At 72.6% G+C, this 227,303-nt stretch carries 202 protein-coding genes, 1 tRNA gene and 5 pseudogenes (2 of these 208 only partly in view); 91 read left to right on the top strand and 117 right to left on the bottom strand.

Annotated elements, in window-relative coordinates; genetic code table 11:
- The 6 genes from PS271_RS24900 to PS271_RS24875 form a co-directional block, all read right to left on the bottom strand.
- On the bottom strand, nucleotides 1–381 hold the 5' portion of the coding sequence (locus PS271_RS24900) for a hypothetical protein (RefSeq protein WP_398384772.1). The gene continues 132 nt to the left of window position 1, outside the view; the window shows 381 of its 513 coding nt (coding positions 1–381); its start codon is at nucleotides 379–381; its stop codon lies beyond the left edge, outside the window.
- 44 nt (nucleotides 382–425) lie between these two features.
- Entirely contained in the window at nucleotides 426–1,787 is a 1,362-nt protein-coding gene (locus PS271_RS24895; protein WP_398384771.1) for a phage portal protein, read from the bottom strand.
- 342 nt (nucleotides 1,788–2,129) lie between these two features.
- On the bottom strand, nucleotides 2,130–2,975 hold the full coding sequence (locus tag PS271_RS24890) for a terminase TerL endonuclease subunit (protein ID WP_398384769.1): 846 nt from the start codon (nucleotides 2,973–2,975) through the stop codon (nucleotides 2,130–2,132).
- A 793-nt stretch (nucleotides 2,976–3,768) separates the two neighbouring features.
- A complete protein-coding gene (locus PS271_RS24885) occupies nucleotides 3,769–3,975 on the bottom strand; it encodes a hypothetical protein (RefSeq protein WP_398384767.1) in 207 nt (68 codons plus the stop codon).
- Nucleotides 3,968–4,420, bottom strand: a complete 453-nt coding sequence (locus PS271_RS24880) for a phage terminase small subunit (protein ID WP_398384765.1) — start codon at nucleotides 4,418–4,420, stop codon at nucleotides 3,968–3,970. Before PS271_RS24880 ends, PS271_RS24885 begins: the two co-directional genes overlap by 8 nt.
- 171 nt (nucleotides 4,421–4,591) lie before the next feature.
- On the bottom strand, nucleotides 4,592–4,891 hold the full coding sequence (locus tag PS271_RS24875; protein WP_398387049.1) for an HNH endonuclease: 300 nt from the start codon (nucleotides 4,889–4,891) through the stop codon (nucleotides 4,592–4,594).
- A gap of 538 nt (nucleotides 4,892–5,429) precedes the next feature.
- Between PS271_RS24875 and PS271_RS24870 the strand changes: the two genes are divergently transcribed.
- Nucleotides 5,430–5,939: a hypothetical protein gene (locus PS271_RS24870; protein WP_398384763.1), complete on the top strand. Its 510-nt coding sequence runs from the start codon at nucleotides 5,430–5,432 to the stop codon at nucleotides 5,937–5,939.
- A gap of 48 nt (nucleotides 5,940–5,987) precedes the next feature.
- On the opposite strand, the gene PS271_RS24865 is transcribed toward PS271_RS24870, so the two are convergent.
- The gene (locus PS271_RS24865; RefSeq protein WP_398384761.1) at nucleotides 5,988–6,794 is read right to left on the bottom strand and encodes a hypothetical protein; all 807 of its coding nucleotides are present in this window, start codon (nucleotides 6,792–6,794) and stop codon (nucleotides 5,988–5,990) included.
- Between the two features lie 3 nt (nucleotides 6,795–6,797).
- On the bottom strand, nucleotides 6,798–7,307 hold the full coding sequence (locus PS271_RS24860; RefSeq protein ID WP_398384759.1) for a hypothetical protein: 510 nt from the start codon (nucleotides 7,305–7,307) through the stop codon (nucleotides 6,798–6,800).
- A 497-nt stretch (nucleotides 7,308–7,804) separates the two neighbouring features.
- Here PS271_RS24860 and PS271_RS24855 point away from each other — a divergent pair, with 497 nt between their 5' ends.
- From PS271_RS24855 to PS271_RS24790, 14 genes and pseudogenes are all read left to right on the top strand, one after another.
- Nucleotides 7,805–8,197 (top strand): hypothetical protein, encoded by a 393-nt coding sequence (locus PS271_RS24855; RefSeq protein ID WP_398384758.1) that lies wholly within the window; start codon nucleotides 7,805–7,807, stop codon nucleotides 8,195–8,197.
- The gene (locus PS271_RS24850; RefSeq protein ID WP_398384756.1) at nucleotides 8,175–8,921 is read left to right on the top strand and encodes a PD-(D/E)XK nuclease family protein; all 747 of its coding nucleotides are present in this window, start codon (nucleotides 8,175–8,177) and stop codon (nucleotides 8,919–8,921) included. The genes PS271_RS24855 and PS271_RS24850 overlap by 23 nt, the downstream gene beginning before the upstream one ends.
- 155 nt (nucleotides 8,922–9,076) lie before the next feature.
- Nucleotides 9,077–9,892, top strand: a complete 816-nt coding sequence (locus PS271_RS24845) for an AAA family ATPase (RefSeq protein ID WP_398384755.1) — start codon at nucleotides 9,077–9,079, stop codon at nucleotides 9,890–9,892.
- A gap of 16 nt (nucleotides 9,893–9,908) precedes the next feature.
- Nucleotides 9,909–10,259: a hypothetical protein gene (locus PS271_RS24840; RefSeq protein ID WP_398384753.1), complete on the top strand. Its 351-nt coding sequence runs from the start codon at nucleotides 9,909–9,911 to the stop codon at nucleotides 10,257–10,259.
- Complete coding sequence (locus PS271_RS24835; protein WP_398384752.1) at nucleotides 10,256–10,684, top strand: endonuclease VII domain-containing protein; 429 nt, start codon at nucleotides 10,256–10,258, stop codon at nucleotides 10,682–10,684. The genes PS271_RS24840 and PS271_RS24835 overlap by 4 nt, the downstream gene beginning before the upstream one ends.
- Nucleotides 10,681–10,899: pseudogene (locus PS271_RS24830) on the top strand (CHC2 zinc finger domain-containing protein); the annotation flags it as partial. The gene PS271_RS24835 and the pseudogene PS271_RS24830, both read left to right, overlap by 4 nt.
- Before the next feature lie 28 nt (nucleotides 10,900–10,927).
- Complete coding sequence (locus tag PS271_RS24825; protein WP_398387140.1) at nucleotides 10,928–11,605, top strand: toprim domain-containing protein; 678 nt, start codon at nucleotides 10,928–10,930, stop codon at nucleotides 11,603–11,605.
- Between the two features lie 59 nt (nucleotides 11,606–11,664).
- A complete protein-coding gene (locus PS271_RS24820) occupies nucleotides 11,665–12,120 on the top strand; it encodes a DUF3310 domain-containing protein (RefSeq protein WP_398384750.1) in 456 nt (151 codons plus the stop codon).
- On the top strand, nucleotides 12,117–12,935 hold the full coding sequence (locus tag PS271_RS24815) for a metallophosphoesterase (protein WP_398384748.1): 819 nt from the start codon (nucleotides 12,117–12,119) through the stop codon (nucleotides 12,933–12,935). The genes PS271_RS24820 and PS271_RS24815 overlap by 4 nt, the downstream gene beginning before the upstream one ends.
- A complete protein-coding gene (locus tag PS271_RS24810; protein WP_398384747.1) occupies nucleotides 12,925–13,494 on the top strand; it encodes a sigma-70 RNA polymerase sigma factor region 4 domain-containing protein in 570 nt (189 codons plus the stop codon). Before PS271_RS24815 ends, PS271_RS24810 begins: the two co-directional genes overlap by 11 nt.
- Nucleotides 13,494–14,024: a D29-gp49 family protein gene (locus PS271_RS24805; protein WP_398384745.1), complete on the top strand. Its 531-nt coding sequence runs from the start codon at nucleotides 13,494–13,496 to the stop codon at nucleotides 14,022–14,024. The genes PS271_RS24810 and PS271_RS24805 overlap by 1 nt, the downstream gene beginning before the upstream one ends.
- A gap of 74 nt (nucleotides 14,025–14,098) precedes the next feature.
- Nucleotides 14,099–15,898, top strand: a complete 1,800-nt coding sequence (locus PS271_RS24800) for a DNA polymerase (RefSeq protein ID WP_398384743.1) — start codon at nucleotides 14,099–14,101, stop codon at nucleotides 15,896–15,898.
- Between the two features lie 10 nt (nucleotides 15,899–15,908).
- Nucleotides 15,909–16,154, top strand: coding sequence for a hypothetical protein (locus PS271_RS24795; RefSeq protein WP_398384742.1), 246 nt, complete (start codon nucleotides 15,909–15,911; stop codon nucleotides 16,152–16,154).
- Nucleotides 16,151–16,318, top strand: coding sequence for a helix-turn-helix domain-containing protein (locus tag PS271_RS24790; protein ID WP_398384741.1), 168 nt, complete (start codon nucleotides 16,151–16,153; stop codon nucleotides 16,316–16,318). The genes PS271_RS24795 and PS271_RS24790 overlap by 4 nt, the downstream gene beginning before the upstream one ends.
- 31 nt (nucleotides 16,319–16,349) lie before the next feature.
- Here PS271_RS24790 and PS271_RS24785 read toward each other — a convergent pair whose 3' ends face one another.
- Complete coding sequence (locus PS271_RS24785; RefSeq protein WP_398384740.1) at nucleotides 16,350–16,904, bottom strand: hypothetical protein; 555 nt, start codon at nucleotides 16,902–16,904, stop codon at nucleotides 16,350–16,352.
- Between the two features lie 197 nt (nucleotides 16,905–17,101).
- On the opposite strand from PS271_RS24785, the gene PS271_RS24780 reads away from it, so the two are divergent.
- Nucleotides 17,102–18,385 carry a tyrosine-type recombinase/integrase gene (locus PS271_RS24780; RefSeq protein ID WP_398384738.1) on the top strand — a complete coding sequence of 428 codons (1,284 nt, stop codon included), beginning with the start codon at nucleotides 17,102–17,104 and terminating at the stop codon, nucleotides 18,383–18,385.
- Nucleotides 18,386–18,530: 145 nt separating this feature from the next.
- Here PS271_RS24780 and PS271_RS24775 read toward each other — a convergent pair.
- A tRNA-Leu gene (locus PS271_RS24775) sits at nucleotides 18,531–18,618 on the bottom strand.
- Between the two features lie 106 nt (nucleotides 18,619–18,724).
- Here PS271_RS24775 and PS271_RS24770 point away from each other — a divergent pair.
- Nucleotides 18,725–20,062 carry a DUF2254 domain-containing protein gene (locus tag PS271_RS24770; protein WP_398384737.1) on the top strand — a complete coding sequence of 446 codons (1,338 nt, stop codon included), beginning with the start codon at nucleotides 18,725–18,727 and terminating at the stop codon, nucleotides 20,060–20,062.
- Nucleotides 20,063–20,160: 98 nt separating this feature from the next.
- Nucleotides 20,161–21,015: a formate dehydrogenase accessory sulfurtransferase FdhD gene (gene fdhD, locus PS271_RS24765; protein ID WP_398384736.1), complete on the top strand. Its 855-nt coding sequence runs from the start codon at nucleotides 20,161–20,163 to the stop codon at nucleotides 21,013–21,015.
- A gap of 52 nt (nucleotides 21,016–21,067) precedes the next feature.
- Here the strand turns inward: fdhD and PS271_RS24760 are convergent, their stop codons facing one another.
- Nucleotides 21,068–21,538 (bottom strand): MarR family winged helix-turn-helix transcriptional regulator, encoded by a 471-nt coding sequence (locus PS271_RS24760; RefSeq protein WP_398384734.1) that lies wholly within the window; start codon nucleotides 21,536–21,538, stop codon nucleotides 21,068–21,070.
- A gap of 132 nt (nucleotides 21,539–21,670) precedes the next feature.
- Between PS271_RS24760 and PS271_RS24755 the strand changes: the two genes are divergently transcribed.
- Together PS271_RS24755 and PS271_RS24750 are read left to right on the top strand one after the other, a co-directional pair.
- Nucleotides 21,671–22,630: a quinone oxidoreductase family protein gene (locus PS271_RS24755; protein ID WP_398384732.1), complete on the top strand. Its 960-nt coding sequence runs from the start codon at nucleotides 21,671–21,673 to the stop codon at nucleotides 22,628–22,630.
- A gap of 183 nt (nucleotides 22,631–22,813) precedes the next feature.
- Nucleotides 22,814–24,958, top strand: a complete 2,145-nt coding sequence (locus tag PS271_RS24750) for an exo-alpha-sialidase (RefSeq protein WP_398384730.1) — start codon at nucleotides 22,814–22,816, stop codon at nucleotides 24,956–24,958.
- Here the strand turns inward: PS271_RS24750 and PS271_RS24745 are convergent.
- On the bottom strand, nucleotides 24,895–25,905 hold the full coding sequence (locus tag PS271_RS24745) for a bile acid:sodium symporter family protein (protein ID WP_398384729.1): 1,011 nt from the start codon (nucleotides 25,903–25,905) through the stop codon (nucleotides 24,895–24,897). The two genes, PS271_RS24750 and PS271_RS24745, sit on opposite strands and share 64 nt — an antisense overlap.
- 104 nt (nucleotides 25,906–26,009) lie before the next feature.
- Here PS271_RS24745 and PS271_RS24740 point away from each other — a divergent pair, with 104 nt between their 5' ends.
- A complete protein-coding gene (locus tag PS271_RS24740; RefSeq protein ID WP_398384727.1) occupies nucleotides 26,010–26,876 on the top strand; it encodes a LysR substrate-binding domain-containing protein in 867 nt (288 codons plus the stop codon).
- Between the two features lie 166 nt (nucleotides 26,877–27,042).
- Here PS271_RS24740 and PS271_RS24735 read toward each other — a convergent pair whose 3' ends face one another.
- Nucleotides 27,043–27,900 (bottom strand): helix-turn-helix transcriptional regulator, encoded by an 858-nt coding sequence (locus PS271_RS24735; RefSeq protein ID WP_398384725.1) that lies wholly within the window; start codon nucleotides 27,898–27,900, stop codon nucleotides 27,043–27,045.
- A 153-nt stretch (nucleotides 27,901–28,053) separates the two neighbouring features.
- On the opposite strand from PS271_RS24735, the gene PS271_RS24730 reads away from it, so the two are divergent.
- From PS271_RS24730 to PS271_RS24710, 5 genes are all read left to right on the top strand, one after another.
- The gene (locus PS271_RS24730) at nucleotides 28,054–28,833 is read left to right on the top strand and encodes an NAD(P)H-dependent oxidoreductase (RefSeq protein WP_398384723.1); all 780 of its coding nucleotides are present in this window, start codon (nucleotides 28,054–28,056) and stop codon (nucleotides 28,831–28,833) included.
- A 182-nt stretch (nucleotides 28,834–29,015) separates the two neighbouring features.
- A complete protein-coding gene (locus PS271_RS24725; protein ID WP_398384722.1) occupies nucleotides 29,016–30,983 on the top strand; it encodes an AMP-dependent synthetase/ligase in 1,968 nt (655 codons plus the stop codon).
- 113 nt (nucleotides 30,984–31,096) lie between these two features.
- Nucleotides 31,097–31,897: an aldo/keto reductase gene (locus PS271_RS24720; protein WP_398387047.1), complete on the top strand. Its 801-nt coding sequence runs from the start codon at nucleotides 31,097–31,099 to the stop codon at nucleotides 31,895–31,897.
- An 84-nt stretch (nucleotides 31,898–31,981) separates the two neighbouring features.
- On the top strand, nucleotides 31,982–33,247 hold the full coding sequence (locus PS271_RS24715; RefSeq protein ID WP_398384720.1) for a DUF1266 domain-containing protein: 1,266 nt from the start codon (nucleotides 31,982–31,984) through the stop codon (nucleotides 33,245–33,247).
- Nucleotides 33,248–33,295: 48 nt separating this feature from the next.
- Nucleotides 33,296–34,729, top strand: coding sequence for a cryptochrome/photolyase family protein (locus PS271_RS24710; RefSeq protein WP_398384718.1), 1,434 nt, complete (start codon nucleotides 33,296–33,298; stop codon nucleotides 34,727–34,729).
- 64 nt (nucleotides 34,730–34,793) lie between these two features.
- Here PS271_RS24710 and PS271_RS24705 read toward each other — a convergent pair whose 3' ends face one another.
- A complete protein-coding gene (locus PS271_RS24705) occupies nucleotides 34,794–35,099 on the bottom strand; it encodes a 4a-hydroxytetrahydrobiopterin dehydratase (protein ID WP_398384716.1) in 306 nt (101 codons plus the stop codon).
- Nucleotides 35,100–35,321: 222 nt separating this feature from the next.
- On the opposite strand from PS271_RS24705, the gene PS271_RS24700 reads away from it, so the two are divergent.
- Nucleotides 35,322–37,136 (top strand): hydroxysqualene dehydroxylase, encoded by a 1,815-nt coding sequence (locus PS271_RS24700; protein ID WP_398384714.1) that lies wholly within the window; start codon nucleotides 35,322–35,324, stop codon nucleotides 37,134–37,136.
- A 37-nt stretch (nucleotides 37,137–37,173) separates the two neighbouring features.
- Nucleotides 37,174–37,986, top strand: a complete 813-nt coding sequence (locus PS271_RS24695) for a helix-turn-helix domain-containing protein (protein ID WP_398384712.1) — start codon at nucleotides 37,174–37,176, stop codon at nucleotides 37,984–37,986.
- Here the strand turns inward: PS271_RS24695 and PS271_RS24690 are convergent.
- From PS271_RS24690 to PS271_RS24670, 5 genes and pseudogenes are all read right to left on the bottom strand, one after another.
- Nucleotides 37,976–38,356, bottom strand: coding sequence for a nuclear transport factor 2 family protein (locus PS271_RS24690; protein WP_398384710.1), 381 nt, complete (start codon nucleotides 38,354–38,356; stop codon nucleotides 37,976–37,978). The genes PS271_RS24695 and PS271_RS24690 overlap by 11 nt on opposite strands.
- 306 nt (nucleotides 38,357–38,662) lie before the next feature.
- Nucleotides 38,663–38,884: pseudogene (locus PS271_RS24685) on the bottom strand (hypothetical protein); the annotation flags it as partial.
- Nucleotides 38,885–38,917: 33 nt separating this feature from the next.
- On the bottom strand, nucleotides 38,918–39,268 hold the full coding sequence (locus tag PS271_RS24680; RefSeq protein WP_398384708.1) for a VOC family protein: 351 nt from the start codon (nucleotides 39,266–39,268) through the stop codon (nucleotides 38,918–38,920).
- A gap of 42 nt (nucleotides 39,269–39,310) precedes the next feature.
- Nucleotides 39,311–40,123: a methyltransferase domain-containing protein gene (locus PS271_RS24675; RefSeq protein ID WP_398384706.1), complete on the bottom strand. Its 813-nt coding sequence runs from the start codon at nucleotides 40,121–40,123 to the stop codon at nucleotides 39,311–39,313.
- 43 nt (nucleotides 40,124–40,166) lie between these two features.
- On the bottom strand, nucleotides 40,167–41,666 hold the full coding sequence (locus PS271_RS24670) for a bifunctional phosphatase PAP2/diacylglycerol kinase family protein (RefSeq protein ID WP_398384704.1): 1,500 nt from the start codon (nucleotides 41,664–41,666) through the stop codon (nucleotides 40,167–40,169).
- Between the two features lie 130 nt (nucleotides 41,667–41,796).
- On the opposite strand from PS271_RS24670, the gene PS271_RS24665 reads away from it, so the two are divergent.
- Both PS271_RS24665 and PS271_RS24660 read left to right on the top strand, forming a co-directional pair.
- Entirely contained in the window at nucleotides 41,797–42,369 is a 573-nt protein-coding gene (locus tag PS271_RS24665) for a TIGR03086 family metal-binding protein (protein ID WP_398384702.1), read from the top strand.
- Nucleotides 42,370–42,443: 74 nt separating this feature from the next.
- Nucleotides 42,444–42,977, top strand: coding sequence for a GNAT family N-acetyltransferase (locus PS271_RS24660; RefSeq protein ID WP_398384701.1), 534 nt, complete (start codon nucleotides 42,444–42,446; stop codon nucleotides 42,975–42,977).
- A 48-nt stretch (nucleotides 42,978–43,025) separates the two neighbouring features.
- Here PS271_RS24660 and PS271_RS24655 read toward each other — a convergent pair whose 3' ends face one another.
- A complete protein-coding gene (locus tag PS271_RS24655) occupies nucleotides 43,026–44,045 on the bottom strand; it encodes an MBL fold metallo-hydrolase (RefSeq protein WP_398384699.1) in 1,020 nt (339 codons plus the stop codon).
- Between the two features lie 138 nt (nucleotides 44,046–44,183).
- On the bottom strand, nucleotides 44,184–45,392 hold the full coding sequence (locus tag PS271_RS24650; protein ID WP_398384697.1) for a pyridoxal phosphate-dependent aminotransferase: 1,209 nt from the start codon (nucleotides 45,390–45,392) through the stop codon (nucleotides 44,184–44,186).
- Between the two features lie 360 nt (nucleotides 45,393–45,752).
- On the opposite strand from PS271_RS24650, the gene PS271_RS24645 reads away from it, so the two are divergent.
- Entirely contained in the window at nucleotides 45,753–47,153 is a 1,401-nt protein-coding gene (locus tag PS271_RS24645) for an amino acid permease (protein ID WP_398384696.1), read from the top strand.
- On the opposite strand, the gene PS271_RS24640 is transcribed toward PS271_RS24645, so the two are convergent.
- The 17 genes from PS271_RS24640 to PS271_RS24560 all read right to left on the bottom strand — a co-directional run bounded on the left by PS271_RS24640 (nucleotide 47,143) and on the right by PS271_RS24560 (nucleotide 70,683).
- The gene (locus tag PS271_RS24640; protein WP_398384695.1) at nucleotides 47,143–47,904 is read right to left on the bottom strand and encodes an SDR family NAD(P)-dependent oxidoreductase; all 762 of its coding nucleotides are present in this window, start codon (nucleotides 47,902–47,904) and stop codon (nucleotides 47,143–47,145) included. The genes PS271_RS24645 and PS271_RS24640 overlap by 11 nt on opposite strands.
- Before the next feature lie 112 nt (nucleotides 47,905–48,016).
- Nucleotides 48,017–48,604, bottom strand: a complete 588-nt coding sequence (locus PS271_RS24635; protein WP_398384693.1) for a TetR/AcrR family transcriptional regulator — start codon at nucleotides 48,602–48,604, stop codon at nucleotides 48,017–48,019.
- Nucleotides 48,605–48,705: 101 nt separating this feature from the next.
- The gene (locus tag PS271_RS24630) at nucleotides 48,706–50,721 is read right to left on the bottom strand and encodes a DUF5107 domain-containing protein (protein WP_398384692.1); all 2,016 of its coding nucleotides are present in this window, start codon (nucleotides 50,719–50,721) and stop codon (nucleotides 48,706–48,708) included.
- Between the two features lie 54 nt (nucleotides 50,722–50,775).
- Complete coding sequence (locus PS271_RS24625) at nucleotides 50,776–51,324, bottom strand: GNAT family N-acetyltransferase (protein ID WP_398384690.1); 549 nt, start codon at nucleotides 51,322–51,324, stop codon at nucleotides 50,776–50,778.
- A 41-nt stretch (nucleotides 51,325–51,365) separates the two neighbouring features.
- Nucleotides 51,366–52,769 carry a CoA transferase gene (locus PS271_RS24620; protein ID WP_398384689.1) on the bottom strand — a complete coding sequence of 468 codons (1,404 nt, stop codon included), beginning with the start codon at nucleotides 52,767–52,769 and terminating at the stop codon, nucleotides 51,366–51,368.
- Nucleotides 52,770–53,376: 607 nt separating this feature from the next.
- On the bottom strand, nucleotides 53,377–55,482 hold the full coding sequence (locus tag PS271_RS24615) for a CHAT domain-containing WD40 repeat protein (RefSeq protein ID WP_398384687.1): 2,106 nt from the start codon (nucleotides 55,480–55,482) through the stop codon (nucleotides 53,377–53,379).
- Between the two features lie 52 nt (nucleotides 55,483–55,534).
- Nucleotides 55,535–56,320 carry a hypothetical protein gene (locus tag PS271_RS24610; RefSeq protein ID WP_398384686.1) on the bottom strand — a complete coding sequence of 262 codons (786 nt, stop codon included), beginning with the start codon at nucleotides 56,318–56,320 and terminating at the stop codon, nucleotides 55,535–55,537.
- A gap of 134 nt (nucleotides 56,321–56,454) precedes the next feature.
- Nucleotides 56,455–57,345 (bottom strand): 4'-phosphopantetheinyl transferase superfamily protein, encoded by an 891-nt coding sequence (locus PS271_RS24605; protein WP_398384685.1) that lies wholly within the window; start codon nucleotides 57,343–57,345, stop codon nucleotides 56,455–56,457.
- Nucleotides 57,346–57,355: 10 nt separating this feature from the next.
- The gene (locus PS271_RS24600) at nucleotides 57,356–61,393 is read right to left on the bottom strand and encodes a non-ribosomal peptide synthetase (protein ID WP_398384684.1); all 4,038 of its coding nucleotides are present in this window, start codon (nucleotides 61,391–61,393) and stop codon (nucleotides 57,356–57,358) included.
- Nucleotides 61,390–61,620 (bottom strand): phosphopantetheine-binding protein, encoded by a 231-nt coding sequence (locus tag PS271_RS24595; RefSeq protein WP_120755643.1) that lies wholly within the window; start codon nucleotides 61,618–61,620, stop codon nucleotides 61,390–61,392. The genes PS271_RS24600 and PS271_RS24595 overlap by 4 nt, the downstream gene beginning before the upstream one ends.
- A 5-nt stretch (nucleotides 61,621–61,625) precedes the next feature.
- Nucleotides 61,626–62,258: an isochorismatase family protein gene (locus PS271_RS24590; protein WP_398384682.1), complete on the bottom strand. Its 633-nt coding sequence runs from the start codon at nucleotides 62,256–62,258 to the stop codon at nucleotides 61,626–61,628.
- A gap of 35 nt (nucleotides 62,259–62,293) precedes the next feature.
- The gene (locus PS271_RS24585) at nucleotides 62,294–63,958 is read right to left on the bottom strand and encodes a (2,3-dihydroxybenzoyl)adenylate synthase (protein ID WP_398384681.1); all 1,665 of its coding nucleotides are present in this window, start codon (nucleotides 63,956–63,958) and stop codon (nucleotides 62,294–62,296) included.
- Complete coding sequence (dhbC, locus tag PS271_RS24580) at nucleotides 63,955–65,085, bottom strand: isochorismate synthase DhbC (protein ID WP_398387045.1); 1,131 nt, start codon at nucleotides 65,083–65,085, stop codon at nucleotides 63,955–63,957. The genes PS271_RS24585 and dhbC overlap by 4 nt, the downstream gene beginning before the upstream one ends.
- A gap of 317 nt (nucleotides 65,086–65,402) precedes the next feature.
- Entirely contained in the window at nucleotides 65,403–66,182 is a 780-nt protein-coding gene (locus PS271_RS24575) for a 2,3-dihydro-2,3-dihydroxybenzoate dehydrogenase (protein ID WP_398384679.1), read from the bottom strand.
- Nucleotides 66,183–66,401: 219 nt separating this feature from the next.
- Entirely contained in the window at nucleotides 66,402–68,405 is a 2,004-nt protein-coding gene (locus PS271_RS24570) for a prolyl oligopeptidase family serine peptidase (protein WP_398384678.1), read from the bottom strand.
- A gap of 96 nt (nucleotides 68,406–68,501) precedes the next feature.
- The gene (locus tag PS271_RS24565; RefSeq protein ID WP_398384676.1) at nucleotides 68,502–69,854 is read right to left on the bottom strand and encodes a M20/M25/M40 family metallo-hydrolase; all 1,353 of its coding nucleotides are present in this window, start codon (nucleotides 69,852–69,854) and stop codon (nucleotides 68,502–68,504) included.
- Complete coding sequence (locus PS271_RS24560; protein WP_398387043.1) at nucleotides 69,847–70,683, bottom strand: M55 family metallopeptidase; 837 nt, start codon at nucleotides 70,681–70,683, stop codon at nucleotides 69,847–69,849. The genes PS271_RS24565 and PS271_RS24560 overlap by 8 nt, the downstream gene beginning before the upstream one ends.
- A gap of 415 nt (nucleotides 70,684–71,098) precedes the next feature.
- On the opposite strand from PS271_RS24560, the gene PS271_RS24555 reads away from it, so the two are divergent.
- The 7 genes from PS271_RS24555 to PS271_RS24525 are packed head-to-tail and all read left to right on the top strand — an operon-like array spanning nucleotide 71,099 to nucleotide 77,991.
- Complete coding sequence (locus PS271_RS24555; RefSeq protein WP_398384674.1) at nucleotides 71,099–71,956, top strand: alpha/beta fold hydrolase; 858 nt, start codon at nucleotides 71,099–71,101, stop codon at nucleotides 71,954–71,956.
- The gene (locus PS271_RS24550; RefSeq protein ID WP_398384673.1) at nucleotides 71,953–73,497 is read left to right on the top strand and encodes an AMP-binding protein; all 1,545 of its coding nucleotides are present in this window, start codon (nucleotides 71,953–71,955) and stop codon (nucleotides 73,495–73,497) included. The genes PS271_RS24555 and PS271_RS24550 overlap by 4 nt, the downstream gene beginning before the upstream one ends.
- 51 nt (nucleotides 73,498–73,548) lie before the next feature.
- Nucleotides 73,549–73,812 carry an acyl carrier protein gene (locus tag PS271_RS24545; RefSeq protein ID WP_158673744.1) on the top strand — a complete coding sequence of 88 codons (264 nt, stop codon included), beginning with the start codon at nucleotides 73,549–73,551 and terminating at the stop codon, nucleotides 73,810–73,812.
- The gene (locus tag PS271_RS24540) at nucleotides 73,809–74,987 is read left to right on the top strand and encodes an acyl-CoA dehydrogenase family protein (RefSeq protein WP_398384671.1); all 1,179 of its coding nucleotides are present in this window, start codon (nucleotides 73,809–73,811) and stop codon (nucleotides 74,985–74,987) included. The genes PS271_RS24545 and PS271_RS24540 overlap by 4 nt, the downstream gene beginning before the upstream one ends.
- Before the next feature lie 55 nt (nucleotides 74,988–75,042).
- Nucleotides 75,043–76,248 (top strand): acyl-CoA dehydrogenase family protein, encoded by a 1,206-nt coding sequence (locus tag PS271_RS24535; RefSeq protein WP_398384669.1) that lies wholly within the window; start codon nucleotides 75,043–75,045, stop codon nucleotides 76,246–76,248.
- Nucleotides 76,245–77,471 (top strand): MFS transporter, encoded by a 1,227-nt coding sequence (locus tag PS271_RS24530; protein ID WP_398384667.1) that lies wholly within the window; start codon nucleotides 76,245–76,247, stop codon nucleotides 77,469–77,471. The genes PS271_RS24535 and PS271_RS24530 overlap by 4 nt, the downstream gene beginning before the upstream one ends.
- Nucleotides 77,472–77,481: 10 nt before the next feature.
- Nucleotides 77,482–77,991: a flavin reductase family protein gene (locus tag PS271_RS24525; RefSeq protein ID WP_398384665.1), complete on the top strand. Its 510-nt coding sequence runs from the start codon at nucleotides 77,482–77,484 to the stop codon at nucleotides 77,989–77,991.
- Between the two features lie 426 nt (nucleotides 77,992–78,417).
- Here PS271_RS24525 and PS271_RS24520 read toward each other — a convergent pair whose 3' ends face one another.
- Nucleotides 78,418–80,778 carry an MFS transporter gene (locus PS271_RS24520; RefSeq protein WP_398384663.1) on the bottom strand — a complete coding sequence of 787 codons (2,361 nt, stop codon included), beginning with the start codon at nucleotides 80,776–80,778 and terminating at the stop codon, nucleotides 78,418–78,420.
- A 233-nt stretch (nucleotides 80,779–81,011) separates the two neighbouring features.
- Nucleotides 81,012–81,455 (bottom strand): SRPBCC family protein, encoded by a 444-nt coding sequence (locus PS271_RS24515; RefSeq protein ID WP_235483807.1) that lies wholly within the window; start codon nucleotides 81,453–81,455, stop codon nucleotides 81,012–81,014.
- Nucleotides 81,456–81,671: 216 nt separating this feature from the next.
- Between PS271_RS24515 and PS271_RS24510 the strand changes: the two genes are divergently transcribed.
- Nucleotides 81,672–82,700 (top strand): Rv2578c family radical SAM protein, encoded by a 1,029-nt coding sequence (locus PS271_RS24510; RefSeq protein ID WP_398384661.1) that lies wholly within the window; start codon nucleotides 81,672–81,674, stop codon nucleotides 82,698–82,700.
- Nucleotides 82,701–82,718: 18 nt separating this feature from the next.
- Here the strand turns inward: PS271_RS24510 and PS271_RS24505 are convergent, their stop codons facing one another.
- The gene (locus tag PS271_RS24505) at nucleotides 82,719–83,348 is read right to left on the bottom strand and encodes a HEAT repeat domain-containing protein (protein WP_398384659.1); all 630 of its coding nucleotides are present in this window, start codon (nucleotides 83,346–83,348) and stop codon (nucleotides 82,719–82,721) included.
- 320 nt (nucleotides 83,349–83,668) lie between these two features.
- Here PS271_RS24505 and PS271_RS24500 point away from each other — a divergent pair, with 320 nt between their 5' ends.
- The 9 genes from PS271_RS24500 to pssA all read left to right on the top strand — a co-directional run bounded on the left by PS271_RS24500 (nucleotide 83,669) and on the right by pssA (nucleotide 94,543).
- Nucleotides 83,669–85,495 (top strand): 3-hydroxyacyl-CoA dehydrogenase family protein, encoded by a 1,827-nt coding sequence (locus tag PS271_RS24500; RefSeq protein ID WP_398384657.1) that lies wholly within the window; start codon nucleotides 83,669–83,671, stop codon nucleotides 85,493–85,495.
- Nucleotides 85,496–85,595: 100 nt separating this feature from the next.
- The gene (locus PS271_RS24495) at nucleotides 85,596–86,435 is read left to right on the top strand and encodes a TetR family transcriptional regulator (RefSeq protein WP_398384655.1); all 840 of its coding nucleotides are present in this window, start codon (nucleotides 85,596–85,598) and stop codon (nucleotides 86,433–86,435) included.
- Nucleotides 86,436–86,829: 394 nt separating this feature from the next.
- Nucleotides 86,830–88,167, top strand: a complete 1,338-nt coding sequence (gene ccrA / locus PS271_RS24490; protein WP_398384653.1) for a crotonyl-CoA carboxylase/reductase — start codon at nucleotides 86,830–86,832, stop codon at nucleotides 88,165–88,167.
- A 10-nt stretch (nucleotides 88,168–88,177) separates the two neighbouring features.
- Nucleotides 88,178–90,190, top strand: a complete 2,013-nt coding sequence (locus PS271_RS24485; RefSeq protein WP_398384651.1) for a protein meaA — start codon at nucleotides 88,178–88,180, stop codon at nucleotides 90,188–90,190.
- Nucleotides 90,187–91,158, top strand: coding sequence for an HpcH/HpaI aldolase/citrate lyase family protein (locus PS271_RS24480; protein WP_398384649.1), 972 nt, complete (start codon nucleotides 90,187–90,189; stop codon nucleotides 91,156–91,158). The genes PS271_RS24485 and PS271_RS24480 overlap by 4 nt, the downstream gene beginning before the upstream one ends.
- 5 nt (nucleotides 91,159–91,163) lie before the next feature.
- A complete protein-coding gene (locus tag PS271_RS24475; protein WP_398384647.1) occupies nucleotides 91,164–91,676 on the top strand; it encodes a MaoC family dehydratase in 513 nt (170 codons plus the stop codon).
- Nucleotides 91,676–92,881, top strand: a complete 1,206-nt coding sequence (locus PS271_RS24470; protein ID WP_398384645.1) for an acyl-CoA dehydrogenase family protein — start codon at nucleotides 91,676–91,678, stop codon at nucleotides 92,879–92,881. The genes PS271_RS24475 and PS271_RS24470 overlap by 1 nt, the downstream gene beginning before the upstream one ends.
- 170 nt (nucleotides 92,882–93,051) lie before the next feature.
- Nucleotides 93,052–93,708: a phosphatidylserine decarboxylase gene (locus tag PS271_RS24465; RefSeq protein ID WP_398384643.1), complete on the top strand. Its 657-nt coding sequence runs from the start codon at nucleotides 93,052–93,054 to the stop codon at nucleotides 93,706–93,708.
- Nucleotides 93,695–94,543: a CDP-diacylglycerol--serine O-phosphatidyltransferase gene (gene pssA, locus PS271_RS24460; RefSeq protein ID WP_030367825.1), complete on the top strand. Its 849-nt coding sequence runs from the start codon at nucleotides 93,695–93,697 to the stop codon at nucleotides 94,541–94,543. The genes PS271_RS24465 and pssA overlap by 14 nt, the downstream gene beginning before the upstream one ends.
- Before the next feature lie 272 nt (nucleotides 94,544–94,815).
- On the opposite strand, the gene PS271_RS24455 is transcribed toward pssA, so the two are convergent.
- Nucleotides 94,816–95,949: a glycerate kinase gene (locus PS271_RS24455; RefSeq protein ID WP_398384641.1), complete on the bottom strand. Its 1,134-nt coding sequence runs from the start codon at nucleotides 95,947–95,949 to the stop codon at nucleotides 94,816–94,818.
- 132 nt (nucleotides 95,950–96,081) lie between these two features.
- Here PS271_RS24455 and PS271_RS24450 point away from each other — a divergent pair, with 132 nt between their 5' ends.
- On the top strand, nucleotides 96,082–97,797 hold the full coding sequence (locus PS271_RS24450) for a BCCT family transporter (RefSeq protein WP_398384639.1): 1,716 nt from the start codon (nucleotides 96,082–96,084) through the stop codon (nucleotides 97,795–97,797).
- A 19-nt stretch (nucleotides 97,798–97,816) separates the two neighbouring features.
- Here PS271_RS24450 and PS271_RS24445 read toward each other — a convergent pair whose 3' ends face one another.
- Together PS271_RS24445 and PS271_RS24440 are read right to left on the bottom strand one after the other, a co-directional pair.
- Nucleotides 97,817–98,602 carry an oxidoreductase gene (locus PS271_RS24445; protein WP_398384637.1) on the bottom strand — a complete coding sequence of 262 codons (786 nt, stop codon included), beginning with the start codon at nucleotides 98,600–98,602 and terminating at the stop codon, nucleotides 97,817–97,819.
- Between the two features lie 79 nt (nucleotides 98,603–98,681).
- Nucleotides 98,682–99,260, bottom strand: a complete 579-nt coding sequence (locus PS271_RS24440) for a TetR/AcrR family transcriptional regulator (protein WP_398384636.1) — start codon at nucleotides 99,258–99,260, stop codon at nucleotides 98,682–98,684.
- Nucleotides 99,261–99,388: 128 nt separating this feature from the next.
- Here PS271_RS24440 and PS271_RS24435 point away from each other — a divergent pair, with 128 nt between their 5' ends.
- From PS271_RS24435 to PS271_RS24420, 4 genes are all read left to right on the top strand, one after another.
- On the top strand, nucleotides 99,389–99,688 hold the full coding sequence (locus tag PS271_RS24435; RefSeq protein ID WP_398384634.1) for a hypothetical protein: 300 nt from the start codon (nucleotides 99,389–99,391) through the stop codon (nucleotides 99,686–99,688).
- On the top strand, nucleotides 99,685–100,248 hold the full coding sequence (locus PS271_RS24430; protein WP_398384632.1) for a hypothetical protein: 564 nt from the start codon (nucleotides 99,685–99,687) through the stop codon (nucleotides 100,246–100,248). The genes PS271_RS24435 and PS271_RS24430 overlap by 4 nt, the downstream gene beginning before the upstream one ends.
- A 68-nt stretch (nucleotides 100,249–100,316) precedes the next feature.
- On the top strand, nucleotides 100,317–100,541 hold the full coding sequence (locus PS271_RS24425; protein ID WP_043189849.1) for an Lrp/AsnC family transcriptional regulator: 225 nt from the start codon (nucleotides 100,317–100,319) through the stop codon (nucleotides 100,539–100,541).
- The gene (locus PS271_RS24420; RefSeq protein WP_398387041.1) at nucleotides 100,466–101,140 is read left to right on the top strand and encodes a Clp protease N-terminal domain-containing protein; all 675 of its coding nucleotides are present in this window, start codon (nucleotides 100,466–100,468) and stop codon (nucleotides 101,138–101,140) included. Before PS271_RS24425 ends, PS271_RS24420 begins: the two co-directional genes overlap by 76 nt.
- A gap of 24 nt (nucleotides 101,141–101,164) precedes the next feature.
- On the opposite strand, the gene PS271_RS24415 is transcribed toward PS271_RS24420, so the two are convergent.
- From PS271_RS24415 to PS271_RS24405, 3 genes are all read right to left on the bottom strand, one after another.
- Nucleotides 101,165–102,571, bottom strand: a complete 1,407-nt coding sequence (locus PS271_RS24415; RefSeq protein ID WP_398384630.1) for a phytoene desaturase family protein — start codon at nucleotides 102,569–102,571, stop codon at nucleotides 101,165–101,167.
- 98 nt (nucleotides 102,572–102,669) lie between these two features.
- Nucleotides 102,670–103,497, bottom strand: coding sequence for an inositol monophosphatase family protein (locus PS271_RS24410; RefSeq protein WP_398384628.1), 828 nt, complete (start codon nucleotides 103,495–103,497; stop codon nucleotides 102,670–102,672).
- Between the two features lie 145 nt (nucleotides 103,498–103,642).
- Complete coding sequence (locus PS271_RS24405; protein ID WP_398387039.1) at nucleotides 103,643–105,427, bottom strand: gamma-glutamyltransferase family protein; 1,785 nt, start codon at nucleotides 105,425–105,427, stop codon at nucleotides 103,643–103,645.
- Nucleotides 105,428–105,574: 147 nt separating this feature from the next.
- On the opposite strand from PS271_RS24405, the gene lplAB reads away from it, so the two are divergent.
- Nucleotides 105,575–106,642: a lipoate-protein ligase LplAB gene (gene lplAB, locus PS271_RS24400; protein ID WP_398384626.1), complete on the top strand. Its 1,068-nt coding sequence runs from the start codon at nucleotides 105,575–105,577 to the stop codon at nucleotides 106,640–106,642.
- A 47-nt stretch (nucleotides 106,643–106,689) separates the two neighbouring features.
- On the opposite strand, the gene PS271_RS24395 is transcribed toward lplAB, so the two are convergent.
- From PS271_RS24395 to PS271_RS24380, 4 genes are all read right to left on the bottom strand, one after another.
- Nucleotides 106,690–107,688, bottom strand: coding sequence for a TIGR03842 family LLM class F420-dependent oxidoreductase (locus PS271_RS24395; protein ID WP_398384625.1), 999 nt, complete (start codon nucleotides 107,686–107,688; stop codon nucleotides 106,690–106,692).
- A gap of 61 nt (nucleotides 107,689–107,749) precedes the next feature.
- Nucleotides 107,750–109,150 (bottom strand): dihydropyrimidinase, encoded by a 1,401-nt coding sequence (gene hydA / locus PS271_RS24390; protein ID WP_398384623.1) that lies wholly within the window; start codon nucleotides 109,148–109,150, stop codon nucleotides 107,750–107,752.
- Nucleotides 109,147–110,493, bottom strand: coding sequence for an aspartate aminotransferase family protein (locus PS271_RS24385; protein WP_398384621.1), 1,347 nt, complete (start codon nucleotides 110,491–110,493; stop codon nucleotides 109,147–109,149). The genes hydA and PS271_RS24385 overlap by 4 nt, the downstream gene beginning before the upstream one ends.
- Entirely contained in the window at nucleotides 110,490–111,332 is an 843-nt protein-coding gene (locus PS271_RS24380) for a nitrilase-related carbon-nitrogen hydrolase (RefSeq protein ID WP_398387037.1), read from the bottom strand. Before PS271_RS24380 ends, PS271_RS24385 begins: the two co-directional genes overlap by 4 nt.
- A gap of 192 nt (nucleotides 111,333–111,524) precedes the next feature.
- On the opposite strand from PS271_RS24380, the gene PS271_RS24375 reads away from it, so the two are divergent.
- The 3 genes from PS271_RS24375 to PS271_RS24365 are packed head-to-tail and all read left to right on the top strand — an operon-like array spanning nucleotide 111,525 to nucleotide 113,814.
- Nucleotides 111,525–111,980, top strand: a complete 456-nt coding sequence (locus tag PS271_RS24375) for a MarR family winged helix-turn-helix transcriptional regulator (RefSeq protein WP_398384620.1) — start codon at nucleotides 111,525–111,527, stop codon at nucleotides 111,978–111,980.
- Complete coding sequence (locus PS271_RS24370) at nucleotides 111,977–113,239, top strand: MFS transporter (protein ID WP_398384619.1); 1,263 nt, start codon at nucleotides 111,977–111,979, stop codon at nucleotides 113,237–113,239. The genes PS271_RS24375 and PS271_RS24370 overlap by 4 nt, the downstream gene beginning before the upstream one ends.
- Nucleotides 113,240–113,262: 23 nt before the next feature.
- The gene (locus tag PS271_RS24365) at nucleotides 113,263–113,814 is read left to right on the top strand and encodes an isochorismatase family protein (RefSeq protein ID WP_398384617.1); all 552 of its coding nucleotides are present in this window, start codon (nucleotides 113,263–113,265) and stop codon (nucleotides 113,812–113,814) included.
- Nucleotides 113,815–113,838: 24 nt separating this feature from the next.
- Here PS271_RS24365 and PS271_RS24360 read toward each other — a convergent pair whose 3' ends face one another.
- The 3 genes from PS271_RS24360 to PS271_RS24350 all read right to left on the bottom strand — a co-directional run bounded on the left by PS271_RS24360 (nucleotide 113,839) and on the right by PS271_RS24350 (nucleotide 118,006).
- A complete protein-coding gene (locus PS271_RS24360) occupies nucleotides 113,839–114,930 on the bottom strand; it encodes a ligand-gated ion channel (protein WP_398384615.1) in 1,092 nt (363 codons plus the stop codon).
- Between the two features lie 78 nt (nucleotides 114,931–115,008).
- Entirely contained in the window at nucleotides 115,009–116,856 is a 1,848-nt protein-coding gene (ggt, locus tag PS271_RS24355) for a gamma-glutamyltransferase (RefSeq protein ID WP_398384613.1), read from the bottom strand.
- 244 nt (nucleotides 116,857–117,100) lie between these two features.
- Nucleotides 117,101–118,006 (bottom strand): SGNH/GDSL hydrolase family protein, encoded by a 906-nt coding sequence (locus PS271_RS24350; RefSeq protein ID WP_398384611.1) that lies wholly within the window; start codon nucleotides 118,004–118,006, stop codon nucleotides 117,101–117,103.
- Nucleotides 118,007–118,176: 170 nt separating this feature from the next.
- Between PS271_RS24350 and PS271_RS24345 the strand changes: the two genes are divergently transcribed.
- The 3 genes from PS271_RS24345 (at nucleotide 118,177) to PS271_RS24335 (ending at nucleotide 120,479) form a co-directional block, all read left to right on the top strand.
- Nucleotides 118,177–118,617 (top strand): RrF2 family transcriptional regulator, encoded by a 441-nt coding sequence (locus tag PS271_RS24345; protein WP_398384610.1) that lies wholly within the window; start codon nucleotides 118,177–118,179, stop codon nucleotides 118,615–118,617.
- Between the two features lie 103 nt (nucleotides 118,618–118,720).
- A complete protein-coding gene (locus PS271_RS24340) occupies nucleotides 118,721–119,908 on the top strand; it encodes a globin domain-containing protein (protein ID WP_398384609.1) in 1,188 nt (395 codons plus the stop codon).
- A 202-nt stretch (nucleotides 119,909–120,110) separates the two neighbouring features.
- Nucleotides 120,111–120,479: a cupredoxin domain-containing protein gene (locus PS271_RS24335; RefSeq protein ID WP_398384608.1), complete on the top strand. Its 369-nt coding sequence runs from the start codon at nucleotides 120,111–120,113 to the stop codon at nucleotides 120,477–120,479.
- Between the two features lie 65 nt (nucleotides 120,480–120,544).
- Here PS271_RS24335 and PS271_RS24330 read toward each other — a convergent pair whose 3' ends face one another.
- The 4 genes from PS271_RS24330 to PS271_RS24315 form a co-directional block, all read right to left on the bottom strand.
- Nucleotides 120,545–121,411, bottom strand: a complete 867-nt coding sequence (locus PS271_RS24330; protein WP_398384606.1) for an amino acid ABC transporter permease — start codon at nucleotides 121,409–121,411, stop codon at nucleotides 120,545–120,547.
- Nucleotides 121,408–122,052 (bottom strand): amino acid ABC transporter permease, encoded by a 645-nt coding sequence (locus PS271_RS24325; RefSeq protein ID WP_398384605.1) that lies wholly within the window; start codon nucleotides 122,050–122,052, stop codon nucleotides 121,408–121,410. The genes PS271_RS24330 and PS271_RS24325 overlap by 4 nt, the downstream gene beginning before the upstream one ends.
- Before the next feature lie 14 nt (nucleotides 122,053–122,066).
- The gene (locus tag PS271_RS24320; RefSeq protein ID WP_398387036.1) at nucleotides 122,067–122,990 is read right to left on the bottom strand and encodes a transporter substrate-binding domain-containing protein; all 924 of its coding nucleotides are present in this window, start codon (nucleotides 122,988–122,990) and stop codon (nucleotides 122,067–122,069) included.
- A 68-nt stretch (nucleotides 122,991–123,058) separates the two neighbouring features.
- Nucleotides 123,059–123,802: an amino acid ABC transporter ATP-binding protein gene (locus PS271_RS24315; protein WP_398384603.1), complete on the bottom strand. Its 744-nt coding sequence runs from the start codon at nucleotides 123,800–123,802 to the stop codon at nucleotides 123,059–123,061.
- Nucleotides 123,803–124,011: 209 nt separating this feature from the next.
- Here PS271_RS24315 and PS271_RS24310 point away from each other — a divergent pair, with 209 nt between their 5' ends.
- Complete coding sequence (locus PS271_RS24310; RefSeq protein WP_398384601.1) at nucleotides 124,012–124,821, top strand: GntR family transcriptional regulator; 810 nt, start codon at nucleotides 124,012–124,014, stop codon at nucleotides 124,819–124,821.
- Nucleotides 124,822–124,961: 140 nt separating this feature from the next.
- Here the strand turns inward: PS271_RS24310 and PS271_RS24305 are convergent, their stop codons facing one another.
- Complete coding sequence (locus PS271_RS24305; RefSeq protein ID WP_398384600.1) at nucleotides 124,962–125,402, bottom strand: DUF6278 family protein; 441 nt, start codon at nucleotides 125,400–125,402, stop codon at nucleotides 124,962–124,964.
- A gap of 146 nt (nucleotides 125,403–125,548) precedes the next feature.
- Here PS271_RS24305 and PS271_RS24300 point away from each other — a divergent pair, with 146 nt between their 5' ends.
- Complete coding sequence (locus PS271_RS24300) at nucleotides 125,549–127,426, top strand: SGNH/GDSL hydrolase family protein (protein WP_398387035.1); 1,878 nt, start codon at nucleotides 125,549–125,551, stop codon at nucleotides 127,424–127,426.
- A gap of 86 nt (nucleotides 127,427–127,512) precedes the next feature.
- On the opposite strand, the gene PS271_RS24295 is transcribed toward PS271_RS24300, so the two are convergent.
- From PS271_RS24295 to PS271_RS24275, 5 genes and pseudogenes are all read right to left on the bottom strand, one after another.
- The gene (locus PS271_RS24295; RefSeq protein WP_398384598.1) at nucleotides 127,513–128,292 is read right to left on the bottom strand and encodes an exodeoxyribonuclease III; all 780 of its coding nucleotides are present in this window, start codon (nucleotides 128,290–128,292) and stop codon (nucleotides 127,513–127,515) included.
- Between the two features lie 38 nt (nucleotides 128,293–128,330).
- Nucleotides 128,331–128,978 carry an MBL fold metallo-hydrolase gene (locus PS271_RS24290; RefSeq protein WP_398384597.1) on the bottom strand — a complete coding sequence of 216 codons (648 nt, stop codon included), beginning with the start codon at nucleotides 128,976–128,978 and terminating at the stop codon, nucleotides 128,331–128,333.
- 28 nt (nucleotides 128,979–129,006) lie between these two features.
- Nucleotides 129,007–129,279: pseudogene (locus PS271_RS24285) on the bottom strand (carboxymuconolactone decarboxylase family protein); the annotation flags it as partial.
- A 1,029-nt stretch (nucleotides 129,280–130,308) separates the two neighbouring features.
- Nucleotides 130,309–131,127 (bottom strand): annotated as a pseudogene (locus PS271_RS24280) (alpha/beta fold hydrolase); the annotation flags it as partial.
- Between the two features lie 210 nt (nucleotides 131,128–131,337).
- A complete protein-coding gene (locus tag PS271_RS24275; protein WP_398384595.1) occupies nucleotides 131,338–132,189 on the bottom strand; it encodes a hypothetical protein in 852 nt (283 codons plus the stop codon).
- Between the two features lie 663 nt (nucleotides 132,190–132,852).
- Here PS271_RS24275 and PS271_RS24270 point away from each other — a divergent pair.
- On the top strand, nucleotides 132,853–134,277 hold the full coding sequence (locus PS271_RS24270) for a purine-cytosine permease family protein (RefSeq protein WP_398387033.1): 1,425 nt from the start codon (nucleotides 132,853–132,855) through the stop codon (nucleotides 134,275–134,277).
- Here PS271_RS24270 and PS271_RS24265 read toward each other — a convergent pair.
- Nucleotides 134,264–135,493, bottom strand: a complete 1,230-nt coding sequence (locus tag PS271_RS24265; protein ID WP_398384593.1) for an MFS transporter — start codon at nucleotides 135,491–135,493, stop codon at nucleotides 134,264–134,266. The genes PS271_RS24270 and PS271_RS24265 overlap by 14 nt on opposite strands.
- Nucleotides 135,494–135,810: 317 nt before the next feature.
- On the opposite strand from PS271_RS24265, the gene PS271_RS24260 reads away from it, so the two are divergent.
- Nucleotides 135,811–136,860 carry a MalY/PatB family protein gene (locus PS271_RS24260; RefSeq protein WP_398384591.1) on the top strand — a complete coding sequence of 350 codons (1,050 nt, stop codon included), beginning with the start codon at nucleotides 135,811–135,813 and terminating at the stop codon, nucleotides 136,858–136,860.
- Nucleotides 136,861–136,911: 51 nt separating this feature from the next.
- On the opposite strand, the gene PS271_RS24255 is transcribed toward PS271_RS24260, so the two are convergent.
- On the bottom strand, nucleotides 136,912–137,241 hold the full coding sequence (locus tag PS271_RS24255) for an SAV_915 family protein (RefSeq protein WP_398384589.1): 330 nt from the start codon (nucleotides 137,239–137,241) through the stop codon (nucleotides 136,912–136,914).
- Between the two features lie 15 nt (nucleotides 137,242–137,256).
- Nucleotides 137,257–139,053 (bottom strand): AfsR/SARP family transcriptional regulator, encoded by a 1,797-nt coding sequence (locus PS271_RS24250; protein ID WP_398384588.1) that lies wholly within the window; start codon nucleotides 139,051–139,053, stop codon nucleotides 137,257–137,259.
- Between the two features lie 458 nt (nucleotides 139,054–139,511).
- On the opposite strand from PS271_RS24250, the gene PS271_RS24245 reads away from it, so the two are divergent.
- The gene (locus PS271_RS24245; RefSeq protein WP_398384586.1) at nucleotides 139,512–140,354 is read left to right on the top strand and encodes a helix-turn-helix transcriptional regulator; all 843 of its coding nucleotides are present in this window, start codon (nucleotides 139,512–139,514) and stop codon (nucleotides 140,352–140,354) included.
- A gap of 105 nt (nucleotides 140,355–140,459) precedes the next feature.
- Here the strand turns inward: PS271_RS24245 and PS271_RS24240 are convergent, their stop codons facing one another.
- Nucleotides 140,460–141,569: a 3-dehydroquinate synthase II family protein gene (locus PS271_RS24240; protein ID WP_398384584.1), complete on the bottom strand. Its 1,110-nt coding sequence runs from the start codon at nucleotides 141,567–141,569 to the stop codon at nucleotides 140,460–140,462.
- Nucleotides 141,570–141,592: 23 nt separating this feature from the next.
- The gene (locus PS271_RS24235; RefSeq protein WP_398384582.1) at nucleotides 141,593–142,444 is read right to left on the bottom strand and encodes a 2-amino-3,7-dideoxy-D-threo-hept-6-ulosonate synthase; all 852 of its coding nucleotides are present in this window, start codon (nucleotides 142,442–142,444) and stop codon (nucleotides 141,593–141,595) included.
- Nucleotides 142,445–142,823: 379 nt separating this feature from the next.
- Here PS271_RS24235 and PS271_RS24230 point away from each other — a divergent pair, with 379 nt between their 5' ends.
- From PS271_RS24230 to PS271_RS24210, 5 genes are all read left to right on the top strand, one after another.
- Nucleotides 142,824–143,843 carry an aromatic ring-hydroxylating dioxygenase subunit alpha gene (locus tag PS271_RS24230; RefSeq protein WP_398384580.1) on the top strand — a complete coding sequence of 340 codons (1,020 nt, stop codon included), beginning with the start codon at nucleotides 142,824–142,826 and terminating at the stop codon, nucleotides 143,841–143,843.
- 32 nt (nucleotides 143,844–143,875) lie between these two features.
- Nucleotides 143,876–144,832, top strand: coding sequence for a PDR/VanB family oxidoreductase (locus PS271_RS24225; RefSeq protein ID WP_398384578.1), 957 nt, complete (start codon nucleotides 143,876–143,878; stop codon nucleotides 144,830–144,832).
- A gap of 78 nt (nucleotides 144,833–144,910) precedes the next feature.
- Complete coding sequence (locus PS271_RS24220; RefSeq protein ID WP_398384576.1) at nucleotides 144,911–148,024, top strand: non-ribosomal peptide synthetase; 3,114 nt, start codon at nucleotides 144,911–144,913, stop codon at nucleotides 148,022–148,024.
- 29 nt (nucleotides 148,025–148,053) lie between these two features.
- Nucleotides 148,054–154,557 carry a non-ribosomal peptide synthetase gene (locus PS271_RS24215; RefSeq protein ID WP_398384574.1) on the top strand — a complete coding sequence of 2,168 codons (6,504 nt, stop codon included), beginning with the start codon at nucleotides 148,054–148,056 and terminating at the stop codon, nucleotides 154,555–154,557.
- A gap of 88 nt (nucleotides 154,558–154,645) precedes the next feature.
- Nucleotides 154,646–155,860 (top strand): ATP-grasp domain-containing protein, encoded by a 1,215-nt coding sequence (locus PS271_RS24210; protein WP_398384572.1) that lies wholly within the window; start codon nucleotides 154,646–154,648, stop codon nucleotides 155,858–155,860.
- Nucleotides 155,861–155,961: 101 nt separating this feature from the next.
- Here the strand turns inward: PS271_RS24210 and PS271_RS24205 are convergent, their stop codons facing one another.
- Both PS271_RS24205 and PS271_RS24200 read right to left on the bottom strand, forming a co-directional pair.
- Nucleotides 155,962–156,564, bottom strand: coding sequence for a LuxR C-terminal-related transcriptional regulator (locus tag PS271_RS24205; protein ID WP_398384571.1), 603 nt, complete (start codon nucleotides 156,562–156,564; stop codon nucleotides 155,962–155,964).
- Nucleotides 156,565–156,762: 198 nt separating this feature from the next.
- Entirely contained in the window at nucleotides 156,763–158,211 is a 1,449-nt protein-coding gene (locus PS271_RS24200; protein WP_398384569.1) for an MFS transporter, read from the bottom strand.
- A 130-nt stretch (nucleotides 158,212–158,341) separates the two neighbouring features.
- On the opposite strand from PS271_RS24200, the gene PS271_RS24195 reads away from it, so the two are divergent.
- The 3 genes from PS271_RS24195 to PS271_RS24185 all read left to right on the top strand — a co-directional run bounded on the left by PS271_RS24195 (nucleotide 158,342) and on the right by PS271_RS24185 (nucleotide 161,446).
- Nucleotides 158,342–159,058, top strand: a complete 717-nt coding sequence (locus PS271_RS24195) for a TetR/AcrR family transcriptional regulator (protein WP_398384567.1) — start codon at nucleotides 158,342–158,344, stop codon at nucleotides 159,056–159,058.
- 268 nt (nucleotides 159,059–159,326) lie between these two features.
- The gene (locus PS271_RS24190) at nucleotides 159,327–160,397 is read left to right on the top strand and encodes a ketoacyl-ACP synthase III family protein (RefSeq protein WP_398384565.1); all 1,071 of its coding nucleotides are present in this window, start codon (nucleotides 159,327–159,329) and stop codon (nucleotides 160,395–160,397) included.
- Between the two features lie 107 nt (nucleotides 160,398–160,504).
- A complete protein-coding gene (locus tag PS271_RS24185) occupies nucleotides 160,505–161,446 on the top strand; it encodes an alpha/beta hydrolase (RefSeq protein ID WP_398384563.1) in 942 nt (313 codons plus the stop codon).
- Between the two features lie 11 nt (nucleotides 161,447–161,457).
- Here PS271_RS24185 and PS271_RS24180 read toward each other — a convergent pair whose 3' ends face one another.
- The 17 genes from PS271_RS24180 to PS271_RS24100 form a co-directional block, all read right to left on the bottom strand.
- Nucleotides 161,458–162,429, bottom strand: coding sequence for a chlorinating enzyme (locus PS271_RS24180; RefSeq protein ID WP_398384562.1), 972 nt, complete (start codon nucleotides 162,427–162,429; stop codon nucleotides 161,458–161,460).
- A 7-nt stretch (nucleotides 162,430–162,436) separates the two neighbouring features.
- Nucleotides 162,437–164,152, bottom strand: a complete 1,716-nt coding sequence (locus PS271_RS24175) for a pyridoxal-dependent decarboxylase (protein WP_398384561.1) — start codon at nucleotides 164,150–164,152, stop codon at nucleotides 162,437–162,439.
- A gap of 44 nt (nucleotides 164,153–164,196) precedes the next feature.
- A complete protein-coding gene (locus tag PS271_RS24170) occupies nucleotides 164,197–165,687 on the bottom strand; it encodes an APC family permease (RefSeq protein ID WP_398384559.1) in 1,491 nt (496 codons plus the stop codon).
- 59 nt (nucleotides 165,688–165,746) lie between these two features.
- Nucleotides 165,747–166,313 carry a 4'-phosphopantetheinyl transferase superfamily protein gene (locus PS271_RS24165; protein WP_398384558.1) on the bottom strand — a complete coding sequence of 189 codons (567 nt, stop codon included), beginning with the start codon at nucleotides 166,311–166,313 and terminating at the stop codon, nucleotides 165,747–165,749.
- 10 nt (nucleotides 166,314–166,323) lie between these two features.
- Complete coding sequence (locus tag PS271_RS24160) at nucleotides 166,324–166,578, bottom strand: acyl carrier protein (RefSeq protein ID WP_398384557.1); 255 nt, start codon at nucleotides 166,576–166,578, stop codon at nucleotides 166,324–166,326.
- The gene (locus tag PS271_RS24155) at nucleotides 166,571–167,440 is read right to left on the bottom strand and encodes an alpha/beta fold hydrolase (protein ID WP_398384555.1); all 870 of its coding nucleotides are present in this window, start codon (nucleotides 167,438–167,440) and stop codon (nucleotides 166,571–166,573) included. Before PS271_RS24155 ends, PS271_RS24160 begins: the two co-directional genes overlap by 8 nt.
- A 4-nt stretch (nucleotides 167,441–167,444) precedes the next feature.
- Nucleotides 167,445–168,431, bottom strand: coding sequence for an NAD(P)H-dependent flavin oxidoreductase (locus PS271_RS24150; RefSeq protein WP_398384553.1), 987 nt, complete (start codon nucleotides 168,429–168,431; stop codon nucleotides 167,445–167,447).
- Entirely contained in the window at nucleotides 168,431–169,258 is an 828-nt protein-coding gene (locus tag PS271_RS24145) for a class-II aminoacyl-tRNA synthetase family protein (RefSeq protein ID WP_398384552.1), read from the bottom strand. Before PS271_RS24145 ends, PS271_RS24150 begins: the two co-directional genes overlap by 1 nt.
- The gene (locus tag PS271_RS24140; RefSeq protein WP_398384550.1) at nucleotides 169,255–169,503 is read right to left on the bottom strand and encodes an acyl carrier protein; all 249 of its coding nucleotides are present in this window, start codon (nucleotides 169,501–169,503) and stop codon (nucleotides 169,255–169,257) included. The genes PS271_RS24145 and PS271_RS24140 overlap by 4 nt, the downstream gene beginning before the upstream one ends.
- A complete protein-coding gene (locus tag PS271_RS24135; RefSeq protein WP_398384548.1) occupies nucleotides 169,500–170,378 on the bottom strand; it encodes a diiron oxygenase in 879 nt (292 codons plus the stop codon). Before PS271_RS24135 ends, PS271_RS24140 begins: the two co-directional genes overlap by 4 nt.
- A gap of 41 nt (nucleotides 170,379–170,419) precedes the next feature.
- On the bottom strand, nucleotides 170,420–171,349 hold the full coding sequence (locus tag PS271_RS24130; RefSeq protein WP_398384546.1) for a hypothetical protein: 930 nt from the start codon (nucleotides 171,347–171,349) through the stop codon (nucleotides 170,420–170,422).
- 279 nt (nucleotides 171,350–171,628) lie between these two features.
- Complete coding sequence (locus PS271_RS24125) at nucleotides 171,629–172,204, bottom strand: hypothetical protein (RefSeq protein ID WP_398384544.1); 576 nt, start codon at nucleotides 172,202–172,204, stop codon at nucleotides 171,629–171,631.
- Complete coding sequence (locus PS271_RS24120; protein WP_120755709.1) at nucleotides 172,204–173,322, bottom strand: ROK family glucokinase; 1,119 nt, start codon at nucleotides 173,320–173,322, stop codon at nucleotides 172,204–172,206. The genes PS271_RS24125 and PS271_RS24120 overlap by 1 nt, the downstream gene beginning before the upstream one ends.
- A 202-nt stretch (nucleotides 173,323–173,524) precedes the next feature.
- The gene (locus PS271_RS24115; RefSeq protein WP_398387031.1) at nucleotides 173,525–174,337 is read right to left on the bottom strand and encodes an ATP-binding cassette domain-containing protein; all 813 of its coding nucleotides are present in this window, start codon (nucleotides 174,335–174,337) and stop codon (nucleotides 173,525–173,527) included.
- Between the two features lie 95 nt (nucleotides 174,338–174,432).
- On the bottom strand, nucleotides 174,433–175,485 hold the full coding sequence (locus PS271_RS24110) for an ABC transporter permease (protein ID WP_398384542.1): 1,053 nt from the start codon (nucleotides 175,483–175,485) through the stop codon (nucleotides 174,433–174,435).
- Nucleotides 175,482–176,492 carry a sugar ABC transporter substrate-binding protein gene (locus PS271_RS24105; protein ID WP_495656760.1) on the bottom strand — a complete coding sequence of 337 codons (1,011 nt, stop codon included), beginning with the start codon at nucleotides 176,490–176,492 and terminating at the stop codon, nucleotides 175,482–175,484. Before PS271_RS24105 ends, PS271_RS24110 begins: the two co-directional genes overlap by 4 nt.
- Before the next feature lie 294 nt (nucleotides 176,493–176,786).
- Nucleotides 176,787–177,506, bottom strand: coding sequence for a GntR family transcriptional regulator (locus tag PS271_RS24100; protein WP_398387029.1), 720 nt, complete (start codon nucleotides 177,504–177,506; stop codon nucleotides 176,787–176,789).
- A gap of 257 nt (nucleotides 177,507–177,763) precedes the next feature.
- Here PS271_RS24100 and PS271_RS24095 point away from each other — a divergent pair, with 257 nt between their 5' ends.
- Both PS271_RS24095 and PS271_RS24090 read left to right on the top strand, forming a co-directional pair.
- Nucleotides 177,764–178,393, top strand: coding sequence for a LysE family translocator (locus tag PS271_RS24095; protein ID WP_398384538.1), 630 nt, complete (start codon nucleotides 177,764–177,766; stop codon nucleotides 178,391–178,393).
- Between the two features lie 127 nt (nucleotides 178,394–178,520).
- On the top strand, nucleotides 178,521–179,201 hold the full coding sequence (locus PS271_RS24090) for a DUF6875 domain-containing protein (RefSeq protein WP_398384537.1): 681 nt from the start codon (nucleotides 178,521–178,523) through the stop codon (nucleotides 179,199–179,201).
- A gap of 96 nt (nucleotides 179,202–179,297) precedes the next feature.
- On the opposite strand, the gene PS271_RS24085 is transcribed toward PS271_RS24090, so the two are convergent.
- The 3 genes from PS271_RS24085 to PS271_RS24075 all read right to left on the bottom strand — a co-directional run bounded on the left by PS271_RS24085 (nucleotide 179,298) and on the right by PS271_RS24075 (nucleotide 183,027).
- Nucleotides 179,298–180,503: a cytochrome P450 family protein gene (locus tag PS271_RS24085; protein ID WP_398384535.1), complete on the bottom strand. Its 1,206-nt coding sequence runs from the start codon at nucleotides 180,501–180,503 to the stop codon at nucleotides 179,298–179,300.
- 155 nt (nucleotides 180,504–180,658) lie between these two features.
- Nucleotides 180,659–182,455 (bottom strand): pectate lyase-like domain-containing protein, encoded by a 1,797-nt coding sequence (locus PS271_RS24080; RefSeq protein WP_398384533.1) that lies wholly within the window; start codon nucleotides 182,453–182,455, stop codon nucleotides 180,659–180,661.
- 116 nt (nucleotides 182,456–182,571) lie between these two features.
- Nucleotides 182,572–183,027, bottom strand: a complete 456-nt coding sequence (locus PS271_RS24075) for a guanyl-specific ribonuclease (RefSeq protein WP_398384531.1) — start codon at nucleotides 183,025–183,027, stop codon at nucleotides 182,572–182,574.
- Between the two features lie 172 nt (nucleotides 183,028–183,199).
- Here PS271_RS24075 and PS271_RS24070 point away from each other — a divergent pair, with 172 nt between their 5' ends.
- The 4 genes from PS271_RS24070 (at nucleotide 183,200) to PS271_RS24055 (ending at nucleotide 185,297) form a co-directional block, all read left to right on the top strand.
- On the top strand, nucleotides 183,200–183,826 hold the full coding sequence (locus PS271_RS24070; protein ID WP_398384530.1) for a helix-turn-helix domain-containing protein: 627 nt from the start codon (nucleotides 183,200–183,202) through the stop codon (nucleotides 183,824–183,826).
- Nucleotides 183,823–183,996 carry a DUF6126 family protein gene (locus PS271_RS24065; protein WP_398384528.1) on the top strand — a complete coding sequence of 58 codons (174 nt, stop codon included), beginning with the start codon at nucleotides 183,823–183,825 and terminating at the stop codon, nucleotides 183,994–183,996. Before PS271_RS24070 ends, PS271_RS24065 begins: the two co-directional genes overlap by 4 nt.
- Nucleotides 183,997–184,078: 82 nt before the next feature.
- Entirely contained in the window at nucleotides 184,079–184,741 is a 663-nt protein-coding gene (locus PS271_RS24060; RefSeq protein ID WP_398384527.1) for a thiaminase II/PqqC family protein, read from the top strand.
- Nucleotides 184,742–184,745: 4 nt separating this feature from the next.
- Nucleotides 184,746–185,297: a GNAT family N-acetyltransferase gene (locus PS271_RS24055; RefSeq protein ID WP_398384525.1), complete on the top strand. Its 552-nt coding sequence runs from the start codon at nucleotides 184,746–184,748 to the stop codon at nucleotides 185,295–185,297.
- A gap of 60 nt (nucleotides 185,298–185,357) precedes the next feature.
- On the opposite strand, the gene alc is transcribed toward PS271_RS24055, so the two are convergent.
- Nucleotides 185,358–186,554 carry an allantoicase gene (alc, locus tag PS271_RS24050; protein ID WP_398384523.1) on the bottom strand — a complete coding sequence of 399 codons (1,197 nt, stop codon included), beginning with the start codon at nucleotides 186,552–186,554 and terminating at the stop codon, nucleotides 185,358–185,360.
- Nucleotides 186,551–187,897, bottom strand: coding sequence for an allantoinase AllB (gene allB / locus PS271_RS24045; RefSeq protein WP_398384522.1), 1,347 nt, complete (start codon nucleotides 187,895–187,897; stop codon nucleotides 186,551–186,553). Before allB ends, alc begins: the two co-directional genes overlap by 4 nt.
- A gap of 157 nt (nucleotides 187,898–188,054) precedes the next feature.
- Between allB and PS271_RS24040 the strand changes: the two genes are divergently transcribed.
- On the top strand, nucleotides 188,055–188,846 hold the full coding sequence (locus PS271_RS24040; RefSeq protein WP_398384521.1) for an IclR family transcriptional regulator: 792 nt from the start codon (nucleotides 188,055–188,057) through the stop codon (nucleotides 188,844–188,846).
- A 102-nt stretch (nucleotides 188,847–188,948) separates the two neighbouring features.
- Here the strand turns inward: PS271_RS24040 and PS271_RS24035 are convergent, their stop codons facing one another.
- Nucleotides 188,949–189,218: a DUF5955 family protein gene (locus tag PS271_RS24035; protein ID WP_398384520.1), complete on the bottom strand. Its 270-nt coding sequence runs from the start codon at nucleotides 189,216–189,218 to the stop codon at nucleotides 188,949–188,951.
- Nucleotides 189,219–189,417: 199 nt separating this feature from the next.
- On the opposite strand from PS271_RS24035, the gene PS271_RS24030 reads away from it, so the two are divergent.
- On the top strand, nucleotides 189,418–190,056 hold the full coding sequence (locus tag PS271_RS24030; protein ID WP_398384518.1) for a nucleotidyltransferase family protein: 639 nt from the start codon (nucleotides 189,418–189,420) through the stop codon (nucleotides 190,054–190,056).
- Between the two features lie 108 nt (nucleotides 190,057–190,164).
- On the top strand, nucleotides 190,165–191,781 hold the full coding sequence (gene aceB, locus PS271_RS24025; protein WP_398384517.1) for a malate synthase A: 1,617 nt from the start codon (nucleotides 190,165–190,167) through the stop codon (nucleotides 191,779–191,781).
- A gap of 7 nt (nucleotides 191,782–191,788) precedes the next feature.
- On the opposite strand, the gene PS271_RS24020 is transcribed toward aceB, so the two are convergent.
- The 8 genes and pseudogenes from PS271_RS24020 to PS271_RS23985 form a co-directional block, all read right to left on the bottom strand.
- Nucleotides 191,789–193,327: a YfcC family protein gene (locus PS271_RS24020; RefSeq protein WP_398384515.1), complete on the bottom strand. Its 1,539-nt coding sequence runs from the start codon at nucleotides 193,325–193,327 to the stop codon at nucleotides 191,789–191,791.
- 69 nt (nucleotides 193,328–193,396) lie between these two features.
- Complete coding sequence (locus PS271_RS24015) at nucleotides 193,397–194,779, bottom strand: nucleobase:cation symporter-2 family protein (protein ID WP_398384513.1); 1,383 nt, start codon at nucleotides 194,777–194,779, stop codon at nucleotides 193,397–193,399.
- A 507-nt stretch (nucleotides 194,780–195,286) separates the two neighbouring features.
- Complete coding sequence (locus tag PS271_RS24010; RefSeq protein WP_398384512.1) at nucleotides 195,287–196,705, bottom strand: 8-oxoguanine deaminase; 1,419 nt, start codon at nucleotides 196,703–196,705, stop codon at nucleotides 195,287–195,289.
- 20 nt (nucleotides 196,706–196,725) lie between these two features.
- Nucleotides 196,726–197,637, bottom strand: coding sequence for a factor-independent urate hydroxylase (gene pucL / locus PS271_RS24005; protein ID WP_398384511.1), 912 nt, complete (start codon nucleotides 197,635–197,637; stop codon nucleotides 196,726–196,728).
- An 8-nt stretch (nucleotides 197,638–197,645) separates the two neighbouring features.
- Nucleotides 197,646–197,981: a hydroxyisourate hydrolase gene (gene uraH, locus PS271_RS24000; RefSeq protein WP_398384509.1), complete on the bottom strand. Its 336-nt coding sequence runs from the start codon at nucleotides 197,979–197,981 to the stop codon at nucleotides 197,646–197,648.
- A gap of 113 nt (nucleotides 197,982–198,094) precedes the next feature.
- A pseudogene (gene uraD / locus PS271_RS23995) lies at nucleotides 198,095–198,595 on the bottom strand (2-oxo-4-hydroxy-4-carboxy-5-ureidoimidazoline decarboxylase); the annotation flags it as partial.
- Nucleotides 198,596–198,755: 160 nt separating this feature from the next.
- A complete protein-coding gene (locus PS271_RS23990) occupies nucleotides 198,756–199,136 on the bottom strand; it encodes a helix-turn-helix domain-containing protein (RefSeq protein WP_398384508.1) in 381 nt (126 codons plus the stop codon).
- On the bottom strand, nucleotides 199,133–199,399 hold the full coding sequence (locus PS271_RS23985) for a hypothetical protein (RefSeq protein ID WP_398384506.1): 267 nt from the start codon (nucleotides 199,397–199,399) through the stop codon (nucleotides 199,133–199,135). The genes PS271_RS23990 and PS271_RS23985 overlap by 4 nt, the downstream gene beginning before the upstream one ends.
- A gap of 110 nt (nucleotides 199,400–199,509) precedes the next feature.
- On the opposite strand from PS271_RS23985, the gene PS271_RS23980 reads away from it, so the two are divergent.
- The 4 genes from PS271_RS23980 (at nucleotide 199,510) to PS271_RS23965 (ending at nucleotide 204,097) form a co-directional block, all read left to right on the top strand.
- A complete protein-coding gene (locus PS271_RS23980; protein ID WP_398384504.1) occupies nucleotides 199,510–200,331 on the top strand; it encodes a TIM barrel protein in 822 nt (273 codons plus the stop codon).
- Between the two features lie 163 nt (nucleotides 200,332–200,494).
- On the top strand, nucleotides 200,495–201,448 hold the full coding sequence (locus tag PS271_RS23975; protein WP_398384502.1) for a 2-hydroxy-3-oxopropionate reductase: 954 nt from the start codon (nucleotides 200,495–200,497) through the stop codon (nucleotides 201,446–201,448).
- The gene (gene gcl / locus PS271_RS23970; protein ID WP_398384500.1) at nucleotides 201,445–203,205 is read left to right on the top strand and encodes a glyoxylate carboligase; all 1,761 of its coding nucleotides are present in this window, start codon (nucleotides 201,445–201,447) and stop codon (nucleotides 203,203–203,205) included. The genes PS271_RS23975 and gcl overlap by 4 nt, the downstream gene beginning before the upstream one ends.
- Before the next feature lie 154 nt (nucleotides 203,206–203,359).
- Nucleotides 203,360–204,097 (top strand): hypothetical protein, encoded by a 738-nt coding sequence (locus tag PS271_RS23965; RefSeq protein ID WP_398384498.1) that lies wholly within the window; start codon nucleotides 203,360–203,362, stop codon nucleotides 204,095–204,097.
- A 252-nt stretch (nucleotides 204,098–204,349) separates the two neighbouring features.
- Here PS271_RS23965 and PS271_RS23960 read toward each other — a convergent pair whose 3' ends face one another.
- The gene (locus tag PS271_RS23960; protein WP_398384497.1) at nucleotides 204,350–205,978 is read right to left on the bottom strand and encodes an AMP-binding protein; all 1,629 of its coding nucleotides are present in this window, start codon (nucleotides 205,976–205,978) and stop codon (nucleotides 204,350–204,352) included.
- Nucleotides 205,975–207,792 carry an AMP-binding protein gene (locus PS271_RS23955; protein ID WP_398384496.1) on the bottom strand — a complete coding sequence of 606 codons (1,818 nt, stop codon included), beginning with the start codon at nucleotides 207,790–207,792 and terminating at the stop codon, nucleotides 205,975–205,977. Before PS271_RS23955 ends, PS271_RS23960 begins: the two co-directional genes overlap by 4 nt.
- A gap of 146 nt (nucleotides 207,793–207,938) precedes the next feature.
- Between PS271_RS23955 and PS271_RS23950 the strand changes: the two genes are divergently transcribed.
- The 3 genes from PS271_RS23950 to lysA all read left to right on the top strand — a co-directional run bounded on the left by PS271_RS23950 (nucleotide 207,939) and on the right by lysA (nucleotide 210,915).
- Nucleotides 207,939–208,781, top strand: coding sequence for a helix-turn-helix transcriptional regulator (locus PS271_RS23950; RefSeq protein ID WP_356281533.1), 843 nt, complete (start codon nucleotides 207,939–207,941; stop codon nucleotides 208,779–208,781).
- A gap of 169 nt (nucleotides 208,782–208,950) precedes the next feature.
- Nucleotides 208,951–209,364, top strand: a complete 414-nt coding sequence (locus PS271_RS23945) for an SAV_915 family protein (RefSeq protein WP_398384495.1) — start codon at nucleotides 208,951–208,953, stop codon at nucleotides 209,362–209,364.
- A 213-nt stretch (nucleotides 209,365–209,577) separates the two neighbouring features.
- Nucleotides 209,578–210,915: a diaminopimelate decarboxylase gene (gene lysA / locus PS271_RS23940; RefSeq protein WP_398384493.1), complete on the top strand. Its 1,338-nt coding sequence runs from the start codon at nucleotides 209,578–209,580 to the stop codon at nucleotides 210,913–210,915.
- 24 nt (nucleotides 210,916–210,939) lie between these two features.
- On the opposite strand, the gene PS271_RS23935 is transcribed toward lysA, so the two are convergent.
- From PS271_RS23935 to fabF, 8 genes are all read right to left on the bottom strand, one after another.
- A complete protein-coding gene (locus PS271_RS23935; protein ID WP_398384492.1) occupies nucleotides 210,940–212,397 on the bottom strand; it encodes a class I adenylate-forming enzyme family protein in 1,458 nt (485 codons plus the stop codon).
- The gene (speB, locus tag PS271_RS23930) at nucleotides 212,390–213,430 is read right to left on the bottom strand and encodes an agmatinase (RefSeq protein WP_398384490.1); all 1,041 of its coding nucleotides are present in this window, start codon (nucleotides 213,428–213,430) and stop codon (nucleotides 212,390–212,392) included. The genes PS271_RS23935 and speB overlap by 8 nt, the downstream gene beginning before the upstream one ends.
- A 1-nt stretch (nucleotide 213,431) precedes the next feature.
- Nucleotides 213,432–214,202, bottom strand: coding sequence for an enoyl-ACP reductase FabI (fabI, locus tag PS271_RS23925; protein ID WP_398384488.1), 771 nt, complete (start codon nucleotides 214,200–214,202; stop codon nucleotides 213,432–213,434).
- Nucleotides 214,203–214,288: 86 nt separating this feature from the next.
- Nucleotides 214,289–214,375 (bottom strand): class III lanthipeptide, encoded by an 87-nt coding sequence (locus PS271_RS23920; protein ID WP_398387027.1) that lies wholly within the window; start codon nucleotides 214,373–214,375, stop codon nucleotides 214,289–214,291.
- Between the two features lie 83 nt (nucleotides 214,376–214,458).
- A complete protein-coding gene (locus PS271_RS23915) occupies nucleotides 214,459–214,545 on the bottom strand; it encodes a class III lanthipeptide (protein WP_398387025.1) in 87 nt (28 codons plus the stop codon).
- A gap of 294 nt (nucleotides 214,546–214,839) precedes the next feature.
- Nucleotides 214,840–217,431 carry a class III lanthionine synthetase LanKC gene (gene lanKC / locus PS271_RS23910; RefSeq protein WP_398384486.1) on the bottom strand — a complete coding sequence of 864 codons (2,592 nt, stop codon included), beginning with the start codon at nucleotides 217,429–217,431 and terminating at the stop codon, nucleotides 214,840–214,842.
- On the bottom strand, nucleotides 217,428–218,144 hold the full coding sequence (locus PS271_RS23905; RefSeq protein WP_398384485.1) for a GNAT family N-acetyltransferase: 717 nt from the start codon (nucleotides 218,142–218,144) through the stop codon (nucleotides 217,428–217,430). Before PS271_RS23905 ends, lanKC begins: the two co-directional genes overlap by 4 nt.
- Nucleotides 218,141–219,451, bottom strand: a complete 1,311-nt coding sequence (fabF, locus tag PS271_RS23900) for a beta-ketoacyl-ACP synthase II (RefSeq protein WP_398384483.1) — start codon at nucleotides 219,449–219,451, stop codon at nucleotides 218,141–218,143. Before fabF ends, PS271_RS23905 begins: the two co-directional genes overlap by 4 nt.
- A 262-nt stretch (nucleotides 219,452–219,713) precedes the next feature.
- Here fabF and PS271_RS23895 point away from each other — a divergent pair, with 262 nt between their 5' ends.
- Both PS271_RS23895 and PS271_RS23890 read left to right on the top strand, forming a co-directional pair.
- Complete coding sequence (locus PS271_RS23895; RefSeq protein ID WP_398384482.1) at nucleotides 219,714–220,661, top strand: ribonucleotide-diphosphate reductase subunit beta; 948 nt, start codon at nucleotides 219,714–219,716, stop codon at nucleotides 220,659–220,661.
- An 87-nt stretch (nucleotides 220,662–220,748) separates the two neighbouring features.
- Nucleotides 220,749–220,988, top strand: a complete 240-nt coding sequence (locus tag PS271_RS23890) for an acyl carrier protein (RefSeq protein WP_398384480.1) — start codon at nucleotides 220,749–220,751, stop codon at nucleotides 220,986–220,988.
- Between the two features lie 150 nt (nucleotides 220,989–221,138).
- On the opposite strand, the gene PS271_RS23885 is transcribed toward PS271_RS23890, so the two are convergent.
- The 5 genes from PS271_RS23885 to PS271_RS23865 form a co-directional block, all read right to left on the bottom strand.
- Complete coding sequence (locus PS271_RS23885; protein WP_398384478.1) at nucleotides 221,139–222,542, bottom strand: MFS transporter; 1,404 nt, start codon at nucleotides 222,540–222,542, stop codon at nucleotides 221,139–221,141.
- Entirely contained in the window at nucleotides 222,539–223,441 is a 903-nt protein-coding gene (locus PS271_RS23880) for an ACP S-malonyltransferase (RefSeq protein WP_398384477.1), read from the bottom strand. The genes PS271_RS23885 and PS271_RS23880 overlap by 4 nt, the downstream gene beginning before the upstream one ends.
- 20 nt (nucleotides 223,442–223,461) lie before the next feature.
- Complete coding sequence (locus PS271_RS23875) at nucleotides 223,462–225,171, bottom strand: thiamine pyrophosphate-binding protein (protein ID WP_398384476.1); 1,710 nt, start codon at nucleotides 225,169–225,171, stop codon at nucleotides 223,462–223,464.
- Nucleotides 225,168–226,409 carry an aldehyde dehydrogenase family protein gene (locus tag PS271_RS23870; protein ID WP_398384475.1) on the bottom strand — a complete coding sequence of 414 codons (1,242 nt, stop codon included), beginning with the start codon at nucleotides 226,407–226,409 and terminating at the stop codon, nucleotides 225,168–225,170. Before PS271_RS23870 ends, PS271_RS23875 begins: the two co-directional genes overlap by 4 nt.
- Before the next feature lie 85 nt (nucleotides 226,410–226,494).
- Nucleotides 226,495–227,303, bottom strand: partial view of an MFS transporter gene (locus PS271_RS23865; protein WP_398384474.1) — the 3' portion only. 370 nt of this gene lie beyond the right edge of the window; the window shows 809 of its 1,179 coding nt (coding positions 371–1,179); its start codon lies beyond the right edge, outside the window; its stop codon occupies nucleotides 226,495–226,497.

The following is a 227,303-nucleotide window of genomic DNA, read 5'->3' as shown; positions in this document are numbered from 1 at the left end:
GACCTGGCGGCCGACGAAGGCCGCGACAGCTTCGGCGTCCGGTCGGCCGTCCTCGCCGAGGAAACGCTGCAGGTCCAGGTAGTCAGTCTGCACGGTGACACCGGCAGCCGCCGCCTGGGCGCGGATCTCGGCCTCCGCCAGGGAAGATGCAAGCTCGGCCAGGGCATCGCGGCGCGCGTCGTCGCGGGCCTGGGCCAGCGCCTTCTCCTGGTCCGTCATCCGCTCAGCGCGCAGGTCATCCAGCTCCTTAGAGGCCGCCTTCCACCGCTTCTCGTTCTCGCGGCTCAGCGCCCGCCACTTCTCCAGCTCTGCCTCAGGACCGGTAGCCGGCGGTACCTCCGCGGGAACCTCAGAGGAAGGGGTGTTCTGTGTATCGTCCATCGTGATCTCCATTTCGGAGCGGAGCCGCCATTCCGGCGCCCCGGTCACTTCTTCTCGTGGATCTTGCGGTTGGCGTTCCCAGAATTCCCCTGCGGAGCCTTAGCGGCCATGCGGGCCGCCCCGGCCTCGCTCGGGCTGTTCACGGCGCCGGGACCTGCCTGCTGTTCTGGCTGAGGCCCTAGCTTCTGAATCTCCGCTGCAGCCTTCGCGTCTGCCTTCCGCATTTCGCGGAAGGTCGAGATCTGGGAGGGCGTGTAACCCGCGTCAGACCACAGTTGCTCTTCGGGAACGTTGAGCTGCTTGAGCTTCAGCAGGGCGTCAATGTGCTGAGCTTCGGTCCTGTACTCAGGATCCCGCCATACGGTCTCCATGGAGTAGGCCTTGGCTCGCTTGTCCTTCTTGATAGCAAAGCAAAGTCGGATAACCCGCTCCCAGGATTCACCAAAGTAGAGCATGCGTTCACGGACGCGGGCGACAAGACCGGCCTCGGCACTGATGATGGCCTCGCCCGAGGGTGGAGTTCCGCCATTGACAAGAAAATAATGACTGGGGGTGCGGGATATTGAACTCGCGTGCTGCAGCAAAAGCCCCACCAGGTCACAGTAGTTACTGAGGCTGGCGGCTTCGAACTGGCCAAATCGGGCCTGCGGATCCTCGGCTTGCAGAAGCTTGTCGACAGCAATTTTGAAAGGCTCGACCGGGTGCCCCTGGTCGTCCTCAACAATCTCCAGACCGGTCACGTACCGCTGCGGGAACGCGGCAAACTCCGAGGCCGTCAGGGCGTCGGAGACGGTCTTGTTGATCGCGTCCTGGATCGGAATGACGTTCGCAAGGTCGGAGTACGGTTCACCGGAAAGCCGCGAGCGGTTGTGAAAGGGGACGACCGGCACGACGCCCAAGGGGTTGCGGGACCGGAGCCCGTTCTCCCACTCGGTCTCGCCGCGCTTGACCTCGTAGACGTAGTCCTCGGTCCACAGCGTGACCCACTGCCGGCCCCAGTCATCCAGGTAGAAACGAGCCGCAGCCTCCAGCTCAGTTCGGGAGCCCGGCTTGAACTGAACAACCATGTTCTCGGCGGACACCGGCTGAATCGTCGGCTCACCGTCGTCGCCCGGCCACACCAGGACGTAGGCCCGTCCCTGAACCAAGGCGTCCAGGTGCACGGCCGTCGACAGGACGTCCATGCTGTTGCGCTGCCAGAACTCCCGGGCATCCGAGTCAAACCCCGGCGCCTCAGGAAGGCGGAATCCTTCCACGACCATGCGCTCGGTGGCGGAGTCGATGATCAGCCCGCAAAAGTTGTCCCGCCAGGTCTCGAAGACTTCCCGGAACGCGTCCTTGTACCGGGCCTGAGAAAACGCGAGTTGCTGGTGCTTGCCCTCGTAGTACTGGGCATAGCGCCACATGGCCGGGAGCTGATCGGTGAGCTTCCCGTGGAGGTAAGCAAGCCAGTCGACCGGCGTCTTAGGCGGGCCGACTGCTGTGTAGCCGTTGGGTGGGACAATCAGCGGCGCCTCCTGATGCTCCGTGGTGTGAGAGGGGGCCGCACGGGCTTTCAACCCCGTTCGGCTCACGCCCTGCGCGGGCGCCGGTTACTTGTGGGCGGTGCGGCCCCCTCCGGTATCACTGACCTCACGTCGGTCCGACGATCACCCGGTAACCCGCGGGTGCACGGCAGCACGGGTCAGCGTGCGCAGGCCGACCGGGGAGCAGTTCTCACCCGGCCGGCCCGGTCTGTGGGTGCAGAATCAGAAGCCGACGACGCGACGCCGCCTGATCTGCAGTCGGCCGTCTGCGATTGCGTCGGCGCGGCCCTCGAAGGCGAGGACGGCGCACACGGCCAAGTCGATCTTCTTCTTCGACCGCGGAGAGTCCTTGGTGATCAGGAGCCCCTGCGGAACCTCACGCGTCACGGCGTTCAGGCAGTGCCGGGTCAGGTCCGGATTGCCGTCGTGCTTCAAGTCGCCGACAGCGACGGCAGAGTGGAAGCGCTCGGTTGCCTCGCACATCCTCATGGGCTTGTTGGTCCAGTACTCGAATACGCGATCGTCTCCGTACTCGATAGCCCACCGGCCCAGGGCCTCCTGCCAGTACGGCGGGTCCCCGTAGAACCATTCCACGCGGTAGGTGTCGAAGGCCTTCTTGACGGCGGCCTCGACGGCCAGGACGTCAACCTCCCAGTCAGGTTGCTTCGGGTCGCGCGGGTTCTCCTGGAGGTGAAGAACGAAGAGCTTCCCGTCCCGAAGGCGAGCGCCAACTATTCCTGTGCTGTCACCGCGGAGACTCCCATCGAAACCAATTGCTACCTGGTCCCCGGGGAGAATCGGGTCGTTCTCATCCAGGCAGTCATCCCACTCGGCCTTGGCCAGCCAGCCGTCCGCGTTCTCCTGGATGTTGTTCAGGTAGAAGCGGTAGGCCACGGCCGCGCTGGTACGCGGGTCCATGACCGCGGCGACAATGCCGTCCACGTCGACCCAGTGCGAGTCACCGTACGCATCGATGACCGCGGTCCGGACGGCGGCTTCGTCCTTGAGGTCGACATCCCGTTCTGCTTCGCGGCAGTCGTAGAGAATGCCCTTGGCGCCCAGCTCCATCGCAGCCTCGTAGGTCCGCTGGGCAATGGAATTCTCGTTGGGATTGAAAGCGTTGGTGGTTTCGATCAGTCGAGAACCAGCACCAGCGGTTTTTTGGACGTTGCGATCAAGGGTTTCCCAGACGTATACGCCCTGGTTCGATTCGACGAAATGATGGACCTCGTCACAAACAACAAAGTGGCATCAGCCGGCCCCGGCAAGCATGTTCCTGCCGGGGCCGGGCAAAGGTGGGCCTCGCCCCCTCAAGGCCCCGCGAGGACGAGGTGACAGGCTCGATGCGGCCAGGGCGGCCGTCCTTGAACTGAATCAGTCCCTTGCCGATGTCGAGGTTGAATTCTCGCTCTGCCGGGGACTCAGCCAACATGCCGCGGATCTGATCTCGGGTGTTGGCCGTTTGGTCCAAAGAGGTGGCAGCGATCTGCACCAGCGGTAGCGGCACGCGCTTGCCGACTGGAAGGCCGTTCTCGTCAAAGTGGGAGAAGCGGCAGGGGCCGATGAACTCAACAATGGCCAGGGCGGCAAGAAGAGGTGTCTTGCCCTAAGCCCCAGCCCTTCGCGCGGCGAAGCGCGGCAGACCGGTACAACCACCTCCCGTTCTCGTCAACAGCGTAGAGCCAGAGAACGAAGCGCAGTTGCTCCGGGGAGAACCTCCAGGGCTCGCCGGCGCGTTCGCCGTCAGGCTGGAGGACGTACTGCTGGCACCACCGGATGATGCCGTACCCGAGACTCCGCGAGGGGTGGGGGACGCCGGGCGGCATGTTTCCCGTCAGGGGCATCCCTCACCCCCTTCGGGCTACTCGGAATCGTCTACGGCTTCGGCCTGGAGCTCGGCGGCGACGGCTGCCTCGCTCGGGCCGGGGGCTTCGACTACGCGCACCCATCCGGTGGTCTGGTCCGTGCCACCGAGAAGGCGCACATCGGGGGTACCGGCGAACACGGCGATGGCGTCGGCGTCGCCGGTCACATCGCACCGCGTGCCGGCGACGGTCCAGCTATGCATCAGCGCTCCCGGACTCGGAGAGCATCTTGAACAGCTCCGCATCCAGGTCTGCTGTCGCCGCCTCCTTGGCGGCCTGGGCGGCCTCCTGCTCGGCCTGCTGGTCGAAATCCATCCGCAGTCGAGCCCGGTCTTCGGTAGTGGCTCCCCAGCGGCCGACGCGCTGGCGGATCTCTCCGGCCAGTCTGACGTCACCCTGGTAGAAGGCGTCCACCAGGCGTGTGGTGATCTCCAGCTCTGCCCAGTCCGTCGCCAGCCAATGCTGGGTCTGCGGGGCGCTCGACCAGGTTCTCCAGAAGCGTTTTGCACCCCCGGTCACGATGCCCAGGGACTTCGGAAGCGCCCGGCCCTCGCCGGCCGCGGGCGTTAGCTCGTGCTCGCCGAGGGCGTGCGTGGTGTTCCTGCGCCGGGCGTTCGGCTTCGGAGCTGGTCCCCGTCGGCTCGGCATCGGCGCACCTCCAAAGAGTGAGCAGGAGCGAAGATGGAGGCTGTATGCCGATACGATTTCGGCAGGGCAGTCCGACATGGGGTGACTGCTTGAGGCTCCGGTTCCACTCCGATTTCGGAATTTGGGATTACGCCCGGGGTCGCTGGAGGCCCCCGGTGACGGGGGCCTCCGCTATGTGCGGTCCTCGCCGTGCGTCTTGTGCCGGTGGCACGGACGGCAGAGGACCCACAGGTTCGACAGCCCCCATGTGCCGCCGCGGGCGATGGGCGTGCGGTGGTCTACTTCGAGTTCCGAGCGTGCGCCGCACCGCTGGCAGGTGAAGCGGTCGCGGGCGAGCACGGTGGCTCGCCTCTTGTGGAAGTCTCCCGGCCTGCTGCGGTTCCGTGCCGAGGTCTGCCACTGCCGTGGGGGTGGTGCGTGTGTCTCGCACCGGCCGGCGCGAACAGTGACGGAGGTGCAGCCCGCGGTCATGCAGATGGTTTTGGCTCGGGGCATCGTTGGCTGTCTCCTCTCCGTAATCGGTGAGTCGGCGGGATTCGAACCCGCTCTTCCGCCCGGCCGGGCCCTTGACCAGGGCCCTAGGGGCTTGCGTGCGCTCCGCACACCGCGACTCCAGACGGGAGCTACCCGCCCTTGGGCCACCACAGGGATCAGCTGCGATGGATTGGATAAATAGACCCTAGTTGGCTACTTTTCTGGCAACTAGGGTCTCTTCTCTTGGGTTTCAGCTGAATGAGAATCTGATTCAGGAAACCAGCAAGAGGAAACTTAGAAAGTTTTTTTCTCTCTCTTCTTAATCTCTCATAGAGTATGTAGGTGTTACTGAGCCCAGGGCTCAGCTCTGAGAGGTGAAGTGAGATGTAGGTCACTCTGGGGTTGGGGGTGGAACCGTTCGGTGAGTAACTTGGTGGTGGACCGGGTCAGTGGTAGCGTCACCGGTCGATCTGCGGCAACCACCGCTGAAACCCTCTCGCAGAGGCCACTCGACACCCGGGAGGGAGTCCTGAACATGCACGCCACACCTGGCAGGCCGCGCACACTGCCATCCGACGACCAGCTGACGCGCATGGTCCTGCTGGGACGCAGCGACCAGGAGATCGCTGATGAGTACGGTGTGACGGCTCAGGCGGTGAGTCAACTCCGGGTCCCTATGGGCCTGCGGCGCGAGCGCCCTGGCCTTCCTCGTGTGGTGGAGCTGGTGGCGGACCTGTGGGACGTGCAGAAGCCGCACCGGCGGGATTACGCGATCAGGGCCCTCAAGGTCTACCTGCGCGGGCGGCTCGGTGACGAGAAAGTGCCCGAGTCCGAGAAGGAGAAGGCTGCCCAGCTGATCAGCCGGCTGAAGCGCGAGAATGAGGTCGTGGACTACTGCCCCAACGAGGGTTGGCGCTATGCGCCTCGGCTGCCGTCCGATGGGCGGAGGGTGCTGCGGTGGCCGGCAGGGAAGGAACTGCCGGATGCTGAGATGCAGTGGGCCATGGAGCTGCCCATCGCTGACGAAGACGACGGCACGAGTTGAGTGCCGAGAGTGCCCCGGCTGTGCGCCGGGGCACTGCTGTGTTCGGGCTCAGGCGTCGGCTGCCTGGGGGACGGGCTTCGTGCGGGCCTTGCTGAGCAGCCACCCGAAGACCGGGAGCGTCAGGCCGATGAACAGGAACGCGACCGAGATGCCGCTGAGGAGTGGTGAGATCTTCTCCTCTGTCCGCAGGTCCCACGGGGATCCGATGGTGTACGCAATCAGGTAGCTCCCCTTGGAGATGGCGTACGCGACGCCGAAGACGGCGGACAGCGTCGAGGCTCCGTAGCCCACACTGCTCCAGGGCCGTCCGGGCCAGTTGAGGAACGCCATCCGGAAGCACATGAATGTCAGTTCGCTGCACGTGATGAACACGTACGTCAGGTACAGCAGCAGGTAGATGCGTACCTTGACGTCGCCGGCGTGAGCGGTGGTGAATTCCATGCCGGGCGTAGCGTTGGCGCTGAGCCACAGGGGGACCATGGCCGTGAGGAAGACGATGGCCACGGTGGCGCGCTGGTAGATCGCGGTGCGCAGGTAGGACGGGTCGTAGGCGATGTCGACCATGGTGACCTGGAGGGCTGCGCACCACAGGATTGCGCAGATGTGCGCGATCAGCTTGGCGATGTTGTCGATGCCGGTGGCGCTCTCGGTGGCCTGGGCGATGGAGGGCACGGCGAAGAACACGCCGATGGTGCAGATTGCGAAGGCCACGACGATCGAGCGGTTGGCGACGGTCGGGGAGCGTCTGGCGCGTATCAGGCAGAGCACAGTGACCAGTGCTCCGAGGGCGGTGACGCTGCCGAAGATGGCCGCGTCCCAGGGGGTAGAGGTGGCTGGGGCGGTGGTGCTGTTCAAGATCTAAAGTCCTTCAAGAGTGTCTGCCGCGTACTCGGCCGCTTCTTTCGGTGTGCGCTTGCGCCGGAATTTGGCGGTGGTGTCGCCGGAGTCGGGCGTGGGGTCGATGCTCACCAGGGGGACCTCGCGGCTCAGTCCGCTTTCCTCCCGGCGGTCCTGGATGTGGGCCAGGAGAAGTGTCAGCTCCTGAGGTGGCAGCTGCTGCAGGTGGCGGACGATCGCGCGGGCGTCGGCGCTTTGCTCAAAGACGGTGAGGGCGGCGAGGTCATCCCAGCCGGGCAGTAAGAAGGCTTCCGGAGCGCCGAGGACGGCCGCGAGCTGCTGCACGGTGTCGAGGGTGGGGTTGGTGTCAGTGCCAACCCTTAGTTTGGAGAGCGCCGCGACCGATCCGCCGCGGCGATAGCCAGGAAGGCCTTGGATGGCCCTGCTCAAAGATCGGTTAGAAGGCAGCTCGCCGTCGTCCGTCGCCTTCCGGCGGAGGAGATGGGCGAGCTTGGCGGCGATCGTGAGCATGGCGTATCTCGTCTGGCGGTCGGTGTGGTGTGCCTCACCTGTGGCTGCGTGAGTCCGGACGTTCGGCTGATCACTTTAGTTGACAGGTCGTTGATTGCAATACATGCTCTGTGCCAAGGTGACTGACCGTAAAACAGTCGATTCACGCGGTTTTTTGGTGGACCCTCAGGGGATGCAGGGTCGGCCGGAAGGTCGCAGCAGTGTCAAGGGGGGTGTATGTCGCAGTCAGTCCACCGGCATGGTGAGGGGGGAGCAGGGATGGCAGGTGCAGTCAGGCCGCACTCTGTTCTGCAGCCGGCACGGGGACAGACGCGCTGCACCGGGCTAGCTCCCGACTCCGGCCGTACGCGGTATCTGTGCACGGTTCGCACGACAGCCGGATCGCTCCGCAGCGGTGGAGTAAGCGCGGGCCACTGACACTGACTGACTTACCGCAGTGCCCGACGTCGTCACTTCGTCGGGCGCTTTTGCGTCAACCCCTCACGAGGAGAGACCGGATGACTCTGTCCTGCGTCATGGCCTCGGCACCGCCGAGCACGATCCGGAGATGCACCGACGCCGTACGCAGCGCTCAGTACGTCGCGCCCGTCACCATCCCCTTTAGGAGCGCAGGCGCGCTGATATGCAAGATCGCAGCTCACGGGCTCAGCTACTACCACCTCGTGGTGAGTGACCGCGCCACCGCCGACTGCGAGCGGGGGGTGGAGATGGTCTTCAGCGCAGAGGGCGTCTCCCACTGGCGTCAGTCTGTCATCGACATCGAGCACGAGCCTCGCCGCAACCGGAACTTTCCCGGCAGCACCTGCAGCACCCTGTACGTCATCTATCCGGAGGTATCCGCTGAGTATCGAGACGCAGCCACGGTCCGTGTCACAGACCGAGCAGTATGAAAAGTGCGGGTGGCGGTACTACCTGCAGCGCGTTGAGCGTGTGCAGGCCCGGCCTGCGGCCTGGTCGCACCACGGCACCGCCTTCCATAGTGCCGCGGAAGCGGTCGAGCGTTCCGGCCGGACCATGAGCCAGCAGGAAGCCGTCGACCTCTTCTCGGAGGAATACAGTGCGCGCATCAATCAGGACCTGGAGCGCGAGCCGGACACGAACCGGTGGCTGAGCGCCGGCCGGTCCGGTGGGGAAGACATCGAGGCCCGGTATGCGCTGGGTCAGGAGCACACGCGACGCTACGTCGAGTGGGCGGATGAAAACCGGCCTGAGCTGTGGACCACGTCCAGCGGCAACCCTGCCGTGGAGGTCCACTTCATGGTCGAGCTGGGCGGGGTAAAGGTTCAGGGGTGCATCGATCAGCTTCTGGTCGAGCCCGACGACACGCTTCGGGTCCGGGACCTGAAGACCGGAACGATGAAGAGCCGCTTCCAGCTGGAGACGTACAAGGTTGCCGTGGAGCAGGCCTACAACGTCCCGGTGAACCAGGGCGATTGGTATCTGGCGAAGAACGGCGGCCTGTCCCGGCCGGTCGTGCTCAACCGCGTCACGGAGGAGGAAGTAGGGGAACGCTTTGCTGCGATGGACGCAGGGGTCAAACGAGGGGACTTCCCCGCCAGCCCCGGATTCCTCTGTCGGTTCTGTGATGTGTCCCACGCGTGCAAATATAAATAGAAGTTGACGCAGGGTCAGTACAAGCGTAAGGTCGACGACCAAAGCCCGGTACGGGTTTATTTTTTGAGGAGTTTCTTTATGGTGGACCATGCTGGTTGGCGCCCCGGGCCCGACGGCGGAGGAAGCCTTGATGTGAAGGGGGTGAAGCTCAGCTAATGTTCTCGCTCAGTCAGTCGGCCCGGCAACGGGGAGCGTCCGGGGAGCCGCTGCCGAACCCCTTCAAGGGATTGTCGAAGCTTGGTACCGAGTTCCGCCGGGGCGAGGTGTCCATCGTTGCCGCCGGCGCGGGCACCGGAAAGTCGACGGTCGTGCTCAATCTGGCTGTCCAGAGCAACGTCCCTACCCTGTACTTCTCCGCCGACTCGACCGCAGCGACTCAGGTGGTACGGGCGGCCTCGATCCTCACGGGGCATGATGCTGAAGGGGTGCGGGCCAAGCTGCACGCCGACGACTTCGGCGAGTACGACGCGGCATTCGCGCAGCGCTGGTGGCAGCGGTTCGACTACAAGGCCCGCCCGACACCCGCGGATATAGAGCTTCACCTCAAGGCCTTCTTCTCCGTATTTCACACCTACCCCCACCTCGTATGCATCGACAACATCACCAACGTCGACACCGGAAGCGCCGACACATCCGAGTCCTACACGCTGGGACTCGAAGGCCTCTGTGACTACATGTCGGAAATGGCCCGCGTGACGCACGCGCACGTGATGGCAACCCACCACGTCATCGGGGAGTACTCCGACGGCCTCAAGCCCATTCCGATGTCCGGCATCAAGGGAAAGATCTCACGTGTCCCCTCAACGATCCTGACCATCCACAAAGAGACCGACGGCATGGGAGGGGTAACCCTCAACATGTCACCAGTTAAGGAACGGGAGAGCTTCTCGGATCCCAGCGGCGAAACCTACGCCTCCTTCGACTTCGACACCCGAACCATGCGCCTGACGGACCTTCCGGAAGGCTTTTAATTTCAGGAGTTTCTTTATGGTGGACCAGACGAGGAGCAGTGCGGCGCCGCGGCGCCCCAAGGGCTACCAGCTGTCCGTAGGCCTGGCCTGCGATGCAGCCGAGCGGTTCCCCGAACTCAGGGCCGCCCTGTCCGGCCCGCTGGTTGCCGTGGTCGAGATGGGACCCGCAAGCCGCCTGAACCTCCGGCAGCTAGCGCGGGACCTTCACGGGCAACCGCCGGTCGATGCCGTGGTCACGTACAAGGGCCGCGCGGGTGAGCTGCAGACGCAGCTGCTCCACATAAGCCAGCTCCGCGCCCATGTGGACGCGTCACGCGATGCGGTACACATGGCGCGCTTGGAACGATCCCTCGCCCACCAGCCGTGACGGCCCGCAGCGCGGGCACCCGGCCGTGCCGACGCTGCGGACGCAACCGGGCGGAGCGCTTCTATACCTCGCCCCGCGGCCACACCTGTTCCACCTGCCGCAAGCGGACGCACAGCCAGGCCGCCCACGAGGCGCGTGTCCGCCGGACCTACGGACTCGGGCCCGGCGAGTATGACGCCCTCCTCGCCGCCCAGGACGGCCGGTGCGCCATCTGCGGCGGCACACGACGACAGCGTCTGTCCGTCGACCACTGCCACCGCACCGGCCTCGTCCGGGGCCTGCTGTGCCGCATGTGCAACAGCCGGCTGCTGACAGCCGCACGGGACAGCTCCGGCGTCCTGCGGGCAGCCGCCGCCTACCTCGACCACCCGCCCGCCCAGCAGCACCTGGGGCTGCGCTACTACCAAGGAGAGAAGGAGAAGTGACCCGATTCCCGCAGAACCGCCAGCCGATCACCCGGCCGCCTATCGCTGCCGTCCTGGCGCACTACTTCCCCCACTGGCAGGCCCCCGAGCAGCGGGCGGGCTGGGTCCGGTGCCTCTGCCCGATCCACGACGAGCAAAGGCCGTCTGCCTCCATCAACTACGATAACGGCAAGCTCCATTGCTTCTCCTGTGACCTGTCACTCGACTCAATTGCCGTCATTCAGAGAGAAGAAGGAATAGGGTTTGCTCACGCAGTACGACTTGCACACAGCCGATTTGGTGACGGCAGCCAAGAAGTACTACAGCCGCTACGCGGGCAGCCCGGCCGGGCGGTATATCGAGCACCGAGGTTTGGCGACGGTAGCCGACCGGTTCAAGCTGGGCTACGTTTCGGATCCCAGCATAGGCCATGAGGCCTACCGGGGCAGGCTCGCAATCCCCTACCTCCGCCCGGTCGGCGTTGCCACTATCCGGTTTCGCTGCATCGCTGACACCTGCGTTATGACTCCTGACGGGGCCTACCGGGAACCTCACGAAGAGGCGCACGGCAAGCACCCCAAGTATCTGGGACTCCCAGGGCATCCACCGATGCTGTTCAACACGTGGGCGTTGATCCATTACAGCCCTTATATAGGGCTGGGGGAAGGAGAGTTCGACGCCATGGCGTCGGAGGTCGCTGGAGTCCCGGCCGCGTCCCTCCCCGGAGTGTCGAGCTGGCAGGAGGAGTTCGCGCCGCCCTTCCTCGGGTTCGAAAAAGTCTTCTCTCTTGGCGACGGAGACCAGGCTGGCCGTCAGTTCAATGAGAAGAACTGCGGGCGGCTGCCCAACGTCGTACCGGTCGATCAGAGCGACGGATACGACACCAACCGATTTGTCAAAGAATTCGGTGGCGAAGCATTCCGAAAGAAGCTGGGAGTATAGAAATAGCACGATTCAAGGTGGGAGACGCAGTCATAGTCACCGGAGTCCCGCGCGAGGCCGTGAGCTGGCTCTACCACGACAAACGCGGCGTCATCCAGGCCATCCACGAAGGCCAGCGCTACCCCAACGACGTGATACTGCAGTCGGGTGGAGCCCTCTGCTTCACCGATGACGAACTCACCCCTGCCGGTGAGGAGAGCCCCGGCCGGCGCCTGCTCGCCGAGACCGAAGGATTCCCCGTGGGGATCGACACCTTCCAGGCGCAGAAACTCATGAGGAAGGCCTTCCACGCCTCGCCCTCGGCCGATCCGTCCTCGGTCAACCGGCCCGACCACTACACCAGCCACCCCAGCGGGATCGAGTGCATCGAGATCACGAAGCACATGAATTTCCCGATCGGAAACGCCATCAAGTACCTCTGGCGGGCCGGGCTGAAGGGCGATGCCACTCAGGATCTGAAGAAGGCGAGGCGCTACATCGACATCGAAATACAGCGACTGGAAGAGGCTGCTTGAGCATCAAGGAAATCGTCATCACCCCGGACGTCCAGTACCCACTGCACGACATCCGGGCGGTCCGGAACCTCTGGCACTACATCAAGGCGACCCAGCCGGCCGAGGTGCTGATCATCGGCGACTTCATGGACTACGCGGCGCCGAGCCGCTGGTCCAAGGGGACGAGGGCCGAGTTCGAGACGGACGTCATGCGCGAGTCCGAAGGCGGTCAGGCCCTCCTGGCCGACCTGCGCGACGGATACACCGGGCCCATCCGGTTCATGGAAGGCAACCATGACGCGAGGCCGCGTGACTACCTCAGCAAGTACGCACCGGCCCTGGCCGCAAGCGGCGCCTTCCACGTGGAGACCCTGTTGGACTTCGAGGGCCTGGGCGTCGAGCTGCTTAAGCCCTTCACCGAGATTGCCCCCGGGTGGGTGGCCATGCACGGGCACGAGCTCAAGGGCCTGTCCCAGATTCCCGGCCGCACCGCTGCATCCAAGGCGAGGAAGCTCGACCGGTCCGTGGTCATGGGCCACACGCACAAGTGCGCCGTCTCCCCGGAAACGGTGGGCCTCGGCAAGGACCGCCGGACTCTCTACGGGTTCGAGGTGGGCCACCTGATGGATGCCTCGAAGGCGCAGTACCTCGCCGGCGGGGTCGCCAACTGGCAAGCGGGCTTCGGCCGCCTGCTTGTCGGCCAGTACTCCGCGGCACCGGCACCGGTCTATATCGAACGAGACGGATCTTTCATCGTGGACGGAGAGAGGTACGGAGCCATCAAGCGCAACAGCCGCGGGCACTTCGTCAGGAAGGACTTCAAGCATGCAGCCTGACGTCGAACTCGACTGGGAATACCTCTCCGGCCTCGCCGACAAAGTCGCACACAACATCGCCGAGAAATGGAGCGTGGTCGAAAAGAACGACGTGAAGCAGGAAATCCTGCTTCACGCGTACAAGCACCGGCCTGTCATTGAAGCCAACTACCAGAAGGAGGCCTTTCTTTGGAAGGTCTTCCACAAGGCCGGCACCCAGTACGCCAGCCGGGAACGCAACTACCGAGACCTGCTCGATGACCAGTACTTCTACACCCCTGACGAAGCGAAAGCCGCACTGCGGACCTTCCTCTACACAGACGAAGAACTCGGAGAAATGATCGGCCGCAAGGACGACCTCTTGCAGGCCCGGGTCACTGACAACCTTGTCTCTGCGCGAATCGACGCGGGAGCAGCACTGAAGAAACTCCCTGAGCGATACCGAGAACTCCTGACACGGCGATTCGTCTACGGCCTTCCCGTGGACGTCCAGGCCGACCGGCAGGCCCTCAGCAGGGCCACCGTCGCCCTGGCCCAGTACATGAACCGCCACCTCCGCACCCGAAAGATCGCTGCCTGATGACCTACGACGACCCGTTCGCCGACACCTCCCCCTGGGACCAGCCCACCACCACCGTTACCGAGGAGCCGCCTGTGACCTTCACCCCCGAGACCGCCTCCGCACTGGCCGGCCGCGCCCCTTTCCGTATCGGCTTCACCCTCAAGGCAGGCAGCGGCTTCGATGCCGAATGGCTCACCCCGTCCGTTGAGGGTGACACCGCCCAGGTGACAGCCGACCGCGGCGTACAGCTCCTGACCGCGATGAAGGCCGTGGGCCTGATCGACCTCACCGCGAAGGCCGCGCAGTACACCCGCGAACAGCACAAGGGCAGCCAAGCCGCCACACCGGCCCCGAAGAAGTTCGAAAACGGCAAGGTTGTCGCTGCTCAGCCCGCCATCGAAGGCGGATACACGTGCGAGCACGGGCCGCGGAATTTCAAGGACGGCGGAAGCTGGGCGGCCTACTTCTGCGGAGGGCGAGGACTCGACAAGCCGCAGCAGTGCCCGCCGCTCTGGCGACAGACGGACGGTTCATTCCGCAGCAAGTGACGATCTGCATATTGCCTAACAATTGATGTGAGACGTGGGGGCAGGTTCTGCCCTCACGTTCCCAGAAAGGGTGCATGAAGGAAATCCACTACCCCATCAAGGGCCAGCAGATAAGCATCCACGTCGTTGAGTCAGAGGACGACCTCCCGGACTTCAAGGCCTTCGTCCTGGCGCACCAGGGACTGCTGGGCTGGGACACAGAAACCACCGGACTCGACTGGTGGAACGCTGGCCGGGGGTTCCGGTGCCGACTGGCCCAGTTCGGAACGGCAACCGAGTCCTACGTCGTCCCCGTCGAGCTGGGACCAGCCTTCGAGGACGCGACCCGCTGGGCCCTTCGCACCACCCGCCGACTGATCGCCCACAACGGCACCTTCGACATGCACGTGGCCGAAGCCTGCCTGGGCATCCCGCTGGAAGAGCTAGCCCCGAAGAGCTGGGACACGAAGCTGCTCGCCCACCTCGTCGACCCTCGGGCCGTGAAGGAACACGGACCTGGTCTGAAGCTCGAAGAGCTGACCAAGTACTACATCTGCCCCCTCGTGGCCGATGAGGTCAAAGGCTCCATGACGGCCATCGCTAAAGAGCTCAAAGTCAAAAAGGATGACGTATGGCCAGTAATTCCGATCGGCCATTACGGCTTCAACCTGTACGCGGGCATGGACCCCGTCCTCGCCTTCCGGCTCTTCAAGATCCTTAACCCGAAGGTCCCCGCCCGCAGCAGGAAACGGGGGCTCATCTCCTGGGAACACCGACTTGCCCACATCACGGCAAAAATTGAGCGCACCGGATACCGCCTCGACAGCGCATACGCCCAGGCCAAGTCAGCAGAACTATACGAGCAGCAATTCAAATGGGAAGAGGTCGCACGCCGTGAAGGCGTCGACAACGTCAACTCCAACGCCCAGATCATTACCGCGCTGCAGGAGCGTGGCATCAAGCTCACGAAGAAGACGAAGAAGGGGAACCTATCGGTAGATGACGAGGTGTTGTCCGAGGTCGGCATTCTGCTCACAGAGGCCATCATCCAGGCCAAGAAGGCGATGAAGTGGAGAGCCACCTGGTTCGACCGGGCCCTTCACAGCCAGGACGCCGAAGGCCGGGTACGCGCCAGCATCAATTCCTGCCAGGCCAGGACGGCCCGCATGACCATCTCGGGCGCGGTACCGGCCCAGACCCTCCCGGCCGGCGACAGTTACGTCAGGCACTGCTTCCTTGCCGAGCCGGGACACGTCACCGTGTCCTCCGACTACGGGAACATGGAGCTGCGCGTACTCGCGGCCTTCAGCGGCGACCCGACGATGCTCGACGCGTTCCACCGCGGCTTGGACCTTCACCAGATCACTGCTGACGCCGCGGGCGTCGACCGGAAGGCCGGCAAGGGCACCAACTTCACTGTTTGCTTCGGCGGCGGATGGCGGGCCATCGTCGAGCAGTACGGCGTATCGGAGGTCGAAGCCAAGAAGGCCGTCAAGGTGTTCTGGGAGACCTACCCCGGCGTGAAGCACCTGGCCGACCGCCTACAGCGCGAGGCCCGCCGCACCGGCTTCATCTACACCGGCACCGGTCGACGAATCCCCGTCGATCGCAACCGCATCTACGCCGCCCTCAACTACTTCATCCAGTCCACCAGCCGTGACATCACGGCCCGAGCCCTGATCGAACTCGATCGCCACGGATACACCGAGTTCGTTCGCCTCCCGATCCACGACGAACTGATCTTCAGCTTCCCCGAGGATCGCGCCGCCGAGCTGGCCGAGAAGACCGCTCGAATCATGGAAATGACCGTCCGCGGCCTCCTGATCCCCGTGGACGCCGAGATCGGCGCCCAGTCGTGGGGAAGCGTCCTCGACCTCGAAGCAAGCAAGCACTAAGGAGAACCAGATGAACAGCATGAACGAGCCGGACGAGTTCGATGAGCTGGTAGCTGGTCTTGAGGAAGAGCTGAACGCCCGAATCGTGGAGAAGCGCGGTGCGCGCGCCGTCGCGGCCACCCGCGTCACAGGCCTGGTCTATCAGGTCGCCGTCACGGCCGGCGTCCCTCACGACCTCGCGCTCGTCATGGCAGAGGACTACTGGGCCTCGGAGATGCGCCCCATCGACGTGATCGCGGCGGAAGGCAACGAGTGACCCGACTCCTGACTGCTGTGGACGTCGCTGAATACCTTGGTAAGCCCTTGAGCTGGGTGTACAACGAGTGGAAGGCCGCCGGTATCCCGTTCAGACGCATCGGGCATCAACTTCGATGCCGCCCGGCCGACCTGGAGAAGTGGATCGACGAGCAAACGGCGTGACGTCAGTGGTGGGGCCCGCGGGGCCCCACCGTCAGCCCTGTGGCCTCGGTTCGGCGAGGGAATCGAGGTCAAGGCCAGTAAGGACTGCCCGCGCCTTCGGCGTTAGCTCGCCACCAGTCTTGCCGTGCGCGCCAGTGAGGTATCCCTCTCGCCGTGCTTGCTGAAGATGACCCTTAATCGTGACGGGGCTGCGGTCGGCGAACGCCGCCAGGACAGGGACCAGGGCCTTCGCTCCGGTGTTCGCCATGTCCTGATACAGCGACGCCAGCAGGGCCAAGTAGGTAGCCGAGACGCCCCCTTGGGTGAGCAGCGCGCGGAGGGCGCGCCCTTGCTGCTCAATGTCGGAAGTGTCCGGCTGCCCGGAGGCACTGGCGTCCGCAGCCTTCCCGATGGCGCTGGCCGTATCGATCTGGCGCAGGATCGTCGTGGAGATGCCCCGGGCCACATCACGGGCTGGCGCGCCTTCTGCAGCCTCAACAGTGACACGCTGCGGCCCCCCTGTGATCGGCCCGGTTGGCCACCACATACGGATGTTCCACGCGCCTGCGTGCTGCACGACCTCTGTGCCGCTCCCGTGCTCGTTCATGACCATCACGCTACACCCATCCTGTTAGGGCAATACTGTATTGACATAGCAGGATTGTGTAGATCAAGCTGACATCCGGTCAGGCAACTCGCCTGACCGGAAGGGAGATTCAACGCGTGACAGCGCGACGACGCGGTAACGGCCAGGGCGGGACCCCCGTCAAGATCAAGAGGAGTGGTCGCAAGGACACCTGGGGTGTGAGAACTCCGGAGCACGCCGACCCTAAGACAGGCAAGCAGATCCGGTACTGGATAGGCCGGGAGTACAAGAGCAAGACCGACGCGGCGGACGCCCTGACGGAGTGGCTCGCGCAGCACAAGCAGAGGGCAGAAGCACAGGCGGACGAGGGCTTGTCCGGCTCGCAGGCGACTGCGCCCGCGAAGGTTTCGCTCGTGAAGTTGAGCGACTCCCTCAACCGGCCCGACCTGACGGTCGGCGAGCTCCTTGACCGGTGGCTGAGCAAGCACCGGGGGGAAGGCACCACCAAGGAGGGTTACGGACCTAAGGTCAGGCTGCACATCAAACCCCGCATCGGCGCCGCGCTGGCAGCGGAGGTGACGGACGAAGACCTGGACGCGCTGTACACCCGCCTTCAGGAAGAGCCCTGCCCCACCAACAAAGGCAAGCCCCTTGGGCCGAAGAGCGTCAGGCATATCCACAACATCCTGAGCGGCGCCTTCGACTTGATCACGGGGCCGCGCAAGCTGCTTCAGTACAACCCCTGCAAGGATGCCAGCCCTCCGACGGAGCGGGAGATCCGGCAGGCGGAACCGGATTTCCCCACGCTGTCCGACAGCGAAACCAGCCGGTTCCTCGGCGACATCTGGACCCCTTGCCGCAACAGCAAGTGCGACGGGGGACTGACCCACCACTGCCTCCGGGACGCTCCCCTGTGGAGCATGTACGCCGCCACCGGCGTCCGGCGCAGCGAAGCCCTGGGAATGAAGTGGTCACTCGTCCGCTGGGACGAGGGCGCTATCGAACTGGGTTGGGTCGTGGTGGAGGAAGGCAACTCCTACCGGCTGCGGAAGTTGACCAAGGACGGAGACGACAACGCGATCATCTACGTAGACCAAGCCCTGATGAACGTCCTCAAGTGGCAGAAGGAACGCCAGGACGCGGAGCGGGAACGCCTCGGGGGCACCTGGGTGGATCACGACCTGGTGTTCGCCCGGGACGGCTTCAAGCTCTACCGGGGCGAGGCCGGCGGCCCCCAGGACCCTGAGAAGGTCTCTGCCCGGTGGCGCACCGTCCGGAACCGGCTCGACCTGCCGGAAGACTTCCGGCTGCACGACTGGCGAGCCAGCAAGATCACGAACGACCTCAACGCCAAGGAAAGCCCGGTCGAGGTCTCGAAGAACGCCCGGCATCACAGCCCCGGCTACACGATGGAGCGCTACGGCAAGCGCCGCCCGGACGCCGCAAAGGCGCTGGCCGGTCGTAGCGCCAGCCGGATCGGGCTGGCGCGCGTAGCGGCCTGATCCAAGACTCCCGGCCGGTCGTCTCGTGGTTGGTCACGCTGCCGGTCGCAGAAAAACCCGAATCCTACTGGTCACGCACTGGTCACGCGGACGCATGATTCCGCTCGGGAAAACAGAAAAACCCCAGGTAAACTGGGGTCTCTGCTGGTGTCCGAGGGGGGACTTGAACCCCCACGCCCGATAAAGGGCACTAGCACCTCAAGCTAGCGCGTCTGCCATTCCGCCACCCGGACTAGGTGTTGTCTCCGGCGGGGTGTTCCCCGCGGCGACATGGATAACAATACCAAGGTTTCGGAGTGCCTTTCACCTGGGTATCTGGGCGGGGCATAAGGTCCCTTTATGGGCAATGCGGGGCAAACCTGGGCAGCCGGGGCGGCCGGGAGCGGTCGGCGGCGGCCCCGGGCCCTTTCGCCTTTGCGGGAGCACTTGCGGGACACGTTCTGGTTCACGCCCACCGTGGGGCTCCTCGGGGCGGCGGGGCTGGCCGCCGGGGTGCTGGAGGTGGACCGGTACGTCGTCGGGGCCCTTCAGGGGGACGGGGACTACGGGGCGGTCGAGTCGCTGATCGGGATCGCCGACGACACCAAGACGATCATCACGACCGTCGGCTCGGCGATGCTGACCTTCATCGGTGTCGTGTTCTCGATCTCCCTGGTCGCGCTACAGATGGCCAGCGGGCAGTTCTCCCCGCGCGTGGTGCGGCTGTACGTGCGCAGCCGGATCACCAAGTGCACGTTCGCCGTCTTCCTCGCGACCTTCCTGTTCGCCCTGCTGGTGCAGGCGTCGTACGAGGGGAACGAGGATCCGCGGACGGTCTCCACGGTGCCGTTCGTCTCCAGCATCGTGTGCGTCGCGCTGGTGCTCGTGAGCCTCGGGCTGTTCATCGCGTACGTGAACTCCACGCTGCGGCTGATGCGGGTGAGCCACGTGATCGACCGGATCACGCGCGAGTCGTTCCGGGTGCTGGGCCGGTACGGCGTCCCCGGCGACGAGCGGCCGGCGCTGGCCGGGGCCGGGGTGGAGGTCGTGCACACGGGACGGGCCGGGGTGCTGCGTGATGTCCACATCGCGCGGCTGGTGCGGGTGGCGCGGCGGCACGGGGTCGTGCTGCGGCTGATCCCGCGGATCGGGGACTTCGTGGTGCCGGGGACGCCGGTGTTCGCGGTGCACGGCGGGGCCGCGCCGCCGCCGCGCGCGCTGCGGTACACGGTGTCCGTCGGCGTGGAGCGCACTTTTCACCAGGATCCGGGGTTCGGGCTGCGGCAGCTGTCCGACATCGCCCAGCGGGCGCTGTCGCCCGCCGTGAACGACCCGACGACGGCCGTGCAGTGCCTGGACCGGATCACCCAGTTCCTCGCGGCGCTCAGCCGGCGGCCGCTCGGGGCGCTGCACCACTGCGACCGCCGGGGCGCGGTGCGGCTGGTGCAGGACGTGCCCGGGTGGGCGGACCTGGTCGACCTGGGATTCGCGGAGATCCGCGGCTGCGCGACCGGAAGCCCGCAGGTGACCCGGCGGCTGGCGGCGGCCCTGGACGACCTGTGGCACCTGACCCCCGCGGGCCGGCGCCCGCCGCTGGAACGGCACCGGGCGCTGCTCGCCGATGCCGTGACGCGGGCGGTTCCGGACGGGGCGGACCGGGAGTTCGCCTTGCTGCCGGACCGGCAGGGGATCGGTTAGCGCGGGCGGACGGCAGCCGGGCCCCCGCCCGTCGGCAAGCTCGGGCCAAGGGACAATGAGGAGGTCAGGAACCCCACGATCACCGGGACGGTCAGCTCATGGGACGGGTCACCGCACGCCGCCGCGTCATCCGCATCCGGGACGGGGTCGTCGGCGCCCGTCCGGACACGCTGGTCACCGAGGAGCCGATGGAGATCCGGCTGAACGGCAAGCCGCTCGCCGTCACCATGCGCACGCCGGGCGACGACTTCGCGCTCGCGGCCGGGTTCCTCGTCAGTGAGGGCGTGCTGGGCGCGGCGGGCGAGGTCGCCAACATCGTCTACTGCGCGGGCGCGACGGACGACGGGGGGAACACGTACAACGTCGTGGACGTGCGGCTCGCGCCCGGCGTCCCCGTTCCCGACATCACCCTTGAGCGCAACGTCTACACGACGTCCTCGTGCGGGCTGTGCGGGAAGGCGAGCCTGGACGCCGTACGGACCACCGCGCGCCACGCCTTGTCCGACGGGCCGGCCCCGATGCGGCTCGAACCCGCCCTGCTGGCCTCCCTCCCCGGCCGGCTGCGGGAGGCGCAGCGCGTCTTCGACCGTACGGGCGGGCTGCACGCGGCCGCGCTGTTCTCCGCGGACGGCGAGCTGCTGGACGTGCGCGAGGACGTGGGGCGGCACAACGCCGTCGACAAGCTCGTCGGGCGGGCCCTCCAGCAGGGGATGCTGCCGCTGGCGGGGACGGTGCTGCTGGTCTCCGGGCGGGCCTCGTTCGAGCTGGCGCAGAAGGCGGTGATGGCCGGGATCCCCGTGCTCGCGGCGGTGTCGGCGCCGTCGTCGCTGGCGGTTGACCTGGCCGCCGAGACGGGGCTGACGCTGGTGGGCTTCCTGCGCGGGGCGTCGATGAACGTGTACGCGGGCGAGCAGCGGATCGTCCTGGAGGAGGCACGCTCGGCGGCCGGCTGATGCCCCGCCGAGGGAAGCACGCTCGGCGGCCCCGGCTGACACCCCGGCGACGTCACGCCACCGGCCCTTCCTCCCGCTCCTCCGCCACGCGCGCGAGCAGCGCGACGAACTGTTCCCTCTCGGCGGGCGTGAGCGCGGCGAGCAGCGCCCGGTTGGCCTCGTCGCCCAGGAGCGCGAGCCGCTCCAGGCAGCTGCGGCCCTCGGCCGTGAGGGCGATGACGTTCTTGCGGCGGTCGTGGGGGTCGGGAGTGCGGGTGACGAGCAGGGCCCGCTGGAGGTCGTTGAGGATGCCGACCATGTCCTTGGGGTCGAAGCCGGTCTCGCGGCCCAGGGCCGCCTGGGCGACGGGGCCGATGTCGGCGACGGCGGCCAGGACGGCGTGGTGCGGCATGCGCAGGCCCTCGTGGGCGAAGGCCTCGCCGAGCAGGCGGCGGCCGCGCCCGGCTGCGCGGTTGAGGAGCCAGCTGGGGAGGGCGCGGATGCGGTCGAGCGCGAGCTCGCCGGGTTCGTAGGGCTCTGTCATGGTGCGACCCTACCGAAATATCCATTGGGCTCCCCAATAAAAAACGTTGGACACCCCAATGACGATGAGCTTATTGTTGGGACTCCCAACGATATCCGTTGGGACCACCAACGACACCCGGAGGTGCGCCCCATGCGCCGTGTCCGCTATCACCAGAACGGCGGCCCCGAGGTCCTGCGCCTGGAGGAGACCGACGTCCCCCGCCCCGGCCCCGGCGAGCTGCTCGTGCGCACCGAGGCCATCGGCGTCACGCTTCCCGTCGTGCGGAAGGTGCGCGGCGGCGGGCTCCCGCTGCCCGCAAGCCTGAGCGGCGAGGTCGCCGGGGAGGTCGTCGCGACCGGCCCGGACGTCGCCGGGTTCGCGGCCGGCGACCGCGTCACCGGCCTGTGCTTCGGCGACGGCTACGCCGACTACTCCCTCCTGCACACGGCGATGACCTCCCCCGTCCCCGAGGGCGCGACCGCCAGGGACGCCGTCGCCCTGGTCCGCTGCGGCCTGGTGGCCCGGGGGGCGTACGCGGCGGCCCGCCCGGCCCCCGGAGAGTCCGTCCTGGTGACGGGCGCGGCCAGTGCCGCGGGCCACCTCGCCGTGCAGCTCGCCAAGGTGCTCGGCAGCGGCCGCGTCGTGGCGGCCGTCAGCTCCGTGGCCGCCGGCGCCAAGGCCGCCTTCCTGCGCGACCTGGGCGCGGACCATGTCATCACGTACGACGAGCTCGCCCACGAGCCCGCGGACCGCTGGGGCGGCCCGGTCGACGTCGTCCTGGACGCGGTCGGCGGCGAGCTCCTCTCCCCCGCCGTCGCCGCGCTCGCACCCGGCGGCCGGCTCGTCGCGTACAGCTCGGGCGGCGGGACGATCGAGGCGTACGACCTGCTCGTCGGCGCGAAGTCCGTGACCGGCTTCCAGATGGCGCTCCTCGCCCGCAACCATCCCGAGCTGATGGAGCGGTGGCGGCTGGAGCTGTGGGAGCTGTTCGCCGCCGGGCGGCTGCGGCCGCGCGTCCACGCCGAGCTGCCGTTGGAGGACGCCGCGAAGGCGCACGAGATCATCGAGTCGCGTCTCAACCTGGGCAAGGTCGTCCTGCGGCCGGCATGAACCCGCGCAAGGCCTGCACGCGACCCCGCGCATGTCCTGCACACGACCCCGTACGAGGCCCCGTACACGACCCCGTACGCGGCCCCCGCCCACGAACCGTACGGGAGCCCGGATAAGACACGTATGGGCTCATCGGCCGAGTCCGGCTTGTGTGACAGTCGTACGGCATCTACGTTCGGCCTCATGGCGCCGCTGCCCGTCCGCACCGCTCCCGCCGTCCCCCGAAACCCCGTCAGGAAGGCCTTCGCGGCAGTCGCGTTGGCGGGCCTGACCGGCTCCTTCCTCCCCCTCCTCGTGCCACCCCCGGCCCGTGCCACGGACACCGGGTTCGAGGAGCAGATCCTCTTCAGGGCGGGCCGGGAAGGGCCCGGCACCGACGCGTACGCCTGCTTCCGCATCCCCGCGCTGGTCACCACCGTCCGCGGCACCGTCCTCGCGTTCGCCGAGGGCCGGAAGGGCAACTGCGGCGACGCCACCGACATCGACGTCGTCGTCAAGCGCTCCGCCGACGGGGGCCGCACGTGGAGCCCGCTGGAGGTGGTCGACGAGGGGCGCGGCGACACCCACGGCAACCCCGCGCCCGTCGTGGACCGGCGCAGCGGCCGGATCACGCTCCTCACGACGTACAACCGGGGCCGCACGGACGCCGGCAACTGCGACGTGCCGTGCGACCGGACGCCGCACGTGCAGTACAGCGGCGACGACGGCGCGCACTGGTCGGAGCCGGAGGACCTGACGCGGGAGCTGCGCCCGCCCGGCTGGAACTCCTGGTACGCCACCGGCCCGGGCCACGGCATCCAGCTCGCGCACGGCCCGCACCGCGGCCGCCTCGTCGTCGGCCTGAACGCCGAGAGCCACGACGGCACCACCCGTGGGCACGCCAACCACGCGGCGCTCGCCCTCAGCGACGACGGGGGCGCGCACTGGCGGCTCGGGGCGGTGGACACCCATGCGGCCGGCCCGGACGGCACGTACGCGCAGAAGCCGTCCGAGCTGACGGTCGCCGAGCGGGCCGACGGCTCGGTGTACGCGGGCGGGCGCGAGCAGGACGGCACGGAGCTCGGCAACCGCGACTTCGCCGTGAGCCCGGACGGGGGTACGGCGTTCGCCGGGCCCTTCCGGTCCGTCCCGGACCTCTACACGCCCATGGTGCAGGGCTCCGTGGCCGTGCTGCGCCCCGGGCGCTGGCTGTTCGCGTCGCCCGCCGACCCCGACCGGCGGCGCTCGATGACGATCCGTTCCTCGTACGACGAGGGGCGCACGTGGGAGGGCGTGGAGCAGGGCAGGCTCGTCACCGCGGACTGGGCGGGCTACTCGGACATGGCCGTCGTGGACGGCTTCGGTAACAGCACCAGCGACGGTGACCGGAGTACGGCCGGGCTGCTGTACGAGGCGGGCCGGGGCAACGCGCGGGACGAGATCCGGTTCGCCCGCTTCACCGAGGAGTGGCTGGGCGCTCGCTCCGGGCCGCCGCCCACGACGCCGGACCGGGCGCCGGGCGGGCGGGACGCGTACGTCTTCGGAGGCCCGCGCACGGTCCGGGGCCGCTCGGGCGGGGGCCTCGCCTTCGACGGGGTGGACGACGCGGTGCGGCTGCCCTACCGGGCCTCCCTGCCGCTGGGGACGCGAGACTTCACCGCGGCGCTGTGGTTCCGGTCCCGGCCCCGGTCCGCGACTCCACGGCCCGCGGCTCCCCGGTCGGCATCCGTCGCCGCCGTGCCGCCCGAGCAGCCGCTGCTGTGGATGGGCGGGATGGGCGGCGCGCCCCAGGTGGCGCTGCGGGTGGCGCCGGGCGGGCGGGTGACCGGGCAGGTGACGGCGGTCGCCGGGGCGGGGCCGGCCCGTACGGCGATCGTCCGGTCGGCCGCGTACGGGGACGGGTTGTGGCATTGGGCGGTGCTGCGGCGCGGCGGCGGGAGGGTCGTCCTCACGGTGGACGGTGCCGCTTCGTCGGTGCCGGACGTGCCGGGTGCGGTGAGCCGGAACTCGACGTTCGGGGTGCATCTGGGGCAGCGTCCGGACGGCCGGGCGTGGCTGGCCGGGGAGCTGGACGACGTACGGGTGTACGGGCGGGCGCTGACGGACGGCGAGGTGGCGCGGCCGGGGCGGCCGGGAGGACCGGGGCGGCTGCGGCTGCCAGTACGGCCCGGGGGGCCCGATCCGGCGCGCGATCTGCTGCTCTGGCTGCCGCTGGACCGCGTCGACCGTGCCGCGCGCGTCGACCTCCCCGACCGGGCGGGCCGCACCGACCGCACAGGCCGCGTTCAGGCCGCCCGGGAGAGCGACGGTGCGGCGGGCCCCGGCGCGGGTGCCGCCTCGCGCCCGTAGCGCTTCGCGAGGACCGCCCCGACCATCAACTGCATCTGGTGGAAGAGCATCAGCGGCAGTACCGCCAGGCTCGCCTGGGCCCCGAAGAGGACGCCCGCCATGGGCAGGCCGGCGGCCAGGCTTTTCTTCGAGCCGCAGAAGATGGTGGCCAGCCGGTCCTCGCGGCCGAAGCCGAGCCGGCGCGAGCCGTACGTGGTGACCGTCAGCATGAGGCCCAGCAGGACGGCCTCCACACCCAGCAGGGCCAGCAGCCGCAGCGGGGTGACCTCGTGCCAGATGCCGCGGACCATGCCCGCGCTGAAGGCCGAGTAGACGACCAGGAGGATCGAGCCGCGGTCCACGTAGCCGAGGACCTTCTTGTGCCGGGTGAGGAAGCCGCCCACGCGGCGGCGCAGCAGCTGGCCCGCGAGGAACGGCACGAGGAGCTGCAACACGATCGACAGCAGGGAGCGGGCCGAGAAGCCGCCGCCGCTGTTGCCGAGGAGGAGGGCCGCGAGGAGGGGAGTGAGGGCGATTCCCACAATGCTGGAGAACGAGCCCGCGCACACCGCTGCCGCCACGTTGCCGCGCGCCATGGAGGTGAAGGCGATCGACGACTGGATCGTCGAGGGCACGAGGCACAGGAACAGCAGTCCTGAGTGCAGTTGCGGGGTCAGGACGACGGGGACGAGGCCGCGGGCGGCGAGGCCGAGGAGCGGGAACAGGACGAACGTGCAGCCGAGGACCGTCACGTGCAGCCGCCAGTGGCGCAGGCCCTCCAGGGCCTCGCGGGTGGAGAGGCGGGCGCCGTAGAGGAAGAACAGGAGCGCCACGGCGCCCGTGGAGGCGCCGCCGGCGACGGTCGCCGCCTGGCCTCGGGCGGGCAGGAGGGCGGCGAGGGCGACGGTGCCCAGGAGGGCCGCTATGTAGGGGTCGACGGGGAGGCGGAAGCGGAAGCGCGACGGCATGGCCCCAGCCTGGTGTCCTCGGCACCTATGCGGAACCCCGTTTGCCGCTCTGACTGTCATCACGAATCGCGATGAGCAGCGGGTTAACGGCCTACGCTGGTGCCGTGTTCGATCCCGTGCAGCTCCGTACGTTCCTGGCCGTCGCGCAGACGCTGAGCTTCACCCGGGCCGCCGGCCGCCTGGGGGTCCGGCAGTCGACGGTGAGCCAGCAGGTCCGCCGGCTGGAGGCCGCGGCCGGCCGGCAGCTGTTCGTACGCGACACGCACAGCGTGCGGCTGACCGAGGACGGCGAGGCGATGCTGGGCTTCGCCCGCACGATCCTGGAGGCGAACGAGCGGGCCGCCCACTGGTTCGCGGGCACGCGGCTGCGCGGGCGGCTGCGGTTCGGGGCGTCGGAGGACTTCGTCCTCACCCGGCTGCCCGAAGTCCTGGAGGGCTTCCGGCGCGAGCACCCCGAGGTCGACCTGGAGCTGACCGTCGACCTGTCGGAGACCTTGCAGAAGCGGCTGGCCGCGGGGCGGCTGGACCTCGTCCTCGTCAAGCGCCACCCCGACGGCGGGCCGCACGGGCGGCTCGTCTGGCGGGACCGGCTCGTGTGGATCGGCAGCGAACGGCTCCGCCTGGACCCGCAGCGGCCGCTCCCGCTGATCGCGTTCCCGCCGCCCGCGGTGACGCGGGCGCGGGCCCTGGAGGTGCTGGAGCGCAGCGGCCGGTCCTGGCGGGTGGTCTGCACGAGCGGCAGCCTCAGCGGTCTGGTGGCGGCGGCGCGCGCGGGGCTCGGCGTCATGGCCCACACCCTGGGCATGATCCCGCCGGGCCTGGTCCGCCTCGCCCCCGGCCCGGGCCTGCCGGACCTCGGCGAGGTCGACGTGGTCCTGCTGCACGGCGCGGCACCGGGGAGTACGGCGCGCGGGGCGGCGGAAGCACTGGCCCAGGCGGTCCTGGCAGCGGGCGACCGGCTGCAGGGGTAGTGCGGGCGGCGTCCGGCTACGAGGTCGCCGACTTCAAACAGGCCGCCGACCGCCGAGCCCGCCGGCCACGGGCCACTGTTCACCGCGCACGGGCGTCGTCGAGCTACTCGCGGGGCAATCGGCATGACACGGAACATTTATGGACTATCCGTGGATTATTCGCAGATTATTCGCGAACCCGGGCGTTCACTGCGGGACGCGCGTCACCGCTGTCCGCGCCCAGGCCCGCGAGCAGGCGCAGCCCGTCCTCAGCGGGGCTGCCGGGGGCCGCGGACAGCACCAGCAGCTCCATGCTCGATTCGTCCGGTAGTGCGAAGTTCTCCTGGTGCAGTTCCAGCAGTCCGACCAGGGGGTGCCGGAACGCCTTGCGCCCATGGGAGCGGGCGCGCACGTCCGCGCGGGCCCAGAGGCGGCGGAAGCGCTCGCTGCCCATCGCCAGTTCGCCGATGAGCGAGGCCAGGCGCGGGTCCTCGGGGTACTTTCCGGCGGCCAGGCGCAGATGCCCGACCACATCGAGGGTGCATGTCTCCCACTCCGCGTAAAGGCCGCGCTCGGTCTCATCGAGGAAGATGTGCCGGGCGCTGTTCAGGCCCGGCAGGCCCGGCACCGGCCGCCCGTAGAGGAGCCCGGCGAGGCGGTTCCCGGCGAGCACGTCCAGGCGGTGGTTCATGATCAGCGCGGGCGCGTCGGCGACCAGGTCGAGGACGCGCAGCAACTCCGGCCGGATCCTCCCGCCCGGCGCCTTCGCGCGGCGGCAGCGCTGCCGGGCGAGCCGGCAGAGGTGTTCGCGTTCGGTCTCGTCGAGGCCGAGGACGCGGGCGAGCGCGTCGAGGACCTGGTCGGAAGGCTGGGTCGCGCGGCCCTGCTCCAGGCGTACGTAGTAGTCGACGCTGACTCCGGACAGGTGCGCGACCTCTTCGCGGCGCAGGCCTTGTACCCGGCGGCGGCTGTCGATGGGAATGCCGGCGGCCACCGGGTCGACCCGGGAACGCCGGGTCCGCAGGAAGCCCGCAAGATCGTCCATTCCCCCAGTATGGCCTCGGTGGTGCCTGTGAAGGTGGCCCTGCCAATACCAGGAAGTCCCGTACCGGGAAGTCCCGTCCTACGGAAGAGGCGCCCCTGAACGCCGGACGCCGCGGCGCCCAGGATCGAGGGCACCCGATCCGAAGGAGTTCCCATGAAGACGCTGATCGTCTACGCCCACCCGGAGCCGAAGTCGCTCAACAGCTCGCTGAAGGACCTCGCGGTGTCCACGTTGGAGGCCGCCGGGCACGAAGTACGGGTGAGCGATCTGTACGCGATGAACTGGAAGGCGGCCGTTGACGCCGCGGACTACGGCCCCGACGCGTCGAGCCGGCTGAAGGTCGCCCTGGACTCCGGCCGGGCCTTCGACGCCGGGACGCTCACCCCGGACGTCCTCGCCGAGCAGGAGAAGCTGCTGTGGGCCGACACGATCATCTTCCAGTTCCCGCTGTGGTGGTACTCGATGCCCGCGATCCTCAAGGGCTGGGTGGACCGGGTGTTCACCTACCGCTTCGCGTACGGCGTCGGCGAGCACAGTGACACCAAGTACGGCGAGCGCTACGGCGAAGGCACCCTCGCGGGCAGGAAGGCCATGCTGTCGGTGACCGCCGGCGGCCCGGAGTCGCATTACGCCGCCCGCGGGATCAACGGCCCCATCGACGACCTGCTGTTCCCGATCCACCACGGCATCCTCTACTACCCGGGCATCGAGGTGCTGCCGCCGTTCGTGCTGTACGGCACCGACCGGATGACCGACGAGAACTACCCGGACGTCGCCAAGGCCTGGGAGCAGCGCCTGCTGACCCTGGAGTCGACCGAGCCGATCGCGTTCCGGCGGCAGAACTTCGGCGACTACGAGATCCCCTCGCTGCACCTGAAGGAGGGACTGGAGCCCGCGGGCCGTACGGGTTTCGGGCTGCACGTGCGCGGCTGACCGCGGAGCGGCCGCGGCGCAGCCGGAGGTGAGCGCGCCGACCGGAGTTCCGTACCGCCGGCTTCGGCGGTACCGCTTTCCGGGCGGTCGGCCCCCAACACGCCCCTAGCCCAAGGCGATTGAGGGCCCCGTACGCCGGGTAGGGGCTTCGCTCTGTGGGGGGCATGACAAGGAGCTGGCCGTTGCGCGAGATCACCGTTCCGCCGCTCGTGTCGACGCCGCCCGTCGGCGGCCTGGCGGATTCCGTCTTCGACCGCGCCGCCGAGGAGCCCGGGGAGGCGGCGTTCGGGCGCAAGGGGGCGGACGGGTGCTGGCGGGACGTGACGGCGGCGGCGTTCCGGGACGAGGTCCTGGCCCTGGCCAAGGGGCTGCTCGCCGAGGGCGTGCGGTTCGGGGACCGGGTCGCGGTCATGTCCCGGACGCGCTACGAGTGGACGCTCTTCGACTTCGCGCTGTGGTCGATCGGCGCGCAACCCGTGCCGCTGTACCCGACGGCCTCCCCCGAGCAGGTCTGCTGGATCCTGCGCGACGCGGGCGTGACGGCCTGCGTCGTCGAGCACGAGGACCACGCGATGACCGTCGGCTCGGTCGTCGGCCGGCTGCCGGAGCTGACGCGGCTGTGGCAGCTGGACGCCGGGGCGGTCGAGGAGCTGGGCGCCGCCGGGGCGCGGGTCGGCGACGACGTGGTGGAGCGGCACCGCATGGCCCTCACCCCCTCCACACCGGCCACCGTCGTCTACACGTCCGGCACGACCGGCCGCCCCAAGGGCTGCGTGCTCACCCACGCCAATTTCATGACCGAGGCCGACAACGTCGTCAGGCGCTACGAGCACGTCTTCCGCTCCCGGCCCGGCGACGAGGCGGCCACGCTGCTGTTCCTGCCGCTGGCCCACGTGTTCGGGCGGATGGTGCAGGTCGCCGCGGTGCGCGGGCGGGTGAAGCTCGGCCACCAGCCGCAGCTGACGAGCGCCGCGCTGCTGCCGGACCTGCGGGCGTTCCGGCCGACGTTCGTCCTCGCGGTCCCGTACGTCCTGGAGAAGATCTTCGCGCTGGCGCGGCGCACGGCCGAGGCCGAGGGCCGGTCCGCGCCGTTCGAGCGGGCCGTGGACGTGGCCGTGCGCTACGCGGAGGCCGTGGAGCAGCGGGCGTTCGGCCGGGGCGCGGGGCCGGGGCCCGCGCTGCGGCTCCGGCACCAGGTCTTCGACCGGCTGGTCTACGCCAAGGTGCGGGAGGCACTGGGCGGGCGGGTGCGGCACGCGATGTCGGGCGGTTCGGCGATGGACCGGCGGCTGGGGCTGTTCTTCGCGGGCGCCGGCGTGACCGTCCTGGAGGGCTACGGGCTGACGGAGACCACGGGCGCCGCGACCGCCAACCCGCCCGAGCGGCCCCGCTTCGGCTCGGTCGGGCAGCCCGTCCCGGGCACGACCGTGCGGATCGCCGGCGACGGCGAGATCTGGCTGCGCGGCGGCCAGGTCTTCGCCGGCTACCTGGGTGACGGGCGGGCGACGGGCGCGGTGCTGCAAGAGGGCTGGTTCGCGACCGGCGACCTGGGGCGGCTGGACGAGGACGGCTATCTGTCCATCACCGGGCGGAAGAAGGAGATCCTGGTGACGTCGGGCGGCAAGAGCCTGTCGCCGGTGCTGCTGGAGGAGCGCGTACGGGCGCACCCGCTCGTCGCCCACTGCGTCGTCGTCGGCAACGACCGCCCGTACGTGGCCGCGCTGGTCACGCTGGACGAGGAGGCGGTCGCGCACTGGCTGCACATGCGCGGCGGACCGGCGCCGGGGACGGGCCCCGGGACCGGGAGCGGGACCGCGTACGGATCCGCGTACGGCCACGGGCCCGGGCTGCTCCAGGACACCGACCTCGTGCGCGACACCGGCCTGGAGGCCGAGATCCGGCGGGCCGTCGTGGCCGCGAACACCCTCGTCTCGCAGGCCGAGTCCATCCGGACGTTCCGGATCCTGAAAGCCCGGTTCACGGAGGAGGACGGGCTGCTGACGCCGTCTCTCAAGCTCCGGCGGAAGGCGATCGAGGTGGCGTACGCGCGCGAGGTGGACGCCTTGTACCGCGGACACCACAGAGACGGCGGACACCCCGGAGACGGAGGAGGAATCAGAGACAACAGGGGCATTACGGGAATGCAGTGACCGCTGTGATCGTTGACGCTGGACGTACGAATCGCGTCTCCGACCGTAAGGATCGAGCACCCGTGAGCAAGGCTGCCCCCATTCCGTCCATCACGCTCAACAACGGCGTCGAGATGCCGCAGCTCGGCTTCGGCGTCTTCCAGGTCCCCGACGCCGAGGCGACGGCCGCCGTCGAGACGGCCCTGGCCGCCGGGTACCGCAGCATCGACACGGCGGCCGTGTACGAGAACGAGACCGGCACGGGCAAGGCCCTGACGGGCTCGGGCATCGCGCGCGACGAGCTCTTCGTGACCACGAAGCTGTGGAACAGCGCCTCGCGCAGCTGGACGCGTGACGCCGTCCAGCGCGAGTTCGACGCCTCCCTGGAGCGGCTCGGCCTCGACTACGTGGACCTGTACCTCATCCACTGGCCGCGCGCCGTCCGCGACGACTACCTCTCCATCTGGCGCGCGTTCGAGGAGATCGCGGAGAGCGGCCGCGCCCGGGCGATCGGCGTCTCCAACTTCCAGCCCGCCCACCTGGAGCGGCTGCTGGCCGAGACGTCCGTCGTCCCCGCCGTCAACCAGGTCGAGCTCCACCCCTTCCTGGCCCAGTCCGGACTGCGCGCGTTCCACGCGCGCCACGGCATCACCACCGAGGCGTGGGCGCCGCTCGGCCAGGGCAAGGAGCTGCTGACCACCCCCGTGATCGCGGGGATCGCGGAGAAGCACGGCCGCACCCCCGCGCAGATCGTGCTGCGCTGGCACCTTCAGCTGGGGCACGTGGCCATCCCCAAGTCCGTGACGCCGTCGCGCATCCGCGAGAACGCCGACGTCTTCGGCTTCAGCCTCGACGACGAGGACATGTCGGCGATCGCCGCGCTCGACAGCGGCACGCGGCTGGGCCCGGACCCGGACGAGTTCGACGTCAACTGAGGCCGCACCAGCCGTGCTGTCCCGGGGCCCCGCGAGCCGGGGCCCCGGGGCGGCGCGCCGTGCCGTCTCTATAGAGTCGCGCACATGTTCTTCACGCCCTGGACCCCGCCGACGCCCATCGAACAGCACCTCCGGGCGGCGACGGCGCGCGGGGACTGGGACGGGCAGGTCGGTGCCCTCGCGGCGGGCGAGTTGTACGTCGCCGTGGCCAGGGTGGAGGCCGACGGCCTGATACCGCCCGCGCCGCTCGCCCCGTACCACGACCCGGCTTCGGGCAAGCGCTGCCTTCCGGTCCTGACGCGCGGCGCGCTGCCGCCCTGGCAGCCCGACTGGGTCTTCCAGCGCACCACTCTCGACGAGCTGGCCCTGGAGTGGCCGAACGACAAGTGGCACCTCGCGGTCAACCCCGGCCAGCCCGCCGCGGCTGTCATCCCGGCCACCCCGCTGGACCGCGCGGCCTGGCTGGAGGTCTACGCCGAGACGCCGCCGCCCGCACCCGGCCGGCTGCTGTCCCTGTACACGGGGCCCCTGCACGGGCCGCTCGCCCACGGGCTGGCCTGCGGCGCCCCGCTGTCCGTACGCGACGGCGTGCCCTGGAACGAGCTCGGCGCCGTCTACCGGGACTACGACGCTGACCGTGCCGTCCTGCGCGACACGTGGGGCGTGGCCGACCCCGCCGGCTGGTGGCACCTGACGGAGCGGCTGCTCGCCGGGGCGGGAGCGGGGCGCGAGGCGGAGTTCGCCCTGCGGGCCCGTACGGGTCTCGCCGAGCACTCCGCCTCCGGTGACGCGCCGGCTGCGGAGCCGTCCACCGAGCAGTGGCGGGAGGCCGTCACCCACGTCCTCCTGCACCGTGCCGCGCCCGACGCCGAGGTCCGGGCGATGGACGCCGCCGTCACACGTGTCACCGAGGCCGAGGAGCGGCTGCGGGGCGAGGGGGTGCTGCGGCCCGGAGAGCCCATCGCCTCGGCCGCCGCCTACGACCTCGCGTGCGCCGTGGCCGTCGCCCGGCTCGGCCTCGCGGCGCGGCTGTGCGGCCCGGCCGACGCGGAACGGGTCGTCCTGACCGCCGGGGAAGCCGCCCGGAGAACGTACCGGTCGTGGCCCGCGTTCGCCGCCGGCTTCCTGCTGGGGCGGGCCCTGCGGCCGGGCGGCACGAGCGATCCCCGCGCCTCCGTCCACGGACTCCCGGGCCCACCGCACCACCCGGGCGTCCCGGACCCCGCGCCCGCCGGCCCCACCGGCCACACGGGCCGCCCCGACGACGCTGACGGAGCCGCCGCGCTCCTCGTCCACCGCGCCCTCACCACCGACCCCGCCAGCCCCTGGCTCAACATCCCCTGGTCGTGACGGCCCTGCCGCCCGCGCCCCGGCGCCGCACGAGCGCACAATCGCGGCATGGGCGTACCCGCCGACTCCCCGACCTCGCCGACCTCGCCGTCACCACCGTCACCTGACGGCGTGTCCGTCGTCCTCTTCACCTCCGACCTGCGGCTGCACGACAACCCGGTGCTCACCGCGGCCCTGCGGAGCGCGCCGCGCGTCGTGCCGCTGTTCGTCGTGGACCGGGGCATCGCCGCCGCGGGCTTCGCCGCGCCCAACCGGGCCGCGTTCCTGGCGGACTGCCTCGCCGCGCTCGACGAGGGGCTGCGGGCCCGCGGCGGGGCCCTCGTCGTCCGCAGGGGCGACGTGGTGGCGGAGACCTGCCGGGTGGCCGCCGGGACCGGCGCGGGCGAGGTGCACGTCGCCGCGGGCGTGAGCGGGTACGCGCTGCGCCGCGAGGAGCGGCTGCGGAGCGCGCTGGCGGCGGACGGCCGGCTGCTGCGGGTGCACGACGCGGTCGTCACGGCCGTGCCGCCCGGCGCCGTCCTGCCCGCGGGCAAGGACCACTACGCGGTGTTCACCCCGTACTTCCGCCGCTGGTCGGCCGAGCCGCTCCGGCCGGTGCTGCCGCCGCCGCGCGCGGTGCTGCTGCCCGAGGTGCGCACGGAGCCGCTGCCCGCGGCGTCGTCCCTGGCCCGGGGCACGGCCTCGCCCGCGCTGCCGCGGGGCGGCGAGCGCGAGGGCCGCCGCCGGCTCGCGGCCTGGCGGCGCGGCGGGCTCGCACGCTACGCCGAACGCCACGACGACCTGGCGGGGAACGGGACGTCGCGGCTGTCCCCGTACCTCCACTTCGGCTGCCTGTCGCCGGTGGAGCTGGCCGCAGGGGCCCGGGAGCAAGCAGGCGGGGGCTCCGTGGGCGCCGAGGCGTTCGCACGGCAGCTGGCGTGGCGGGACTTCCACCACCAGATGCTGGCCGCCCGGCCGGACGCGGCCCACCGCGACTACCGCACCCGGCACGACCGGTGGCGCGAGGCGCCCGGCGAGCTCGCCGCGTGGCGGGAGGGCCGTACGGGCTATCCGGTGGTCGACGCGGCGATGCGGCAGCTCGCGCACGAGGGCTGGCTGCCCAACCGGGCCCGGCTGATCGCCGCGAGCTTCCTGACGAAGACCCTCTACCTCGACTGGCGGGCCGGGGCCCGCCACTTCCTCGACCTGCTCGTGGACGGCGACGTGGCCGACAACCAGCTCAACTGGCAGTGGGTGGCGGGCACCGGCAGCGACACCCGCCCCCACCGGGTGCTCAGCCCGACGGCCCAGGCCGAGCGCTTCGACCCGGACGGCGCCTACGTGCGCCGCTGGGTCCCGGAACTGGCCGGCGTGCCCGGCCGGGCCGTCCACCGGCCGTGGCTGCTGCCGGACGGGGAGCGGGCGCGCCGCGGCTACCCCGCGCCGGTGGTCGGACTGGAGGAGGCGCTGGAGCGGTTCAAGCGGGCGCGCGGCCGCGCCTGAGCCGTGGCCGCGGGCCCGCCCGTCCCCCGGCCGGGCCCTCCCCGGCTCCCCCGCCGGAGCCCGGTCAGCGCGCCCCGTGTCCCGCCGCCACGGCCTCGACGCGGCGGGCCAGTTCGACGTCCAGGCCGGTGACCTTGCCGCCCACGCTGTGCGTGTTCACGCTCAGGGCCACCGTGTTGTAGCCCAGGGTCGTGTCCGCGTGGTGGCCCAGCTCCTCCTGGATCTGGGCGATGTGGACGACCATCGCGGCCGCCTGGAAGTGCCCGTCGAAGTGGTAGGTGCGGCTGATGCGGACGCCGTCCGTGGTCCAGCCGGGCAGCTCCTGGAGGCGATGCTCGACGTCCTGCTGGGAAAGCGGTTCGACGGCCATGACTGTCCCTTCGTGGGTGGGAGCCGTAGTGGTTGCGACGGTTGCCCGGGGTAGGTGCCCGCGCCGGGTGCCGGTGACTCAAGCGTCCCACGGTGCGGGGGTGCTTTCGCGCCAATGTGCCGTACGGGGCCCCGCGCGCCGGACAAGTGCTACCGGGTCGTAGGCACCCCTCCTATGCTCCTGCGCCGGACGTGTACACGTCACCTACGTGGAGGGGCCGGCATGGACGGTACGGACCGTACGGGCAGCACACGCAGGGGTTTCATCGGCGGGGCCGCGGCCGTCGCCGCGACGGCGGCGGGCACGGCGGCGCTCGGGGGACGGGCCGCGGCCGCGGCCCCCCGCACCAGACCCGCCGCGCCGGGCCGCCGCACCGGATCCGGCGCGCCGAGCGTCGCCGTCCTCGGCGGCGGCGTCGCGGGGCTCACCGCCGCCCACGAACTCGCCGAGCGCGGCTTCCGGGTGACGGTGTACGAGAAGAAGGCGCCGGGCGGCAAGGCCCGCAGCATGGACGTGCCCGGCAGCGCGCGGGGCGGCCGCAAGCCGCTGCCCGGCGAGCACGGGTTCCGCTTCATCCCCGGCTTCTACCGCAACCTGCCGGACACCCTGCGCCGCATCCCCTTCCCCGGCAACGCGAACGGCTGCCACGGCAACCTCGTGGCGTCCACGGAAGTGATGCTGGCCCGCATCGGCCACGAGGACATCCGGCTGCCGTTCCGCTCGGTCGGCAAGCCGCCGCCGCTGCTCACCCCGGACGCCCTGCGCCGCGCGCTGACCGGCTTCCTCGACGCGTTCGGCAACATCCCGGTCCACGAGACCGCCTACTTCGTGAGCCGGCTGCTCGTCTGGCTCACCAGCTGCGACGCGCGGCGCACCGGAGCGTGGGAGCGCACGCCCTGGTGGGAGTTCATCGGCGCCGCCCGGATGTCGCCGAACTACCAGCGGCTGCTGGCCATCGGCATCACCCGCAACATCGTGGCCACCAAGGCCGAGGTGGCCAGCACCAAGACGGTGTCGACGTGCATCGAGGCGTTCCTCTTCAACGCCCTGGGGCGGGGCGCGGACGGCGAGCCGGACCGGGTGCTCGACGCACCGACCAACGAGGCGTGGATCGACCCGTGGGTGGCACACCTGCGCTCCCTGGGGGTCGCCTTCGAGATCGGCTCGGCCGTACGGGACCTGCGGATCGCGGGCGGCCGGATCACCGAGGCGGTGCTGCAAGACCCGTCCGGAGCCAAGCGGTCCGTCACCGCCGACCACTTCGTCTCGGCGATGCCCGTCGAGCACGCCCGTACGACCTGGAACGCGCAGGTGCGGGCCGCCGACCCGCAGCTGGCGCGCTGCGACCAGCTCAAGACGGACTGGATGACGGGCATCCAGTTCTATCTGACGGAGCCGACGCCCGTCCTCCACGGGCACGTCAACCACATCGACTCCCCCTGGTCCATCACCTCCGTGGGGCAGGCGCAGTACTGGTCCGGGCGCGACTTCCGGGCCGACTACGGGGACGGCGCCGCGGCGGACTGCCTGTCCGTGGACGTCTCCGAGTGGGACAAGCCCGGCATCCTCTACGGCAAGACCGCCAAGCAGTGCACACGCGAGGAGGTCGCGCGCGAGGTGTGGGCGCAGATGAAGGCCGGGCTCAACGACACCGGGCGCACGGTGCTGAGCGACGCGAAGATCCATTCGTGGTTCCTGGACCCGGCCGTGGAGATCGGCGGCCCCCGCCCGGTCAACGACGAACAGCTCCTCATCCACCCCACCGGCACCTGGCACAACCGCCCTTCGGCGCGGACGGCGATCCCCAACCTCTTCCTGTGCGGGGACTACGTGGCCACCGACATCGACCTCGCCACGATGGAGGGCGCCAACGCCTCCGCACGGGCGGCGGTCAACGCCTTGCTGGACGAGGCGGGTTCGCGCGCCGGGCGGTGCACGATCACGCCCCTGTACCGGGCCCCCGAGCTGGAACTGCCGAAGGCCGACGACGCGGTCCGGCACGGGCTCGGCCTGCCCAACGCCTTCGACCTGGGGTGAGCCGGACGCGCCGGGGGCGGCGCGCTACGGTCGGATCATGACGACTGCCGTGGACGCCCCCGGCGTGGGCCCGCTGCTGAGACAGTGGCGGGAGAAGCGCCGGACCAGCCAGCTGGAGCTCGCCCTGCGCGCCGGCTCCTCCGCCCGCCACATCAGCTTCATCGAAACGGGCCGCTCCCGGCCCAGCCAGGAGATGGTCCTACGCCTCGCGGACCACCTCGACGTGCCCGTCCGGGAGCGGAACGCCCTGCTGGTCGCCGCGGGTTACGCCCCCGCGTACCCGGAGCGGCCGCTGGACGACCCCGCGCTGGGCGGGCTGCGCGCGGGCCTGGAGCGGCTGCTGACGTCCTACGAGCCGTTCCCCGCGCTCGTCGTCGACGGCACGTACGAGGTACTGGCCGCCAACCGGGGCATCGCGATGCTCCTGGAGGGCGTCGCCCCGTCGCTGCTCGTGCCGCCGCTGAACGCCATGCGGCTCACCATGCACCCCGCGGGCCTGGCGCCCCGCATCCGCAACTACCGCGAATGGCGCGGCCACCTGCTGCACCAGATGGAGCGTCAACTGGCCCTGATGCGGTCGGCTCCGCTGCGGGCCTTGTACGACGAGGTGAGCGCGTACCCGCTCCCGGAATCCACCGACGAGGAACGGACCCGGCGGGAGGGCGGTCCCGATGACGTCCCCTTCGCCCTCCCCCTGGTCATCGACCACGCGGGCCATACGCTCTCCTTCGTCTCGACCATCGCGACGTTCAACACCCCGATGGACGTCACGGTCTCGGAGCTGGCGGTGGAGACGTTCCTGCCGGCCGATCCCGGCACCGCGCGCCTGCTGACGGCCCTCATGCCGTAGCGGCCCGGGCGGGCACGCGGTCGAGGAAGCCGGTCACGGTCCGGATCCGGCCGTCCCCGTCCAGGGTGATCACGTCGGAGCCGGCCACGGGGGCGGACCCGTCGGCGAGGGACACCAGTTCCCACTGGAAGCGCGCGACGTCGTGGTGCCCCTCGACCGCACCGATCCGCCGGAATTCGAACCCGGGGAACTGCTCCTGCGCCCCGGCGATGACAGCCGCGATGCCCTCATGGCCGTGAACCTCGGCCAGCGGGTCGGTGTAGGCCCCGCCCTCGCCCCAGGCGGCCGCTACGGCTTCGGCCAGCGCCTCGGTCCCGGTGGCGTTCCACGCCTCGAAGTAACGGGCGACAGCGGCCTCGTACTGCGTCATGACGTACTCCCTCACTCGTCAAGAACGATCCGGCTCGGACACCGGACCGGAGTGCGCCGGCCCGGTGCCCGGCGGGTTTCACTGTGCCGGGTGGCGGGGAGCCGAGGCGATTACCGCCGGAGTAATGGTGGCCGGGCCCAGCCCCACGCCCGCGGGTAGCGGGCTTTCGTCCTCGACGGCGCGCAAGCGCGCGTACGTGTGAAGCAGTGGGTGAATGCGGTAGTAGCCGGGGGCAGGTGACTCCAGGAGGCTCCGGCCCATCAGCGATATCCAGGCCCCGGACCCCGGATCGCGAGGGGAAGGAAACCGCACGCGGCTGGTCACGATGATGCCGCAGCCCGGTGCGGCAGGCAGGAGCGGCGCCACTTGGGCTGCGTCATGGGCGTTGTCCAGCACCATCAGCACCCTGCGGCCGTGCAGGAAGAGGAACGCCCCCAGGACCACCTCGGGTTCCGCGGGCCGTGACGCCGTGCCTTCGAGGTCTACGTACAACTGGCCGTCCGGGTAATCGTTCCGGGCGCCGTAAGCTGCCGGCGCGGTGCACCGAACCGGCCGGGCACCTCAGGCTTGCTTGCGGTCGACGTATTCGAAGACCGAGCCGTCGGGGTGGCGGGCCACGAGGTTGCGGCCGATCGGGGTGGGGACCGGGCCCGCGATGATCTGGGCGCCTACCGCCGTCAGGTCGTCGAGCGCCTCGTCGACGTCCGCCACCGCGATCGTGGCGGTGATCTTCCGCAGGATGGACAGCTCCCTCTCCGGGCCGCTCATGAGGAAGAAGCAGCCGACCGCGGCCACGGCGACGCCGCCGCGGTGGAAGCGCAGCGCTTCGGTGCCGGTCAGGCGTTCGTAGACGTCGATCGCATGGTCGAGATCATCGACACACACCCGCAGCGAGGTCCCCAGAATGTTCATGGGGACCAGGCTAGTTGGAGCGGCGGGGCGATGCGGGGCGGTTCATGCGCGGCACAGGAGTTCACCGTTGAGGACGGCGAACCACGCGTCCTCGTGCCGTCCCCACAGACGCCAGGCGCCGGCGATCCGGTCGAGGGCGGCGTGGTCCGCATGGCCGCCGTCGACCGCCAGCCGGGCGTACGCGGAGGCGACGGTCCGGTCCGCCCACAGCCCGCTCCACCAGGAGCGTTCCTCATCGCTCGCGTAGCACCACGCGCTCGCCGTCGCCGTGGTGCGGGTGAAGCCGGCCTGGCGGGCCCAGGACAGGAGGCGGCGGCCCGCGTCGGGCTCGCCGCCGCCCGCGCGGGCGACCCGCTGGTAGAGCTCCTGCCACGCGTCGAGGCCGGGCACGCGCGGGTACCAGGTCATGGCGGCGTAGTCCGCGTCGCGGACGGCGACGATGCCGCCGGGCCGGCAGACCCGGCGCATCTCGCGCAGCGCGCCGACGGGGTCGCCCACGTGCTGGAGCACCTGGTGGGCGTGGACGGCGTCGAAGGAGTCGTCGGGGAAGTCCAGGGCGCGCAGGTCGCCCACGGTGAAGGCGACGTTGCCCAGGTCCCGTTCGCGGGCGACCGCGCGGGCCGCCGCGAGCACCTCCCCGGCGGCGTCCAGGCCGGTGACCCGGCCCTGCGGGACCAGCGCGGCCAGGTCGGCGGTGATGGTGCCGGGCCCGCAGCCGACGTCGAGGACCTCCATGTGCGGTCGCAGGTGCGGCAGCAGGTACGCGGCGGAGTTGCCGGCCGTGCGCCGGCTGTGCGAGCGCAGGACCGATTCGTGGTGGCCGTGGGTGTACACGGTGGTGTCGTCGGAAGCCATGACAGCACCGTAGGCACTCATCTCGGATGACGAGAGTCCCGTCTCACCAATCGGACAAGTTGCGGTACACCACCAGTGCCTCGTTCTCCTTCTTCAGCGTCACCACCTCGGGTGCGGGCGCGACTTCGCCGTCGCAGGCCAGGTGCGTGCCCTCGGCGATGCCGCTGATCCGCAGGCTCCGCACGCGGGCCGTGCGCAGCACCGGGGAGTGCTTCAGGCCGCCCGCGAGGGCCGCCGCGAGCAGCCGGGTGCGGGCCAGCGGGCCGCCCGAGACGGTGCGGACGTCGAGGACGCCGTCCGCCAGGTCGTGCCGGCGCACGGGGGCGAGGCCCAGGCCGCGGTACGTGCAGTTGCCCGCGAAGAGCATCCACAGGCGGCGGCGCTTGCCGTCCACCCTCAGGCGGACCGGGCGCGCCGTGCGCAGGACGTGCACGGCGGCCAGCACCCCGGCGGGCCAGGCGCCGGTGCGCGGGGCCCACCGCTCGCGGACGCGGACGAGGTCGGGGTAGGCGCCGATGCTGAAGGTGTTGAGGAACCGGCCCAGGTCGGCGCCGTCGCCGTCGCGCACCCGCACCATGTCGACCGCCACCGCCTCGCCGGTCTCCACGGCCCCGCAGGCGTCCGCCAGGGTCTCGATGCCCAGGTCGTAGGCGAAGTGGTTGTACGTGCCGCCCGGCAGGACGGCCAGCGGCAGCCCGTGGCGGTGGGCCACGGCGGCCGCGGCGCTGACGGTGCCGTCGCCGCCGGACACGCCCAGGGCGCCGCCCCGTTCCCGGGCACGCAGGGCGGCCGCCTCCAGGGTCTTCTCCAGGTCCTCCCCGCCTCCCCCGTCCGCGCCCTCCTGCCCGTACGGGACGACCTCCGCGCGGGGCAGCACCGCGCGCACCGCCTGCGCCGGGTCGGGGCGGGCGACGGCTCGCTGCCCGGAGCCGGTGTTCACGACCACCACCAGGCCCTCGCCGCGCGGCAGCGCCGGGGCGTCCGCCCGCGGCCGGGCCGGGGGCGCGAGCTGGGAGCGGGTGGGGGCGATGCCGCGGACGGCGAAGGCGGCGCCCGCCCCCAGTACGGCCCCGGCGAGGACGTCACCCGGATAGTGGACGCCGGTGTAGACGCGCGAGAAGCACACCGACGCGGCCAGCGGCGCGAGGGCCAGCCCCCACAGGGGGTTCTCCAGGGCGACGCCCGTCACGAAGGCGACCGCGGACGCCGAATGGCCGGACGGGAACGACGTCGTGATGGGCTGCCGGGACAGTCGCCGGACCGCCGGCACCGAGTCCAGGACCGGGCGTACGCGCCGCACCGACCGTTTGCCGGCGGTGTTCACGGCCGCGGAGGCGACCGCCAGGGACACGGCTCCGCGCAGGGCGGCGCGCCGCGCGGGGCGCCCTCCGGCCAGGGCCGCGCCCGCCGCCAGGCCGAACCACAGCAGCCCGTGGTTCGCGCTGCGCGACAGGCGGGGCAGGACGCGGTCCCCGCCCGGCCAGTGGTGCGCCGCGACGGCGAGGAAGGCCGCCCGGTCCCAGGAGCTCACGATCTTCCGCATGGCGCACGTGTACCCCGCCGGCGGCGTCCGACGCCGGGGGCCGGAAGCGTTCGAGGGCCTGGGGGCCGGAAGCGTCCGGCGCCGGGGGCGGGGAGTAGCCGCCCGGACGCCGCGCGCCGACAATGGCCGCATGACCGATGCGACGCTGCTGACCCGGCACAAGGAAGCGCTCGGACTCTTCACCGAGCGCGTGCACGCCATCCGCCCCGGCCAGTGGGACGAGCCGACGCCCTGCACCGAGTGGTCCGTACGCGACCTCGTCAACCATCTGGCCGTCGAGCAGCTCTGGGTGCCGCCGCTGCTGGACGGCTCGTCCATCGACGACGTCGGCGACTCCTTCGACGGCGACCGGCTCGGCGACGACCCGGTGGCCGTGTGGGACGCGGCGGAGGCCGCCGCGCGCAAGGCCTTCGAGGCGCCCGGGGCCCTCGACCGGACGGTGGAGCTGTCCTCCGGGCCGTCGTCCGCCCGTGCGTACTGCTCGCAGATGGTGGCGGACGCGGTCGTGCACGCGTGGGACCTGGCCCGCGCGATCGGCGCGGACGAGCGGCTGCCGAAGCCGCTGGTCGAGCTGGTCCGGCGCGAGGTGGAGCCCTACATCGACAGCCTCTCGGGGACGGGCCTGTTCGCCGAGCCCGTGGACCCGCCGCCCGGCGCCGACGCCCAGACGCGGCTGCTCGCCCAGCTGGGCCGCCGGGTCTGAGGGCATGACCCGCTCTTCCGGCCGGGGCGGCCGCCCGGTCGGGTAATCGCCACGGCACTGGGCAGGATGCCCGCATGGCCTCCCCACGCACACTGCTGACGCCCCGTCTGACGCTGCGCCGCTGGCACGCGGACGACCTCGAGCCGATGGCCGCCATCAACGCCGACCCGGAGGTGATGCGCTGGGCCGGGGACGGCTCGGTGCACGACCGGGAGCGGACGTCGGCCGCGATCGCCGCCTGGGAGCGGGAGTGGGACGAGCGCGGGGTGGGCCTGTTCGCCGTCGAGGTCCGCCAGTCGCGCCGGCTGGCCGGTTTCGCGGGCCTGTCCGTGCCGTCCTCGCTGCCCGAGATCCTGCCGGCGGTGGCGCTCGGCTGGCGGCTGGGCCGGCCCTTCCGGGAGCCCGGCCTGGCCACCGAGGCCGCCCGCGCCGTCCTGGACTTCGCGCTCCGCGACCGCGGGCTGGCCAGGGTCGTCGGCGTGCACCATCCCGCCGACGACGCCTCGGCCGCGGTCCTGCGCAAGCTGGGGATGCGGCGCGAGCGGGAGACGACCCATCCGGAGTACGGGGTCCCGGTCTGTGTCCACTCCCTCGACGCGCGCCCGTAGAAGACACCGCGCCCGCACAACCGCCCGTAGACCGTACAGCGCAGGGCCTCAGCAGGGCAGCACGCGCGAGCCGCCCACCGGCAGGTCCCACAGGTCCTCGCGCGGCCGGCCCGTCGCCTCCCACGCCGCGCGGACGCGGTGCAGCGGCTCCAGCGGGGGTTCGGCCGAGAGGATGAAGGTCGACCAGTGCATGGGGGCCATCACCCGGGCGCCCAGGTCCTGGCACGCGGCGACGGCCTCCTCCGGGTCGGTGTGGACCGTGCCCAGCATCCAGCGCGGGTCGTAGGCCCCGATGGGCAGCAGGGCGAGGTCGATGCCGCCGTAGCGCCGCCCGATGCGCTCGAACCAGTGCCCGTAGCCGGTGTCGCCCGCGAAGTAGACGCGCTGCCCGCCCGGCGCGGTGAGCACCCAGCCGCCCCACAGCGACCGGCAGGTGTCGGTGAGGGTGCGCTTGCTCCAGTGGTGGGCGGGGACGAAGTCGCAGCGGACGGGGCCGGCCGGGCCGGGCAGCTCCACCGCCTCCCACCAGTCGAGCTCGGTGACGCGTGTGAAGCGGCGCCGGCGGGCCCAGCGGGCCAGGCCGGCCGGCAGGAGGAGCGGGGTGTCGCGGGGCAGCCGCCTGAGGGTGGGCGCGTCCAGGTGGTCGTAGTGGTTGTGGCTGATGAGGACCGCGTCGACCGGTGGGAGGTCCTCCCAGCGGACGCCCACCGGGGTGAGCCGGGGCGGCGTGCCGAGGATTCTGCGCGACCAGACGGGGTCGGTGAGGACCGTGAGGCCGCCGATGCGCAGCACCCAGCTGGCGTGCCCGGCCCAGGTGACCGCGGTCGTGCGGGCGTCGACGGCCGGCAGCGGCCCGGGGGCGACCGGCAGGGCGGCGACGTCGCGCAGCACCTCGGCCCGGGGGCGCAGCCGGCCTTCGCGGGCCAGCCGGGCGAGGGCGCGGACGCCGGGCAGGGGCGCGGTGAGGCGGTCGGCGAACGACTTGGGCCAGAGGCGGTACTCGCCGAGCCGGCGGGGCGCGGCGAGGGGGTGCGGCTCTGCGAGGGGGCGCTCGGTCTGTTCGGTCATCGGGAGGGCTCCAATCGCTGGGGAACCGGGGCGGTGCGGCGCGGCGCCCGGCCGGGGCGCCGGGCCCCGCACGGCCGGCTGCGGCGGACCGGCCGGGCGGCGAAGCGGCGGGGCGGCGCATGACAGATCGACGGTAGGTCAGCCGCCCGCGAGCCGGGCGAAGGCCGATCCGAAACCGGTCAGTGCGTCGCCGACGCCCGGGGCGGCCAGCGGGTCCGGGGAGTCCAGGGCGCGCTGCCGCTCGTCGTCGGTGGTGCCGAGGAGCGGCGGCGTGGAGATCCGGACCCGCAGGGCGTCGGGCGGGTCGCCGAAGCGGTGGCCGCCCGGCACGGGGCGGCCGAGGGCGGTGCTGAGGTGTGCCTCCAGTTCCACGGAGTCGGTGATGGCGCGGGCGGCGAGCGGGGCGCGGAGCTCGCCGAGGTCGGCGTAGAGGTAGGGGCCGGCCTGCGGGGGCCTGCTCAGCACGCCGGCCGCGGTGAGCCGCTCGTGGGCGGCGCGGGCGAGCGCCCCGTAGAGCCGCACCGCGGCGGCGGCGCGGGCGCGGACGGGCTCCGGCTCGTCGAGGGCGTACGCGGCGGCCGCGGCGACCGGCGGGGTCAGCTCGGCCCGTACGGCGGCGAGGGCCGTGGTGACGCGGGCGCGCAGGACGGGGCCGCGCCCGCCCGCGGGGAAGCGGGCCACGGCGGCGGGCCAGGCCGTGGGGAAGAGGCCGCCGGTCAGGTCGGTGAGGACGACGACGTGGTCGGGCCACATCTCGGCCGGGCCGAGGAAGACCGTGCCGCCGGGGTCGTGGCGCATGTCGCGCCAGGTCTCGTCGCTGACGATCGTCAGCTCCTCGGCGGCGGCCGCCTCGCACACCTCGTGCAGCAGCTCGGGCGGGGTGACCGAGCCCGTGGGGTCGTCGGCGGGCGACAGGACGAGGACGCGCGGCCTGCCGCCCTCGGCGCGGATCCGGCGCACGGTCTCCAGCAGGGCGAAGGGGTCGGGCACGCCGCCGCACTCGGCGGGCACCGGCACGTGGTAGGTGGGGCGCCCGGCGATCCGGGCGAGCGGCGGGTACCAGGCGGCGCAGGGGCGGGTGAGGAGGACGTCGCCGCCGGCGCCCGCGAGGACCGCGAGCAGCAGGGGCTGCGCGCCGGGGGCGGCGAGGACGTGCTCGGGGGCGGTCGGCAGGCCGCGCCGGGCCCAGTAGCCGCAGGCGGCGGCGCGCAGGGCGGGGCCGCCGCCGACGGGTTCGGGCGCGCTGTCCCGGGCGGCCCGCGCGAGGCGCGCGGCGAGCTCCGGCAGGACGGGCAGCCCGCGCTCGGGCGTGGTGCCGGCCGGGAGCGCGGGAAAGCTGGGCTGCATCCGTCCGTACCTCCGACCGCCGCGCCGTCCGCACCGGGGCGGCAGCACCTGTCCGGCCCCGGGCACCGTTCCCCGGGCCGCCGCCCCCGTCCACCTTGGCAGATCAGGGGGTGCGGAGCGGGGCGACACGGGCGGGAGGGTGACGGCGAGTGGACCGTGCAGGGGGCCCGCGTGGATCGTGCAGGGAGCGCGGGTGGACGAATCACTGCCGCAAGGCCTGATCGCAGCCACTTTTGCGGCCGCCGGGCGGGGGCGGCGGGACAAAAACAAAGGATTTTGCGGACTGCTCAGCTCCGGTCACCATGTCGTGTCGCACATCCTGGCGAACCTGCCCGCTGGACCCGAGAGGCACACCCCCTCATGCACGACACCGACGGCACGCACAGCCGCCGCTTCAGCCTCCCGACCGCCACCGCCCTGGTCATGGGCAACATCATCGGCGGCGGGATCTTCCTGCTGCCCGCGTCCGTCGCCCCGTTCGGCACGGTCAGCCTGCTGGCGTTCGGCGTCCTCACCGTCGGGGCCATCGCCCTGGCGCTCGTCTTCGGCCGGCTCGCGCGGCGCCATCCGCGCACGGGCGGCCCGTACGTCTACGCGCGCGAGGCCTTCGGCGACTTCGCCGGCTTCCTGTCCGCGTGGTCGTTCTGGACCATGACGTGGGTGAGCAACGCGGCCCTCGCGGTGGCCGGCGTCGGCTATCTGCACGTCATGACCGGCAAGGGCCCCATGGCGGGGGACCTGGCCATGGCGCTGGCCATGCTGTGGCTGCCGGCGCTCGCGAACCTGGCCGGTACGCGCTGGGTGGGCGCCGTCCAGATGGTCTCCACGGTGATGAAGTTCGTGCCGCTGCTGTTCGTCGCGGTGGTCGGCCTGTTCTTCTTCGACCCGGACAACCTCGGCTCGTTCACGACGGCCGACGGCAACTGGACCGGCGGGCTGACGGCGTCGGCGGCGATCCTCCTCTACTCGTACGTGGGCGTGGAGTCCGCCGCGATGAGCGCGGGCGAGGTGCGCGACCCGGAGCGCAACGTGGGGCGCGCGAGCGTCCTGGGCACCGTGGGCGCGGCGCTGGTCTACCTGCTGGGCACGGTCTCGGTGTTCGGCACCGTGCGGCACGACAAGCTGGTGGAGTCCACGGCCCCGTTCTCGGACGCGGTCGACGTGATGTTCGGCGGTCACTGGGGCGGCACGCTGATCGCCGTCTGCGCCGTGATCTCCATCGTGGGCGCGCTCAACGGCTGGACGCTGATGAGCGCCCAGGCCCCGTACGCGGCCGCGAAGGACGGGCTGTTCCCGGCCGCCTTCGGGAAGAAGAAGCGCGGCGTGCCGACGTTCGGCGTGCTCGCCGCCGCGGTCCTCGCCTCGGGCCTGACCGTCGTCAACTACACGTCGGGCGTGGGCGGCGTCTTCGAGATCCTCGTCCTCATCACGACGTTCTCCGCGACGGTCCCCTACCTGCTGGCCGCCGCCGCGCAGGTGTACTTCCTGCTGACGGGGCGGCGCGACAAGGTCCGTACGGGCCGTTTCGTCCGGGACATGGCGCTCGCGCTGGGCGCCTTCGCCTTCTCCTTCTGGCTGGTGGCGGGCGCCGGGTACGCGGCCGTCTACCAGGGCGTGCTGTTCCTCTTCGCGGGCATCCTCGTGTACGTGTGGCTGACCGCCCGCCGCGCGGCGGTGCAGGCGGGGGAGACGGCGGAGGCGCAGGCCCCCGCCGCCGGGCATCCCGGGACGGTGGAGGAGGCGGCGGCCGTCAGGCCGTGACGCCGCCGTCGAGGACGAGGTCGGCGCCGACGGTGTAGCCGGCCTCGTCGGAGGCGAGGTGCAGCACGGCGGCCGCGATCTCGTCGGGGGTGCCCGCGCGGCCGGCCGGCACCTCGCGGCGCATCCGCTCGGCCTTGTCCAGCGAGGACTCGCCGGGGCGGGAGGACATCGGGGTCTCGACGGGCCCGGGGCTGACGGCGTTGATCCGCACGCCCTCGCCGATGTGGTCCAGGGCGGCGTTGCGGGTCAGGGCGGAGACGGCCGCCTTCGTGGCCGTGTACGCGCCGAAGCCGGGCTTCCTGCGGTGCGCGCCGACGTTGGACGCGATGTTCACGATGGCGCCGCCGCCGTGGGCGCGCATGTGCCCGATCTCGTACTTCATGGACAGCCAGACGCCCTTGAGGTTGGTCTCGACGATCCGGTCCCAGTCCTCCTCGGGCACGTCCGCGACCTTGGCCGGGGGCACGGCCAGGCCCACGTTGTTGACGGCGACGTCGAGGCCGCCGAAGCGGGCGACCGTCCGCTCCACGAGCGCCTGGACGTCCTCGGAGCGCGTCACGTCGGCGGTGACGGCGACGGCCTCGCCGCCCTCCGCCTCCACATAGGCGACCGTCTCCTTCAGGGGCTCCTCCCTGCGGCCCGCGACGACCACGCGCGCGCCCTCGCGGGCGAAGGCGAGGGCGATGGCCTGGCCGATTCCCGTGCCGCCTCCGGTGACGAGGACGGTCTTGCCGGTGAAGCGTGCGGTCATGTCGAGACTCCTCAGCGGTGAAACACAAAAAGGCCGGTGTGTTGCATGAGATGCCGTGGCGGCGGCAGCGGTCCGGAAAAGGAGCAGGAGTCCGTCACGTTCGGTCCGTCCGTCACGTTCGGTCCAGCAGGGTGAGGGCCTGCGCCGCGGCGTCCCGGATCCGGGCCCGGTCCGGGACCACCTTGCCGACCACCCGCATGCCCTGCATCAGGACGAGCAGCATCCGCGCGAGGGCCACGGGGTCGCGGCCGGGGGGCAGTTCGCCCTGGTCCGCGGCCCGGGTCAGCGCCGAGGTGAGCGCCCGCTCCAGGGCGAGCCAGCTCTCTTCGACGCCGCGGGCCGCGTCGGGGTCGTGCGGTGCCAGCTCGACGGCGGTGTTGGTGACGAAGCACCCGCGCCGCAGGTCGTCCCCGGCGGCCTCCTCCGCGAAGCGGGCCACCAGCTGCCGCACGGCCGGCAGGGCCGGGCCGGGTCGCGACAGCTCCTCGGCGATGCGCGGGCCGCGCTGCTCGCCGTAGCGCTCCAGCGCCTTGAGGTAGAGCTCGTGCTTGCTGCCGAACGTCGCGTAGAGGCTCGCCCGGGCGATGCCCAGGTGACCGACGAGGTCGGCCATCGACGTCGCCTCGTAGCCGCGCCGCCAGAACAGGTCGAGGGCCGACTGGAGCGCGGCGTCCGGGTCGAACTCCTTGGTCCTGGCCACGCGTTGACGGTAGCGTTTTCCAGAACGATCGGTCAAGAATGAGGGGGCCGGAAAGCGCTGGGGGGTTGCGTCCGCGGGGTACGGGCGGGCCTGGGCGGGCCTTACGGGGCCGGCCGCATCCTGAAGTCGTATTGCGGGGGCAGCTCCTTCGCGCGCGCCCGGGCGCGGATCTCCCGTGTGACCGGGCCCCCGCCCGCCAGCAGCGCCTCCTCGGTCGCGTACCAGGTCTCGCCGAGGGACTCGTCGCCCTCGCGCAGGTCCGCGACCTCGAAGCCGCGGTCGAAGATCTCCCGCGCGGCCGCGGCGTCGCCGTGGGCGAGCAGCACCCGGGCCCGGAGCAGCTGGAAGCGGCCGCGCTCGCGGGTGCCGGGGCGCAGGCCGTCCAGCACGGCCCCGGCGTCGGCGGGCCGGTCCGCGGCGAGCAGGGCCTCCGCGGCCTCCTCGCCGAGCGCGGCCAGGGCGGCGGTCCAGGCGGGGCTCTCGCGCTGCTCGGCGCAGGCGTCCTCGAAGGCCTCCAGGTAGCGGTCCGCGGCGCGCTCGGGGTGGCCGTCCTCGGCGTCGGCGAAGGCCAGGCAGCGCTTGACGAACCACAGCCGGCCCGCCCCCTCCCAGGCGCGGACCGCCTGCGAGCGGTCGCCCGTGTGCCAGCGGGCGACCCCGAGGTGGTAGGCGCCGCAGAGGTCGGCCCCGTCGGTCGTCTCCAGCAGCTCGCGCCACTGGGGCGACACCAGCGAGGGCGGGGGCGGCAGCGCCCGGTCCGGGGACGGGTGCGAGCCGGTCCGCAGGAAGCGCAGCCAGGGCGCCTGCTCCTCCCCCAGCGTCTCCGGCGGGAAGGGCGTGCCGGGCAGGTCGTAGTGCCCGCGCGCGGCTTCGAGGGCGCCCCAGCCGGAGCCCGTGTGCAGGCTCTCCTTCGGCTCGGTGTCGGCGTACGGGCGCCACGCCGCGTACGCCGCGTCCACCTCGGCCCGGGGCAGGGCCGCTTCGAGCCGGGCCGCCGCCTCGCCGCGGGCGGCCGCCCAGTCGGCGCCGTGGACGGCGGCGGGGTCCGCGGCCAGCGGGCCGTACGCCTCCAGCCAGGCGAACGCGCCGCCGGGCTCCAGCGGTACGTGCTCCAGCTGGGTGCGGGCGAGCCCGGCCTGGATCTCGGCGTAGCCGCCGGTGCCGGGCTCGGTGAGCCACTCCTGCCAGCGGCGGCCGCCGCGGCCCGAGCCCCAGACGAAGAGCTTGCGGCCGCGCAGCGCGTCGGTCGAGGTCTGCACGAGGCCGCGGCCGTCCGCGCCGAGGGAGGCGATCCAGCGGCGCTCCCCGCCGGGCACGTCGTAGAAGAAGTCGGCGGCGTGCGTGCTGTTCAGCGGGTACGTACGGTCGGCGCCCTCCCATGCGGGCACCGGGACCCGGCGCAGGCTGCGCTCGTAGCCGAACCGCCAGGCCGCCTCGGCGGGGGCGAGGACGCGCGCGCCCGCCTCCTCGGGGACGGCGATGTTCGACCACCAGTAGACGGGCGCGGGGCGGTGGTGGGGGTTGCGGATGCGCACGCCCACGTAGAGGAAGTCCGAGCCGTCGGGCAGCCACAGGTCGACCTGGAACGGCAGGTCGCGCAGCCGCTCCCACTCCCACAGGCGCAGCATCTCCCCGCCGTCCGGCGCGGGCACGCGGGCGGCGTGCAGCGGGGCCACGGACAGGGGGGTGTGGCCGGTGGCGCCGATGTTCCACTCGATGCCGCCGGAGAACCAGGCGCCGTTGAGCGCGAAGTGGGCGGGCTGCAGGACGGGGTTGGCGTAGAGCAGGTGCCGGCCCGCCGGCTTGTGTTCGAGGGAGTGGACGCGGCCGCCGAGGCCGGGCAGGACGGTGGCGCGCAGCCGGTCGTTCTCGATGACGATCGCGTCGACGTCGGTGAGGGCGCGCTTGCGGGTGTAGTGGTCGCGGCGGCGCACGGGCAGGACGGAGCGCAGGGGCTCGTAGCCCGTCTGGCGGGCCATGTCGGCGGGCAGGCCCTTGCGCTGTGCCGCGTCGAGGCGGTGGACGTCGCGGGCCGTGCGGAGGGAGGGCAGCGGGTTCTCGGCGCCGAGCGGGGCGGCGGGCAGGGTCAGGACGGCTCGTCGGATGGTCGTGGGCACGGCAACCCTTCTCACGCTTGGTGGTCCGGTGGGTGCGCGGGCGGCCCGGAGTGCCTACCCGTCGTGGTCCGGCAGCATGTCGGCGGTGATCGCCCAGCGTTCGTGGTCGCGCCACGCCCCGTCGATGAAGAGGTACGCCGGGGAGAAGCCCTCCAGCCGGAAGCCGTTGCGCTTGACCAGGGCCAGGGACGCGGCGTTGCCCGGCTGGACGTTCGCCTCCAGCCGGTGCAGGCCGAGCGGGCCGAAGGCGTGGCGCAGGACGAGGCCGAGGCCCTCGCTCATGAGGCCGCGGCCCGCCCCGGGCACGAAGGCGCCGTAGCCGAGGGCGCCGCACTGGAAGCGGCCGCGCACGATGTTGTTGATGTTGATGAAGCCCGCCGGGGCGCCGGTCTCGCGCAGGCATACGAGGAGGCCCGCGCGCTGCTCGCCGTCGAGGGTGGCGGCGTACGCGGCGAAGTCCGCTTCGGTGGCGGGCATGGACAGCCACGGGTGGTGCAGGGCCTCGCTGGCCCGCACGAGGCGGGTGAACTCCGGGCCGTCCGCGGGCGTCACGGGGCGGATCGCGACGCGCGGGCCCTCGGCGAGCCATTCCGGTTCCGGCATGGGGTCATCGTACGGTCCGGCGCCCGTGGCGCTACGGGCCGTCAACGCCACTCCGGCGCGTCGGTGCCCCAGCGTGCGGGGAGCTTCGACCAGTCGCGCGGTGCGCCCTCGACGTGCACGGGCGGCAGGGCGTAGCGGACGCGGCCGAGCGGGCCGTCGGCTTCGGTGAGCCACGGGCCCGGTTGGTACGCGTCTCCTGCGGCGGGTCCGGCCTCGTCACGTACGAGGTCCGAGGTGAGCCAGTGCGCCGTCCGCGCGAGGGAGAGGCGGGCGAGGCGCGTGCCGCCGGTGGTGCGCTGCTCGGTGACGGCGCGCAGGACGGCGGCCGCGAGGAGGTAGCCGGTGCCGTGGTCCAGGGCCTGGGCGGGCAGGGCGCCGGGGGTGCCGTCGGGGGCGGCCTCGGTCACGGCGATGCCGCAGGCCGCCTGGACGAGGCTGTCGAAGCCGCGCCGGCCGGCCCAGGGGCCGTCCGTGCCCCAGGCGCTCAACTGGCCGATGACCAGGCCCGGTCGCCGCTCGGCCAGGGCCTCGGGAGAGAGGCCGTGGCGGTCGAGCGCGCCGGGCCGGTAGCCGGTCACGACGACGTCGGCGCGGGCGAGCAGTTCCTCGAAGGCCGCCCGGTCGGCGCGGTGCGCGAGGTCCAGGACGGCCGAACGCTTGCCGAACCCGGTGTCGTTGTGCGCGTCCTGGCTCTCCGGGATGCCGGGCGGGTCGAGCCGGAGCACGTCCGCGCCGAGCAGCCCGAGGGTGCGGGTGGCGACGGGGCCGGCGATGACGCGGGTGAGGTCGAGGACGCGCAGGCCCTCCGCGGGTGTTGCCGGGTCCGGCGGGAGGGTGCGTACGGGGCCGTCGGCGATGCGCTCCAGGGTGAGCAGCGGGCGGCGGGCCACGGCGGCGCCCTGGGGGTGCGCGGCCCACTGCGCGGCGGAGCGCACGGCGACGGCCAGGCCTCCGGCCGCGGTGACGGTCTCCTGGATCTCTTCGGCGTCGCGCAGGGCGAGTTCTTCGGCGGCGCGGCCGACGAGGTCTTCGTCGTCTCCGCCGGCGGCCGTACGGGGCAGGCCGAGGGCCTCGGTCAGCCGGGCGCGGTGGTGCGGGTAGTTGGCGTGCGTACGGATCCAGCCGTCGCGGGTGCGCCAGAAGCGGGACAGGGGCGCGAACGCGGTGGCGGCGCGTCCGCCGACGCGCAGGTGCCGCTCGCTGACGAACGCGGTGGCGACGGCGCCGTCGTCGACCCGCACGGCGGGCGGGGTGCCGCCGCGGCGGGCTGCGGCCAGCTCGGCGGCGGCGAGGGCGGCCACGGCGACGGTGGCCCGCGCCGTTTCACGCACCGGCAGCCGCGCCGGCAGCGTGCCGCGGGGGCCGCCGTAGGCGACGGCGTCCAGGAGCGCGGGCGCACCGCCGAGCGCGGCCCAGGCCTGCGCGGACTGCTGGGACTTGATCACCCGGGCAGTCTGGCAGGAGGCTCCGGCCGAGGGCCAGGGCCTGTCTGCCGGATCACGACGAACGCGCGGGTTGCGGTGTCCGCGTATGCCGCCGAGCCCTCGCCGCGGGGGTTACTCGCCGTTGCGGCGGGCCATTTTTTCGCCGTAACGGCGAGAAAGGGCAATCCGCATGCTGCGGCGGTGGCCGGACTGCCGCGGCCGACAGGGCACGGCGAACCGCCGGTTGAGGCGACCACGTACTCCGCCGGGTCCTCGCCGAGCGGGGGCTACGCGCCGTTGCAGCGCGCAGCCTTTGCCGCCGCCACGGCGGGCCACCACGATCCGTGCGAGGCGACAGGGGACGCCACCAGCGGTGGCCGGGACGACGGCGAACTACCGCTGCGACAACCACACAAGCCGCCAGGCTCGCAGCGCGATAGCTTCCCGCCACCGCGGCGGGCCGTCTCTTCCGCCGCCACCGCGGGCAACCACGATCCGCATGCTGCGGCGGCGGACGGGCGGTCTCCGATCGGGCCGAGGCCGCGGCGAGGGCCCGTCTGGCGCCCCCTCGGGGGTGGTGCCCACGCCCCGGGCAGGCCCCGCGCTCGGCCCGCCGGCCCCGTCGCGATCAGCCACGCTCCCCCGGCACCGGCGTCAGCTTGACCGTTTTGTCCTCGCTGCCGCTCGCCAGCCACGTGCCGTTCGGGCCGAAGGCCACGCAGAGGACCGTGTCGTGGTGCTGGACCCGTAGCGCGCGGGTGCCGTCCGTCGTGGACCACAGGCCCGCCGTGCGGTCGGCGGAGGCCGTGGCGAGCCAGTGGCCGTCGGGGCTGAAGGCGACGTCTTTTACGGCGGCGGCGTGCCGGACCAGCAGGAGCTGGTGGCCGGTGCCCGCGTCCCACACCCGGACGCAGCCGTCGTCGCCCGCGGTCGCGAGCCCGCCGCCGTCGGGGCTGAAGTCGACGGCCTTGACCGGGTGGTCGTGGCGCAGGCGCAGCAGGGCGTCGCCGCCGAGCGACCACACGTGCACCGAGCGGTCGGCGGAGGCCGAGGCGAGCCGGGCGCCCTCCGGGCTGAAGGCGACGTCGGTGACGACCTGGTCGTGCTTGATGCGCAGCATGGGGTCGCCGCCGGTGGAATCCCACAGCCGGACGGTGCGGTCGGCGGAGGCCGAGGCCACGCGGAAGCCGTCGGGGCTGAAGGCCACGCCGAAGACCACGTGGTCGTGGTGCAGGCGCAGCAGTTCCTCGCCGTCGGCGGCCGCCCAGACGCGGACGGTGTTGTCGGCGCCGCCGGTGACGAGGCGGCGGCCGCCGGGGCTGAAGGCGGCGGCGAAGACGGAGGAGAGCCAGCCGCCCACGGTCTGTTCCCAGATCCGGTTGCCGGTCAGGGCGTCCCACACTCTGACGCGGCTGCGGGATCCGGTGGCCAGCCGTCTGCCGTCGGGGTGGAAGGCGAGGGCCTGCACCCATTGGCGGGCGTTGAGGACGCGTGAGGTGATGCGGGGGCCGGGCGGACCGCCCGGTTCCGGGCCGGCAGGGCTGCCGGCGTCCGGTGGCCGCACCGGCCGCGGCGGAACGGCGGCGGGCCCGTGCGGCGGCCCCGCTGCCGGCGGGTCCGCCCCCGGCTCCCCCGCCGGTTCCGGCATGTCGAAGAGGCGGGCGTCCCCGCCGCGCAGGTAGAGGACGGGGGTCGCCCACTCCAGGCTGTCGTCCTTGTCGACGACGAGGGCGATCCGCCCGACCCGTACGGCCTCGTCGACGGTGCGCCCTCCGGCCAGCGCCTGGTAGAAGGACGCGGCGAAGCGCGTGGCCGCCTTGTCGGTGACGGCGAACTGCATGGCGACGATCGCCGGCACGGAGCGCACGAGGACGGCGGCGGTGCTGGAGAAGAGGTCTTCGGCGTTGCCCATGCCGCTCTGGCAGCTGTTGAGGATGACCAGTTGAGGCCGTGGCCGGGCCACGCTGAGGAGCGAGGCGAGGGCGGAGGCGTGCAGGTGGTGCTCGCGCCCGTCCGCGCCGGCCAGCGTGATCATGCCTTCGTGGCGCCGGGGGTCGTAGGCGCCGTGCCCGATGAAGTGCAGGACGTGGCAGCCGCGCAGGAGCCGGCGGGAGAGGTCGTCCGCGGTCTGGCCCTCGACCCAGTCGAGGTCGACGAGCCCGCGCTCGGTCAGCGGCCGCAGCGCGACCGCGAGGGCGGCGCGCTCGCTCTCGGCACCGAGGGGCGCGCGGGAGCGGGGCAGCGAGGTCATGCCGAGGACTTTGAGGGGCGGTTCGGAGCGCAGCGGGGCCAGCGGCTCGGGCAGGTCGACGTAGCGGACGAGGGGCTGGCGCAGGCACAGGTAGCCGCCGAGGTCCTCGTCGTGGAGCAGTTCCCAGGGCAGGGCGGCGAGTTCGGGCGCGCGGATGCGCAGGACCACGCGGAGCGGCTGGTCGCGTTCGGCGGCGCGCTGGCGGCTGGCGAGGTACAGGCCGCGCAGGCGCCCGTCGAAGACGGTGTGGAAGAGCCGCTCCCCCACGTCCCGTACGGGCCGCTCCAGGCCGAGGGCCGCCGCGCGCGGCGTCACCGAGGAGGCGAGGACGGCGCGTTGGAGGTCGGCGAGGCGGGCACCGATGGCGCCGGGCTCCAGGGCGACCGAGGCTGCCCCCTCGCCGGCGGGCGAGGAGACGGTCACGGCGTACTGCCCGCCGGTCCCGCCGCTGATTTCCAGGACGAAGTCGGCGGCGGCGGGCATCACGGCTCCCGGGAATTCCGGAGAGAGGTCAGCATTCCGCTTTCTCGCTTCCTCACGTGGCCGTTCCGTGCAGCGGTCCCGCGGTCTTCCACCAGGAGAGCAGTTGCCCGTACGAGGTGAGCGGGGCGTGGGCCTGCGCGATGATCTTCACGTCCTCACTCGACCACGTGAGATAGGCGTCGCCGTCGTCCGGGTCCTGGTGACAGGCGAGTTCGCCGACTTGCTTTCCGGTGTTGCTGTACTTCTGCCGGCCGCTGAGCGGAGTGGCCGGCCCGCACGAGTTCTGTGTGAAGGCGACGCCGCTCACGAGCCGCTGGAATCCGCCCTGGGTGCTGATGTCGTCCACGAACTGGGCGTAGATCACCGGAAATCCGCCGGCCGGGGTGCACGCGACCACGGCGACGACCGACGCCGGGAACTTGGAGGCGTCGCCGTCGGAGCAGCTCGGGCGGATGGTGTCGGGCACGTGGGCGAGCAGGGACGCGGTCGCCCCCGAGGACCGGGGCTTCCCCGGATCGGGTGCCGGCGGCGGCGGGGCGGCCGAGGACGGCGGGACGGGCGGCGATGACGAGGGCGGCGCCGGTAATGAGGGCGGTGCGGATTTCGGCGGCACGGTTCCCGGCGGAGGATCGGCCACCGCCTTTCCGGAATCCTTATTTGCCAGCAGGACAATGCTGGTGACTACGAGAGCGGCCCCGAGCAGCGCCGCCGTGGACCGGATCACCGGGCTGATCCGGGGAAAGGAGATTTCCCGGACCGAGAATCCGCTGCCCAGCAGGGAGATGAGGACCATGAGGCCCCCGAAGACGAACAGAATGATCGAAGCAGAGGTCGGCATGATGGTCCCCCCGAGGTGTCACGACCCTCCGCGGACCAGTCAGGTTATAGGCAATTCGGGGGAATGCCGCCGGGCTGTGCGCCGTATATTCGGCCGGTCGCCTCCGCGCGCTCCCGGAGCGCGCCCTCGCGCCCTTACGGCCTGTGCGGCCCGGGCGCGTTCGCGACCGCGACGGCCGCCGCGTACCCCGGCGGGGCCGCGACGTCGGTCAGCGTCCACCCCGCGGGGCAGGCCGGGGCGGGGCCCGCGCCGACGTACGTCACGGACGGGTTCTCCGACAAGCCCGTGCCCGTGCCCTTGAGGTACGCCTCCTTGCGCGTCCAGCAGCGCGCGAACGCCTCCGGGCGCCGCGCCGCGGGCAGCGCGGCCAGCTCCGCGGTCTCGTCGGGGTGGAGGACGCGCGCCACCTCGTCGACCACCTCGGCGGGCTGGACCTGCTCGACGTCCGCGCCGACCGGGGTGTCCGCGAAGGCGAAGAGCGCGAGGTCGCCCGCGTGCGAGAGGTTGAAGTGCAGGGGCGCGCCGGCGGCGGCCGGACGGCCGTGCGGCCCGCCGCAGCCGGGGCACGGCTCGCGCACGAGCACGACGGCGGCCGGGTCGGTGGCCAGGTACGCGCCGAGGAGGAGCCGCAGCCCGACGTGGGAGGCGATATAGCGGTGACGGTGCAGGTCCCGCACGAACGCGGCGGCGCGGGCCCGTTCCTCGGGGTCGAGGATGCGCGCGTAGTCCCGCAACGGGGCGTCGAGCGGGCTGCCGCCCGCCTGCGGCCCGCCGTCCGGGAGGCCCTCGCCCGGCACGGCACCTGGTCGCGGCCCGTCGTCCGGCAGCGCACCGGTTGCCGGGACGCCGGCCCCGAGGCCGTCACCCCGCGGCTCGCCGGCCCCCGCGCCTTCGTTCGTGGAGCCGCCCGGCCGCAGGCCGGTGAGGTTCAGCAGCCATACGCGCGGCGGCCCGCCCGGTGTCCACGCCCCCGGCAGCGGGTCCTCGCCGAGGAGCCCGGGCCGTATGCCCGGCCCGCCGCTCACGCCCATCCGCTCAGCCCTCTCCCAGGTGGCGGGTCACCGCCTCGGCGACCTCCGCGATCGGTCCCGGCCGCGTCATGTGTGCGTGCGCGCAGCCGACATCGTGGTTGATCACCCTACCCGTGACGTAGGGCCGCCACGCCTGACTCGGCACGGGCCCGGCCGGGTCCGTGGAGCCCGCCGCGGTGAAGAAGAGGACGTCGCCGTCGAAGACGCGGTGCGGGTGCCGCCCGGCCAGGGCCGTCGTGGAGAGCGCGACGTCGACCACGGATTGCAGCGTCCCGCCGGTCAGCGCCGCGAACGGGCCGCCGTCCGCGCGGAGGGCGGCGAGCACGCCGTCCCGGGTGAGGGGGCCGTCACAGGCGCAGCCTGCCATGTCCAGCAGGGCGCCGAGGACGGCCTGTTCCTCGAACGCGGCGCCCGCCGGGTAGGCGTCGAGCAGCGCGAGGAGCTCAACCTTCTCGCCGGCCTCCTGAAGCCGTACGGCGACGGCGTGCGCGAGGACACCGCCCGCCGACCAGCCCAGCAGCCGGTAGGGGCCGTACGGCTGGACCTCCCGGATGCGGTCCGCGTAATCCGCGGCCATCTCCTCCAGCGTTACGGGCAGCGCCTCGCCGGGCGCGAACCCACGGGCCCGGAGCGCGTGGAGGGGCTGGTCGGGGCCGAGGCCGGCGAGCAGGCCGGTGTAGCACCAGCCGAGGCCGGCGGCCGGAGGCAGGGCGAACAGGGGCGTACGGCTTCCGGTCGCCCGCAGCGGCAGAACGAGATCAAGGGCGCCCAGGGCGGTGCCGTCCCCGCCGCCCAGCCGGCGGGCGAGGCCGGCCGGGGTGGGCGCGCGGAAGAGAGTGCCCAGGACGAGGGAACCGTCTTCACCGGTCGAGCCGTCACCGGAGGCATCGTCACCCAGGACATCCCGGATCCGGGCCACGAGCCGCGCCGCGAGCAAGGACGTGCCGCCCAGAGCGAAGAAGCTGTCGTCGACGCCGACGTGCGGCAGCCCGAGCACCTCGGCGAACAGCCGCGTCAGCGTCTCCTCGCGGGGCCCGGCGGGTGCGCGGCCGCCGGTGTCCGCCCCGGCCGCGGGGGCGGGCAGCGCCGCGCGGTCGAGCTTGCCGCTGGGGCCCGTGGGGAAGGCGTCCAGGACCACGACGGCGTCCGGCACCGTGCTCGCGGGCAGGCGCGCGGCCAGCACCTCGTGCAGGACACCGCGCAGGGCGTCGGGGCCGGCCTCGGCGGCGGCATCCGCCGAGGCCGGAGTCACGTAGGCGACCAGCCGCCGGTCGCCGGGCCGGTCCTCGCGGACGACGGCGCAGGCGGCCTGGACGCGGGGGTCGGCCAGCAGGACGGCCTCGATGCCGTCGAGTTCGACGCGGCGCCCGTGCAGCTTGACCTGGCGGTCGGTGCGGCCGAGGTACTCGGCCTCGCCGTCCGTCCGCCAGCGGGCGAGGTCGCCCGTGCGGTACATGCGCGCGCCGGGCCCCGCGAAGGGGTCGTCCAAGAACCGCTCGGCCGTGAGGTCCGGCCGGCCCAGGTAGCCGTCGGCGAGCTGGGCGCCGGCGAGGTAGAGCTCGCCGGGGACGCCGGGCGGGCAGGGGTGCAGGGCCTCGTCGAGGATGTAGAGGCGGGTGTTGCGGGCGGGCCGGCCGATGGGGACGGGCCCGGTGTCGCCCGGGCGGCAGGTGTGGTGGGTGACGTCGACAGCCGCTTCGGTCGGCCCGTAGAGGTTATGCAGCAGGGTGCCGGGGAGCAGCCGGTGGAAGGCGTCGGCCGTGGCGCGGGGCAGGACTTCGCCGCTGCTGAAGACGTGCCGCAGCCCGGTGCAGCCCGCCGCGCCGGGGACCGCGAGGAAGAGCTGGAGCACCGAGGGCACGAAGTGGGCGGCGGTGACGCCGTGTTCGCGGATCGTCCGGGCGAGCTCGGCGGGGTCGCGGTGGGCCTCGGGCCCGGCCACGACGAGGGTGGCGCCTTCGCGCAGCGGCCAGAACAGCTCCCACACGGAGACGTCGAAGCCGGCGGGGGTCTTGTGCAGGACGCGGTCGCCGGGGGCGAGCGGGTACTGCGCCTGCATCCAGCGCAGCCGGTTGTCGATCGCCGAGTGCGGCACGACGACGCCCTTGGGGGCTCCGGTGGAGCCGGAGGTGTGCAGGACGTACGCGGGGTGCTGGGGCGTCAGGGCCCGGCCGGGGTCGGTGGGCAGGTGCGCGGCGAGCTCCTCGCGGAGCGCGGGGTCGTCGAGCGCGACGGCGGGCGGCGCGCCCGCGGGCAGGGCGGCGGTGCCGGCGCGGTCGGTCACGACGCACACCGGGGCGGCGCTCTCCAGCACCTCGCGCAGGCGCGCGGCCGGGTCGGCGGTGTCGAGCGGCACGTACGCGCCGCCCGCCTTGAGGACCGCGAGGAGGGCCACGACGAGGTCGGTGGAGCGCGGCAGGGCGACGGCGGCGATCGTGCCGGGGCGGACGCCGAGGCCGGCGAGGTGGCGGGCGAGCCGGTTGGCACGCGCGTTGAGGTCGCCGTAAGTGAGGGTCTCGGTCCCGCACACGAGGGCGGTGGCGTGCGGGGTGCGGGCGGCGCGGGCCTCGACGGGGCCGATGAGGGTGGTGGGCGGGACTTCGGCGGCGGTGTCGTTGAACTCGGCGAGGACCTGTTCGCGCTCGGCGGCGGTGGCCAGGGCGAGGCCGCCGGTCGGCAGGTGCGGGTCGCGCCCGGCGAGCCGGGTCAGCAGGTCGAGGAAGCGGGCCTGGTGGGCGGCGAGCTCGTCCTGGCCGTAGCGGGCGGGGTTGGCGTCGTAGTCGATGCGCAGGCCGCTGCCGTCGGCGCGGTCGTAGATGCCGATGGTCAGGTCGTCGACGGGCCCCGGGGCGAGGTTGTGCGCGCCTGCGCGGGCGCCGGCGAACGTGAGCCCGTAGTCGAAGGGCATGACGTTGACGAGCGGGCCGGTCAGCGCCCGGCCCTCGCCGAGGAGACCGAGGTCGCGGCGGATGTCCTCGTAGCGGTAGCGCTGGTGGCGGCGGGCGGACCGGATGCCGAGGACGGTCTGGTGGACCAGTTCGGCGAAGGTCGTGCCGGGGGTGACCGTCAGGCGCAGCGGCAGCACGTTCATGACCATGCCGGGGACGCGCAGGGCGACGGAGCCCATGCGGCCCATCATGGGCAGGCCGAGGACGACGTCCTGGCTGCGGGTGGCGCGGGCGACGTAGAGGGCCTGGGCGGCGAGGAGGACGTCGGTCCAGGTGGCCCGGACGGACGCGGCCAGGCGGCGTAGCCTTGCGGTCGCTTCCGGGTCGAGGTGGGCGGTGGCGCGCAGGTGACCGCGGGAGGGCAGGGCGGGGCCCGGCGAGGAGGCGAGGGCGGGCGCCTCGGGGCGGTCGGCGAAGGCGGTGAGCCAGTGGGCGCGGTCGCGGGTGCGGGTGGCGGAGTCGCGGTAGGCGGCGTCCTCGGCGACAAGGTCGGCGAGCCGGCCGAAGGGGCTGGGGGACGGGTCCTCGCCGGTGGCCAGGGCGGTGTAGAGCTCGGCGACGCGGCGGGCGACGAGGGAGTAGCCGTAGCCGTCGAGGACGGCGTGGTGGACGCGCTGGTACCACAGCCAGCGCTCGTCGCCGGTGCGGAAGAGGCCGTGGGAGAAGAGGGGGCCGCGGGCGAGGTCGAAGGGCTCGGCGAGGTCGGCGCGCATCCGGGCGAGGGCGGCGGCGTGCGGGTCGCGCTCGGCGCGCAGGTCCGCGGTGTGCAGGGGGAAGCCGTGGCCGGGGGCCTCGACGGCGATGGGGAGCTGGCGGGGCCCGTCGGGGGTGCCGGTGATGCGGACGCGCAGGGCGTCGGCCTCGCCGACGGTGCGGTGCAGGGCCTCGGCGAAGCGCACGGGGTCGATGTCCCCGTGGATCTCCAGGTATTCGGCGGTGCCGAGGGCGGGGCTGCCGGGGTCGAGGGCCTGGGCGAACCACATGCCCGTCTGGGCGGCCGTCAGGGGCAGCCCCTCCGGCGCGGGGGACCGTCCCGCGCCGGAGGGGCCGGGCAGGGGACGCGCCCCCGCCCGGTCCAGGGTGCGGGCGTTCACGTTCCCGCCCCCAGCAGCGGTGCCCACTGCTCTATGGCCGGCTGCTCGGCGAGGGCCACGAAGGTGACGTCGGTGCCGTGGTCGCGGCGCCAGCGCTCGACGAGGGTCATGATGCGCACCGAGTCGAGGCCGTAGTCGACGAGGTTCTCGTCGTCGGGGATGTCGGCGGGGTCCTCCCCGAGCACGTCGGCGACGTCGGCCCGGATCTGTTCGAGGGTGAGTGCCATGGGAGTTACGCCCCTTCGAAGAGCCGGTCGGTGGTGGTCACCACGGCGCACTTGGCGGCGGCCCAGCGCAGTGCCGTGGCGTGGTCCTCGGCCGAGAAGTCGGCGACGGCGTCGGCGACGAGGAAGGGCTGGATGTCGCGCATCCAGGCGTCGCAGGCGCTCATCATGACGCCGATGTGGGCGTACACGCCGACGATGATCAGCTGGTCGCGGCCCTGGGCGGCCATCCGCTCGGCGAGGTCGGTCCGGACGAACGCGGAGTACTTCCACTTCGTCAGGACGGTGTCGCCCTCGGCGGGGGCGACGGCGTCGGCAATGGCCTTGGCGCGCTCGTCGTCCGGCAGGCCCGGGCCCCAGAAGTCCTGCTGGAGGCCGCGCTCGGCGGGGCTCTGGCCGCCGGGCTGGGCGGAGTAGACGACGGGGACGCCGAGCCGGTCGCAGTCCTTCTTCACGGCGGCGACGTTGGCGAGCAGTTCGGTGACCGGCGAGGTCCCGGCCTCGAACGCGTCGAGGAAGTAGTTCTGGAGGTCGTGCACGAGCAGCACGGCGCGGGCCGGGTCGGCGGTCCAGGCGACCTTGTTCGCGGGCAGGTCGGCCGCCCGCGGCATGGGATAGGGGGCGATGGCAGGCAGTGCCATGGTGGTCGGTGACCCTTTCTCGGTTCTCAGCGTTCTCAGCGCTCTGCTGCCGCTGCGGCGGCGACCTGTGCGGCGATGGCCGCGCGGAGGTCTTTCTTCGACACCTTGCCGATGCCCGTCTGCGGGAACTCCGTCACGAACTCCACCCGGTCGGGGACCTTGAACGCGGCGAGGCCGCGCTCGCGGACGAACTTCTTGATGGCGATCGACTTGACGGGCCCGGCGCCCTCGCGCAGGACGACGTAGGCGCAGGTGCGCTCGCCGAGGTAGGCGTCGGGCATGGAGACGACGGCGGCGTCGTGCACGGCCGGGTGGGCGAGGATGTGGTTCTCGATCTCCTCGGCGGCGACCTTCTCGCCGCCCCGGTTGATCTGGTCCTTGGCCCGGCCCTCGACCACGAGGTGGCCGCTCTCCGTGCGCCGGACGACGTCGCCGGTGCGGTAGAAGCCGTCGGCGGTGAAGGCCGTGGCGTTGTGCTCGGGGGCCCGCCAGTAGCCGCGGATGGTGTACGGGCCGCGGGTCAGCAGGTGACCGGTGGCCCCGGCGGGCAGGTCGTTGTCCTCGTCGTCCACGACGCGGACCTCGTCGTCGGGCGAGATCGGCCGGCCCTGGGTGGTGACGATGGTCTCCTCGGGGTCGTCCAGCCGGGTGTAGTTCACCAGGCCCTCCGCCATGCCGAAGACCTGCTGGAGAGTGCAGCCGAGGGCCGGGCGCACCCGGCGCGCCGCCTCCTCGCTGAACTTCGCGCCGCCCACCAGCAGGACCTGAAGGCTGCTCAGGTCGTAGGGGGTCTCCGCCGCGGCCTCGGTCCACACGAGGGCCAGCGGCGGGACGAGGCCGGTGATCGTGACGCCCTCGGCCTCGATGAGCGGGAAGGCGACGTCGGGGCTGGGGCGCGGGGCGAGGACGACACGGGCGCCGGCGTAGAGCGCGCCGAGGGTGCCCGGGGAGCTCAGGGGGAAGTTGTGGGCGGCGGGCAGGGCGCAGAGGTAGACGCTGTTCTCATCGACGCCGCAGATCTCGTTGGAGCCCCACAGCGAGTAGATGTAGTCGTCGTGGGTGCGCGGGATGAGCTTGGGCACGCCCGTGGAGCCGCCGGAGAGTTGGAGGAAGGCCAGTTCGTGCGGGGCGGGCGCGTCGGGCACGGCCACCGGCTCGGCGGGGACGGCGGACAGGGCGGTGTGCTCGCCGGGGTCGCCCGCGACGAAGACGTGCTTGAGGGTGGGCACCTCGGCGCGCACCTTCGAAGCCAGCTCGCGGTAGTCGTAGCCCTCGCTGACGTCGGCGATGACGTACGCGGCGGCCTCGGTGAAGGCGCAGAAGTGGCGGATCTCGGTCTCGCGGTGGGCGGGCAGCGCGAAGACGGGGAGGGCGCCGATGCGGAAGAGCGCGAAGACGACCTCGAAGAACTCGGCGACGTTCGGGAGCTGGACGACGACGCGGTCGCCCTTGCCGATGCCGTGGGAGAGGAGGCCGGCGGCCAGCCGGTCGGCGCGCGCGTCGAGCTCGCCGTACGTCCAGCGGCGGGCATCCTCCCCACGCAGTGTCCCGGCGGGCTCAACGATCGCGACGCGGTCCGGGTGCGCCCGCGCGCGGTCGCGCAGCATCTGCCCGAACGTTTCTCCGCGCCAGTAGCCCGCCGCGCGGTAGCGCTCGGCGAACTCGGCCGGATAGCCCGGAGCGTCGGTCGTCTCGGTCACTGGTCAACCCCCACAGCCTGCAGGAACGTCTGGAACTTGGCGCCGGTCTCGGCCGTCTCGGCCTCCGGCGAGGACTGCGCGACGACTCCCGCCCCCGCGTACAGCCGCAGGGTGCGCTCCTCGGCCTCCGCGCAGCGGATGGTGACGACCCATTCGCCGTCGCCGTTCGCGTCGCCCCAGCCGACCATGCCGGTGAAGAAGCCGCGGTCGAAGGGCTCCAGCTCGCCGATGACACCGCGGGCGGTGGCGGTCGGGGTGCCGCAGACGGCGGGCGTGGGGTGCAGCGCGGAGGCCAGCTCCAGCGCGGACACCGCCGGGTCGGCCGGCTCGCCGGTCACGGTGGTCGACAGGTGCCACATGGCGGCCGTGCGCACCAGCGTGGGCCGCTCGGGCACGTGCAGGGTGCGGCAGTACGGGGCGAGGGCCTCGCGGACGGCGTCGACGACGACGGCGTGCTCGTGCAGGTCCTTCTCCGACTCCAGGAGGGCCGCGGCGCGGCGGACGTCCTCGGCGAGGTCGGCGCTGCGCGGCGTGGAGCCGGCCAGCGGGTTGGCGACGAGGGTGCCGCCGCGCCGGGAGACCAGCAGTTCGGGGCTCGCGCCGAGCAGGGTGCGGCCGGGGCCGGTGGGCAGGGCGAAGGTGTAGCCGGAGGGGTCGCGGCGGGCGAGGCGCTGGAGCAGGGCGGGCAGGTCGAGGTCGCGGTCGGAGGCGAGCTCCAGGGTGCGGGCCAGGACGACCTTGGCGAAGTCGCCGCGCCGCATGCGGCGCACGGCCTCGGCGACGGCGGCGCCGTAGCCGGCGGGCTCCGGCACGGGCCGGACGTCCCAGCGGGCCGCGCCGGGGGCGGCGGCGGGGAGGGCGATCAGGGGGTCCTCGGCGAGCGGCGGCGCCCAGCGGACGGCCTCCGGCACGGCCAGCGCGGCGGGCGCGGCCTGGTCGAAGGGGATCGCGCCGACGACGACCGGGGCCGCGTCGCCGGCCCGTACGCGGGCGGCGAGGGTCTCGGCGACGCGCCGCGCCACGGGGGCGGTGCCGTGCGGCACCTCGGCCCGTACGCCGTGGGCGAGCAGGGTACGGGTCGGGGAGGCGAAGAACCGGGCCCGGCCGGGCTCGTAGGCGTCGAGCAGCGAGGTGGCGGCGCCGACGGTGTCGGCGGGCCCGCTGGTGCGGGGTCCGCCCGTACGGGCGTCCGGCCCGCTCGGCCGGTCGGCGACGTGGTGAGCCGTGGTCACCTGCTGCTCCTTTTCGTTCCGGTGGGTCGCACCGGGTGTGTGCTGGGTGGTCCTGCTGCCGGCGCCCGGCGGGGTGGCCCGGGCGGGCCGGCCATGGCCCGGCCGGGCGGGTGCCCGGCCCTGGGTACGGCGGTGGTACCTGCGTGCCGGCGGGCGCCCCGCCCGGGTGGAGGCCCGCCGGGCGCGGGCCGGAAAGGCGGCCCGACGCGCCGTCAGGCGCGCAGCGTCGCGCCCCCGTCGACGTACAGGTCGTGCATCGTGATGTGCCGCGCGCGGTCGGAGACGAGGAAGGCGACCGCGTCGGCGATGTCGGCGGGTTCGGCGATCCGGCCGAGGGGGATGCCGACGCGGTACGAGCCGGGGTCGCCGTCGATGACGCGCTGGGGCGCCTGCTCGTCGGCCCACAGCCCGCGCTGCATGGCGGTGTCGGTGGAGCCGGGCGAGACGACGTTGCAGCGGATGCCGCTGCGGCCCAGCTCCAGGCCGAGGCACTTGGTGAACATGGTGGCGGCGGCCTTGGAGGCGGCGTACGCGGCCATGCTGGTGCGCGGCACGCCCGCGGCGTTGGAGCCGACGGTGACGATGCAGCCGGAGCGGCGCTCGGTCATCCGGCGGGCGACGGCGCGCGAGGCGTTGAAGACGCCGGTGGAGTTCACGGCGAAGGTGCGGTGCCAGACGTCGTCGGTGATGTCGACGACGGGCGAGGTGCGCAGCACGCCGGCGACGTTGACGAGGATGCCGAGCGGGCCGACGGTGTTCTCGACCTCCTCGACGACGGCTTCGACGGCGGTGCTGTCGGCGACGTCGGCGGTGTGGGCGGTCACCTTGTCGCGACCGAACTCGGCCTCCAGGTCCTTGATGCCGTCCGGGGTCCAGTCCAGGGCCGCGACGCGCGCTCCCCTGGCGACGAGGGCGCGGGTCACGGCCTCGCCTATGCCCTGGCCGGCGCCGGTGACCAGCGCGACGCGGCCGGAGAGTTCTGACTGCTGCACGGCTGTTCCCCCGATTCCGGTTCCAAACTAAGGTAAGCCTTACCTTACACGCCCTGCCCGGCCGGGATCACCGCCCGCGGCGGGGGCGCCCCTGCCGCTCCGCGCGCGGGGGGCGCACAGCAAGGCTTAGGTTAGGCTAACCTCACGCTCTTGCCTATAGGGGGGCGGCCCCCGGCTGACCGGCGACCGCCCCCTGGCGAGACGGGAACTGGCTTGACGTCAGGTCGTCACGAGCTCCAGGGCCGGCACGCCCGGCGCGGTCACCCCGAAGGTCTGCGCGTACAGGGAGAGCTCCGCCTCCAGCGCCCGCACGATCGTCCCGACCCGGCGGAAGCCGTGGCCCTCGCCCTCGAAGGCGATGTACGTGTGCGGCACTCCGCGGCCGGCCATCGCCGCCAGCAGCCGCTCGCTCTGCGCGGCCGGGCAGACAGGGTCGGACAGCCCCTGCAACAGCAGGAACGGCGTGGCGATCCGGTCCGCCCGGCGCAGCGGCGAGCGCTCGGCGTACAGCCCGGGCACCTCGTCCCGCGGCCCGATCAGCCAGTCCAGGTAGCGCGACTCGAAGTCGTGCGTGCCGTCCTCCGCCGTCCAGGTCTCCAGGTCCAGCACCGGGTAGAGGACCGTGCCGCAGGCGTAGAGGGACGTGGCGGCGAGCGAGGCCACGGCCGTCCAGCCGCCCGCGCTGCCGCCGCGGACCGCGATCCGGGCCGGGTCGGCGAGGCCCTCGGCGGCCAGCGCCGCGGCCACCGCCGCGCAGTCCTCGACGTCCACCACGCCCCACTGCCCGCGCAGCCGCTCGCGGTAGGCGCGCCCGTAGCCCGTCGAACCGCCGTAGTTCACCTCGGCGACGCCGATGCCGCGCGAGGTGAAGAAGACCGTCACCAGGTCCAGCACGAGCGGCGACCGGGCGGTCGGGCCGCCGTGCGCCATCACCACGTACGGCGGCAGCTCGCCCTCCGGGGCGACGTGGCCGGGGTTGCGCGGCGGGTAGAGGTTGGCGTGCACCTCGCGCCCGCCGGGCCCCGCGAACGTGCGCACCAGCGGCTCCGGGTAGTGCGCGGGGTCCACGCGGTCGGCGTGCCGGGCGCCGACGGCCCGGGCCCGGCCCGTGCAGACGTCGAGCTCGACGACCTCGTACGTGCTGCGCGGGCTCGCCGCGACGCCCACCGCGCGGGTCCCGGTCACCGCCAGGGTCGGCGCCCACTCGGTCCACGGCCCGGCGACGTCGGCGATCTCGCCGCTCGCCGGGTCCAGGATGCCGAGGACCGCGGCGCCCCGGCCGTGGACGGTGGCGATCAGCCCGCCGGGCAGGGGCGCGAACCAGCGCTGCCCCACGCGCCACAGCGGACCGGCGAACTCCTCTTCGCGGCGGCACAGCGCCGTGCTCTCCCCCGTCGCCGGGTCGACGCGGTACAGGTTCCACCAGCCGGAGCGGTCGCTCGCCGCGAGCAGCGAGCCGTCGGCGGCCCATTCCGCCTGCGCGACGGACTCCGCCGGCCCGCCCAGGACGGTCCGGGCGCCGGGCAGCCGCCCGTCCGCCGAGACGGGGGCGACCTTCAGCTCCGTGCCCTCCCACGGCATCCGGGGGTGGTCCCAGGCGATCCAGGCCGCCTGCCGCCCGTCCGGCGAGAGCCGCGGCCCGGTGACGAAGCGGCTCCGGCCGTCCGTCAGCTCCCGGACCACCCCGCGGTCCCGCGCCGCGGAGCCGTCCAGCGGCACGGCCACGAGCAACCGGCGCACGTCGCACGGGCCCGCGCCCGTGAACTCCTCCAGGACGCACCACACCTCGCCCCGGTCCGGCAGCAGCACGGGATCGGCCCAGCGCAGCCCCCCGCCCACGGACGAGACCGGCGTCAGCGGCCGTGGCTCGCGCCGCGCGCTCCCCGCCGGGGCGTCGGGCTCGAACGCGTAGAGCCGCTGGTCGCCGAAGTGCGTGAAGACCACCAGCGGGCCGCCCGCCTCCCGCGCCGCGGCCGCCCAGGGCAGACCGCCGTACTCCATCACGCGGTTGCGCACGTTCCACGGAGCGGGCAGCACCGTCTCCTCCGGGCCGCCGGCCCGCCGCCGCACCAGCGTGAAGCGGCCCTCCTCCGCCGGGCGCGGGCTCACCCACCACAGCTCGTCACCGGCCATGCCCACGAAGTCCGGGCCGCCGCCGTGCGACGCGGCGAGCTCCGCGCCGACCGGGGACTGCCAGGCTCCGTAAGGCACCGTGGACACCATGATCTGCTACGCCTCCTCGTAAGGGTCCATCAGATTCGTATGCGTAAGGGCTCATCAGGCCGTGCCCGTCAAGCTGTGCTCATCAAGCCGTGCTCATCAAGCCGTGCTCATCAAAAAGTGGTCGAGCACCCGGACCCCGAAGTGCAGCGCCTCCACGGGAACCCGTTCGTCGACGCCGTGGAACAGCGCCTGGTAGTCGATGTCCTCGGGCAGCTTCAGGGGCGCGAAGCCGTAGCACTCGATGCCCAGGCGCGAGAACTGGTTGGCGTCGGTGCCGCCGGACATGCAGAACGGCACCACGTGCCCCCCGGGGTCGAACCGCTCGACCGCCTCCCGCATCCGGGCGAACAGCTCGGTGCCGAGCGGGGCCTGCAGCGCCTTCCCGCGCTGGTAGTACTCCCACTCCACGTCCGGCCCCGTGAGCTCGTCCATGGTCGTGCGGAACTCCTCCTCGCCGCCCGGCACGACGCGCCCGTCCACGTGCCCCACGGCCGTCCCGGGAATCACGTTGACCTTGTAGCCGGCGTCCAGCATCGTCGGGTTGGAGCTGTTGCGGACCGTCGAGCCGATGAGCCGCGACGCCGGCCCGAGCTCGGCGAGCAGCGCGTCGACGTCGAAGTCCGGGGCCCCGGGGTCGGCCTCGATGCCGTACAGGGCGGCGATCTCGACCAAGGCGGCGCGGACGACCGGCGACATCCGCACCGGCCAGCGGTGCCGGCCGATCCGGGCGAGAGCCTCGGCCAGCCGGGTGACGGCGTTCGCCTCATTGGGCTTGGAGCCGTGGCCCGCCCGGCCGCGCGCGGTGAGCCGGAGCCAGGCCGTGCCCCGCTCCCCCGCCGCCACCGGATACAGCCGCAGCCCGCCGTCCGCGTGGAAGGTGTACGCGCCCGACTCACCGATCGCGTACCGGCAGCCCTCGAACAGCTGCGGGTACTTCTCGGCGAGGAAGCCGGCGCCCGTCCAGGCACGGTCCTCCTCGTCGGCGGTGAAGGCGAGCACGACGTCCCGCGGGGGCCGGACGCCCGTGCGCGCCCAGGCCCGGACGACCGACAGGACCATCGCGTCGGTGTTCTTCATGTCGACCGCGCCGCGGCCCCACACCACGCCGTCGCGCACCTCGCCCGAGAAGGGGTGGACGCTCCACTCCCCCGGGTCGGCGGGGACGACGTCGAGGTGGCCGTGGACCAGCAGCGCGGGAGCGCCCGGATCGGTACCGGAGATGCGGGCGACGACGTTCGTCCGGCCGCGCTCCTTCTCCAGCACCAACGGCTCGGCGCCCGCCTCGCTCAGCGCCTCGGCGACGTACTCGGCGGCGGGCCGCTCCCGGCAGTCGCCACCGCCCCGGTTGGTGGTGTCGAGCCGGATCAGGTCCGAGGTGAAGCGCACCACTTCGTCGAGCGCGCGCTCGTCCACCCCGGCCCCGGCCCCTTCCGCCGCGATCTCAGCCATATTGCTCCTCCACCGCGGCCGACACGACGGTCGTGACCGCCTTGAAGCAGCGGATGCCGTCGTACATGGTCGACGTGGTGTACGAGACCCGCCGCTCGCCGCTCGGCACGACGCCCGGGACCACCGTCGCCGCGCCGGCCAGGTGGTCCGCGTCGAACTCGATGTCGACGGTGAACGGGCCGGCGCCGCGGGCGGGCTCGTACCGCACGGCCAGCGCCGCCGCCTCCTTCGCCGCCGCCTGAATGTCCGCGGCGGTGCGCGCGGGCGGGCGGCAGACGGCCGCGTACCGCGACACGCAGTCCTTGACGGCCACCGAACGGGCGCGCGGCGCATACCCCTTGGCGTCCGCGCAGGTCAGGTCGTCGCCCGTCACCAGCACCACCGGAACACCGTATTCGGCGACGACCAGGGAGTTGAGCAACCCCTCGCTCGCCCGCGCGCCGCCCACCCACACGCCGGTGATGGTGTTGGCGAGGTAGGTATGGGCCAGCACGCCCGGGGTGCCGGCGCCCGTGTGATAGCCCACGAAGGCGACGCCGTCGACATCGCCGTGCTGCACTCCTTCGACCATGCTCAGGCTCTTGTGCTTGCCGGTGAGCATCTGCGCCCGTTCGTCCAGCTCCTCCAGCAGCAGATTGCGCATGCCCCAGTGCGCCTCATTGACGAGGACCTCGTCGGCGCCCCCGTCGAAGAACCCGGCGATCGCCGCGTTCACGTCGGAGGTGAACAGGCGGCGGCATCTCTCCCACTGCGAGGCGCCGGGCAGCACATCGGCCGGGCAGGTGACGCCGGTGACGCCCTCCATGTCCGCGGAGATCAGGATCTTCACCATGCATCAGTCCTACCGCAGGTGAGAGGCGGCCGCACGGGTGCTCGCAGCAGTCTCTGCGGCGGGCCGCGGCCGGGGGCGGCCGTTCGGCGTACGGGACCGGCCGCCGAACGGCTGTCGATCAGGCGTTCGGCACGCCGCGGAGAGCGCGCGGACACCCCCGGAGACTCCCCGCGGAACCCCCCGGAAGGCGCCCGGGCGGGATAGAGGTAAACCGCCACCGGCGACTGGGGGAATTACACATTCCAAGAATTCCCGCATTCTACCACGGGCCACCGGATGGTTGAGTCAACTATGTCAAATAAAAAGGCAGTTGACGCCGACATTGGCGTCGGCAATTATCGGTTCCCGGCGTCGGCCGACGCACTCCCGTCAAGAGTTTCCCGGCAACCGGCCCTCACACCAAGGACTCCGCATGCCCACCGTCGCGCTATCCCGAGGGCCTGTCGAATACACGGTCCTCGAAGGCAGTCCCGAAGCGGCCCCGCTCGTCCTCCTCCACGAAGGCCTCGGCTGCATCGCCATGTGGCGGCGCTTCCCGGCCCGCCTGGCGGCGGCCACCGGCCGCCGCACCCTGGTCTTCTCCCGGCACGGCCACGGGAGTTCGGGCCCGGCGCCCCAGGAGCGCACGCCGCGCTCCCTGCACGAGGAGGCCCACGAGGTCCTCCCCGAGCTGCTCGGCCGGCTGGGCATCGACCGCCCTGTGCTCGTCGGCCACAGCGAAGGGGCCTCGATCGCCCTGCTGCACGCCGCCGCCCGCCCCGTCGAAGCCGTCGTCGCCATCGCCCCGCACCTCTTCGCCGAGGAGCAGACGCTCCGCGGCGTCGCCGACGCCCGCCGCGCCCACGAATCCGGGCCGCTCGCCAAGGAACTGGCCTTCTACCACCAGGACCCGCACACCGTGTTCCGCCGCTGGAGCGGCCTGTGGCTCTCCGAGGAGTTCCGCAACTGGGACATCGAGGGCGACCTGTCCGGCGCCACCGCCCCCGTGCTCCTCGTCCAGGGCGACAGCGACCCGTACGGCACCATGGCCCACCTCGACGCGGCCGAGCGCGGCCTCGGCGGGCCCGTGCAGCGCCTGGAGCTCGCCGGCTGCGGCCACACCCCGCACCTCGAACGCACCGACGACGTCGTCGACGCCGTCGCGACGTTCCTCACGAGCCGCGCCACCGGGTCCGCGGACTCCGCCGTACAGCACCCCTCCGCGGATCCCGTACCGCAGCTCCCCGCAGACCCCGCACAGCAGCCCTCGCGCCAGGAGGCCCGCCCATGAGCGACACCGACGACGTCCGCCTGGACGGCCTGCTCGCCGCGGCCGCCCGCCGGCACCCCGGCCGGCCCGCCCTCACCGCCCAGGGCCGCACCTGGACCTACGCCGAACTCGACCGCGCCGTCAGCGAGCTGGCCGGGCAGCTCGCCGCGGCGGGCCTGGAGCCCGGTGACCGCGTGGGCGTCCTCGCCCCCAAGGGCCCCGAGGCCGTCCTCGGCATCTACGCCGCGCTGCGCGCCGGAGCGGTCACGGCCCCGCTCGACGTCGCGGACCCGCCCGTCCGCACGGCCCACATGGTGCGCGGCGCCGGGCTGTCCCTGCTGCTCGCCTCCGACCGCTCCCTCGCCGGCTGCCGGCGCGCCGCCGAGGAGGCGGGCGCGGGCCCGGAGCCGGCCGAGGGCGTCCTGGACCACGGCCTGAACTGGGTGCGTACGCTCCCGGCCGCGCAGAAGCCCGCCCCGCTGCCCGCGCCCACCGACCGCGGCGGCTACGTCCTCTTCACCTCCGGCTCCACCGGCCGCCCCAAGGGAGTGCTCCTCTCCCACGCCAACGTCGCCCACTTCGCGCTGTGGGCCGCCGCCGAGCTCGCCCTGACCGAGGCGGACCGGGTGGGCTCGCAGGCCGCCCTCACCTTCGACCTCACGACCTTCGACCTGTTCAGCACGGCCGCCGCGGGCGCCTGCGCCGTCCTCATGCCGGACGTCCTGCGCTCCTTCCCGCGCGACGTCGTCGGCTGGCTCCACGAGCATCGCATCACCGCCTTCTACGCCGTGCCCTCCCTCTACCAGGGCATGCTCGAACGGGGCGGCATCGCCGAGGACTTCCCGCCCTCGCTGCGGGTGGCGGCCTTCGCCGGCGAGCCCTTCGCCCCGCGCCCCCTGGAGCGCTACCTGCGCCTCCTCGGCGACGTGCCCCTCTACAACCTCTACGGGCCGACCGAGACCAACGTCTGCACGTACAGCCGGGTGCCCGCCGACTGGACCGCGGACCAGGAGACCACCATCGGCAGGGCGATCGAGGGCGACGTCGTCGACGTCCTCGGCGAGGACGGCCTGCCCACCGACGGCACGGGCGAGATCCACGTCGCCGGCGCCACGGTCTTCCAGGGCTACCTCCAGGACGGGGCCCTGACCGACCCGACCCGCACGGTGCGCTTCCGCGACGGCGTCGCCCGCCGCGCCTACGCCACCGGCGACATCGGCCGCATCACCGCCGACGGGCGCGTCTTCCTGCGCGGCCGCGGCGACTCGCAGGTCAAGCGGCGCGGCCACCGCATCGACCTGCTCGACGTCGAGAGCGCCGTGCTGTCCCTGCCGCACGTCGCGGCCGCCGCGGTCGTCGCCAAGGACGGCCCGCACCACGGTGAGTTCTGGGCGTACGTCCAGAGCGACGGCGGTGCGGCGGCCGGTGAGGAGATCCTCGCCGGGCTGCGCGGGCTCCTGCCGCTGCGCATGCTGCCCGACCGCGTCGTGCCCACGGCCGCCCTGCCCGTCAACGCCCGCGGCAAGGTCGACCGCCGCGCGCTCGCCGGCCGCACCGACTGACCACCGGCCACCACGCCCCACAAGAGCAGCACACCAACGGAGGGAACCGTAGTGAACACCGTAGAGGACCTGTGCACCCTGATCAGCAGCAAGATCACCTGGGGCCGCGGCGAGGAGCCGCAGCAGCTGAGCCCCGACACCCCGCTGCTCGAACAGGGTCTCCTGGACTCGCTGGCCATCATGCAGATCGTCGCCGCGCTCGACTCCGAGGCCGGCATCGTGCTGCCGGACACGGAGATCGTGGCGGCCAACTTCCGCAGCCCGCAGGCGCTGTGGGGCGTGCTGGAGAACATCCGGGCGGGGGCGGCGCTGTGAGTGCTGTAGACCGTTTGCTGCGCTCAGGGCCCGCCGAGGCGGAGGCCGTCGTGGACGAGTACCGCGACCGGGCCCTGCCCCTGGTGGAGCAGCTCGCCGGCAAGGGCTTCCGCGACCAGTGGGAGGCCCTGGCCGGGCTGGGGGTGCTGCGTCTCGGCCCTCCCGGGCCGCAGGCCGGCACCGGCCCCGGGGCCGTCACCCGCTCGCTCGCCATGATCGAGGGCATCGGCCTGGCCGGCGCCGACCCGGGCGTCGTCTACGCCATGGCCTCCCAGGTGTTCGGCATGGAGTACCCGCTGCGCGCGGCGCTCCCCGCCGAGGCGTGGCAGTCCGTGGCCCGCATCCAGGACGGCGGGGAACTGCTGTGCCACGCGCTCACCGAGCGCAAGGGCGGCAGCGACCCGCTGTCGATGGACACCCGGGCCCGGCGCGACGGCGACCGCGACGGCGACGGCTATGTGCTGGACGGCGCCAAGACGTTCATCACGGCGGCCCCGGTGGCCGACCTCGCGCTCGTCTTCGCCCGCACCGGCGAGGGGCGTTCACCGTTCTCCCTGTCCGCGTTCCTGTTCCCCGTCGGCACCCCGGGCGTCACCCGCGCCGACGCCTTCGCCAAGACCGCGCTGCCCGGCGTCCCGATGGGCGAGCTGGTCTTCGACGGCGTGCGGCTGCCCGCCGGCAGCCTCGTCGGCGGGGAGGGCTCGGGGCTCGCGCTCCTGACCTCCACCACCACGTGGGAGCGGGCCCTGCTGCTGGGCTACGCCCTCGGTCCCATGCGCCGCACCCTGCGGCGCCTGACGGACTGGGCGACCGAGCGCGGCCACTTCGGCCGCCGCATGGGGGCCAGCCACCAAGTGGCCTCCCGGATCAGTGACATGGCGCTCGTCCTGCACCGCTCCCGCACGCTGCTGTACGGCATGGCGGCGCGGCTGGACGCGGGCACGCCCCCGCGGCGGCTGTCGGCGGAGGCCGCCCTCACCAAGATCTCGGTCTCCGAGGACTACGTCCGGCTGACGGAACACGCCACCGCGCTGTCCGGCGTACGGGCCTTCATCGCCGATTCCGAGCTCCCCGCCGATCTGCACAGCCCGATGGCGGCCCTGACGTATGCAGGCCCCAACGACCTGCTGCGCATCGGTGTCGCCCGTGAATTCGGGCTCCCCGTCGAGAACTGATTCCCGCGCCCGAAAAACGGTTTCCGCCGGGAACCCGATTTCCGAAAGGCCCCTCATGGCCCTGTCCTTGCCCACCGGGCTGCTGCCCGCCGAATTCGACGAAATCCTCGCGCTCGCCGAGGAGACGGGGGCGGCCCTCGCCCCCCACGCGGCCGACGTGGACGCGGGCCGTTCCACCGGCCACGAGACGTACCGGATCCTGCGCGAGGCGGGCCTGCTGGGCCTGCTCGTCCCGCGTGAGGCGGGCGGGGCGGGGCTCGGCTTCGCCGCCTACTCGCGGGTGCTGGCCGCGCTCGGTGCCCACAACGGCGCCGCCGCCCTCGGCTTCAACATGCACAACGTCGCCATCGGGTCGCTGTGCGAGTCCGCCGGCACGCCCCTGCCGCCCGCGGCGGAGGCCTTCCGGTCCTGGCTGTTCGAGGAGGTGGTGGGCGGGCGGAAGCTGTTCGCCTCCGCCACCTCCGAGGCGGGCAGCGGCGCGAAGCTGCGCGGCGTGCGCACGTCCTACCGGCGCACCGGCGACGGCGGCTACGTGATCACCGGCGAGAAGTCGTTCGTCTCGCTGGCGGGCGTCGCCGACTACTACGTGGTCGCCGCCCGCGCCGAGGGCACCGAGGGCAGCGGCGAGGTCTCGCACTTCGTCGTCGCCGCGGACGACCCCGGGGTGAGCTTCGGGGAGGTGCACAGCCTGTCCGCGATGTACGGCACGAGCACGGCGGGCATGGTCCTCGACGCGGTGACGGTGCCGCGCTCGCGGCTCTTCCTCGGCGTCGAGGGCATGTCCCTGTACAAGCTGGTGCGCGAGCCGCACTGGATGATCGCCGGGTACACGGGCGCGTACCTGGGCATCGCCGAGGCGATCCTGCGCTTCACCACCGACCACGTGGCCGCGTCGCCCCAGCGGGCCGGCTCGCCGGTGCTCCAGCGCGAGCTGGGCCGGATGTCCGCGCGGCTGGCCGCGGCGCGGGCCCTCGTCGCCGAGGCCGGGGCGCGCGTCGACGCGGGCCGGGGCAGCGCCGAGGCCAACGCCGCGGTGCACGCCGCGAAGTACGTCGTCGGCGAGGCCGGGCCCGCGCTCGCGCAGGACGCCGTCCGCATCTGCGGCTCGGCGGCCGTGAGCCGGTCCCTGCCGCTGGAGCGGCTGCTGCGCGAGGCGTCCTTCGCCTCGGTGATGCCCGCCAAGCCGGAGGAGTGCCTGGAATACCTCGGCAAGGCCGCGCTCGGCGTCAACCTGTACGACGCGACCGCCTTCGACTGGTGAGGGCCCACACGCAGCGGCGTGCCGGGGTGGCGGGGGCCGGGGTCCCCGCCACCCCGGGCGTCCCGCGCGCCGCCGTCCCCGCCGTGACGTTCGTGCTGTTCGCCGTGATGACCGGCGGCACCGTCCCGACGCCCGTCTACGCCCTCTACGCCCAGCGGCTGCACCTGTCCCCGCCCGTCGTCGCCCTCGTCTTCGCCGCCTACGCGGTGGGCATCCTGGCCGCCCTGCTGCTCTTCGGCGGCCTGTCGGACAACATCGGGCGGCGGGCCACGCTCGTCCCGGCGCTGGCCGTGGCCGTGGCGAGCAGCGTCGTCTTCATCGCCTTCCCCTCCCTCCCGGGGCTGTTCGCCGGGCGGCTGCTCTCCGGAGTCTCGGTGGGACTGACGACCGGCGCGGCCACCGCGTACCTGAGAGAGCTGCACCCGTCGCCGCCGCGCGCCGCCCTGATCGCCTCCGTCACCAACATGGCCGGGCTCGGCTGCGGGGCGCTCCTGTCGGGCGTGCTCGTGCAGTACGCGCCCGCGCCGACCGTGCTGCCGTACGCCGTCCTGATCGGGCTGCTGCTGCCCGGCCTGGCCGTGTGGGCGCTGCCCGAGCGGGTCGCCGCGCGCGGGGGCGGCATCCGCCCGCAGCGGATCGGCGTGCCGCCGGCCGTGCGGGGCCCGTTCACCGCCGCGGCGGCCGCGGTCTTCGCGTCCTTCTCCCTGCTGGGCCTGCTGGCCGCGCTCGCCGGCAACTTCCTCGTGCAGGGGCTGCACAACCACAGCCACCTCGCCGTCGGCCTCGTGGCGTTCAGCGCCTTCGGCTCGGCGGGGGCCGCCCAGCTCCTCGCGGTGCGGCTCGCGCCCCGCACCGGCCTGATCGTGGGCATGACCGCCGTCCCGCTCGGGCTCGCCCTCATCCTCACCGGCCTGTCGGCCGCCTCCCTGCCCGTCTTCCTGTGCGGCTCCCTGCTGGGCGGCGCGGGCGCGGGCACGTCCTTCAAGTCCGGCCTGGCACTGGTGACGGCCCAGGCGTCGCCCGACCGCGTCTCCGAACTGGTCTCCGGCTTCTTCGTCGCCGCGTACCTGGGCCTGACCGTGCCGGTCGTCGGCGTCGCCGTGCTGCTGGCGAACGGCACGCTCATGACGGCGGCCGGCGTCTTCGCCGCGGTGATCACGGTGCTGTGCCTGGGCAGCATCGGCGTCACCACGGCCCTCGGCAACCGCACCACGAACCGATGAGGACCCCGCCATGACCACCGCGCTCTCCCCCGTCGACCCCGACAGCTACCGCGCCCTGATGGCCTCGCACCCCGGCGGGGTGGCCGTGGTCACCACGCACGACGGCCTCGGCACGCCGTACGGCTTCGCCTGCACCGCGTGGTGCGGGGTGTCCCTCGACCCGCCGCTGCTGCTGGTGTGCGCCTCGAACACGGGCAGCACGCTGCCGGTGCTCGCCGAGCGGGGCTGGTTCGCCGTCAACCTCCTGCACGGGGCGGGGCGCCGTGCGGCGGAGGCCTTCGCCCACCGGGGGGCCGGCCGCTTCTCGGCCGTCCCCTGGGTGCGGTCCCCGGCCACGGGCCTGCCCCTGCTCCCGGAGGACGCGCACGCGACGGCGGAATGCCGCGTCCACCGCCTGGACCCTGCGGGCGACCACACGGTCATCATCGGCGAAATAGTCCGCGCAACCCCCCACCCGGGAGCCGCCCAGGGCCCCCTCCTCTACGGCAACCGCAGGTACGCGGAGTGGCCGTCGCCGTAGCGGGGACATCTCTTCCGCCGCCACCAATTCCGCCGGACCCTCACCATCGTGGCCGATCAACGAGGCGGCGGAAGGGGTTGCCCGGCGCCACGGGCCGGCGGAGCCAGGAACGCTCCCTCTCCCCGGCGAAGCCGGAAAACTCCCCCGCCGCAACGGCGATACGCCACGACTCCGAGGGTCCGGCGGAATCGAGAACGGCCGCCACCGATTCCGCCGGACCCTCGTCGTCGTGGCCGAGCACCGCCGCGGCGGAAGGGGATGCCCGGCCCGGCACAGGGCCGGGTGCGCGCTCCCGGCGAAGCCGGAAAGCCCCCCGGCGGAGCCGGGAAAATCCTCCCGCCGCAGCGGCGACACGCCACCACGGCGAGGGCCCGGCGGAATCGCGCCGTCGCGGCGGAAGAGGAGTCCCCGGACCCAGCCGGACGGCTAGTCCGCGTGGCCCAGTTGGAGGTCGCGTTCCGTGCGGCCTCCGCCCGCGACCTGGAGGACCGTGGCCACCGGCGGGTACCCCGCGGCGATGACCGTGTACTCCCCGGCCGACAGGTCGACGAAGCGGAACGCCCCGTCGGACCCGGTCGTCGCCGTGTCGACGACGTTGCCCGCGGCGTCCAGCAGCGTGACGCGCGCGTCCTCGACCAGCCGGCCGCCCCCCGCGCGGACCACGCCGCGCAGCACCGCGCCGCCGGCCAGCTCGATGTCCTGGCGGGTCTCGCGGCAGGACTGGACAGTGACCGGAAGCGCGGCCGGCCGGAAGACGGGCGCGCTGCCGGCGAGCGTGTACTCCCCGGCGATGAGCTCGCCGATGTCGTAGCCGCCGTCCCGCCCGGTCCGTGTGGAGGCGACGACTTCGCCGTGCACGTTGGTCAGCGTGACCAGAGCGTCCCGCACGGGCGACCCGTCCGCGGTGAGCACGGTCCCGGCGAGCCGCCCGGCGCCGCCGAGGACGACGTCGAGCTCGACGGGCCGCTCGCCGACGGTGACGGTGACGGCCTGCGGCTGGTGGCCGCCGGCCGCCGCGATGAGCACGTAGGAGCCGGTGCCGGGCGTGCTGAGCGCGTACCGCCCGTCCTCGCCGGTCGCGCCGCGCCCCACCTGCCGGCCCCCGCTGTCGATCAGGGTGAGGGCGGCGCGCGGAACGGTCGTGCCGTCGTGGTGCTGGACGACCCCGGTGACGGGGATGCCGGGGACGAAGGGCGGCTCCTCCTCCGGCGGGGCGGTCCGCGCCGAGGGGATGACGGGGGCTTCTGCGAGGTTTTGGGACACCGGCGGTTTCTCCTTCAGCAGGAAGGCGAGTAAAAGGCCCAGGACGAGGACGGGTACGAGGTACAGGAAGACCGGCGGCAGGGCGTGCGCGTACGCCCGTACGTAGCCGCTGCGGAGCTCGGGGGGCAGGTCGCGGAGCACCCGCGGGGTGAGCGGGCTGACGGCCCCGCCGTCGGCGAGGCGGCGGGCGAACAGGCTGCCGAGGGCGCCCGCCCCGACCGCGCCGCCGAGCTGCCGGAAGTACGTGGCGGCCCCGCCGGCGGCGGCCCGGTCCGCCGCGGGGACGGAGCGCTGCGCGGCCCGGACGGCGGCCGGCACGGCGAGCCCGGCGCCGGTGCCGAGGAGCGCGGTCCACAGCGTGTACGCGGGCCACGTGGTGCCGGTGCCGAGCCGGGAGAGCAGGAACGCTCCGGCGGCGGCCGCCGCACACCCCGCGACCGCGAAGAGCCGGCAGCGGCCCGTGCGGCGGGCGAGCTGTCCGCTGATGAGGGAGCCGAGGACGGCGCCGGCCGTCAGGGGCAGCACGAGCAGCCCCGCACGGACGGCGCCCGCGCCGTCGGCCGTCTGCAGGAAGGTGGGCAGATAGCCGACGGCGCCGAAGAGGGCGGCTCCGGTGGCCGCGCCGAGGACGGCGCAGGCGACGAAGACCGGGTTGCGCAACAGCCGGGGCGGAAGGAGGGGTTCGGCCGCGAGGTTCTCGGCGACGACGAGGAGCAGCGCGGTGCCGAGCGCGGCCGCGGCGAGCCCGAGGGTGACGCGGGAGTGCCAGGGGTGGGCGGTCCCGGCCCGGGCGGCCAGCAGGACGAGGCAGGCCGAGAAGGCCGTGAGCAGCAGCGCGCCGAGGACGTCGAAGCGGGCGCGGCGCGCGGGCCCGGGGAGCCGCAGTCCGAAGGCGGCGGCGAGGAGGGCGAGCGCGCCGAGGGGGACGTTGAGGTCGAAGCACCAGCGCCAGGAGGCGTGGTCGGTGAGGAGGCCGCCGAGCGGGGGCCCGGCGACGGTGGCGAGCCCGAACACGGCGGCGGCCGCGCCGAGATGGCGGGCGCGCCGGCGGGCGGGGACGAGGTCGGCGATGATCGCGTGGACGCCGGCCAGCACCCCGCCGCCGCCGATCCCTTGCAGGGCGCGGAAGGCGACGAGCTGGTCCATGGTGTGCGCGCGGGCGGCGAGGGCGGAGGCGGCGGCGAGGAGGACGAGGGCGAAGGCGAAGACGCCCTTGCGGCCGGTGGTCTCGCCGAGCCTGCCGCACACGGGCAGGGCGGCGGCGGAGCCGAGCAGGTAGGCGGTGATCACCCAGGGCGTCCGGCCGAGGCCGTGCAGTTCGCCGGCGATGGTGGGCAGGGCGGTGACGACGACGGTCTGGTCGAGCGCGGCGAGGAGCAGCGCGAGGAGCAGTCCGGCGAGGACGACGCGCAACCTCCCCCGGCCGGCGGGGGGTTCGGGGGGCGCCCCGAACGCGGGGACGAGGTCGGGTGCGGGCAGGGCGAGCGCCGGCCCGTCGCTCTGTACCAAGGTGGTCCCGCCCACGTACCGCTCCCCTCGTAACGCCTGCTATCGCCGCCCTTTTCTCGCATTTCGCGACAACGGCGGGCAACCGAGGGGATTGACCCGAGAGGCCATCCGTGGGGCTTTTGCGCCGGTCGGAGGCATACGGCGGCCCGGTGCGGCGCCGGGGAAACCACCCGAAACGGTGAAGCCCGGACCGCGACCGGTCCGGGCTTCCACCGTTGGTGGCGCGGCTGCGCGCGGGCTGCGCCGGGCTACTTCTCGACCTCCGCGGCCAGCTTGGCGAGCACCGCGTCGTAGATGCGGCCGAGGCCCTTGGGGGCGAAGGTGCGCTCGAAGAAGCCGCCGATGCCGCCGGCGCCGTTCCACACGGTGCTGACGACGGCCTTGGCCTTGCCTTCGCCGGCCGGGGTGACGGTCCAGGTGGTGACCATGGAGGAGTTGCGGTCCTTCTCGACCAGCTGCCCGGTGGTGGGCTCGGTGACCTCCAGCAGGCAGTCGCGGACGCGCTTGCTGGTGGCCTGGAGCTTCCAGTGCACCAGGGTGCCCTCGCCGTCCCCGCCCTCGCGCACCTCGTACTCGCTGAAGTGCTCGGGCAGCAGCTTGGCCCGGGTGCCGGTGTAGTCCGCCAGCGCGTCGAACACCTCCTCGGGGTCCGCCGCGATGATCCGCTCCGTGGTGGCCTCGACCTGGCCCATGGCTTGTCCTCCGGACGTCGTACCGAACTGCTATGTGCTTCGACTGCTACTGCTACGTGCTTCGCGCACAGCCAACCACCAACGCCACACCCGCCCAAATCCGGACCCCCTCACTCGACGCGAACATGTGTTCTAATCTCGAAAGGGAGGGGTCGAACGCACGAACAGCACGGAGCGAGTCGGAACGACTCGGCATCGATGGGAAGGAGGACCGCCATGCGCTGGTCCGGCCTGGGCGACGGAGACGCCGCCGGCGCCGCCACGGGCGCGCTCTTCGGCACCGACGTGGTGACGCGCACCCTGGACACCCCGGAGTTCCGGGGGATCACCTTCCACGAGGTCCGGGCGAAATCGGTCGTCAACCGGGTGCCGGGAGCTTCCCGGATGCCCTTCGAGTGGACCGTGAACCCCTACCGCGGCTGCACGCACGCGTGCGTGTACTGCTTCGCCCGCAAGACCCACAGCTACCTCGACCTGGACACCGGCCTCGGCTTCGACTCCCAGATCGTCGTCAAGGTCAACGCCCCGGAGGCGCTCCGCCGCGAGCTGGCCGCCCCGCGCTGGCGCGGCGAGCACATCGCCATGGGCACCAACGTCGACTGCTACCAGCGCGCCGAGGGCCGCTACCGCCTGATGCCCGGCATCATCGCGGCGCTGCGCGACCGCGCGAACCCCTTCTCGATCCTCACCAAGGGCACGCTGATCCTGCGCGACCTGGAGCTGCTGCGCGAGGCCGCGGCCGTCACCGACGTCGGGGTGTCGGTCTCGGCCGGCTTCCTCGACCGCGAGCTGTGGCGCACGGTCGAACCCGGCACCCCCTCGCCGGAACGGCGGCTGGACGCCGTCCGGACGCTCACCGCCCACGGCATCGCCTGCGGCGTGCTGATGGCCCCGGTCATCCCCTTCCTCGGCGACTCCCCCGCACAGCTGCGCGCCACGGTCCGCGCCGTCGCCGCCTCCGGCGCGACCTCGGTCACCCCGCTCGCCCTCCACCTGCGCCCCGGCGCCCGCGAGTGGTTCATGGCCTGGCTGGCCCGCCACCACCCGCACCTCGTACGCCGCTACGAGACGATGTACGGGGACGGCGCGTACGCCCCCAAGTGGTACCAGCGGCGCATCACCCGCCAAGTCCACGAATACGCGACGGAGTTCGGCATAGGCCCCACGCCTCCCGGCGCCCACCGCAACGTCCCTGCGCCACCTCCCCCCGAACCGCCCCAGGGGACCCAGCTGACCCTGCTGTAGGGCCGCGGGCCCCGCCGGTCATCCGAGCCGGGCCAGGGCCTCGTGGGCCGCGGCCCGCAGCCGGTCGTGTTCGCGGGCGGCGACCAGGGCGTCCTCGGCGCGGCGGTCGCCCAGGGCGCCCAGGCCCTCGACGCAGGCGCGGGCGATCGGCCAGCAGTGGTCGCGGGCCGCCAGCAGCCGTTCGAGCGTGGCGAGGAGGGCGGGGACGGACTCGGGGGCGCGGAGCTCGGTCAGCAGGCGGACGGGGTGGAGGGCGTAGGCGGTGCGCAGCGGGTTGGTGGCGAGGGCCGCGGCCGCGCGGGCGGTGCGGGGGTCGCCCAGGCGGGCGAGGACGAACGCGGCGGTGGCGCAGCGCACCGGTTCGCGGTAGTTCAGGAGCAGTATGAGCGTCTCGAAGGCCCGCCGGTCGCCCTCCGCCCCCAGGACGAAGGCGGCGATCTCACGGGCCCACAGCGGCTGTTCGGGGGCGACCAGGATGCCGGCGAGCTCGTCCCGGCGCGCGCGCCGGGCGGGCGGGCCGCCGTCGCGGGAGCGGACGAGCGCGAGCAGCCGCTCGAAGCCGGCGAACTCCGCGGACGTGGCCAGCTCGGCCCGCACCCGCTTCACCAGCGCACGGAATTCCTCTTCTGCCCTCTCGGCTCCTGTCACTGCCCGTTTCTCCTCCCCGAGTGGCCTGCGCCACATAGTAGGTCGCACGTCCGCCCCCTGGCGCTCTTGGTTACCCGTGAGTTAATCTCCCGGCAAGAGCGGCACCCCCGCTCGGGCGGCCTGGTGACGCAGCCGCCCGCTCGCTTCGACGTCGGTTCGTCGGTTCGGCCCGTCGAGTACGGCACGGCCCCGGGACAGGGCCTGCCGGTCGCACAACTCCCCTTTCCGCGGTCGCCCCTTACCCGTACCCGGAAACGCATCCGACCGACGCATCCCCGCGCGACCCCGCGCGCACGGGGACCTCCCTCTGGAGTCTCGCGATGGACCGTACGTCCACCCCTCCGCCGACCTCCCTCCCCTCTCCCGCCCCCTTGCGGACCGTCGCCGTCGTGGGCCTCGGCACCATGGGCGCCGGGATCGCCGAAGTGCTGGTCCTGGCCGGCCGCGACGTCGTCGGCATCGACGTCTCGGAGGCCGCGGCCGCGCACGCCGTCCGGGCGCTGGAGACCGCCACCGCCCGCGCGGTGCGCCGTGAGCGCATCACCGAGGACGAGCGGCGGGCCGCGCTCGCCCGCTTCCGCACGTCCACGGACCTGCGGGCGGCGGCCGGCGTCGACCTCGTGATCGAGGTCGTGCCCGAGGACTACGCCCTCAAGCACGAGGTGTTCACCGCGCTGGACGCGATCGTGCGCCCCGCGGCGATCCTGGCGACGGGCACCAACGCCCTGTCGGTGACGCGGCTGGCCGCCGACTCGGCCCGCCCCGAGCGCGTCCTGGGGCTGCACTTCTTCAACCCCGCGCCGGCGATGAAGCTGGTGGAGGTCGTCTCGTCGGTGCTGACCGCGCCCGCCGCCGTCTCGGCCGTCACCGCGCTCGCCCGCGAGCTGGGCAAGGAGCCCGTCGCGGTCGGCGACCGGCCCGGCTTCGTCGCCGACGGCCTGCTGTTCGGCTACCTCAACCAGGCGGCCGCGATGTACGAGTCGCGCTACGCGACGCGCGAGGACATCGACGCGGCGATGCGCCTGGGCTGCGGCCTGCCGATGGGCCCGCTCGCCCTGCTGGACCTGATCGGCGTCGACACCGCGCGTACGGTCCTGGAGGCCATGTACGCGGCCTCCCGCGACCGGCTGCACGCGCCCGCCCCCATCCTCGGCCAGCTCGCGGAGGCGGGCCTGACCGGCCGCAAGGCGGGCCGCGGCTTCTACACCTACGACGGCCCGGACTCGGCCGTGGTCGTGCGAGACGCGCTGACGCCCGGCGCCGCCGGGGGCGGGGCCGCGGCCGGGCCGCGCGAGGTGCGCGCGGTCGGCGTGGCCGGGTCGGGCACGATGGCGAGCGGCATCGCCGAGGTCTTCGCCAAGGCCGGCTACCGCGTGGTGCTCGCGGCGCGCACGCAGGAGAAGGCCGAGGCCGCCAAGGCGCGGGTGGCCAAGTCCCTCGCGCGCTCGGTGGAGAAGGGCCGCCTGACGGCCGCCGAGCGGGAGGCGGCCCTGGCGGCGCTCACGCCGACGGGCTCGCTGGACGCGTTCGCCGACGTCGACCTCGCCGTCGAGGCGGTCGCGGAGGACCTGGCCGTCAAGCAGCAGCTGTTCGGCACGCTCGACAAGGTCTGCCGGCCGGGCGCGGTGCTGGCCACGACCACGTCCTCGCTGCCGGTCGTCGCCCTGGCCCGCGCCACCTCGCGCCCGCAGGACGTCATCGGGATGCACTTCTTCAACCCGGCGCCGGCGATGAAGCTCGTGGAGGTCGTCCGTACGGTCCTCACCGCGGACGACGCGCACGCCACCGTCCGCGCGGTCTGCACGAAGGTGCGCAAGCACGCCGTGGACTGCGGCGACCGCGCCGGGTTCATCGTGAACGCCCTGCTGTTCCCGTACCTGAACAACGCCGTGAAGATGGTGCAGGAGCACTACGCGACCCCGGACGACATCGACGCGGCGATGAAGCTCGGCGGCGGCTACCCGATGGGCCCGTTCGAGCTGCTGGACGTCGTGGGGCTGGACGTGTCCCTGGCCATCGAGAAGGTCCTGCACCGCGAGTTCCGCGACCCGGGCCTCGCCCCCGCGCCCCTCCTGGAGCACCTCGTGGCGGCGGGCTGCCTGGGGCGCAAGACGGGCCGCGGCTTCCGCGAGTATGCGAAGGCCTGACAGAACGGCGCGCGAGCGCGACGCGGGCTGGGGCGGACTGCTCGAACCGGGGGACGGTCCGTCCCGGCGCGCCCGCACGGACGCGTGTTACGTTCCCCACATGCCCCAGCCCGCCAAGGCCGTCCGCGCTCCGCGCACGGCCGACGAAACACCCCGTGAGACCCGAGATCCGCACACCGGCCCCGAGAGCGCCGGCAGCCGCCGGGCCGCCGCGCAGCGCCTGACCATGCGCCGCAAACTCGCCACCGCCGCGATGGAGTTGTTCGCGACCAAGGGCTACGAGGCGACGACCGTCGACGAGATCGCGGCGGCGGCCGGCGTCGCCCGCCGCACCTTCTTCCGCCACTTCCGCTCCAAGGAAGAGGCCATCTTCCCCGACCACGACGACACCCTCGTACGGGCCGCGGGCGTGCTGGACGCGGCCCCGCCGCACGAGAACCCCCTCGACACCGTCTGCCGGGGCATCAAGGAGGTCATGCGGATGTACGCGGCCTCCCCGGCCGTGTCCGTCGAGCGCTACCGCCTGACCCGCGAGGTGCCGGCCCTGCGCGAGCGCGAGATCGCCTCCGTGGCCCGCTACGAGCGGCTGTTCACCCGCTACCTCCTCGGCCACTTCGACGAGGGCGCGCACCACGTCGGCGACGACGACCCGCTGCTCGCCGAGGTCGCCGCGTCGGCCGTGGTGACCGCCCACAACCACGTGCTGCGGCGCTGGCTGCGCGGCGGCGGGCAGGGCGACGTGGAGACCCAGCTCGACCACGCGTTCGCGATCGTGCGGGAGACGTTCGGCACGGGCATCGGGGCCGGCCGCGCCCGCCAGGAGGAGACCCCGGGGGCGACCGCGCGGGCCGAGGGCGAGGTCCTGGTGACCGTGGCCCGGACGGACGCGCCGCTGGACGAGGTCATGCGCGCGATCGAGAAGGCGCTCAAGAAGAAGTAGGACATCACCCGACATATCCTGACGAAGGCCGCCCCTGAGGGGCGGCCTTCGTTGCTCATGCGTGCCCTCCGGATGACATCTGAGAGAAATTGTTGGCACCGAGTGTCTTGTCGTGTGGCACGGCGTGCCATACGTTGTCGGTGTCCGGGCGGCCGGCGCGCAGACAGAAACCGTCGTGCGCCGGCTGTCCCCACAAGCATCTTGTGCGCCCGGACGCCTGCGTCACAGGCACTCCCACCGCGCCCACCGGCGCCGGGTCGAAGCTGCACAGAGCACCGCCCCGCACCACCCCGCACCACCCGCCGAACCGACGGCACCGCCTCAGCACTTCCCTTGCACCACCCCCGACGTTCCCTCAAGCCGTTCCCCAACGTGCTTCGCCGGAGGCAATACCGTGAACCAGATACTCGACGCCATCCTCGCGCCGGACAGTACGCCCGAGGACTTCGCGGCCCTGACCGTCCCCGACTCCTACCGCGCGGTGACCGTGCACAAGGACGAGGCGGGCATGTTCGAGGGCCTCGCCACGCGGGAGAAGGACCCGCGCAAGTCGCTGCACGTCGAGGAGGTGCCGGTGCCCGAACTCGGGCCCGGCGAGGCGCTCGTGGCCGTCATGGCCAGCTCGGTGAACTACAACTCCGTCTGGACCTCGATCTTCGAGCCGCTGTCCACCTTCGGCTTCCTGGAGCGCTACGGCAAGCTCTCCCCGCTCGCCAAGCGGCACGACCTGCCGTACCACGTCATCGGCTCCGACCTCGCGGGCGTCGTCCTGCGCACCGGCCCCGGCGTCAACCTCTGGAAGCCCGGCGACGAGGTCGTCGCCCACTGCCTGTCCGTGGAGCTGGAGTCCGCCGACGGCCACGGCGACACGATGCTCGACCCCGAGCAGCGGATCTGGGGCTTCGAGACCAACTTCGGCGGCCTGGCAGAGCTCGCTCTTGTGAAGTCCAACCAGCTCATGCCCAAGCCGATGCACCTGAGCTGGGAGGAGGCGGCCGCCCCGGGCCTGGTCAACTCCACCGCCTACCGCCAGCTCGTCTCCCGCAACGGCGCCGGCATGAAGCAGGGCGACAACGTCCTGATCTGGGGCGCGAGCGGCGGACTCGGCTCGTACGCCACGCAGTTCGCGCTCGCCGGCGGCGCCAACCCGATCTGTGTCGTCTCCAGCGACAAGAAGGCGGAGATCTGCCGGCGGATGGGCGCCGAGGCGATCATCGACCGCTCCGCCGAGGACTACAAGTTCTGGAAGGACGAGCACGAGCAGGACCCGCGCGAGTGGAAGCGCTTCGGCAAGCGCATCCGCGAGCTGACCGGCGGCGAGGACGTCGACATCGTCTTCGAGCACCCGGGCCGCGAGACGTTCGGCGCGTCCGTCTACGTCACGCGCAAGGGCGGCACGGTCGTCACCTGCGCCTCGACCTCGGGCTTCAAGCACGAGTACGACAACCGCTACCTGTGGATGTCGCTGAAGCGGATCGTGGGCTCGCACTTCGCCAACTACCGCGAGGCGTGGGAGGCCAACCGCCTGATCGCCAAGGGCAAGATCCACCCCACGCTGTCGAAGACGTACAGCCTGGAGGACACCGGGCAGGCCGCGTACGACGTGCACCGCAACCTCCACCAGGGCAAGGTCGGCGTGCTGTGCCTGGCCCCCGAGGAGGGCATGGGGGTCCGCGACGAGGAGATGCGGTCCCGGCACATCGACGCCATCAACCGCTTCCGGAACGAGTGAGCACACTGCGATGACGGAACGTCAAAAAGACCGGCCTTGGCTCATGCGGACTTACGCCGGGCACTCCACCGCCGAGGCGTCCAACGAGCTGTACCGGCGCAACCTCGCCAAGGGCCAGACCGGTCTCTCGGTCGCGTTCGACCTGCCGACACAGACCGGCTACGACTCCGACCACATCCTCGCCCGCGGCGAGGTCGGCCGGGTCGGCGTGCCGGTCGCGCACCTCGGTGACATGCGGCGGCTGTTCCAGGACATCCCGCTGGAGCAGATGAACACCTCCATGACCATCAACGCCACCGCCATGTGGCTGCTGGCCATGTACCAGGTGGTCGCGGAGGAGCAGGGCGCCGACGTCACGAAGCTCCAGGGGACGACGCAGAACGACATCGTCAAGGAGTACCTCTCGCGCGGGACGCACGTCTTCCCGCCGGGGCCGTCGCTGCGGCTGACCACCGACATGATCACGTACACGGTCAACCACATCCCGAAGTGGAACCCGATCAACATCTGTAGCTACCACCTACAGGAGGCGGGGGCCACTCCGGTCCAGGAGATCTCGTACGCGATGTCCACGGCGATCGCCGTGCTGGACGCGGTGCGGGACTCCGGCCAGGTGCCGGCCGAGCGCTTCGGCGACGTGGTCGCCCGCATCTCCTTCTTCGTCAACGCGGGCGTCCGCTTCGTCGAGGAGATGTGCAAGATGCGGGCGTTCGGCCGCATCTGGGACCAGGTCACCCGCGAGCGCTACGGCGTCGGGAACCCCAAGCAGCGCCGCTTCCGCTACGGCGTCCAGGTCAACTCCCTGGGCCTGACCGAGGCGCAGCCGGAGAACAACGTCCAGCGCATCGTCCTGGAGATGCTGGCCGTGACCCTCTCCAAGGACGCCCGCGCCCGCGCCGTGCAGCTGCCGGCCTGGAACGAGGCGCTGGGCCTGCCCCGGCCCTGGGACCAGCAGTGGAGCCTGCGGATCCAGCAGGTCCTCGCGCACGAGAGCGACCTGCTGGAGTACGACGACATCTTCGCGGGGTCGCACGTCATCGAGGCGAAGGTGGGTGCCCTCGTCGAGGAGTGCCTGGCGGAGATCGAGCGGATCCAGCAGATGGGCGGCGCGATGGCGGCCGTCGAGTCCGGCTACCTGAAGTCGCAGCTGGTCTCCTCGCACGCCGAGCGCCGGGCCCGGATCGAGGCCGGCGAGGAGAAGATCGTCGGCGTCAACTGCTACGAGTCGACCGAGCCCAACCCGCTCACCGCCGACCTCGACACCGCGATCATGACCGTGGACCCGGCCAACGAGGCCCGGGTCGTAGCCTCCCTGCACGCCTGGCGCGACGACCGCGACGAGGCCCGCGCCCAGGAGTCGCTGTCCGCGCTGAAGAAGGCGGCGGCGGGCTCGGACAACCTGATGGCGGCCACGCTGGAGTGCGTCCGGGCCGGCGTCACGACCGGCGAGTGGTCGTGGGCCCTGCGCGACGTCTTCGGGGAGTTCCGCGCCCCCACGGGCGTGAGCAGCGCCCCCGTCGCGGTCGCCGCGGAGACCGGCACGCCGCTGGCCGCCGTCCGCGCCAAGGCGGCCCGCACGGCCGAGGAGCTGGGCGGCGGCCGGCTGCGCCTGCTGGTCGGCAAGCCCGGTCTGGACGGCCACTCCAACGGCGCCGAGCAGATCGCCGTCCGCGCGCGCGACGCCGGCTTCGAAGTGGTCTACCAGGGCATCCGGCTGACCCCGGAGCAGATCGTCTCGGCGGCCGTCGCCGAGGACGTGCACTGCGTCGGCCTGTCGATCCTCTCCGGGTCGCACGCCGAGCTCGTCCCCGACGTCCTGGAGCGGATGCGCGCCGAGGGGTCCGGCGACGTCCCCGTCATCGTCGGGGGCATCATCCCGTCCGCGGACGCCACCGCTCTGCGGGCGGCCGGCGTCGCGGCCGTGTTCACTCCCAAAGATTTCGGCATCACGGAGATCATCGGACGTATCGTCGACGAGATCCGGAAAGCGAACCACCTCGACCCGCTGGAGGTCCCCGCATGATCACGCCCGCACCCCAGAAGCCGCTGCGCCCGCGCCGCTCGTGCCTCGCGGTCCCCGGCAGCAACCCGCGCTTCCTGGAGAAGGCCCAGGGGCTCCCCGCCGACATGGTCTTCCTCGACCTGGAGGACGCCTGCGCCCCGCTGGCCAAGGAGGGCGCCCGCCACCTGGTCGTGGACGCGCTCAACAACGGCGACTGGACCGGCAAGACCACCGCCGTCCGCGTCAACGACTGGACGACGCACTGGACGTACCGGGACGTCGTGACGGTCGTGGAGGGCGCGGGCCCCAACCTCGACTGCATCATGCTGCCGAAGGTCCAGGACGCGCAGCAGGTCGTCGCCCTCGACCTGCTGCTCACCCAGATCGAGAAGACGATGGGCTTCGAGGTGGGCCGCATCGGCATCGAGGCGCAGATCGAGAACGCCAAGGGCCTGGTGAACGTGGACGAGATCGCCGCCGCGTCGCCGCGCATCGAGACGCTCATCTTCGGCCCCGCCGACTTCATGGCCTCGATCAACATGAGGTCCCTGGTCGTCGGCGAGCAGCCGCCCGGCTACCCGGCGGACGCCTACCACTACATCCTGATGCGCATCCTGATGGCGGCCCGCGCCCACGACGTGCAGGCCATCGACGGCCCGTACCTCCAGATCAAGAACATCGACGGCTACAAGGAGATCGCGCGCCGCTCGGCGGCGCTGGGCTTCGACGGCAAGTGGGTGCTGCACCCCGGCCAGGTGGACGCGGCCAACGAGGTCTTCTCGCCCTCGCAGGAGGAGTACGACCACGCCGAGCTGATCCTCGACGCGTACGACTGGTGCACGTCGGAGGCCGGCGGCAAGAAGGGCTCGGCGATGCTCGGCGACGAGATGATCGACGAGGCCAGCCGGAAGATGGCCCTGGTCATCGCGGGCAAGGGCCGGGCGGCGGGGCTGACCCGTACGTCGAAGTTCGAGATCCCGGAGGCCTGAGCACCGTGCAGTTCGGCCGGACTTACGAAGAGTTCACCGTCGGCGACGTGTACAAGCACTGGCCCGGCAAGACCGTCACCGAGTACGACGACCACTTGTTCTGCCTGCTGACCATGAACCACCATCCGTTGCACATGGACAGCAACTATGCGGAGAAGACGACCGATTTCGGCAAGAACGTCGTGGTCGGGAATTACGTCTACTCCCTCCTGCTGGGCATGTCCGTCCCCGACGTCTCGGGCAAGGCCATTGCCAACCTGGAGGTCGAGTCGCTGAAGCACATCGCGCCGACCTTCCACGGCGACACGATCTACGGCGAGACGCGCGTGCTGGACAAGACGCCGTCGAAGTCGAAGAGCGACCGCGGAATCGTCTCCGTCGAGACCATCGGCTACAAGCAGGACGGCACCGTGGTCTGCACCTTCCGGCGCAAGGTGATGGTGCCCACCGCCACGTACATCAAGGAGCGCGGCGGGGAGCAGCCCGGCCGCCCCGAGCCGATCATCCGGGAGAAGTGATGGGCCGCCTGGCGCAGACCGACGGGCTGACGGACGTCCAGCAGGAAATCCTCTCGACGGTCCGTGACTTCGTCGACAAGGAGATCATTCCGGTCGCCACGGACCTGGAGCACCGGGACGAGTACCCGGCGCAGATAGTCGAGGGCCTCAAGGACCTCGGGGTGTTCGGGCTGATGATCCCGGAGGAGTACGGCGGGCTCGGTGAGTCGCTTCTCACCTACGCGCTGTGCGTGGAGGAGATCGCCCGGGGCTGGATGAGCGTGTCGGGGATCATCAACACGCACTTCATCGTGGCGTACATGCTCAAACAGCACGGCACTCAGGAACAGAAGGACTATTTCCTGCCAAAGATGGCGGCGGGGGAGATCCGGGGCGCGTTCTCGATGTCGGAGCCGGGCCTCGGCTCGGATGTGTCGGCTATCACATCGAAGGGCGTGCGGGACGGCGACACGTACGTCCTGAACGGCCAGAAGATGTGGCTGACGAACGGCGGCACGTCGACGCTGGTGGCGGTGCTCTGCAAGACGGACGAGGGGCATCCCGAGGGGACCGCGCCGCACAAGTCGATGACGACGTTCCTGATCGAGAAGGAACCGGGATTCGGCGAGGTCAAGCCGGGGCTGACCATCCCCGGAAAGATCGACAAAATGGGTTACAAGGGCGTCGACACCACCGAACTGATCATGGACGGGCTGCGGGTGCCCGCCGACCGCGTGCTCGGCGGCGTCACCGGCCGCGGCTTTTACCAGATGATGGACGGCGTCGAGGTCGGGCGGGTCAACGTCGCGGCGCGTGGCTGCGGAGTCGCGCAGCGTGCGTTCGAACTGGGTGTGTCCTACGCACAGCAGCGGCAGACCTTCGGAAAGCCGATTGCCCAGCACCAGGCGATCCAGTTCAAACTTGCCGAAATGGGGACAAAGGTCGAAGCCGCGCATGCGATGATGGTGAATGCGGCCCGGAAGAAGGACTCGGGCCGGCGCAACGATCTCGAGGCCGGAATGGCCAAGTACCTGGCCTCCGAGTACTGCAAGGAGGTGGTCGAGGACGCGTTCCGCATCCACGGCGGATACGGGTTCTCGAAGGAATACGAGATCGAGCGCCTCTACCGAGAGGCCCCCATGCTGCTCATCGGTGAGGGAACGGCAGAGATCCAGAAAATGATCATCGGCCGCCGGCTACTCGAGGAGTACCGGATCCAGGGATAAATATTCCGGTTAGGGGTGGTTTGACCGAGAAGAAGATCACACCCAGTCATCGGACTTCGGCCACCGACCGGCTCCGGCGCTTAGCCAGTTGCCGGTCGCAACCGATAGCATCCCCCGAAAGCCGCCGTCCCCCAATCGTTTCGCGGCACCCTCCGCTACGAAGGTCACCCATGCCCCACAGCTCTTCCTCTGCACACCGCGACAGCCTCGCCGGCGTTCGCCTCGCGCGCGGAGCATCGCCGTGGCTCCTCCCGACCGTCGCCACGGCGGCGGTCAGCCTCTCCCGCGCCCGGCGCTCCGGGCGCTGGGCCGCGCTGGCCGTGCCCACCACCGCGCTCGCGGCGGGCATGCTGTGGTTCTTCCGCGACCCCGATCGCGAGATCGCCACGGGCCGGGTCATCTCCCCGGCCGACGGCGTGGTGCAGAGCATCATGCCGTGGAAGGACGGGCGCACCCGTGTCGCGATCTTCATGAGCCCGCTGAACGTCCACGTCAACCGGGCGCCGATGGCCGGCACCGTGACGTCCGTCGAGCACATCCCCGGCGGTTTCGTTCCGGCGTTCAACAAGGAGAGCGAGAACAACGAGCGCGTCGTCTGGCACTTCGACACCGAGCTCGGCGACATCGAGATGGTGCAGATCGCCGGCGCCGTCGCCCGTCGCATCGTGCCCTACCTCCCCGCGGACACCAAGGTGGAGCAGGGTGAGCGGATCGGTCTGATCCGCTTCGGTTCGCGCGTCGACGTCTACCTCCCGGAGGGTGTCGAGGTCGCGGTCGAGGTCGGCCAGAAGACCACCGCGGGGGTGACACGCCTTGACCGTGATTGATCAAGAGGCATCGTGGGTGCCCGAGGCGGACGAGGCCGAGGACGCGGAGACCATGCCGCTGTCCACCCGGCTCTCAATAGCGGACACGCTCACGCTCGGTAACGCGATCTGCGGGTTCATGGCGGTGTACTTCACCACCACGGGCGTCCTCATCCCCCACCTCACGGGGAACGAGGACGGCGGCATGGCCCGCCACAGCGCGGCCACCGCGGTCATACTGATGCTGCTCGCATCGGTCTTCGACCTCTTCGACGGGCTCGTCGCGCGCAAGCTGCGCAGCTCGGCGATGGGCGCGGAGCTGGACAACCTCTCCGACCTGATCAGCTTCGGGCTCGCCCCGGCGTACTTCGTGGTCGTGTGGGGCATGGTCGCCGACGACGCCCACCAGCGGGTGTCGGCCGTGGCCGCGGTCGTGGTGCTGCTGGCGGTCGTCCTCAGACTGGCGCGCTTCTCGTGCGTCCAGCTGCGGGACGGCATCTTCCAGGGCATGCCGAGCCCCTTCGGGGCGCTCACGGTCGTCTCGATCGTGCTGCTGGAGCTGCCGTTCGTCCCGACGCTGCTGGCGATCGTGGGCGTGGCGTGGCTGATGGTGAGCCGGGTCGAGTACCCCAAGCCGCGGGGGCGCCTCGCGGTGGCGATGCTCAGCTGGATCGTGCTCAGCATGGGCCTGCTGGCGGCCTGGGCGTTCGATGCGCCCGGCGGCGAGCTGCTCCTCCAGACGGGCTGCGCGCTCCAGGTCGTCCTGGGCGCGGTGATCCCCCTCTTCGCGACGGCGCGGAGGGTGAACACCTTCCGCGACAACCGCCGCGAGGCGAGGGCGACGCAGCTGCCGTAGCGACGGTTTGACCGAGCGGGGCGGCCCCGGACCTTTGGGTTCGGGGCCGCCCCGCTCGGCGTTCGGGGCACTCGGGCCTTCGGGGCCCGTCGGCCGCCTGCCTCTGCCGCAGGCAGAGAATTCCCGCCGCGACGGCGATCAGCCCCCACCGGAGGTGACCGGCGGTGCCGATCCGGCCCGAGGCCGGCCCTCGCAACGGCCGGGAGGGCCCGCCCTCTCACCCCCGCCGCAACGGCGATCAGCCCCCGCCGGAGGCGACCGGCGGTGCCGGACTACCTGAGGTGGTCCTCCGCGATCCGTTCCGCAAGACGTTCCAGCAGGGGCCCGGCGAGGGCCATGGAGCGGGACGGGTCCGGCTCCAGGGTCGTCAGGGCGTACGCACGGTCGATGCCGGCCGCGGACAGCTCCTCCGCGGACAGGGCCAGCCGGCCGCAGACCGCCACCACCGGGATGCCCCCTTCGCGGGCCGCGCTCGCCACCCCCGCCGGCGCCTTGCCCCGCAGGGTCTGCGCGTCGAGGGAGCCCTCGCCCGTGATCACGAGGTCCGTGCCGGCGAGGGCCCCGGCGAAGCCGAGGACGTCGAGCATGACCTCGATGCCGGGCCGGAAGACCGCGCCGAGCCCGGCCAGGGCCCCGTACCCGAGCCCGCCCGCGGCGCCCGCCCCGGCCGCGCCCGCGAGCGCGCCGCCGTCGAGCACGGTGGCGTAGTGCGCGAGCGCGGCGTCGAGCAGGGCCACGTCGTCCGGTCCGGCGCCCTTCTGCGGCCCGTAGACGGCAGCGGCGCCCGCCGGCCCGGTCAGGGGGTTGTCGACGTCGCTCGCGAGGACGAGCTCGACGGCCCGCAGCCGCGGGTCGAGGCCCGACAGGTCGGCCGTGGCGAGCCCGGCCAGGGCCGCTCCCCCGGGCCGGACCGGCGCACCGGAGGCGTCCAGGAGCCGCGCGCCGAGCGCACTGAGCATCCCGGCCCCGCCGTCCGTCGTGGCGCTGCCGCCGATGCCGAGGACGATCGTGCGCGCGCCCGCGTCGAGTGCGGCCCGTAGCAGCTCACCGGTGCCGTACGTGGTGGCCGTGAGGGGCGCGGGCGCCCCGCCCGGCAGCCGCCGCAGCCCGGACGCCTCGGCCATCTCCACGACCGCGGTGCCGCCGCGCAGCGCGTACGCGGCGGTGACGGGCGCCCCCACCGGCCCCGTCACCTGCACCTCGCGCCGTGCGAAGCCGGCGGCGCCCGCCGCGTCGACCGTGCCGTCCCCGCCGTCGGCGACGGGCAGCGCGGAGACGTCGAGCGGCCGGCCGGCGGCGTCCGCGCCCCGCCGCAGCCCGGCGGCGACGTGCCGGGCGACCTCGGCGGCCGTCAGGGAGCCCTTGAACTTGTCCGCGGCGATGAGCACCCGTACGCCGTCCGTCATTGCGCGCCACCCCTCGCTTCGAGCCCGGCCGTGCCGCCTGGACCCTACCGGGGCGGATCCGCCGTTGCCCATGCCCGCGCGCGGCGTGCCAGTCCGCCCAATTCCGTACTCTTCCGGCCATAGTGGGGCGTCATGAGCACCCAAGCGCACGATCCGGCCGACCCGCACGTCCCCGCCGCCCCGGGCGGCCGGGAGGAGCCCCCGGACGCGGCCCTGGTCGCGATCGGCGGCGCGGCGGTGCTCGCGGTCGTGGCGTGGGCTGCACTGGGCAAGCACTCCTTCGACCGGGTGACGAAGGCGGCACTGAACTGGGTGCTGTCCAACTTCGCCTGGCTGTTCGTGATCGCCGCCGACGTCTTCCTCGTCCTGTGCGTGGTCATCGCCTTCAGCCGCTTCGGCCGGATCCGGCTCGGCCGGGACGACGACCAGCCGGAGTTCAGCAACCTCGCGTGGATCGCGATGATGTTCAGCGCTGGCATGGGCATCGGCCTGATGTTCTACGGCGTCGGCGAGCCGCTCCTGCACTTCGTCTCCCCGCCGCCCGGCAGCGGCGTCACCGCGAGCACGCCGGCGGCGGCCCGTACCGCGCTGGAGTACTCGTTCTTCCACTGGACGCTGCACCCGTGGGCGATCTACGGCATGGCGGGCCTCGCCCTCGCCTACGCGGGCTTCCGCAAGGGCCGCGGCAACCGGCTGAGCTCGGCGTTCGTGCCGCTGCTGGGCGCGGAGCGGGCGGCCGGCTGGCCGGGCCGGGTCATCGACCTGCTCGCGGTCTTCGCCACCGTGTTCGGCACGGCGACGAGCCTCGGCCTGGGCGCCCTCCAGGTGTCGAAGGGCCTCAACATCACGACCGGGGTGAAGGACAGCACGGCCCTGGAGCTGATCATCATCGGCGGCTTGTCGGCCGCGTTCGTGCTGTCCGCGTTCTCCGGCCTGCACAAGGGCGTGAAGTGGCTCAGCACGCTCAACATCGTGCTGGCCGCCTGCCTCATGCTCTTCGTCTTCCTCCTCGGCCCCACGGTCTTCGTCCTCAACACCATCCCCGCGGCCACCGGCGGCTATCTGCACGACCTGCTGACCCTCGCGACGCGCACGGGCGCGTTCACGGACTCCCAGTGGCTCGGCGCGTGGACGATCTTCTACTGGGCGTGGTGGCTGTCGTGGGCCCCCTTCGTGGGCACGTTCATCGCCCGCATCTCGCGCGGCCGGACGATCCGCGAGTTCCTCATCGGCGTCCTGCTGGTGCCGAGCGGGGCGACGATCGTGTGGTTCTGCGTGATGGGCGGCAGCGCCCTGCGGCTGGACATGACGGGCGCGGCCGACATGGCCGGGACCGTCAAGGACGGAGCGGAGGCGTCCCTGTTCGCCCTCCTGGACACGCTGCCGCTGGAGACGCTCACCTCGTGGATCGCGATGGCGCTGGTCATGACGTACTTCATCACCAGCGCGGACTCCGCGTCCCTCGTGATGGGCTCGCTCTCCAGCCGCGGCGCGCTGCACCCGCGCACGTGGCTGGTGGTGACGTGGGGGGTGCTGATGGCGGCGGTCGCGGCGGTGCTGCTGGTGGCGGGCGGGCTGCAGTCGCTCCAGTCGGCGACGATCCTGGTCGCCCTGCCGTTCGTGCTGGTCATGCTGGCCCTTTGCTGGTCGCTGATGTCGGAGCTGCGCGAGGACCCGGGGGCGGGCCCGGCCCGGCACCACGCGATGCACGGCCTGCGGGACGCGCTGCGGACGATGGTCGGCGACGCGATCGAGGAACGGGCCGCGGGCCCGGTGCGCCACCCGCGGCTGCGCCGGGTCGCGGAGAGCGTCCGCGACCGCGACGACGAGGGGCAGGGCGGGGGCTAGACGGGACGCGGCGGGGCGGCTAGACGGTCTTCACCGTGCCGCCGTCGATGACGTGGTCCGCGCCGGTGATGTTGGCCGCCCGGTCGGAGAGCAGGAAGGTGATGAGCGCCGCGACCTCGCCGGGCTCGGTGATCCGCGGGCTGGCCATGCCGAAGCGCTCCGGAAGCTGCTCCAGGAACGCGGCGTGGTCGACGCCGGCCGCGGCGGCCACCTTGCCGCCGAACCCGTCCGGGTCCTCCCAGATCGCGGTACGGACCACGCCCGGCGAGACGGTGTTGACGCGCACGCCCCGCGGCCCGAACTCCTCGGAGAGGGACTTGCCGAAGGCCGTGAGCGCCGCCTTGGCCACGCTGTACGCGACGGGGCCGGCGGCGGGGAGCCGCGCGTTGATGGAGGAGACGTTGACGACGGAGCCGCGGCGCGGGGTCAGGGACGGCAGGGCGGCGCGGCTGACGCGGACGGCGCTGAGGAAGTTCAGGTCGAGGTTCGCCTGGAACTGGGCGTCGTCGGCGTCGAGGAACCCGCCGAGGACGACCTCGTCGCCGCCGCCGACGTTGTTGACCAGCAGGTCGATCCCCTCGCCGAGCGCGGCGAGGGTCTGCTCGACGAGCGTGTGCGCGCCGCCGGGCGTGCTCAGGTCAACGGCGACGGCCGCGGTGGCGGCCTCCTTCAGCTCGGGGGTGATCGTACGGGCGGCGCCGACGACCCGCACGCCCTCGGCGGCGAGGGAGCGGACGGTGGCGAGGCCGATGCCGCGGCTCGCGCCGGTGACGAGGGCGGTCTTGCCGGTCAGGTGGAGATCCATGGCGCACTCTTCTTTCTTTACCTGAAGGTACAAAATCTGGGTACAGGTGTGCGGCGTGTGCGGGGGCCGACCCGGCCACTCAGAGCATGGCGAGCATGGCGTCCGCGACGCGGCGCAGCCGCTCCCGGCCGCCCTGGGCGCGGGCGATGACCCGCATCCCGACGAGCGCCGCGAGCAGCAGGCTCGCGACCGCGGCCGGGTCCCGGTCCGGGGCGAACTCGCCCGTGCGCTGCCCGCGCTCGACGGCGGCCTTGAAGGCGCCCTCGGTGCGCTCGAACATGCGGCGTACGAGTTCGGTGGAGGCGTCGTCCCTGCCGCCGAGTTCGGTGGCGGTGTTCACGGCGAAGCAGCCGCGGCGGTCGGACTCGCCGAGATCCGTCTCGATCAGCAGCTCCAGCGCGGAGCGCAGCAGCGGCAGGACAGGGCCGGGCTGGTCGAGCAGCTCCACGAGCGCCGCGGCCTGGGTGTCGCGATAGCGCTCCAGCGCCCGCTCGAACAGGGCGTGCTTGCTGCCGAAGGCGTGGTAGAGGCTGCCCTTGCCGATGCCGAGCTCGTCGACGAGGTCCTGGGGCGTGGTGGCGGCGTAGCCCTTGCGCCAGAAGACGTCCATGGCTTTGTCGACGACTGCGTCGGGATCGAACTGCTTGGGCCTTCCCATGGAGGAAACAGTAGATCTTTTTGACCTGTAGGTCAATTACTGGGGAGGGGTCGCAGGCGGGCGCCGACCTTGCAGGCGCGTCAAGAAAGAGTTGACAAGAGGGGCAGCGTCAAGGAAAAGTTGACGCCATGATCGATTCGTCGCGGCCCGCGGCCGCTCCGCAGCCCTCCCTCGCCCACACCTCCCTGGGACTGCTGCTCTGCGCCATCGCCCTGATCACGCTCGCGCTGGGGTTCGCCGACAACCTCGGCACCCCGGCGTTCCTCGCGCTCGTCGGCGCGGAGCTCCTCCTCATCGCGGTCATGGGCACGCTCTTCAGCACCGTGCAGGCGCAGAGCACCGCCACCGACGCCGCCGCACAGCAGAAGCAGCGCGACGAGGCGGCCCTCGACGCCCTCGAACCCCTCCGCGGCGGTGAGCAGCGATGAGCGACACTCCGCAGCTCAGCCCGGAGGAAGAGGCCCGCATCCGCGAGGCCGTCGCGAGCGCCGTCCTCGGCGGCCCCGAGGGGCTCGCCGAGTCGCTGGAGCACGACCCCGAGAGCTATCTGCGCCTGGTGTCCGCCACCCGGACCGGCGCCGAGGAGACGAGCCGACTGTTGCGCAAGGCCGTGCAGGGCGCGCGGGCCGCGGGCCACAGCTGGGACACCATCGGCCGCCTGCTGGGCGTGAGCCGGCAGGCCGCGCAGCAGCGCTTCGCGACCAAGGACACCGCGGTGCCGAAGGGGACCCCCGAGCGCCGGGTCCTCACCATGCTGACCGCGTTCAACGAGATGGCCGCCCTCGCCGAGGCCGGCCTGGAGCGCTGGGAGCTGGTCGATTTCGGCCCGCTGTACCACGCGGTGGAGGCGTCCGACCGGCAGTGGGAGTACCGCCGCGTCCCGTTCGCGGTCGCCGGGCGCGGGCGACGCATGGAGGCGGACGGCTGGACCGAGGTCGGCACGTACTTCCCGTGGAGCTACTACAAGCGCCCACTGAAGGACGACTGAGCGGAATCACGCAACAGCCCTGTCAACGACGGTTGACAGGGCTGCGCTTGTCATCCTAGGTTGACACCATGGCCGGAACGGATGCGAAGGACGCGGTCGGCACCACCGAGGCCGCCATGGACAGCGATCCCCACGTGGGACTGCACGCCGTCGCGGCGCTGCGACGGCTCGTCGAGCGCCTGGAGGCGCTTCAGGTCGACAGCGCGCGCCGGCAGGGCTGGTCCTGGGAGGAGATCGGGGCCGCGCTCGGAGTCAGCAGGCAGGCAGTGCACAAGAAACACGCCAGGAGGTAGGCACGTTCGAACGGTTCACCCGGGATGCGCGTGTCGCCGTCGTACAGGCGCAGGAGGAGGCCCGCACGCTGGGCCACGCCTGGATCGGCAGCGAGCACCTGCTGCTCGGCGTACTCGGTCAGGCCGGCGCCCCCGTGGTCGCCGCGCTGGCGCGGTTCGGGATCACACCGGAGGCGTGCCGGGGCGCGCTGGCGCCCGCCGGTTCCCTCGGTACGGGCGACGCGGAGGCGCTGCGCGCGTTCGGCATCGACCTGGAGGCCGTACGGGCCCGGGCGGAGGACACCTTCGGGCCCGGCGCCCTGGACCGGCCCGGTCCTCCCGAGGAGCGGCGGCGGATCCTGCCCTTCGGCGGGCGCCGCCGCCGGGACGCACCCGGCCGGACGGGCCACATCCCCTTCACGCCCCGCGCGAAGAAGGCCCTGGAGCGCTCGCTGCGCGAGGCCCTCGCCCGCAAGGAGCGCCACATCGGCCCGGAACACGTCGTCCTGGGCATCCTCGACCCGGACGACAAGGTGACCGCGGGCGTACTGCGGAAGCTGGGGACCGACACCGCCACCGTACGGAACGGGATCCTGCGGGACCTGCCCCGGGCCGCGTAGCCCGTCGGGTCAGCGCATCTCCCGCTACCCCTTCCGCAGCCTCCGCCACACCGCCTTCGCCGCGTGGTGCCCGCACATGCCGTGCACGCCCGGCCCCGGCGGGGTGGCCGAGGAGCAGAGGAAGACCGCCGGGTGGGCCGTCGCGTAGGGCACGCGGGCGAGCTTGGGGCGGATGATCAGGCGCAGGCCGGCCACGGAGCCGATGGCGAAGTCGCCGCCCACGTAGTTGGCGTTGCGGGCGGCCAGCCGCGGCGGCCCGGCCGTGGCACGGGCCAGGACCAGGTCGCGGAAGCCGGGGGCGAACCGCTCGATCTGCCGCTCGATGACCTCGGTGGCATCGCCCTCCCAGCCGCTCGGCACGTGCCCGTACACCCAGAACGTGTGCTTGCCCTCGGGCGCGCGGGTGGGGTCGGCGAGGCTGGGCTGGGCGGTGATGAGGAAGGGCACCGAGGGGTCGCGGCCGTGCAGCGCGGCGTCGAGGGCCGCGTCGATCTCCCCGTACGTGGGGCCGATGTGAACCGTCCCGGCCCGGCGCGCGGACTCCGACGTCCACGGCACGGGGCCCGACAGCGCGTAGTCGATCTTGAAGACGCTGGGGCCGTACCGGTAGCCGCGGTAGGCGTTGCCGAGACCCGCGATCCGGGCGAGGGCGGTGGGCGAGGTGTCGAACACGTAGGCGCGGGCGGGCGGCAGGTCGTCCAGCCGCTTGACTTCGAAGCCGGTGTGCACGGTGCCGCCGTGCACGCGCAGGTACGAGGCGAGGGCGTCGGCGATCGCCTGGGAGCCGCCGCGCGGCACCGGCCAGCCGCCCGCGTGCGCGGCCAGCGCGAAGACCAGGGCCATGCCGCCCGTGCCGATGCCGGTGAGCGGGGAGATGCCGTGCGCGGCCAGCCCGGCGAACAGGGCGGGCGCCTTCTCGTCCCGGAAGCGGCGGGCGAGCAGGGCCGCGGACTGGACACCGGCCAGGCCGAAGCGGGCGTAGAGGACGGGGTCGCGCGGCAGCCCGTCCCACTGGGTGCGCAGGAAGTCGGCCGCGACGGTGTCCCACTTGCCGTGGAAGGGGGCGACGAGCCGGCGGTAGGCCCCGGCGTCGCGCGGGCCGAGCGAGTGCGCCGTCTCCCCCACGCTGTGGGAGAGGACGGCGGCCGTGCCGTCGGGGAAGGGGTGCGCCATGGGCAGCTCGGGGTGGACCCACTCCAGGCCGTGCCGGTCGAGCGGCATCGAGGCGAAGGCCGGGGAGCCGGCGCCGAGCGGGTGCACGGCGGAGCACGGATCGTGGCGGAAGCCGGGCAGCGTGAGCTCCTCGGTCCGCGCACCGCCGCCGATGGCGTCGGCGGCCTCGAAGACCTCCACCGACAGACCTCGGCGGGCCAGCTCCACGGCGGCGGTGAGCCCGTTGGGCCCGGCGCCTACGACGACAGCGTCGAGCATGGTCGGCACCGGACGCCACTCCCCTCGTCCTCGAAATGTCCCGGGTGGGACGGGCCGCCTCCGGATCCGTCTCCGGACCGTCGGACCCGTCCCCGGGATCAGCCGGCGGACGCCAGCAGCCCCAGGATATGACGGAGCGTCGCCTCGTCCCGCGCTGCGGCGAACGGGAGCGCGTTGCCGCCGGCTATCCGGAAGGACTCGCCGGCGAGGGTCCCGCTCGCGCCGCCCGCCTCGGCGACGAGCAGCAGGCCCGCGGCGTGGTCCCAGGCGTTCTCCCAGCTGAAGGCCAGGCCGTCGATGCTGCCCCGGGCCACGTTCAGGTATTCGAGGCCTGCCGAGCCGCAGGGGCGCGGCGCGACGCCCTCGGTGACGAGCGTCGCGAGGACGCGCTTCTGCTCGTCGTCGGTGAAGTCGTAGTGGGAGATCGCCACTTCGAGGACCTTGCCGGGGGCGGGCGAGCCGGTCTTCAGCGGCTCGCCGTTGAGCACGGCCCCGCCGCCGCAGCGGGCGACGGCCATCAGGTCGAGCGCGGGGGCGTACGTCCAGGAGGCGAGGAGCTCGCCGCGGTGGGCGAGGCAGACGAGCGTCGCGAAGCCGGGGTCGCCGTGCACGAACTGGCGGGTGCCGTCGACAGGGTCGACGATCCACACCGGCGCGTCGCCGCCGAGCGCGGCGAGCACGCCCGGATCCGCGTGCACGGCCTCCTCGCCGACGACGACCGAACCGGGCAGCAGGGCGGTGAGCGAGGCCGTGAGGTGCTCCTCCGCGCGCCGGTCGGCGACGGTGACGAGGTCGTGCGGGCCGTTCTTCTCGACGATCTCGTCCGCGGCGAGCTGCCGGAAGCGCGGCACGATCTCGGCGGCGGCCGCCTTGCGGACCGCCTCCTCGACGTCGGTCAGGTCACCTGCGAGAAAGTCTTCGAGCATGAGTCCATCGAACCATGCCCCACCGACAACCAGTGGCGGCCCTGCGTCCCCCGGGTGTCCCCCTGGTGAACGCAGGCCCCCACCGCCCCTGGCACCCCCGGGATCCCGGCCCCGGCACCCCTGGCACCCGCCCCCGGCACTCCGCTCAGCGGCCCACCGCGTAGCCCTGCATGCCGCGCGGGTTGGCGGCCGCCGACAGCACGCCCGTCCGCGGGTCGCGCGCCACCGCACACAGCCGCCCCTCCGACCACGCCTCCCCCACCGTCACCCGATGGCCCCTCCGCCGCAGCTCCCCGATGGCGCTCTCGCCGAGGCGCCGTTCGACGACGACCGAGCCGGGCGCCATGGTGCGCGGGTGGAAGGAACCGGGGAAGGACTCCTGGTGCCAGTTGGGGGCATCGATCGCGCCCTGGAGGTCGAGGCCTCCGCGCACGGGCGGGCGCAGGGCGACCGCGAGGAAGAAGTGCAGCTGCCACTGGTCCTGCTGGTCGCCGCCGGGCGTGCCGAAGGCGAGGACGGGCTCGCCGTCGCGCAGGGCCAGCGAAGGGGTCAGGGTGGTGCGCGGCCGGCACCCGGGGGTCAGGGAGTTGGGGAGCCCGGGTTCGAGCCAGGTCATCTGGAGCCGGGTGCCGAGGGGGAAGCCGAGCTCCGGGACGACGGGGTTGGACTGGAGCCAGCCGCCGCTGGGCGTCGCCGAGATCATGTTGCCCCAGCGGTCGACGACGTCGAGGTGACAGGTGTCGCCGCGGGTCGCGCCGCTGACGGTGACGGTCGGCTCGCCCGCACCCGGCACTGGTGCCGGAGTGGTGCGCTCCGCGGCGGCGACGGCGTGCCGGGCCAGCCGCGGGCTGCGGCCGCCGGGGCTGCCGGGGCGCAGCTCGTACGAGGCGAGGTCGCCGATCAGGGCGCGCCGGGCGGAGTTGTAGCCCTCGGAGAGGAGGTCCTTCAGCGGGACGTCGGCGGCGTCGCCGTACCAGGCCTCGCGGTCGGCCATGGCGAGCTTGCCGCCCTCGATGAGGGTGTGGACGTATTCAGGGGTGCCGTAGTCCGGCGGGCCGTCGAGCAGGGCGAGCTGCTGGAGCAGGACCGGGCCCTGCGACCAGGGGCCGGGCTTGCAGACCGTCCAGCCGTTCCAGTCGTGGCGGGCCGGCTCCTCGTACGCGGCCCGGAAACCGGCGAGGTCGTCGCCGGTGAGGGGCGCGGTGTGGCGTTCGCCGGAGGTGTCGAGCGTCGGGCGCGCCGCGGCGGCGACGAGGGCCTCGGCGACGAAGCCCTCGCGCCACACGCGGCGGGCCGCGTCGATGCACTGCTCGCGGCTGCCGCCGGCGGCTTCGGCCTCGGCGATCAGGCGGCGCCAGGTGGCGGCGAGCGCGGGGTTGCGCAGGAGCGTGCCGGGTGCGGGCGGGCGGCCGCCGGGCAGGTAGACCTCGGCTGAGGACGTCCACTCGGTCTCGAAGATCCTGCGGACGGTGGCCACGGTCCGGCCGATGGCCTCGACGGGGGCGTGGCCGTGCTCGGCGTAGCCGATGGCGTACGAGAGGACGTCGGCGAGCGGCTTGGTTCCGTGGTCGCGAAGGAGCAGCATCCAGGCGTCGAACGCGCCCGGGACGGCGGCCGCCAGGGGCCCGGTGCCGGGGACGAGGTCGAGGCCGAGCGAGGTGTAGTGCTCGATGGTCGCGCCGCGCGGCGCCGGCCCCTGGCCGGCGAGGACCCGCACCGGGCCGCCGGCCGGTGCGAACACCGCGGGCACCTCCCCGGCCGGCCCGTTCATGTGCGGCTCGGCGACGTGCAGGACGAAGCCCGCCGCGACCGCCGCGTCGAAGGCGTTGCCGCCGCTCTCCAGGACGGCCATCGCGGACTGCGAGGCGAGCCAGTGGGTGGACGACACCATGCCGAAGGTGCCCTGCAGGGTGGGCCGGGTGGTGAACATGGCGTCCATCACGTCAGACCGGAACGCTGATGCGCAAGGGCTCACGGGTGCGCTGCGGGGCGGCACGGCGGCCCACGGGACGGCGTTACGGTTGATCCGTCGCCGGACAGCAGTGCCGGCCTGGGAAGAGAAGCTGGAGGAGGCGCCGTGCACGGTGAATACAAGGTGCCGGGCGGCAAACTCGTGGTGGTGGACCTGGAGACCGCGTCCACCCCGCAGGGACAGGTGCTGCGGAACGTACGGGTGGCCGGGGACTTCTTCCTCGAACCGGACGAGGCGTTCCTCGATCTCAACCGCGCCCTGGAGGGTGCGCCCGCCGACCTGACCGCCCCGCAGCTCGGCGCCCGCATCGAGGCGGCCCTGCCGGAGGGCACGGTGATGTTCGGCTTCACCGCGGAGTCCGTGGGCGTCGCCGTCCGCCGCGCCCTGGCGAACGCCACCGACTGGCATCACTACGACTGGCAACTCGTCCACGACGGCCCCCAGTCGCCCGCCCTGCACATGGCCCTCGACGAGGTCCTGACGGCCGAGGTGGCGGCCGGCCGGCGGCCGCCGACGCTGCGCGTGTGGGAGTGGGCCTCCCCGGCCGTCGTCATCGGCAGCTTCCAGTCGCTGCGCAACGAGGTGGACCCGGAGGGCGCCGAGCGCCACGGCATGACGGTGGTCCGCCGCATCAGCGGCGGCGGGGCCATGTTCATCGAGCCCGGCAACACCATCACCTACTCCCTGTGCGTCCCGGACGCCCTCGTCCAGGGCCTGTCCTTCGCCGACAGCTACGCCTATCTCGACGACTGGGTCCTGGGCGCCCTGGAGGCCATGGGCGTCAAGGCCTGGTACCAGCCGCTCAACGACATCGCCACGGAGGCGGGCAAGATCGCCGGTGCGGCCCAGAAGCGCCTGGTGGGCGACCGGGGCGCGGTGCTGCACCACGTGACGATGGCGTACGACATCGACGCGGACAAAATGCTGGACGTGCTGCGCATCGGCAAGGAAAAGCTGTCGGACAAGGGCACGAAGAGCGCCAAGAAGCGCGTCGACCCCCTCCGCCGCCAGACCGGCCTGCCGCGCGCCGACGTCATCGAGAGAATGATCGGCACCTTCCGCGACCGGTACGGCCTCGCGACGGGCTCGGTCACCCCCGAGGAAATGGCCCGGGCGGAGGAGCTGGCGGCGACGAAGTTCTCGTCGGAGGAGTGGACGGCGCGGGTGCCGTAGGTCCGGCGGGGCGGCGGCCCTGCCTCCCGGCGCCCCGGCGTCCCGGCTCAGCTCAGCGCCGGGATGATGTCCTTCCCGTACGCGTCGATCGTCGCCTCCTTCGCGTCGTGCATGGCGTAGAGCGCGAACTGGTCGACGCCCAGTTCGCGGAGGTGTTCCAGGCGTTCGCGGTGGGCGGTGGCGGGGCCCAGGAGGCAGAAGCGGTCGACGATGTCGTCGGGGACGAAGTCGGTGGAGGGGTTTCCGGCGCGGCCGTGGTGGCTGTAGTCGTAGCCGTGGCGCTGTTTGATGTAGGCGGTGAGCGCCTCGGGGATCATGGCGGAGTGCTCGCCGTAGCGGCCGACCAGGTCGGCGACGTGGTTGCCGACCATGCCGCCGAACCAGCGGCACTGCTCGCGGGCGTGGGCGAGGTCGTCGCCGACGTAGGCGGGGGCGGCGACGCAGATGGTGACCGAGGCCGGGTCGCGGCCGGCCTCGGCGGCCGCCTCGCGGACGTGCTTGACCATCCATTCGGTGAGGAACGGGTCGGCGAGCTGGAGGATGAAGCCGTCGGCCTCCTGGCCGGCGAGGGCGAGGGCCTTGGGGCCGTAGGCGGCCATCCAGACGGGAAGCTTGCCGTCGCGGATCCAGGGGATGCGCAGCGGCGTGCCGCCGACGTCGGCCTCGCGGCCCTCGGCGAGGTCGCGGATGACGCGGATGGACTCCCGCAGCGACGCGAGGGTGTTGGGCTTGCGGCCGGCCACGCGCATCGCGGAGTCGCCGCGCCCGATGCCGCAGACCGTGCGGTTGCCGTACATGTCGTTGAGGGTGGCGAAGGTGGAGGCCGTGACCTCGGGGGTGCGGGTGGAGGGGTTGGTGACCATCGGCCCCACGACGAGCCGCTCGGTGTGCTCCAGGATGCGGCTGTAGATGACGAACGGCTCCTGCCACAGCACGGCGGAGTCGAACGTCCAGCCGTAGCGGAAGCCGGAGCGCTCGGCGCGGCGCATCAGCTCGACGACGGCGGTGGCGGGCGGGTCGGTCTGCAGGACGAGGCCGAAGTCCACGGCGGTGCTCCTTACGTCATACGTGGTGCGTCGTTACGCAGGTGCGTGATCAGGTGCGTGATTACGTCAGGTACTGGCAGGTGGTGCGGGGGACGTAGCGGCCGTGGCCGGCGCGGCCGGTGTAGGTGCGCTGGTCGATGACCGTCTCGCCGCGGCTGAGGACCGTCTCGACCCGGCCCGTGACGCGCTTGCCCTCGTAGGCCGAGTAGTCGACGTTCATGTGGTGGGTGGCGGCCGAGAGGGTCTGCTCGGCGTGCGGGTCGTAGATGACGATGTCGGCGTCGCCGCCGGGGGTGATGGTGCCCTTGTGCGGGGCGAGGCCGAACATCCGGGCGGGCGCGGCGCAGGCGATCTCGATCCAGCGGCGGCGGGTGATGCGGCCTTCGACCACGGCCTGGTGGAGGAGGTCCATGCGGTTCTCGATGCCGGGCAGGCCGTTGGGGATCTTCGAGAAGTCGCCGCGGCCGAGCTCCTTCTGGCCGGAGAAGCAGAAGGGGCAGTGGTCGGTGGAGACGACCTGGAGGTCGTCGGTGCGCAGGCCGCGCCAGAGGGCGTCCTGGTGTTCGCGGGGGCGCAGCGGGGTGGAGCAGACGTACTTGGCGCCCTCGAAGTCCGGCTCGGCGAGGTTGTCGGTGGACAGGAAGAGGTACTGCGGGCAGGTCTCGCCGAAGACGGGCAGGCCCTTGTCGCGGGCTTGCGCGAGCTCTGCGAGGGCTTCTTCGGCGGAGACGTGCACGACGTACAGGGGGCTGCCGGCCACGCGCGCGAGCTGGATCGCCCGGTGCGTGGCCTCCGCCTCCAGCAGGGCCTTGCGGACCTCTCCGTGATAGCGGGGGTCGGTGCGGCCCGCGGCGAGGGCCTGTTCGACGAGGACGTCGATGGCGATGCCGTTCTCGGCGTGCATCATGATCAGCCCGCCGTTGCCGGCGGCGCGCTGCATGGCGCGCAGGATCTGTCCGTCGTCGCTGTAGAAGACGCCGGGGTAGGCCATGAAGAGCTTGAAGGAGGTCACGCCCTCCTCCACCAGCAGGTCCAGCTCCTTCAGGGAACCCTCGTTCACATCGGAGAGGATCATGTGGAAGCCGTAGTCGATCGCGCAGCGGCCGGCGGCTTTGGCGTGCCAGCGGTCGAGCCCTTCGCGCAGGGCCTGGCCGCGGCTCTGGACGGCGAAGTCGACGATGGTGGTGGTGCCGCCCCAGGCGGCGGCGCGGGTGCCGGTCTCGAAGTCGTCGGAGGAGGCGGTGCCGCCGAAGGGGAAGTCGAGGTGGGTGTGGGCGTCGACGCCGCCGGGGATGACGTACTTCCCGGTGGCGTCCAGGGTGCGGTCGGCGTGCCAGCCCTGGGCGAAGGCGCTGCCGGGCGCGGCGAGGGCCGCGACCTTGCCGTCCTCGACGAGGACGTCGGCGTGGGTCTCCTCGGCGGCGGTGATGACGAGGCCGCCGCGGATGGCCGTGGTGGTCATGGCCGTTCCTTTCCGGCGAGGGTGAACTGCACCTGGCGCAGCACGGATTCGAGGACGGTCGCGCCCTCCTCCGCCTCGGCGACGGTGAGGGAGAGCGGTGGAGCGATGCGCAGGACGTTGCCCTCGCGGCCGCCCTTGCCGATCAGCAGGCCTTCTTCCCTGGCCAGTTCGAGGGCGAGGGAGGCGCCTTCCGGCGAGGGCGCTCCGTCGTGCTCGACGAGCTCGATGCCGGTCATCAGGCCGCGGCCGCGCACCTCGCGGACGGTGGGGAAGCCGGCGGTGATGGCGCGGAGCCGCTCGATGAGCAGGCCGCCGACGCGGCGGGCGTTGCCCTGGAGGTCGTGTTCGAGGAGGTGGGTGAGGTTGGCGAGGCCGGCGGCCATGGTGACGGGGCTGCCGCCGAAGGTGGAGATGGAGTTGGCGTCGAGGCAGTTCATGACCTCGGCGCGGGCGACGACGCCGCCGATCGACATGCCGTTGCCGATGCCCTTGGCGAAGGTGAGGAGGTCGGGCGGGCCGTGCTCGGCGTGCGCCTGCCAGCCCCAGAAGTGGTCGCCGGTGCGGCCCCAGCCGGTCTGCACCTCGTCGGTGATCCAGAGGATGCCGCGCTCGGCGAGGACCTCGCGGAAGGCGGCGTAGAGGCCGTCGGGCGGGGCGGTGAACCCGCCGACGCCCTGGATGGGTTCGGCGATGAGCGCGGCCACCCGGCCGTGGGTCTGGCCGAGCATGTCCTTGAGGTCGGCGACGCAGGCGGCGGTGAAGTCGGCGTCGGACAGGTGGGCGTAGGGGCCGGCCCGGCGCACGCCGCCGTGGACGTAGAGCGTCTGGAGCGGGGAGAGGCTGGTGGGCGACCAGGAGGAGTTGCCGGTGATGCCCACGGCGGAGAAGGAGCGGCCGTGGTAGCTGTTGCGCATCGCCAGGATCTGGTTGGAGCGGCGGTACGAGGTGGCGAGGAGGAGGGCGGCGTCGTTGGCCTCGGTGCCGGAGGTGGTGAAGAAGACGCGGGCGTCGGGGATGCCGGAGAGGGCGGCGATGCGCTCGGCGAGCTCGACCATGTGCCGATCGAGGTAGAGGGTGGAGGTGTGCAGGATGCGGCCGGCCTGCTCGGCGACGGCCTTGGTGACCTCGGGCAGGGCGTGGGCGGTCATGGTGGTGAGGATGCCGCCGAAGAAGTCGAGGTAGCGCCGGCCTTGGGCGTCCCAGACGTGGCGGCCCTCGCCGTGGGTGAGCTCCAGCGGCTCGCGGTAGTAGAGGGCGAGCCACTCGGGCATCACGGCGCGGTGCCGGGCGTGCAGGCGGGTGGCCGGGGAGCCGCCGGGGCCGGGGCCGCTCGCGGGGGTCATGGCCGGACCAGCCCGTCGTACGCGTCGGGCCGACGGTCGCGGTAGAAGGCCCACTGCTGCCGCACCTCGTCGATGAGGTCCAGGTCCAGGTCGCGGACGAGCAGTTCCTCCTTGGTGTCGCTGGCCACGTCGCCGACGAACTGGCCGCGGGGGTCGACGAAGTAGGACGTGCCGTAGAAGTCGTTGTCGCCGTACTCCTCCTGGCCGACGCGGTTGATGGCGGCGACGTAGTACGCGTTGGCGACGGCGGCGGCGGGCTGTTCCAGCTTCCACAGGTGGGCCGAGAGGCCGCGGGAGGTGGCGGAGGGGTTGTAGACGAGCTGGGCGCCGTTGAGGCCGAGCTGGCGCCAGCCTTCGGGGAAGTGGCGGTCGTAGCAGATGTAGACGCCGACTTTGCCGACGGCCGTGTCGAAGACGGGCCAGCCGAGGTTGCCCGGCGCGAAGTAGTACTTCTCCCAGAAGCCCTTGACCTGGGGGATGTGGTGCTTGCGGTACTTGCCGAGGTAGCGGCCGTCGGCGTCGATGACGGCCGCGGTGTTGTAGTAGAAGCCGGGGCCCTCGGTCTCGAAGACGGGCACGACGATGACCATGCCCGTCTCCCGGGCCAGTTCCTGCATGCGGCGGACCGTGGGCCCGTCGGGGACGGGCTCGGCCCAGCGGTAGTGCTCGCTCTCCTGGACCTGGCAGAAGTACGGGGCGTTGAAGACCTCTTGGAAGCCGATCACCTGCGCACCCCGGGAAGCGGCCGCGCGGGCGTGCTCCTCGTGCTTGGCGAGCATGGATTCGGTGTCGCCGGTCCAGGTGGCCTGGACCAGAGCGGCGCGGACGACGTTGACCATGAGCTGCTCCTTCACGGGGGCGCCGGCCAGGCTGTCGGGCCTGGCTGACACGCGTAGATCCACGTGTGGTTGCGACCGTAGGGCGCGGCACGCCCCGCGGCAAGACCGTCGGTGAACCTGTGGATAACCCGGCCCGCACAGAGAAGAACAGAAAAACTTGCAAGTTTCCCTGCCGATATCTACGGTGGGGGCATGTCCGACAAGGAAGCCGGCCATCCATCCGGCAAAGATCAGGAACGCACCGCCGCCGACCTGGCCGCGGTGGTCTCCCAGCTCATGCGCCGCCTGCGCGTGGCCTCGCCGCAGGGCGCGCTCACCCCCTCCCAGCGCACCGTCCTAGGCCGCCTCGCCAACGGCGGGCCCGCCACCACCGCGGAGCTGGCCCGCGCGGAGCTCGTCCGCCCGCAGTCCATGCGCGTCATCGTCGCCAAACTGGAGGAGCTGGAGCTGGTCGCCCGCTCCCCGCACCCCACGGACGGGCGCCAGGTCCTGTTCTCCCTCACGGAGTACGGCGAGGAGGCCGTCGCCTCCGTACGTCACTCCAAGAACGCCTGGCTTGCCGACGCCATCACCCACAGGCTCTCCCCGGAGGAGCAGCGGTCCCTCGCTGAGGCCACCTGCCTGCTCCAGCGCCTGGTGGAGGAGTGAACGCCTTAAAGACGCCCCACCGCGCCCGGGGCGCCGGCACCACCGCCCCCGGCGAGGGCTTCGGCGCCCGCCTGATGACGCCGCTGCTCCTCGGCGCCGTCCTCAACCCCCTCAACAGCACCATGATCGCCACCGGCCTGGTGGCGATCGGCCACGACTTCGGCACCGGGCCGTCCGGCACCGGATGGCTGCTGTCCTCCCTCTACCTCGCCAGCGCTGTCGGCCAGCCCGTCATGGGCCGCCTGGCCGACTCCCTCGGTCCCCGCCGCGTGTTCCTGGCGGGCCTCGTCCTCGTCTGCGCCGCCGGCCTGCTCGGCACGCTCGCACCCGGCTTCGGGTGGCTGATAACCGCCCGCGTCCTGCTGGGCCTCGGCACCTCGGCCGCGTACCCCGCCGCGATGGCCATGCTGCGCGCCGAGTCCCTGCGCACCGGCCGTCCCGCGCCCCGCCCCGTGATGGGCCGCCTCTCGCTCGCCGCCCTGGGCAGCGCGGCCCTCGGCCCGACCCTCGGCGGACTCCTCACCGCGACCACCGGCTGGCGGGGCATCTTCGCGGTCAACGTCCCCCTGGCCCTCCTCGCGCTCGCGGCGGCCCTGCCGTGGCTCCCGCACGACCAGCAGCGCCCGGCCGGCGAGGGGCCCCGCCCCGTACAGCAGGCGCAGCAGTCCGGCGGGCCGGCACCGTCCCGGCCCGCCCTCCTGCGCACCTACCTCCGCCACGGGCTCGCCTACCTGTCCATCTACGCCTGCCTCTACGGGTACTCCCAATGGCTGGAGGAGTCCCACGGCTACACCTCCTTCCAGACCGGCCTGGTCATGCTGCCGATGTCCCTCGCGGCCGCCGCCTGCTCCCTGCTCGGCGCCCGGACGAAGGGCCTCCGCGCTCCGCTCACCACGGCCGCCGCGCTGCTCGCCGCGGGCAGCGGCGTCCTGGTGGTCACCACCGGCGGCACACCCCTGGCCGCCCTGCTCATCGCCGCCGCCCTGTTCGGCATCCCCCAGGGCCTGTTCGCCACGGGCCACCAGGCCGCCGTCTACACCCAGGGCCGGCCCGACCGCGTCGGGTCCGCAGCCGGGCTGCAGCGCACCGCCCAGTACGCGAGCGCGATGGCCGCCACCGGCCTGCTCGCCCTCTGCTTCGGGCAGCAGGCGGGCGACGCCGGACTCCACCGGCTCGCCGCCGTCACCGGCGTGCTGAACCTGCTGCTGCTCGCCCTCACCGCCACCGACCGCGCCCTGCGCGCGCCCTCCCGTAACTGACCCGGAAACGGAGCCCACGGCCCATGCCCGTCACCACGCTCGACAAGACCACCGCCCTCGTCCTGATCGACCTCCAGAAGGGCATCGTCGCCCTGCCCACCGCCCATCCCTCCGGGGAGATCGTCGAACGTGGCGCCCGCCTGGCCGCCGCCTTCCGCGACCACGGTCTGCCCGTCGTCCTCGTCCGGGTCGTCGGCGCCGCGCCCGGCCGCTCCGAGACGTCCATGCGCAGCGGGGAGTTCCCGGCGGACTTCGCCGAGCTGCTGCCCGAACTCGGCCGCGCGGAGGGCGACATCGTCGTCACCAAGCACACGTGGGGCGCGTTCCACGCCACCGATCTCGACCTCCAGCTGCGCCGCCGCGGCGTCACCCAGGTCGTCCTCGCGGGCATCGCGACCGGCGCGGGCGTGGAGTCCACCGCCCGCGCCGCCCACGAGCACGGCTACCACGTCACGGTCGTGACCGACGCGGTCACCGACACCGACCCGGAGGTGCACCGCACCGCCGTCGAAAAGGTCTTCCCGCGCCTCGCGGAGACCGGCACCACGGACGAGGTGATCAAGCTACTGGGCTGACAGGACCGGTGAGGCCCCCGGGCCTCACCACACCCAGTCCGCCGCCGCGAAGCCTCCCACGATCGCGGCGGCGGCCAGGGAGTACGCCAGGAGCCCGTAGACGGCGCCCTTGTGGTGGTACGCCTCCACTCGCGCCGGGTCGACGCCCTGCACCGTCCAGCGCCAGGACACCACCGTGCCCACCACCGCCAGCAGCACGTAGGCCAGAGTGAGCAGGTGGAGCCAGTCGAGGAGCGTGAGCCCCACGCTGCTGGTCACCACCGCGCTGACCTGCTGCATGTTCAGCATGATGACGAAGAGCCCGCCACCGAGCAGCCCCAGCCGGCTCTGCAGGGAGTCCAGCCGCTCTCCCATGGCGAGCTCCTCGTTGTGCGAGGGCAGCAGGAAGGTGGCGGTGACGACGAGCACCATGAGGTACAGCGGGCCGGTCAGCTTCAGGAAGGCGGTGGGGTCGTCGCGCTCCAGGCCGATCCGGATGTGCACCTGGCTGTGCGTGACGCCTGATCCCGGCCGGAGGGAGGGGTCGCCGAAATTCGTCGGAAAGCGGTGTTCCGTGGCGACCAGCCGGAAGCCGGTGATGCGCCAGCCGGACGGGACGACGCCCTCACTCACGGCGGAGTTCGCGTTGTCGGGCACGAACCGGAACTCGTCCAGCGGCTGGCCGGCGCTGACCACCACCTCGATCCGCTGCTGATCGAAGGGGAAGGCCCGGGCGTCCCAGTTCTGCCGGAACGTTCCCTGGAGGAGCATGACGTCCCGGACGCCTCCCGGGTGGACGGTCACCACCGGGTCGCCCTTCTCCGGGTCGCTGACATTGCTGAAGGAGACCTTGGGCAGCGGGTCCAGGTCGCGCTTCGGGCATACGGACCACAGGCGGAACCGCGCGGCGAAGGTGTGCTTCGCGGGGTCGATGTCGTACAGATCGCTGAGGTAGGCGCCCAGCGTGCACGTGGGTGTCCCGGCGGCCTCGGCGGCCTGGGCCGCGTGCGCCGCCGGGCCCGTCAGCAGCCCCCACAGCCCCCACACCGCGCCCGCCAGGGCCGTCAGGAGGGCCGGGAAGGCCGTCAGGGCCCTCCCGGGGCCGGACCGCCCTCCCGTGTGCTCCCCCGCAGCCATGTCAGGAACGTGGCCCGGGCCCCGGCGAACCAACCGGCGGCCCGGACCGATACGCCCGTGTGGGTGAAGCGCACGCCCTCAGCGGGTGGGAGCGTGCCCGCTCGGCCGCACCACCATCGCCGAGCCTCCGCCGCGCCGGGTCCGCTCGGCCGCGGCCACCCAGCGGCCGTCCGGCAGCCGCTGCACGCCGGTCGCCGCGCCGATCTCGGCGTTGGGCTTGAAGGCGTGCCCGATGCGCTCCAGGCGGCCGCGCAACGGGCTGTCCCACAGGCCCGGTTCCAGCTCGGTGGCCGCCGCGTTGCGCTGGCTGGCGCGCGGCGCGGCGATCGCGTCGACGAGGGGCATCCCGCGGTCGACGTGGTTGAGGAGGGTTTGCAGCACCGTGGTGATGATCGTCGCGCCGCCGGGGGAACCCAGGGCGAACGCGGGCCGCCCGTGGTCGAGGACGATCGTCGGCGAGATCGACGAGCGCGGGCGCTTGCCCGGGCCCGGCAGGTTGGGGTCGTGAACGCCCGGCGTGACCGGGGTGAAGGAGAAGTCGGTCAGCTCGTTGTTGAGCAGGAAACCGCGGCCGGGGACGGTGATTCCGCTGCCGCCGGTCTGCTCGATGGTGAGCGTGTACGCGACGACGTTGCCCCACTTGTCGGCGGCCGTCAGGTGCGTGGTGTGCTCGCCCTCGTACGGGGTGGGAGCGGCCTTGCCGTGCGCGCCGCAGGGCACCGGGCGGCGCGGGTCGCCGGGCGCGAGCGGGCTCTTCAGCACGGCGTCGTCCTTGACGAGGCAGGCGCGTGCGTCGGCGAACCGCTGGGAGGTGAGGGCCTTCGCGGGGACGTCCTCGAAGGCCGGGTCGCCGACCCAGCGGTTACGGTCGGCGAACGCGATCCGGCTCGCCTCGATGTAACGGTGCAGGTACGTCTTCTCGTCGGCCTTCGAAAGGTCGCCCCTCTCCAGGATGTTGAGGGCCTCGGCGACCGTGGTGCCGCCGGAGGACGAGGGCCCGATGCCGTAGACGTCGAGCCCTCGGTACGAGGTACGCGTCGGGGCCTGGCGCTTCGCCCCGTACGCGCGCAGGTCCCGCTCCGTCAGGTCGCCGGGGCGGGCGACGCGTCCGGACGCGGGGTCGACGGGGGGCTTGCGTACGGTCCGCACGATGTCCCGGCCGAGCTCGCCGCGGTAGAGGGCGTCCACGCCGCGCTCGCCGAGCAGGGCGTACGTCCGGGCGAGGTCGGGGTTCTTGAGCGTGCTGCCGACGGCGGGCGGGGCGCCGCCGGGCAGGAACAGCTTCGCCGTGGCCGGGAAGTCCTTGAAGCGGGACTGGTTGTCGGCGGTCTGCTGGCGGAACGTGGCGTCGACGGTGAAGCCGGAGCGGGCGATGCGCTCGGCGGGCTTCAGCACTTGGGCGAGCGAGCGGCTGCCCCACGTGCGGAGGGCGGTGTCCCAGGTGGCGGGGGTGCCCGGGGTGCCGACGCTCAGACCGCTGGTGACGGCGTCGGCGAACGGAAGGGGCTTGCCGTGCTCCAGGAAGAGGTCCTTGTCCGCGCTCAGCGGGGCCCGTTCGCGGCCGTCGAGGGTGGAGACCTGGCGGCGCTTCGCGTCGTAGTACACGAAGTAGCCGCCTCCGCCGATGCCCGCGGAGTACGGCTCGGTGACACCGAGGGCGGCGGCGGTGGCCACGGCCGCGTCGACGGCGTTGCCGCCCTTGCGGAGCACTTCGATGCCGGCGGCCGAGGCGTCGGCGTCGACGCTGGCCACGGCACCGCCGTAGCCGGCGGCGACGGGGGTCTTGGCGGGCGTACGGGTGGCCTCGGCGGCCGGCTGGGCGGCGGCCGGGAGCGCGCCGAGCCCGCCGAGGCCTATGACCAGGGAAGCCGTCGCGGCGAGCACGGGCAGTCGCCGGCGCGGGGGTTTCGTTCTCGGACGGGCCATCACTGCCTCCAAGGTGACGAACGGGCCCCGGAGCCTACCCGCGCCGAGACGGCGCGGCACCCCCAACGGACGCAACCGGCGGGCGCGGGGCGCGACGGAGGGGGTGCCGGTGACGGCCCCGCACCCTTGCAGGAACCGCACCCCGAACCACCCCCGCCGCCACGGCGCTCACCCCCACCGGACCCACCGGCGGTGCCGGACGGGCTCCGCCCGTACGCACCGCCGGTCGCCCGCAAGGCAGGCCTCAGCGGCCCCGGGCCGCCGTGGTGACGGCGGTGGCCATCGCGGCCTCGCCCTTGGCGTTGGGGTGGAACGGGGCCGCCGGGTTCTCCGGCTGGGCACCCTCGACCCAGCGGTCCGCCGCGGGCTTGCACACGTCGTGGCCGAGGGTCGGCTTGTACGTGTCGGCGAAGCGGACGCCGGCCTTGCGGGCCTCCCCCGCGAGCATCGTGTTGAGCTTCTTCTCGGTGTCCCGCAGGTACGGAACGTCGCCCGCGGCGATCGGCACGGCCGGGAAGCACCCGGCGCCGTCCTCCGGCATGATCGCCGGGTAGCCGACGAGGACGACGCGGGCGTGCGGCGCACGCTTGTGGACGTCCTTCAGCACCTTGGCGACCTTGGGCGCGGCACCGGCGATGCGCGCGGTGAGCTGGTCGGCGCCGCCCTCGGTGTACTTCGTGCGGCAGGGCGCGCCGGCCGGGTCCGAGGCGGACAGCTGGGCGCAGGTGCCGATGATGTCGCCGAAGCCGATGTCGTTGCCGCCGATACCGAGCGTGACGAGGCGGGTGTTGGCGCCGAGCGTGTTGAGCTGGGGCGCGTTGTCACCCTGGGCGCGCCACATGTCGTCGGTCTTGGCGCCGCTGCAGCTGACGTCCTTGAAGGACGTCTGGTGCAGGGCCTTCGCCGTGAGGGCCGGGTAGTTGACGCTGGAGCGGGCGCAGTCGCCGCCGGTCTGCTGCGGGATGCCCGGGCCGGAGGTGTAGGAGTCGCCGAGGGCGACGTAGCGCGCGCCTCCGGCGGGGGTGGCGGCAGCTTCCTCCGTACCCTCCGCCGTCGCGGTGCCGGCCGCCCCCGCCGCCAGGGCCGCCGCCGCGCCGAGCGCAGCCAGTCCCTTGCCGTACCGCCCACCACGTCCGTGCGCGTGTGCCACTACTGCCTCCGTGCTAAGTACTGTCGTCCTGGATACGCCGTGCAGTGAACGGTCCAGTGAACTGCGCAACCGCCGACGCGGACGTCAGACTCGCCGGGTGGTGACCGTCTGTCAACTAATGACCGAAGGAATAATTGGATTACAAGAATCCAATTAGGTAGAGTGCAGATGTGCGACTGACCAAGAGCACCGACATCGCGTTGCGCATCGCCATGCGCCTGGCCGTGACCAGCGAAGACAACCCGACCACCCGCGAGGTGGCCGAGGCGGTCGGCGTGCCGTACACCCACGCCGCCAAGGTGGTCAGCAGGCTGCAGCACATGGGCGTCGTCGAGGCCCGCCGGGGCCGCGGCGGCGGACTCACCCTCACCCCCGCCGGACGGACGGGTTCCGTCGGCCGGCTGGTGCGCGAGCTGGAGGGTGCGGGCGACGTCGTCGGCTGCGAGGACGATCCACCGTGCCCACTGCGCGCGGCATGCCGGCTGCGCGGGGCGCTGCGCAACGCGCAGGAGGCGTTCTTCGCCGCGCTGGACCCGATCACCGTCGAGGAGCTGACCGGCCCGCCGACGGGCCCGGTGCTGCTGAGCCTGGGCACCCGCGCGCAGGACTGAAGCCCTGAAGCCACCCGGGCCCTTCGCACGATTAAAAATACGCATCTCAGATACCAATTCAAGAGATCCAGATCCAAGAGACGTAAGAGATCCAGGAGCGCCGATGCTGTCCACCAGGTCGACCGAGATCGTCCGCGCCACCCTCCCCGCCGTCGGCGGCGCGATCGGCGAGATCGCCCCGCTCTTCTACGAGAAGCTCTTCGCCACCCACCCCGCGCTCCTGCGCGACCTGTTCAACCGCGGCAACCAGGCGAGCGGCACCCAGCAGCAGGCCCTCGCCGGGGCGATAGCCGCCTTCGCGACCGCCCTGGTCGAGCACCCGGAGACCCGGCCCGACGCGATGCTCTCGCGCATCGCCCACAAGCACGTGTCGCTGGGCATCAGCCCCGACCAGTACCCGGTGGTCCGCCGGCACCTCTTCGCGGCCATCGCGGAGGTGCTGGGCGACGCCGTCACCGAGGAGGTCGAGGCGGCCTGGGACGAGGTCTACTGGCTGATGGCCAACGCCCTCATCGCCCTGGAGGCCCGCCTGTACGAGCAGTCCGGAACCGCCGCCGGAGACACCTTCCGCCCGTACCGCGTCGCCGGCCGCCTCGCGGAGACCGCGGACGTGACCACGTACGTCGTCCAGCCGCTGGACGGCCGCCCGCTGCCCGTCTCCCGGCCCGGCCAGTACGTCTCCGTGCAGGTGCAACTCCCCGACGGCGCGCGGCAGATCCGCCAGTACAGCCTCTCCGGCCGGCCCGACGACGCCTTGCAGTTCTCCGTCAAGCGCGTGACCGGCGAACCGGACGGCGAGGTCTCCCACCACCTTCACGACCGCGTGGCCGTCGGCGACACCCTGCTGGTCGGCGCGCCGTCCGGCGACGTCGCCCTCGACGACGGCGACGGGCCCGTCCTGCTGGCCTCGGCCGGCATCGGCTGCACCCCCATGACCGGGATGCTCTCCCACCTGGCCGCGACCGGCTCGCGGCGCCGCGTCATCTCCGTCCACGCCGACCGCAGCGAGTCCACCCACGCCTTCCGCACGGACCTGCTGCAACTCACGGAGAAGCTGCCGGACGCGGTCGCGCACGTCTGGTACGAGGAGCCCGAGGGCGCCTGGCCCGCCGAGCGCACCGGCTACGCCGACCTCTCCCGCATCGGCATCCCCGCGGGCACCACGGCCTACCTCTGCGGCCCGCTGCCGTTCCTCCGCTCGGTCCGTACGCAGCTCCTGGCCGCGGGGGTGGCCCCGGCCGACATCCACTACGAGGTCTTCGGCCCGGACCTGTGGCTGGGGCAGGACTGACGCAGGACGGGGCGGAACGGCCGCCCTGCGCGCGGCGCCGCCGGCGCCGACTGGCGCGGGACGGCCGGCGCGGCGACCATGTCACTCACCGGTGCTCCACCCTGCACCGGCATCCCGAATCGTTCGCACATTCGAGTGACGGGCGGTTGTCACACCACGCAAGAGGGCAGCTTCCCCGCACTCACGTCCGAGGAGGGCTCCCATGCAACGCTCACCTGCGCGCTCGCTCCCCCGCCTCTTCATAGCCCCGCTGACGGCACTCGCGCTGGGCGCACTCCTGACCGGACCGGCGGCGCCCGCCGCCGGGGCCGGCAGGACCACGACCGAGACCACCGTGGTGATCGAGGGCTTCGAGTTCGTCCCGGCGTCGGTCACCATCCACGTCGGCGACTCGGTCCGCTGGGTCAACAAGGACAACGACGAGCACACCTCGACGTCCGACGAGCCGGGCTGGGACTCGGGCGTCATCGTCACCGGCAGCGACTTCACCCAGGTCTTCACGACCCCGGGGACCTTTTCCTACCACTGCGACTTCCACTCGACGCTGACGGGCAGAGTCATCGTCGAGTAGCACGTAGCGAGAGCGAGTAGCGAGTAGCGAGTAGCGAGTAGCCGAGAAGTAGCCACTCCCCCCGGTCACGGATGGATCTGCCCGGCGCCCGGCAGCAGCGTGCCGGGCTCCGCGGGGGCGACCTCCACCGCCTCCGTCTTGAGGCTGCGCCGCTGCCGCTTTGCGACCCAGGTAGCCAGCCACGAAAGGAGCATGCACATGCCGATGTAGATCGGAGAGATGATCATGACGACGGGGATGAACGGCAGCCCGTAGTCCAGGTTGCTGGCGATCAGCTTGCCGGCGTGCAGGAACTCCTCGTAGGTGATCAGGAAGCCGAGCGAGGTGTCCTTGAGCGCCACCACGAGCTGGCTGATGATCGTCGGCAGCATGGCGCGGAGCGCCTGCGGCACGAGCACGTGGCTCATCACCTGCGTCTTGCGCATCCCGAGCGCGTACGCCGCCTCCCGCTGGCCGCGGTCGACGGAGTTCACCCCGCTGCGGAAGACTTCCGCGAGCACCGAGCCGTTGTAGAGGGTGAGCCCGGTGACGAGCGCCGGCAGCGGCTGCACCTTGAGCGCGACGAAGACGAAGAAGATCATGACCAGGACCGGCATCGCCCGGAAGAACTCCACGAAGAGCGTGGCGATCCAGCGCAGGATCCGGTGGTCGGAGAGCCGGCCCGCGGCGAGCAGGCCGCCGAGGGCGAGGGAGAGCACGGCGGCGTAGGCGAAGGCCTTCAGCGTGTTGCCGAGGCCGCGCAGCAGCATCTCCTGGATGCCCTGGTACTCGAAGGGCCGCCACTTCTGCGCCGTGAACTGGTGGGTGTCGAAGAGGAGGTAGAGCACCCAGGCGATGATCCCCAGGATGACGGCGGTGGCGGCCAGGCCGTAGACCAGGTGGCGCCGCCGGGCCCGCGGCCCGGGGATGTCGTAGAGCGCGGTGTCGGTCATCGGGGCACTCCCCAGCGCTTCTCCAGCACGTTGAAGACCGCGCTGATGGTCAGGGTCACGATCAGATAGCCGACGGCGATCCAGACGAAGGACCAGACGACGCTGTAACCGAGCTCGTTGAGCGTCTTGTACGTGCCGAGGAGCTCGGTCACGCTGAACGACCCGGCGATCGCGGAGTTCTTGGCGAGCGCGATCAGGGTGGAGCCGACCGGCGGGATGACGGAGCGGAAGGCCTGCGGCAGCACGATGAGGCTCAGGGTCTGCCCGAAGGTCATGCCCAGGCTGCGGGCCGCCTCGCCCTGCCCCGTCGGCACGGTGTTGATGCCCGAGCGCACGGCCTCGCAGATGAAGGCCGAGGTGTAGCAGCCCAGGGCGAGGACGGCGAACAGCTGGAAGGGCAGCACGACGCCGAAGCGCGGCAGGCCGAGCAGCACCGCGAAGAACAGCAGCGTGAGCGGGGTGTTGCGCAGCACCGTCACCCACGCCGTGCCGAAGACCCGCAGGGAGCCGACGGGGGCGACCCGGAAGGAGGCCATCAGGAAGCCCAGGGCGAGGGCGAGCAGCGAGGCGTAGACGGTGAGTTCGACCGTGCCGAGCAGCCCCTTGCCGTAGAGGGAGAAGTTGTCGGTGAGTACGTTCACGGATGTCCTCGTCCTCAGCTCGCCGGGTAGCGGTCGACGGCGGGCGGCTTCGGGGCCGGCACCCCGGAGAGGCCGAGCGTCGCGTCGTACGCCTTCTTCCAGTCGCCGTTCTTCTCGTGCGCCTCGATGGCGTCGTCCAGGGCGAAGCGGAGGGCGTTGTCGCCGCGGGGCACGCCGATGCCGTAGGGCTCCTTCGAGAAGGGCTTGCCGGCGATCTTCAGTTCGTCGGGGGCCTTGGCGGCGAACCCCATGAGGATGGTGTCGTCGGTGGTAACGGCGTCGACCTGGAGGCTGAGGAGGTTGTCCACACAGACCGAGTAGGTGTCGTACGCCACCGCGATCGCCTTGGGGTAATCGCGCTCGATGCGCTGGAGCGGGGTGGAGCCGGCAGCCGAGCACACCCGTTTGCCGCCCAGGTCCTGGGGGCCGTTGATGTCCGTCTCGTCGGTGCGGACGAGCAGCGACTGCCCGGCGATGTAGTAGGGCCCGGCGAAGCCCACCTGCTTCTTGCGCAGGGCGTTGATCGTGTACGTGCCGACGTAGTAGTCGATCTGGCCGTTCTGGAGGGCGGTTTCGCGGTTCGCGGAGGCGATCGTCCGGAACCGGACGGTCTTGGGGTCGAAGCCGAGGGAGGCGGACATCATGCGGGCGATCTCGACGTCGTAGCCGGAGTAGACGCCGGTCGCGGGGTCCTTCTCGCCCAGGTAGGGCTGGTCCTCCTTGGCGCCGACGACGAGGTGGCCGCGGGACTTCGCGGCCCGCCAGGTGGGCGAGTCGGCCAGCTGGAAGCCCGTGTCGACCCGGTAGACGGGCAGGGCCTCGGCCTGGGGCCCCTTGACGGGCGGGCTGCCGGACTTGCCGCAGGCGGCTGCCGGCAGCGCGAGGGCGGCCAGGGCCAGGGCGGCGGCCGTGCGGCGCAGGGCGCGCGGGCGGCGCACGGCATCCGGGGGGCGCCAGGTGTGCGGGCGGCGGCGCGTCAGTGTCTGCAGAGTCACCGGTCCCCCGCTCAGTGCTTGAGGATCTTGGAGAGGAAGTCCTTGGCGCGCTCGCTGCGCGGCGCGGTGAAGAACTCCTCGGGAGCGCGGTCCTCGACGATGCGGCCGTCAGCCATGAAGACGACCCGGTTCGCGGCGGAGCGGGCGAAGCCCATCTCGTGGGTGACGACGACCATCGTCATGCCGTCCCGCGCGAGCTGCTGCATCACCTCCAGCACCTCATTGATCATCTCCGGGTCGAGCGCGGACGTCGGCTCGTCGAACAGCAGGGCCTTGGGCTCCATCGCGAGGGCGCGGGCGATGGCCACGCGCTGCTGCTGGCCGCCGGAGAGCTGCGCCGGGTACTTGTCCGCGTGAGCGAGGAGGCCGACGCGCTCCAGCAGCTCGCGCGAGCGCCGGTCCGCCTCCTCCTTGGACCGTTTGCGGACCTTGAGCGGCGCCAGGGAGACGTTGGCGAGCACGGTCTTGTGGGCGAAGAGGTTGAAGGACTGGAAGACCATCCCGACCTCGGCCCGCAGCTTGGCGAGCTCGCGCCCCTCGTCGGGCAGCGGGTGCCCGTCCAGGAGGATCGTGCCGGACTCGACGGGCTCCAGGCGGTTGATGGCGCGGCACAGGGTGGACTTCCCGGAGCCGGAGGGACCGATGACGACGACCACCTCGCCGCGGCCGACGGTGAGGTTGATGTCCTTCAGGACGTGCAGCTTGCCGTAATGCTTGTTGACATCACGCATTTCGATCAGGGGATCGACGGCCATACCCAGTCCCGCCCACTCTCCGCGCTCTTCCGGTCCACGCTCGCCATCCGGGCAAACTATTCCCCTCCATAGGGGACTTCAGCCATGACACGCATTCATATGGGCATTCGTTACACATTGCCCGCCATTTGCCCTAGGTACACAGACCGGGCCTGGGTACCTAGCCTGAGGGGGACGGACTGGGGGAACTCGGGGGAAAGGAGCCGGGGGTGGGCGACAGCAGGCCCGTCTACCAGCGCATCGCGGACGATCTGCGCCGGCGGATCGACGAGGGCGGGCTCGCCGTGGGCGAGCGCATCCCCTCCCGCTCCGAGCTCAAGCGCACCTACGCGGCCAGCGACCAGACCGTGGACCGGGCGGTGCGCGTGCTGAAGGCCGCCGGCTATGCGGAAGGCCAGTTCGGCCGCGGCGTCTTCGTCACCGACCGGGCACCGCTCGGCAGCCTGCTACGGTCCACCGGGGCCGTCGACACCCCCTTCGCCGCCCAGATCCGGGGGTACGGGCCGCCCCGCCAGGGCCGGCAGTCCGGCCGGCAGCCCCCGCCCGACGGCGGCACGGGCCGCAACACCACTCTTACGTGGGAAGCCGCATCCACCGAGACCGCCGCCCCGGAGCGGATCGCCCAGCGGCTGCACATCGGCGTGGGCACGCGCGTGCTCTGCACCCAGTACGAGTACCTGGCCAACCGGCACCCCGTGCAGCTCGCCACGAGCTGGGAGCCGCTCGCCATCACCGAGGGCACGGACGTCGTCCTGCCCGAGCGCGGGCCCTACGCCCGGCGCGGGGTGCGCGGGCGGCTGGCGGCCATCGGGATCCGCGTCGTGCGGGCGCGGGAGCTGGTCGGCTCCCGGCCCGCGAGCACACCGGAGGCGGAGGCGCTGGGCTGCGCCGCGGGCAGCTGCGTCACGGTCATCGAGCGCACGCACTTCGACGGGGACGGCCGCGCCGTGGAGACCTCCGACATCGTCGTCCGCGCGGACCGCTGGCGGGTGGAGTACGACATCGTGTTCACCAGCTGAGCCGGTGGGGCGGCCTGCACGCCGGCCTGCACACCGGCCTGCACGTCAGCCTCTGCGCCAGCCCGTACACCGGTCGGTACCCAGGTCGGTACGCAGGTCCGTACATCCGCGCGTACGCAGCCCGTACGCCGGCGCGCACGTCAGCTCTCGGCGAGCTCCGCGTACAGCTGGGACAGCTCCGGCGCGCCGTCGGCCGCCCACGCCTGCCCCGCCTCGACCACGTCGACCTCGCGGCCGTTGGCGAGCCGCACCACCGGCTGGCCGTCGGACCGGATCCACCACCCCGCGTCCCGGACCGTACGGATGACGACGGTGCCCAGGTAGAGGCCCGCGTCGTTGCCGAGCCAGGTCAGCAGCTCCGGGTCGTCGCGCCAGCGCGGCTGCAGCTGGTCCAGGGCCTCCAGGGAAGCGGGCGAGTCGTCCAGCACCACTCCTGCGGACTGCGCGTGCGTGCGCAGCAGTTCGCACTCGGACAGCAGCTCCGCGAGCCCTTCCGGGTCCCGGTCGACCGCGCTCGCCAGCGCCGCCCCGCGCCCCGGGCCGTGTCGCTTTCGCCAACTGTCCAAGAAGGGAATGTTCATACCAACAGGATCGCACTCGCACGGATGGCCCCACCACAGGCGCGCTGCGCCGGCGTGACCGGATGGCCTCCTTGACGTTGCCCATGCGTCTTCTTAGCTTCATGCAGCCACGTACCGAGCGGGGAACCAAGGGAGGCATGAGACGCATGCTCCGAACAGAGAAGCCGGGCGGTAGACGGCACAGACGGTGGACGGCGGCCCGGACCGCGGCCCGGGCCGCCGCGGTGGGGATCGCGAGCGCCGCGTGCGCCGTCGCTGCCGCAAACGCCCCGGCGCTCGCCGCCGGGCAACAACCGAGTGCACCATCCGACCGAGAGCCGCTCCCCTTGGAGCGGCTCTTCGACAGCAGGGCGGTCAGTGACGACGCCCGCCCCGGCGCGGCCGACTTCGACGGGGCGGGCAACTCCCTCTCCGCCCAGGACCTCGCGGCCGCCGGCTGGACGCCCGGCCGCGAACTCGCCTTCGACGGCGCCCCGCTGCGCCGGCCCCGCCCGGCCGCCGGCCGGCCCGACAACGTCCGCGCGGCGGGGCAGGCCGTCCGGCTCGGCGGCCGCGGCGAGGCCCTCACCTTCCTCGTCGCCGCGACGGCGAAGGGCGCCCCCGGCGGCGGCGCCGGCGGTACGGGCACGGTGCGCTACCGCGACGGCTCGCGCAGCACGTACCGCCTGACGGCGCCGGACTGGCGCCGCGGCCCCCTGACGACGAAGGCCGTCGGCCTGCCCCACCTCAACACGCCCGGCGGGCGGCGCACCGAGACCACCCGGCTCTACGCGGTGTCCGTGCCCGTCGCGCCCGGCCGCGAACTCGCCTCCGTGGTGCTCCCGCAGGACCCCGGGCCGGACAGCGACCTGCACGTCTTCTCCCTCGCGCTGCGCGGCGGCTCCCGCGGCTGGACCGGCACCTGGGCCGCGTCCACCTCCGGCTACGCGGCCGTCGGGCCGTGGACGGACCGCACGCTGCGGCTGGTCGTGCACAGCAGCACGGGCGGGCCCGCGACGCGGATCCGGCTGGAGAACACCTTCGCGCCCCGGCCGGTGACGATCGGCCACGCCACGATCGCCCTGCAAGGCAAGGGCGCGGCCGCGGCCGGCGCGCCGCGGGCCCTGGCCTTCGGCGGGCGGCCGGGCACGGTGATCCCCGCCGGCGCGCAGGCCTTCAGCGACCCGCTGGGCTTCCGGGTGCCGGCCGGCACCAACCTGCTCGTGAGCATCCACCTGCCCGGCAAGGTGCCGGCCGTGCCCGTGCACAGCTACACCGCCCAGGTCTCCTACCTGACCGGTGACGGCAGCGGCGACCGGACGGGCGAGCGCGGTGCGGGCGCGTACACCGGCACGCTCTCCACCTGGCCGCTGCTGACGGGCGTGGACGTGGAGGGCGGGCCCGGCTCCGTGGTGACGCTGGGCGACTCCATCACCGACGGCGAGCGGTCGACGCCCGGCGCCAACGGCCGCTGGCCCGACCTGCTGGCGCGGCGGCTCCAGGCGCAGCACTCCCTGCCGCGGCTCGGCGTCCTCAACCACGGGATCTCCGGCAACCGCGTGGTGACCGACCGCTACCCGGGCGACGGGACCAGCACCATCATGAGCGGCGTCAGCGCGCAGCACCGCCTGGAGCGGGACGTGCTGGCGCAGACCTCGGCCCGTACGGTCATCGTCTTCGAGGGCGTCAATGACATCCGGTCCGGGACGTCGGCCGCGCAGGTCATCGCCGGCCTGGAGGACATCGCGGCGCGCGCTCACGAACGGGGGATGCGGGTCATCGCCGCGACGATCGCACCCTGCGGCGGCTTCTACGACTGCACGGCGGACGCCGAGGCCCAGCGCGCCGCCATCAACCGGCACATCAGGATGGGAGGCAGCACGGGCCGCGATTACGACGCCGTGTACGACTTCGACGCGGCGATCCGGGACCCGCAGCATCCGGACCGGATGCTGCCGGCGTACGACGGCGGCGACCACCTGCACCCCAACGACGCGGGGATGAAGGCGTTCAGCGACGCGATCGACCTGCGCGAGCTGGTCTGACCGCGCCGCGCGCCGTGTACGGGGCGCCCTTCGTTACGGGGCGCCCTTCCTTTCCTGGGCGTCCTTCGTTTCCGGGCGTCCCGGGATCACACGTCCAGGTCGACGACGACCGGGGCGTGGTCCGAGGCGCCCTTGCCCTTGCGCTCCTCGCGGTCGACGTACGCGTCCTGCTTGGCCTTCGCGAAGGGGGCGTTGCCGTAGACGAGGTCGATGCGCATGCCCCGGTTCTTGGGGAAGCACAGCTGGCGGTAGTCCCAGTACGTGTACGGGTGGTCGTACTTCAGCGGGCGCGGCACGACGTCGGACAGGCCGAGGTCGCGCAGGGCGCCGAGCGCCGCCCGCTCGGCCGGGGTGACGTGCGTCGCGCCCTCGAAGACGGCCGGGTCGTAGACGTCGTCGTCGGTCGGCGCGATGTTGTAGTCACCGAGGACCGCGAAGGGGCGCTCGCCCTCCGCGTCCGCCGCGACGGCGTCCCGCAGGGCCTCCAGCCAGCGGAGCTTGTACGCGTAGTGGTCGTGGCCGACCTCGCGGCCGTTCGGCACGTAGACCGACCAGACGCGGACGCCCCCGCACGTCGCCGAGATCGCGCGGGGCTCCTGCCCGCCGTCGTAGTCCGGCCCGCCCGGCAGGCCGCTCACCACATCCGCCAGGCCCACCCGGGAGATCACCGCCACGCCGTTCCACCGGCCGGTGGCGTTCACCGCGGCCTCGTAGCCCAGCTCGCGCAGCTCCGCGTACGGGAAGGCGTCGTCGGCGCACTTCGTCTCCTGTATGCAGAGCACGTCCGTGCCGCTGCTCTCCAGCCAGGCCAGCAGCCGCGGGAGACGGGCGGTGATCGAGTTCACGTTCCAGGTGGCGATGCGCATGCGGCAACCCTAACGGCCGGGTCTGACAATGCCGGCGTTCAGAGGGTGACGGCCTCCCCGGACGTCAGCCGGGTGTGCTCCGCGCCGACCCGGGCCGGCGCCAGCAGCCGCTCGTAGACCGGGTGCGCGAGGTCGGCGAGCAGCGCGTCGTGGACGTCGATCGCCAGGCGCGGCGCGAGCTCCCGCACGTAGTCGATGACCTCCGAGACCTTGCTCCAGGGCGCCATGACCGGCAGTAGCAGGGTGTCCACCGGCACGCCCGGCAGCGTCAACGCGTCGCCCGGGTGGAAGACCGAACCGTCCACGAGATAGCCCACGTTCGTGATCCGCGGGATGTCCGGGTGGATCACCGCGTGCAGCTGCCCGTGCACCTGCACGTCGAAACCCGCCGCCGTGAACGCGTCCCCCTCCCCCACCGTGTGCACCCGGCCCGGGAAGGCCGGGGCGATCTGCTCGGCGACGCTGCGCAGCGTCCACAGCTCGGCGGCCGGGTTCGCTTCGAGGGCCGCCCGCAGGTGGTCCTCCGAGAAGTGGTCCGGGTGCTCGTGGGTCACGAGGATCGCGTCGGCGCCGAGGGCCGCGTCCTCCTCGCTGAAGACGCCGGGGTCGATGGCGAGCGTGCGGCCGTCCTTCTCCAGACGGACGCACGCATGGCTCTTCTTCGTCAGCTTCAGATTAAGATCCATAACCCCATACTGCTACGCCTTCACCCTGCTACGCCTGCGGGCTCGCTTCTTCGGCGATGACACGCTGCGCGACGGCGAACGCGGCGCCCGCGGCGGGCAGGCCGCAGTAGACCGCCGCGTGCAGCAGCGTCTCCTTGATCTCCTCCGGGGCGGCGCCGCTGCGGAGGGCCGCGCGGGTGTACGGGGCGATGTCGCCGTAATGGCCGCGGGCCGTGAGGGCGGTGAGGGTGAGCAGGGCCCGGGTGCGGTGGTCCAGGGCGGGGCGGGTCCAGGTCTCGCCCCATGCCGAGCGGGTCACGAGGTCGTGGAAGTCGGCCGTGAACGCGTCCCGGTCCGCCTCGGCCCGTTCCGCGCCCTCGTCGCCGAGGACGTCGCGCCGGGTGCGCCGCCCGCGCTCGAGCGCGCCGGCGTCGGCGTGGCCGGGCCCCATGTCCGCCGGAGGCGGCCCGAAGCCACCGAACGCCCCGGCCGCGGCCGGCTCCGCCGCGGGCATCCCGCCCGCTCCGAAGGAGGGCGGCGGCCCGGGGGTGATCCGCACGGTGTCCACCGGCGGCTTCGAGGTTCCCGTACCGGCAGTGATCCGCACGGTGTCGGAGCCGGCGGGGCCGGCGGCCGCGCCGGGTATGCCGGAGCCGGGAACGGCCGGGCCCGAGGGGCCGGGTGCAGCGGAACCGGAGGCGGGGCCCCCGGATGTCTGCGGCCCCGCGCCGAGGCCGGGGGCGGGTGCGGGTGCACCGGAGCCGTCGCCGGTACGGCCGAAGTCCGGGCCGGCGGCCGCACCTGCGCCCGGCACGGCGGAGCCGAATCCGGAAGCCCCGAAGCCGCCGGCGGACGCCGCGCCCGGGGCGCCGAAAGCGGCGCCGTCGGGACCCGGCCGGGCGCCCGGACCGGAGCCCGCGCCATCGGGTCCCGGGGCCGGGGAGCCGCCCGGGCCGGGTATGCCGGAGCCCGGTGATGCGGGCGGGACGGGACCGGAGCCCGAGGCCGGAGCCGGCACACCGGTGCCGCCCGGCGGGGTACCGAAGGCCGGCCCCGGCGTACCGGAACCCGGCGCCCCGAAGCCCGCTCCCGGAACGGAGGGCCCCGCGGGGCCGGGCGCACCGGCCCCCGGCCCGAAGGCACCGAAGCTCTCCCCGGTGCGGCCGGAGTCCGGGCCGGAGGCGACCGGCGCACCCGAGCCCGGAGTGAAGGCACCGAAGCTTCCCTGGCCCGGACCGCCCGCGCCGGCAGCCCCGGAGTCAGGCAGTCCGGCCCCCGCACCGGCAGCGCCCGGCCCCGCCGGGCCGTCCTGCCTTCCGCTCTTCCCCTGAGCGGAAGCGGAAGGCGCGGAAGGCGCGGAGAGCACCGACAACCCCTGCTGCGTCGACAGCTGCCAGGCCGTCGTGAAGTGCCGGACCAGGAGGTCCGTCACCGCTGCCGGCTGCTCGACCGGGGTCAGGTGGGACGCGCCGGGGACGACGGCCAGCTTCGCGTCGTGGATGCCCGCGACGAGGACCCGCGCGTCCGCGGGCGGCGTCGTGGCGTCCTCGGCGCCGACGATGACGAGCGTCGGGACGCTGATCCGGTTCAGCTCGGCACGGACGTCGAACGCGGCGAGGGCGTCGCACGCGGCGACGTACGCGTAGGTGTCGGTGGTGCCGACCATCTGGACGGCCCAGTCCACGATGGCCGGCTGGGCGCCGGAGAAGTTCGCGGTGAACCAGCGCTCGGGCGCGGAACGGGCAACCGGGTCGAGGCCCTCGCGGCGGACGGACTCGCCACGCTGCCGCCAGGAGTCGGGCGTGCCGTAGCGGGCGGAGGCGGCGACGAGGGCGAGGGAGGCGAGCCGGTGCGGATGGCGCAGCGCGATGTCGATGCCGACGGCGGCACTGAGGGAGCAGCCGGCGTAGCCGAAGCGGTCGACGCCGAGCGAGTCGAGGGTGGCGACGAGCCGGTCGCCGAGGTCGTCGACGGAGGCGGCGGGCGCGGCGGGGGCGCCGCCGTGTCCGGGCAGATCGAAGCGGACCACCCGCCAGTGCCGGGTCAGCTCGGGGATCTGGCGGTCCCACATGTGCCAGGTGGTCCCCAGGGCTGGCCCCAGGACCAGGATCGGGGCGTCTTCCGGCCCGTCAAAGCGGTATTGCAGGGCTTCGGCGTTCGTCTCACTCACCTGCCCACGCTCCCACATCCCGCAATTTCTCACCGGCCGGGGTCGGCACGCCCGCCGGACCGTCCCGACTTCCGCCACTGGGCACAAGCCCTCCCTGTTTGACCTGAGATGCCACCCCTCAGCCAGCTTGACGCTGGTATGTCCCGTCCCGCCCCACGAGGCCGGGATGCGCTCCGGAAACGTCGTTGTTCACGCATCCGGCCGGCTCGCTCAGACGGCGCGTCCTGTGCGCACGCCGCCGCCGCGCTCCAGTGCTTCGGCGAAGCTCAGCCAACGATCGCCGCACAGCCTGGCGGCTCGGGCGATATCGGCGGACCGGTGCGGCGGTACCGCTCTCAACAGCCAGCTCCACCTCTCGTCGTCGAGCTCGTTCGCCACGAGCAGTTGCAGCAGCATCCGGCCCGCCTCGGAGAAGCGCAGCGAGGGGTCCCGCCGCAGGTTCGCGGCCTGTCCGGTGGCTGAGAGCACTACGGGATCCGGCTGCGCGCGGGCACCACGGTCGGCTTCTTCCGCCTGCACCCGGCCGCGTGCCCCGCCGGCACCCGACACATCGGCGCGCTGCACGGCATTCCGCAGTTTGGGCGGCACGGGGTCCTTGCCTTCACGGATGCGCTGCCGGACGTCCCTGGCGGTGGCCGGGGCTATCCCCGCCTCCTGGGCGATCTCGCGCAGGGAAGCATCCGGGCGTGCCGCGATGATCTGGACGGCGCGGCGCCTGCCGACAGCGCTGTCGACCGGCCGGGACCGCCCATCGCGTCCGGTCCGCGCCGTCACCTGGGCGACCTCGGCGGTGGATGCGCTCCGCAGCGAGGAGACCGTGACCGGCGAAAGGCCGGTCACTTGGGCGATGCGCCGGTCCGACCAGTGGGCATGGCTGCTCATGATGCGCTCGGCCGCCGCGACCCGGTCCCGGCGGGACAGCGGCATGCCGTGTTCGGCGTTGAGCCGGACGGCCAGGACGAAAGCGTCCTCGGCCGAGCCGTCCACGTACTGAACCTCGACGGACTCCTCTCCCCGCAGCACAGCCGCCTGTACCCGGTGCATGCCGTCAACAATCCGCATGGTCGGTCGGTGAACGACGATGGGTGGCAGTGGAGTTGGTGTTCCAGCCAGCATCTCGGCATGCTCCGCGCTTCCCCCTGCCGTCCGCGGAGAGTCTGCCGCCACCAATGAGCTGATCGGGATCAACTCCGTAACGAGCTGCGGAGATGTTCCCGGCGTCAGCAGCTCGGTCCCGTCTACCGTTGCCGCGTCGAGCATCAACGCCTCCTCAGGCATCGTCGGTTCGGGGGTTCAGTGCGGGGTGACGCTACCAAGAAACATACCGACTGTCCCGACCGTTTTGCCTGATCCAAAGCTAAGCGTGGCCGGCGACGTGTACGAGAAACATGACCGGATCACCCTCCGCGCCGGGCCGCGGAGGGTCAACACATCCGCGATCACGAACGGCCACGAGTGACGCACCCCTCAAGGAACCTGCAATTCCGCCGGATCGGCGACGTTGCGGTCGAAGGCCTGGGCACCGACGACGAGTCGGTGGCCACAGGAGCCCGGGGCTCACGGACCGCCCGCATCGCCGACCGCCCGCGCGGCGGGCATAAGCCTCCGCACCAGCTGCAGAAAAGCAGAATTCTTGACACTTACTCAGCGACTGTGGCCATCATGAGGCCTCATTCATCGCATTTCTGCTGCGGAGACTTCATGCCGAAGAATAAAAAGGCACAAATGCCGGGCGGACTCGTTGAACGGCATTCCATTGATTTCATTCCCGACAGCGAGCGGCACGGCAGGCCGTCCGGCCTGTTCTTTCTCTGGTTCGCCGCCAACCTGCAAATCAGCGCGGTAGTCACGGGATCGCTTGCCGTGGTGTTCGGGCTCGATGCGCTGTGGTCCTTGGTGGCGCTGCTGTCCGGGAATCTTCTGGGCGGAGCGGTCATGGCTCTGCACGCCGCGCAGGGGCCGCGGCTCGGGCTACCGCAAATGATCTCTTCCCGGGCCCAGCTCGGGGTGCGGGGCGCAGTGGTCCCACTGGTCTTCTCGATCGTGATGTACATCGGGTTCTTCGCGAGCGGCAGCGTGCTCGCCGGGCAGGCGGTGGGGCACCTCGCGCATACGGACGAGACCACCGGCATCGTGGTCTTCGCCCTCGCCACCGCGGTGACGGCCGCGGTCGGTTACCGGCTGATCCACCGTGTCGGCAAGGTCGCGGCGGTGGTCGGCGCCGTCGCCTTCCTGTACCTCGGCGCGGAGATGGCGCGTACCGCGCCACTGGGATCGATACTCGGGGAGCACCACTTCTCGGCGCCGCTGTTCCTGCTCGCGATGTCCCTTTCCGCCTCGTGGCAGCTGGGATTCGGCCCGTACGTCGCGGACTCCTCCCGCTACCTGCCGCGCGACGTCTCCCCGCGCTCGGTGTTCCGGGCGACGATGGGCGGGAGTGTGCTCGGTGCCCAGTGGTCGATGGGATTCGGGGCGCTGGCGGCGGCATGGCACGGCGGCCGGGAAGGAGACGAGGTCGGCAGCATAGTCGGCATGGGCGGCTCAGCGGCCCTCACATTGCTGCTGTACTTCGCCATCGCCTTCGGGAAACTGACGGTCAATGTACTCAACACCTATGGCGGCTTCATGTCCATCGTCACCGGGGTCAGCGGATTCCGCAGACTCGGCCCGGTCGGCCCCCGTGCCCGAAGTCTTTACGTCGGCGGCATCATGCTCGCGGGGACGACGCTCGCACTGCTCGGCCGAGGGCACTTTCTGGAGTCGTTCTCGACCTTCCTGCTGTGTCTGCTGACCTTCCTCACGCCTTGGAGCGCCATCAACCTGGTCGACTTCTACCTGCTGTCCGAGAAGCAGTACGACGTCGCGGCGCTGGCCGACCCCCACGGCCGCTACGGCGCCTGGAACGTACGGGCTCTGACGACGTACGCGGTCGGCATCCTCGCCCAGCTGCCGTTCCTGTCCAACGGGCTGTACACCGGGCCGCTCGTCGCCCGGCTCGGCGGCGCGGACCTTTCCTGGATCGTGGGCCTGGTGCTGCCGGCCCTCATGTACTGGCTTCTCGCCCACCGGAGCCGGGGCGCCGCCCCCGGAAGAGAGGGCGGCGCCCCGGAGTCCGACGTGCCGGTCCCCGTCGAGATCACGCGTCAGTAGGCGTGTATCTGGTGCGCAGCCAGGCGGCGAGCACGGTCAGGGGCACCGCCGCGGCGGCTGCGAGGGCGAACAGCTCCTGGTAGTGCCCGGCCTCGGTGAGCGGGCCGCCGAGCGCCGAGCCGATCGAGCTGCCGACGAACAGTGCGGACACGAACAGCGCGACAGCAGTGCCGCGGGCCGCGGGCACCAGGGTGGTGGCCCAGGTCTGGAGTGACGAGTGGAAGAAGGACCAGCCGCCTCCCAGGAGGATCGCGGCCACCCCGATTCCCACCACGGACGGGCTGAGGGAAGCGACCAGGAAACCACCCGCCATCATCACGCCACCCGCGGCCAGCAGCGACCACGGCGGGCGCATCGCCATCCGCTTGAGGAGCCGTGAGAAGGCCAGGGTGCCGACCCCGTAGAGGGCGGTCACCCCGCCCGCGCCCAAGGTGCCGACCCCCCGGTCCTGAAGGGCCGGGGCCAGGAAGGTGAAGCAGCCCAGCAGCACCGCACCCTCGACCAGGCCGAAGAACATGACCACCCACGACCATCGCAGGCGCAGCACCGAGGCGAGCTGCTCACCGGGGCGGCGCAGGGTGGACGCGGACTGGGATTCGGACAGACCGCGCGTGGCGACCACCGTGATCACCGCCAGCACTCCGGAGAGGGCGAGCATCGCCCGCCAGCTGAGCAGTTCGGCCACCCCGCCGGCCACCAGCGTGGCCGCCGCGGTGCCGATGGCGAGAGCCACCTGCAGATCCGACAGGGCCCGCTGCCGAACGGCGGGGGGAACGGTGTCCCCGACGTACGTCAGGGAAGTGGGTACGACCGCCCCGAAGAAGGCTCCGGTGGCGATCCGCAGGACCACGAGCACGGACAGGCTCGGGGCGGCCGCGGAAGCCAGCCCGCACACGGCCGCGGCACCGAGCGTGAAGCGGATGACACGGATGCGCCCGTAGCGGTCGGACAACATGCCCCACAGCGGCTGGGCGCACCCGTACGCGAAGAAGTAGCCGCTCGCGACCAGCACGACCGCGTCGAGCCGCACGTGGAACCCCGCGGCGACGGCCACCAGGAGGGGCGTGATCGCGAACCGGTCGAAGTTGCTGAGGAAACAGGCCACGGTGAGGACCCGTGGCACACGGCCGGCTGCGGGCGGCAGCGGTGCCGGGCCGGCCTGCACGCTCGGCGGCGGTTCGGGTCCGGTCGTGCCGGGCCGTGTGTCTTGGGACATCTCAGGGCCTTTCTGCCACGCGCGAATGCTGGTCGCTCCAGCCTCGGGCCGGCACCGGGAGGGAGCCAGGAGAGAAAAACTCCTAGCATCAGCTCTCCCCCTCTCCAGGTGGCACCGGCCGGGCGCACCGGGGATACCTTTGCTCCCGGATCTCGACAGGGGATTCCGGCAGCCACCGCCCCCGCGCGGCGGAGCGATTGCGGACAGGAGAAGAGAAGGCCATGTTCGACGACGTCGAGCTCTCATCGTTGACCCGTCGCCCGGGAGTGAAGTGGAGCCGGGCCGAGCCGGGTGTGCTTCCGGCATGGATAGCGGAGATGGACTTCCCGCCGGCCCCTGCCGTGCGGGAGGCCCTCATGCGGTGCGTGGAGGAGGACCTGGGATACCCCTCGTGGGACGGGCGTCCCGAGGAGATCCCCCTGCGGACCGCTTTCGCCGAGCGCATGCGCGAGCGCTACGGCTGGGTGCTCGACCCCGGCCACGTACGGGAGTTCACCGACATCAACCAGGGCCTCCAGGCCGTCCTCCAGGCCGCCACCCGCCCCGGCGACGGCGTCGCGGTGCACACTCCGACGTATCCGCCCTTCCTGGCGACCGTGGCGGGCATGGGGCGGCGCGTGCACTCCGTCCCGTACGTCCTTCAGGACGGCGGCTGGGTCTTCGACTCCGAGCGGCTCGACCGGGAGCTGTCCGACGGCAGCTGCCGGGTGCTGCTGCTGGTCAACCCGCACAACCCCACGGGGCGCGTACTGCGCCGCCAGGAGCTGGAGGCACTCGCCGACCTGGCCCGGCGCCACGATCTGCTGGTGGTCTCCGACGAGATCCACTCCGACCTCGTGCACGAACCGCACCGGCACATCCCCTTCGCCTCCCTGTCGCCCGAGGCGGCTTCGCGAACGGTGACCCTGACCTCTGCGACCAAGGCGTTCAACGTGCCGGGGGTTCGCTGCGCCGTCGCCCACATCGGTCCGGCCGACGTGCGCGCGGCGCTCTCGTCCCCGAGCCATCTGTACGGCGAGCCCAACACCTTCGGCGTGGCCGCCACCTTGGCGGCCTGGCGGGACGGTGACTCCTGGCTGTCACAGCTGCGGCCGGTCCTGGAGCGGAACGCCGCTCTGGTGCACGCGGAGCGGCCCGGACGCATCGGATACTCCGTCCCGGAGGGCTCCTTCCTGGCCTGGCTGGACTGCCGCGCCCTCGGCCTCGGCACCGACCCGTACACGTTCTTCCTGGAGAAGGCCCGGGTCCTCCTGAACGACGGCCGTGCCTTCGGGCCCGGTGGCGAGGGCTTCGTCCGGCTCAACTTCGCCACGTCCCCGGCTCTCCTGCGGGAGATTCTGGGCCGCATGCGCGAGGCCGTGGGCTGACCGTGCCCTTCCGGGATCCGGCGGAGAGGCAACGCCGGCCCGGACGCCGGCCTAGGCCTCCAGCGGTAGCCGGCCCCAGGCCGGGAGCACGGTGTTGTCCATCGCAAGCGGCACGGCCACCAGGTGCGGATCCACGGTCAACCGCATCACCCCCAGCGGCTCGGCCAGCGCCCGCAGCATCGGCTCGGCGAGTTCGACGCAGGCCTGGCCGTCGCCCAGCGCCATGGCCAGCCGTGCCCGCGACGTGAAGCCGACGACGGTGCGGCCGCCCGGCGAGGTCCGGAAGAGCCTGATGAGGTAGCCGCGCGGCCGCTGCCGTACCGGAACGAACAGCCGTCCGGCAGGGGTGCGCTGAGCTCCGACGCCGTGCCTGGGTTCCATGGGTTCCTCCGTGAGTCATGGCTGATCCCGGCTGCTCGGACAGGTGAGGGCCTCCTGGCGGAGGGCCGGCAGCAGGCGGCGGGCGGTGTCCGGGTCCGTTCCCGCGAGCGTCGCGGCGATCTCAGCCGTCAGCGGGCCGCTGTGCGGGCCCAGGCACCGCACCGTCCGTGCCGCGTCCGCAAGCAGCGCCCGGTACGACGTGTCGAGGACGCTGCGCATGCCGGCAGCCGGGTCATCCGTCACCGTGAACCGGCCGCGTTCGGTCACGTGGTGCCCGGCCGGTGCGCTCAGCGGCACACGGGGGTGGGCGGCCAGCCTCTCCGCAACGACGCGCAACGCCAGCGGCATCCCCTGGCACTGCGCCACCAGGTGTGCGGTGGCGGCTCCCTGCGCCTCCAGTCGTCCCCCGCTGAGACCGGCCAGCAGCTGCGCCGACTCCTCGTCGTCCAGCGGCCCGATCGTGACCAGGTGCGCACCGTCCCGCGCCGCAAGCCCGCCGAAGCGCTGCCGGCTCGTCACCAGGACGCAGGAAGAGCCCCTGGGGATCAGCGGCCGCAGCTGTTCGGCGCTGTACGCGTCGTCGAGCACCACCAGCATCTTCTGGCCGTGCAGCAGGCTGCGGTAGAGGGTGGCACGGGCGGCCGGGCCCGGAGGTATCCGCGAAGCTTCCACCCCCAGGCCGCCCAGGAGTTGCCCCAAGGCGTCCCCGGCACTTACCGTCCCGCGCTCCGGTCCGGTGCCGCGGAGGTCCACATAGAGCTGGCCGTCGGGGAAACGATCGATGAGCCGGTGCGCCAGCCGCAGGACGAACGCCGTCTTCCCCGCCCCGGCCGGGCCGTCGATCACCGCCACCGGTGTCGTCGCATCACCCCGCGCGCTCTCGCCGGTCACCACGCCTTCCAGCCACGCCAGCTCCTTCTCCCGGCCCACGAACCCTCGGGCCAAGGGCGGTAGTTGCGCCGGCCTGGGCGTGTCCCGGAGCGCGGCCCGCCGCCCCGCGAGCAGTACGGGTGCGGTGTCCGCGCCGGGCAGGCGCGGCTCCGGACGTCCGGACAGGATCTGGTGGTAGAGACTGCGCAGGTCAGCGCCGGGCTCTATGCCCAGTTCCCTGCGCAGCAGCTCCCGGGTCTCCTCGTACACCCGCAAGGCGTGGGCCTGTCGTCCGCCGCGGTAGAGCGCTACGATCAGGAGCCAGCGCAACCTCTCCCGCAGCGGCTCCTCGGTCACCGCACCGGTCAGATCGGGAACCAGCTCCGCGTGTCGTCCGACCGAGAGCATGTCGAGAGCCCATTCCTCAACGGCGGTCAGCCGCAGGTCCCGCAGCCGGGCGCGTTCCATCAGGGCGAAGGGCCCGGGGACTCCGTGGAGCGCCTCGCCCTGCCAGAACGACAGGGCCTTCTCGTACAGCCGCAGTTTCACCTCGGCGTCGGACTCGCCCCGTGACTTCCGTGCCTCGCCGAGGCACTGGGCGAAGAGCGTGGCGTCCACGTCCGCGGGGTCCAGCCGCAGGCAGTACCCACCGGATTCGGAAGTGAGCACCGTGCCGGCCGCTCGCCTGCCGCGTCCGGGCTCCAGCGCCCGGCGCAGGCCGGCCACATACGTGTGAACGCCGTTGGGGGCGGTCTGCGGTGCGGCACTGCCCCATACGGCGTCCACGACGTTCTCGACGCCCACGACCTCGCCCGCGCGGCTTGCGAGCAGGGCCAGCACGGCCCGCTGTTTGGGCGGGCCCAGCGCCACCTCTCCCCCGTTCCGCCAGGCGCGCACCGGCCCTAGGAGCCGTATGTGCAGCGATGCTCCCGCGGTCGCCATGGGTGATTCGCCTCCTGAAGTACTGTTCCGTTCGTTCCTCCGGCGGCTCCCCACATCGACGGCAGCCTCCGCGGAGGAATGATCTGCACAAACAAGAAGAAGAGGAGGCGCCGTCACGTCTCGACAAGGTGACTGCGCCTCAGGAGACAGCCCTGTAAGGGCACACGACAACGCGCCGGAGATAAGGGATGACAGCTCGGTTGCGCTCGCTCGCCCGAGCCGGATTCCGTTCAAAGAGGGGAATTCGGCGGAGGGGCCTGTCCGAGGCCTGCTGAACGCGCTGCTGACTCCCATTATATGAAAGGCCGCGCGAAAATTACCACTGTTCCGCGGTGCCGCGGCTCCGGCCGCGCACGTGTGCAAGTGTTCACTCCGGGCAGTTGAACACCCGCCGCCGTGCCCCTGCGGCGCGTCAGCGGGCCCGGAGGCGGCCGGCCGGCGGCTGCTAACTTGTGCTGATGGCAGCCACCACACGTTCGAGCGACTCCGGCCGCCGGACGCTCGGGGCCTTCGTAAGATCGCGACGCGAGCGCCTGTCCCCCGACGACGTGGGGATCCCCGACTCGTCACGCCGCCGGACTCCCGGGCTGCGCCGCGAGGAGGTGGCCGCGCTCTCCGGGGTGAGCCTCAGCTGGTACACGTGGCTGGAGCAGGGGCGGGACATCAAGGTGTCCCGCCAGGTTCTCGCCTCGCTCTCGCGGGTCCTCAAGCTCTCCGCGCCGGAGATCCGGCACCTGTACCGGCTCGGCGACGAACTCCCCCCGGACCTCGGGATCGCGCACAGCTGTCCCGGCCCGGACGATCAGCTCGAAGCCATGGTGCACGCCCTGGAACCCAACCCGGCAGTACTGCTGGACCACCACTGGGACGTCCTGGCCTGGAACCGGGCGGAGGCGAGCCTCTTCACGGACTTCGGTGCGCTGCCCGTCGAGCGGCGCAACATGCTCTGGGTCATCTTCGGCTGGCAGCCCGCGCGTTCCCTGATGACGAACTGGGAGGCCCAGGCCGGCCAGGTGCTCGCCCAGTTCCGCATGCGCGCCGACGAAGAATTCGGTGACCCCCGCTTCTCGGAAGTGGTGGCCGACCTGCTGGCCCACGCCCCCGATTTCGCCCGCTTCTGGCAACGGCACGAGGTGGCCGACTACCGGGCCGTTCACAAGCACTTCATGCACCCGCGGGCGGGCCGGCTCACACTGCGCCAGTCGAAGCTGATCGCCGCGGACGACCCCCGTATCCACCTGCTGGCCCGCTTCCCGGCCGACGAGACGACGAAGGACGCTCTCGCGCTGCTGGTGGAGTGAGTGCGGCACGCCGCCGCCCGGCCGCCCGGCTCCCGTGCGGCGTCCGCAAACAGCGCCGGCCCCCACGACCGGGTGCGGTCGAGGGGGCCGGGGTGAGGACCAGGATCACTGCTCGTGCAGGAACTCCCGGATCGGGTAGCCGACATGACGCTGGTCGGTGAGCGCGTAGCCGAGGATGACGTCACCCGGCTTCAGCTCGGTGATGTTGTGGACGCTGCCGCCGGGACCGAGCACGCGCACGTGCCAGTCGTCCTGGGCGATCACGTTCACCTTGCCGCCCGACGGCGACTCCGCCTCGATCAGGAGCATCGGGCGGCTCTCCATCTTGATGCGACCGACCACGATGCGCCGCGTGTTGCCGTCGGTGTCGACGGCCAGCAGCTCGGAGCCGGAGCGCAGTTCGGCGAGGTAGCGCGTCCGGTTGGCCGGCGTGAGGCTGTAGGAGTGCAGCGCTGCCGCGTTCACCCGGAAGGGGCGGGTCGGCATGTACGGCAGCGGGTGGGTCTCGCTGCTCACCAGGATCATGCCCGTGGCGTGCGAGCCGACCAGGATGCCCTCGTTCTGCTTGAAGTGGGAGCAGGTGTCGACGCACACCCGGTCCCCCAGGCCCACGTGGGCGAGCCGGGTCACCGTCAGCTCCTCCAGCTTCAGCTGCTCGGTGCCCTCCTGGCAGATCTCGGTGAGCGTGGTCGCCTCGCCCACGGCGGCGGGCCGGAGCATGACGCCCTCGGGGCCGCGCTCCAGCACGGTGAGCGTGATCTCGGCGTCCTCCAGGTCGGTGACGATCGTGATCAGGTTCCCCTCGGCCTTGTCCGTGGCACCGAGCAGGATCTCCAGCGGGATCTTGCTGGGGTCCTGCTGGAATTCCACCACGGTCCAAGGTGCCGTGGACGCGACCGTGCAGGCCACGTTCAGGGACTCCTCTCCGGTGACGGTGACGAAGACGCCCTGCTCCGCGCCGGGCGACGCCGGCTCGTACCGGCCGGTCAGGGTGTGGTCGACGACCAGCAGATCGGCGATCTCCGCCAGCTTCTCGGCCGCGGCCTGCGCGGTGTCCGGGAGAATCAGGCCGATCTTGCGCTTGGACGGCGGAATCGTGGCCAGCAGTTCCGGGTCGTCGGAAACGAACCCGTCCACGCCGATGTGCACGGCCTCCTCGATCACGGGGGCGGTGATGTCCTTCAGCCCGCGGACGTCGATCCAGGTGAGCTTCACTGCGAACTCCTCGGTGGTATTGGTCAGGCCTGGGCAGGTGTGGGATAAGCGGCCGCGAGCGGCCGGTCGGAGCGGGCGGGGTCACCGCCGGCGGGGTCAACGGCCGGCAGGTGCAGGGCATCGGCGACCCGGCGTACGGCGCCCGCGACATCGGGCGAGGCCCAGACGTTGCGGCCCATGGCGACGCCGAGCGCGCCGGAGGCCACCACCTCACCGACGGTCCGGGTCAGTTGCCGGCCGCCCACCGGGGCACCGCCCGCGGTGATGATGCCGATCGGGCAACTGCGCACCACCTCGGCCATCGTGACCGGTGACCCGGTGTAGGGCACCTTCGCGATGTCGGCACCGAGGTCAGCGGCGAGGTTCGCGGCGTGCGCCACCAGTTCGGGGTCGGTCGGGTCGGTCACCCGGGGGCCGCGGGGATAGATCATGGCGATGAGCGGCAACCCCCAGCGGGCGCAGCCGTCGGCGGCCCTGGCCAGGTCACTCAGTTGCTCGGCTTCGGTGTCGGAGCCCATGTTGATGTGGATGCTGACCGCGTCGGCCCCCAGTTCCAGCGCTTCCTCGACCTCGGCGAGCCGGACCTTGGCGTTGGCGTCGGGGGCGTGCCGCGTGATGCCGTTCAGGTGGAGCACCAGGGCCGTGTCGCGCGGTACCTCGGCCGGCAGGAACCGCATGCGGCCCTTGTGGACGAGCAGGGCGTCACCGCCGTTGCGGGACACCGCGAGGGCGATGTCGCGGAAGGCCTGGGCGGAGGCGATCGGGCCGTCGGCGACCGAGTGGTCAAGAGGCACCACGAAGGTCCGGCCGGACACCGGATTGATGAGGCGGCTCAGCCGCAGACTTTTTCCCGGGGAATGATGGACCAATTCCATGGCGATTCCTCTCACACCGGACGCGGCCGCACTGGCGCAGCCCGGTCGTTCCACGGAGACAGATGGATGGGAGAGAACGTCCCGGAACTGTGGCGGATGACCTGATCGACGGGACTCATCCTTATCGAAGTCGCAGAGCTTCAGGCATGTCAAGTGACCGGCCATACCGGAATATTGAGCTCCGAGAATTGCGATTGACATGACGCCCGGCGAACGTATCGTTGACCCCTGTCGAATCGCGCTGCACCAGCTGCCGGTCCCCTTCCCACGGTGACGGAAAAGTCGTAGGAACACTTCCGTTTCGCCATCGGCGGACCTTTCTGCCGCCGATTTCATATCGATTCGCGCGCGACGCCCTCTGATATCTCAGGAGAGCTCCATGAGTAATTTTCCGCAGAACTACTGGTATGTCGCTGCCTGGAGCAAGGAAGTGGGCAGAGAGCTCCTCAGCCGGACGATCTGCGGCGAGCCGATCGTGTTCTACCGGACCCGCGACGGACGGCCCGTGGCCCTGGCGGACCGCTGCGTGCACCGCCGGTACCCGCTGTCGCTGGGCCGGCTCCAGGACGATTCCATCGAGTGCGGCTACCACGGCTTCGTCTTCGACTGCTCCGGTGCCTGCACCTTCGTGCCCGGCCAGGACCGCATTCCGCGCACGGCTCGGGTGCCGCGCTACCAGCTGGTGGAGCGGGACAAGTGGATCTGGATCTGGATCGGCGATCCGGGCAAGGCCGACCCGGACCTGGTGCCGGACGCGCACTGGCTGGACGACCCCGCGTGGGCATCGGTCGAGGACATGGCGTACTCGCCGTTCCGGTACAGCCTGCTGATGGACAACCTCATGGACCTGTCCCATGAGACGTACCTGCACGCGGGCCTGATCGGTACGCCCGAGATCGCCCGGACACCGTTCACCACGCACGTCGACGACGAGAACAACCGGGTCGCGTTCTCACGTCACATGGAAGCCGTGGAATGCCCGCCCTTCTACGAGAAGACCACCGGATACACCACGCCGATCGACCGCTGGCAGGACGTGGCGTTCCAGCCGCCCGCGTTCTGGGTGAACAACGTGCGGGTGGCGCCGCACGGAACGCCGGTCGGTCCGAACGGGGACGAGGGCGGCGCTCACGTGAAGATCCTGCACGGGCTCACTCCGGAGACCGAGCACAGCACCTGGGACTTCTGGGCCGTGGTCCGCGACTTCGCGCTGGACGATGACGCCGTCAGCCAGTCGCTGCTGACGATGAATCAGGAAGTGGTGCAGCAGGACCTGGACGCCCTGACCGTCCTCGAGAAGGTCGTGGCCAGCGAGCCGCCGGGCACGCAGGAACTGAGCGTCGCGATCGACGCGGGCGGCCTGGCCGCGCGCGAGATGCTCCGCAAGATCAACTCGTAACGGTCCGCAAGAAGCCCCGAAGGACGGAAGACATGGCCGGCGACACGTTCGAGGTCCTGATTCGCGAGCGGACCGAACTCGCGGCGGGCGTACTCGGTCTGGAGCTCGTGGCCCCCGGCGGCGGCGCACTGCCTCCTGCGGAGCCCGGCGCCCACATCGACCTCCTGCTGCCGTCAGGGCTCGTGCGCCAGTACTCCTTGTGCCGCACTCCCGAGGACCGGGCCGGCACCTGGCGCATCGCTGTCCTGCGCGAACCCGGCGGTCGCGGCGGATCGGTGGAGCTGCACGACGAGGTCGCCCTGCACACGCGGCTGCGCGCCGCCGGCCCGCGCAACCGCTTCCCGCTGCTGCCCGCCGACGACCTGCTGTTCATCGCGGGCGGCATCGGCATCACCCCGTTGCTGCCCATGCTCGCCGAGGCCGAACGCCGGGGCAGCCGCTGGCGGCTGGCCTACGGCGGCCGGACCAGAGCGTCCATGGCGTTCCTGACCGACCTCGCCCGCTACGGGGACCGGGTCACCGTCGTTCCGCAGGACGAACAGGGACTCCTCGACCTCGACGGGCTGCTGTCCGGGGTACCGGCGGGCGGACGGGTCTACTGCTGCGGCCCCGAGCCGCTGCTCCAGGCGGTGCGGGAGCGCTGTGCCGCGCTCCCGCAGGTGACGCTGCACACCGAGCGATTCTCCGCCGGGGCCGCCGGCACCGTCCCCGAGGGGGCGGACACGAGCTTCGAGGCCGTACTGGAGCGCAGCGGCAAGACGGTCCTCGTGCCTGCCGGGACCTCGGTGCTCAAGGCGCTGCGCAACGCCGGTGTGGCCGTGCTGGCCTCCTGCGAGGAGGGCACCTGCGGCACCTGCGAAACCACCGTGCTGCAAGGGACGCCGGAGCACCGCGACAGCCTCCTCACACCGGAGGAGCATGCCGCCGGGGACCTGATGCTCATCTGCGTCTCCCGCTCCCGTGGCAGCCGCCTGGTCCTCGACCTCTGATCCTCCGCGCGTCCGGACCACGACACGCCCCGCGTCCCTGCTCGACCCCCCACCCCCGGTCACACCTGGAGAACACCGATGACGCACCCCTCGTCCTGGGACGGCCTCATCGAGGATGCCTTCCTCGAACAGGTCCGGGCCCGTCCGTCCGCCACGGCCCTGGTCGCGGGTCCCTGCGTACTGACCTACCAGCAGCTCTACGAGCGTGCGGCCGGCATCGCCGCCGGGCTGCGCCGCATCGGCGTGCAGCGCGAGACCTTGGTCGGCCTCGCCTTCGACCGCTCGGCCGACTCGATCGTGGCCCTGCTCGGCGTCGTACTCGCCGGCGGCGCGTACGTGCCGATCGACCCGGCGTACCCCGAGCACCGGGTCCGCCAGATCACCGAGACGGCCGCACTGCGCACCGTGGTGTGCCCGGACCCGGTGCGCGAGCGGTTCACGGCGCCGGAGCCCGTGCGCACGTACGGACTTCAGGAGCTGCTGAGCCTCGGCGACGCACCGGACGAGGCGCCGGCGGCCCACTGGGAGCCCGCTTCCGAGCACTCTCCGCTGGCCTATGTGATGTTCACGTCCGGCAGCACCGGACGGCCCAAGGGCGTGATGGTCGAGCACCGTGGCGTGCTGCGCCTGGTCAAGGACACCGGCTACACCGACCTGTCACCGGCCCAGCGGATGCTCCAGTCGGCGTCGCTCGCCTTCGACGCGGCGACGTTCGAAATCTGGGGCGCGCTGCTGAACGGCGCGTCGCTGCACGTCATGGACCACGAGACGGCCGTCGTGCCGTGGCGCTTCGCGCAGGCGGTCCGGGAGCAGGGCGTGACCACCGCCTGGATGACCGCCCCGCTGTTCCACCGCATGGCTCAGGAGGACCCGGCTGTCTTCGGCTCGCTCACCACCCTGCTGACCGGCGGGGACGTGGTGTCCCCCGGCCATGTGCAGCAGGTCCGCGCGGCCAACCCCTCGCTCACCGTCGTCAACTGCTACGGCCCGACCGAGAACACCGCCTTCACCACCACGTTCCCCGTGCGCGAGCACACCGGCGCCCCGCTGCCGATCGGCCGGCCGATCCCCGGCACGACCGTGCGCGTCTGCGACGAGCAGGGCCGCCCGGTGCCCGCCGGAACCGTCGGCGAGCTGTACACCGGCGGTGCCGGGCTGGCACGCGGCTATCTGGCCGACCCCGAGCTGACCGCACGAAAGTTCGTCCTGCTGGACGGGGTGCGCTACTACCGCACCGGCGACATGGTGCACGCCGGCGAGGACGGGCTGCTGCACTTCCACGGCCGGCAGGACGACCAGGTCAAGATCCGCGGCCATCTGGTGGAGCTCGCCGAGGTCAACGCCGGGCTGCGGGCGCTGCCGGGCGTGGCCGACGCGCACACCCGGGTCGTGGGCGAGCCGGGCGAGGAGCGTTCCCTGGCCGCGTATGTGGTGGCGCCCGGCGCCGAAGCCGCGGTGCTCCGGCGCGAGCTGCGCGGGCGGCTGCCGGAGTACCTGTGCCCGGACCGCTTCGTGCTGCTGGACCGGCTGCCGCTGGCGCCGAGCGGCAAGGTCGACTGGCGGTCCCTGCCTCCGGCCACGGCCGGGCAGGCGTCCGGGAGCGGGGGCGGTGGCCGCGGACTCACGGCCGAGGAGGCCCGGCTGGCCGGGCTCTGGGCCGGCGTGCTCGACCTCGACGCCGCGGCCATCGGCCCGGATTCGGGCTTCTTCGAACTCGGCGGCAACTCGCTGCTCCTGGGCGCGCTCATCGGCCGGCTCGGCCGGGAGGGCGTCGCAGTGAGCTACGCCGAGGCGATGGCGGCGCCTTCCCTCGCGGGAATGGCCCGCACGCTCTCCACCACGAGCCCCGCCCCGGTGCCGGACATCCCCCGGCCGGCACCGGGCGCGGTTCCCCTCCACCCGCAGCAGCAGGGGCTGTTCGCGATCTGGCAGGCCGAACCCGAGTCACCGGCGTACAACATCCCGGTGCGCCTGGAGCTGACCGGGCCCGTGGACCCCGAACGGCTCCGAGCGGCGCTGACCACTCTGGTGGCCCGGCACGAGGCGCTGCGGATGCAGTTCACCGTCGAGGCCGGCGGTGTTCGCCAGGAGCCGGCTCCGCCCGCCGCTCCGGAGTTCACTTTTCTGCCCGCGCCCGACGAACGGATCGTCGCCGGCTTCGTACGTCCCTTCCGCCCGTACCGCCCCGACGGCGCTCCCCTGCTGCGCGCTCTGCTGGTGCGCACCTCCGCCCCCGACCAGCACGACCTCCACCTCGACACCCACCACGTGGTCTTCGACGGGGTCTCGCTCCGGATTCTGGTCGAGGAGCTCCTGGCCGCGTACGCGGGCGAGCCGCTTCCCGGGCAGCCGACGGACTACAGGGCGGCGGCGCAATGGGCCGCCGACCGGGCCTCCCAGGGGAACGACGCGCGGGACGAGGACTACTGGATGCGGCAGTTGACGGGCGTGCCCACCGATCCGGTACTGCCGGTGGACCGCCCGCGCGGACCGGCCCGGGCCGCCCGGGGAGCGGTGGTCAGCGCCCTGCTGGACGCCCGGCGCTGCGCCGACGTCCGCGCGGCGGCACGCCGGCACCGCACCACGGCGTTCGGGGTGATGTTCGCCGCGTGGGCCGCGACGCTGGCGCGGGTCTCCGGACGCCGCGACTTCACCATCGGAACGCCCACCAGCGGGCGGGTCCACCCGCAGCTCGACTCCGTCGTGGGCATGTTCGTGAACACGGCTTGTCTGCGCGTGCGCTTGGACGGCGCGGCGACGCTGGGCGACCTGGTGGCCCAGGCGGACCGGCTGGTCCGGGAGGCACTCATGCACCAGGGGCCTCCGTACCCCCGGCTGGCACAGCGACTCGGGGAGATGCCCCGGACGGGACGCAATCCGCTGTTCGACGTGTTGTTCGCGCTCCAGGACATCGACTTCCACGTGGTACGCGGGGCCGGGCTCACCGCCCGTACGGAACTGGTCAATCCCGGGACCACCCGCTTCGACCTCAACCTCCAGGCGTATCTGCGCCCCGGCGAACTCAGGCTCGACCTGGAGTACGCCACCGACCTGTACGACAGCGCGTCCGCCCAGTGGCTGCTCGACGCGTATCTGGAAGCCGTAACCGAGCTGATCGACGATCCCGCGGCCGAGGTGATCCGGGCCGGACGCACGACACCGGCGGCCGAGATTCCGGACTTCGACCTGTGAGGGCCGCCGAAGTAGACACGAAGGGAACCATGAGCACCGCGTTCCAGCTCAGCCGAGCCATCCATGCCTTCCCGGAGCAGACCGCGTACTGGTCGTCCCGCCTCGCCGGCTGGGAGCAGCCCACCGCCCTGCCACGCGACTTCCTGGCACACGCCGGCGAGCTCTCCCACGACCAGGTCCTGGTGCCGCTTCCCGCCGCATGCGCCGACCGCTGCCGCGCCCTGGTCAAGGACCGGCCCGCGCTGGCCCAGGTGCTGGTCACGGCCGTCGTCGCGGTGCTCGGCGCACGCGCCACCGACACCGAGCAGGTGCAGGTGGTGGCCGGGTACCGGCATTCCGCCGGGGCCTCTGACGCCGCCTTTCCGCTCGGCCTCACCGTCACCCGGGAGACCACGCCGCGCGCTCTGCTCGCCACCGCCCGGGCCGCGTACCAAGAGGCGACCGCACACCTGGACGTGCCGGTGACCCACTTGATGCGCACCGAGGGACACACCCCCACCGACCTCGCGGCAAGCGTCGACGGGGAACTCTCCGCGGCCCGGGCCGCGGAAGCCGGGTGCGTGATCCACGTCGACGTACGGCTGCGCTCCGAGGAGCCGCGGCTGGTGCTGCGCTACCGCGCCGACCTGTTCACCACGGACACCGCGAAGCGGCTGGCCGACGCCTGCGTCCGGCTCCTGGACGCGGTCACCCGCGACCCGGACGCCCCGGTGGCCGGCCTCCTGGACGCGGCCCCCGGCGAGTGCGCCGCGATCGCCGGATTCAATGCCACCTCCCGCGACTTCCCCGCCGACATCCCGCTCCACCGCTTCCTGGAACGCCGGGCTGCCGAGACCCCGCAGGCGGTCGCGGTGCGCGACGACGGCACCACCTACGCGGAGCTGGACCGGCGCGCCAACCAGCTCGCGCACCGGCTGCGCGCCGCCGGCGTCGGCGCCGGCACGGTCGTCGGCGTGTGCCTGACGCGCTCACCGCTCACGCTCACCACGATCTACGCGGTGCTGAAGGCGGGCGGCGCCTACCTCCCGATCGACCCGACGCTTCCCGCCAACCGCGTCGCCTACATGCTGGAGCACAGCGAGACGCGCATCGTGGTCGGCGACAGCGCGACACGGGACGTGCTCCCGGCCGCCGGAACGTTCCTCGACGTGAGCGAACCGGGCATCCTCAACGGCGACGCTCCCGCACCCGAGGGCGGCGCGGGACCGGACGACCTGTGCTACGTCATCTACACCTCCGGCTCCACCGGCCGCCCCAAGGGGGTCATGCTGAACCACCGGGCCGTCGTCAACCGGCTGGTGTGGATGCAGCGCGCGTACCCGCTGACCGCGGACGACGTGATCCTGCACAAGACGCCGTTCACCTTCGACGTCTCCGTGTGGGAGATCTTCTGGTGGACGCTCGCCGGGGCGTCCGTGTCCACCCTTCCCTCGGGTGCGGAGAAGGACCCGGCGGCGCTCGTCGCCAGGATCGGCGAACACCGCGTCACCGTGATGCACTTCGTTCCGTCGATGCTCCAGGTGTTCTTGCAGTACGTGGAGCGGGACGCCGCCGCGCTGGCGTCGCTGCGCCGGGTGTTCGCCAGCGGCGAGGCCCTGGGCATGGCGCACGCCGTCCGCTTCGCCGAGCTGCTGACCGGCCCGCTCGGTGCCGAACTCGTCAACCTGTACGGCCCCACCGAGGCGGCCGTCGACGTCACGCACTTCCCGTGCGCGGCCCTCGACCCGCGGTTCCCCGTCCCGCTGGGACGGCCGATCGACAACATCGTCCTCAGGGTGCGCACCCGCGCCGGCACCACCGCCCCGATCGGAACACCGGGTGAGCTGTGCATCGGCGGAGCGGGCCTTGCCCGCGGCTACCTCAACGCACCGGAGCTGACCGCCGAACGGTTCGTCGACGATCCGCAGCTCCCGGGCGGGCGCGGCTACCGTACCGGCGATCTGGCCCGCTGGCTGCCCGACGGGACGCTCGAGTACCTGGGCCGGATCGACACGCAGGTGAAGATCCGCGGATTCCGCATCGAGACCGCGGAGATCGAGCACGTCGCCGAGTCCACGCCCGGTGTCGCCGCCTGCGCGGTCCTCGCCCTCGACGACGGCGGAGACCGCAGCCTGTGCGCCTACGTGGTGCCCGGCACGGGCTACGACGAGGCAGCGGTGCGCGAGCGGCTGGCGGCCGAACTGCCCTCCTACATGGTCCCGCAGTTCGTCGTCGCCGTGCCCGCCATACCCACGACCCACAACGGCAAGCGTGACGTCAAGGCCTTCCCGCCACCGCCCCGGACGGCCACCGCGTCGGGCCGCGCGCCGTCGAGCCCGGTCACGGTCCGGCTCGCGGAGATCTGGGCGGGCGTACTGGGCGTGGAGAACATCGGCCTGGAGGACAACTTCTTCGCCCTGGGCGGCGACTCGATCAAGATCGTGCGGGTGCTGGCCGAGGCACAGCACAGCGGGCTCGACTTCTCCTTCCAGGATCTGTTCGCCCATCCCACGCTCGCCGGCCTGGAGCCGCGCGTACGACAGGGCCCGGCGGACGGCGACGCGGCCGAGGAGCCGAGCCCGCTCGCCCCGGACGACGCACGCCGGCTGCCGCCGGACGCCGAGGCCGCCTACCCCCTGTCCGCGTTGCAGGCCGGCCTGCTGTACGAGGTGGAGCTGACCGGAGGCCGGCCGGGCCTCTACCACGACATCGTCAGTTACCGGATCGGCGAGCCCCTCGCCCTGGACGCCTTCCGGGCCGCGGCCGACGCGGTCGCCGCCCGTCACCCGATGCTGCGCACCTCGCTGCACGTGTCCGGCTACAGCGAGCCGCTGCAGATCGTCCACGCCGGCACGACGGACCTCGTCGAGGTCACGGACCTGTCGCAGCTGGACGAGACGGCGCAGGAACGGGAACTGGCCGGCTTCTACGACCGCGAGCTCGCCCGCGGCTTCCGCCCCGCGGAGGGCGGTCTGGTGCGCATCCGGCTGCACCTGCTGGGCGAGCACGGCTACCAGTACAGCCTCAGCTACCACGCGGCCGCGCTGGACGGGTGGAGCGTCAGCGTGGTCCACCACGACCTGTTCGCCGCCTATCTGGCGCTGCGCGCGGGGCGGGACCCCGGGTTCGCGCCGCTCGGCTCCGGCTACCAGGACTTCGTCCGCCTCGAACGCGCCGCGGTGGCGTCGGCGGACAGCCGTGACTTCTGGCAGGGTCTGCTCGACGACCACGAGGGCGCCCGCCTGCCCCGGTACCCCTTCGACCCCGCGGACGCCTCCGGCGTGGCCATGCACGACGTCCCGCTGGACGGCCCTGTCCCGGCCGCGGTCGAGCGCGTCGCCGAACGCCTGAACGTGCCGGTGAAGTCGGTACTGATGGCGGCGCACGTGGCGGTGCTCGGCTTCGTCACCGGCTCCGGCGACGTGCTGACCGGCTACGAGCACAGCGGCCGGCCGGAGGTCGCCGGCGGCGACCGGATCGCGGGTCTCTTCCTCAATACGGTGCCGTTCCGGGTCAGCCTCGACGACGGCAGCTGGGCCGACCTGGTCCGGGAGGTGTACCGCGCGGAGACGGCGCTGCTGCCGCACCGGCGCTACCCGATGGGCGAGACGAAGCGCGTACGGCAGGTCCAGGAGCCGCTCTTCGAGGCCGTCTTCAACTTCACGCACTTCCACGTGCTCGACGATCTGCGCCGCGAGCACGGTCTCCGGCTGGAGCGCAGCCGGGTCGCCAGCGAGACCGAGTTCCCCTTCCGCGCCGAGTTCTGGCAGGACGCCTTCAGCGGTGAGGTCGCGCTGTCGCTGCACTACCACCGCGACGTCTTCCCTCCCGAGCAGATCGAGAGGATCGCGGGCTACTACCGGCGCGCCCTGGAACTGCTGACCACGGAGCCCGAGTCGGCGCACCGCGCCGTGACGCTGATGGGCGACGAGGAGCTGGAGCTGCTCACGGCGGGCCTCGCCGGCCCCGCGCGGGAGCGGCCGGACGGCGGAGTGCTCGGGCTGTTCGCCGCACAGGTCGCGGACCGGCCCGGCGAGGTCGCCGTACGGCACCGGACGAGCACGCTGACCTACCGGGAGCTGGACGCGCGGTCCGCTCACCTGGCCGGCCGGCTGCACGCCGCGGGTGTGCGGGCGGGTGACGTGGTCGCCACGCCGATGGACCGCGGAATTCCGTGGGCGGTGAGCGTCCTGGCCGTGCTGCGGCTCGGCGCGGTGTACCTGCCCCAGGAACCGACCGATCCGGCCGCACGCCTGCGGACGATGCTGGCGCGGTCCGCGTGCCGCCACGTGCTCACCGGCGCCGGGCACCGGGACACGCTGGTGCGCCGGCTGGCCGGTGACGGCGAGGAGGCTCCGGCGGTGCTCTGCTACGAGGAGCTGATCGCCGAGCCGGCCGGGCCGTTCCCGTCCGAGGCCCCTCCCGGTCCCGCCTCCCCGGCCTACCTGATCTTCACCTCCGGTTCGACCGGTGAGCCGAAGGGCGCGCTGATCCACCACGAGGGCATGCTCAACCACCTGCTCGCCAAGATCGACGATCTGGGGATGACGGCCGGAGACGTGGTGGCGCAAGTGGCCACCCAGTGCTTCGACATCTCTGTGTGGCAGCTGCTCTCGGCCTGGCTGGTGGGCGGCCGCACGGTCGTCTTCGACGCCGAACTCGTCACCGATCTGCCGGGTTTCGCCCGGGCGCTGGAGGACGAGGCCGTCAGCGTGCTGGAGGTGGTTCCCTCGTTCCTGGACGCGCTGCTCGGCGAACTCGACGACCGTCCGCGGACGCTGCCCGCCCTGCGCTGGAACCTGGTGACCGGCGAGGCCTTCCCGCCCGCTCTGACCCACCGCTGGTTCGAGCGCTACGGCGTGCCGATGGTCAACGCCTACGGGCCGACCGAAACCTCCGACGACGTCACCCACCACGTGCTGACCGGTCCGGCGACCGGGGAACGCGTGCCGGTGGGCCGCCCCATCGCCAACACGAACATCCACATCGTCGGGGCCGACGGCCGGCACGTTCCCTTCGGCACCTACGGCGAGATCATGGTGACGGGCACGGGCGTGGGGCTCGGCTACCTCAACGACCCCGAGCGCACCGCGCGGGCCTTCGTGCCGAACACCCTCGACGCGTTCCCCTCGGTGTCCGGGCACCTCTACCGCACCGGTGACATCGGTCGCTGGCTGCCCGGCGGGGTGCTGGACTGCGCCGGCCGCCGGGACCACCAGACGAAGCTGCGCGGCTTCAGGATCGAGCTGAGCGAAGTGGAGGGGGCGCTGGCCACGGTGCCGGGGGTGGACCACGCCGTGGCGCTGGTGCGCCGCGACGGCGGCCGGGACAGGCTCGCCGCCTGGTACACGGGCACCGCCGAGCCCGCACCGGAGGTGCTGTCCGCCGCGCTGGCGCGGCTGCTGCCCCGGTACATGGTGCCGGACGTCTTCGAGCGGCTGGAGAACTTCCCCGTGACCCGGAACGGGAAGGTGGACCGCGCCGCACTGAGCCGCCGTGCCCTCGCGGACCGGACCCCGGAGGCGGTCGAAGCTCCCGGGAACCCCGCCGAGTCCGCGATGGTCACGGCGTTCGCCGAGGTCCTGGGCGTGCCCGGACACACCGTCTCGGTCACCGCCGGCTTCTTCGATCTCGGCGGCCACTCCCTGGCCGCGATGCGGCTCGCGGCCAGGCTGCCCGGCGTGACCCTGCGCGACGTGGTGGCCCATCCGACGCCGCGGGCGCTGGCCGCGGCGGCCGCCCGGACGGCTCCGGGCGCGGACGCCGGGCCGGCCGGGAGCGGGCCGACGGCGGACCGGAGCGTCTCCCCGCTCACCGATCTGACCGCGGCGGCCGGGCTGCGGACCTCCGGCCCCGCGGCAACGGTCGTGTGCTTCCCCTTCGCGGGGGGCACGGCCGCCAGCTATCTCGACTTCACCAGGGCGCTGCACCAGGCAGGGGCGCCCGTGCGGGTGCTGGCCGCCGACTTCGGCGGCGCCCTGGCCGACGGGGCCGGCGTACAGGAGCTGGCCACCGCGATAGCCGACCGGGCCGAGGGGCCCCTCGTGCTCCTGGGCCATTCGGCGGGCGCCGCACCGGCCCTGGACACCGCGTTCGCGCTCCGCCGCAGCGGCCAGGAGCCCGCACACGTCTTCTTGGTCGCGTCCCTGCCCCGCTCCGACGACCCCGCGGACTACGACCCGGAGGCATCCCTGCGCCGTAGCGACGAGGAAGTGTGGCAGTGGCTCGGGCAGAACACCGGCCTGGACACGGCCGTGCTGCCGGCGGCCGGGCTGCGCCGGCTCGCCCGGGACTTCCGGCGGGACTCGGCCGCCGCGGCCCGCTCCTGGACACGGCTGCTGGCGACGCCGCCCGGCAGCGCGCTCGACTGCCCCCTCACGCTGCTGCTCGCCGCGGACGACCCGCTCACCCGGGACCACGAACAGCACGTGCACCGCTGGGCGCGGCTGGCCCGCGAGCTCGACCTGAGCATCGCCGGTCACGGCGGCCATCATCTCAACGCGAGCCGGCCTGACTTCCTGGCCGAGCAGGTACGAAAGGCAGTCCGCCCCTGAGGGCACAGGACGCCTTCGAGCGGATCACCGGGCGCCACCGGACGTACGGCGTCCGGTGATCCGCTCGATGTGCACGGAAACGAAGGGAATGACCATGATGTGGATATGTCTGCTCGGGCCCAGCCCCGGCGGGGCGAAAGCGATCGCGCTGCACGGCCACCGGCCGGTGGTGCTGGTGCCGCCGGGCGTGGCGGTGCCCCGCGAGGTGGCGGCGCACGCGGAGCGCGTCGTCTTCTGCTCCATCACCGACCACGACGCGGCCAGGTCGGCCGTGGACCGTCTGATCGCCGAACTCGGGCCGCCGCGCCTTGTGGTGTCGTTCACCGAATACGCTCAGGAAGTCTGCGCCCGCATGGCGACCGACCTCGGGCTGCCGTCCGTCTCCCCCGCCGCGGCGGCCCGCGCCCGCGACAAGGTGACGATGCGCCGTCTGCTCGCGGACACCCCTTACGCCTGGCCGTACGCCGCCGGCACGGCCGATGACGTCGCCGCCGCGGTGCGGGCCGAGCCGGACGGCGTCTCCTGGATCGTCAAGCCGGCCGACGGTGCGGGCAGCGCCGGGGTGGCGGCACTGCGGTCGTACGCCGAGCTGGCGCAGTGGCAGGCCGAGGTGGCGCACAGGGCGGCGTCCGGGCGAGCCGGAGCCGTCCGGTTCATCGCCGAACACGCCGCGACCGGGCCGGAGTTCAGCGTCGAAGCGGTCAGCACGGCGGGCCGGCACGCCGTACTGGCGATCACCGCGAAGCAGACCACGGGCAGCCCCGGCTTCGTGGAGACGGGACACATGGTCCCCGCCCCCCTGGCCGAGAGCGACGCCGAACGGCTCCGGGAGGCGGTGCGCTGCGTCCTGGACCGGCTGGAGATCGGCTACGGCGCCAGCCACACCGAACTGCGGCTGGACCCGGTGCACGGCCCTGTCGTCATCGAGACGCACACCCGCGTCGGCGGCGACTGCATCCCGGAACTCGTCGAACTGGCCACGGGCCAGGACCAGTACGAGCGCGCGGTGGCGTCCCTGCTGGGAACGGCCCCGGCGCGGACCGCCGCCCCGGCCGCGCCGGGGGCGGCGATCAGCTTCGTGCTGCCGCCCGCCTCCGGAACCCTCACGGCCATTTCCCTCACGCCCGCGGACGACGTCCTGCGCTGGGACTTCGACCGCGGGCCGGGCGACGAGCTCTCGGACCTGAACAGCTCCGAGGACCGGGTGGGCTACGCAATCACCCTGGGCAGGACCGCGGTGGAGGCGATGGAAAGCGCCGCCAAAGCGACGGCCCTCGTCCATCTCCAGGTCGGCGCGCCCTGACCCCTGTCGCGCGGCCCCTCGGCTCCAAGACGCTCTTCGCCCGCCGCCCCCGGCACCCGGCTCAGGCCGGGACCGGGGGCGGCGGGCATTGCGGCATGTGGTCAGATCCAGCGCGAGTCCCGCGCGATGCGCAGCGCGTCGACACGGTTGCGTGCCCCGATCTTCGCCACCATGGAGGAGAGGTAGTTCCGCACCGTGCCCTCCGAAAGGTACATCCGGGCCGCGATCTCGGGGACCGTGTCACCCCGGGCGACACGTTCGAGCACGGAGAACTCGCGTTCGCTGAGCGGGCAGTCGCTGTTGTTCAGCGCCGCCACCGTCAGCTCCGCGTCGAAGACCCGCTCTCCTTGATGCACGCGGTGGATCGCCTCGACGAACTGGCGCGGTGACACGCTGCGTTCCACGACGCCGGCGATACCGGAAGCGAAGGCCTGGCGGACGACGGACCGCGTCACCGCGGTGGCGAGCAGCATGCTCCGGCAGCCCAGATTCGCGATCTTCTCGGCGACGGTGATCGCGTCACTGTCCTCGCCCTCGAAGCTGATGACCGCGACGTCGGGCCGGTGCGTCTCGGCGAATTGCAGCGCAGCGACGTTGCTTTCCGCGGGCCCGACGACGCGGAGCTCCTCGCGTCGCTCCAGCAGTGCGGCCAGCGCGAAGCGAGACAGATACAGGTCATCAGACACCAGGACATCGATTCCCATGCAATCCCCCTGAGTAATTACGCGAACTCACTCGTCATTGTGGGGAGCGCGACTGGGGGAAGTCTGGATGTCGTCTATAGAGGGGTCCGGGTGACACGCGAACACGGCCCCCGTCCACGATCGGCGCGTGAAATGCGCCGATCGCCGGGGGCCGTGTGCGTGAGGTTCGGACCAGGTGCCGTGTCACGGGCCGTCACATCACGGCTTCTGCGCTCCGTCGGCGGTGGCGGGGGCGGGCCGGGGCAGGACGAAGACCGCGATGAGCACGGCGCAGGCGAGGATTCCTGCGCCGACCAGCATGCCGAGCGTGTATCCGTCGTTGAGGCCGCCGGGCGTGAGCGCGTCGCCGGTGCGGTCGGCGGCAACGGTGCTGAGGGCGGCGAGGCCGAGCGAGGCGCCGATCTGGCGCGTGCTGTTGAGCACGCCGGAGGCGGCGCCCGCCTCGTGGGGCAGGACGCCCCCGGTGGCGATGGAGACGGCCGGGGCGAGGCACAGGCCGATGCCGACGCTGGCGAGGACGGACGGTCCGAGGACGTCGACCAGGAACGAGCCGTCGGAACGCATCAGGCCGAACCAGAGGTAGCCGAGCGCGCCCAGCGTGCCACCGGCGATCAGCATGTTCCGCGGGGCGAACTTGTAGCCGAACTTGACGGCGAGGGTGGAGCCTGCGATCACGCCCAGCATGAAGGGCAGGAACTCGGCTCCGGCGCGGGCCGGACTGCCGCCGAGCACCCGCTGGAGGTAGAGGGAGACGAAGTACAGGGCCGAGGCCATGGCCCCGCCGAACAGCAGCATGAAGAGGTTGGCGCCCGTGACCGAGCGGTTGGCGAACAGGCCGAGGCGGATCAGCGGGTCGCGCTTGGTGGTCCGCTCGACCTGGATGAACGCGGCCAGCAGGACGACGGCGATCGCCAGGGTGATCAGGGTGGTCGGCGAGGTCCACGGGTACTGGTCGGTACGGACGACACCGAACACGAGCAGGGCCGCACCCGCCGTGGCCAGCACGGCGCCCAGTACGTCCGGGCGGCCGCGGCGCGCGGCCGGGGCGTCCTGGGCGATGCCGCGCCAGGCCAGGGCCAGCGCGAGAGCGGCCATCGGCAGGTTGATGTACATCACCCACTGCCAGCCCGCGTACTGGGTGAGCAGTCCGCCGACCAGGACGCCGACGGCGCCGCCGGAGGCGTTCACCGCGCTCCAGATGCCGAAGGCCTTCACGCGTTCCTTGCCGCTGGGAAAGGTCGAGGCGAGCAGTGCCAGCGCCGCCGGCGCGACGGCAGCGGCACCGATGCCCTGCGCGGCGCGCGCGGCCACCAGCTGACCGGGGGCCTGGGCGAGGCCGCCGACGAGGGAGGAGACGCCGAACAGGCCGAGCCCGAACAGCATCACGCGCTTGTGCCCGTACCGGTCGGCGATCTTGCCACCCAGCAGGAGCAGGCCGCCGAAGGTGAGGGCGTACGCGTGGATCACCCAGGTCAGGCCCACCTCGCTGAAGCCGAGGCCGCTGCCGATCTGGGGGAGTCCGACGTTCACCACCGTCAGGTCCAGCGACACCATGAACTGCACGACGGAGACCGCGGCGAGGGTGGTCCCGGGCCGCGCACCGCTCGCGGCGCTCGTCTTCTCACTCGCTACTTGCGTGCTTGCCAACGCACCCAGCCCCTCTGCATCCGGTCGTGCCGATAGAGTTTCCGATCGCGTTCTGAAATTAGCAGTGAGGACGGAGAGGTGTCGACCAGTCAGGTCATACGCCGCTGTCGCGGCGAGGCATGATGGAGTGATGCCACGATCGAACGCACCGCGCCGGCCCGTCGGCCGGCCCCCCGTGACTTCCCGCGAACAGATCCTGACCGCGGCCCGCGGGCTCATCGACGAGTACGGCTGGGAGAAGCTCACGGTCCGCCGGCTCGCGTCCGAGATCGGCGTCGGGACGACGACCCTGTACTCGCACGTGCGGGACAAGGAGGATCTGCTGTTCCTGCTGATCCACGAGTACGCGGAGCGGATTCCGCACCCCGAGCTGCCGAGCGAGCCGCGGGAGCGGATCGTCACGGCCGCCGTCGCGATCCACGACGGCCTGGCGGCGTGGCCCTGGGCGGCGGAGGTCCTCACCACCGACGGGTTCATCGCCCGGCTCGGCGACTCGTTCCTGTGGCTGGTCGAGACGATCCTGGCCGGAGTCGTCGACGCCGGATGCCCCCCGGAGCAGACCGTCCGGATCTTCCGCAGCATCTGGTACTACACGGTCGGCGAGATCCTCGTGCGCGCGCACACCCGCCACCGCAAGATGGACGAAGAGGACCCCACCTGCCTCAACCCTTACTTCGGCAACGCCGACGGCCCGCTCCGGCACCCGCACCTGGCCGCGATCGCCGACCGGTGGGCAGCGCTGGCCGGGCAGGACACCTTCGCGCAGGGGCTCCGCGCCTTCGTCGACGGCCTGCTCGCGCAGTCCCTGGCGGAGGCACCGGAAACACCGGATCCGGAGTCGGGCTGACTCGTTCAACTGTCTTCCGTGGACAGTTGAACACGCAGGCACAGCCGCCGCGAGCGTAACGGATCAGCGTCTCGAATTCAGCCCGCGCACACCCCACGGTGTCACCGGAAGTCATGAGAAATGCATGTACGGGAGACCGGGTTCGGCATTGTAGCGTGACCGCATCCCGATGAAGGCTCCGCGCCGCGAGTCCCGGATCGCGGAGCCTGATCGCGCTCACCACGAACCCTTGCCGGACGGGCATCGAACTCGGAAGAAGAATTAGACCATGACTATCCCTGTCTATATCGCGTCGGCTGCTGCCTGGATTCCGTCCGCGGAATCGGCGGCGGCAGCGGTGGCCGCCGGTAAATACCCTGCCGACGACAACGCGGCCAACAAAATACCCTGCCTGCCGGTGGCCACGGACGAGGTATCCGTCCCGGACATGGGAGCGCTCGCGGGGCGAAAGGCCCTCGACCGGGCCGCGGACGTGGTCGGAGGCCGGGTCGATCTGGTCCTGCACGCATCGATCTACCACCAAGGCCGCGACCACCACTGGAATTCGGCTCCGTACATCCAGCGCGAGCTGGGCCTGACCGACGCCTTCGCCCTGAACATCGAGGGGATGTCGAACGGGGGCATGGCGGCGATCGATCTGGCGACGGCCCGGCTCGAAGCCGGCCGGGGGACGAGCGCTCTGATCACCACCGCGGACCGGTTCTGCCCGCCCGGGTTCGACCGGTGGCGGGGTTCGTACGGCATCGTCTTCGGCGACGGCTCCACGGCGATGGTCCTCTCCACGACCGGTGGATTCGCCCGTATCCACGCCATCGCGTCGGCCACCGACGCCTCACTGGAACCGCTGCACCGGGGCACCGCCCCGTTCACCAACGCGTACGGGGTGGTCGCCGACGAGAATCTGCGCACTCCGAAGAAGTCGTATCTGGAGGAGGTCGGGTCGGAGTCGGTGCTCCAGCGCGCTGAAGAGACGACGATGAGCGCCATCTCCGAGGTGCTCGACCGGAGCGGGTACAAGCTCGACGACTTCGCCAGGATCCTGCTGCCCAACATGGGATACGGGCTGATGGAGGCCCAGTTCTTCAAGCCGCTGGGCATCTCGGCCGAGCGCACGCTGTGGAACTGGGGCCGCTACGCCGGGCACTTGGGAGCGGGCGACCTGACCGCGGCCGTGGCCCGCCTGGTGGAGAAGAAGGAAGTCAGCCGGGGCGACCTCGTGCTCCTGATCAGCACCGGCGGCGGCTACTCGGTGACGGTGGCGGCGCTGGAGATCGAGTCGGTACCGGAGTGGCCCGAGACCACCACGGACTTCGTCCTGCCCGCCGACGTCACGGCATGAGTGCGCGCGGAACTGGTCGCTAGCGCCGTAGCCCCACCACACGTACAGCCGGCCGCGCGGCTTCACACCGCTGAATCCTCCGCCGGCGTGATGCAAGGAGAGCCCTCATGGCCATGGACCGTTTCGTCCGCGCCTTGATCCAGTGGCAGTCGGGCGGCCGCCCCGAACCGGCGCGCGCCCTTCCCCTGGCACAGCTGCGCGCCCGCTACGCCGCGCAGGCGGCGGCCCATGTGCGCGGCGACGCGGCCCGGGACGCGGACGTCGAGACGAAGGACCAGGTGATCGACGGCCGGGACGGCGGCGAGTTCGGCCTCCGGACGTATCTGCCGCCCACCGACCGGGGGCGTCTCGTGACGTACCTGCACGGGGGCGGCTGGACGGTCGGTGACGTCGACACGCACGACCCGGTCTGCCGTCGCATCGCCGCCGGACTCGGCGCGGTCGTCGTCTCCGTCGACTACCGCCGTGCGCCGGAGCATCCGCACCCCGGCCCGCTCCAGGACGGCATCGCCGCGTCCGAGTGGGCGGACCGCGCCTTCCCCGGCCGTCACCACGTGATCGCCGGGGACAGTGCGGGCGGGGCCCTGGCGGTGGGGATCTCGATGCACCACCGCGACCACGGCGGCATCGGGTTCGCCGCGCAGCTGCTCGTGTACCCGCCGGCTGATCCGGAGCTGCGCTCCCGGTCCGCACGCGAGTACGGCTCGGGATACCTCTCGGAGGTCGACGACCTGCGCTGGTACTACGACCAGTACGTGCCGGACCCGGCGCACCGCACGGCCCGGGAGATCAACCTGCTGGGCGCCGATCACCGCGGGCTGCCGCCCACGGTGATCGGCACGGCCGAGTTCGACCCCCTGCACGACGAAGGAGTCGAGCTTGCGGTGCGCATGGCCGCCGACGGCGTCGTGGTGCACCACGTGCCCGCTCCGGGCCTGGTGCACGGCTATCTCCTCATGGCCGACATCATCCCGGCCGCCGAGGCGGCGACGAAGGACGTACTGGCCGCACTGGAACAGGTGCTGGCCGCGCTGCCCGTGCCGCAGTAGCCCACCGCTCATCATCTCCGCACGGCTCCGGGCCCGCCGCCGTCGCGGCGGCGGAAGACGTGGCCGGCGGTGGTGCTTGCGGCGACGCGGTTGTGCCCGAAGCGGTCCTCGCCGCTGACCAGGACCGTCCCGTACCGGTCGAGGCTCGTCCGGCCGCCGTACTCCTCGACCTCCGAAGCGCCGGCGTAGACCCGCACGGACGCGGGCACGTAGCGCGCCGAGAAGCCCATGCGCATCTTCCTGGTCCGGCCGGCGTGCGGGTGCGAGGCGTGCATGAGTCGCGACCAGAAGACGACGAACTGCCCGGCCCGCAGTTCCACGGACACGGCCTTCGACTCGTCCGGCTGCCAGTCCGGGTCGATCTGGAGCTCGCGGTAGTCGTAACCGAAGAAGCCGCGCCGGACGCCGTTCTTCACCACGGAGACGTTGCCGTCGGGGTCGTAGCGCATCCGCTTGGTCTCGTCGTAGTGCATGGTGCGGTGCGTGCCGGGGATGAACTGCAGGCCGCCCATGTCGGCGGTGGCGTCGGTGAACGCGCACCACACGGTGAGGGAGCCGCCCGGGTCCGTGCCCCGCGGCCACTGGATCTGGGGCCGGCCGGACGCGTTGGCGAAGGTGGCGGACTGGTGCCAGTCCGTCCCCTCGTTCCCCGGGTACTTGGGGAAGAAGTCCGAGCGCCAGCACAGGACGTCGGGGCCGAGGACGGAGGCGACCCGGTCCACGATGCCCGGCTGGGTGATGTGATCGGCGAGGAAGGCGTTGTCGAGGTGCCGGTCGTAGTTGGCCAGGCACGCCACCCCCGAGCCGTCGGACGCGTCACGGTACACCGCGCCGCTGCGGTCCGTGAGGTCCTGGCGGGTCCGGGCCCACTCCCGCTCGATCTCGTCGGGCTCATAGAGCGTGAAGGGGCCCGCGTACCCCGTCCGGTGGAACTCCGCCACTTCGTCGGCGGTGAGCCGGAAGTCGTGCTGCTGAGCGGACATGTCCGCGTCAGCCCGTCACCGCGTCGGCCACCGGTCCGGCCGGCTCCGCCGCTCGCACCCCGCCGGCGGTGGTCCCGGTGGGCGACGCCGGGGGGAAGGCGCCCGGCTGCCGCAGCTCGCCGATGAGTTCGTCGACGCGTTGCCTGGTGAGGTGGCGCATCGCGTAGAGGTGGACGTAGGCGCGCGCGGCGCCGTCGACGCGCACGGTCTCGCCGGAGAGCGAGTAGCGCCGGACGATGTCCGCGTGCGGCCGGCGGAACCGCACGGACAGCGACTGCCGGCTGCGTGCCACCCACAGGTCCTGGCCCAGGTGCTCCTGCACCGCGAGAAGCCGCTCGTGCGCGTAGGCGGCGAGGCCGTCGCACTCGGCCGCGAGCCGGGCCTGGTCGTCGTAGGAGTGACGGGCCAGATAGTCCCACATCAGCAGCGAGGAGAAGCCGTTGCGGGAGCCCGCGAAGGTGGTGTCGGCGGCGCCGATGTACTCGGACGACCGGGGCGGGGCCATTTGCAGTCCGGTGCGGGTCATGAAGACTCCGCACGCCCACGGCGTCCCCATCCATTTGTGGCCGCTCATGGTCAGTGAGTGCACGTCGGAGATCCGGAAGTCGAAGAGGGGCGGTACCTGCTCCACCATGCCGGCGTCCCGGGCCATCTCCAGGTAGGGCACGTAACCGGCTCCCAGTGCCCCGTCGACGTGCAGCCAGTATCCCGACCGCTCGTCGGGGTCGCCGTCCTCGCCGCCGGGGCGGTCGAGGCGACGGTTGCCGAGGCCGTACTCCGCGCAGATGCCGCGCACCGTGCGGCCGACCGCCTCGACGTCGTCGTATGCGCCTTTGAAGGTGGACCCGTAGTTGAGGCTGACCAGGATCGGGTAGCCGCGGCTGGCGAAGAACCGCACCAGCACGGCGAGTTGCCCCACGTCGATGGCGCCGTCCTCGGTGGAGGGCACCTCCCGCGGCCAGGCAGTTCCCGGCGCGAGGGGGTTCTCGCCGGGGTAGCGCGCGGAGCCCAGGGCGTGGAAGGTGTCGATGTCCAGCGCCCGTACCGCCTTGGTCAGCGAGTAGTGGGTGTCTTCGGAGAAGAACACCACCGGGTGGAAGGCGTTCGGGCCTTCTCCGCGCGGTGCCTGCTCGCACGCCGCACGGTCCGGTTCGCGGTGGTGCGTACGCAGGGGCTTGCCCGACAGGTAGTCCCGTGCGTTCCACAGGCCGTAGAGGTTGCCCTCGCTGGAGCCCATGGTCAGGACGTAGCCCCAGTACGACTCGGGGTCCTGCGGGTTGTGCGGCCACTTCGCGTGCCACAGCGAGGCGAAGTAGTCGAGTACGGCCCGCTCGAGCACCTTGGAGTTGAGCGTGTACGAGCTGGACTGGTAGGGGTCTCCGACGTTGTTGAGGTGCCGGTTGAGGTAGTGCCCCAGGCGCTCTTCGTAATCGAGGGCGCTGGTGACCTGGTAGCCGGCGAAGTTGCGCGTCTGGGTGTCCACGTGGCGGCGGAACAGCGTCTCGGCCTCGGTGTACTGCTCCGGATCCAGTCCGGTGGGCGGCAGCTGCACCTTGTGATGGGGTACTTCGGGAACGCCGAGGTAGGCCGCCCGGGGGTCGGAGGACGGGGCGGTGCCGAAGGGGCGGCCGCCGACGACCCGCAGGCCGCTGAACGTCTTCTGCCACGGTGTGTCTTCGGGACCGAAGGGTATGTCTGCATGCGTTTCGGCTTCACGAGGCATTGGAGCTGGTCCTTTCACTGCGCGGCTCCCGGTCCGGGCCGGAGTCACCGCGCTGCCTGGGAGAGGCGGCCGGCAGCGTCCTCGGCCGGGGAAGTGGGCGGCTGCGCCGGCGCGGAGACGCCGCCCAGGCGCGCGTACCGGTCCGGGCGGGCCGAGCGCAGCCAGATGGCAAAGGCGACGCCGAGGCCGCCGACGATCAGCAAGAGCCACGGCAAGGCGGTGACGACGGGGTCGGTGGTCCCGGTCAGCACGTTGAAGTTCGACACCACCAGAATCGCCGCGGTGATCAGCCCCAGGGCACCCAGCGCGGGCGCGATGACGGTCTGCCAGCGTCCCTCGCGCCGGTGACGGAAGTAGCCGATCACGGCCAGCGAGGCCGCTGCCTGGAGCAGGATGATGCCGAGGGTGCCGAGTCCCAGCATGCTGGTCGACATGTTCACGTACGGGTCGAGGCCCGCGGCCGCGAACAGGGCGACCACCACCGTGCTGAAGACGGTCTGGACCACGCTGGCCCGGTGCACGGAGCCGCTCTCCTTGTGCGTGGCGTGGAGGCTGCGCGGCAGCAGCCCGTCGCGGCTCAGGGCGTACATGTACCGGTTGGCGGCGTTGTGCAGCGCCAGCCAGGAGGCGAACAGGCTCGTGCACAGGAGGACTTGCATGGTGACGGTCGCCGGGCGCCCCAGGTAGCTGTCGCTGAGCAGGAAGAACAGATCGCCGAGGTGGCTCGCGGCACGGGCGCTCACCCGGTCGGGCCCCAGGGCGCCGACGGCGACCCAGCTGGTCAGGGCGTAGAACGAGGCGACCACCAGCACGGCGATGACAGTGGCGCGAGGCACGCTGCGGTGCGGCGCCTTGGCCTCCTCCCCGTACAGGGCGGCCGATTCGAAGCCGAGGAAGGAAGCGAAGCCGAACATCACGGAGACACCGAGCCCGGGGGCGAGCACCGTGTGGGTGGCGAAGGAGGTGGAGGGGAGGGCCGCACCGCCGTGGCGGGCCAGGACGGCGATGTCCAGTGCGACCAGGATGGCGATCTCGCACACCATGCAGAGGGACAGCAACCGGGCGCTGAGGTCGGCCTCCCGGTAACCGAGCATTCCGACCAGGAGCAGGCCGAGTCCGGCCCATACCTGCCAGGGCAGGTCCAGCCCGTGGGCCGCGGCCACGCTCCGGGTGAAGTAGGCGAAGGCGCCGAGGACCCCGACCGTGGCGGCGTTGTAGGCGAGCACGGCCAGCAGTCCCGCCCCGGCGGCCGCCCGGCGGCCGAGGCCGTGCGCGATGTGGGTGTAGAAGCCGCCCATGTGGCTGATCCGCCGTGCGATGGCGGCATAGCCGGCGGAGAAGCACAGCAGGGTCAGGCCCGCGAAGAGGAACATGGCCGGCACGCCGGGGCCGGTGCCGATGGCGAAGGCGAGCGGGACGGTGAACACCATCGCGGCCAGGGGGGCGGCCGCGGCGATGATGATGAACACGATCTTCGGGGTGGTCAGCGTGCGCTGGAAGCGTGCGCTTCCCTCAGACGAGGGTGTGCCGGTCATAAAGGTCTCCAGATGAGGGGCAACAGCCCGGAACCGAGCGGAAGGTCACGCTCGTGACGTCAATGCCGTATCGCCACGGCGAACGAAAGATCCGCCTCCGGGCGAATCCACAGGGGCACCGATTCGCCGCGGTACGTGGCGGTCAACGCGCCGTCGGACAGGCTGAGGCGGACCTGCCAGAACAGGAATTCCCCCAGCGTGCCGATGCAGTTCATCGCCTTGAACGCGGCTTCCTTGGCGGCGAACAGGTCGCGCGCGGTGTAGGGCCCGGTCGGGGCGAGCAGCAGACGCCGCTCCTCTTCCCGCAGGATGAACGCGGCCGTACGAGCGGTGATGACCGCGGGCTCGATGTCGACGCCGACCGCCTCGGCGCCGGGGACCACCACGGCGACCGCGAGCCGGCCGGTGTGGGAGATCGAACCGGCGAACCCTTGGGGGAAGACCGGCCTGCCGTCCCGGGCCCGCGCCACCGTGAGCTCGTCCGACCCGGCCGCGGCCAGCGCCGCGGCGGCCGCACGACGACCGGCCGCGAACTGCTCGGCCGGGCCGTGGGGCGGCAGCACCGGAGACGTCTCCATGGACGTCTCCGGTGCCGGGCCCCGGTGCAGGGCCGGCTCAGCGGTCACCGTGAGGCCCTCAGTTGCGCAGTGCCACGACGTGGCGTGCCAGCGAATCGATCGAGCGCAGCGCCTCCGGCCGGACGTCGTCGTCCCACTCGAAACCGAACGCGTCCTCCATCGCGACCAGCAGAGCGACCAGCGCGGTGGAAGGGACTCCGGCCTCGCGGAGCGACACGGTGTCGCCGACTCCGCTGACGAAGGAGGGGCCGCCGAACACGTCGACCAGCAGCTCGCGAATCCGCTGCCGTACGTCCACCGCCGTGTCAGACATTCTCTTCCGCTTCCTCGATGAACTTCCGTACGAGCTCCTGGAAGCCCACGGGGTCGTCGAGGAAGGGCACGTGGCCGGCCTTCGGCATGATCGCGCAGCGACCGTTCGGGAACAGCGCGGCCAGCTCGTGGCCCGCCGTCGGGCCGAGCAGGATGTCGTCGTCGCCCAGGGCGATCAGCGTCGGCGCCTGAATGCGGGTCAGCAGTTCGGAGTCGGCATCCCCCTGCTGGGCCAGCGTGAGGCCGTTGTTGAGCTCCTCGGGCGTCGACATGGCCAGGAAGCTCTCCCGAAGGCCGAGGAAGCCCGGAACGCCGTACTCCTCGATCATCTGCGTGCTGACGAACTCGGGGTACATGTGGCTGAACAGGATGGGGATGTCGTGGCTGTTCAACGTCCGCAGCCAGGCCCGCTGGAGCATCCGGTGACGCCGCATCTGCGGGCCGACGACCGGTCCGGCCAGCACGAGCCCCCGGACCCGGTCCGGGTACGCGAGGGCCACGTCACGGGCGAGCTGGGTGGAGGCCGACGAGGCGAGCAGGTACGTCGAGTCGATCTCCAGCGCGTCGAGCAGCCCGACCAGGTCGGCGGCGTGCTCCTCCCAGGTCGGCTCCTGCTCCAGACGCGTGGAGCGGCCGTGGTTGCACAGGTCGTAGCTCACCACGCGGTGGTGCTTGGCGAGCTCGTCGGTGTAGTCCCGCCAGAACGGGGCGGTGAAGAAGAAGTTGTTGAGCGTCGTGATGGCAATGCCCTCGCCCGCGGACTCGCAGTAGAGTTCGACGCCCTCCCTGGTGCGTATCGGGGGCGCGTCCTCGCGGTAGCTCAGGTCGTGGTAGTACTCGTCGTGCTCTGCATCAGCCGACATGGCGTTACGCCCTCTCTTCGGTATGGATAACTCCGGCCCCCGGGAGGGCCCGTGCGAATGCGGCGACGACATCGGCCGCCGAGACTTCCGCGGATATCTCGCCGCAGGACCGGCCGCAGTACAGCGCCATCTCTTCGATGCGGCCACTGGTCGCTTCGGTGGGCACCGCCGCGCTGAAGCGCGGCACCAGGTACGGCTTTCCTTCGACCATCGTTCTGCCGATGAACTTCGCGGGCTGCTCCGGGTCGGCGGTGACGGTCGTGGCGAGCACGCGGTGCCGCCGGCCCGGCCATCCGACCTTGTACACATCGGTGATCACGGTGTCGGTCTCGTCCGCGCCGGTCACCGCCGACTTGAAGCGGGCATGGGCCCGCGACTCGTGGGCGACGACGAAGGCAGTGCCGAGCAGCACCCCGTCGGCACCGGCGGCCAGGGCCCGTGCGGCCTCCTCGGGCGAGCCGATGCCGCCCGAGGCGACCAGACAGGCGCCGGGCACCAGTGCCCGCAGTGCGCCCACCAGGTCGTCACGCCGCGAGGTGCCGAGCAGGTGACCGCCCGCCTCGGTGCCCTGCGCCACCACCACGGCGCCCCGCGCGGCCGCGTGGACACCGTCCTCGACCGTGCCGACCTGCACCACCAGCTGCCGGCCCGCCGCGGTGACCCGGTCGAACACCGCGTCGCCGGGCATGCCGAAGAAGGACAGGTGCACACGGTCCGGCGTCTCGTCGAGCACCTGGGCCACTTGCCGGTCGAGCTCGTCCGGCCCGACCACCTCCGGGATCAGGTTCACGCCGACGGGCCGGTCGGTACCGGCGGTCAGCCGGCCGAGCACGACCGACAGCGCGTCGTCCACCAGCTTGTAGCCGCCGACACAGCCTCCGGCGCCGGCGTTGGACACCGCGCAGGCCAGCTCCGTCCCCGCGACACCGCCCATGCCCGACTGCAGCACACCGACGTCCAGGCCGAGCACCGCGGCCAGCGTGGACCGCATCAGCTCAGGCTCTCGACCGCGGCCGCGGCGGCGTCGGTGCTGCCGAAGCGCTCGGTCAGGGCATGCACCCACCGCTCGAGGCCGAAGGCGAGGCAGCTGGTGTGCGCCGTGTCCTCGCCGGCCAGGATGCCGCACCGCTCACCGAAGAAGTTCCGGTGGTAGTTGACCGAGCCGATGGCCAGGCCGTTGACGACGAACTCCTCCTTCACGGGGAACAGCCGCTGCATCTTCGCCTTGCCGCTGTTCTTGTCGAAGAACGGGTCGGTGGCGACCTCGAGGCGGAAGTCCAGGCCGAGTTCCGCGCACAGCGTCGTCACGGCGTCCTTGGCGCGGAGCAGGTGGTCCTTCGCCACGTCCTCCGACGCCACGCAGACGATCTCCCGCATGGAGAAGCCGAGCAGCCGCTGCAGGCCCTCGTAGTGGGTCTCGTTGCGGAAGCAGGTGCCGACCGTGGTCCGCATCGTCCCCTCGGCGGGCAGCGTGGAGCCCGCCAGGTCGACGTAGACCGAGTAGCAGGCCGCCGAGGGCAGCGCGAACGCGGTCGGCTCCATCACCTCGGCCGGAATCCGCTCGACCGGCCGTTCCGTCTCCTTCAGCAGGCCGCCGAGGCGCTCCGGGTCGAGCCGGGTCGCCGCGAGGCCCAGATGCGGGAAGTTGTCGTAGTAGTCGAAGGTGTCGAGGTCCTTGCAGCGCATCAGGAACGGGAACCGGAACTCCGGCGCGTCCCAGTCGCCGGCCAGGCGGCGGAACACCGCGTCGATCGCCCGCAGCACCCGCAGCTGCCCGCCGTCGAGAACTCCCAGGCCGTTGTCGGTCACTGTGGTCATCGGGCCGCTTCCTTCTTGAAGAATCGGGCTTCCAGCGCACCGAGGGTGCGGAAGTCGTTCAGATCCAGGTCTTCCGGGTCGATCGGCTCGCCGGTCAGCTCCTCCAGCAGGAAGATGAACTCGACGAAGGCCAGCGAATTGATGGCGCGGCTGTCGATGAGGTCCAGTTCGTCGGACAGCTGGCCGAGCTTTGGGTTGCGGCCGACGATGAACTCCCGTACCGCCCGCATCGGTTCGGTCGTCACTTGACCAGCTCCCTGCCCACGCCCGCCTTCGACAGGAACTTCCTCGTCCGCTTCAGCACCTGTTCGTGCGCTTCCAGCCGGGCGGGGTGTTCCAGTGCGCGCCGCCGCAGAGCGAGCGCGTCCGGGATGTTCGCGTCGCGGTAGGCGGCCGGGTTGTAGAGGGTGCCGATGCTGTACTGCAGGTAGTTCTCGAGGTACTCGGCGATCAGCGGCACCTCGTCCGGGTCGCGCTCCGCCACCTGGCCGAGCAGGTTGGTGAAGATCATCCGTCCGAAGGCGACGTGCCGGCTCTCGTCCTGGTGGTGCACCCGGTTGATCTCCCGGGCGATGTGCGGCAGCGACTGGTCGGTCGCCATGTTCGCGTTGTAGTAGTCGACGATCTCCTCGAAGATCAGGATGCGCGCGAACACGATCAGCTCGCGGGCCACCTGCGAGAGGTGGTCCACCGAGTCGGCCTTCAGCGTCGGCTGCGCGGGGTACAGCTTGCCCCCGTAGCGCAGGCAGAACTGCGCGAAGAACCACATGTGCTCGTTTTCCTCACCGATGAAGTGGTGCAGGAACTCCGAGACGTCCGCATAGGTCCGCTCGTGGATGCGCATCACGACTTCGTTCAGCAACTCGCGGATCCCGTGGATATTGAGGCTGAAGAAGTTGATCGCCTCGTATTTGGTCAGCGCGATCTGCTGCTCACGGGTCAGCTCGTCCCACATCGGCGTGCCGGCCAGCGTGGTCAGGTTCTCGCTCATCCACGGCAGGCCGGGCTCGATGGTGTCGGGCCAGTCGAACATTGAATACGGGTTGTAGTAGCCGGATTCGGCCAGGTTCTCCAACCGGTTCAAGTCCAGCACAACCGGTTCGATTTCACGTACCGCCATTTCACTCGCCCTTCCAAGCGGAGTGGTGCAAGATTTCAGCTTCAACGCAACGATCGGATGTCCGCACGCACCTGGACCGGCAGCCGTGAACCGCATTCGTGGTAGCCGAAGGACGCATTGCCGGAGGCCGTGGACGGGATCACCTTGTTGTAGACCGACCCGAGGCACAGCTCCTGGAAGTCCCCGGTGTCCGGCGACAGGCGCGCCGCCAGCTGCGCCTTGGCGATGTCGACGGTCTTGAGAGCACCGTCGTCGTCCTCGACCTCCACGCACGCGTGCGGCAGGTCGAGCGCACCGCCGAGCACGCCGCAGAACCAGCCCCGCTTCGCCTCGGCCCGGTACCCGGCCGCGCGGAAGCGCTCGGCGAGCAGCAGGCTCGCGGCGATACAGCTCGTCGCGCCCAGGTCGTGCACCAGCTCGTAGTCGGCCTGCATGGCGACGGGGATCATCTGCCAGCGGTAGCCGGCATCGAGGTACTCACGGGTCAGACGCCGCAGCTCGGTGGAGACCAAGGGGGTTCGTGCACCGACCGTGGTGACCGTCGCCGCGTACGCGGCCGATCCCGCGCTCGCCTCCGGCGCCGCCCCGCCCTCGGCGCGCCCGCCGAACCGGACGACATCGGGCGCTTCGAAGCGCCAGGGTGCCACCCCTTCGCATGCGACGCAGTCCAGCCGGACCCGGAAGTCCCACGACTTCTCGCGCAGCAGATCGCCGACCGGACGGCCGGCGAAGCGGAACAGCATGCGGAATGCCAGCTCGGGCTGTGTATTCGTTCTGCCCGAATACATGCCGAGGTTGTACAGATCGCTCACGTCGAAGTAGCGCACGCCCGACCGGAGCTCGAACGGCAGGCCCGCATCGGCAAGCCTGTCGATCTCCGCCGGGCCGCACCTCAGCATTTCCTGTGCCAGCGATTCGGACTGGGTCTTCTCAGAATACTGGGCGGGAATGAACTCGATGGAATTCGCCACCGCTTCCCAGGGTGTATCCGGGGTGACAGTTTGACGCAGCACAGGCTATCCCTCCAGGCAAAACGACCTCGCCGCCGACTCCGGGTCCGAATCCGCGGAACCATGCAGACGTTAGCCGTGGGGAGATGCCTGATGGAATGGTATTTCCACATGCGCACACGTGCGTTTCACATACCACGACCGGAGGAACCAACACTCGCGGGACTCCGCCGCCGCGGCAGGGGCCGGGAGGTCAGCTGAGCGGATCCCGCCCGCGCCCGCGGCTCCCCGGGACGCTCGTCAGGGCGTGGTCGTGGACACCACGAAGACCCGGGGGTACTTCGGGTCGTCGAGGTTGGCGGTGATCTCCAGGTTGGGCTTGGGCTTGTCCTGGTCGACGGTGGTGCCCGCCCAGTGGTGGCCCTCGCCCAGGTTCCAGCCGACCTCGGCGGCCTCGTCCTCGTCGATGGTGACGTCGCCGTCCTCCAGGTCGGCGGCGCTGGAGCCGACGTCGGAGAGCCACTTGTCGAACTTCTCGCGCGTGGTGGTGAATTGCAGGAAGAGCGAGCTCGCCTTCCAGCCGTTGGTCTCGTAGGAGGCGACGTCCTCGGCGTAGGGCGGGACGGTCACTTCGTAGAGGCGGCGCTGGAGCCGGGTCGGCCAGCCCTCTTCCAGGCCGGAGGCGGCGGCCTGTTCCTTCTTGGACTCACTGCCGCCGCGGCTCTGCATCGCGGAGATGTAGAGGTAGCCGGCGGGGATCGCGATGAGCAGGAAGACGATGACGGACTTGAGGCAGCGGCGGCCGAAGCCGCCGCCCGTCCGCGGGGGGCCGGGCGGCAGCGCCGTGCGCTCGGTGCGGTGGTCGGTGGTGGTCATCAAGCGCGGCCCGCCTTCGCGTAGCGTTCGTAGCGCTCGACGCGGCGCCGGTTGGCGCGGCGGAAGCGGCGGGCGACGAGCCGGGCCAGGTCGGCGGCGCCGACCATGCCGGCCTCGGGGCCGAGCTGGGCCTTGACGATGCGGGCCTCGGGGCGGTAGCCGCGGCCGGTGAGGTGGCGGCGGAAGGCGTCCCGGGCGGGGGCGATCAGCAGGTCGTCGGCGGCGCTGACGCCGCCGCCGATGACGAAGCAGGAGGGGTCGAGGGCGGCGGCGAGGTTGGCGATGCCGACGCCGAGCCACTGGCCGATGTCCTGGAGCAGCTCGACGCACATGGCGTCGCCGGAGCGGGCCAGCTCGGTGATGAGGGGGCCGGTGATCTCGTGGACGTTGCCGCCGACGCGGTCGATGATCCCGTACGCGACGGGGGACTCGGCGGCGGCCAGCTCGCGGGCCTCGCGCACGAGGGCGTTGCCGGAGCTGTACTGCTCCCAGCAGCCGCGGTTGCCGCACGGGCAGCGGTGCCCGCCGGGCACGACCTGCATGTGGCCGAACTCGCCGGCGACGCCGAACTTGCCGCGCTTGACCTGCCCGTCCTCCAGGATCGCGCCGCCGATGCCCGTACCGAGGGTGATCATCACGAGGTGGTCCTCGCCGCGGCCGGCGCCGAACCGCCACTCCGCCCAGGCGGCGGTGTTGGCGTCGTTGTCGACCATGACGGGGACGGCGAGGCGGCCCGCGAGGCGGTCGCGCAGCGGCTCGTTGCGCCAGGACAGGTGCGGGGCGAACAGGACACGGTTGCGGTCGGCGTCGACCCAGCCGGCCGCGCCGATGCCCACGGCGTGCACGTCGTGCCGGTCGGAGAGGTCGAGGACGAGCTCGACGATGGTGTCCTCGACGACCTTGGGGCTCTTGGACTTGTCCGGCGTCTCGGTGCGGACCTTCTCCAGGATGGTGCCGTCGGCGTCCACGACGCCCGCCATCACCTTGGTGCCGCCGATGTCGATGCCGACGGTGGGGACGCGCGGGGCGGTCAGGTGCGAGCGGCGCTCGCGCGTGCCGACGGTGCGCAGCACGGTGGCTCTCGCGGCGCCCCGGTGGAGCTCGCGGTACATGCTCATGACACCACCGCCACGGCGTGGAGCTGGGCGGTTCTACGGTCGCTCCGGCTGCGTGCTCGCAAGAGTCGTCGTCCCTGCGGTGGTCTCGGGAGGTGTCTGCCTCGTGGATACGGTCGTGGCCGATTGTGCCTCAAGGAAGCGTTCCGTACCGCATCGCCGGAGGCGGGCCCGCACCTCGCGGGCCCGCCCGGTGAGAGCCGCGTCACTCCCCGCCGGAGCCGACGTGCTTGCCGCCGATCACGTCCGGCGTGGGGGCCCGCTCCAGCTCGTGGCTGAGCTGGTCGAGCTCGCTGCCGCCCGCCATCTGGCGGGTGAGCTCGTCCAGGGCGATCTCCGACTTGGCGTGGCTGCCGGCCATCGCGCCCCGCTTGAGCAGCACGAAGCGGTCACCGACCAGATACGCGTGGTGCGGATTGTGGGTGATCAAAACCACGCCCAGGCCGGCGTCGCGCGCGGCCGCCACGTACTTCAGGACGACGCCGGACTGCTTGACGCCGAGCGCCGCGGTCGGCTCGTCCAGCACCAGCACCTTCGCGCCGAAGTGGACGGCCCGGGCGATGGCGACGCACTGCCGCTCGCCGCCGGAGAGCGTGCCGATGGGCTGGTCGACGTCGCGCAGGTCGATGCCCATGCGCAGCAGCTCGCTGCGCGTGGTCTCGCGCATCCGCTCGACGTCGAGCCGCTTGAAGGGGCCCACGCCCTTCGTCGGCTCGGAGCCGAGGAAGAAGTTCCGCCAGACCGGCATGAGGGGGACGACCGCGAGGTCCTGGTAGACCGTGGCGATGCCGCGGTCGAGGGCCTCGCGCGGGGAGGCCAGCTTCGTCTCCTCGCCCTCGATCTCGAAGCTGCCGGCGTCGTGCTGGTGCAGCCCGGCGATGATCTTGATGAGGGTGGACTTGCCGGCGCCGTTGTCGCCCAGCACGCAGGTGATCTCGCCCGCGTGGACCTCCAGGGAGACCCCTTCGAGGGCGCGGATGTTCCCGTAGAACTTGCTGACGTCGGTCAGCCGGACCAGGGCGGCAGCCTCCTGACCGGATCCCCGGCCGGCTTCCTGACCGGATTCCCGGGCGTCTTCCTGCCCGGCTCCCCGCCCGGCCTCTGCACTCGCGCTCACTTGCTGGCCTCCGCCCGCTTACGGACCCAGGCGTTGAGCAGCGTGGCGAGCAGCAGCATCGCGCCCAGGAAGAACTTGAACCAGTCCGGGTTCCACTGCGCGTAGACGATGCCCTTGCTGGCCATGCCGAAGATGAACGCGCCGACCGCGGAGCCGATGGCCGATCCGTAGCCGCCGGTCATCAGGCAGCCGCCGATGACGGCCGCGATGATGTAGAGGAGCTCGTTGCCGACGCCCTCGCCGGACTGCACCACGTCGTACGACATCAGCAGGTGCTGGCCCGAGATCCAGGCGCAGAACGCCACGGCCATGTAGAGGCCGATCTTGGTGCGCCGGACGGGGACGCCGACGGCGCGGGCCGCGTCCGCGCCGCCGCCGACCGCGAAGATCCAGTTGCCGACGCGGGTGCGCAGCAGGACCCAGGTCGCCACGGCCACGAGCCCGAGCCACCACAGGATGGTGACCTGGACGTCCACGCCGCCGATGGTGAAGTGGGAGGCGAAGACCGCCCGGGCCGACTCGAAGCCCTCCATGTCGCCGATCGTCTTGGTGGAGACGGTGCCGCTGATGAGCTTGGTGAAGCCGAGGTTGAGCCCGGTGAGCATCAGGAACGTGGCGAGCGTGATGATGAAGCTGGGGAGCTTGGTCCGGGTGAAGACGAAGCCGTTGAAGAAGCCGACCGCCAGGGTGGCCAGGAGCGAGACCCCGACGCCCACCCAGACGTTCGCCGTCATCTGGTAGCTGAACATGGACGAGATCAGCGCCGAGGTGGTGACCATCACGCCGGCCGACAGGTCGAACTCGCCGCCGATCATCAGCAGCGCCACGGGCACCGCCATGATGCCGATCGTGGAGGACGCGTAGAGCACCGTCGACAGGCTGGAGGCCTGGAGGAAGCTGTCGGCCACGAAGGCGAAGAAGAGGAAGACCGCGGCGGCGCCGACGACCGCACCCAGCTCGGGGCGGCCGAGGAGGCGGCGCAGGTACGAGCGGTGCACCAGGCGCTCGTCGGAGGGGTCCTGGACGGGGGCCGTTGCGGGGGCGCTCATCGCGTGCCCCGCTTGGCGTACTCGGCGAGCTGCTTGGCGTCGTCCTTGGTGACGATCTGCGGGCCGGTCAGGACCGGGCGGCCGCCGCCGAGCATGTCGCGGTTGTAGCGGTAGAGCCACAGCAGGTCGACGGCCTCGTAGCCCTGGAGGTACGGGTCCTGGTCGACGGCGAAGCCGAGCTTGCCGCTCTGCAGGGCCTCGGCGACCTGGGCGTTGAGGTCGAAGGTGTCGACCTCGGCCTTGCTGCCGGCCTGCTCGGCGGCCTTGACCGCGGTGGGCGCGAAGGGGGCACCGAGCGTGACGACGGTGTCGATGTCCCTGTCGGACTGGAGCTTGGCCTCGATGGAGGACTGCACGTTCGGCATGTTGGTGCCCTCGACGTAGAGGTTCTGCACCTCGCCCTTGAAGGACTTCTTCACGCCTTCGCAGCGCTGCTCGTGGCCGACGTTGCCCTGCTCGTGCAGGACGCAGACGGCCTTCTTCCTGCCGCGCTCGTTGAGCTGCTCGCCGACGGCCTCGCCGGCGATGACCTCGTCCTGGCCGATGTGGGTGAGGGCGCCGAACTCCTTGGACTTGTCGGAGCCCGAGTTCACGGTGATCACCGGAATCCCGGCCTTCTCGGCCTTGGCCACGACGTCCTTCATGGCGTCGGGCTTGGCGAGTGTGACGATCAGGCCGTCGACCTTCTGGTCGATCATGGCCTGCACGCTCTGCGCCTGCTTGTTGCCTTCGGCGTCGTGGGCGTAGAGGAAGTTGATGTTGTCCTTGACGGCCGCCTGCTTGGCGCCCTTCTGGACGATGTCCCAGAAGTTGTCACCATCGCCCGAGTGGGTGACCATCGCGAAGGTCCAGCGCGGCGTGTCGACCGCGGCGCGGCCCTGGGCGGCCCTGGCGGCCCGCTCCTCCGCGCGCTTGCCGCCCGTAGCGCTGCATCCCGCCAAGGTGGCGCCGAGCACCGCTGCCAGCACGGCGCTCACCGCACGTACGCCTGTCCGAACCCTTGCCACGAGGAGTTGCCCTTCTCACTGTCTGTCACGGTGCGGCCGGGCCGTTTCGCGGGCCCAACCGCCCAAGTATCCGTCACCATCCGTCACCGCTGACCGCGGGGGCTTCCGGGTTCCGCCGAGGGCTGCTGCATGTGGGTGGAGTTCTAGTGGCGGGCGCCGCACCGCGTCAAGGCTTTGTCCGAACATTCTGACGGCCTGACGTACAGACTGACGTGCGGGCGGACGTACGGTCTGAGTACGGTCTGACGTACGGAACTGACGTACGTGCTCGCCCGGCCCGTCGTACGCCTTCCCCTACGGGCGGACCAGCAGCTGGAACTCGAAGGAGTAGCGCGACGCCCGGTAGACGTGCGAGCCGAACTCGACGGCGCGCCCCGTGTCGTCGTACGTCGTCCGCTCCATCGTCAGCAGCGGCGCGCCTTCGGGCTCGGCCAGCCGGGCGCCCTCCTCGGGGGTCGCGGCACGGGCGCCGACGGTCTGGCGGGCGCTGTGCAGCGTGATGCCCGCGGCGCGGATGAGCCGGTAGAGGCCGGTCTCCTCCAGTCGCGCGGGGCCGGCGTCGAGGAGGCCGACGGGGAGGTGGTTGCACAGGTGGGCCATGGGCTCGCCGTGCGCGAGGCGCAGCCGCTCGACGAGGAGCACCTCGCTGCCCTCGGGCACGCCGAGAGCGGCGGCGACACGGGCCGTGGCGGGCTCGGTCTCGTGGCGCAGCACCTGGGTGGCGGGGTGCTGGCCGGCCGCTTCGAGGTCGTCGTAGAGGCTGCTGAGCTCCAGGGGGCGCCTGACCTGGCTGCGCAGGACCTGGGTACCGACGCCGCGGCGGCGGACGAGCAGGCCCTTGTCCACCAGCGACTGGATGGCCTGCCGGACGGTGGGCCGGGACAGGCCGAGCCGCGCGGCGAGGTCGATCTCGTTGCCGAGGAGGCTGCCGGGGGCGAGCCCGCCCTGCTCGATCGCCGCTTCGAGCTGCTGGGACAGCTGGTAGTAGAGGGGGACGGGACTGCTGCGGTCCAGGCTGAACTGGAGGGCCGGATGGTTCGCCACGCAGGGAGCCTAGCCCCGGGGCCGGATGACGGGAAGTTCGTAGGTCAGGTTGTCCGGACATGCAACGGTACGTATCCGGCATGACCGATACGAGTGACCGTGCCGTCAACCCCGCGCCCCTCGCATGCGTCCTTGCGCAATACAGACGACAGTACTGATATCGCACTGTCACTTATTTCACCCGTGCCCCGTCGTCGTGCGGGCGAGTGAGGAAGTGGGGCGGCGCCGTGGAAGAGCTGGCACTGGGGGTGGCGCTCGGCTTCAGCGCGGGGATCAGCCCGGGACCGCTGCTCGCGCTGGTGCTGTCCGGGACCCTGCGCGGGGGGCTCGCCGTCGGGCTGCGGGTGGCGGCCGTGCCGCTGCTCACCGACCTGCCCGTAATCGTGCTGGCCGTGACCGTGCTCGCCGTGCTGCCCGAGCGGGCGATCGCGGCGGGCGGTGTGGTGGGCGGGCTCTTCCTCGCCCGGCTGGCGGTCACGACGCTGCGCGAGGCCCGGACGGCCGAGGTGCCCGAGGCCCGCGACGACGCGGAGGCCCGGCTCCAGGGCCGGCGGACGCTGTGGCAGGGCGTGCTGGTCAACCTGCTCAGCCCGCACCCGTGGGTGTTCTGGCTGACGACGGGGGCGCCCCTGCTCGTGGCCGCCTGGCGCAACGGCCCGCCCGGCGCGGGAGGCTTCCTCTTCGGCTTCTACGGGCTGCTGGTCGGCAGCAAGGCCGCGCTCGCGCTCGTGGTCTCCCGGGCCCGGCACCGGATCGGCACCCGCGGCTACCGGATGCTGCTCGGCGGCTCCGGCGCCCTGCTGCTGGCGGCCTCCGCCCTCCTGCTGGTGGAGTTCGGCTCGGCGCTGACGGCGTAGGCGTTCTGGTCCCGATGACCGTCCGGTAACGCCGCAATAAAGGTATTCCGCCCATATCCCTCAACCACATGCGCGGTCCGGTCGGTTTTTCCGGTCACAAGGCTCTGTGACCCAGGGGGAACCCCGCATGAACCACGGAAACGCGCCATCCGGACTCCTCACCCGCATACGGCTGTACGACCAGCAGGAGGCCGCTGTCCACGAGCTGCTCCGGCCCGTCGCCGGCTGGATCACCGGGCACGTCGCCCGGCCGCACCCCGACCTCGGCCGCCGCGGCGCGGTCTGCCCGTTCGTCCCGCTCGCGCAGCGGCTCGGGCTGCTCCGCTTCGCCCTCGCCGACCCGCCCGTGCACGACGAGGACGGGCTCGTGGCCGCCGCCGCCGCGCTCAAGGCGCACTGGCTGGCCATGGAGCCGGTCAGCGGCCAGCACACCACCGACAAGACCATCGTGCTCGTCCTGCCGGGGGTGGCCGCGGCGACCGTCGTCCGCGTCCACGACCGCCTCAAGCCGGAGTTCGTGGCCGACGGGCTGATGCTCGGGGAGTTCTACCCCGGGCACCCGGGCCCGGGGCTGCACAACCCCGGCTTCCGCCCGCTGCACTGCGATGTCCCGCTGCTCGTCGCCCGCAGCATGGTCGGCAACGACCTGCCGTTCCTCACCGAGCGGCGCTACCCGCCCGCCCGGCGCGCGGGCTTCGTCGAGTCCTTCCTGCGGCACCAGACGGGCGCGAGCACCGGCACCAGGGAGCGCGCCCGGGCCGAGCTCGAACACGCCCGCGACGAGCTGGGACACCCGCGGCCGGAGTGAACGCGTAAGGCGGCCGAAGGCGGCCGGTCCGATCCGCTGAGGACCCGGTCCGCTCAGAAGCGGACCGGCTGGAAGCGGACCGGGGAAACGGACCGGCTAGAAGCGGACCGGCAGCCGGTGCGGGCCCCTGATGAGGAGCCCCTCGCGCCAGGTGAGAGCGTCCGGGTGCACGTCCAGGGCGAGCTCCGGGCAGCGCTCCAGCAGCGAGCGGACGGCGATCCGGGCCTCCAGGCGGGCCAGCGGCGCCCCGAGGCAGTAGTGGATGCCGTGCCCGAAGGCCACGTGGCCGCGGGCGTCGCGCCGGACGTCGAACCGCCCGGCGTCCGGGAAGCGGGCCGGATCGCGGTCGGCGTCGGCGAGCACGGGCAGCACGAGCTCTCCCCCGCCGGGTATGGACGTGCCGCCGATCTCCAGCGGCTCGGTGGTGAAGCGGTACGTGGGGGTCTCCAGCGGCCCGTCGTAGCGCAGCATCTCCTCGACGGCGTTGTCCAGCAGGCCGGGGTCGGCGCGCAGGGCGGCCAGCTGGTCCGGGTGCTGGAGGAGGGCGAGCACGCCGTTCGAGATCAGGTTGACCGTGGTCTCGTGGCCGGCGACCAGGAGCAGCCACGCCGTGCCGAGGAGCTCCGCGGGCGAGAGCCGGTCGCCGTCCTCGTCCGCCGTACTGATCAGGTCGCTCATCAGATCGTCACCGGGCTGCTTGCGCTTGGCGGCGATGAGCTCGTTCAGGTAGGCGGTGACCTCGCGGGCGACGACCATCTTCTCCTCGGCCGGGCCCGCACCGATGCTGACGTTCGACCAGTGGCGGAAGGCCGCGCGGTCCAGGGTCGGCACGCCGAGCAGGTCGCAGATGACGCCCATGGGCAGCGGGAAGGAGAGGGCCTCCACCAGATCGGCGCGGCGGCCGGGCGCCGCGAGCATGGCGTCGAGCAGCTCGTCCGTCATCTGCTGCACGCGGGGCGCCATCGCCTCGACGCGCCGCGGGGTGAACCCCTTGGCGACGAGCCTGCGCAGCCTGGTGTGGTCCGGTGGGTCCTGAACCAGCATGTTCGGCCCGGCGGAGGCCCGGATCAGGCTGATGTCGGAGGCGGCGTTCGCCCAGTCCTTCGTCAGCCGGGGGTCGTTGAGGGCGGCGCGCACCTCGTCGTAGCCGACGACGAGCCAGGCGTCGGCGCCCTCGGGCATGCGCACCCGGTGCACCGGGCCCTTCGCGCGCAGTCCGGCGTAGACGCGGTGCGGATGGCGGGCGAACTCCTCCCCCATTGCCGCAAGATCGACGACTGTCTCTGCTCCGGTCACTGCCATGGCGCTCCCCCTCGCTCCGGGAAGATCATGATGGTTGACGGAGAGTGATCGACTCAAGGGCGATTTCCGGACAGCAGTTCGGAAAAGGTGCCCCGGCCGCCCCTCACGACCAGTCGCTCACGAACCGTCTCCCACGTCGTCGCTCACGTCGTCACTCACGGCCACGAGCCGAGCGTGGCGACCCGGGTCCCGGCGTCGGCCGGGCCCCCGCTGCTGCCGGCGACGTGCCGGTAGGCGCAGTCGCCGGCCAGCGAGACCGCGACCATGCTGTGGAGCCGCACGCCGGGCCGGCGCGGCGCCTCGAAGGCGTGGTCGGTCGCGAGGCCGGTCGCGGAGGTGAAGTGGCAGTAGCTGCCCAGGCCCCAGGCCTCGTGCCGGGTCACGGACGGGGCGACCCGGTAGGCGGGCCTGCCCGCGCCGCCGCCCTCGCTCCAGGCGGCGCGGCCTGGCGGGTCGTACGGCAGCTCGTTCTGGAAGAAGTACGTACGGCCGCCGTCGCCGTTCCAGAGGACCTGCTCCCGCTGGTAGTGCTCGACGAAGAGCCCGTACATGGTGACGTCCCGGCCGTCGACGACCAGCCCCTGGGCCGCGGGGTTGACGGCCCATCCGACGCCGCTTCCGTGGTCGGCCCGCCACAGCCACAGGTCGTCGCCGATGACGTCCGAGCTGTGCACCACGAGGCTCCTGACGGCCCGCGCGGGGCCCGCGCCGCCCACGCGGAAGTGGACGTCGTGCAGCGAGACGGGGTCGGCGGCATGGCGCCGCCGGGCGCCGGGCGGGCCGATCTCCATCAGCACGGGCGAGGCCTTCGGGCCCGCGTCGGCGAGCAGGCCCGCGATGCGGACGCCGTCGACGTCGGCCACGGTCAGGGCGGCGGTGCCGCGGTCGGGAACGAGCGTCGCGAGCCCCAGGCCGAGGACGACGGTGCCGGGGCGGGTGACGCGCAGCGCCCGGTCCAGGTGGTGCACCCCGGGCGTGATCAGCAGGTCCTTGCCGGCCGCGAGCGCCTCGTTGACGCGGGCGGCGGTGGTGCCTGGCCGGACGACGAAGAAGCGGCTGAGCGGGCGGGAGCCGCCGGGCGGCGCGGCCTTGCCGGACCACGTGACGCCCCGCGCGGCCCTGCGGAGGGCGGGGACGAAGACGCGGTAGGCACCCGACCGGTCGACGTACAGGAAGGGCTTCTCGCGGACTACGGGAGTGTGGTCGATGCTCGTGCGGGGCGGGTCGGGGAAGGTCGTCGGCGGAGCGTTGCGGACGCCGGTGAACACCATGTTCCAGGTGGCGCCCGACCAGCCGCCGCCGAGCTCGCTGTCCCGCGTGAGCCACTGCTGCTGCGTTCCGGAGAGCACCTTTCCCTCGATCAGGGAGTCGGCGATGAAGCCGCCGCTGGACCAGCCGCCGTCATCCAGGCGGAGGTCGCCGCGCAGGTGCATGCGGCGGTACGGGGCGGCCTGGGAGACGGCCCAGCGGTCGGCGCCCGAGGCGGGGGTCACGGAGAGGTTCTCGGCCGCGCGCCAGAAGTTCTGCGTGGCATTGCCGTGCAGCCAGTCGGCCTCGGCGTGCACCGCGCCCCGGATGGTCACGTCGTCGGGGTGCAGGCCCAGGCCCGCGACCTGGGTGTAGAAGCCGACGTTGACGTCGGCGTCGTAGGTGCCCGGCTTGAAGAGCAGGGCCTCGCGGCCGGGGCCGAACTGGTCGCTCTCCTGGCGCCGGAAGACCTCGTCCAGCGTGCGCTGGATGCGCTGCCGGGGCATCGACGGGTCGAAGACGTGAACCCCCGGTCCGAGGTCGGGGGCGCCAGGTGCGGCAGGTGCGGCGAGCGGTGCGGGTGGTCGCTCCGGGGCGCAGCCGAGGGCGAGGCAGGCGGTGGCCGCGGCGGCGAGGGCGGCGGCACCGAGGCGGGCCCGGCACCCCGTGGGCCGGGGTCTCGGCAAGGGCCGGGGTCTGGACAAGGGCCGGTCTCCTCACGCGTCGGTCGGCTGCCCGGTGACCGGATCAACTCGTTTCCGAGCGTGAGGAGACGCTTCGCGGGCGGAATCCGCCCGGATGGCGCTTGGGTGACGACTGATCAGCAGGTGAAGTCGATCAGGTTGAACGTCGCGTAGTGGTCGCCGGTGTAGTAGTCCTCGTGGTCGCCCCGGCCGGCGACGATGCGGCGGGCGCCGCGGTCGGGCGAGCCGGGGGTTATGACCGTGTACTCGTGGTAGTAGCCCGAGGACTGCTTGGGCAGGACGCCCTCGCGGTTGGAGAAGACGGTGCCGTCCTTCGGGTACGGGAACGGGCCACCCCCGTCGATCAGGCGCAGGGTGTCGTCGGCCTGGGAGGGCAGGCCGGACTTGCAGATGCTGCCGGCGGCCTTCATGACGGCCGGGGCATGGGCAGTGGCGGCGACAGGCGTCGCCTGGGCGGTGAGGGGCGCGGCGACGGCCGTGCCGCCGGCGAGCAGGGCCGAGGTCAGCGCGGCGAGGACGGCCGTGCGGGCGAAGCGCGAAGTGCGCGCCGTGCGATGGGGGGTTGCCTTCATGAGGCCAGCATGACGCGCGTAGCTGATGTCATGTCAATGACAATCCTGACTGTTTTCCCGCTGTTAACCGGGGGCGTGTTCCAGCCAGGCGGAATCTTTGCTTCAGCCGGCAGCCTTTGCCTCATAGGCAAAACTTTTGCCTATAGGGCAGGAGGAGACCTATACCGGAAGCATGACACCGCTGCCCGACGAGCCCGCGGCCGACCTCCCCACGGTGGCCCCGCGCCTGCGCGACCTGCGCACGCGCAGCGGGCTGACCCTGGAGGCCGCCGCCGCCCGCGTCGGCCTGTCCCCCGCCCACCTGTCCCGGCTGGAAACCGGCCGGCGGACGCCGTCGCTGCCGATGCTGCTCGCCCTGGCCCGCACGTACGGAACGACGGTATCCGACCTGCTGGGCGAGGCGGCGCCGGAGCGCGACCCCATCGTGCGCGCGAGCCACATGGAGCCGCAGCTCGCCGGCGGCTGGACGTACTGGCGGGCCGGCGGCTCGGGCCGCGCCATGCAGGCCCTGCGGCTGCACGTGCCGCCGGAGGCCGGCGGCCAGGCCGAGCTGGTCCGCGTCCACCCGGGCGAGGAGTGGCTGTACGTCACGGGCGGGCGGCTGCGGCTCACGCTGGGCGGGAGCACGCACGTCCTGGACCCCGGCGACGCCGCCCACTTCGACTCGCTCACCCCGCACCGCATCGCCGCCGCGTCGCGCGGCGGTGCCGACCTGCTGTTCATGCACACGCTGCTGCAGAGCGGCGCGACCGAGCTGTGCCTCGGAGGCGCCGCACCCACCCGGAGGGGAACGCCGTGAACGACGCCGTGCACCGCACCGCGAACGACACATCCGCAGGCACCGCGAAGCGTATGGACGAAGAGGACCGGGCCCCCATGGGGATGACCGTCCGGGTCGTCATCTACCTCGTGGCCGTCCACTTCTTCGCGGCCTTCCTGTTCCTCCTCTTCTTCCTCGCAGGCGGCTGATTTCCCGGTTCAGGCGGTCCCCGGCGCTACGATCCCGGGAGGCGGCACAGGGCGGCCCGTCCCGGGCCGGGAAGGCGGAGCGATGACCCGTACGGCCCAGGAGGTACTGGCGGACGCGGTGCGCGGCCTCGCGCCCGCCGAGGGCGCCAACCGGCTCGTCCCGCGGATCGCCGCCGGCGAGGCCCCGCGCGAGGTGTTCGCCGCGTTCGCGCTGGAGCAGCACCAGGTCATCACGAGCGACCGCCGCAGCTTCGCGCACCTCGCCGGGCGCGCGGCAGCCTCCGACCCGGCCTCGGCGGGCTTCTTCGAGTCCCTCGCCCAGGGCGAGGACCTGGCCCTGACCCTGCTCGGGCCGCTGGCGGCCGCGTGCGGGCTCGGTGAGGAGGAGATCCGCGGCCACGAGCCCCGCCCCGGCTGCCAGGCCTACCCCTCGTACGCGGCGTGGCTCGCGCTCGGCGCGGAGCCCGTCGACGTCGTCGTCGCCCTGACCGCCAACTTCGCGGCGTGGGGCGGCTACTGCGCCGCGGTCGGCGCGGCCCTGCGCGAGCACTACGGCTTCGACAACCCCGCGTGCGGGTTCTTCGACTTCTTCGCGGGGCCCGCGCCCGAGCTGGAGGAGCGGGCCGTGGCGGCCGTGGCGGCCGGCCTGGACAGCGGCCGGCTGTCCGAGCCGTCGGCCCACCGCTACGGACGGCTGCTCCAGGCCTACGAGCTGATGTTCTGGGACGCGCTCGATGTAGGTTGAAAGCATGCCCGGATCCGCGCCTTCCACCGCCGTCGTGTACCGCCCCGCGCTCCCCGGTGAGCATGCCGAGGCCGAGGCGATCGACAACTCCTTCACGACCGCGACCGTCCTCGAAGTGGCGGCGTCCGACGAGGGGTTCCGGCTCCGCGAGACGCCCGTCGACCCGCCCCTGCGCAAGGTGTACCCGGACGAGGAGGAGGACGAGGACGGTGCCGAGGACGCCCACGTCATCGTCGCCCGCGCCGGGGACGCCCTGTGCGGTGCCATCCGCCTCACCCACTCGGCCTGGAACGACCGGCTGGTGATCGCCGACCTCCGGGTGGCGCCCGGGCACCGCGGCCGCGGCATCGGTACGGCCCTCATGGAGCGCGGTCTGGCCCACGGCCGGGAGCTCGGCGCCCGTACCGCCTGGCTGGAGGTCACGAACGTCAACGCACCGGCCGTACGCGCCTACCGCCGCATGGGGTTCGCGCTGTGCGGCCTGGACACGTCCCTCTACCGGGGGACGGTGTCGGAGGGCGAGACCGCGCTGTTCATGAGCCGCCCGCTCCGCTGAGGCTCCGCACGTCTTCTCCTCTGAGGCTCCGCACGTCTTCAGGACGCGCGTCCGGGCCGCTCACGCCGGGCTGCCCGCCTCCAGGCTCCTCGCCCCCGCCTCCGTCAGTGTGCCGTGCACGCGCAGCCGGGCCACGCCGCCGTCCGGGTAGATGTCGACGCGCACGTGCGTGGCCACCGGGGCGCCCGCCAGGGGGAACCGGTGCACGGTGTCGGGCTGGAGGCGGGTGCGGGGCAGGACCACCGTCCAGCCGGCGGCGGCGCCGGCCGGGTCGGCGCCCGTGGCCGCGGCGTCCAGGACGGACACCTCGGCCCAGCCCGCGGCGTTGCCCTTGTAGCAGCCGGTGTCGATCTCCAGGGCGCGCAGGACGGCCTGCCCGGTGAGGCGGTAGCGGACCCAGTCGTGCCCGTCGTCGCGGCGGCGGCGCGTCTCCCAGCCGTCGTCCATCTTCTGCGAGCGCCCCGGCAGGACGCTGTTGAGCGGGGGCGAGAAGAAGCGGTCCGAGGCGTCCTCGGGGCGGCCGCCGTTCTCCAGCGCGGCGAGGTCGAAGGTGCCGAGGGCGGCGAGCCAGGCCGGGTCGGGGCGCGCCTCGCCGTGCACCCGCAGCCGGGCGATGCCCCCGTCCGGGTACTGGCACAGCCTCAGGTGGGTGAAGCGCTCCTCGGCGTGCACGGCGAAGCCGTTGGCCGCGTGGCCGCCGACGGGGGTGCGCGGCACGAGGACCGTCCACTTCACCCCGTCGGCGAGCAGTTCCTCCGGGGAGGGCGTGCCCGGTACGCAGGCGGCCTCGACGGCCACGGACTGCGGGTGGTTGCCGCGGAAGTGGGCGGTGTCGACCACGATCCCGCGGATCACGCCCGGGGTGCCGAGGCGGATCAGGGCCCAGTCGTGGTCGTCGCCGGCCGGATGCGGGTGAGCGGCGTCGGCGCCGCGCCTGCGGCGCGTCTCCCAGCCGTCCATGACCTTGCCCTTGTACCCGAAGAGGCGGGGGTCGAAGTGCGCGGGGGCGGGAGTGAGGAGATTCTCGCGGTCGGCGAAGAACTCGTCGTTGGCGGCGACGACGCTGCCGCCGAGGCGGCGGTCGGCGAGGTCGGGAAGGCCCGCGAAGGGGAGGTTTGCGGCGCGGTAGTCGGCATACGGATCGCCGCCCGCGTACGGTGCGGCGCCGCCGGTGAAGGACGGTATGGACTGTATGGACGGGAGAGACGTGAAAGGGGGTATGGGGCCGGGGCTGTCGCCGCCCGGGGTGCTGGTCATGTGCTGCGCTGCCTTTCCAGGAGGAGCCCGGCGGGCGGCTCGGCGAGGGCGCCGTCGTGGGCGATCCTGCGGCCGCGCAGCCAGGTGGACCGTACGACTCCGTGGAGGGTGCGGCCCGCGTAGGCGGTGACGTGGTTGCGGTGGTGGAGGGCGGCCGGGTCGACGGTGAAGGCCGCCTCGGGGTCGAGGACGGTGAAGTCGGCGTCGCGGCCCGGCTCGACGGCGCCCTTGCGGTGCAGGCCCGCGAGGGCGGCGGGGCCGGCGGACATCCAGCGGGCGACGTCGGCGAGGGTGTGGCCCCGGCGGCGCGCCTCGGTCCAGACCGCCGGGAGGCCGAGCTGGAGGGACGAGATGCCGCCCCAGGCGGCGCCGAAGTCGGGGACCTTGAGGTCGGTGGTGCAGGGCGAGTGGTCGGAGACGACGCAGTCGAGGGTGCCGTCGGCCAGGGCCGCCCACAGGGCGTCCTGGTTGGCGGCCTCCCGGATCGGCGGGCAGCACTTGAACTCGGTGGCCCCGTCCGGGACTTCCTCGGCGGTCAGCGTCAGGAAGTGCGGGCAGGTCTCCGCGGTGACGGGCAGGCCTTCCGCCTTCGCGGCGGCGATCGCGGGGAGGGCGTCCGAGGACGACAGGTGCAGGACGTGCACGCGGGTGCCCAGGCGCCGCGAGACGGCTATGAGCCGGTCCACGGCCTCGTTCTCGGCGGCGCGGGGACGGGACGCGAGGAAGTCGGCGTAGCGGGGGCCGCCGCGCTGCGGGGCGCGCTCCAGGCGGGCGGGATCCTCGGCGTGCACGATCAGCAGGCCGTCCAGTTCGGCGATGCGGGCCGCGGCGGCCTCCAGGTCGCCCGGGGCGAGCGCGGGGAACTCGTCGACGCCCGACGGCGACAGGAACGCCTTGAAGCCGAAGACGCCCGCGTCGTGCAGGGGGCGCAGGTCCGCCGTGTTCGAGGGCAGGGCGCCACCCCAGAAGCCGACGTCGACGTGGGCGGCGGGGCGGGCCACGTCCTGCTTCACCCGAAGGTGGGCGGCGGTGGTGGTGGGCGGGATGCTGTTGAGCGGCATGTCGAGGAGCGTGGTGATGCCGCCGGCCGCGGCGGCGCGCGTCGCCGTGCGGAAGCCTTCCCACTCTGTGCGGCCGGGGTCGTTCACGTGCACGTGGGTGTCCACGAGGCCCGGGAGCAGGGCGTCGTCGCCCAGGTCCGTCACGGCCGCGCCCGGCGGCGGGACCGCCCCGTACGGGCCTACCGCCGTGATCGTGCCGCCGGTGACGGTGACGGAGGCCGGGCGAGTGCCTGCCGGGGTGACGACGCGCGTCGAGCGCAGGACCTGCGTTCCCGTGGACATGCCGGACACGGCCCCTCCCGGAAAAATTCAACGTTCTGTTGAACGGGCTGGGGGCAGTCTTCTGTCGCCCCCCCTCACCCGTCAAGACCTCCGGCGGCGGGGCGGCGCGGTGGGAGCCCGGTAGGCTGCTCCCACCCCGTACCCGAAAGGACCTGCCGTGCCCCCGTCCGCCGAGCCCCGCACCCCCTCTCCCAGTGGAGGCGTCCAGTCCCTGGAGCGCGCCTTCGACCTGCTGGAGCGGATGGCCGACGCGGGCGGCGAGGTCGGGCTGAGCGAGCTGGCCACGAGCAGCGGGCTGCCGCTGCCGACGATCCACCGGCTCATGCGGACGCTCGTCGCCTGCGGGTACGTCCGGCAGCAGCCCAACCGGCGGTACGCGCTCGGGCCGCGGCTGATCCGCCTCGGCGAGAGCGCTTCCCGGCTGCTGGGCACGTGGGCCCGGCCGCATCTGGCGCGGCTGGTCGAAGAAACCGGCGAGACGGCGAACATGGCGCTGCTCGACGGCGACGAGGTCGTCTACGTCGCCCAGGTGCCGTCGCGGCACTCCGTGCGGATGTTCACCGAGGTGGGGCGGCGGGTGCTGCCGCACACCACGGGCGTGGGCAAGGCGCTGCTCGCGCAGAGCCCCGACGACGAGGTGCGGTCGATCCTCGCCCGTACGGGGATGCCGGCCGCGACCGAGAAGACCATCACCACGCCCGAGGACTTCCTGGAGGCGCTGGGGGGCGTGCGCGAGCACGGCTATGCGGTGGACGACAACGAGCAGGAGATCGGGGTGCGGTGCCTGGCGGTGCCGGTGCCGGACTCTCCCACGGTGGCGGCCATCTCCATCTCCGGCCCCGCGGGCCGGGTCACGGACGCGGCGACGGAACGCATCGTCCCCCTCCTGAAGGAAGTGGCCGCGGCCCTCTCCACGGACCTGGCCGGCGCGGCGTCCGGCTCCGCCTGAGGGATCGCCGGGACGCGCGGGGTACGCCGGTACGGCACCGCCGAGACGGCCGGTTGTAGCTGAGCGCCGCCGCGGCGGGGGGATGTGCCCGCCCGGCGCGCTCTACGGGCCCTCGTTCGGGGGTGGCGGTGCGAAGTTGTCCACCGCCTGGTGGACCGCTGTCAGGGACGGCGACAGCGCGCTCACCGAGCCCACCGCCCCCGCGACCAGCAGCAAGGACCGCCGCAGGCGGGACAGCTCGGGGGCGCCCTCGCGGGCCATCGCGTCGAGTGCCGCGAGCTCCTCCTCCGCAGCGTCGCGGTCGGGTAACGGCGCGGGGTGCCCCGCGAGCGCCCGGCGGAGGCGGGAGACCGCTTCCCGCAGCTCACTCACCCTCGGGTCCTCGGCCACTACGGCGCCTTCCGCCACGACACTCCCCCTCCCGCCCCTCCCACGCGCTCGCGCGGATCAGTTAACGCCACTTTCCGTACAGTGCGCCATACACTCAGCGAAATCAGGTCCGGGCGTCGCACGCACGGGTGATGGGCCGTCGTCCGCCCCACCGCCGTCAACGATGCGATATGCAGGGGCCATGACACCTACCACGGACAGCGCGCCCGGCACGCCGGTTCCGCACACCCCCGTCGCGGGCCTGCTGCTCGCCGCGGGCGGCGGAAGGCGTCTGGGCGGGCGCCCCAAGGCCCTGCTCGGCTTCCGCGGCCGCCCGCTCGTGGAGCACGCGGCGCGGGCCCTGTCCGACGGCGGCTGCGCGCCGGTGTGCGTGGTGCTGGGCGCGGCGGCCGCGGAGGTGCGCGTACACGCCGATCTCACCCACTGCACCTTGGTGGACAACCCCGGCTGGCCGGACGGCATGGGTTCGTCGCTGCGCGCGGGCCTCGCGGCGCTCGCCGCGACCGACGCCGCCGCGGTCCTCGTCTCGCTCGTCGACCAGCCGGGCGTCGGCGCCGCCGCGGTCTCCCGCCTGCTGGCCGCCCACCGGGCGGGCGCCGGGCTGGCGGCGGCCTCGTACGGGGGCGAGCGCGGCCATCCCGTGCTGTTCGCGCGCGAGCACTGGGCGGGCGTGGCCCGGGCGGCCGACGGCGACCGCGGTGCCCGCGCGTACCTGAGGGCGCACGCCGACGCCGTCACGCTCGTGGAGTGCGCCGACGTCGCCGATCCGCGGGACATCGACGTCCCGGACGACCTCGGCCTGCTGAGCCGCCCGGACTGACACCGCGGGCCCCGCTCACCCATTGAACTTCCGCCATGAGGAAACTATTCTCCGAAAAAGCCCATTCCTACGGCACCCCGTGCCGTCGTCCCGAGGGAGTGACCGCCCATGTCCGCACCCGCTCCGTCCTCGCCGGCCACCGTCACCGCCCGGCCCCTGGAGCGGCAGGAGGAGGTCCTCACGCGGCCCGCGCTCGCCTTCCTCGCCGAGCTGCACCGCCGGTTCACCCCCCGCCGCGACGAGCTCCTCGCCCGCCGGTCCGAACGAAGGGCCGAGATCGCCCGTACGGGCAAGCTGGACTTCCTGCCCGGGACGGCCGCCGTCCGCGAGGACCCCTCCTGGCGCGTCGCGCCGGCCCCGCCCGCCCTGGAGGACCGCCGGGTGGAGATCACCGGGCCGACGGACCGCAAGATGACCGTCAACGCCCTCAACTCCGGCGCCCGCGTCTGGCTCGCGGACTTCGAGGACGCCTCCGCGCCCACCTGGGAGAACGTCGTCCTGGGCCAGCTGAACCTGATCGACGCGTTCGAGCGGCGCATCGACTTCACCGACGCCCGCGGGAAGCGCTACGCCCTGCGGCCCGCCGAGGAGCTCGCGACCGTCGTCGTGCGCCCCCGCGGCTGGCACCTGGACGAGCGGCACGTGACCGTCGACGGCCGCGCCGTGCCCGGCGCGCTGGTCGACTTCGGCCTGTACTTCTTCCACAACGCGCACCGGCTGATCGCCCTCGGCAAGGGCCCGTACTTCTACCTCCCCAAGACCGAGTCGCACCTGGAGGCCCGCCTCTGGAACGACGTCTTCGTCTTCGCGCAGGAGTACGCGGGCCTGCCCCGGGGCACCGTCCGCGCCACCGTGCTGATCGAGACGATCACCGCCGCGTACGAGATGGAGGAGATCCTCTACGAACTCCGCGAGCACGCCTCGGGCCTCAACGCCGGCCGCTGGGACTACCTCTTCTCGATCATCAAGAACTTCCGCGACGGCGGCCCCCGCTTCGTCCTGCCCGACCGCAACGCCGTGACGATGACGGCCCCGTTCATGCGCGCGTACACCGAGCTGCTGGTGCGTACGTGCCACCGGCGCGGCGCGCACGCGATCGGCGGGATGGCCGCGTTCATCCCCTCCCGGAAGGACCCCGCGGTCAACGAGGCGGCGTTCGAGAAGGTCAAGGCGGACAAGGACCGTGAGGCGGGGGACGGCTTCGACGGCTCCTGGGTCGCCCACCCCGACCTCGTGCCCGTCGCCCGCGCCTCCTTCGACGCCGTCCTCGGCGACCGCCCGCACCAGAAGGACCGGCTGCGCGAGGACGTCCGCGTGACGGCGGACCAGCTCATCGCCGTGGACTCGCTGGAGGCCCGCCCCACGGCCGCGGGGCTGCGCAACGCCGTGGCCGTCGCCACCCGGTACATCGAGGCGTGGCTGCGCGGCCTGGGCGCGGTCGCCATCTTCAACCTGATGGAGGACGCCGCGACCGCCGAGATCTCCCGCTCGCAGATCTGGCAGTGGACCGCCGCCGGCGTCGTCCTCGACGACGGCGAGAAGGTCACGGCGGAGCTCGTGCGCGCGGTCGCCGCCGAGGAGCTCGCCGCGATCCGCTCCGGGCTGGGCGAGGAGGCCTACGCGGCGGGCCGCTGGCAGCAGGCCCACGACCTGCTGCTGAAGGTCGCCCTCGACGAGGACTACGCGGAGTTCCTCACCCTGCCCGCCTACGAGCTCCTCGACTGACCGCCCCTCACATGGCGGCGCCCAGCGCCACGAAGCCGCAGATCAGCACCGAGAGGATCACCAGGAGCGGCCAGACGAACCGCAAGTACTTGTCGTAGCCGACCTTCGCCAGCGCCACGCCGCCCATGATGACGGCCGTCGTCGGCACCCACAGGTTCATCACCCCGCTCGCGGACTGCCAGGCCGTGACCACCACGGCGCGCGGGACGCCCGCGAAGCCCGCGAGCGGGGCCAGGACGGGCATGGCGAGCGTGGCGTGGCCGGAGGTCGAGGGGATCAGGAACGCCAGCGGCAGGTTGACGATGTAGACGAGGATCGCGAAGACCACGGCCGGCGTGCCCGACACCGTGCTCTCCACGGCGTGCAGCACCGTGTCGATGATCTTCGCGTTCGTCATGATGACGGTGACCCCGCGGGCGAGGACGATCACCAGCGCGGGGGCGATGAAGTCCGCCGCGCCCTGTACGAGAGTGGCGCTCAGCCGCTGCTCCCCCAGCCGTGCCAGCAGCCCGACGAGCACGGCGGCGACGATGAACAGCGCCGCGAGCTGGGCGAAGGACCAGCCCAGCTCCCAGCCGTACGGGGTGGCGTCGGCCTTGCCGGTGAGCGCGCTCGCCCACGGGATCACCGAGAAGATCATGAAGGCGAAGACCAGGGTCACCGCCACGAGCACGAGCTTGTGCAGCCGCGTCAGCTCCGGGGGCTCCGCGGCGGCCTCCGCCGCCAGTTCCCGGTCGCCCGGCAGGAAACCGGTCAGCGAGCGGTCCGGGGTGGCGCGCACCCGGCGCGCGTACCGCAGCACGTAGCCGATGGTGACGGCCGTGAGGACGACCCACATCACGAAGCGCAGCGCGATGCCGTCCCCCAGGGAGATGCCGGCGGCCGCGGAGGCCACGCCCGTGGCGAACGGGTTCACCGTCGAGGCGAGCACGCCGACGCCCGCGCCGAGGATGATCGCGCCCGTGGCGACCATGCGGTCGTAGCCGAGGGCGAGCATGAGGGGCACGATCAGCCCGTAGAAGCCGAGGGTCTCCTCGGCGAAGCCCTCGACGGTGCCGAGGAGGGAGAAGACGGTCATGACGCCCGCGATCAGCAGGGCGCCGCGGGTGCGCAGGCGGTGGGCGAGGCGCTCGATGCCGCGGTCCAGGGCGCCGGTGGCGAAGACGACCGTGATGAACGCGCCGATCGCGAGGACGAAGAGGAAGACGGCGGCCGCGCCGTAGAGCGCGCCGGTGGCGTCGGGGGCCACCTCGCCGGTGGCGGTGTCGCGCACTCCGTAGAGGCCGTTGACGGGGGCGAGGAAGAGGTCGCCGAGCCGGTGCACGAAGCCGCCGGGCGCCGGCTCGCGGTGGTAGGTGCCTTGCAGGGGGCGGCCGTCGGCGCTGCGCTCGTACACGCCGGAGGGGATGACGAAGGTGAGGATCCAGACGGCTACGGTGACGGCCGCGAGGACGGTCAGCGCGCTGGGGAAGACGAAGCGACGGCGCCTGCCGCCGCCCGGCTCGCCGGGGGCGCCGGCTGCTGCGTTTTCGGCTTCGGCGTCCACGGCGGGGCCCCTCTCGGCGCTGAGGGCGAGTCACTTTGCCCCTATTGTCGCGAAGTACGGGGGTGCTCCCTAGCCGCCACGCCTCGCGCCGTCCCCGCGCCTTCCCGCATGGTTGAACGCGAGGTTCAGCAGCACCGCCGTCAGGCAGCCCGCGCTCACGCCCGAGTCCAGGAGCGTCCGCAGCGTCTCGGGGACGCCCGCGCCGTCGTAGAAGGTCCGCGAGACCACCGGGATCATGCCGACGCCCAGCGAGGCCGCCGCCACCAGCAGGTTGTCGCCCCGGTCCAGGCCCGCGCCCAGCAGCACCTGGATGCCGCTGGCCGCCACCGTTCCGAACAGCACGATGCCCGCGCCGCCGAGCACGGGGCGCGGCACGACCGCGATCAGGGAGGCGAACGCGGGGCTCAGGCCGAGGACGACGAACACCGCCCCGCACGCGGCCACCACGTAGCGGCTGCGTACGCGGGTGATCGCCACCAGGCCGATGTTCTGCGCGAAGGCGCTGTTGGCGAAGCCGTTGAAGAAGGGGCTGACGGCCGTGCCGAGCGTGTCGGCGCGCAGGCCGGCGGCGATGGTCCGCTCGTCCGCCGGGCGGCCGACGACCCGGCCCAGCGCGAGCATGTCGGCCGTGCTCTCCGTCATGCACACCAGCATCAGCACGCACATCGACACGATCGCCGGGAGCGTGAAGTGCGGGGTGCCGAAGTGGAACGGCTCCGGGAAGCCGACCAGGCCGGCGTGCTCGACCGGGCCGAAGTCCACGGCCCCGGCCGGTATCGCGATCAGGGTGCCGGCGGCCAGGCCCAGCAGGATCGCGATCTGCCGCAGGAAGCCGCGCAGGACGCGGCGCAGGACGAGCACGATCGCGAGCGTGGCGGCGGCCAGGGCCAGGCCGGTCGGGGAGGCGGGGCGGCCGGGGGTGTCGTCCTGTATCCAGCCGAAGGCCACGGGGAGGAGAGTGAGGCCGATCAGGGTGATGACGGTGCCGCTCACGAGGGGCGGGAAGAAGCGGACGAGTTTGCAGAACCAGGGGGCGAGGAGGAAGCCGAGTGCCCCGGCCACCATGACGGCGCCGAAGATGACGGGGAGGGCGTCGCTCTTGTCGGCCTGCGTGCCGACGATCGCGGTCATCGGCGCGACGCCCGCGAAGGACACGCCGTTGACGAACGGCATCCTCGCCCCCACCTTCCAGAAGCCGATCGTCTGGAGGAGGGTGGCGATGCCCGCCGTGAAGAGGGCGGCGCCGACGAGGAAGGTCGTCTGGGTCGGGGCCAGGCCGATGGCCGCCGCGAGGACGAGCGGCGGGGCGACGACGCCCGCGTAGCTCGCGGCGACGTGCTGCAACCCGCCGGCCAGCAGGCGGCCGGGGCGGAGCACTTCGTCGACGGGGTGCACGGCGCGGCCTGCGGCGGCGCGGTCGGTGGGGGTGGCTTCGACTTCGTCTGCGGCCACGACGTGCCTCCTTAAACGAACGGTCCCGGCCCGGCCCGGCAGTGCCGGAGCGGGGCCGGGAACGGCTTCACGGCCCCGCGGCGGGGACCGGCGGTGCCGGACTGCCCGAGGCGGGCTCGGCACCGCCGGGCAGGTCGCCCGTGGCGAATCGCCGCCGCGGCGGAAACAGGGGACCGGGAGCGGATTTCCCGGCCCTGCGGCGGGAACCGGCGCCGGGAAGGGGCAGCCCAGCCCTCCCGCCTCCCCCCGCCGCGACGGCGAGCAACCCCCGCGGCGGAGACCGGCGGTGCCCGCACCACCCGAGGCGGGCCCGGCACCGCCGGGCAGGTTGTTCAGTGGCGGATCGCCGCTGCGGCGGAGCAGGGGGCCGGAAGCGGATTTCCCGGCCCTGCGGGCTTCCCCAGCCACGGAAGTGACCTGCCCCGCGGCGGAGACGGGGCGCCGGGAGTGGATTCCGTCGGGCCCGGCCGAGGGCCGTCCCCCTCGGCCGGGGGTCGGGGTGGGGCGTCAGCCGGCCCCCGCGAGGCGGGACAGGCGCGTGGCTTCGGCGCGCGCGCCGCGGGCGATGTCGTCCTCGTCGGCCGTCACGAGCCGGCCGTGTTCGACGACAGGGCGGCCGTTGACCAGCGAGAGCGTGACGGGCGCGGGCGCGCCGAGGACGAGCGCGGCGACCGGGTCGGCGATGGACGAGTGGCCGAGGCCGTCGAGCTTCCACAGCACCAGGTCGGCGAGTTTGCCGGCCTCCAGCGAGCCGATGCCGTCCGTCCGCCCGAGCACCTGCGCACCCCCGTACGTGCCGAGCCGCAACGCCTGCCGTACGGTCAGCGCCTTCTCGCCGCCGGCCAGGCGGTGGACGAGGAGCGCGTTGCGCAGCTCGGTGTGGAGCTCGCCGGACTCGTTGGACGCGGTGCCGTCGACGCCGAGGCCGACGGGGACGCCGGCCCGCAGCAGGTCCGGCACGCGGGCGGTCCCGGCGGCGATCCGGGCGTTGGAGGACGGGCAGTGGGCGACACCCGTGCCCGTACGGGCGAAGGCGGCGATGTCGGAGTCGGCCATGTGGATGCAGTGGGCCATCCACACGTCGTCACCGAGCCAGCCCGTGGACTCGAAGTAGTCCGTGGGGCCCATGCCGAACTTCTCCTTGCAGTACTGCTCCTCCTCGACGGTCTCGGAGCCGTGCGTGTGCAGGCGCACGCCCTTGCGGCGGGCGAGCACGGCGGCCTCGCGCAGCAGCTCGGTGCTGACGGAGAAGGGGGAGCAGGGCGCGACGCCGATGCGCAGCATGGAGTCGAACGCCGGGTCGTGGTGGGTGTCGATCGCCTCCTCGGTGGCGGCGAGCGCCGCGTCGGTGCTCTCGACCGCGAAGTCCGGCGGCAGGCCGCCGTCGGACTTCCCGAGGTCCATCGAGCCGCGCGTGGGGTGGAAGCGGACGCCCGTCTCGCGGGCGGCGCGGATCTCGGCGCCGAGGAGGTCGCCCGCGCCCTCGGGGAAGACGTAGTGGTGGTCCGCCGCGGTGGTGACGCCGCCGCGGGCCATCATCGCCAGCGAGCCGCGCGCGGCGGCGTACACCATGGGTTCGTCGATGCGGGCCCAGGTGGGGTAGAGGGCGACGAGCCAGTCGAAGAGGTTGCAGTCCTGGGCGAGGCCGCGGGTGATCCACTGGTAGAAGTGGTGGTGGGTGTTGACCAGGCCGGGGGTGGCCAGGTGCCCGGTGCCGTCGACGCGCCGGACGACGCCGGTGAGCCCGGCGGGCGCGGGCCCGGCGCCGACGGATTCGATGCGGTTGCCGGCGACGACGACGTGTCCCGAGGCGTACTCGGTGTCGTCCGGATCGACGGTGGCGATCGCGCAGTTCTCGATGACGAGGCGCTCGGTGCCGCCTGCGCCGCCGGCGCTCCGGGAAGCCGTTGTGGGGGGTGCGACCACGGTGATTCCTCGCTGTCGGTTCACGGAAGGTTCGTCAGGTCCACCGGGACGGCCGCTGTGGCGCCGTCGCGCAGGACGGTGGCCTCGATGAGGCCGTAGGGGCGGTCGGCCGCGAAGTACACCTCGTTGTCGTTGTCGAGCCCGAAGGGGCGCAGGTCGGCCAGGAAGTGGTGCTTGTTGGGCAGCGAGAGGCGTATCTCGTCGATGCCGGCCTCCTGTTCGACGACGCGGGAGCCCATGGCGTAGAGGGTCTGCTGGAGGGAGAGGGAGTACGTGCCGGCGAAGGCGGCCAGCAGGTGCTCGCGCGCCCGCTCGTAGGACGCGTCCCAGTCCGGCTTGCCCTCCTCTCCCCCTTCCTGCCGCCCGGCATGCCGCCAGCAGGCGTTGACCTCGGTGGCGAGGATCCGGTCGCGGGTCTCGGGGAGGGTGGTGTAGCGGTCCTTCACGTAGCCGTGGAACTCGGAGTCGGTGGTGTTCATGACGACGAGTCCCTTGAGGCCGGAGAGGACCTGCCACTGCTCGCCCTGCTGGTGGTACGTGACCTGCGCGGTACGCGTCTCCTGGCCGCGGCGGACGAAGGAGTGCGCGGCGCCGCCGGCGGCGGGTATCCGTTCCCAGCCGTACTCCTCAACCCGGACCCGGGCGGTGTGGATCGTCTCCTGCCCGGAGACGAAGTGGCGCGCCAGCCGCATGGCGAAGTCCTCGGCTGACGCTATGCCGTGCTCCTTGGCGAAGGCGAACACGGTGTTCTTGGTGGTGTCCGTGGGCAGGACGCCGGCGTTGGAGCCCTTGGTGTGGACGTCACTCATGGCGCCCGAGAGGGCGATGGAGACGTTGAGGTCCCTGATGTGGTGGACGAGGCCTTCGCGGGTGACCCGGACGACGCGGGTTTCGGCTTTGCCGTACTGGTTCTGGCCGAGAACGGTGGGCATGGTGGGTGCTAGCTCCCTCGGTACACGGAATAGCCGAACGGACTGAGCAGCAGCGGTACGTGGTGGTGCTCACCGGGGGCGACCGCGAAGGCCACGGCCACCTCCGGGAAGAACGGGGAGTGCTTCGCGACGCCGAACCGGAGCCGGACGTGCGCCGTGCCGCCCGGCGGCGCGGGGAGCGCGGCGCACCGCCCGTCCGCGTCCGTCACGGCGGTGCCGCACACCGACCAGGGCGCGTCGTCGCCACTGCGGGCCGACAGTTCGACGGCGACGCCCTCGGCGGGGCGGCCGGCGGTGGTGTCCAGGACGTGCGTGGAGACCGTGACGGTGGCGGTGGGCTTCACGGGCGGGTGCCTCCGTGTCGGGGGTGGTGCGGGCCGTCCGCGGCGTGGGGGGTACCGGGCTCGTACGTGCCGGCCGGCTCATCCGTGTCAGCCGGCCCGTACGCGTCGGCCGGGTCCTCCATCAGCCGCGTCAGCCTGATGCGGTTGATCCTGCCCAGTTCCGTACGCACGGTCTCGCGTTCGCGCTCCGGCGTGTTGCCGATCCGGCGGCGGATCGCGTCGAGCATCTGTGCGGCGTCGAGCCCGGTGGCGCAGATCAGGAAGACGTGCCCGAACTTCCGCTGGTAGGCGAGGTTGAGTTCGAGCATCTCGGCCCGGAGCTCCGGCGGCGCCTGCGCCATGCCGTGCTGCTCGCGCGCGGAGGCCGGGTCACCGGGCTTCGGGCGCCCGATGGGCGGGTGCGCCGCCATGGCCTCGGCCAGGGCGGCCGCCGGGAGCGCGGCCGTGGCGGCGTCGCTCGCGGCGAGGAGGGCTTCGGCGGCGGGGTAGGGGCGCCGGGCGAGCAGCGCGTCCGCCCACGCACGACTGGCGCAGATCGTGTGCAGGGCGGCGCGGGCCGCGCCGTCCTCGGCTGCGTTGAACCGGGTGAGTCCCGGCGGCGAGCTCGGAGTCACGGGCGCCTCCGTGGCGGTGACGGGCTGCGGTGACGGGCTACGGGCTGCGGACGTCGCTGACGACTGCGCATAGCTAACGCCCCGGCGCACGCCGCGTCAACAGTTTGTTGAAGAAGTCGTCTCTCGGAAAGCCCCTCAGGGACCCCCTCAGGAAGCCCCCTCAAGAGGTGGCGGAACCACCGTCCCGGTTCAGGTAGTTGTAGATCGTGAAGCGGCTGACGCCGAGCGCCGCGGCCACGGTCTCCACGCCGTGCCGCAGGGAGAAGGCGCCGCGCTCCTCCAGCGCGCGCACGACCGACTGCTTGGTTCGCCGGTCGAGTTCGGCCAGGGGTCTGCCGTGCCGGCGCTCCAGGTCGGCCAGCATGTGATCGAGGGAGGCCGACAGGCGCGGCAGCCGGACGGCGAGGACCTCGCGGCCCTCCCAGGACAGCACCACGTCGCCGTCCGCGGCGCGCTCCGGGTCGATCATCTCCCCGCCCATGGCGTCGACCAGGGGCGCGACGGCCTCCCGGAGGGGGTGGGCCGCGGCTTCCCCGGTCACGGCGTCCCCTCCGCGGGCCCGGCCTCGCCGACCACGCTGACCTGGAGCGACACCCGGGTGGCGCCGGCTTCCAGCGAGGCGCTCAGCACGTGCTGCACGGCGGCGAGCACGGCGGCGCCGGCGCCCTCCGCGGTGTTGCCGAAGGGGCCGACGTCCACGGCGTCGAGTCCGGCGCCGCGCAGGGCGTCCCGGGCGGCGTCGGCGTGGGGCGGCACCTGGTCGAGGTCGAACGGTTCGGTCGTGAATTCCACTCGCAATCGCACGCCGGTCAACCTACCCGCCTTGACAGGAGGCGGGAACGGCCGCACGCTTCCGTAAAACAAAATATCTTTTCCGTAATACGGAACACCGATACGGAAGGAGAGTGCGCGGGATGCCCTTCCCCCGGCACCGCTTCGCCGTCAACCTGTCGATGCTCTTCACCGAACTGCCGCTCCTGGAACGGCCCGCCGCGGCGGCGGCCGCGGGCTTCGGCGCCGTCGAGATGTGGTGGCCCTGGCCGGAGACACCCACTCCGGCCGACCATGAACTCAACGCCCTGCGAAGGGCGTTGGACGATGCAGGCGTGCGACTGGTGGGCCTGAACTTCTACGCCGGACGGCTGCCCGGGCCCGACCGGGGCGCCCTCTCCGTCCCCGGGACGGAGTCCACCCGCTTCCGCGCCAACCTCGCCGTGGCGGCCGGGTTCGCGGCCTCGCTGGGGTGCACGGCGCTCAACGCCCTGTACGGCAACCGTGTTGCGGGCGCCGATCCGCGGGCCCAGGACGCGCTCGCGCTGGAGAACCTCCTACGGGCCGCGGAGGCCGCGGACCGCGTGGGCGCGCAGGTGCTGATCGAGGCGCTCAACCCCGCCGAGTCCCCCGCGTACCCGCTCACCGGGTCGGCGGCGGCCGTCGCGGTCGTGGACGAGGTCAACAAGGCGAGCGGGCTCGGCAACGCCCGGTTCCTGATGGACCTGTACCACCTGGCCATGGCGGGCGAGGACGTGCCCGCGGCGATCGCCGCGCACGGGGGCACGTGCGGCCACGTCCAACTGGCGGACGCCCCGGGCCGCGGCCGGCCCGGCACGGGCGCGCTGGACATCCCCGGCCTGCTGAACCGGCTCGAGGAGGCGGGCTACGGAGGCTGGGTGGGCCTGGAGTACCGGAGCGCCTCCGGCGCCGCGGGGGCCTTCGACTGGCTGGACGCGTGGTGACGGCGGCCGGTCCGGCACCGCCGGGATCCGCCGTTGCGGCTTCTCGCCGCTGCGGCGGGAGGAGAGTGCCCGGCAGCGTGACCCAGGCCGGGGCGATGGCGTGATCCGGCCGGCCTCTCGGGCACTTCCAGGAACCAGCACACACGCAACGAAAGGAGCTCCCATGTCCACTCCTCCTCCCCTCCCCCGCATCGCATGGATCGGGCTCGGGATCATGGGGCTGCCCATGGCCTCGAATCTGGTCAAGGCCGGGTACGACGTCACCGGGCACACTCTCGAACAGACCGGCCTGGACCGGCTGGCCGCCATGGGCGGTACGCCCGCCCCCTCCGTCGCCGCCGCCGTCCGCGGGGCGGACGTCGTCGTCACCATGGTTCCCGCCTCGCCCGACGTGGAGGCCGTGGCCTACGGCGAGCACGGCGTCCTGGCGCACGCCGCGCCCGGAACACTGTTCGTCGACATGTCGTCCATCACCCCCCGCACGTCCGTCGAGCTCGCGGCGGCAGCGGCCGGCAAGGGCATCCGCGTCCTGGACGCGCCCGTCTCCGGCGGCGAGGCCGGCGCCGTCGAAGGCGTCCTGTCGATCATGGTGGGCGGGGAGCGGGCCGACTTCGAGCGGGCCCGGCCGCTGTTCGGCGCGCTCGGCACGACGGTCGTGCACTGCGGCCCGCACGGGGCCGGCCAGACGGTGAAGGCCGCCAACCAGCTGATCGTGGCCGCGAACATCCAGGCGTGCGCCGAGGCCGTGGTCTTCCTGGAGAAGTCCGGCGTGGACCTGGAGGCCGCCCTCGACGTGCTCGGCGGCGGGCTCGCCGGCTCCGCCGTGCTCAGCCGCAAGCGGCACAACTTCCTCTCCCGGCACTACCCGCCGGGCTTCCGGATCGACCTGCACCACAAGGACATGGGCATCGTCACGGAAGCCGCCCGGGCCGTCGGCGCAGCCGTCCCCGTGGGCGCCCTCGTCGCGAGCCTGGTCGCCGCGGCCCGCGCCCAGGGCGACGGCGGGCTCGACCACTCGGCGCTCCTGCGCGGTGTGGAGCGGCTGTCCGGCATCGATGCCGGAAGGGCCGGGAGGGCCGGAAGGACGGGAAACTCCGGGCGGGGAGGGCGGCGATGACGGCAACGATGCCCGCCATGCACGCCGTCGTCCACATCCTCAAGGACGAGGGCGTCGACATCGCCTTCGGCTGCCCCGGCGCCGCCGTCCTCCCGCTCTACCAGGCGCTGCGAGCGGTCGGCGGCATCGAGCACCTGATCGTCCGCCATGAGGCGGGGGCCGCGCACATGGCCGACGGCTGGGCCCGTACGAACGGCAGGACCGGCGTCGCCATCGCCACCTCGGGCCCGGGCGGCACCAACTTCGTCACCGGCCTCTACACCGCGTACGCCGACTCCGTGCCGATGCTGTGCATCACCGGGCAGGCGGTCTCGGCGAAGCTGCACCAAGAAGCCTTCCAGGCCGTCGACATCGTGGAGATCGTCCGGCCGGTGACCAAGTGGGCGGTGCAGATCAAGGAGGCGGCGCAGATACCGTGGGCGTTCCGGGAGGCGTTCCGGATCGCGAGGTCGGGGCGCCCGGGGCCCGTGCTGATCGACATCCCGGTCGACATCGCGCGCCGCGAGATCCGCTACGACCCGGCCCTGGACGCTCCCCTGCCGGTGCCCGTCATCGCCCCGCACCCACCGCGCGTCGAGGCCGCGCTGGATCTCCTCCTCGCCGCCGAGCGGCCGCTCGTGCTGGCCGGCGGCGGGGTGATCCTCTCGGGCGCGGACGCCGAACTGCGGGAGCTCGTCGAGCTGCTGGAGGTGCCGTTCCAGGTGACGCTCATGGGCAAGGGAGCCGTCGAGGACGACCACGGGCTCCACATGGGCACCACCGGCATCCAGACCTCGCAGCGGTACGCCAACGCCTCCTTCCTGGAGTCGGACTTCGTCCTCGCCGTCGGCGCCCGCTTCGGCGACCGGCACACGGGGGCCGACCTCTCCGTCTACCGGGGGCGGCGGGCCTTCGTGCACGTCGACATCGAGCCGTCGCAGCTGGGCCGGGTCTTCGAGCCGGACCTGGGCGTCGTCTCCGACGCGAAGCTGTTCCTGGCGGCCCTGCTGGAGGCCGTGAAGGCGCGGGGCGCCCGCCCGCGGCACCGCGCGTGGGCCGCCCGCTGCCGCGACCTCAAGAGGACGCTCACCCGCCGCGACGACTACGACGCCGTCCCCGTCAAGGCGCCCCGCGTCTACCGGGAGATCAACGAGGTCTTCGGTGCGGACACGTGGTTCGTCACGGCCATCGGCCTCTACCAGATCTGGGGCGGCCAGCATCAGAATGCCCACAAGCCGCGCCACTACCAGGTGTGCGGGCAGGCCGGGCCGCTCGGCTGGGAGGTGCCGGCCGCGATCGGCGTCAAGAAGGCGCTGGAGGGCATGGGGCGGGGCGCGGAGGAAGTGGTCGGCGTGGTCGGCGACTACGGCTTCCAGTTCACGACTGAGGAGCTCGCGGTCGCCGCGCAGTACGACGTCCCCTTCGTGCTGATCATGCTCAACAACGAGTACCTGGGGCTGATCCGGCAGGCCTCGGCCGGCTACGGCATGAACTACCAGGTGGACATCCACTACGACGAGACGGGCACGGACAACGTCAAGCTCATGGAGGCGTACGGCTGTTCGGGGCGGCGGGTGACGGCGCCGTCGGACATCCGCCCCGCGATCGAGTGGGCGCGCAAGGAGGCCGTGGCGACCTCGCGGCCGGTGCTGGTGGAGGTGCTGATCGAGCGTGAGGCGGACACCCCGCACGGCCCGGACATCGACGCCGTCCGCGAGACCGAGCCCGTAGGGGAGACCGAACCCGTACGGGATGCCGGGCCCGTACGGGAGCGCTAGCGTACGACCGGCGCGTGCGCCGCCGCGTGCGGCGGCGACACGGGAGGCGCGGGGGGCGCACCCGCCCTCTTCCGCATTCGCTCCCCCCGCGCGCCCGCATCGTGGACGATGGGCCTCGTACGCATACCTCACGGACCCGTTGCTGGAGCCGAATATGGCCAAGAGCGTGCCGGTTCACTGCCCGACGTGCCGTCGCGAGCACTCCTTCACCCCGCCCACCTTCCCCTGCGCGTGCGGTGCGCCGCTCACGCTGCCGCTCCAGGCGGACGCCTCCCCCGAACGCGTCGCGCACCGCACCTGGCGCGACGCGTGGGTGGCCGTGCGCTGCCCCGCCTGCGACCGGCAGGACCAGTGGCCGCGGCCGGAGTTCGGCTGCGCGTGCGGCACGGTGGTGCGGCTGCCTGTACAGCCTCCCGGTGACGGGTCCGGTTCCGGGGACGCGTCCGGTTCCGGTTCCGGTTCCGGGGACGGCGAGCCCTGCGCCGATGACCCGCCCGCCCGGGCCCGGCGCCCCGCCTTCCGGCCGGTTGCCATCCGCACCGCGGGCGACGCGGTCATGGCCGCCGAGCGCTATCTGACCTGGCTCGGGTACGCGGGCGTGACCCGGCCCCGCGACCCGGAGGAGGAGGGCGTCGACCTGCGCGCTGCCGGGCTCGTCGCCCGCGTGGACCCCTCCACCGTGCCGACCTCGCTACGGGACGTGGAGTGCCTGTGGCTGCACGGGCTGGTGGACGGGGCGCGAGGGGCGTTCTTCTCGCTCGCCGGCTACGCGCGCGAGGCCCGCTCCCGCGCGGACGACCTGCGGGTTCCGTTGTTCGTGATGGACCTCACCGGCACTCCGCAGCCGCTGAACGCCCCTGCGGACGAGCTCGTCGAGCTGGGGCCCGCGTGAGCCGCCCGCACCGCCAACCTCAATTTTTCCTCTGAACCACGGCCTGACGATGGCGAGTTGGGGTCGGACGGGACGAGACTTCGTACCGGGCCCGCGAAACGGACGGGGGATCGCGGGCCCCTCCACGCCCCGGGCGGGGCCCGGCGCCTTGCCGTCTCCGACGGATCGGGGGGAGGCGCCGGCCCCGCCCGAGCGCGTTCCGCCGGGATCAGGTGCGGACTCCGCGCGGGCCGCGGCGGGAAGCCGCACCGCTCAGGCGTCCTCCGAGCCCGCCGCCAGGCGTTCCCCTTCGCGCAGCTCCACCTTCCTCACCTTGCCGCTGACCGTCATCGGGAACGCCTCCAGGATCCGCAGACGGCGCGGGATCTTGTAGTGGGCGAGGCTGCCGCGGCAGAAGCTGGTGAGTTCGTCCAGGCCGAGCGGCTTGGCCGGGTCACGGAGGATGACGCAGGCCATGATCTCCTCGCCGTACTTCTCGTCGGGCACGCCGACGACCTGCACGTCGGCGATCTTGGGGTGGGTGTAGAGGAACTCCTCGATCTCCCGGGGGTAGACGTTCTCCCCGCCCCTGATGATCATGTCCTTGATGCGGCCGACGATGCGGACGTAGCCGTCCTCGTCCATCACCGCGAGGTCGCCGGTGTGCATCCAGCGCTCGCCGTCGACGGCCTCGGCGGTGCGCTCCGGCTCGTCCCAGTAGCCGAGCATCACCGAATAGCCGCGCGTGCACAGCTCGCCGGGCCGGCCGCGGCCGGTGGTGTCGCCCGTCTCGGGGTCGACGATCTTCACCTCGATGTGCGGCAGCACCCGGCCGACCGTGCCCGTGCGCCGCGCGATGTCGTCGTCGCGCCGGGTCTGCGTGGAGACGGGCGACGTCTCGGTCATCCCGTAGCAGATGGAGACCTCGGACATGTGCATCTCGCCCATGACCCGCTTCATGACCTCGGTCGGGCACGGCGAGCCCGCCATGATGCCCGTGCGCAGCGAGGAGAGGTCGTACGTGGCGAAGTCCGGCAGGTCCAGCTCGGCGATGAACATGGTGGGCACGCCGTACAGGGAGGTGCAGCGCTCGCGCTCGACCGCGTGCAGCGTGGCGGTGGGGTCGAAGGCCGGGGCCGGGATGACGGCGCAGGCGCCGTGGCTGGTGACGGCGAGGTTGCCCATGACCATGCCGAAGCAGTGGTAGAAGGGCACGGGCAGGCAGACCCGGTCGGCCTCGGTGTAACCGAGCGTCTCCCCCACGAAGTAGCCGTTGTTGAGGATGTTGTGGTGGGAGAGGGTGGCGCCCTTGGCGAAGCCCGTGGTCCCGGACGTGTACTGGATGTTGACCGGGTCGTGGCAGCTCAGCCGCGCCTCGCGCGCGGCGAGCCGCTCGCGGGGCACGTACGCCCCGGCGCGGACGAGTCCGGCCCAGGTGGGGTCGTCGATGTGGACGACGTCGCGCAGCGCCGGGCAGTCGGCGCGGACCTCCTCGACCATGTGCCGGTAGTCGCTGTTCTTGTGCGCGACGGAGGCGACGAGCAGGCTGACGCCGGCCTGGCGCAGCACGTAGCGGAGTTCGTGGACGCGGTAGGCCGGGTTGATGTTGACCATGATCGCGCCGATGCGGGCGGTGGCGTACTGGACCATGACCCACTCGGGGCAGTTGACCGCCCAGATGCCGACCCGGTCCCCCTTGGCCACCCCCTTGGCCAGCAGCCCGAGCGCGATCTCCTCGACGGCGCGGCCGAACTCGGCGTAGGTCCAGCGGCGGCCGCTCGGGACGTCGACGAGGGCGTCGCGGTCGCCGAACCGCTCCACGGTGAAGGCGAGATCGGCACCGATGGTGTCGTCGATCAGCGGAACGGAGGTGCTCCCGGCCTCGTACGAGGGTGTGGTCACCGGTGGTCTTCCTCTCGGTACTCGTCAGCGCCGCCCGACAGCTCGCCGCGCGCGGTGCGTTCGCGCAGCTCGATGCGGCGGATCTTGCCGGACACGGTCTTGGGGAGCTCGGCGAACTCCAGCCGCCGGATGCGCTTGAAGGGGGCGAGGGTGGCCCGCGAGTGGGCGAACAGGGCCTTGGCCGTGCGGGGGCCGGGCTCCCAGCCCTCGGCGAGGACGACGTACGCCTTGGGCACGGAGAGCCGCAGCGGGTCGGGGGCGGGGACGACGGCCGCCTCGGCCACGGCCTCGTGTTCGAGCAGGGCGCTCTCCAGCTCGAACGGCGACACCTTGTAGTCACTCGACTTGAACACGTCGTCGCTGCGGCCCACGTAGGTGAGGTATCCGTCGGCGTCGCGGGCGGCGATGTCGCCGGTGCGGTAGTAGCCGCCGGCCATGGCCTCCGCCGTGCGCTCGGGGTCGCCCGCGTAGCCCGTCATGACGCCGACGGGGCGGTCGGAGAGGTCGAGGGCGATCTCGCCCTCGTCGGCGGGCTCGCCCGTGACGGGGTCGAGGAGGACGACCGTGTAGCCGGGGCCGGGGCGGCCCATGGAGCCGGTCTTCACCGGCTGGCCGGGCGGGTTGGCGATCTGCACGGTGGTCTCGGTCTGCCCGAAGCCGTCGCGGATCGTCACGCCCCAGGCCCGCCGGACGGTCTCGATGACCTCGGGGTTGAGCGGCTCGCCCGCGGCGACGGCCTCGCGGGGCGGGGTGCGCAGCGCGCCGAGGTCGGCCTGGATGAGCATGCGCCACACCGTGGGCGGGGCGCAGAAGCTCGTCACGCCTGCCCGGTCCATCTCCGCCATGAGGCGGGCGGCGTCGAAGCGGGTGTAGTTGTGCACGTAGACGGTGGCTTCGGCGTTCCAGGGGGCGAAGAGGCTGGACCAGGCGTGCTTGGCCCAGCCGGGCGAGGAGATGTTGAGGTGGACGTCCCCCGGCCGGAGCCCGATCCAGTACATGGTCGTCAGATGGCCCACGGGATACGAGGTGTGGGTGTGCTCGACGAGCTTGGGCCGGGCGGTGGTGCCGGAGGTGAAGTAGAGCAGCAGGGGGTCGTCGGCGCGGGTGGGGCCGTCGGGGGTGAAGGTGTCGGCGGCGTGGGCGGAGTCGGCGTAGCTGTGCCAGACGGCCGTGCGGCCCGCAGGACCGGAGGCGCCCGGGCCGTTCGGTTCCGTGCCGCGCCTTCCCGCGCAGCCCGCTTCCGTACCGCTCGCTTCCGTACCGCCGGCCGTTCCGCCCACCGCGATCCGCGTGTAGCCGCCCGGTACGCCGGCGAACTTGCCGGTGTCCGCGGCCCGTACGAGCACGTGGGCGGCCCGGCCGCGCTCCACGCGGTCGGCCAGGTCGGCCGTGCCGAGCAGCGGGGTGGCCGGGATGACCACGGCGCGCAGCTTCATCGCGGCGAGGGCGGTCTCCCAGAGCTCGGCCTGGTTGCCGAGCATGACGATCATGCGGTCCCCGGCGCGTACGCCCTGCTCGCGCAGCCAGTTGGCGACCTGGTTCGAGCGGCGGCGCAGGTCGTCGAAGGAGTACGCGGCCTCGGAGCCGTCCTCTTCGGCGATCCGCAGGGCGGTGCGGTCGTTGCCCTCGGCAATGGTGTCGAACCAGTCCAGCGCCCAGTTGAACTCTTCCGGGCGGGGCCAGACGAAGCCCTCGCGGGCCGCCTGCCAGTCCTCGCGGTGCGCGAGGAGGAAGTCCCGGGCCGCGCGGAATGCGGCGGCGGGGGCGGGCGTTGCCGCCGTGGTGCCCGGATTCCGCGGCTTCGATGGCGTCACATGTCCTCCAGATTGCGGGGCACGTCGCCGACCCGCATGGTTAGCATCGTGCGACGGTGATCTGAGTCTCACCACCCCCGAACGGGGGTGGCCGCATTTCAGGGATACGGAGGTTCCTCCTCCGTATCCGGGACGGGGAGGCAGCGATGGGAGACCCGGACGGAACGGCCGAGGTACGGGCGGCGCTGATGCGGATGCGCAGGGGGGCCGGGCTGCCGGTCGCCTTCGGCGGTCTGCTCACCGGCGCCCGGCAGTTCCGAATATCGGACATGACGGGAACGACGACGCCGGTCCTGCGCGGCCTGGCGATCCGCACGGGCAGCGGGCTGGGCGGCAAGGCGGCCGCCCTGACCAGGCCGCTGTCCGTCACCGACTACCAGTCCTCGCACGTCATCACCCACGAGTACGACGCGGCGGTGGCGACCGAGGGCCTGCGCTCCGTGCTCGCGGTGCCCGTGGTCGTACGGGGCCGGGTGCGCGGCGTGCTCTACGGCGCGCTGCGGCGGCCGCTCACCCTCGGGGACCGCTCCCTGACCGCCGCCGTCGACGCGGCGCGCGAGCTCGAACAGGCCCTCGCCGTGCAGGACGAGGTCCAGCGGCTGCTGTCCGTGGCCCATCAGCCGACCACCGCCGACCCGGCGATGTGGGAGGAGGTCCGCGAGGCGCACTTCGAACTGCGCGCCCTGGCACAGCGTGTCACCGACCCCCTGCTCCGGCAGGAGCTCCTCGCGGCGTGCGGGCGCCTCGCCGCGGCGTCCTCGGCGGAGCCGGCGGGACGGCGCGCGGGGCCGGACGTCGGCCTGTCGCCGCGCGAGGTGGACGTCCTCGCGTGCGTGGCCACGGGCGCGACGAACGCCACCGCGGCGGACCGGCTGGGCCTGCGCCCGGAAACGGTCAAGAGCTACCTCCGGTCGAGCATGCGGAAGCTGGGCGTGCACACGCGCCTGGAGGCCGTGGTCGCGGCGCGGCGGGCGGGGCTGCTGCCGTAGCGGTCCCTTTCCGGCCCGTCAACGAAGCGTCAAAGGAGTGGCACTGAGGGTCAACAGGCTGTCAAGGAGGAGCTCGGCGGGGTTCGGTACGGGCATAGCGTGAACGGCGGCGCCGCGGCGCCGTCGACGACGTTCCCATCCGACACCTCCCGAGCTTCCGAGGACCGTCATGCACCTGAGCCGTACCCCTGCCGAAGCCGCCGCAGTCGCAGCCGTCGAAAGCACGGTCGGCGACAGCCCGGCCGGCGACGGGGAACCCTCCGAACCGTCCGAACCCTCGCATCCCACCGGGCACGCCCCCGCCCCGCCGCTGTACGTCCCCGTACGGCCCTGCGCGTGCGGCTTCGCCCTGCGGGTCTTCCGCTCCCCGCTCGGGGCGCGGACCGCCGTCGCCTTCACCACGGAGGGGCGGCTTTCGGACGTTCTGGGCCCCGATCAGCCGGCCATCCGGCTGGCCCTGCCGGCGGTACGGGCGCTGGCCTCGCCCCTCGGCGTCGACCTCGTCTCCGTGGACCCCCAGCTGACGGCTCCCCCGGTCTCCACGGACCCGCCCGGCACGCCTTTGCCGGCTTTCCCGTCCTGACGGGGCTCCTCGCGGGGCGGTGCTCCTGCTGAGGGCGAGCCCGGCACCGCCGACGAGCCCCGCGGGCGCGACCCTGCGACAGGCTCCTTGCCACGGGCAAGGAGACCCAGAACCCGCCGCAACGGCGAGCACCCCCGCCACGCGGCCCGGCGGTGCCGAGACCACCAAAAGCCACCCCACCCCGCACCTCCCTCCGAAGGAGCCCCCGTGGTCATGTCGACCGCCCCCACCTCCCCTCCCCGTCCTCCGGACGCGCCGGAGGCGCCCCTGTGGCCCGCGTCCGCCCGGGCCGTGCCGGGCGGCGGGATCGCCGTCGGCGGGGTGCCGCTGGCGGAGGTCGCCGACCGGTTCGGCACGCCCGTCTACGTCCTGGACGAGGGTGAGGTGCGGGCCCGCGCCCGCGCCTGGCGCGCCGCCCTGCCGGGCGCCGACGTCGCCTACGCCGGCAAGGCGTTCCTCTCCCGCGCGATGATCCGCTGGATCGAGGAGGAGGGCCTGTCCCTGGACGTCTGCTCCGCGGGCGAGCTGGAGTTCGCCGTGCACAGCGGCTTCCCCGCCGAGCGGATCGTGCTGCACGGCAACGCCAAGAGCCCCGGCGACGTGCGGGCCGCGCTGCGCCTGGGCGTCGGCCGGATCGTCATCGACGGCACGGGCGAGATCGCCCGCCTCGCCGCCCTCGTGCCGCCGGGCGCCCGCCAGCGGGTGCTGCTGCGGGTCGTGCCGGGCGTGACGGCCGGGGCGCACGCGGCGGTGCGGACCGGGATGGACGGCCAGAAGTTCGGGCTGTCGGTGACGGGCGGCGAAGCCGAGGAGGCGGTCGCGCGGCTCCTCGGGCAGCCCCGGCTGGAGCTGGTGGGCCTGCACTGCCACCTCGGTTCGCAGATCGCGGGCCTCGGCCCGTACGTGAGCGCCGTGCGCCGCCTCGTCCCGCTGCTGGCCCGGATCCGCGACCGGCACGGGGTGACGTTCCCCGAGCTGGACCTGGGCGGCGGCTTCGCCATCGCCTACCGCGAGGGCGACCCGGCCGTGGACCCGGGCACGTACGCCGAGCGGGTCATGGGAGAACTCACCCTGGAGTGCGGCCGCTTCGGGCTGCCGCTGCCCCGCCTGACGGTGGAGCCGGGGCGGTGGATAGCCGGGCCGGCGGGCGTCGCGCTGTACCGGGTGCTGTCGGTGAAGTCCACCGGCGGCCGGACGTTCGTGGCCGTCGACGGCGGCATGAGCGACAACCCGCGCCCGGCACTGTACGGCGTGCGCTACACGGTCCGCCTCGCGGGCCGCTCCTCCACCGCGCCCGGCCGCGCCGTGACGGTGGTGGGCCGGCACTGCGAGGCGGGCGACGTGCTCGCCGACGACGTGGAGCTCCCCGCCGACCTGCGCCCGGGCGACGTGCTGGCCGTCCCGGCGTCGGGCGCGTACCACCTGTCGATGGCCTCGGCGTACAACCTGGTGGGGCGGCCGCCCGTGGCCGCGGTGTCCGGCGGCCGCGCGCGCCTGCTCGTCCGCCGCGAGACCCTGGCGGACCTGCGCAGCCGGGACGTCGGGGAGTAGGGCGGCGCGGGCGGCCACGGCGGCTCAGGCGGCCGGAGCGGCTCCCAGCCCGAGCGTCTCCCGCAGGGCCCGCCCGTCCACCTTGCCGTTCGCGCTCAGGGGGAAGCTCCCCACGACGTGGACGGCGTTGGGCTGTTCGTACTCCGCGAGGTGGGGGGCGAGCCGGGTGCGCCAGTGCCTGGGGGGCAGGGCCTCGGGGTCCTCGACGACGAAGTGGAGGGCGCAGCCGCGGCGGGCGTCGTCGACGGCGAGGACCTTGACCTGGCGGCCGCAGGCCTCCGCCTTCTTCGCCAGGCCCTCCGGGTAGAGGGTGAAGCCCGCCCGGTGCACCGCCTGGTTGCGGCCCACGACGTGGACGTTGCCGTCGCTGTCGATGCGTCCCAGGTCGGCCGTGCGGTACCAGAGGTCCCGGGGCACGGGGCGCACGGCGCCCCCGGCGTCGAGGTAGCCCTCCATGAGGCCGGGTGAGCGGACCTCGATCTCGCCGGTCTCGCCGGGGGCGAGCGGGGTGCCGCCGGGGCCGACGACGCGCAGGCCGACGCCGGGCAGCGGGCGGCCGCAGCCGACGGGAGCCTCGGGGGTGGCCAGGGCGACGTTGCCGAGTTCGGTGAGACCGTAGCCGTCGAGCAGCGGCCGGCCCATCGTTTCCTCGAAGGCGGCGGCGAGCGGCGCGGGGAGGGGGGCGCCGCCCACGCCCCAGATGCGGACCGCGGACAGGCCGGTGCGCAGTTCGGGCCGGCGGCGGACGAGGCCCAGCAGCAGGTCGTAGGTGGAGGGGGCGGCGTCCACGGCGGTGGCCCCCGCCGCGACGGCCTTCGCTACGGCGGTGTCGAGGCGCTGGTAGGGCGTGACGACCAGGGTGCAGCGGGCGAGCCACCAGAGGAGGATCACGGAGAGCCCGTACTGGTGGGAGAAGGGGAGGAGCGGGGCGAGGACGTCCCGCTCGTGGTAGCCCATGGCGCGGATGGTGCGCACGGTGTTGTCGTGGACGGCGCGCCCGGACTTGACGATGCCCTTGGGGCGCCCGGTGGTGCCGGAGGACCACAGCACCAGTGCGTCGGGGCGCGCGAACCAGGCGGTGAGGTCGACTTCGCCACCGGCCTCGCCGGCGGCCGGGCCGCCGCGCGTCCCCGCGCCCGGGAAGTGCAGCACCCGGTCCGCGGGGAGGTGGTCCGCGCCGCCGCTCTCGCACAGCAGCCAGCGGGCCGCCGCGCGCTCGGCGGCGGCGCGGTTCTCCGCCGCGGGCTGCCGGTGGTCGACGGGGACCAGCGAGGTGTCGAGGTGCATCAGGGCGAGCAGGGCGACGACGTAGTCGGCGGAGTTGTCGCCCTTGACGAGGACGCGGTCGCCGGGCCGGATGCCGCGGCCGCGGAACTCGTGCGCCGCGGCGAGCACCCGGCGGGCGAGCGCCTCGCCGTCGAGGCCCGCGGGGCCGCCGGCGAGCCGGGGGGCGGCCTGCGCCGGCGCCATCAGGTCAGTCATGTGATCCTCCTGCCCGCTGCGCCGGGCGTACGGGGCGTTCCAGCAGGGGTGTGCGCGGGTCCCACGGCCCGTCCTGCGCGTCGCGGCGGCGCCGCGCGATGCCGGACAGGGCCTCCAGCACGACGCGGTTGCCGAGGTAGGCCGTGATCTCGGCGTGGTCGTACGGCGGGGAGACCTCGACGACCTCGACGCCGACGACGGGGAGCTCGTAGGCCGCGCGGCGGACGGCGTCGAGGAGCTGGCGGGAGGTCAGCCCGCCGGGCTCGGGGGTGCCCGTGCCCGGTGCGTGCCCGGGGTCGACCACGTCGACGTCGACGGAGAGGTAGACGCCGTCGCAGTCGTCCATGGCGGTGGCGAACGCCTCGGTCAGGCAGGCGTCCAGGCCGCGGGCGGTGATCTCGCTCATCTCGTAGGAGCGCATGCCCTGCCCGGCCATCCACTCCAGCGTCTCGGGCTCGGGGTAGTAGCCGCGCAGCCCGATCTGGAGGAAGCGGTCGCCGCGCACCGCGCCCGACTCGATGAGCTGGCGCATGGGCTTGCCGTGCCCGTAGAGGGGGCCGGACTCCACGTCGCCGGTGTCGGCGTGGGCGTCGAAGTGCAGCATCGCGATGCGGCCGTAGCCGTGGTGGGCGGCGACGCCGCGCATGTCGGGCAGGGCGACCGTGTGGTCGCCGCCGAGGACGACGGGGATCGCGCCGAGCGAGGCCACCATGCGCACGGCGGCCTCGATCTGCCGGATGCCGCGGGCGACTTCGCCGGGGTAGCAGGGGACGTCCCCCGCGTCGTAGACCCGCAGCTCCGTCAGGGGGTCCACGCCGAGCGCCAGGCTGCGGCGGACGCCGTTCTGCGGCAGGTAGCAGGCCTGGCGGATCGCGCTCGGGCCGAAGCGGGCGCCCGGCCGGTGCGAGGTGCCGCCGTCCAGCGGGGCGCCGAGGATCACCACGTCGGGATGGTCCGGCGGGCTGGACAGGTCCAGGCGCGGGACGCCGAGGAAGGTGATGTCGGGGCCGAACTGCGCGCCCAGGTGCTGCACGTCAGCTCCCCACCATGTGATGCCCGCCGTCCACGTGGACGATCTCGCCGGTGGTGGCGGGGAACCAGTCGGACAGCAGGGCGAGGCAGGCGCGGGCCGTGGGCCCGGCGTCGGACGCGTCCCAGCCCAGGGGGGCGCGCACGGCCCAGTCGCGTTCGAAGCCGGCGCCGTCGCCGCCGATCGCCCGTGCGGCGAGGGTGCGCAGCGGGCCCGCCGCGACGAGGTTGACGCGCACTCCCTCGGGGCCGAGGTCGCGGGCCAGGTAGCGGGCGCACGACTCCAGGCCGGCCTTGGCCACGCCCATCCAGTCGTAGCCGGGCCAGGCGCGCGAGGCGTCGAAGTCGACGCCCACGAGGGCGGATCCGGGGCGCAGCAGCGGGCGGCAGGCCACCGCGAGGGCTTTGAGGGAGTAGGTCGAGGTGTGCAGGGTCGAGGCCACGTCGGCCCAGGGGGCGTCGAGGAACCCGCCGTCCAGGCAGGTCGCGGGGGCGTGGGCGACGGCGTGCAGGACGCCGTCGAGGCCGTCGAGGTGGGCGCCGACGCGGCCGGCGAGCGAGGCCAGCTGGGCCTCGTCGGTGACGTCGAGGTCGACGACGGGGGCCTCGTGCGGCAGGCGCCGGGCGAGGCGCTGGACCAGGGAGGGCCGGCCGTAGGCGGTGAGCACGACGTGCGCGCCCTGTTCCTGGGCGAGCCGGGCCACGGAGAATGCGATCGAACTCTCGCTGATCACGCCGGTGATCAGCAGTCTCTTGCCGTCGAGCAAGCCGCTCATCCGGTCTCCTTCGTCCTGTTCGGTGGTACTGGCCGGTCCGTGGACCGGGCGCGCGCTGGGCGGGCCCGGTACACGGCGCGGCTGGTTCAGCAGCTGTTGCTGATGGTGCTGCTCAGTCGGTCGGCCTCCGCGGCCGGGACCTCGAGACCCTGAAGGTCAAGAACGATCGCCATGATGTGTACCTCCCCTCCAAGTGAGTTGATGGGCACGGGCGCCCGCCACTACAACGGGCGCCCCGTGCACGGCAACAACCGCGTCAGCAGCCGTTGCTGATGGTGCTGCCCAGCAGCTCGGCCTCCGCGGCCGGGACCTCAAGACCCTGAAGGTCAAGAACGATCGCCATGATGTGTACCTCCCCTCCAAGTGAGTTGATGGGCACGGGCGCCCGCCACTACAACGGGCGCCCCGTGCACGGCAACAACCGCGTCAGCAGCCGTTGCTGATGGTGCTGCCCAGCAGCTCGGCCTCCGCGGCCGGGACCTCAAGACCCTGAAGGTCAAGAACGATCGCCATGATGTGTGCCTCCTCTCCGTTTCCTACGGGCCGGCCCGTCGGTGTCGGGCCCGGCGGAGTGACCGGTCGGCCGTCGGCCGGCCGGAGTCCAGGGGTGCGCGCGCGGCGCGGTGGGCGGGGCCTCCTAGCGGGCGGGCCCCGGCGCCAGGAAGGGCAGGAACGCCCGGCGGCCGTCGAGCGCCGCGGCGAGCGCCAGCAGGATGCCCGCGTTGCCGGTGGCGACGTCCATCGAGAGCCTGCGGAGCTGCTCGCCGGGGAAGGCGACGTGCCCGCGGAAGGCCATGGCGTGCCAGTGGAGCCGGGACAGGTGCCGTGCCACGCCGGGGTCCGTGCCCGTCCCGCCGGTGCGCCGCTCGCGGAGTGCCGCCAGTGTGGCCAGCAGGCCGGCGCGGCCGCCGAACAGGTGCGGTTCGATGACGAACTCCGGCTCCGCGGCGCGGGCCAGGGCGGTGACGGCTTCGGTCAGCCGCGCGTCGTCGCGGTGGGCCAGCACCTCGTCGGCCACCAGGGCGATGCCCGCGCCGCCGACCTCCAGGTAGGGCAGCAGCCGGTAGCCGCCGTCGACCTGAAGCGATCCGTCCGTGCCGGGCCGGCACAGGTCGAGGTCGCGGTGGAGCGCGGTGACCGCGAGGTCGAGGTGGCCGGGGTCGCCGGTGTCCTCGTACAGCCGCAGGAAGAACAGGGCGGGGCCGCTCCAGCCGCGGAGCAGTCCGGCGCGGGTGCCGTGGTCGTGTCCGCGGACGATGCCCGGTGCGGTGCCCGCGCGGACGGCGTCGGCCGTCCGCGCCGCCAGCTCCAGGGCCGCCTGCCGGTGGCCGTCGTCGCCCGTGCGGCGGGCGAGGTGCAGCAGGTTGAGCCCCACGCCCGCCGTGCCGCGGAAGAGGCTGACGTCGCGCATCCCGTCCACGGTGTCCCGGCAGGCGTCGACCGTGCGCAGCGCGGCCTCGCGGTGCCCGAACTCCTCCAGGACGTGGGCGACGCCGTGCAGTCCGTCGTAGAACCCGGCGTGCGGTGCGCTCGCGCGCCCGGCGGCCGTCAGCAGCCACTGCTCCAGGTCCGGGTGGCGTCCCGCGCCGCTGGTGTGCAGCGCCCAGAGGACGCCGGCGGCACCGTAGGCGAAGTTGAGGCCGTCCGTGTGGAACTGCCGTACGTCGCCGGGGAAGAGCCGGTCGGTGCGCTCGGGGGTGGCGCTGAGCAGCACCGCCTCGGCCATGGACTTGCGGAGGACGTCCCAGTCCGGGTCGCCTGCGTCCAGGTCCGGCCCGGGCTCGCGCAGGGCGGCCGGGACCTTCTCCAGGGCGGCCGGGTCGGGCGCCAGTTCGCGCCGTACGGCGTCCAGGGTGCCGGGCGCGAGGCCGAAGCGGCGCTCCGCCTCGTCGACCTGACGCACGGGGCGGCCGGGGTCCAGCTCGGAGAGCGCGGTGAGCGGGAAGAGCACCCACAGGCGCAGGGCGGCGAGCGCGTGGCGGTCGATGGCGAAGCCGGTCTTGCCGCGCGCCATGAAGCCGGGGTGGCCGAGGCCGAGCCGCTCCGCCTCGTCCACGGGGACGGCCAGTTCGAAGTCGACGAGCGCGACCTCGTCCTCCTCGCCGACGAGGATGTTCGCCGGGTGGAGGTCGCCGAAGACCACGCCGCGGGCGTGGACGCCGGCGACGAGCCGCTCGATGCGGTCCACGAGCGCCAACGCCCGGCGGGCGTAGGCCGCGAGCTTCTCGTCGGTGGCGTCGGCCTTCGTCAGCGGGTAGGTGCGGGCCAGCCAGGTCTGGAGGGTGTCGCCCGCCATGTGTTCCACGGCGAGGAAGTGGTGCTCCCACACGAGGTGGTGGCCGTACAGCTCGGGCACGCCGGGGACGCCGGCGAGCAGTTCCATGGCGCGCCGCTCGCGCTGCAAGCGGGCGACGGCGTCCACGCCGCGGCCGTCGAGCCCGGCGTGCGGGCGGGCCTCCTTGAGGACGACGCGCCGCCCGTCGGTGTGCCGGGCCTCGTACACCCCTCCGCCGTTGGAGAAGTGCAGGGCCCGCTCCACCCGGTAGGGGAAGTCGGCGTCACGGCCGGAGGACTGCCGTGCGGCGAGGTGCGGGGCGAGGAAGTCCGGGAGCTCCACCCAGTCGGGCACCTCGAACACCGGCCGCCGGCGGTCCGGGACGAGCACGCCGTCGGGACGCTCGATCGCGGGCACGGGGGTGCCGTCGGTGTCGGCGCAGTACCGGGTGACGAAGCCGCCGTAGCGCACGTGCAGGGGGCCGTCGCCCCACCGCAGGTCGGTGAGGATGTACGGGCCCGGCTCGCCGTCGAGCACGGGGGCGAGCTCCTGGAGGACGCGGTGCAGCTGTGCCTCGTCCTCGGGATAGATGGTCACGAGCTTGCCGCTCGCCGAGCGGGGCGCGTACTTGAGGCTGTGGGCGGTGACCACGGAGCGGCTGCGGAGGAACTTGAAGGGGACGCCGAGCCGGGTGCAGTGCTCGAAGGCGGTGTCGATGACGCGCTGCGCGTTGTCCGGGAGACCCGAGATGTGGATCTTCCACCCCTGCTGGGGCATGACGTGCCCGGCCGGCAGGTAGACCACCCACACGTCCCGGTCGCGGCGCTCCCAGCCGGCGGGCACGGCGGCGAGGGTCTGCGTGAACGCGGAGCCGTCGGCGCCGCCGCGGCTGCCCGTGTCGTAGAAGACCGGGTCGGCCTGGCAGTAGGCCTCGGCCGGTGGCCTGGAGTTCATCGTCCCTCTCCCTCGTCCGGGTTCGCCTGGTCCCGGCTCGCCTCGTCCCCCTTGCCCGCCTCGTCCAGCAGCAGCTGGAAGGAGGTCTCGGTGCCCGGGCGGCGCAGGTGGCTGCGGAGCAGCTCGCGGGCCTCGGCCTTGTCGCTCTCGGGGATCAGGTCGGGGCCGACGAAGGTGGGCGACACCCGGGTGAGGATGTCGACGGCTTCGTAGTACTCGTGGCGCAGCAGCGACCAGACGGCGGCGTGGTGGTAGCGGCCGTCGAGGAAGAAGTAGTCCCGCAGGATGCCTTCGAGGACGAAGCCCGCGCGTGTCGCCAGCCGGAGGACGGACTTGTTGTACAGGGCCGTCGTGAACTGCATCCGGTGGGCGTTGAGGGAGTGGAAGAGGTGGTCCAGGAGGAGGTCGAACGCCTCCGCGCCCAGGCCGCGCTGCCACATGTCGGGCCGGCCGATGGCGCCGCCGATGATGAAGTTGCCGGCGGGGCCGGACTGCCGGTAGTTGACCGTGCCGACGGTCACCCCGTCCCGGTCCCGGACCGCGAACTGCCGGATGCGCCCGCTGTTGTTGAGCTGCTTGAGCTCCTCGGGGGTGGCGTACTCGTTGGTGTCGGCGGTGAGGACGGCCGTCGGGGACGCGGGGCCCAGCCAGTCGGCCATCATGGCGTAGTCGGCGTCGGTGGGCCGGTCGAGGCTGACCAGTCTGCCCTTCATCGCTCCCCCTCCTTGTCGTGCGCGGCCTGCGCCGTGTCGTGCGCGGTCCCGGCCGGCGGCCATTCCCGGGCCACGAGGACGGCGTTGTGGCCGCCGAATCCGAACGAGTTGCTCATCGCGATGCGGGTGCGCCGGGGGCGCGCCCGGTGCGGTACGTAGTCCAGCCCGGGGTCCTCGGGGTCGTCGCAGTTGACGGTCGGCGGCAGCAGTCCGGTGCGGATCGCCTGCACGGTGGCGATGAGCTCGACCGCACCGGCCGCGCCGATCATGTGCCCCGTCATGGACTTGACCGAGCTGACCGGCACGCGCGGGGCGTGCTCGCCGAACACCTCGCGGACCGCGGCGCTCTCGATGCTGTCGTTGAGCGGGGTGCTGGTGCCGTGCGCGCAGATGTAGTCGATGTCTTCGGGCCGCAGGCCGGCGTCGGCCAGCGCGTCGGTCATCGCCCGCTTGGCGGCGATGCCCTCCGGGTGCGGGTGGGTGGAGTGGTAGGCGTCGGTGGTGACGCCGTATCCGGCGAGCTCGGCGAGGATCGCCGCGCCGCGCCGCTCGGCGTGCTCGGCGGACTCCAGGACGACCACCCCGGCGCCGGCTCCCATGACGAACCCGTCGCGGGCCCGGTCGAAGGGGCGGCTGGCGCGGGCGGGGTCCGTGCTGCGCGAGAGGGCGCCGACGTTGGCCGCGGCCGCGAGGTCGAGGGGGTTGACCGCGTCGTCGGAGCCGCCCGCGATGACCACGTCGGCGTATCCGTGGCGGATGAGCCGCAGGCCGTCGCCGATGCTGGTGGCGCCGGTCGCGCAGGCGGTGACCATCGCGCCGGAGGGGCCGCGGGCGCCGAAGTGGCCGGCGATCTCGGCCGCGGCGCTGTCCATCGAGCCGCCGGAGGCCAGGTAGGGGGTCATCGCGCGGCGGCCGCCCCGGTTCAGGTCGAGCACCCCGGTCTGGGTCATCTGCCCCGGCCCGTAGCCGGATCCGACCAGCACCGCGGTGCGCGGGGCGAGCTCCTCGCCGATCTCCAGGCCGGCCTGGTCCATCGCCTCCAGCGCGGCGGCCAGCGCGAACTGGGCGAAGCGGTCGAGGCGCCGGGCGGTCCTGTTGGGCATGTACGCCCGGGGCTCGAAGCCGACGACCTCGCCGGCCAGGGGCGTGGGCAGGGCGTCCGCGTCGTAGCGCGTGATGCGCCGGATGCCGCTGCGGCCCTCGGTCAGTGCGGCCCAGAACTCCGGAGCCGTGTGCCCGACCGGGGAGATCACCCCGGTGCCGGTGACCACCACGCGGCGGTCGCCCTGGTGCGTCTGCCTGAACACCGTGTCGAGCCCTCCTCCCTGAGCGGATCCACTCCCCCGCGGCGGTCCGCCGCGGCCGCCGGATCGCTCCGGCCCCCGAACCTTGACTCACCATCGGCCAGCTTGTCAAGAAACATGACTCAGATGACTCCGGAGAATTCGAGCCCTCTCCCCGCGTAGGCACGATCAGGCCCGTTCGACATTGACGATGCAGCGCAGATGCTATTCACTGCTCCCATCATGGATAGTCACACTCTTTACCCACTAGTCATGGAGAGCTGACATGACGCGCTGGAGCACCCTGCTGCTCGACGACGCGTCGCTCGCGCAGATGCCCGACCTCCCGGTCGACCACGTGCTGCACCACGCCGACGTGGTCACGGCCCAGCAGCCCAAGCCGCAGGCGCTGTACGAGCGCTGGGAGAAACAGCAGTGGAACGCGCAGGCGATCGACCTCGAACAGGACCGACTCGACTACGACAAGCGGCTCCCCAAGTCCGCCCGGAAGGCCCTTGAGGAGTCCATCGCCACCTTCATCATCGGCGAGTACACGGGCCTCGACCTGCTCGGGCCGATCCTCACCGGCGCCCCCGACGAGCTGGACCACCTCTACCTCGGCACGCAGATCGCCGACGAGACCCGCCACACGCAGCTGATGCTGCGGCTGGGCGAGGAGGTGCTGGGCCTGGACTCCGACCCCAAGCGGATGCTGGTGCAGGCCTGGAACATGTGCACCCCGCCGCACCGTGAGCTGAGCCGGCTGGAGACGGAGGTCATCCGCGAGATCCAGGAACGCCCCTCGGACTACGGCCGCTGGCTGCGCACCGTGGCCCTGTTCCACCTCATCTCCGAAGGCGTCCTGGCCCTCGTCGGGCAGCGCGCCATCGTCCAGTCCCTGCACAACGTCCCGATGCTGCCCGGGGTGAAGGCCGGCTTCACCGCGATGTGCCGGGACGAGTCGCGCCACGTCAGCTTCGGTCTGCACGCCCTGCGCCAGGGCGTGCGCGAGGGCTACGCCGACGACATCTGCGACATGATCGAGCAGGCGGCGCCCATCGCCCTGCGCATCGAAGAGGGCGGCAACGTCGAGGACGCGCCCGAGGGCACCACCATGCGCGAGCTCGGCATCGAGAGCCTGCGCCGGCAGATGCGCCTCATCGGCATCGACGACACCTTCACCGAGCACGTCGTCGGCCTGACCGAGCGGCCCGCGCCCGCGGGCGACCGCTGAGAACACCCGGCCGCCGGGCGGCGCCTGCGCCGCGCCCCCACCGCCGGGCACACCACCCACCGCACCACGACACACCCGGGAGAACCCATGACGCGCGAAGAGATCATCGCCGGCCTCGCCGAGATCCTCAACGAGGTGGCCGACGTCGAGCCCGCGAACGTGACCGAGGAGAAGTCCTTCATCGAGGACCTCGACGTCGACTCGCTGGCCATGGTGGAGGTCATCGTCTCCACCGAGGAGCGCTTCAACGTCCGCCTGCCGGAGGAGGAGCTCAAGGAGCTGCGCCTGGTGTCCGACGTGGTCACCCGCATCGAGAAGCAGCTCTGAGACGCCCCGTACGGGCCGCCGCGCCCGGTACCGGTCCGCGTGGGCCGGTGCCGGGCGTGCCCGCTGCCGCGGGCAGCGGAAACGGAAGTGAGGGGCGGCGATGCCGCCCCTCACTCCTTTACGGGCTTCTTCCGGGCTTCGTCCGGGGTCTCACTTCTCCCGGGGGAAGACGGTGTACGACCACGACCAGAGCGTGTCGACGACGTAGACCGTCAGCCACGTCTTGCCGAGCCATTCCGGCGCGCCGAAGCCCCACAACGCCGCCTGGCCCAGAGCGAAGAGGGCCGTGTGGACGTACCAGCCCTGACGCTCGCTCCGGGCTCGTTCAGCCGCCGGGGTGCCTTCCTCCCGGGCCTCGCTCGCCGGTGCCGCGAGATCGGGCAGGCCGAGCACGCGGATCGCGTACGGCGCCACGACCGCCCCGGCCAGGGACGCGCCCGCCGCCGCGGTGCAGGCCGCGGTCCAGCCCCACGCCTCGTACAACGCGCCCAGCGCCGCCGTGCCGGCCATGACCCCGGTCAGCCGGGCGGCCTCGTACAGCCCCAGGCCGCGGCCGGGCCTGCCGCCCGCGGCGGCCGAGACGGTCGCCTGCTCCACCGGGATCTGCGCCGCGAAGCAGGCGGCCGCCAGGGCCCACAGGACGGCGATCCCCGTGGGCGTGGGCACCACGACGAGGCCCCCGGCGAACAGGGCTCCGGCGACGAAGGCCGCCACCATGGCGGGCGTGCGGCCCAGCCGCGCGGTGACGTGGTGCGCGTGCTCGGGCAGCAGCACGAAGACGAGGAGTCCGGGGGCGAAGACCGTCATGATCTCGCCGGGTGACAGACCGTCACCCTGCAAGCGCAGCAGCAGGATCAGCCACAGGCCCGCCTCGCCGGCCGCCGTGACCGCCGCCACCGCCATCAGCGGGAGCATGGCGCGGCCCGGCCGGGGCCGGTCGGGGGATGCGCCCCGCGCGAGCGCCGGCCGCCCCGCCCCTGTCGCCGCCGGCGTTCCCGTTCCCCGGAGCAGCAGCGCCGCCGCCACGGAGCACGCCGCGCAGCCGGCCCAGAACACCGCCCGGTAGCCGGTGTTCTGGAGGATCAGGAAGGCGAGGACGTAGCCGGCGAGGGCGCCGCGGCCCTCGGCCGCCAGCAGTGCGCCGTAGGCGCCGGTGCGCTCGCCCTCCCCGTCGCCGGTCCAGCTGCGCACGGCGACCCAGAACAGCGCGCCGCCGGCCCCGCCCACCGCCGCCGCGGCGAACGCCCAGGGCGCCGAGTCCGCGAGGGCGTACCCGGCGAAGGACAGGGCGTACGCGAGCGCGCCGGCGGCGGCCACCCGCCGCCGGTCGAAGCGGTCGGCGAGCTCGCCCGCCACGGGGCGGACGAGGAGGGAGAGCACCGCCTCGGCCGCCACCAGCGCGCCGGCCGTGGCCGGGCCCGCGTGCAGCGTCGCGGCCGCCCACAGCGGCAGCAGGAAGTCGAGGACCTCCACCGGGGCGTTGGCGAGCGCCGCCGCCCGCAGGACCCGGCGCTCGCCGGGGCGGGCGGCCGGCGGGAGCGGTGCACCGCTCATGCGTCCAGGGCCGTTTTGGGAGTGATCACCCTGGTGGGGAAGGCGTTGTTGGTGATGCGGGCGAACATGCTGCGCGGGCCCGGGATCCAGACCTCGCTCGCTCCCCCCGCCCGCATGCCGCGCAGCACCGTCTCCCAGTGCACGGGCGTCGTCCAGCCGTCGAGGAGGTCCTGCTTGATCTCCTCCGGGTCGGTCAGCAGCCGCCCGTCGACGTCGGAGAGGAAGGGGACAGTCGCCTCGTTCCACTCGATGGTGCCGTAGACCTCGTCGTGCAGCCGCTGCCGCAGCCCGGCGACGGCGGAGCAGTGCTCGGCCCGGTTCATCGTGTAGAAGGGGAAGCCGCCCTCCTCGCGGACGCGCTGCTCGAAACGCTCCAGCGTGGCCAGTTCGGCCGAGACGGCGTGCACCTGCTCGTCGAGGATCACGGACAGCTCGACCCACTCGCCCCGGGCGCGGAACTCCGCCAGCAGGGCGTCGACGGTCGCGTGCGGCAGCCGGTAGAAGAAGTGGCAGCCCAGCGGCTTGTCGAGGGACTCGAAGTAGTCGGTCTCCACGACGACGCTGCGGCGGACCAGGGTCAGGGCCTGCTGGTAGCTGAGCGCCCCGGAGCGCACGGCCGCCATGAACGAGCCGAAGCTCTGGCCGCCGCACAGCGCCGGGCTTCCGCCGAACCGTTCCTCCGCCCAGTCCGCGAGCGCGAGGGTCAGCGCCATGAACCCGGTCTCGTACACCTCCCACTCGTAGATCGAAGCCTCGCGGTAGGCCTCGGCGAGCGAGTAGCCGAGGACCTCGTCGGCCTCGGCGAACCGCCGTCTGGCGTGCGCGTTGCCGGTCACGAAGTCCTTGATGGCGTCGTAACGGCTGGGCACGAGGCCCGGGAAGAACATCACTACGGACACGTGTCGTCCCTTTCTCGCGGTCAGGCGTCCTCGCGCGCGGGGAAGTCCCCCGCGGCCCCGTCCATGCCGGGCGGGAAGTCGCCGAGGGAGACGCTCACCTCGACCACCGCGGCGGTGCCGGCCGCGCAGGTCCGCCAGGCCTCGGCGAGGACGCGGTCGAGGTCGGCCCGGTCGGTGACGGACCAGTGGCCGAAGCCGTGGGCGCGGGCGAGGCCCTCGGTGCCGGTGGGGCGCGGGGTGGTGAACGCGAAGCGCGAGTCCTCGCCGGAGACCCGGTCGAGGTTGGTCTGGAGCCATCCGTAACCGCCGTTGTCCAGCACGACGTAGAGGACGGCGGCCCCGCAGTCGGCGAGGGTGGGCAGCTCGCCGCGGAAGATGTTGAAGGCGCCGTCCCCGACCACGGCGACGACGGGCCGCTCCGGCAGGGCCAGGCGGACGCCGACGGCCGCGGCGGCGCCGAAGCCCAGCGGCGTCTGCTCGCTCGGTACCACGGAACCGCCCGTGGCGCCGCACGAGTAGTGCGGGTAGAAGTACGACCACATGTCCTGGAGGCCGTTCTCCTGCACCAGGACGCGGTCGGCGGGGACGGCCCGGTCGAGCGCGCCCAGCACCTGGGCGACGGTCGGGCCGGGGCCGGTGACCGCCTTCTCCGCCTCGCGCGCCCGCAGTTCCGCCCGCTCGGCCTGCCCGGCCTTCGCCCGGCGCACGCGCGCCTCCCACTCCGCCGGGCGCTCGTGCCCGGCGAGCAGCTCCGTCCAGCCGACCACGGTGCGGGCCGCGTCGCCCAGCACGTGGGCGCCGGGGCGGCCGGTGACCACGGAGTCCTCCCCGCTGACGACCTGGACGACGGGCAGGTCCGCGGGCGCGGGCCAGCCGAACGTCGCCGTCTCCTCCAGCCTGCTGCCGAGGGCGACGACCAGGTCCGCCTCGCGCCACAGGTCGCTGGCGGGCGCGACCGTGTAGAGGCCCGAGACGCCGCAGAAGAGGGGGTGGTCCTCGTCGACCGTGCCGCGCCCGGAGGCCGTGGTGAAGATGCCCGCCCCCAGCAGTTCGGCGAACGCCTCCACGGAGCGGTCCGCGTTGCGGTGCCGGGCCCCGCCGCCCACCAGCAGCAGCGGCCGGCGGGCCGCCGAGATCAGCTCGGCGGTGGCGCGCAGCACGCCGGCGTCCGGGGCGGTCCGCTGCGGGGTGCCGGGCCGCCACGGGGTGGCGGCGGTGACGGGCTCCAGGGCGATCTGTTCGGGGATCTCCACGTAGACGGGGCCGGGCGTGCCGTTGACGGCGATGGCGACGGCCTTGTCCAGGACGGCGGGCAGCCGCTCGGCGCTGTCGACGCGCACGGCCCACTTGGTGAACGGGCGGACCGCGGTGAGCTGGTCGAGCTCCTGGAACGCGCCGGTGCCCAGGGCGTCCAGGCGCGTGCCGCCGGCGACGAGCAGGACGGGAGCCGCGGCGGACCTCGCCTCCAGGAGCCCGGTGAGGGTGTTGGTGAGGGCCGGTCCCTTGCCGACGGCGCACACGGCGGGGCGCCCGGAGGCGAGGGCGTACCCCGTCGCCATGTGGACGGCGTTGCGCTGGTCGCGGCAGAGCACCACGTCGGTGGTGGTGCCCTCCAGGGCGCCGAGCAGGTCCATGTCGTCGCCGGGCAGGCCGAAGACGGCTCCGGCGCCGAGGTGCCCGAGGTGGTCGGCGACCGCCGCCCAGGCGGTGGGGTAGGTGCGTGCGCTCATCGTGCCGCCTCCGGGAAGTGTTCGGCGACGGCCTTGGAGATGAGGACCGGCTCGGCCCGCAGCTCCTCGCCCGTGCTGATGTAGTTGGCCTGGCGGCCGTAGCCGCCGAACGGCGCGTTGCCGTCGTCGATGGACATCAGGGTCGTGTCGACGGTCACGGTGGTGCGCCGGCGCAGCGCCTCGACCAGGTCCGGTGCGTGTCCGTAGACGCTGGAGCCCAGGGCGCGTTCGGTGAACACGCCCGTGGTGAGGGTCGCGGCGAGGGCGTCCGCGTCGCGGTAGCCCACGACGTTGAAGACCGGCGCGAAGAACTCCGGGAGCTGGAAGCGGGGGGTGACCTCGCCGCCGACGACGACGGCGGGCTCGATGCGGCGGGTGCGGAAGTCCACGCCGCCGCCGTGCACGATGCGCCGGCGGTTGCGCGCCAGGTACAGTGCCGCCTCCTCCAGGGCGCCCTCGTAGAAGATGGGGCCGTAGTCGGCGTCCGGGTCGGTGTACGGCCCGTAGCGCAGCGCCGCGACCTCCGCGACGAGGGCGTCGACGAAGGGGTCCAGCAGGTCCTCGTGGACGCAGAACAGGTCGGGGCCCAGGCAGTCCTGGCCGGAGTTCAGCACGCGGATCTCGACGGCGTCGCGCACGGCCCGCCCGAGGTCGGCGCCGGGGGCGACGACGAAGGGGTTGACGCCGGAGCCGAGGAAGAGGAAGAGCTGCCCGGGGCGGAGCCGGGCCCGGATCTGCTCGGCGTTGGCGTAGGCGCCGGTGAAGACGACGGCCTCGGCGGGCAGCACGTGGTCGTTCAGGAAGTCCCGCTGGCTGGCCGTGGTGAGTTCGACGGGCAGGCGGTGGTGGGCGGCCAGCATCTCGTGCAGCCGCCGCATCTGGTCCTTGACCTGGCTGGAGGGCCGGAAGACGAGCCGCTCGGCGTAGAGCGAGGGCACCAGCAGGTAGAGGACGTACGAATAGAGCAGGACGTTGGACGGCATGAAGACCGCGAGCCGCGGCACCCGGCCCGGACGGTACTTCTCCGCTTCGGCGAGTGCGCCGTCCAGCGTCTTGACGGCCGCTTCGATCTCATAGGCGGCGGCGCGGTGGGTGGAGATCTCGCAGAGCAGCTCGTGCACGGGGCCGGGGTCCTCGGCGAGGAATCCGCGGACTCTTTGCAGAGCCTCCAGGCGGTCGGCGAAGGGGACGCCCTCCACCGCGGCCACCGCCCCCGACCGGTCGAGAACATGTGTCATGAATCCCCCTCAGGATGGATGTCCTTGAAGAAGTAGCGTCAACATCCTGTCATCAGTTGTCAAATAAAGTCACGGACTCGGGCGGTCATATTCCGCGGAGCCCCGGCGCCATCCAGCAGCACGCGACCACCAGCAGGTAGGCCGCCGCGATCAGGAGGATCGTCCAGGCCAGCCCCACCCCGCCGACGAGCGCGACAGCGGCGGACGCGCCCAGCGGCACGGCGGTCATGGCGACGGTGTCCACGGCCGACATCACCCGGCCGTACTGCTCCTCCTGCACGTGCCGCTGGAGGGCGGCGGTGCGGATCGGGCCCACGGGTGCCGCCACGGCCCCGAGGACGGCCAGCAGCGCGGCCCCGGCCGGGAGCGGCGGCAGGGCGGCGAGCGGGAGGAGCAGGAGGCCGGCCAGCAGGCTCGACCGCAGGTACACCGCGCGCCGGCCGAACCGGTGCCCCACCGCGGCGAACCCCAGGGTTCCGGCCACCGTCCCCAGGCCGAACGCGGTGAGCAGCACCCCCAGGTCGGTCGCGCTGCCCAGATGCTGGTAGGCGTAGGTCACGAGGACCACCCCGGAGATCCCGCTGTCCAGCGCGTTGAACGCCGCCGAGGACGCGGTCAGGGTGCGCAGGAGGCGGTTCCGGCGCAGGGTCCGCAGCCCGGCGCGCAGCCCCGCGAGGTAGCTCTCGGCGGGGCCGGAGCGGGTGCCGCGCGCCGGCGCGGCCACGCAGCAGGCGATGACGACGGCCGCCAGGCCGCAGGCCCCCGCGTCGATCAGCAGCACGCCCTCGGTGCCGAGCAGGGCCGCGGCGGCGCCGCCCAGCGGCGGCCCGCACAGCTGGGCCGTCTGGTACACCCCGCCCAGCAGGGCGTTCGCCCGCTCCAGCGGCATGCGGG

The sequence above is a fragment of the Streptomyces sp. SCA2-17 genome (assembly GCF_044336695.1).
The sequence above is the reverse complement of the archived record's forward strand: the minus strand, read 5'-3'. Positions and strand labels throughout refer to the sequence as shown.

Coding starts and splice junctions, on each gene's coding strand:
- PS271_RS24895 (WP_398384771.1), bottom strand. CDS start 1,787: ATGTGGCGCTATGCCCAGTACTACGAGGGCAAGCACCAGCAACTCGCG.
- PS271_RS24890 (WP_398384769.1), bottom strand. CDS start 2,975: ATGGAGCTGGGCGCCAAGGGCATTCTCTACGACTGCCGCGAAGCAGAA.
- PS271_RS24885 (WP_398384767.1), bottom strand. CDS start 3,975: ATGCATAGCTGGACCGTCGCCGGCACGCGGTGCGATGTGACCGGCGAC.
- PS271_RS24880 (WP_398384765.1), bottom strand. CDS start 4,420: ATGCCGAGCCGACGGGGACCAGCTCCGAAGCCGAACGCCCGGCGCAGG.
- PS271_RS24875 (WP_398387049.1), bottom strand. CDS start 4,891: ATGACCGCGGGCTGCACCTCCGTCACTGTTCGCGCCGGCCGGTGCGAG.
- PS271_RS24870 (WP_398384763.1), top strand. CDS start 5,430: ATGCACGCCACACCTGGCAGGCCGCGCACACTGCCATCCGACGACCAG.
- PS271_RS24860 (WP_398384759.1), bottom strand. CDS start 7,307: ATGCTCACGATCGCCGCCAAGCTCGCCCATCTCCTCCGCCGGAAGGCG.
- PS271_RS24855 (WP_398384758.1), top strand. CDS start 7,805: ATGACTCTGTCCTGCGTCATGGCCTCGGCACCGCCGAGCACGATCCGG.
- PS271_RS24845 (WP_398384755.1), top strand. CDS start 9,077: ATGTTCTCGCTCAGTCAGTCGGCCCGGCAACGGGGAGCGTCCGGGGAG.
- PS271_RS24840 (WP_398384753.1), top strand. CDS start 9,909: ATGGTGGACCAGACGAGGAGCAGTGCGGCGCCGCGGCGCCCCAAGGGC.
- PS271_RS24810 (WP_398384747.1), top strand. CDS start 12,925: ATGCAGCCTGACGTCGAACTCGACTGGGAATACCTCTCCGGCCTCGCC.
- PS271_RS24805 (WP_398384745.1), top strand. CDS start 13,494: ATGACCTACGACGACCCGTTCGCCGACACCTCCCCCTGGGACCAGCCC.
- PS271_RS24800 (WP_398384743.1), top strand. CDS start 14,099: ATGAAGGAAATCCACTACCCCATCAAGGGCCAGCAGATAAGCATCCAC.
- PS271_RS24795 (WP_398384742.1), top strand. CDS start 15,909: ATGAACAGCATGAACGAGCCGGACGAGTTCGATGAGCTGGTAGCTGGT.
- PS271_RS24785 (WP_398384740.1), bottom strand. CDS start 16,904: ATGAACGAGCACGGGAGCGGCACAGAGGTCGTGCAGCACGCAGGCGCG.
- PS271_RS24770 (WP_398384737.1), top strand. CDS start 18,725: ATGGGCAATGCGGGGCAAACCTGGGCAGCCGGGGCGGCCGGGAGCGGT.
- fdhD (WP_398384736.1), top strand. CDS start 20,161: ATGGGACGGGTCACCGCACGCCGCCGCGTCATCCGCATCCGGGACGGG.
- PS271_RS24760 (WP_398384734.1), bottom strand. CDS start 21,538: ATGACAGAGCCCTACGAACCCGGCGAGCTCGCGCTCGACCGCATCCGC.
- PS271_RS24755 (WP_398384732.1), top strand. CDS start 21,671: ATGCGCCGTGTCCGCTATCACCAGAACGGCGGCCCCGAGGTCCTGCGC.
- PS271_RS24750 (WP_398384730.1), top strand. CDS start 22,814: ATGGCGCCGCTGCCCGTCCGCACCGCTCCCGCCGTCCCCCGAAACCCC.
- PS271_RS24745 (WP_398384729.1), bottom strand. CDS start 25,905: ATGCCGTCGCGCTTCCGCTTCCGCCTCCCCGTCGACCCCTACATAGCG.
- PS271_RS24735 (WP_398384725.1), bottom strand. CDS start 27,900: ATGGACGATCTTGCGGGCTTCCTGCGGACCCGGCGTTCCCGGGTCGAC.
- PS271_RS24730 (WP_398384723.1), top strand. CDS start 28,054: ATGAAGACGCTGATCGTCTACGCCCACCCGGAGCCGAAGTCGCTCAAC.
- PS271_RS24720 (WP_398387047.1), top strand. CDS start 31,097: ATGCCGCAGCTCGGCTTCGGCGTCTTCCAGGTCCCCGACGCCGAGGCG.
- PS271_RS24715 (WP_398384720.1), top strand. CDS start 31,982: ATGTTCTTCACGCCCTGGACCCCGCCGACGCCCATCGAACAGCACCTC.
- PS271_RS24710 (WP_398384718.1), top strand. CDS start 33,296: ATGGGCGTACCCGCCGACTCCCCGACCTCGCCGACCTCGCCGTCACCA.
- PS271_RS24705 (WP_398384716.1), bottom strand. CDS start 35,099: ATGGCCGTCGAACCGCTTTCCCAGCAGGACGTCGAGCATCGCCTCCAG.
- PS271_RS24700 (WP_398384714.1), top strand. CDS start 35,322: ATGGACGGTACGGACCGTACGGGCAGCACACGCAGGGGTTTCATCGGC.
- PS271_RS24695 (WP_398384712.1), top strand. CDS start 37,174: ATGACGACTGCCGTGGACGCCCCCGGCGTGGGCCCGCTGCTGAGACAG.
- PS271_RS24690 (WP_398384710.1), bottom strand. CDS start 38,356: ATGACGCAGTACGAGGCCGCTGTCGCCCGTTACTTCGAGGCGTGGAAC.
- PS271_RS24680 (WP_398384708.1), bottom strand. CDS start 39,268: ATGAACATTCTGGGGACCTCGCTGCGGGTGTGTGTCGATGATCTCGAC.
- PS271_RS24675 (WP_398384706.1), bottom strand. CDS start 40,123: ATGGCTTCCGACGACACCACCGTGTACACCCACGGCCACCACGAATCG.
- PS271_RS24670 (WP_398384704.1), bottom strand. CDS start 41,666: ATGCGGAAGATCGTGAGCTCCTGGGACCGGGCGGCCTTCCTCGCCGTC.
- PS271_RS24665 (WP_398384702.1), top strand. CDS start 41,797: ATGACCGATGCGACGCTGCTGACCCGGCACAAGGAAGCGCTCGGACTC.
- PS271_RS24660 (WP_398384701.1), top strand. CDS start 42,444: ATGGCCTCCCCACGCACACTGCTGACGCCCCGTCTGACGCTGCGCCGC.
- PS271_RS24655 (WP_398384699.1), bottom strand. CDS start 44,045: ATGACCGAACAGACCGAGCGCCCCCTCGCAGAGCCGCACCCCCTCGCC.
- PS271_RS24650 (WP_398384697.1), bottom strand. CDS start 45,392: ATGCAGCCCAGCTTTCCCGCGCTCCCGGCCGGCACCACGCCCGAGCGC.
- PS271_RS24645 (WP_398384696.1), top strand. CDS start 45,753: ATGCACGACACCGACGGCACGCACAGCCGCCGCTTCAGCCTCCCGACC.
- PS271_RS24640 (WP_398384695.1), bottom strand. CDS start 47,904: ATGACCGCACGCTTCACCGGCAAGACCGTCCTCGTCACCGGAGGCGGC.
- PS271_RS24625 (WP_398384690.1), bottom strand. CDS start 51,324: ATGCCGGAACCGGAATGGCTCGCCGAGGGCCCGCGCGTCGCGATCCGC.
- PS271_RS24615 (WP_398384687.1), bottom strand. CDS start 55,482: ATGCCCGCCGCCGCCGACTTCGTCCTGGAAATCAGCGGCGGGACCGGC.
- PS271_RS24610 (WP_398384686.1), bottom strand. CDS start 56,320: ATGCCGACCTCTGCTTCGATCATTCTGTTCGTCTTCGGGGGCCTCATG.
- PS271_RS24595 (WP_120755643.1), bottom strand. CDS start 61,620: ATGGCACTCACCCTCGAACAGATCCGGGCCGACGTCGCCGACGTGCTC.
- PS271_RS24590 (WP_398384682.1), bottom strand. CDS start 62,258: ATGGCACTGCCTGCCATCGCCCCCTATCCCATGCCGCGGGCGGCCGAC.
- PS271_RS24570 (WP_398384678.1), bottom strand. CDS start 68,405: ATGGTGTCCACGGTGCCTTACGGAGCCTGGCAGTCCCCGGTCGGCGCG.
- PS271_RS24565 (WP_398384676.1), bottom strand. CDS start 69,854: ATGGCTGAGATCGCGGCGGAAGGGGCCGGGGCCGGGGTGGACGAGCGC.
- PS271_RS24555 (WP_398384674.1), top strand. CDS start 71,099: ATGCCCACCGTCGCGCTATCCCGAGGGCCTGTCGAATACACGGTCCTC.
- PS271_RS24550 (WP_398384673.1), top strand. CDS start 71,953: ATGAGCGACACCGACGACGTCCGCCTGGACGGCCTGCTCGCCGCGGCC.
- PS271_RS24535 (WP_398384669.1), top strand. CDS start 75,043: ATGGCCCTGTCCTTGCCCACCGGGCTGCTGCCCGCCGAATTCGACGAA.
- PS271_RS24525 (WP_398384665.1), top strand. CDS start 77,482: ATGACCACCGCGCTCTCCCCCGTCGACCCCGACAGCTACCGCGCCCTG.
- PS271_RS24515 (WP_235483807.1), bottom strand. CDS start 81,455: ATGGGCCAGGTCGAGGCCACCACGGAGCGGATCATCGCGGCGGACCCC.
- PS271_RS24510 (WP_398384661.1), top strand. CDS start 81,672: ATGCGCTGGTCCGGCCTGGGCGACGGAGACGCCGCCGGCGCCGCCACG.
- PS271_RS24500 (WP_398384657.1), top strand. CDS start 83,669: ATGGACCGTACGTCCACCCCTCCGCCGACCTCCCTCCCCTCTCCCGCC.
- PS271_RS24495 (WP_398384655.1), top strand. CDS start 85,596: ATGCCCCAGCCCGCCAAGGCCGTCCGCGCTCCGCGCACGGCCGACGAA.
- PS271_RS24485 (WP_398384651.1), top strand. CDS start 88,178: ATGACGGAACGTCAAAAAGACCGGCCTTGGCTCATGCGGACTTACGCC.
- PS271_RS24480 (WP_398384649.1), top strand. CDS start 90,187: ATGATCACGCCCGCACCCCAGAAGCCGCTGCGCCCGCGCCGCTCGTGC.
- PS271_RS24470 (WP_398384645.1), top strand. CDS start 91,676: ATGGGCCGCCTGGCGCAGACCGACGGGCTGACGGACGTCCAGCAGGAA.
- PS271_RS24465 (WP_398384643.1), top strand. CDS start 93,052: ATGCCCCACAGCTCTTCCTCTGCACACCGCGACAGCCTCGCCGGCGTT.
- PS271_RS24455 (WP_398384641.1), bottom strand. CDS start 95,949: ATGACGGACGGCGTACGGGTGCTCATCGCCGCGGACAAGTTCAAGGGC.
- PS271_RS24450 (WP_398384639.1), top strand. CDS start 96,082: ATGAGCACCCAAGCGCACGATCCGGCCGACCCGCACGTCCCCGCCGCC.
- PS271_RS24445 (WP_398384637.1), bottom strand. CDS start 98,602: ATGGATCTCCACCTGACCGGCAAGACCGCCCTCGTCACCGGCGCGAGC.
- PS271_RS24440 (WP_398384636.1), bottom strand. CDS start 99,260: ATGGGAAGGCCCAAGCAGTTCGATCCCGACGCAGTCGTCGACAAAGCC.
- PS271_RS24435 (WP_398384634.1), top strand. CDS start 99,389: ATGATCGATTCGTCGCGGCCCGCGGCCGCTCCGCAGCCCTCCCTCGCC.
- PS271_RS24430 (WP_398384632.1), top strand. CDS start 99,685: ATGAGCGACACTCCGCAGCTCAGCCCGGAGGAAGAGGCCCGCATCCGC.
- PS271_RS24425 (WP_043189849.1), top strand. CDS start 100,317: ATGGCCGGAACGGATGCGAAGGACGCGGTCGGCACCACCGAGGCCGCC.
- PS271_RS24415 (WP_398384630.1), bottom strand. CDS start 102,571: ATGCTCGACGCTGTCGTCGTAGGCGCCGGGCCCAACGGGCTCACCGCC.
- PS271_RS24410 (WP_398384628.1), bottom strand. CDS start 103,497: ATGCTCGAAGACTTTCTCGCAGGTGACCTGACCGACGTCGAGGAGGCG.
- PS271_RS24405 (WP_398387039.1), bottom strand. CDS start 105,427: ATGTTCACCACCCGGCCCACCCTGCAGGGCACCTTCGGCATGGTGTCG.
- hydA (WP_398384623.1), bottom strand. CDS start 109,150: ATGACCACCACGGCCATCCGCGGCGGCCTCGTCATCACCGCCGCCGAG.
- PS271_RS24385 (WP_398384621.1), bottom strand. CDS start 110,493: ATGACCCCCGCGAGCGGCCCCGGCCCCGGCGGCTCCCCGGCCACCCGC.
- PS271_RS24380 (WP_398387037.1), bottom strand. CDS start 111,332: ATGGTCAACGTCGTCCGCGCCGCTCTGGTCCAGGCCACCTGGACCGGC.
- PS271_RS24375 (WP_398384620.1), top strand. CDS start 111,525: ATGTCCGACAAGGAAGCCGGCCATCCATCCGGCAAAGATCAGGAACGC.
- PS271_RS24365 (WP_398384617.1), top strand. CDS start 113,263: ATGCCCGTCACCACGCTCGACAAGACCACCGCCCTCGTCCTGATCGAC.
- PS271_RS24360 (WP_398384615.1), bottom strand. CDS start 114,930: ATGGCTGCGGGGGAGCACACGGGAGGGCGGTCCGGCCCCGGGAGGGCC.
- ggt (WP_398384613.1), bottom strand. CDS start 116,856: ATGGCCCGTCCGAGAACGAAACCCCCGCGCCGGCGACTGCCCGTGCTC.
- PS271_RS24340 (WP_398384609.1), top strand. CDS start 118,721: ATGCTGTCCACCAGGTCGACCGAGATCGTCCGCGCCACCCTCCCCGCC.
- PS271_RS24335 (WP_398384608.1), top strand. CDS start 120,111: ATGCAACGCTCACCTGCGCGCTCGCTCCCCCGCCTCTTCATAGCCCCG.
- PS271_RS24330 (WP_398384606.1), bottom strand. CDS start 121,411: ATGACCGACACCGCGCTCTACGACATCCCCGGGCCGCGGGCCCGGCGG.
- PS271_RS24315 (WP_398384603.1), bottom strand. CDS start 123,802: ATGGCCGTCGATCCCCTGATCGAAATGCGTGATGTCAACAAGCATTAC.
- PS271_RS24305 (WP_398384600.1), bottom strand. CDS start 125,402: ATGAACATTCCCTTCTTGGACAGTTGGCGAAAGCGACACGGCCCGGGG.
- PS271_RS24300 (WP_398387035.1), top strand. CDS start 125,549: ATGCTCCGAACAGAGAAGCCGGGCGGTAGACGGCACAGACGGTGGACG.
- PS271_RS24295 (WP_398384598.1), bottom strand. CDS start 128,292: ATGCGCATCGCCACCTGGAACGTGAACTCGATCACCGCCCGTCTCCCG.
- PS271_RS24290 (WP_398384597.1), bottom strand. CDS start 128,978: ATGGATCTTAATCTGAAGCTGACGAAGAAGAGCCATGCGTGCGTCCGT.
- PS271_RS24275 (WP_398384595.1), bottom strand. CDS start 132,189: ATGCGGATTGTTGACGGCATGCACCGGGTACAGGCGGCTGTGCTGCGG.
- PS271_RS24270 (WP_398387033.1), top strand. CDS start 132,853: ATGCCGGGCGGACTCGTTGAACGGCATTCCATTGATTTCATTCCCGAC.
- PS271_RS24265 (WP_398384593.1), bottom strand. CDS start 135,493: ATGTCCCAAGACACACGGCCCGGCACGACCGGACCCGAACCGCCGCCG.
- PS271_RS24260 (WP_398384591.1), top strand. CDS start 135,811: ATGGACTTCCCGCCGGCCCCTGCCGTGCGGGAGGCCCTCATGCGGTGC.
- PS271_RS24255 (WP_398384589.1), bottom strand. CDS start 137,241: ATGGAACCCAGGCACGGCGTCGGAGCTCAGCGCACCCCTGCCGGACGG.
- PS271_RS24250 (WP_398384588.1), bottom strand. CDS start 139,053: ATGGCGACCGCGGGAGCATCGCTGCACATACGGCTCCTAGGGCCGGTG.
- PS271_RS24245 (WP_398384586.1), top strand. CDS start 139,512: ATGGCAGCCACCACACGTTCGAGCGACTCCGGCCGCCGGACGCTCGGG.
- PS271_RS24235 (WP_398384582.1), bottom strand. CDS start 142,444: ATGGAATTGGTCCATCATTCCCCGGGAAAAAGTCTGCGGCTGAGCCGC.
- PS271_RS24230 (WP_398384580.1), top strand. CDS start 142,824: ATGAGTAATTTTCCGCAGAACTACTGGTATGTCGCTGCCTGGAGCAAG.
- PS271_RS24225 (WP_398384578.1), top strand. CDS start 143,876: ATGGCCGGCGACACGTTCGAGGTCCTGATTCGCGAGCGGACCGAACTC.
- PS271_RS24220 (WP_398384576.1), top strand. CDS start 144,911: ATGACGCACCCCTCGTCCTGGGACGGCCTCATCGAGGATGCCTTCCTC.
- PS271_RS24215 (WP_398384574.1), top strand. CDS start 148,054: ATGAGCACCGCGTTCCAGCTCAGCCGAGCCATCCATGCCTTCCCGGAG.
- PS271_RS24210 (WP_398384572.1), top strand. CDS start 154,646: ATGACCATGATGTGGATATGTCTGCTCGGGCCCAGCCCCGGCGGGGCG.
- PS271_RS24205 (WP_398384571.1), bottom strand. CDS start 156,564: ATGGGAATCGATGTCCTGGTGTCTGATGACCTGTATCTGTCTCGCTTC.
- PS271_RS24195 (WP_398384567.1), top strand. CDS start 158,342: ATGCCACGATCGAACGCACCGCGCCGGCCCGTCGGCCGGCCCCCCGTG.
- PS271_RS24190 (WP_398384565.1), top strand. CDS start 159,327: ATGACTATCCCTGTCTATATCGCGTCGGCTGCTGCCTGGATTCCGTCC.
- PS271_RS24185 (WP_398384563.1), top strand. CDS start 160,505: ATGGCCATGGACCGTTTCGTCCGCGCCTTGATCCAGTGGCAGTCGGGC.
- PS271_RS24180 (WP_398384562.1), bottom strand. CDS start 162,429: ATGTCCGCTCAGCAGCACGACTTCCGGCTCACCGCCGACGAAGTGGCG.
- PS271_RS24175 (WP_398384561.1), bottom strand. CDS start 164,152: ATGCCTCGTGAAGCCGAAACGCATGCAGACATACCCTTCGGTCCCGAA.
- PS271_RS24170 (WP_398384559.1), bottom strand. CDS start 165,687: ATGACCGGCACACCCTCGTCTGAGGGAAGCGCACGCTTCCAGCGCACG.
- PS271_RS24160 (WP_398384557.1), bottom strand. CDS start 166,578: ATGTCTGACACGGCGGTGGACGTACGGCAGCGGATTCGCGAGCTGCTG.
- PS271_RS24155 (WP_398384555.1), bottom strand. CDS start 167,440: ATGTCGGCTGATGCAGAGCACGACGAGTACTACCACGACCTGAGCTAC.
- PS271_RS24150 (WP_398384553.1), bottom strand. CDS start 168,431: ATGCGGTCCACGCTGGCCGCGGTGCTCGGCCTGGACGTCGGTGTGCTG.
- PS271_RS24145 (WP_398384552.1), bottom strand. CDS start 169,258: ATGACCACAGTGACCGACAACGGCCTGGGAGTTCTCGACGGCGGGCAG.
- PS271_RS24135 (WP_398384548.1), bottom strand. CDS start 170,378: ATGGCGGTACGTGAAATCGAACCGGTTGTGCTGGACTTGAACCGGTTG.
- PS271_RS24125 (WP_398384544.1), bottom strand. CDS start 172,204: ATGACCACCACCGACCACCGCACCGAGCGCACGGCGCTGCCGCCCGGC.
- PS271_RS24120 (WP_120755709.1), bottom strand. CDS start 173,322: ATGAGCATGTACCGCGAGCTCCACCGGGGCGCCGCGAGAGCCACCGTG.
- PS271_RS24110 (WP_398384542.1), bottom strand. CDS start 175,485: ATGAGCGCCCCCGCAACGGCCCCCGTCCAGGACCCCTCCGACGAGCGC.
- PS271_RS24090 (WP_398384537.1), top strand. CDS start 178,521: ATGAACCACGGAAACGCGCCATCCGGACTCCTCACCCGCATACGGCTG.
- PS271_RS24085 (WP_398384535.1), bottom strand. CDS start 180,503: ATGGCAGTGACCGGAGCAGAGACAGTCGTCGATCTTGCGGCAATGGGG.
- PS271_RS24075 (WP_398384531.1), bottom strand. CDS start 183,027: ATGAAGGCAACCCCCCATCGCACGGCGCGCACTTCGCGCTTCGCCCGC.
- PS271_RS24070 (WP_398384530.1), top strand. CDS start 183,200: ATGACACCGCTGCCCGACGAGCCCGCGGCCGACCTCCCCACGGTGGCC.
- PS271_RS24060 (WP_398384527.1), top strand. CDS start 184,079: ATGACCCGTACGGCCCAGGAGGTACTGGCGGACGCGGTGCGCGGCCTC.
- PS271_RS24055 (WP_398384525.1), top strand. CDS start 184,746: ATGCCCGGATCCGCGCCTTCCACCGCCGTCGTGTACCGCCCCGCGCTC.
- alc (WP_398384523.1), bottom strand. CDS start 186,554: ATGACCAGCACCCCGGGCGGCGACAGCCCCGGCCCCATACCCCCTTTC.
- allB (WP_398384522.1), bottom strand. CDS start 187,897: ATGTCCACGGGAACGCAGGTCCTGCGCTCGACGCGCGTCGTCACCCCG.
- PS271_RS24030 (WP_398384518.1), top strand. CDS start 189,418: ATGACACCTACCACGGACAGCGCGCCCGGCACGCCGGTTCCGCACACC.
- aceB (WP_398384517.1), top strand. CDS start 190,165: ATGTCCGCACCCGCTCCGTCCTCGCCGGCCACCGTCACCGCCCGGCCC.
- pucL (WP_398384511.1), bottom strand. CDS start 197,637: ATGCCCACCGTTCTCGGCCAGAACCAGTACGGCAAAGCCGAAACCCGC.
- PS271_RS23980 (WP_398384504.1), top strand. CDS start 199,510: ATGCCCTTCCCCCGGCACCGCTTCGCCGTCAACCTGTCGATGCTCTTC.
- PS271_RS23975 (WP_398384502.1), top strand. CDS start 200,495: ATGTCCACTCCTCCTCCCCTCCCCCGCATCGCATGGATCGGGCTCGGG.
- gcl (WP_398384500.1), top strand. CDS start 201,445: ATGACGGCAACGATGCCCGCCATGCACGCCGTCGTCCACATCCTCAAG.
- PS271_RS23965 (WP_398384498.1), top strand. CDS start 203,360: ATGGCCAAGAGCGTGCCGGTTCACTGCCCGACGTGCCGTCGCGAGCAC.
- PS271_RS23950 (WP_356281533.1), top strand. CDS start 207,939: ATGGGAGACCCGGACGGAACGGCCGAGGTACGGGCGGCGCTGATGCGG.
- PS271_RS23945 (WP_398384495.1), top strand. CDS start 208,951: ATGCACCTGAGCCGTACCCCTGCCGAAGCCGCCGCAGTCGCAGCCGTC.
- lysA (WP_398384493.1), top strand. CDS start 209,578: ATGTCGACCGCCCCCACCTCCCCTCCCCGTCCTCCGGACGCGCCGGAG.
- PS271_RS23935 (WP_398384492.1), bottom strand. CDS start 212,397: ATGACTGACCTGATGGCGCCGGCGCAGGCCGCCCCCCGGCTCGCCGGC.
- fabI (WP_398384488.1), bottom strand. CDS start 214,202: ATGAGCGGCTTGCTCGACGGCAAGAGACTGCTGATCACCGGCGTGATC.
- PS271_RS23920 (WP_398387027.1), bottom strand. CDS start 214,375: ATGGCGATCGTTCTTGACCTTCAGGGTCTCGAGGTCCCGGCCGCGGAG.
- PS271_RS23915 (WP_398387025.1), bottom strand. CDS start 214,545: ATGGCGATCGTTCTTGACCTTCAGGGTCTTGAGGTCCCGGCCGCGGAG.
- lanKC (WP_398384486.1), bottom strand. CDS start 217,431: ATGAACTCCAGGCCACCGGCCGAGGCCTACTGCCAGGCCGACCCGGTC.
- PS271_RS23905 (WP_398384485.1), bottom strand. CDS start 218,144: ATGAAGGGCAGACTGGTCAGCCTCGACCGGCCCACCGACGCCGACTAC.
- PS271_RS23895 (WP_398384482.1), top strand. CDS start 219,714: ATGACGCGCTGGAGCACCCTGCTGCTCGACGACGCGTCGCTCGCGCAG.
- PS271_RS23890 (WP_398384480.1), top strand. CDS start 220,749: ATGACGCGCGAAGAGATCATCGCCGGCCTCGCCGAGATCCTCAACGAG.
- PS271_RS23885 (WP_398384478.1), bottom strand. CDS start 222,542: ATGAGCGGTGCACCGCTCCCGCCGGCCGCCCGCCCCGGCGAGCGCCGG.
- PS271_RS23875 (WP_398384476.1), bottom strand. CDS start 225,171: ATGAGCGCACGCACCTACCCCACCGCCTGGGCGGCGGTCGCCGACCAC.
- PS271_RS23870 (WP_398384475.1), bottom strand. CDS start 226,409: ATGACACATGTTCTCGACCGGTCGGGGGCGGTGGCCGCGGTGGAGGGC.